Here is a 227,321-nt window from a genome sequence, read left to right on the forward strand (position 1 = left end):
GTGCTCTTTCATGTCGATGCTGCACAGTCTACCGGTAAGGTAGATATCGATCTTGAAAAGTTGAAAGTCGACCTGATGTCGTTTTCGGCACATAAAACCTACGGACCTAAGGGGGTCGGTGCTCTTTATGTGCGCCGCAAGCCGCGTGTACGTATTGAGGCACAAACTCATGGTGGTGGTCATGAACGCGGCATGCGTTCCGGTACGTTGGCTACTCACCAGATCGTAGGTATGGGCGAAGCGTTCCGTATTGCAAAGGAAGAGATGGCTCAAGAAAACGTGCGCATTAAAGCGCTAAATGATCGTTTCTACCGCCACTTAGAAGACATGGAAGAGCTCTATGTGAATGGCAGTCTCGTTTCCCGTGTGCCACACAACCTGAACCTCAGCTTCAACTATGTCGAAGGTGAGTCGTTGATCATGGCGCTTAAGGACTTGGCTGTCTCTTCCGGTTCAGCCTGTACATCGGCATCGCTGGAGCCTTCGTATGTGCTACGAGCTCTAGGACGGAACGACGAGCTGGCGCATAGTTCCATTCGGTTTACCTTCGGTCGTTTTACGACTGAGGAAGAAGTAGATTACGCGGCCGAGAAAGTGCGCGACGCGGTTACTAAACTGCGCGAGCTTTCTCCCCTGTGGGACATGTACAAAGAGGGCGTGGACCTGACCCAGGTCGAATGGCAGGCCCACTAAAACCGCCCCTGATGAGTGAGGATTGAGAAATGGCTTACAGCGAAAAGGTTATCGATCACTACGAAAATCCGCGCAACGTCGGCAAGCTTGACGCGGAAGATCCCGATGTGGGAACTGGCATGGTAGGTGCGCCTGCGTGTGGAGACGTAATGCGCCTGCAGATCAAGGTCAATGAACAGGGTGTTATTGAAGATGCACGCTTCAAGACATATGGCTGCGGCTCGGCCATTGCATCCAGCTCGCTGGCAACTGAGTGGATGAAGGGCAAAACAATCGATGAAGCTGAGTCGATTAAGAACTCGATGATTGCTGAAGAGTTAGCTCTGCCCCCGGTCAAGATCCACTGCTCCGTATTGGCTGAAGATGCGATTAAGGCGGCCGTGCGTGATTACAAGCAGAAGAAAGGCTTGGCTTAAGGAGGTTGTTGATGGCCATCAGCATGACTGAAGCTGCTGCACGTCATGTGCAGCGCTCCCTGGAAGGGCGTGGCAAGGGCGAAGGTATTCGTCTGGGCGTACGCACCACGGGGTGCTCGGGTTTAGCCTACGTGCTGGAGTTCGTTGATGCGCTAAATCAAGAAGATCAAGTTTTTGAGAGCTATGGTGTCAAGGTAATAATTGACCCCAAGAGCTTGGTCTATCTTGATGGTACGGAGCTTGACTTCGTCAAGGAAGGGCTCAACGAGGGCTTCAAGTTTAATAACCCTAACGTACGTGGCGAGTGTGGCTGCGGCGAAAGCTTCAATATTTGAGGTTGCCGTGGGAACGCCTTGCCATTTTGCACTGTTCGAGTTGAGTCCGTGTTTTCGGCTCGACCTTGATCAGCTGTCATCACGCTATCGGGATCTGGCATGGACAGTTCATCCGGATCGTTTTGCCGATGCGCCGGAGCGTGAGCGGCGTCAGGCCCTTGAGCGTGCCGCGCAATTAAACGAGGCCTATCACATTCTTCGAACGCCTTCGCGGCGTGCCCGCTATCTGCTATCACTCGATGGGTACGAAATGCCTCTTGAGGTAACAGTTCAGGACCCAGAGTTCCTGTTGCAGCAAATGCAACTCAGAGAAGAGCTTGAAGAATTGCAGGAAGAGGGTGACAGCGCAGGTATCATACCTTTCAAACGTCGACTTAAAGCTGCACAGGCTGCTTTGGAGGATGAGTTTGATGCTTGCTGGAGTGACTCTACTCAACGCGAACGGGCCGAAAGGTTAGTTCGCCGCATGCAATTCCTCGATAAATTGGGTAGCGAAGTGCGTCAGTTGGAAGAGCGCCTCGATGATTAATCTGGCACCCTGACGGTGCCCCTAGTACAAGCAGACTCGCAATGGCTTTATTGCAAATAGCCGAACCCGGGATGGCTCCTAAGCCGCATCAGCGCAAGCTGGCGGTAGGTATCGACTTAGGGACTACCAACTCGCTCGTAGCAGCGTTGCGCAGTGGTATTGCGGAGCCGTTGCCGGATGAGCACGGGCGCGTGATCCTGCCGTCGGCTGTGCATTATCGTGCAGATGGTATCGATGTTGGTGATGCGGCTAAACAGGGTGCGGCCCAGGATCCTTTTAACACTATCCTGTCGGTCAAACGTTTTATGGGACGCGGTTTAGCGGACATAAAGCAGCTAGGTGAGCAGCTGCCTTATCGCTTTTCCGGAGGTGAGTCTCATATGCCTTTCATCGAGACCGTACAGGGACCCAAGAGCCCTGTGGAAGTCTCTGCCGATATTCTGCGCGTATTACGTAAGCGAGCAGAGGCTACGTTGGGCGGAGATTTGGTGGGGGCGGTAATTACTGTTCCAGCCTATTTCGATGATGCGCAGCGCCAGGCTACGAAGGATGCTGCACGTTTGGCTGGGCTTAATGTATTACGGCTTCTTAATGAGCCAACTGCCGCCGCCGTTGCATATGGACTTGATCGTAATGCCGAAGGCATCGTTGCGATTTATGATCTGGGCGGTGGGACTTTTGATATTTCGATTCTCCGCCTGACTAAAGGCGTTTTCGAAGTATTGGCAACCGGTGGGGATAGCGCACTGGGTGGTGATGATTTCGATCATGCTATTGCCAATTGGATTATTGAACAGGCTGGGCTTCCTTCAAGCCTTGATGCTGGTATTCAACGACAGTTGCTACAGCTGGCATGCGAGGCTAAAGAGCGGCTTTCGTTGCAGGAATCTGTCACGTTGACCTACGGTGAGTGGCGGGGCGAATTGAGTCGCGACAAGTTCGAGTCGCTCATAGAGCCTTTGATTGCTCGTAGTTTGAAGGCGTGTCGCCGAGCGGTACGGGACTCAGACTGTGAGTTCGAAGAAGTTACAGCTGTTGTGATGGTAGGTGGCTCTACGCGTGTACCTCGTGTACGAGCGGCTGTGGCTAATCTGTTTGGGCGGCAACCTTTAACTGATATTGATCCGGACAAGGTAGTAGCCATTGGTGCGGCCATCCAGGCTGACAGTCTGGCTGGAAATCGCAGTGGTGAAGAATTGTTACTGCTTGATGTGATTCCGCTATCCCTAGGGTTGGAGACCATGGGCGGTTTGATGGAAAAAGTCATTCCGCGCAACACCACTATTCCTGTGGCTAGAGCTCAGGATTTTACTACCTACCGGGATGGCCAAACGGCCATGATGATTCATGTCTTGCAAGGGGAGCGTGAGCTCGTTAAGGACGCGCGGTCCCTGGCGCGTTTCGACTTGCGTGGTATCCCACCTCTGGTAGCAGGCGCGGCAAAAATTCGTGTTACGTTTCAAGTGGATGCTGACGGCCTGCTTAATGTTTCTGCACGTGAACTGTCCAGTGGCGTCGAGGCTAGTGTCCAGGTGAAGCCTTCCTATGGTCTTACCGATGGCGAGATCGCCCGTATGCTTCAGGATTCTTTTGAGTACGCTGGCGATGATCTCAATGCTCGTGCCTTGCGTGAACAGCAGGTTGAAGCGCAGCGTTTGCTCGAGGCTGTACAGGCAGCGTTGGCTGAAGATGGAGAGCGCTTACTGGATGCTGAAGAGCGTCTTGCCATTGATGCAGAAATCAGTGAATTGAAAAAAGTTGTTGATGCCACGGATGCAGCAGCTATCGAGTTACAGACCAAGCGGCTTTCACAAGTGACCGATGCCTTTGCGGCGCGCCGGATGGACGCATCGATCAAGGCGGCCCTGGCGGGTCGTCGTCTCAACGAAATTGAGGAGTAAGTATCATCATGCCGCAGATCGTTATTCTGCCTCATCCCGAGCATTGCCCTGAAGGGGTCGTAGTAGAGGCTCAAAAAGGGGAAACCATTATTGAGGCAGCACTGCGTAACGGAATCGAAATCGAGCATGCCTGTGAAATGTCATGCGCCTGTACGACATGCCACGTGGTTGTTCGCGAGGGATTTCCCTCGCTCGATCCGTCAGATGAGCTCGAAGATGACATGCTGGACAAGGCTTGGGGGCTAGAGCCAGAGTCACGGTTGTCGTGCCAGGCAAAGGTAGGCGAGGTGGATCTGGTCGTCGAGATCCCTCGTTATACTATTAATCAGGTATCCGAGCGGCATTGAGGAAAATAGCCATGACTATGAAGTGGGTGGATGTACTCGAGATTGCGATCGCGCTGTCCGAAGCCCATCCGGATGTCGATCCGCGTTATGTGAACTTCGTCAATTTGCGTAACTGGGTGACTGCCCTGCCTGAGTTCGACGATGATCCGCAGCGGGGCGGCGAAAAAGTCTTGGAAGCTATTCAGGCCGCATGGATAGAAGAAGCTGACTAGCCTATGCTGCGTTAGCCTACGCTTTTGACTGAAGCCCGCGTATAATCCGCGGGTTTCGTTTTTGCTAAATGTCCAACTTTGGAGTTGTCATGTCTGTTCAACGCACACTATCGATCATCAAGCCCGACGCAGTTGCCAAGAACGTAGTAGGTGAGATCATCACTCGCTTCGAAAAAGCCGGCCTGCGTGTCGTGGCGGCGAAGATGGTTCAGCTCTCCGAGCGTGAAGCTGGCGGCTTCTATGCCGAGCATAAAGAGCGTCCTTTCTTCAAGGATCTGGTGTCCTTCATGACTTCCGGCCCGGTCGTCGTTCAGGTTCTGGAAGGCGAAAACGCCATTGCCAAGAACCGTGAGCTGATGGGCGCTACCGATCCCAAGAAAGCAGACGCTGGTACCATCCGCGCTGACTTCGCTGTTTCCATCGATGAAAACGCTGTTCACGGCTCCGATTCCGAAGCATCGGCTGCCCGTGAAATCGCTTACTTCTTCGCTGCAACTGAAGTTTGCGAGCGCACTCGCTGATCCACAGGTGAATCCATGAGCAATACAGTCGGCAAGACTAACCTGCTGGGACTTACCCAGCTACAAATGGAGCAGTTCTTCGAGTCCATCGGAGAGAAGCGCTTTCGTGCCGGCCAAGTGATGAAATGGATTCACCACTTTGGCGTTGATGACTTTGACGCCATGAGTAATCTCGGCAAGGCCTTGCGCGAAAAGCTCAAGGCCTGCGCCGAGATTCGTGGCCCTGAAGTGGTAAGTGAAGATATCTCGGCGGATGGCACCCGCAAGTGGGTCATCCGTGTGGCTTCCGGCAGCTGCGTCGAAACGGTTTATATCCCTCAGGACAAGCGTGGCACGCTGTGTGTTTCGTCACAGGCAGGCTGTGCGCTTGACTGCAGCTTTTGTTCGACCGGAAAGCAAGGTTTCAATAGCAATCTCACCGCTGCCGAAGTGATTGGCCAGGTGTGGGTTGCCAACAAGTCATTTGGTACTGTGCCGGCCAAAATCGACCGTGCCATCACAAACGTCGTGATGATGGGCATGGGTGAGCCGCTGCTCAATTTCGATAATGTTGTCGCTGCCATGCAGATCATGATGGACGACTTGGGCTATGGAATATCCAAGCGCAAGGTGACGCTATCCACGTCAGGAGTAGTGCCCATGATCGAGGAGCTGGCCAAGCACGTCGATGTGTCTCTGGCGTTGTCGCTGCATGCGCCCAACGACGCCTTGCGCAACGAACTGGTACCAATCAACCGTAAGTATCCTTTGGCCGTTCTGCTGGAGGCTTGCCAGCGTTACATTTCGCGCCTGGGTGAGAAGCGTGTGCTGACTATCGAGTACACCCTGCTCAAAGACGTTAACGATCAGCCGGAGCATGCCCAGCAGATGATAGCGCTGCTCAAGGATATCCCCTGCAAGATCAACCTGATTCCGTTCAACCCGTTTCCGCATTCCGGATATGAACGCCCCAGCAACAATGGCATTCGTCGTTTCCAGGACCTGTTGCATCATGCTGGGTTCAATGTCACCGTGCGTACTACGCGAGGTGATGATATTGATGCAGCCTGTGGGCAATTGGTGGGCCAGGTGCTTGATCGTACTCGGCGTAGCGAACGTTATATTGCGGTCAGACAACTTGGTAGCGAAAGCGATACCGTGGCAGGTGCACGTCAGAATTGATAAGTCGAAAGGGGGATTAATGTTGCGTGCGGTACTGGTATTGGCTCTGGCTAGTGTATTGGCCGGCTGTGTCACTTCGGGTACGTCCGACCCCCTAAAGACGGCAAAAGGGCGTGAAAACGCCCGCGATGCCTATATCCGGCTAGGTTTGGGTTATCTTCAGGAAGGTAATCCCGAACGGGCTAAGATTCCTTTGAAAAAAGCATTGGAGCTGGATTCTTCCAGTGCTGATGCACATGCTGCTCTGGCATTAGTCTTCCAAACGGAGATGGAGCCCTCCCTGGCGGACAAGGAATATCGTGAAGCTTTGTCCTTGCGTCGAAACGATGCCCGAATTTTGAACAATTACGGGAGTTTTTTGTTTGAGCAAGGCCGTTATGCTGAGGCGTACGAGCGTTTTACCGAAGCCTCCCAGGACTCTCTTTATCCAGAACGGTCAAGGGTTTTCGAAAACCTAGGACTAACAGCCTTGCGGTTAAACAAGCCGGAATTAGCTCGAGAGCATCTGGAAAAATCTTTACGGCTCAATAGTAAACAGCCGCGAGCACTGCTTGAGATGGCGCAGCTTTCATTTGATCAGCGGGAATATGTTCCGGCTCGTCAGTATTATGAGTTGTTTAGTCAAATTAGTGCTCAAGATGCCAGAAGCCTTTTACTTGGTATTCGTTTGGCTGAAATCTTCAATGATCGCGACACGGCAGCCAGTTATACTTTGCAACTCAAGCGGTTATATCCCGCTTCAGCAGAATATAGGCAACTTCAGACGGAGCAACGATGAATCACGTGCAACCTGAAGCTGTGATGTCAGCTCGTAGCAATCCAGGTGATCTATTGCGTCAGGCGCGTACCCAGCGTGGCTGGAGTCTGCCGCAAGTAGCCGCTCAGTTGAATCTGAGCGAGCGGGTCGTGGAGCAGCTTGAGGCTGGCGATTACAAGCAGCTTCCTGGGCATACTTTTGCCCGTGGCTATACCCGTTCCTATGGAAAGTTGCTTGGCCTGGATCAGGCTGAACTAGTCAATATATTCGATCGATATACGGGAACTGATGCCAAAGGCAGTACAGTTCACACTATTAATCGCGTTCAGGAACCTGTGCGCTTGTCGCGAAGTGTTCTTCGCGTGGTCAGCTTTATTCTGGTCGTGCTCATTATAGGCCTTGCGTTGTTTTGGTGGCAGGAGCGGGGTGACTTGCATCTGTCCAACGGAGGTTTGAGTCTTGAGCACGTTGAGGTGGAAAGCGCTGATGGTACGACCGAGATCCATACGCTGGACGAGCCTGAGGACCAAGCCGTAGCTGATGCGCAACAGCCGGCAGAGCCTGTAATGGATAGTTCGGCCCCGGTGGCTTCCACATCTTCTGAGTCTACTGCCATAGCACCTGCTCAGCAGGCCTCTGACGTATCGCCTGCAAATCCAAATGCATCGCCAAGTAATCCAACCGGTGCTTTAGTTGCTCCGCCTGCTGAATCCGTAACAGCTCTAGCACCAGTCACACCGCCTGCATCAGCAGAATCAGCATCCGCTCCTGCTATCAAGGAAGGTGTTTTGGACATTCAGCTTGTGGCTGACTGTTGGATGCAAATTACTAACGGTGCAGGCAAAGTTCTTTTCAGCGGACTCAAGCGCAAAGGGGATAGCCTGCAATTTGAAAATGTTCAGGCACCTGTCGAGTTGCGCCTAGGATATGCACGCGGTGCGCAAATCACTTACAACGGTCAGCCAGTCGACGTGAAGCCTTATATTCGGGGCGAAACGGCGCGATTTAAGATCGGGCAAGTCACTCAGTGATAAAGCACAGACGGTGTTATAGCGAAGCGGCTATTCAAAGCCGCTTTAGCATTGTATGGATAGTCGTTTTTTCAGTTGTTTTCAATTTTGTAGCTGGGCCCATGCGAGATGGTCCTGGCAATCATCAGGAAGAAGAGTCCTGTCATGCATAGCGAATCGCCCATCAAACGTCGGCCCTCTCGCAAGATATGGGTAGGCAACGTACCGGTAGGGGGTGATGCCCCGATTGCGGTACAAAGCATGACCAACACCGAGACCTGCGATGTAGCGGCAACCGTGGCGCAAATTCGGAGGCTGGAAGAGGCTGGCGCGGATATTGTGCGTGTATCGGTCCCTGACATGGATGCCGCCGAAGCGTTCGGTCGTATTAAGCAACAGGTGAACGTTCCTTTAGTGGCCGATATTCACTTTGACTACAAAATTGCCCTGCGTGTAGCTGAGCTTGGCGTAGACTGCCTGCGTATCAATCCAGGCAACATTGGTCGCGAGGATCGAGTAAGAGCTGTAGTGGATGCTGCTCGTGACAAAAATATACCGATCCGTATCGGGGTTAATGCTGGCTCGCTGGAAAAGGACCTCCAGAAAAAATATGGTGAGCCGACGCCCGAGGCGTTACTTGAATCAGCCATGCGTCACGTCGACCATCTCGACAAGCTGGATTTTCATAATTTCAAGGTCAGTGTGAAGGCCAGCGATGTCTTCATGGCGGTTGCTGCTTATCGGCTGTTGGCCCGACAGATCGAGCAGCCGCTGCACTTGGGAATTACTGAGGCGGGAGGGTTGCGTTCGGGAACGGTCAAGTCAGCGGTAGGCTTAGGCATGCTATTGGCCGAAGGCATTGGCGATACCATTCGTATCTCATTGGCTGCGGATCCTGTCGAAGAAATCAAAGTAGGATTCGATATTCTCAAATCCTTACGCCTGCGCTCGCGTGGAATCAATTTCATTGCCTGTCCCAGTTGCTCTCGTCAGAACTTCGACGTCGTGAAAACGATGAACGAGCTGGAGGGACGCCTCGAAGACCTGCTAGTGCCTCTGGATGTAGCAGTTATCGGTTGTGTAGTAAACGGTCCAGGCGAAGCCAAGGAGGCTCATGTGGGCTTGACCGGCGGAACCCCGAATAACTTGGTTTATATCGATGGCAAGCCAGCCCAGAAACTGACCAATGACAATTTGGTAGACGAGCTCGAGCAGTTGATCCGTCGCAAAGCCGCTGAAAAAGTTGAGGCTGAGGCGGCAGTAATAGCTCGTAGCTGATCCCGTCGGTGGGCTAAGTGCCCGTTCTAGTTGAAACGAATCAAGGATTCTTCGTGAGCAAGTCTCTGCAAGCCATTCGTGGCATGAATGACATACTGCCGGAACAGACGCCCGCTTGGCGTTATCTGGAATCAACATTTGCCCGTTTGATGGACGGGTACGGTTACAAGGAAATCCGTTTGCCTATCCTTGAATTCACCGAGCTGTTCGCTCGTGGAATAGGAGAGGGCACGGATGTAGTCGACAAAGAGATGTATACCTTTGCCGACCGTAACGGTGAGTCGCTGACGCTTCGTCCGGAAGGTACGGCGGGTTGTGTGCGTGCTGTGCTTGAACATGGCCTGACCGGCGGCGGACAGGTACAAAAGCTCTGGTACACCGGGCCTATGTTCCGATATGAGAAGCCGCAAAAAGGGCGTTATCGTCAGTTCCATCAAATCGGGGTCGAGGTGTTCAATCTCCCTGGGCCGGATATTGATGCCGAGCTGATCGTGCTGACTTGGCGACTATGGCAAAAGCTTGGTATTGCCGATGCTGTAACTCTACAACTAAATAGCTTGGGGTCGAGCGAAGCGCGTGCGACCTATCGTGACGCACTGGTTGCCTACCTCCAGGAACGTTTCGAGCAGCTGGATGAAGACAGCCAGCGCCGTTTGACCACAAACCCGTTGCGTATTCTCGACAGCAAAAACGCCCAAACTCAGGCTGTATTAGCCGAAGCACCTACACTGGCGGATTATCTGGATGACGAGTCCCGTGCGCATTTTGAAGGTTTGAAGGCACGCCTCGACGCAGTCGGTATCGCGTATACCCTCAATCCAAAGCTTGTACGTGGCCTCGATTATTATGGCCGTACCGTATTCGAGTGGGTTACCGATAAGCTGGGAGCTCAGGGAACAGTATGTGCGGGTGGCCGCTATGATGGTTTGATCAGCCAGTTTGGTGGTAAACCAACGCCCGGCGTCGGTTTTGCCATGGGCGTCGAGCGCCTGGTATTGCTTCTGGAAACGTTAGATCGGATTCCTGCAGAGCTAGGCCGTCCAATGGACGTCTATCTGTGTATGTTCGGCGAGGAAGCTGATGTAGCAGGGTTAGCCCTGGCGGAAAAGCTTCGCGATGCGTTGCCTGCGCTTCGACTTGCTGTGAATGCCGGTGCCGGTAGCTTTAAAAGTCAATTCAAGAAGGCCGACAAAAGCGGTGCTCTGTTTGCGTTGATCTTGGGCGAAAATGAGCTCAGTCAGCAGCGGATCGGCTTGAAGTCCCTACGCAGCGATGATGAGCAGGAACTGGTTGCCTGGGATGAATTAACTACCCGTCTGCAAGAGCGCTTGTCTCAGCAGATTCCAGCCGACCGCGAACGTGAATAGGAGTAGCCGGTGAGCTCGCAGATTGAAGATGAAAACCTCGCTTCCGTGAAGGAGTGGTGGCAGCGTAACGGCAAGCCTCTGCTCATTGGTGGAGTATTGGCCCTGGCAGCGGTGTTGGGCTGGCAGGCCTGGGAACGTTATCAGGCGAACCAGTCTCAAGGCGCCTCGATGGTGTATCAGCAATTGGTAGAAGCAGCCCTTGATCCAAGTGGCAAGCCTGACACGGCTCGTGTCATGGATCTTTCTAACCAGTTGAAGCAGGAATATGCCGGTTCGGCTTATGCTCAATATGGCAGCCTTTTTGTGGCCAAGGTAGCCGTCGAAGGCGGTAAGCTCGATGATGCCGCCCGTGAGTTGAAATCTGTGTTGGACAAGCCCGCCGATGAAACCTTAGGTGAGCTGGCTCGTCAGCGATTGGCGCGTGTGCTCGCCGCTCAAGGCAAAGCCGATGAAGGCCTCAAATTGCTGGAAGGCCAAGTGGAAAAGCCTTATGCCGCCAACCGCGATGAGCTAAGAGGCGATTTGCTAGTGACTTTGGGCCGTATGGACGAAGCACGTGCCGCCTACGAAAAAGCAAAATCCGAATTGTCGGATGACGCAGCGGAAGGCACGTTACAGATGAAACTTGATGATCTGGCAAAAGGAGGCGCCTGATGTTGCGCTGGAAACAGATGGTGCTGGTAGCGCTAGCCTTGGCTGTCGTAGGGTGTAGCAGTAGCAAGACTAAGGAATTGCCTCCTGCCGAACTGCAGGAGTTTACAAGTGAAGTTCAACTCAAAGAGCAGTGGAGTCGTTCGATTGGTGAGGGCCAAGGGGAGACTTATAACCAGCTGACACCTGCTGTTGATGGTCAAAGCCTCTATGTGACCGATAGTGAAGGTCTGGTCATGGCTTTGAATCGCGAGAGCGGTGATGTGATTTGGAAGAAGGAACTGGACGTTCCTGTCTCGGGCGGTGTAGGGGCCGGCTACGGTCTCGTATTGCTTGGAACTCTTCGCGGCGAGGTTATTGCCTTAGACGCTGCGTCCGGTGATGAAAAGTGGCGCTCTCGTGCATCCAGTGAGGTGCTGGCACCGCCGGTTACCAATGGCGATATCGTGGTCGCGCATACTCAAGATGACAAGCTGTTTGCCTTTGATGCCTCGACGGGTGATCGTCGTTGGCTCTATGAGGAAAGCATGCCGGTTCTCACCTTGCGAGGTACCGGTGCGCCTGTGGTCACAAACCGCTATGTCGTGGCAGGTCTATCCAGTGGTAAAGTCATTGCCCTGGACACCCAGCGTGGTCTGCCCCTTTGGGAACAGGTTGTAGCCGTTCCTCAAGGACGTTCCGAGCTAGACCGCATGGTTGATATCAATGGCGGCATGCTGCTCTCAGGTTCCACCTTGTATGTAACAACCTACCATGGCCGAGTCGCCGGTCTTGATCTGGAAAGTGGCCGTATGCTGTGGCAGCGTGATGCTTCCAGTTATACGGGCGTAGCTGAAGGGTTTGGCAACGTCTATGTTAGTCTGGACAATGGTACGGTCGAAGCCGTAGATCAAAATAGCTCCTCTGCCCTGTGGAGCAACGAGTCACTGGCGCGTCGCCAGTTATCAGCGCCTGCAGTACTTTCGAGCTATGTCGTGGTCGGTGATTTTGAGGGCTATATTCATCTACTGAGTCAGGTAGATGGCCATATGGCTGGCCGCGAAAAACTGGGTAATGGTGGCATTCGGGTTCGTCCGCTAGTGGACGGCGACTGGATGTACGTGTATGGCAACGGCGGTAAGCTAGTCGCCTACACCATTCGCTAGACCGCTCGGTAATGATATGGCCGCTACCGCTCTGACGATAGCGGCCTTTGTGTTTTCAGTATTCCTGTGGAGAGCCGCATGGTTCCCGTTATTGCTCTGGTGGGTCGCCCAAATGTCGGCAAATCCACATTATTCAACCGTCTGACCAAAACCCGTGATGCTATCGTGGCGGATATTGCGGGTCTGACCCGTGATCGCAAATATGGCGAAGCGCACTGGCAGGGGCGGACGTATATCGTTGTCGACACCGGCGGTATTTCTGGTGACGAAGAAGGCATCGACATGAAGATGGCCGAGCAGTCGCTGCAAGCCATCGAAGAGGCAGATGCCGTTTTGTTCATTGTAGATTCTCGTGCCGGCATGACGGCAGGGGATCAGATGATTGCCGAACACCTGCGTACCCGAAACAAGCGCAGCTTTCTTATAGCGAACAAGGTCGATACCGTCGATCCGGATATTGCACGCGCCGAGTTCAGCCCTATGGGGATGGGCAATGCGTTGACCATCGCGGCGTCTCATGGCCGCGGTATTAGCGCAATGCTCGAAGAGGTACTGGGTGATTTCCCCAAGGACGCGGAAGAGGAGACATTCGGCGAAGAACCTGAAGGGGATGAGACCGCTGAAGGTGTGGTCGAGAAGCGCATTCCGGGGCCTGATGAAAAGACTGGTATCAAGATCGCCATCATTGGACGCCCTAACGTGGGTAAGTCGACGCTAGTCAATCGTATGCTGGGTGAAGAGCGAGTCATTGTTTATGACCAGGCCGGCACCACACGGGACAGCATCTACATTCCCTTCGAGCGCAATGAAGAAAAATATACCCTGATCGATACGGCAGGTGTACGCCGCCGCGGCAAGATCTTTGAGGCGGTCGAAAAGTTTTCGGTTGTGAAGACCCTTCAAGCGATTCAGGATGCCAACGTCGTTATTTTCGTGATGGATGCCCGTGAAGGGGTCGTCGAGCACGATTTGAACCTTTTAGGGTTCGTATTGGAGACCGGGCGAGCCTTAGTTATTGCCTTGAACAAGTGGGATGGCATGGAGGCAAGCGAGCGTGATTATGTGAAGACTGAGCTGGAGCGGCGACTCATGTTTGCTAACTTCGCCGATATTCACTTTATTTCTGCTTTGCACGGTACAGGTGTTGGGCATTTGTACAAATCGGTGCAGCAGGCTTTCACGGCAGCCGTAACACGTTGGCCAACCAGCCGCTTGACCAAGATTCTTGAAGATGCTGTCAGCGAGCATCAGCCGCCATTGGTAAATGGTCGTCGGATCAAGCTGCGCTACGCCCATATGGGAGGTGCTAATCCGCCGCTGCTGATCATTCATGGTAATCAGGTGGATGCCGTACCACGCGCCTACACCCGTTATTTGGAAAACACCTATCGTCGCGTGTTGAAACTGATAGGTACGCCGATCCGTATCGAATACAAGTCGGGTGAGAACCCGTATGCGGATAAGAAAAATGTGTTGACCGAACGGCAGGTAAACAAGAAGCGCCGCCTGATGAGCCATCACAAGAAGGCGGAAAAGAAGCGCAAGGACAAGCGTCGTTAATCGTTTGTTAGCGGCACGTCTCGCGTGTCGCTAACTGACAGGCACTACTGCTAGTTGTCATGAGCGACTATGGGCAGCAGGTAAAAGCATCTACTCAAAAAACGATAGCGGTATGCCTCGCTTCGTTAAGCATTGAGCGCCCCGAGGCCGAACCGCCATCTCTGTCGGAGCGTTTGATGATCCACAGCAAGCTGCCAAACCTGGGCGTCACGATTTTTACAAAGATGTCCCAGCTCGCCCTGGAAACCGGGGCCATTAATCTATCGCAAGGTTTTCCAGATTACGATGGGCCGCAAGCATTGCGCGAGGCCGTAGTGCGGCATGTTATGGCTGGACACAATCAGTACGCCCCTATGGCCGGTTTGCCTGCGTTACGTGAGCAAATCGCACATAAAGTAACGGCGTTGTATGGGCGGACGGTCGACGCGCAGAACGAAATTACCGTAACGCCTGGTGCGACCCAGGCGCTGTTCTGTGCCATCCAGGCGATCGTACGTGAAGGCGATGAGGTTATTGTATTTGACCCCTGTTATGACGCCTACGAGCCATCAGTTGAACTGGCCGGCGGCCGTTGCGTACACGTGCCGTTGACACTGCCGGGGTTCAGGATTGATTGGGAGCGCTTACAGGCCGCCTTGAGCGTACGCACCCGTGCGATCGTTTTGAATACTCCTCACAATCCCAGCGGCGCAATCATTAGCCATGAAGAGCTTGATCAATTAGCTTCGCTGATTCGCGACCGTGATATTTACCTTATCAGCGATGAGGTATATGAGCATCTGGTATTCGATGGCAGATCGCATGTGAGCGTACTCTCCCACGAAGAGCTATATGCCCGTGCTTTTGTAGTGAGTTCGTTTGGTAAGACCTATCATGTGACCGGCTGGAAGACAGGCTATGCTATCGCGCCGCCTGCGCTTTCAACGGAATTACGTAAAGTACACCAGTATGTGAGCTTTTGTAGCGTGACGCCGCTGCAATGGGCCTTGGCTGATTTCATGGCAGCGCACCCGGAACATGTCACCGAGCTTCCTGCTTTTTACCAGAGCAAGCGTGATTTGTTTTGTGATCTGATGAGTTCGTCCCGCTTCGATTTTACCCGTACAGCTGGAACCTATTTTCAGCTGGCCGATTATTCTGCAATTCGTGACGATCTAAGTGACGTTGAAATGGTCGAATGGCTGACACGTGAGCACGGTGTGGCTGCGATCCCAATCTCAGTGTTCTATCAGCAGCTACCCCAGGGCTTGCGCCTGGTACGTTTCTGTTTCGCCAAACGAGAGGAGACGCTGCGCCGGGCAGCGGAGAAACTGTGCGCGATTTAAGCTTACGACCTGATTTGAATATAGCGCTCATCCAAGCCAGCCTGGTCTGGCATGATGCCTCGGCCAACCGTGACCGTTTTACGGCCTTGTTGCAGCAGGCGAAAGGCGCTGACCTGATCGTTCTACCTGAAATGTTTACCACAGGCTTTTCCATGGATTCCGCCTTGTTGGCTGAAGAGGAGGGCGGGCGAACCTACGCCTGGATGCGTGAGCAAGCCTCGTTACTGGATGCCGTGGTGACAGGAAGCTTCATCGTACGTGATGCAGAAGGGCATTATCGCAATCGCTTGCTATGGGCGCGTCCGGATGGAACGCTTTCGCATTACGATAAGCGTCATCTGTTCCGTATGGCGGGGGAGCATGAGCATTATACGGCCGGAAAGGAGCAGGCTGTATTCGAGCTCAAGGGATGGCGGATTCGACCGCTGATCTGCTATGACCTGCGCTTTCCGGTCTGGAGTCGTGATCCGGTAAAGACCGATCTGTTGCTCTATACGGCTAACTGGCCAGCAGCCCGGCGTAACCACTGGAACCGCTTGCTGCCAGCACGGGCCATTGAAAATTTGTGTTATGTAGCCGCGGTAAATCGTATTGGCGAAGATGGTCGAGGTGTTGTCTACAGTGGCGATAGCCAGGTTCTGGATTTCCAGGGTGAGGCGTTGCTGGAGGCGAAGGAAAATACAGGCGTATTTACCGTAGCCTTGTCAGCAGAAACATTGTCGCGTTATCGCGATGCTTTCCCCGCCTATCGAGACGTGGACGATTTCGCGCTGTTATAAGCGCTCCGTCACTTAACTTGAGACGCTTGATCTTGGGGCCTTAGTATCCTGGGCTTGCTGGCCGACCTGATCGGGTTGCAGACTGTTTGCTTCGGCAGGCCAATAAGGATCACCCTCATGCATGTGCCTCGCATTGCCATTCTTGGCGCCGGTCTTATGGGCGTAGGGACCGCTACACATTTCGCTCGCTACGGCCACCAGGTATGGATAAGAGATGTCTCGGCCGAGCGTCTGGCGAATGTACCTACTATCGCACATAACATTCTGGCAGAGCTCCTGCACAGCAGATCAGTTTAATCCGGGCGATACAAGAGCTACTGTGGCTCGCATCAGGGCAACCGAGGCGCTGGCAGACCTTGCCGGGGCGGATCTGGTGGTTGAGGCCATACCCGAGCGGCTTGCGCTCAAGCAGGCACTTTATACGGAGCTGGAAGCGGTAATAGGAAGCGAAGCCCTTATTGCCAGCAATACGAGTGGTTTCCCGCCTGATCAGCTGGCACAGGGAATGAAACATCCCGAGCGTTTGTTAATTGCCCATTTCTGGAATCCACCCCACTTGATTCCTCTTGTTGAAATCGTGCCGGGCTCGCAGACGATGCCCCAGACAGTAAAGCGCCTGCAAGAGCGGTTGCAGGTTATGGGGCTGGAAGTCGTGCTTCTCAAGAAAGCCATTCCGGGATTCATCGGTAACCGGCTTCAGTTCGCTCTGTTGCGCGAGGCTCTGGCTATTGTTCAGAGCGGCGCAGCAACGGCAGAAGATGTCGACCGGGTGATGCGTGCTTCGCTGGGGCGCCGCTATGCCATGGTTGGCCCACTTGAGGTGGCCGACATGGGAGGGCTCGACACTTTTCTCGACATCGCCAGTCATTTGCTGCCCGTTTTGGCTAAAGACGAGACGTCGCTTGAGGTCTTGCGTGAGCAGGTTGTACAGGGAAAGACTGGGCTACGTAGCGGAGAGGGGCATTATGTCTGGGACGAGGAGCGTAAGGTGCGTATTGCAAAGCGGCGTGCCTATCAATTACGCCATGCCTTACGACCTTGAAGCCACCATGGATACCAACATGACGATGGCCAATGACCTGAGCGATTATCGGCAGATCAGCTTGCGGGCGATTCGATCCCTGTTTGAAAGTATTGAGCAGAGCAGCGAAGGAACGGTAATCGTAGACCGCGATTTGCGGATTGTCTGGATGAATGAACGTTATGCCCGCCGCCTGGGTTTGCCTGATGCCCAGTCGGCCATTGGGCGTATCTGTGAGGAAGTGATCCCGGCGAGTCTGCTACGTGAAGTCGTGACGACCGGGCAGCCGATCTTGCTGGATCTGCTCGATACGCCAAAAGGGCCTCTCGTAGTGATGCGTCTGCCTATCCATGACGATAGCGGTACCGTGATTGGTGCGATTGGGTTTGCACTGTTTGACGAGTTGCGCACGCTGGCTCCTGTAGTGACTCGCTTTTTACGGATGCAGGAGGAGTTGGCTTCAACGCGTCGATCCTTGCAGAACGCACGCCAAGCCAAATACAGCTTTGCTCACTTTGTGGGGAGCGGACCTGCCTGCCAAGAGGTCAAGCGCCGGGCACGTAGGGCCGCCACGGTCGACTCCTCCGTGTTGCTGCTTGGTGAAACCGGGACAGGTAAGGAGCTGCTGGCTCATGCCATCCACGCCGCATCGCCCCGAGCAAACAAGCCATTCGTAAGCATTAATGCGGCGGCTATTCCAGAGCCTCTGTTAGAAGCAGAGTTTTTTGGAACAGCGCCAGGGGCCTTTACAGGAGCTGACCGTAAGGCGCGTCCGGGCAAGTTGCAGATTGCTCAGGGCGGCACCCTGTTCTTGGACGAAGTTGGGGATATGCCTTTGAGCTTGCAGGCCAAGCTACTTCGGGTCTTACAAGAAAAGGAGTTCGAACCGCTCGGCTCGAATCAAGTGCTGCGTTGTGACGTTCGCCTGATTGCTGCTACTTCGCGCAATCTTGAGGCCATGATCAGTGACGGTACCTTTCGTGCCGACCTGTATTACCGGTTGAACGTATTACCGCTCCACGTGCCGCCTCTGCGTGAGCGGAGCGAAGATATGTCATCGTTGTGCGAGGCGATCCTGGACAGTCTGCTGACTGAAGGACACGCCCCGCGTGAATTAGATGACCAGGCTCTGGCCTTATTGGCGTGTTACGACTGGCCGGGCAATGTGCGTGAACTCCGGAATGTGCTGGAACGTGCCGCTCTGCTCAGCGACGAAACGGTGATAGGGGCTGCAACTATTGCGTCGGCGCTTGGGCGATCAGTGCCTTTGCCGAAGCCTGAGCCTCAACCGGTACGAGAAGCGACGGTAACAAGGACCACGACTTTTATGGCTGCCCGCCAGGAATTCGAGCGGAGCTTCATCATGGAAACCCTGGCAGCCTGCTCTGGAGAAGTAGATGAGGCGGCACGCCGTCTGGGACTAGGCCGTTCGACGTTCTACAAGAAAATGGCAGCACTCAATGTTTTGTCTTGAAAAAGAGACATGTCCCGATTTAGAGACATATTGGAAGGAATGCGTCTCTGAATAGAGAATTAATGGGGCCAAGTGCCTTGCTAGCCCTTGTTTTAAAGGAAATTAGCTGTGGCATGAGTTTCGCTACATAACCTGTACGGTCTCCGTTTTAGAAGAACAACAAGCCGCTTGCCGCTGAAATGGACAGGTGAGGAGAAAGTCATGAAGGTAACGAATGCCCGCTTGGTATCGGATTTGTGGGTGCCTGCCCCCTTAGGTAATGCATTGACGGCCCGGGCCTTTACTCACGTCTATAGCCGTTTCTGGCCAGCTGCCATGCAGAAACGGCAAGATCTTCTGACGTTTGGTTTTTCTATCTTTCTGCTCTTCCTGCGCTCCGCGCGTGCGCGTATTTCTTCTTTATGTTCCAGTCTTTTTATCCCTGTACGGCCGATACGGGGATACGGGACGGTTATGTCTTCAGGAAAGCGTCTAGGCTGGATAAGGAAAAATCATTGCAGCGGTGTGCCGTCCATCTCCTACACCACAGGTATCCCCGTAGAGGAAAGAAGCTATGGAACTGAAAGGTAAGACTGCCCTGGTGACCGGCTCCACCAGCGGTATCGGTCTGGGAATTGCTACCCGTCTGGCTCAGGCCGGGTGTGATCTGATTCTTAATGGTTTTGGCGACAGCGAGGCACCCAAGGCGCAGGTCGGTGAGGCGGGCGGGCGTGTGGGGTATCACGCGGCAGACTTGTCCCAGCCGGAGCAAATTGCTGACCTGTTTGCCTATGCTGAACGAGAGTTCGGAGGGGTAGATATTCTGGTCAATAACGCCGGTATCCAGCACGTTGCTCCAGTAGAAAGCTTTCCGATAGAGAAATGGGACGCAATCATCGCCATCAATCTGTCTTCCGTTTTTCATGCGACGCGCCTGGCGTTGCCAGGGATGCGCGAACGGGGATGGGGCCGTATCGTCAATATTGCCTCTGTGCATGGTTTGGTAGGGTCAGCACAGAAATCCGCTTATGTAGCCGCCAAGCATGGGGTGGTTGGCCTAACCAAGGTAGTGGCTTTGGAAACCGCAGACTGCAACATAACGTGTAATGCCTTGTGCCCTGGTTGGGTGTTGACTCCTCTCGTGCAGCAACAAATTGATGCGCGTGCAGTGGGAGACGGTGATCTGGAGCGCGCGCGTCGGGAGTTGCTGGAGGAAAAACAGCCTTCTCTGGAGTTCGTGACGCCAGCGCAGTTGGGTGAGCTGACCACCTTTTTGTGCACTGAGGCGGCCGCGCAGGTACGCGGTGCGGCTTGGAACATTGATGGGGGCTGGTTGGCCCGTTAATCCACAATAACGATAAGAGGTAAGCCATGAACAAGCTTTATCCCAGCGCCGCCCATGCCCTGGAAGGGGTAGTGCAGGACGGCATGACTCTGGCGGTCGGCGGTTTCGGCCTATGCGGTATTCCCGAAGCGCTTATCGTAGCCCTGCGTGATACAGGCAAACGCGAGCTGACTGTGATCAGTAACAATGCGGGCGTGGACGGTTTCGGTCTGGGGCTTCTGCTCGAAACTCGTCAGATCAAGAAAATGGTTTCTTCCTATGTGGGTGAAAATAAGGAATTTGAGCGGCAATACCTTTCCGGCGAGCTTGAGCTGGAGTTCACGCCCCAAGGGACACTTGCTGAAAAATTGCGGGCAGGAGGCTCGGGTATTCCTGCCTTCTTCACACGTACAGGTTACGGGACTCAAGTGGCCGAGGGCAAAGAGACACGCGAGTTCGATGGTGAGCATTACGTCATGGAGCGCTCACTCGTTGCAGATGTCGCCCTGGTCAAAGCACTCAAGGCCGATAAGGCAGGCAATCTCATCTTCAACAAGACGGCGCGCAATTTCAATCCGCTGGCCGCCATGGCTGGCAAGCTGTGTATTGCCGAAGTAGAGCAGTTGGTCGAGACCGGTGAGTTGGACCCAGATGAAGTCCATCTGCCGGGCATTTTCGTACAGCGCCTAGTCGTTAATGCTACGCCTGAGAAGCGTATAGAAAAACGCACCTTGTCGGAGGGCAATTAATCATGGCCTGGACTCGTGAGCAGATGGCGCAGCGCGCCGCCAAAGAATTGCAGGACGGCTTTTATGTCAACCTTGGGATTGGCCTACCCACATTGGTAGCCAACTACATTCCTGAGGGGATGGATGTCTGGCTGCAATCCGAGAATGGTCTATTGGGTATCGGCCCGTTCCCGACTGAAAAAACCATCGATCCAGATCTGATCAATGCGGGAAAGCAGACCGTAACGGCCTTGCCGGGCAGCAGTTATTTCGACAGTGCCTTGAGTTTTGCCATGATTCGCGGTGGGCATATCAATTTGGCCATTCTTGGCGCAATGCAGGTTTCGGAAAAAGGCGACCTGGCTAATTGGATGATCCCAGGCAAGATGGTTAAAGGCATGGGCGGGGCGATGGATCTCGTCGCAGGAGTCAAGCGAGTGGTTGTACTGATGGAACACACGGCCAAAGGCGCACACAAGATCCTGCCTGTTTGCGACCTGCCCCTGACCGGTGTAGGTGTGGTCAACCGGATTATTACAGACCTTGGCGTATTGGATGTGACCGAGCAGGGGCTGAAGTTGGTCGAGCTTGCTGACGGGGTTACGTTTGAGGCGCTTCAGGAGGCTACCGGCTGCTCGGTTATTACATAAGCTACCGGGTTAATGCGCTCCGCTTATTTACCCCTGGAAAGCAGTAGGCCGTTGTAAGCGAAGCGCAGCATGCCGTGTCACGTCTTCTAGGAGAATAACAATGCGAGATGTAGTGATCGTGGCTGCCACCCGGACGGCTATTGGAAGTTTTCAAGGCGGGCTGGCCACAGTGCCCGCAGTCGAGTTGGGCGCAGCCGTTATCAAGGCTGTGTTGGAGAAAACCAGTGTTGCTCCAGAGCAGGTCGGCGAAGTCATCATGGGACATGTGCTGACGGCTGGGCTCGGCCAGAACACGGCACGCCAGGCGTCCATCAAGGCGGGGCTACCCTCGTCGGTTCCAGCTATGACGATCAACAAGGTTTGTGGCTCAGGCTTAAAGGCGCTGCACTTGGCTGCTCAGGCGATCTACTGTGGTGATGCTGAGGTCGTCGTGGCGGGAGGGATGGAGAGTATGAGTCTGACTCCCTATGTATTACCCAAAGCCCGTACTGGACTACGCATGGGACATGCCGAGCTGGTCGATTCAATGATTCAGGATGGTCTTTGGGACATCTTTAACAACTATCACATGGGCATCACTGCAGAAAATCTGGTTGAAAAATATGGGATCAGCCGTGAGGCGCAAGACACCTTTGCTGCCGCCTCGCAGCAAAAAGCAACCGCTGCCCTTGAGGCTGGGTATTTCAAGGAACAGATCACGCCGATCCTTATCCCGCAGCGCAAGGGTGATCCCTTGGTGTTCGACATCGATGAGCAGCCGCGTGCCGGCACGACAGCTGAGGCGCTGGCCAAGCTCAAGCCAGCATTCAAGCCGGACGGTACGGTCACGGCAGGCAATGCGTCCAGTATCAATGATGGAGCCGCCGCCGTCTTGTTAATGAGTGCCGAAAAGGCCGCTGCGCTGGGCGTACCGGTACTGGCTCGTATCAGGGCCTACGCCAGTGCGGGAGTAGATCCTTCAATCATGGGGATCGGCCCTGTATCGGCAACGCGCCGCTGTTTGGAAAAGGCGAGCTGGAGCCTGGATGAGCTGGACCTGATTGAGGCTAATGAAGCGTTTGCCGCACAGGCGTTGTCAGTCGGCCAGGAGCTGGGCTGGGATTGGGACAAGGTCAATGTCAATGGTGGTGCTATTGCCTTGGGCCATCCGATCGGTGCCTCGGGCGCACGTGTAGCAGTCAGTTTATTATACGAGCTGATTCGCCGTGATGGACATAAAGGTTTGGCAACGCTGTGCATTGGTGGCGGGCAGGGCGTGGCGCTGGCGATTGAGCGGTGAGATCAGCGCTGTATTGCAAAAGGTGTAGCAGGTGATTTTTTTGCCTATCGGACAGGTCGCTATAGAGATGACGTCTATGGGCGTCCTGTCTGATCGCTAAAAGGAGGCGTGCATGCCTAAATCTTTAACTGCCTGTGCCCTGATAGTAATGGCGGGGTTTTCCAGCGTTGCACTGGCTGCCGAAGAGGACAATCCGCTACTGGCAGAGCGTTGGCAAACGCGGCCACTTATTATCCTGGCGAAGTCTGCGAACGATCCGGTACTCGTCCAGTTGAAGACGGCGCTGGAGGAGCCCCGTAATCGAGAGGCATTCGTAGAACGAGACATGGTGTTGTATACCGTGGTGGGTGATACGGGCGACCGCAATGATAAGCCGCTCACGCCGGCGCAGACCGAGGCCCTGGTAAGGGCGCTGAGGGAGCGCCCTGAAGATCAGGCCCTGGTTATCCTGGTTGGCAAAGACGGCGGCAAGAAGATTGTTCAGCGTGGGGGTATCAACCCTGCAGAGATTTTTACAACGATTGATCAAATGCCGATGCGTCAGCCGTAGTCGCTTGGACGCGGCGTATCTGAATGAGATTCGCGGTTGTACGTATTACAACGTATTTGTTTCCCGTTTTTCCGAGGCATAGGCATACGGACCGCCTTTTCCCAGCGCACGCTGGTAGGCCGGGCGGGCATGAATGCGCTCCAAAAAGGCCATAAGGTTGGAGCGGTTGGCATTCAATCCGGCTCGAGACGCGGCGGTCTCTAGCGGAAAGCTCATCTGGATATCGGCTGCGGTGAAGTGATCGCCAGCAAACCATTCGCGCGTACTTAATTCGCTTTCCAGATAGTCGAGATGGCGATCGAGCTGTGGCTGGATAAAAACACGTATTACTTGATCGCACAGACCTCGAGCAATGGGCTTGGCGAAAAACGGCATCGGGCCGGAGCGGACCCGTTCGAATACCAACTTGAGCAATAGCGGCGGCATGGCGGAACCCTCGGCGTAATGCAGCCAGTAGGTATAACGCATAGCGTCAGGCGAGTCGGCAGATGGCATCAGGTGTGAGCCATAGCGGCGGGTCAGGTAGTCGATAATGGCCCCAGATTCGGCCAACGTTTGTGGACCGTCTGTAATAACAGGGGACTTGCCCAGTGGATGAACTGCACGAAGTTCTTTTGGTGCTAGCAACGTTTTGGGGTCGCGCTCATAGCGTTTGATTTCATAATCGAGGCCCAGCTCTTCAAGCAGCCAGAGGATGCGTTGCGAGCGAGAGTTTTCAAGGTGATGAAGAACGATCATGACGGCTCCGACTGGCTGGGATTGCTTTCAGCCTAGCGCAAAGAAAAGGCGCCGGGTAAGCGGCGCCTTTTCAAGCAAAGCCTGCTGTATCAGCGACGCTTCAACCAAGCGGCATAGGGGGGAGGCAGAAGGTCCTGAGGATTTTCGCGGCCCAATGCGATAGCAGCATGGTAAGGCCAGAAGGGGTCGCCCAATACGGCCTTGCCAAGCATAATCAGGTCAGTTTGACCGCTGGTGATCAGCTCGTTGGCATCCTGTGGCTCGCGAATCGACCAGCTAATAGAAGTCAGCACACCCACTGCATCGGTAATCTGCTTGGCTTGCTCACCCATGAAGCCTGGCTTGCCCCACGGTACGTTGGAAACGTCCGGTGTGTTGAAGCCCATGCTGACGTCGATCAAGTCCATGCCGCCTTCCTTGAAGCGGCGAATCAGTTCGATGGATTCGTCTATACCCTGATCACCTTCAACGAAGTCCGTCACGCCCAGGCGTACGATCAGCGGTAGATTTTCCGGCCATACTTTACGTACGGCATGAAATGTTTCCAGCAGGAAGCGGGCGCGGCCTTCGAAATTGCCACCGTACTCATCGGTACGCTTGTTAGCCAGAGGAGAGAAAAAGCTCTGGGCCAAATAACCGTGGGCGAAGTGCAGCTCCAATAGTTGGAATCCGGCCGCCAGGGCGCGCTTGGCCGCAGCGACGAAGTCTGCCGTGACCCGGTGGATATCGTCCACCGTCATGGCCTTGGGGGAGCGGGGCAGGTGTGCACCAAAGGCATTATCGGATGGGCCGATGGTCTCCCACGCCAGGGGGTGATCTTCAGGCAGGTGGTCGTCGCCTTCCCAGGGACGATTGGCGCTTGCTTTACGGCCTGCGTGCGCGATTTGGATACCAGCAACCGCGCCAGTGGATTTAATGAAATTGACAATAGGCTTGTAGGCTTCAGCCTGTTCATCGTTCCAGATACCCAAGTCTGACGGAGTAATACGGCCTTCAGGGGACACGGCGCTTGCTTCGACGATAATCAGGCCTGCACCGCCTGTGGCACGCGAGGCATAATTTTGGAAATGCCATTCGTTGGGCATGCCGTCCTGAGCCATGTACTGGCACATGGGGGAAACGGCCATACGGTTACGCAGGGTGATATCTTTGAGTTTCAATTCGCTAAACAGATCAGCCATCGGGCATGTTCTCCAGGAAGGAAAGGCCTCTACACGAGTAGGCCTTAGAAATTTGCTGTTATATTGCGTTCAATATAATTGCGAGTGATGTATTTAAGCAAGAGGCGGGGCGTCGCAAGGTAGCGGCTACCGTTTCATCGAGGTCTTCATGTCTTATTCGATACACGAAAGCGAAAAAGGCTCCACAAGTGCGCTTTCTCTCGACGAACAACTGTGTTTTCCGCTTTATGCCGCGGCCAACGCGACGGTTCGTGCTTACCGGCCATTGCTGGAGCCGCTGGGGCTAACCTATCCGCAGTACTTGGTCATGCTAGTTCTGTGGGAAAGAGACGGCTTGAAGGTGACCGAAATCGGCAAGCGTCTTCGCCTGGACACTGGCACCCTGACGCCACTAGTCAAGCGTCTCGAAACGGCGGGCTTGGTCTCTCGGGCGCGGCTGGCAGAAGATGAGCGCTGCGTGGCCGTTACCTTGACCGAAGCGGGGAAAGCATTACGTGAGGTTGCTCGTGATGTGCCGGCGGCAATGAAACGTACATTGCCGCTTGAGTCCGATACAGTGGCTGCACTGAAGGCTGGCCTGACTCATCTGATCGAGCTTAGCGAAGCCTTGAGTGCCCGTGAATGAGAAGATTCATAACGTCCAGGTAGAGCGGTTTGCCTATTCTGCAGGCGAAATGGAATCTACCTGGCGTACGGTTTTCCTATTTTCTATCGCTACTTACGCGCCGGATATCTATGCACACGCTACGGACTGTTTTTCTTCTCGGCCTGACTATGTTGCTCGCCGCATGCGCTACCCCCTTTGGCCCGCCCACATCGCTTGAAGGCAAGCTCCGTCGCTTGGGATATACGCAAGGGGAGCCAGTCCGGACCATCATGGGGTTTGACCTTTCCGGCTGGAGTTACCTGGATCATCGTCATATTGCTTTGGGTACTGGCCTGGGTCGTGCCTATCTTCTCGAATTCATTCAGCCATGCACTAACCTGAACAGCGATAACCGGATCGGTTATACCTCTCGCGGGGCAGGCTTGAGCCGTGGCGATGTTATCGTGTCGAACAATCTGGCAGGCGCTCAAGAGCGCTGCCCTATCGGCGAGCTATACAAGTTAATACCGCTGGACCGCTAATGACGGCTCCACAGCCGCCTCTTCCCGAAGGGCATCGACCCTTCCAATCCCATCCGTCTACAGGAGCCACAGAGTGAAACGCTTGATCGCAACCGCTGCCTTGATACTTGTCCCCTGGCTAGCCAGTGCGCAAAACCAGACTCTAGAGTGCCGTGTAGTGGGAGTGCATGATGGCGATACCCTGACCTGCCTGACCGCACAGAAAAAGCAGCTCAAGGTTCGTCTGGGTGAAATCGATACGCCCGAGACCAAACAGCCGTATGGTACCCGTGCGCAACAGTCGTTATCGGCGCTGGTGTTTGGCAAGGATGTGCGCCTGACCGTACAGGACACGGACCGCTATGGGCGTAAAGTGGCCCGGGTATACCAGGGCAAGACTGATGTGAATGCCGAGCAGGTTAAATCCGGCTCCGCCTGGGTGTATCGGCAGTATCTGAAGGACAAGTCGCTGCTTAACCTTGAAGCCGAGGCTAAGGCTGCCAAGCGCGGGCTATGGGCCTTGCCAGAGGCTGAACGGATGCCGCCTTGGGAATGGCGCAAGGCTGACCGCGATAAACGCCAGGCGCAGCGCGAGGGTACAGCAACTTACACGCCACCGGTCAAAGACGAGACGGAAGCGGCCGATGTGTTCAATTGTTCAGCGCTCAAGGCATGCAAGGCTATGTCGAGTTGCGCTGAAGCGAAGTACCAGTTGCAACACTGCGGTAACACGAAAATCGACGGTAACCGTGATGGTATCCCATGCGAGGCACTATGCCGATGACGGCAGGATGACCCGTCGTCATGTGGGATAGTGCTTCTATCGCAATAAGGTTCAGGGCTTATAGGCCCCAATAAAGATCGCCGGGTCGACCCGGGCATCGTTCAGGCTGATATTCCAATGCAGATGCGGACCCGTCGCCCGGCCAGTCGATCCAACTCGCCCGACCGCGCCACCGCGAGGTACTTCCTGGCCGAGCTTTACATCGACCTTGGATAGATGGCAGAACATGCTGATGAAGCCCTGCCCATGATCCAGAAAAACCGTACGGCCATTAAAGAAGTAATCGCCGACCAGAATGACCTTGCCCGCGGCTGGTGCCTTGATTGGCGTACCGGCCGGCACGGCAAAGTCCAGACCGGAATGCGGATTGCGTTCCTGACCATTAAAGAAGCGACGCAGGCCGAAAGGGCTGGATAGACGACCATCGACCGGCTTATCGAGGAGCAGATTGCTGGGTGTACCGGGTGAGAAAATCCGATAGGCCTGGGTCTGTTCTGCCAGCTCCCGTTCGATGCGTTTCAGGTCGTCCGGGTTGGGATTGACCTGACGCTCGTTCTTGAGCGTGATGTGCTGTTCTTTGTAGCGACGATCTTCCACTGTAAACGTTGCGGTATGGTTTCCGCGCCCAGCGGTAACCTTCAACGTCTGGCTGCCAGGCTTGGCGCTCAAAGGGATGCCCACAATGGCGATCCAGCGAACACCTTCCTCTTTTACGACCAGAACAGGCTTGCCCTGATAAGTCACCTTGGGTGCGGAGGGATCGTTGCCGAGTGGCACAACCGCGACTCCTCCCGGTACGGGCTTGTTCAATAAACGTGTGATAAAGCCTTCGGCGTGAACGTTAACGGAAAGGCAGAGCATAACGAATAGAAGTATGAAGCGAGACATAGGATCCAATCGGCGTGAGATGTCTCTTCATCCTCGTCGATGTTTGGGAAAGAGGCAAATTGGTATCGCTGAACCGCGTAGCCCCTTCTAGAATTAATCGTGGGGTTCCAGGAGGACAGGCCCATGAAGCTCTATTACTACGAACATTGCCCCTTCAGTACCAAAGTCAGAATGGTGCTGGGCCTTAAGCGCCTCGACATTGAGCAACAGGTCCTGCTGTATGACGACGAGGTGACGCCACAACGGCTGGTAGGCAAGAAGGCTGTGCCGATTCTGGTCAAGGATGACGGTCTGGCAATGTCGGAGAGCTTGATGATTGTTCGTTATCTCGATCATTTATCGGGCGGGCTATTGATCGCCGAAACCCAATCGCAACCACTGATGGCTTGGATTGAGTCGATCATGGAGTCGTATCAGGTTCTGGGCTATCCTCGCTGGGCACGGATCGGCCTGAAAGAATTGGCCTCGCCAGAAGCGCATGCCCTGTTCGTGCATAAGAAAAGCCGGATCATAGGTGACTTCAACGCAGCTCTGATCCGCTCTGAGGTAGTAATGGGGGCGATGAAGCCGCAGTTCAGACTGCTGACCGAGATGTGCGATCCGCCCGCAATTGACCCTGGACGACGTCAATCTGTTTCCCATCCTGCGTGGCTTCAGTGCCGCGGCTGGTCTAAGCTGGCCGGACTCGGTACGTCGTTATGTTGAGGGGATCAGCGCCCGTGTGCAGGTCGAAACCTTTTTCGAGCGCGCCTGTTGATCATCTCAGCCCATATCGCTCAGTCCAGCAGCGAGAGTGTGACGGGCTCCTGATGGTTGTCTTCTACTCGCACATCTAACTCACCTTCGCCCAGGCGCGCCTTCAGCCGTTGGCCATTACGCGTCTGTCCAGCGGAGCGGATGGCCTGCCCTCGTTCATCGAGCAGGATGCTATAGCCACGGCCCAGCGTGGCCAGTGGACTGACGATATGCAGGGTTTGCACCTGCGTAGCCAAGTGCTGACGACGCTCCTTGAGCTGGCGCTCCATCGAGCGCGGCAGCTGTTGCGCCATATGTTCCAGACGCTGACGCAACAGGGCAATCTGGCGGCCCGGATGCTGGCTTGCCAATCGAGTCTCGGCGTGTGCTAGGCGATCACGCCGAGTATTCATTCCAATAACAAAGGCCCTGCGCAAACGCATATCCAAGTCGTCGACCCGCTGGATCTGCTGGCGCAGGCGCTCACCGGGATGCTTAAGCTGGCGCGAATAGGACTCCAGACGCAGACGGTCGCGGCTCAACCGCTCGCCCATGCGAATCACCAGGCGGCGGTACAGGACCTCCAGACGCTGTTGCAAATCGCCGGTGTGTGGCGCCAGCAATTCGGCTGCGGCTGACGGAGTCGGCGCACGCACATCGGCGACAAAATCTGCAATAGACACATCAGTTTCATGGCCAACGGCACTCACTACCGGTGTTTGGCAAGTGGCCAGGGCGCGTGCTACAGGTTCTTCGTTGAAGCACCACAGATCCTCCAGCGAGCCGCCACCACGGGCCAGAATTACCGCGTCGAAACCTTGGGTATCGGCTGTTTGCAAGGCACGAACAATTTGTGCCGTCGCCTCGCGTCCCTGAACAGCAGTTGGGATCAGAGTCAGTTCAATATGCGGCGCACGACGCTTGAACACGCTCACGATATCTCGGATTACGGCACCAGTTGGTGATGTAACGATGCCGACGCGGCACGGGTGGCTCGGCAGCTTCTTTTTGCGCTCTTGCGCGAAGAGGCCTTCGTCGAGAAGCTTTTGCTTTAGTGCGTCGAAAGCCTGACGCAGCACGCCGTCACCGGCGGGCTCCAGCGTTTCGAGAATCAGCTGATAGTCGCCACGCCCCTCAAACAACGAGACTTTGCCGCGCACTTTTACTGCCAGGCCATCTTTTAAGAGATGGCGTACACGCAAGGCATTCTGCCGGAAGAGGGCGCACCGTATCTGAGCGTCCTTGTCCTTAAGCGTGAAATAAACATGGCCGGACGCCGGTCGAGCCAGGTTGGAGATTTCACCCTCTACCCAGACCTGCGCAAAGATGTCTTCCAGCAACACCCGGGCGCGCCCGTTGAGCTGGCTGACGGTTAAGACCTCACGGTCGAGGCCGAGACGTTGAAAAGGATTGGTAAGCATGGCAGGCATCATAAGCCTGCCATGGCCTGCGCGCTAGCGACCCAGGACCTCTGGATTCGCCACATTGACCGGCTCGCCGGAAAAGAAGGCTACAAGGTTGGCAAAGGCCTCGCCAAAGTACAGCTCGTAGCTGTGCTTTTCTACATACCCTAGATGCGGCGTGCACAATATACGAGGGTGGGCCAGTAATGGATGGCCGGGGGAGAGAGGTTCTTCCTCATAAACATCTACCGCTGCATAACCAGGGTGCCCAGTCTCGACTGCCATCAGCAGCGCGCCCGGTTCAATCAGACCAGCCCGCGCCGTATTGACCAGTAATGCCGACGGTTTCATCCGGGCCAGGTCCTCGCGCCGTACGATATGGCGGGTCTTGTCTGAGTAGCGCAGATTCAGGCTCAACACATCCGTTTCGGCAAAAAAGGCTTCCTTGCTATCTGCTGCGCGATACCCATCAGCAGCTGCGGCCTTTCGGGAGGCCTCGCTGCCCCAGATCAGGACGGTCATGCCGAACGCGTGGCCATAGCGTGCGAGCAGCTTGCCAATCTTGCCATATCCCCAGATACCCAGTATTTGCCCGTTCAGGCGCTCTCCCAGATTGACCTGCCAACCACCGGCATAAAACGCATCGATGGCCGGTTTAAGTTTGCGTCGCGCCATGAGAATCAAGGCCCAGGTCAGCTCAGCGGCTGCAATGGGCGAGCCGGTGCCTTCCACGACGGCGACACCGTGCCGGGTACAGGCAGCAATATCCAAATGTTGGGTGGCTTTGCCGGTTTGGCTGACTAGTTTGAGTTGAGGCAGGTGCGACAGCAAATCGTCATCGATTCGGGTCCGTTCCCGGGTAAGTACCAGGGCATCCGCCTCGCGAAAGCGTTCGATCAGGACACTGGGTTCTTGCCCTGCGTCGTGATAGACCGTGACGGTATGCCCGGCACGTTGAAGTAAGGAAAAACAGTCCAGGGTTTCGACCACGTGTTGATAGTCATCAGGGATGACAATATGCATGGCGGCGCTCCGCAGTATTCTTGTACTGACAGTTGAGCACAAGATCTGCGTAGCGCCTAGCCTGTCAGAACGTCACGCTGGCGCTGATCCTGGCCGTACGAGGTTCACCAACATTGACTTGCAGTTCGCTACCGGTGCTGGATGGGTAGTAATGCTTGTCAAACAGATTATCCACATTTAATTGCACCTGGGTCTTGTAGCCGGCTACTGGATGCTCCCAGCGCACAAAGGCATCGGCGACGGTATAGCTGCTCATCCAGAAACTGTTGGCATTGTCGCCGGCGCGCTCGCCGACATAGCGTGCGCCCGCCCCGACATGCCAGTTGCCCAGCCCCGAAGGAATGGCGAGGTGATGCGAAAGGTAAAGGCTGGCCGTTTGCTTGGGTGCCTGACTCAGTCGATTCCCTTCATTGTCAGGATCATCAAGAATCTCCGTATGGGTATAGGCATAGGTTCCGATCAGGTTCCAGCGCTCGGCAAGGCGTCCGGTCACGTCCAGCTCCAATCCTCGAGAGCCAACCTTGCCGGCCGCATCGGATACACTTACCCCATCTATGGTAGAGGTCGTCACGACGTTTTTCTTTTCAATGTCGAACAATGCAAGGTTGGCGCTGAGGTTTGGTGAGATATCGTACTTGGCGCCGATCTCAAAGCTGCGACCTTCCTCGGGATCAAAGGTCTTCCCGTCGTCGTCTACCGTTTCGTTGGGTACGAACGAGCGGCTGTAGTTGCCATACAGCGACAGCGCATCATTGACCTTGAAGACCAAGCCGGCAAATGGCAGGAAGGTATCGCCGTTATCGTCGCGGTTTACCGTGCGGCTGCTGCCCAGCCCTTGTGCACTATACTGATCGTAGTGCTGCTGGCGTCCGCCCAGGACCAGAATCCAGCGGTCGTTCAGGTGCCAGTTGTCCTTGATATAAAGCGAAGTGGACGTTAACTGGTTAGATAAATTGCTAGTGGTTGTGCTGATTACGCTCGGCTCGGCCAGGCTGCCGTAAGTGGGCGAATAAATGTTGAAGCCGGCCTGGGCAGTATTGCGGTAGGTCTTGCCGCGGTACTTATCTGAGTCTTCCTGCTCCGCTCCGATGAGAAGATCATGGCGTTGTCCCAGAAAGTCCTGTTGGCCGATGAAATCCCAGCTGGCATAGCGGGTCTCGTAATCGTAATGACCACCATTGGCCTGGCGGCGCAAGACGCCTGTACTGGACAATGAGCTAGGCTGGGCAATGGCAAGGCTGTAGCGGTCATTGTTCCAGCCATAGGTCAGGCGGGTTTTCCACGTGTCGCTGAGTTGGTATTCGAACCGTGCAGTAGCGGTTTCGCTGATCCCAGTGGTCTTGGCCCACTCTTCATCAAGGCGTTTGTCGTAGCTGACATTGGCTGGATGACCATCTACAAATACGGTGCCACGATCGAACGGGCTGGTGTAATCATTATATTCATAGGCCAAGGTCAGGCTGGCGCGTTCGCCTGTCCAGGTCAGTGAGGGCGCGATAAGCGTGTGCTGATCGATACCATAATTACGCCAGTAATCCTCGCTCTGCCGCTCGGCAATCAGGCGGTAAGCCAGGCCAGTGTCACCCAGCGGGCCGGTCGTATCCACGGTAAGACTGCCGCCGCCTTCACTGTAAGCCGAGCCGCTAATCGTTGTGCTTTGTACGTACTGCGGTTGTTTGCTAACAACATTGATCAGCCCGCCTGGCTCTAAGGCACCATAAAGCAACGAGGCGGGACCTTTCAGGACTTCGACGCGCTCGGTAGCCGCACTGAAGTTATGCGACACAACCGAGCGAACGCCGTCGCGCAGAATTGAGCCATCATCGTTAGTGCCAAAACCACGCTTGACCAGCGCATCCTTGGTATTACCTAGTGTATTGCCCTGACTAACGCCGCTAACAAACTTCATGGCGTCATCAAGCGAACGCACCTGATAATCCTGAATCGCCTGTGGCGTTACCACATTGACTGATTGCGCCTCCTCTTTAAGGGGGACGCTTGATTTACTGGCTGTACTAGCATCCCTTGCGAGGTAACTTGATTCGTCGGCTTCCGCCGAGATTTCCATGTTAGGTAACGTAGTCCGGTCAGTCGTTTCTGCTATGGCCGGATGAACCAGCAAAACGGAAGAGAAAGCCAGTACATAGGGAGCCGGGGTCTTCGATGGCAAGGCGGAACATCCTTTCATGATACCACTAAATGATAATTGATATTATTATGATTTCATGAAGGCGAGTCACTTAACAATACATATGTCTGATAACAGTCGAGCGAGGCGGTCTGTAAAAAGTGAGGACCAATGAAAAATTATTCGCAGGAAATAGGTCTAACGTCAGCATTGCATTGAGTGCTAATCGTGGTATAGGTATAATGCCGCGCTTCTTATTTTTCCCCTCCCGGGAGCCCTGCCATGCTGCGCATCAGCCAAGAAGCCCTGACTTTCGACGACGTCCTCCTGATTCCCGGTTATTCCGATGTTCTTCCTAAAGACGTCAGCCTGAAAACCCGCCTGACGCGCGGAATTGAATTGAACATTCCTCTGGTATCCGCGGCGATGGATACCGTGACCGACTCCCGCCTCGCCATTGCCATGGCCCAAGAGGGCGGTATCGGCATCATTCACAAGAACATGACCATTGACCAGCAGGCGGCTGAAGTCCGCAAGGTCAAGCGGTTCGAGGCTGGCGTAGTGAAGGATCCAATCACTATCGAAGCCAACGCTACTGTTCGTGACCTGTTCGAGCTGACTCGTCAGCACAACATCTCGGGCGTACCGGTTCTGTCAGACGGTGATCTGGTTGGCATCGTGACCTCGCGTGATGTTCGCTTCGAAAACCGAATGGATATTCCGGTCCATGAAGTGATGACGCCGAAAGAGCGTCTGGTCACTGTGCGCGAAGGCGCAGACAAGCAGGAAGTGCGTGAGCTGTTGCACAAGCATCGGATTGAGAAGGTTCTTATCGTCGATGGCGCCTTCAACCTGAAAGGCATGATGACCGTTAAGGACATCGAAAAGGCGAAAGCCTATCCAAACGCCAGCAAGGACGATCAGGGCAGCCTGCGTGTCGGTGCCGCCGTCGGTACCGGTGCTGAAACGCCCGAGCGCGTTGCCGCTCTGGTGGCTGCGGGCGTCGATGTGATTGTTGTGGATACCGCTCATGGCCACTCCAAGGGAGTGATCGAGCGTGTACGCTGGGTTAAGCAAACCTACCCGCAAGTTCAGGTCATTGGCGGCAATATCGCCACTGGCGAAGCGGCCAAGGCCCTGGCCGAGGCCGGCGCGGATGCAGTCAAGGTCGGTATCGGCCCAGGCTCCATTTGTACCACCCGTATTGTGGCTGGCGTAGGCGTTCCGCAGATTTCTGCTATCGCCAACGTGGCTGCGGCGCTGGAAGGCACCGGTGTTCCGCTGATTGCTGATGGTGGCATCCGCTTCTCCGGCGATTTGTCCAAGGCCATCGTCGCAGGTGGTTATTGTGTAATGATGGGTTCGATGTTTGCTGGTACGGAAGAGGCTCCGGGTGAAGTCGAGCTGTTCCAGGGCCGCTCCTACAAGTCTTACCGGGGCATGGGTTCTCTGGGGGCGATGTCGCAGAGCCAGGGCTCGAGCGATCGTTATTTCCAGGATTCCGCCTCGGGCGCCGAGAAGCTGGTGCCGGAAGGCATCGAAGGCCGTGTGCCCTACAAGGGCCCGCTGGCAGCGATCATCCATCAGTTGATGGGCGGTCTGCGCGCTTCCATGGGCTATACCGGCTGCGCCACGATCGAAGAGATGCGTACCAAGCCTCAGTTCGTCCGCATCACGGGTGCTGGCATGGCTGAGTCCCATGTACACGATGTGCAAATTACCAAGGAAGCACCTAACTATCGCGTAGGCTGATCGCCGAGACGAGACTGTTGTAGGGTGCTTTATGTTGAGATTCGGGGCTGTCACGTACAGCCCCGAATCGTCTGTTCTTACCGCTCATGAGAAATGGCCATGTCCCAAGACATCCACGCTCACCGTATTCTGATTCTCGATTTCGGTTCCCAATACACTCAGCTGATCGCACGTCGCGTGCGTGAGCTGGGCGTTTATTGCGAACTCCATCCCTTCGATATGGACGATGCTGATATCCGGGCCTTCGCGCCACGAGGCATCATCCTGGCCGGCGGGCCGGAGTCGGTGCATGAGGCCAACAGCCCACGCGCGCCCAAGGCAGTCTTTGAGCTAGGCGTTCCGCTCCTGGGTATCTGCTACGGTATGCAAACCATGGCCGAGCAGCTGGGCGGCAGGGTTGAAGGTTCCAACGTTCGTGAGTTCGGCTATGCAAAAGTCGATGTGGTCGGCAAGAGCCGTCTGCTTCAAGGTATTGAAGACCATGTTGATGACGATGGCGTGCTGGGCCTGGACGTCTGGATGAGCCACGGCGACAAGGTGTCCAACCTGCCGGAAGGCTTTCATATCATTGCCAGTACACCAAGCTGCGCTATTGCGGCCATGGGCGATGAACGCCGCGGCTGGTATGGCGTGCAGTTCCACCCAGAAGTGACCCATACCAAGCAGGGCGGCCGGATCCTGTCGCGCTTCCTGCTCGAAATCTGTGGCTGCGAAGCCCTCTGGACTCCCTCCAATATCGTGGAGGATGCCATTGCCCAGGTACGTGCCCAGGTTGGTAATTCCAACGTGCTGCTGGGTTTGTCCGGCGGGGTTGACTCCTCTGTAGTTGCTGCGCTCTTGCACCGAGCCATTGGCGATCAGCTGACCTGTGTGTTTGTCGATAACGGCCTGCTGCGTCTGCATGAAGGGGATCAGGTCATGGCCATGTTCGCCGAGAACATGGGCGTTAAAGTCATTCGTGTCGACGCCGAGAAGCGTTTCCTGACCAATCTGGAAGGTGAGGCCGACCCGGAGAAGAAGCGCAAGATCATTGGTCGCACCTTTATCGACGTGTTTGATTCTGAAGCCAGCAAGCTGGACAACATTAGATTCTTGGCTCAGGGCACTATCTACCCGGATGTGATCGAGTCGGCCGGTGCCAAGACAGGCAAGGCGCATGTAATCAAATCCCACCACAATGTGGGCGGTCTGCCGGAAGAGATGAACCTCAAGCTGGTCGAGCCGTTGCGCGAACTGTTCAAGGATGAAGTCCGCAAGATTGGTCTGGAACTGGGCCTGCCCTACGACATGGTCTACCGTCACCCCTTCCCGGGGCCGGGTCTGGGTGTACGTATTCTGGGTGAGGTGAAGAAGGAGTACGCCGACCTGCTGCGTCGCGCTGACGACATCTTTATCACCGAGCTGCGTAAAGCCGACTGGTATCACAAGGTCAGCCAGGCGTTTGTAGTCTTCCAGCCAGTCAAGTCGGTTGGTGTTGTAGGTGATGGCCGTCGCTACGCTTGGGTTGTTGCCCTGCGTGCAGTAGAAACCATCGACTTTATGACGGCACGTTGGGCGCATCTGCCCTATGAGTTGCTGGAAAAGGTGTCCAATCGCATCATCAACGAGATTGATGGTATCTCCCGCGTAACCTACGACGTGTCGAGCAAGCCGCCGGCAACGATCGAGTGGGAATAAGTCCCGCACGCTAGATCAACGATTCGGCCGCCTTTCTGGCGGCCAATCGTTTTCAGACTGCTCCGCGCGGCTGAATGGCCTGCTGGCTCAATCCTCTACGCTGCAGGTTGTCGATGAGTGCACGAATGCCAAACGTCCAGGGCGCTGCTTGATCGCTGGTATTGACCCGATTGCTCAGGGTGCCGAGACGAGCAGTGCTGATGGTAACAACATCGCCCAGCTTGTGGGTAAAGCCGCCGCCAGGCTGGTCACGGTCCTGGCGAGGCGCAAAGAGCGTGCCGAGGAACAGGACGAAACCATCAGGATATTGATGGGTGGCGTTAAGCGTCTGGGCGACCAGGTCCAATGGGTCTCGACTGATCTGACACATGGAGCTATGCCCTTCGAGCCGGTAGCCGTCCTCGCCAACGATATGCAGATCGACTACTGCGCTGCGTACATCATCGATGCCATAGAGCTCATCGAACAGGCGAATAAGGGGGCCGATTGCTGTGGAGGCATTGTTGTCTTTCGCCTTGGACAAGAGCAATGCGCTGCGTCCTTCGAAATCGCGCAGGTTCACATCGTTGCCCAGTGTTGCGCCTTGTACCTTGCCGGTACTAGACACCACTAGCACAATTTCCGGCTCAGGGTTATTCCAGGTCGATTTGGGATGCAGGCCGATGGTGGAGCCATATCCTACTGCCGAGAGGGGCTGGGCCTTGGTAAAGACCTCGGCGTCGGGGCCAATGCCTACTTCGAGGTACTGCGACCATAACCCTTGCTCCATAAGCACCTGGCGCAGGGAGTTGGCCTGGGCAGAGCCGGGTACAATCTCTGACAGATCAACACCAATACGGTGCGTGAGCGAAGCACGGATATCCGCCGCCTTGCTCGGATCGCCCTTGGCCTGCTCTTCCACTACGCGTTCTAACAAGCTGGCTGCAAACGTCACGCCGGCCGCCTTGATGGCCTGAAAGTCGATCGGAGCCAGCAGCCAGGGCTGCGTTTCGTTGCGCTGAGTCTCGTCGCTATTGGCGAGTAAGGCTTCAAGCGTGACTACAGGATCCTGCAAGGGCAACCGACGCAGGTAGCTAACCGGATCATCTAACTCCAGCAGGGCGGAGACTGTCGCGACGTGTTCGCTGATGTCGTATACCCAATTATCTTTAACGAGAACCACTGAGGGACCGGTAACTGGCTCGGGACGCCAGATCCGACCGATCCAGGTTCCGTTGCTGGCATCCTGAGGCGGCTGATACATCTCCAGCAACGACTGGGAGGGAAAGTACTGAGACATGCTGATCTCCTTAGCTCAATGAGAATGCCGAGGTTCTCCTTTCTCGGCGATAACACGCATATACAGGGTGGCTGGCTCCAGGCAGCCGCCGGTAGAAACTTGTCCCACCAGCTTGCGATAGAGCTCTTGCCAAGGTGTTTGGGAGGGCGGAACAGCGGGGAGTGCTTCGCTACGACGCCGGCTCAGCTCGGCATCGTCAATGAGCAGGTCGACCCGGCGCTCGTTAAGATCGACCCGCAAGCGGTCGCCGGTGCGCAGCAAGGCGAGACCGCCGCCGATTGCCGCTTCGGGTGACATGTTGAGGATCGAGGGACTCGCTGATGTCCCGCTCTGACGGCCATCGCCCAGGCAGGGCAGGGAGTCGATGCCACGCCGGATCAGATCAGCCGGTGGCGACATGTTTACCACCTCGGCGCTGCCGGGATATCCGACTGTGCCACAGCCGCGAATAACGAGAATGCAATGCTCATCGATGTCCAGGGTGGGATCGTTGATACGGGCGTGATAGTCCTCTGGCCCTTCAAACACAATGGCACGGGCTTCAAAGGTATTTTCCTCGCCTGGCTTGGCTAGGTAGGTCTGACGGAAAGCCTCACCGACCACTGAGATCTTCATGATGGCGCTATCGAAGAAATTGCCGGTCAGTACGATAAAACCAGCTCTGTGCTTGAGCGGCGCTTCGCAAGTACGAATCACATCGTTGTCCACTGTTTGATGCCGCGCAATGATCTCGCCAACGGTCTGGCCGGATACGGTACGACAATGCCGGCGAATCAGACCCGCCTTGTCCAGCTCATGTAGGACGGCTGGTACACCCCCTGCGCGATGAAAGCTTTCGCCCAGATATTCGCCGGCGGGCATGCAGTTAACCAGCAGGGGGACCTCTTCGCCGAGGCGCTGCCAATCTTCCAGGGTTAGGTCGATGCCAGCATGCCGCGCAATGGCGATCAGGTGGGGTGGGCAATTACTGGAAGCTCCCAGAGCTGAAGCCAGCACGATGGCATTCTCGAAGGCTTCACATGTCATGATGTGAGAGGGCCGTATGTCTTCACGAACGATATCGACGATGCGTTTGCCTGTGGTATAGGCCATTTGGCCCCGCTCGCGATAGGCTGCTGGAATACTGGCGCAACCGGGTAGCGACATGCCCAGCGCCTCGGCCAGCGCGTTCATGGAGAGCGCCGTCCCCATGGTATTGCAGTGTCCGATGGAGGGTGACGCGGCGGTAGTCATCTCCATGAAGCCTTCGTAATCGATTGTGCCGGCCGAGAGGAGATTACGCGCATGCCAGAGCACGGTTCCTGATCCGATGCGCTTACCGTTGTGCCAGCCGTCCAGCATCGGACCACCGGAAAGAACAATCGCGGGCAAGTCTGTAGTCGCAGCGGCCATCAGGCAGGCCGGCGTAGTTTTGTCGCATCCTGTGGTTAGCACCACGCCATCCAATGGATACCCATGGAGGATTTCGACCAGCCCCAGGTAGGCCAGATTGCGATCAAGCGCTGCTGTTGGGCGCCGGGTTTGTTCAGCGAGCGGGTGTACAGGGAACTCCATAGGAATACCACCAGCATCACGAATACCTGCCTTGACCCGTTGGGCCAGTTCCAGGTGATGGCGATTGCAAGGTGCCAAGTCGCTGCCGGTCTGGGCAATACCAATGATAGGGCGGCCGGACTGTAATTCCTCTCGGGTCAGGCCATAGTTCATATAGCGCTCAACATACAGCGCCGTCATGTCGGCGTGAGCAGGGTCATCAAACCATTGTTGGCTGCGCAGACGGCGTGAAATTTGATCGCTCATAGGCTTTCACTGTAGGAAAGAGGAGAAAAAGGGCTAGGTTGGTAAAGCTGTTGATGACATGCCGCTTGAAAGGGCAGTGCCAGGCAGCAAAGGGTAGTTAGACGATAGGGCATGAAGGAAATAGCCTTCTTATTTTTATCGAGTATGGATTATGTAGGCGCTAACAAAGCTGATGTTAGCGCCTACATTTAATGTGTAAACTTTTTTATCTCGATAAAATCAGCTTTTCTTATAGCAGTAGCGACTATGCCTACGCGGATGCCGAGCCAGAGACGGGTGACCATGCAAAACATTGCGGATTCGGTGGGTGTTAGCTCAATCACCGTATCGCGCGCGTTGAAAACACCTGAAAAGGTGGCTGAGCCTGTACGAAATAAGATTCTCGAGGCGTGTGAGCATCTGGGTTATGTTCCAAATCAGGCTGCCATCGCTCTGGCCTCGGCCCGCTCAAAGAATATTGTGGTGCTGATTCCCTCGCTGACCAATAGTGTGTTTGTCGATATCCTGGTCGGCATCAAGGAGCGGCTGGACCACCACGGCTATCACTTATTGATCGGGATTACCGGCTACTCGCTCGATGAAGAGGAGAAGCTGCTGCGCAACTACTTGCAGCACTCCCCGGATGGCCTGATCCTGACGGGTATTGATCACACGCCGGGACTTTGGGCCATTCTGGAGAACCAGCACATCCCTACCGTACATACCATCGAGACGCTCGAGCGCGATGATTGCTGGAGTGTTGGCTTTTCCCAGTTCGCGGCAGGGCAGGCCGCAGCGCGGCATCTGATCGAGTGTGGTTACCAGCGGATCGGTGTTATCGGTGCGCAAGGCGACCCGCGAACGCTGCGTCGTCGCGACGGCTGCCGTCAGGCCTTGGAAGAGGCAGGGCTTTATGATCCAGCCTTAGAATGGATAGTGGCTGAAAACTCTTCCATTGCCCTTGGGGCCAGCTTGCTTGAGCAGATGCATAGAGAGCATCCTGATTGCGACGCGTTGTTCTTTTGTAACGATGATTTGGCTCAAGGAGCAATTTTCAAATGCAGTCGCCTGAGCATTGCGGTACCGGATACGATGGCCATCATCGGGTTCCATGATCTTGGCGGATCGGCCTGGACCACGCCGCCGCTGACAACCGTAGCGACCCCTCGCTACCGCATCGGCTATGAGGCTGCCGAGTTGCTTGTGGCTCATCTGGCAGGAGAGGACAGGCCCGAGCGGCACCTGGACTTAGGGTTTGAGGTTCTACCACGGGAAACCACACGCCTGCTGTCGTGAAATAACTAATCAGGGTGCGTTTCAGTCTGTGGTTGCTCTATCTGAAAAGTCACTCGAATTGAGAGTGCTTCTTATCTTCGGTGACAATCAGGTGTATCGTGCGCACCTTGATTTTCCGCAGGACCAAGTTTCATGTCTTTCACGCGACGCCAAGTGCTAGGCGGTCTGGCCAGCCTGGCCGTAGTTGGCGTAGGAGCAGGTGGGGCCCGCTGGTGGTTAGGGCGTCCTGTGATAGCCGCCGAGCACGATTATGAACTTATCGCAGCGCCACTTGATATTGAACTGATACCGGGTCATGTCACGCCTGCTCTAACCTACAACGGTCGCTTTCCTGGGCAGGAGATTCGTGTCCGGCAGGGCGAATGGCTACGGGTGCGTTTTACCAATCATCTGGGTCAACCTACCACCATTCACTGGCACGGCATTCGTTTACCAATCGCCATGGATGGCGTGCCTTTCATTTCTCAGGCACCTGTCTTGCCCGGAGAGAGTTTCGTTTACCAGTTCAAAACGCCAGATGCAGGCAGCTACTGGTATCACCCGCATGTTGCCAGCAGCGAGCAACTGGGGCGTGGGCTGGAAGGGCCGCTGATCGTTGAAGAGCGTGAGCCAACCGGTTTCGCTCATGAGATGACCCTTTGCCTGAAAAACTGGCATGTAGACAAAGACGGAGCGTTTACCGCATTCAGTATTCCACGCGAGGCAGCGCGTGTTGGTACGCTGGGGCGGCTGACAACCGTTAACGGCCAGCATGCGCCGGTCATTGAGCTAGCGGCCGGTGCTATCGTCAGGCTGCGGATTCTCAATGTCGACAATACGGCCACCTACCGCCTCAACCTGCCCGGTGTCGAAGCACGCATTTATGCACTTGATGGCCACCCTGTCGAGCCGAGGCCATTCGAGGAGGAATATCTTCTAGGTCCTGGTATGCGTATTGATTTGGCTTATAAGGTGCCTCCAGCAGGGACAACGGTGTCGCTGCGCAACGGCCCGTTGCGGCTTGCTACGCTGGGCTCGGTTGACCAAGGAACACACACTACCGAATGGCCGAGGCCATTGCCGGCGAACCCGGTAAGCGAGCCAGATCTTGCGACAGCCGAGACGCTTGCGTTCCGCTTCGAATGGGTAGCGACATTGGCTGGTGATCCGGGAAACTGCGGCAAGGCCATGTACTGGCAGATCAACGGGCAGGCTGGCGGAGAACACAAGGAAGGCGTCGAGCATCCGCCTCTGGCAAAGCTCACATTAGGTAAAAGCTATATCTTCGAGTTTCGTAACATGGCGCAGTACCTGCACCCGGTACACCTTCATGGGTTGACGTTCAAGGTCTTGAGCTCGGACCGTCATCGGATCATTCCTTATTTCACCGATACCTACTTGCTGGGCAAGAACGAAACTGCACGGGTAGCGCTAGTGGCCGACAATCCGGGAAAATGGATGCTCCACTGCCATGTGATTGATCATATGGAAACCGGCCTGATGGGCACCATCGAGGTCAGTTGAATTCTGTTGTGAGCATGAACCCATGATGCGCCGTTTCCCCCCAATTATCGACCGCAGCCAGGATGAGCGCTTTATGCGCGAGGCCATGGCCTTGGCCACCCGTGGTGCCGCCCTAGGAGAAGTACCGGTTGGCGCGGTGCTGGTCCGTGACGGCGAGGTAATTGGCGAAGGCTTTAATCAGCCTATTACGGGGCACGACCCGAGTGCTCATGCGGAAATGCAGGCCATCCGAGCGGCGGCTCAAAAACTGGAAAATTACCGGCTACCTGGGACAACCCTTTATGTGACCCTGGAGCCGTGCAGCATGTGTGCAGGGCTATTGGTGCATGCACGTATTCAGCGGCTTGTTTATGGCGCTCGGGAGCCTCGCGCCGGTGTAGTGGAAAGCCAGGGCCAGTTTTTCAAGCAGGATTTCTTCAATCACCGTGTTCTGGTTGAGGGTGGATTACTGGCTGAAGAGTGTGGTGCATTGTTGACCGACTTCTTCCGGGCGCGTCGTAAAGGGTAATGGATCAGCTCTTGGGTTTCCGGGCCGGCTTGGCTGCTTCTCCGATCAGGCTTAAGTCCCAACTACCTAGGGCTGGTCTCAGGCCTAACTGAACAGTAAGCCGGTCAGCGTCGAACGGCGCATGAACGTTGGCATCGTTATCGAAATAGCAATATACATCGCGATAGTCACGAGCCGGAGGTTCATGGTGAGGGTCGATCAGCTGAGCGTTGTCCGGTTGCCGACCTTGGGCCCAGGCCTGAATACGTGAAGCCCATTCCTGCAGGATCTCGTCATGGTAACGGCTCGTGTAGAGCTGCTCGTGCCCATGTAAACGGATGTATACGAAATCAGCGGTGATATCCTCCCGGTATAGCCATTTCCCTGCCGTATCCGCCACTACCAGCGCCACGTTATAGCGGCGCAGCAACTCGATGAACTCTGGCGTAATAAAGCTTTCATGGCGAATTTCCACGGCATGCCGCAGCGGACGATTAGCATCGATATGCAGGCAGCAGCGTCCTTCCATGCGCTCTTCACACTTCATCGCCTGGGCTTGGGCGGCTTGGGTGTCTTGAGGTAAGAGCCTAAGAAAGGCCTCGAAACGTTCAGGATCAAAGCGAAGGTTGGCCGGAAATTGCCACAGGATGGGACCGAGTTTTTCCTTGAGTTCAAAGATGCCAGAGGCCAGGAAATTAGCCATGGCCTTCTCGATATCCTTTAACCGCAGAATATGGGTGATATAGCGGGGGCCTTTTACGCTAAAGATGAAATCTTCTCCCGTCTCGGCATACCAATTGGCATAGCTCTGCGGCCGCTGAAGCGAATAGAACGATCCGTTGATCTCAATGGTGGAAAGTGCCCGCGAGGCAAAGCGTAATTCTTTGTTCTGGGTCAGACCCACAGGATAAAACACGCCTCGCCAGGGCGCGTAACGCCAGCCGGAAATACCGATACGGATCTGCGCAGCCATGAAGAGCTCCTAACGTCATCTCTTCTGTTCCGACTGCGCAGCGGCCGTATGGGTTCTGCAATCAGATAGCGGACAAGGCTTTCATTCGCTCGACCACAGCGCGTAAACCGTTGCCGCGCGAAGCGGAAAGTTGCCGCTCCAGTCCTAGTTGGTGAAGCCAGTCATGAACGTTCAGGTCTGCCAGTTCTTCATCCGTCAGGCCGTTTGCACGAGCCAGCAGAACGGCCAGCAGACCGCGGAGGATGCGCGAATCGCTACCGGCCCGGAATTGGTTTCGGTTGCCGTCACGTTGGTGCGTGACCCAGACTTGGCTCTCGCAGCCGTGAACGAGGTCTTCATCGCGGCGGGTTTCTACGTCAGGCAGGCGAGTTGCCCATTGCAGGAGCAGACGGGAGCGAGCTTCCCAACCATTTGCTGTGGTGAAGGCGTCTAGGGCCGCTTGGGCTTCTTCGGTTAAGGCGGTCATCGCAAGAGCTCCAGTGCGTTGTCCAAGGCCATGAAAAATCGCTCCAGGTCGGTCGAGTCGCTATAAATACCTAGAGAAATGCGCAGCGAGCCGGCTTCACCCAACTGCTTAAACAAGGGCATGGCGCAATGATTTCCAGCCCTCACGGCAATACCCTGTTCACCGAGCATATGTGACAGATCGGCAACGTGAACCCCATTGACGACAATACTGGCTAGAGCGATTTGTGGCTCGCCCAAGACGCGGACTCCCTCGCGGGCAGCAAGTCCGGCCCATAATTTGATACACAACGCCTGCTCATGGCCAAAGAGCGAAGCTTCATCTTGGGCGGACAGCCAATCCAGTGCTGCGCCGAGACCAATCGCTGCGGCTACAGGCGGTGTTCCAGCTTCAAAGCCCATGGGCGGGGCATGAAATTCCGACTGATGATAGTCCGCAGCTTTTACCATTTCCCCGCCGAACTGCCATGGCGACAGGGCTGTTAGCGCTTCTGGACGCCCCCAAAGAATGCCGATGGCTTCCGGGGCATACAGTTTATGGCCGGAAAAGGCATAAAAGTCAGCGCCGAGGTCCTGAGGACGATGACGACCATGTACAACACCCTGAGCGCCGTCCACCACGACCCAGGCGCCCTGGTCATGTGCCATCTGCGACAGCTCGGCCAGGGGTTGCCAGGTGCCCAGTACGTTAGAAAGTTGGCTGATTGCCAGCAGGCGTGTTCGCGGTCCGATCCGCTCCGCCGCGATAGCCAGGTCTACATGGCCGCTTGGCGTCAGGGGCAACACAACCAGCTTCAATCCGCGACGAAGGGCGAGCTGCTGCCAGGGCAAGAGGTTGGCGTGATGCTCCAAGGCACTGATAACAATCTCGTCACCCGGCTTGAAATGAGCCTCCAGGCCATAGGCGAGCAGATTCAGAGCCTCGGTCGTACCTCGGGTGAACACGATCTCCTGGGCACTGCCTGCGCCCAACCAGGTTGCTACTTTGCTGCGTGCTGTCTCGAAGGCTTGAGTAGCCCGCTCACCGGGACGGTGCTGGGCGCGATGTACATTGGCTGCGCCCTGCGCATAGTAGGCCTGCAAGGCATCCAGCACGGCTTGGGGCTTTTGAGCGGTCGCCGCTGTATCCAGATAGGTGATACCGTCATTTTCAAAGGCGGCAAAGGCGGGGAAATCGGCACGCCAGGGAGAGGGCAGAGTCATGGTTTCGTCTGGTCTGAGGGACAGATGAAAAAAAGCCGCCCGGGCAATGAGCCGGCGGGCGGCAGGCGTCTATAGCTCTGGACCCGACGCCGAGACGCCGAGTTCCTCTGAACTCAGTTATGCGCGTGTAGCGCCTCGTTGAGTTCGATAGCTGTTTTGTTGGTTTTGCATTCAACCGCGCCGGTTTGGGAGTTGCGGCGGAACAGCAGATCGCTCTGGCCAGCCAGTTCACGTGCCTTGACTACCTGAACGCGCTGATTCTGATCATCCAGCACGACTACTTTGGTTCCCGCCGTGACATACAGTCCGGACTCCACGGTGCAGCGATCGCCCAGCGGAATGCCGATACCGGCGTTGGCGCCGATCAGGCAGCCCTCGCCCACACTGATCACGATATTGCCACCGCCAGACAAGGTGCCCATGGTGGAGCAGCCGCCGCCCAGGTCCGAGCCCTTGCCGACGAAGACACCTGCGGAAACGCGGCCTTCGATCATACCTGGGCCGGCTGTACCGGCATTAAAGTTGACGAAGCCTTCATGCATCACGGTAGTACCTTCACCGATATAGGCGCCCAGGCGAACACGTGCAGAATCGGCGATCCGTACACCGGCCGGAACGACGTAATCGGTCATCTTTGGAAACTTGTCGACAGAAAAGACTTCCAGCAGCTTGCCGCGCAGGCGGGCTTCGAGTTGTTCAGCCGGTAGCTCGCTCAGGTCAATCGCGCCCTGATTGGTCCAGGCAACATTAGGCAGCAGGGCAAAAATGCCCGATAGGTTAAGGCTGTGCGGCTTGACCAGACGATGGGAAAGCAGGTGCAGCTTCAGGTAAGCCTCAGGTGTCGACGTTGGCGCAGCATCTGTAGCCAATAAGGTAGCTACCAGCGGCTTGGTGCTTTCTGCTAGACGTGTGAGTAGAGCCGCTTGCGTGGCGTCCACGCCCTTCAATGCATCGGCCAGGGTACGTGCTTGGCTAGGCGTGAAGGCGATGGCCTGATTGCCTTCGCTGTATTGAAGAACAGGCGCTACGGCGTTGAGCAGGTCAGCAGACGGATTCAGCAGTGGCTGGGCATAGAACACCTCCAGCCAGGCGCCGTCGCGATTTTGAGTGCCGACGCCGAAGGCCAGGCTGAACAGGGAGTTAGACATGAATATTTCCTTCTAGACGATAGGTCAGGCCGGGCGCCGGCTGAGAAGGAGTCCCAGTCCGGCGCTACCCAACAGGGCGGCGCAACCACGGTTGAACAGGCGCTTAGCGCGCGCACCGGCCAATAGGCGGCCAAGGCGCATGCCAGCGAAGGCGTAAAGAGCAATGGCGATGCATTCCATCAAAAGAAATGCCGCGCCGAGTTGCATGAACTGATGCCCCAGAGGTTCACCTGTCACGATGAACTGAGGGAGAAACGCTGTAAAAATAAGTATTGCCTTGGGATTGCCTGCCGCTACACAAAACTCCTGGCGTATCAGCGGCCATAGATCAGGTTTGGTGGCCAGCCTGGAGATGGTAGGTTCAGTGACCGGCGTGGCTATCCATAGGCGAATTGCAATCCAGATCAGGTAGATCGCACCTACCAATTTGATAGCCGTAAACAACCATGCTGAAGTAAGCAGCACGAGTGCAAGCCCGGAGCCCGCCAGCCCCAGCATGCCGGCAAAAGCCACCAGTCGGCCGATGGTTCCAAGGCAGGCTGCGGTAAAGCCGAAGCGGGCCGCATTGTTGACCGATAGCAAATTGTTTGGCCCAGGCGCCATATTCAATGCAAAGCAGGATGGAATGAATAACGCCCAGGCGATTGACATATCAGCGCTCCAGCTCGGTGGCGTATAGCTCGGGCTTGAAGCCTAGTACGCGGTGCGTACCGAGGTCCAGTACGGGACGCTTGATCATTGAAGGCTGCGCGAGCATCAGTTCGATGGCACGAGCTTCGTTGAGGTCGGCCTTCTGTTCGTCCGACAGTTTTCGAAACGTAGTACCGGCGCGGTTGAGCACCTTTTCCCAGCCTAACTCCTGGCACCAGGCCGTCAGCCGCTCCCGGTCGATGCTGCTTTGCTTGTAGTCGTGAAAGTGGTAAGCCACGCCATGATCATCCAGCCACGCGCGGGCCTTTTTCATCGTGTCGCAGGCCTTGATACCGTACAAACTGATCGTGCCATTCTCGTGAGGCATTTCAGGCCCTCCCAAACCCTGTCAAAGAATCGCCAAAAAGCGGTGTCAAATTATGCCATGTCCCTTTCGACTATGGGGCGCCAACAGGTTTATTGCCCATTGCACACGCGATTACCGCCAGTGCCCATGGGCATAGACCAGTATTAATCACCCTTCACGACAGGAACATTAAGCAATGGCAATCGATTTGAATTACCAACCTCGCCTGAGCGACATGCGCCGTCTCGCTGCACCAGTTCAGGCTTTTGCCCCGGAAGCCGAGCTTAAGCAGCAGACGCCTCGGGTAACGCCTGCTGCGTCCCTGGCGGAACGACTGGGTTATGCGGCGGACTTTCTTGGCGAATTCGAAGTACCCTGGCCGCAGCCGGTTGGTAAGCGGCAGGAAGATATTCAGCCTGTGCCGGACTCTGCTGAAAACCGGCTCGATTACCAGCATTTTTCCATCACAATGTCGGCGTCGCGTCGGATGGCCATGTATGTTGGCGTTAATGTGGACGGCGGTGCCGCTGTCTCGGTCGAGCGTGGCAAGGACCGCTGGTATTTCGATGGCCGCCTGCCACTGGAAGCTCAGATCGGGGAGGAACTTTACGCGGATAATCTCTTGGATCGCGGGCATCTGGTCCGTCGTGAGGATCCCAATTGGGGTCCCGAAGCGGAAACGGCTAATCGCGATACTTTTCACTTCACTAATTGCTCGCCTCAGATGGCAGGTTTCAACCAGAAGAACTGGTTGGACTTAGAAAACTATCTGTTGGACAACACTCGGCGCTGGAAAGAACGAATCACCATCTTCACTGGACCGGTCTTTCGTGACGATGACCGCCTCTATCGAGGCATTCAGATTCCGGCGGCCTATTGGAAAGTCGTCGCGTTTGTTACGGATGAGGGCAAGCCCTCGGCCACGGCATACATGATTGATCAGTCCAGCGAGCTCGCTCAGTTAGAAGCAATCTTCGGGCGCTTTCGCACCTATCAACGCAGCATTCGGCGTATCGAGTCGCTAACCGGTCTCAGTTTTGGCGAGCTATCGCGTTATGACGGCTTTTCCAACGAAGAGGCTTTGAGTGGAACACGAATAGAGGCTGAGTTGCGATCGCTGAGTGATATTCGGATATGAGTGCTGGGTCACGCTCAGGTTTTACAGGCTGACGTAAGGCAAGGAACTCGTCTGGCAGCTTAAGGCCCAACTTCTCATTACTTATACAATTCTTAACTGCCAGATGTGTTGACGTATGCAAATAACGACCCGAGCCACCCGTCCGCAACCTGCAGTAACGCCATCTTATGAGGCCCTTTCTTCTCGGCAGCTGTACGAAGCTCTGCTTCAATCTCATCCCTCTGCTGATAGTGTTCATGAGGCGCGTGAATATCTGGAGCAAAGACTGGACGAGGCAGCAAAGCGGGACGCCGATCTACCGGAAGATCCCCGTGCTTTAGAGGGCTGGATTGCCCAAGGTGTCGAGCAGGTTGGGAATGCCTACCGGGATTATCTGGCGTCACGCAAGGCTGGCGCACCGCGCCGTTACTTTAAGAGCAAGTCCCATGCGCTCTACTTTCTCAAAGGGGTTGCGCCAACCAAACTCGTAGATGGTGCCTGGCTCTATGGCCTGCTGCAGCGTTGGAACGATCCGCGGTTTTCCGCGCCGATCCAGATCTATCTTGAGGAGTTAGGAGAGGGCCAGCCGGATAAGAATCACGTCGTTCTCTACAAGAAGCTGTTGGCTACCAATGGATGTGACGACTGGGCCTCTCTAAGCGATGAGCATTATGTTCAAGGCGCGATCCAATTGGCTTTGGCACATCATGCTGATCATTTTCTGCCTGAGGTCATTGGGTTCAACTTGGGTTACGAGCAGTTGCCGCTGCACTTGCTGATCACGGCCTATGAACTTAATGAATTGGGCCTTGATCCGTACTATTTCACGCTCCACATTACCGTTGACAATGCTGGGACGGGGCATGCCAAAAAAGCCCTGCAGGCCTTATACGACGCGATGCCGGTAGAAAATCACGAAGCGTTTTATCAGCGTGTTATTAATGGCTACAAGCTTAACCTACTGGGCGAGGGCACTACATCGGTTATCGCAGGCTTTGATTTGGAGCAGGAAGTCATCGACCTGCTTGCAGAAAAGAGTACGGTGGGGAAGTACGTTCACTCCGATTATTGCCGTATCGGAGGGCGTAGTGTTACGGATTGGTTGAGTAATCCAGAGCAAATTCCTGGTTTTCTTGAAAGCTTACAGGCTCACGGTTGGATCAAGCGCCATCAAGACCCTATGGAGAGTCGATTCTGGAAGCTTATTCAGGGGGAGCGGGCAGAAATGTTTGGTGTCTTTAGTCCGTATGAGCAGCAGCTGTTGCATGACTGGATTGCTGGCGACCTTATCCATACCGGTGCGTCTCGTACCGCAGAGTCCCAGGCGCGCGTTGCCCGACTACCCAAGAGGGAGCTGAGTTTTCGCGCCAAGCAGCGGCAGCTGGAGACGTTATGTGAGGGGCAGGGGAGTGAGACTGGAAGGTCTGCTCTGACAGCGGCCAATTCAGACGCCAGCAGTGATTTCGATAGTGAGCGTAATCAACTTGCAGAGAAGCTGGCAGCACAACCCAGTCGGGAGGCGGGTATGGCCTATCTCATTGAAATGATGGCACCTGCTACTCACCACACGGCTTCAGGGTTATTAGCTACGCGTCTTTTTACCCAGTTATTCAGTTAACTCTCTGGCAGTAGATACTCTACGTCTGCTGCCAGAGTTATTCCAGGATATGGTTGTAATGGATATACCTATGCTTGAGCGAGATGCCCTGTCGGTTAGCAATATTCCCCAAGAAAATCCGTTCCGCCCCTTGATTACAATGCTGCGCGAGATGAACTATCGTTTCACGACGGTCACGCCAGCTTCTCATGCCCGCGTTAACCGCCGTCCAGGTAATGAGTGGGCTCAGGATCTTCAAGGTATTTTGGGTTGGAGCCGCCCCTTCCAGCAGCACGTTGTCTCGCCCCAGATGTTCGAGGCCATGCAAGTAGCTGATATTTTGGAAGCTCATGGCGACGGTTGGCGTAGCCGGATCCGGGTGTCCACACTAGGTGATCAGTTATTCATCCATTCGGCTTATCCCACGAACGAGGCGGATGCCGTCTTTTTCGGGCCGGATACCTACCGCTTTGCCAATGCTATCGAGGCCCAACTGCGTTTCGAAACAGGTCAGATTCGTCGGGCTGTGGATATTGGCAGCGGGGCAGGGCCAGGGGCCATTTTAGTAGCCTTGGCGCGGCCCGATGCAGAAGTGCTGGCTGTAGATATCAATGAAGCCGCCTTGCGGCTTACGCGCATCAATGCCGAATTGGCCGAGGCGGGAAATGTCAAGGCATGCTACAGCAACCTGCTTGATGCCGTTGAGGGACAGTTCGATCTGATCGTAGCAAACCCTCCTTACCTAGTTGACCCGTCCGAGCGGGCATACCGCCATGGCGGCGGCCCTTTGGGCGCAGGTCTCTCTCTTGCGATTCTTGATACTGCACTTGAGCGTCTGGCATCCGGTGGCACGCTTTTGTTGTATACCGGTGTTGCGATGATTCAAGGCAGTGATCCGTTCCTTGAGGCCGTACAGGCCCGTCTGGCCAATACAAACACGGTCTGGCGTTATCGGGAAATTGATCCAGACGTCTTTGGCGAAGAGCTCGATAGCGGTGTTTATGCTCAGGCGGATCGGATTGCGGCTGTTGTCCTCACTGTAACGCAATCTGAATCTCTATGAGTTCTGCAGCGTGACGTGCTGTAGTCTGCTGTCGTCCTGTTAGTGGCTGTTCTAGCAGCAAGGCGAAAAATCATACTGCCTGCTAAAACAGTCACCCTTTCGTGATCGGTAATTGCTTCGGCGGCAGCCGTCCTATGACGCACCGGGTGGCGGAGCGTTTGTTATAAAGACAGGGCGGGACGGCCAGCGGAGGTTGCGGTGACACTTGTTTATACGATTCTGACCATGCTTTTGGTGGTCGGCGCAACGCGATTGAGCGCTCAGTTCGTTCCAGTGCCGCTGCCGCTTATTCAGGTCGGAGTTGGTGCACTGCTCGCCTGGCCTACATTGGGCTTGCACGTTGCCTTAGATCCTGAATTGTTCATGCTGCTATTCATTCCGCCGCTACTCTTCTCGGATGGCTGGCGGATGCCCAAGCGTGAACTCTGGAAACTGCGGGGGCCGATCCTTACGTTGGCGTTTGGGCTGGTGTTTATCACCGTGCTGGCGGTCGGTGCCTTCATTCATTGGATAATTCCGGAAATACCCTGGGCAGTAGCTTTTGCCCTGGCTGCAGTTCTTTCGCCTACGGATGCAGTGGCCGTGTCCGGTATCGCCCGTGGCCGATTGCCTAGGCGTCTGATGCATATCCTCCAGGGCGAAGCGCTGTTCAACGATGCATCGGGCCTTGTTACGTTCCGCTTCGCCGTTGCCGCTGCCATGACCGGCGTTTTCTCATTGGCAGATGCCAGCCTTTCCTTCCTGCTGGTTTCGGTCGGTGGATTGGCCATTGGCGCTGCCCTTAGTTGGCTGACCGGGCGTGTTCGCGGTTGGCTAGTGAGCCATGGCTGGACTGACCCGGCGCCGTATGTCGTCTTTATGGTCCTGTTGCCCTTCGCCGCCTATGTAGTCGCTGAGCATCTTGGGGCTTCCGGTATCCTTTCGGCAGTTGCTGCGGGCATCGTCCAGAGCCGTATCGACATGCTGCCGCGTCAATCACGTACGCGACTGCTCAACCATAGTGTTTGGGCCATGCTGGAGTTCACTTTTAACGGTTTAGTCTTCTTGCTGCTAGGGCTACAGCTGCCCTCCATTATCCAGGCCGTTCTGTCGTCTGATGCCTTGGCTGTTCAATCCTTTGGCATTTTGATGGGGCAGGTTGTTCTGATCTTTTTGGCGCTTGTAGGGCTACGCTATTTGATTATGAACGTGTACTGGCGGCTGTCGCGGCATGAAATCATGGCTGATTTTCAGCGAACCGCCCTAATCGCCTCGCTGGGCGGTGTACGAGGCGCCGTTACTCTGGCGGGCGTGCTTTCACTGCCTATTGTTTTGGCCAATGGCGAGCCTTTCCCACAGCGGGACGTGCTGATTTTTATTGCTGCCGGTGTGATTCTACTGTCCCTGATCACCGCCAGCATAAGTCTGCCACTGCTGTTGCGGGGTATTCACGTCAGTACGGATGCAGCCTACGAGCGTGAGCGGCGCGAGGTGCGCCGCAATACAGCTGAAGCCGCTTTACGTGCACTGGAAACTGAGGAAGTCGACGAGATAGACCCATTGCAGGCAGCGCTCCAGGCAGAAATCAGAACCCAACTCATGGCAGAGTTTCGAGAGCAGTTGGATATCTATGAGGACACGGAAGAGGTGCAGGCGCGTGCCCTGGCCAGCCTCATGATCGAAGCGAACCTCAGGCTTGTGGCAATCCGCGCCCAGCGGCGAGAGTTATACCGCATGCGTTTGTCTGGAATCATCGACGATGAGATTGTCGCTGAAGTCTTGAGCGATCTGGACTTCAGCGAGGCGACATTGATGAGGAACACGCCAAATCCCTCATCCTGACAGGTCAGCGTGTGCAAAAAGCCCGGATACGTTCTGCAGCTTCTACACATTCACTCAAGGGCGCGACCAGTGCCATACGGACGCGGTGGGCTCCAGGGTTGACGCCTGCCACTGTACGAGACAGGTAAGAACCGGGCACTACGGTTACATGCTCATGTGCATACAGCTCGCGCGTAAACGTTTCATCGTCTACCGGTGTTTTTGCCCAAAGATAAAACCCGCCATCGGGTCGCTCCACATCAAGAACATCGCCAAGAGTGTTTAGGACGGCATCGAACTTCTCTCGATACAAAACCCGGTTGGCGCGAACATGGGCCTCATCGTTCCAAGCCGCGATACTGGCGTGCTGCACATGAATTGGCATGGCACAGCCATGGTAGGTGCGGTAGAGCAGAAAGCGCTTGAGGATCTGCGCATCGCCCGCTACAAAACCCGAGCGCAGCCCAGGTAGGTTCGAGCGCTTGGACAGGCTGTGGAATACCACGCAGCGAGCAAAGTCCTTACGCCCTAGTTCAGCGCAGGCCGTAAGCAGACCAGCCGGTGGGTTCGCCTCATCAAAATACAGTTCGCTATAGCATTCATCCGCAGCAATCACGAAGTCATGCTGGTCTGCTAGAGCAATCAAGGTCTTCAGCGTTTTGAGGGGCAGCAGGGCACCAGTTGGATTGCCTGGCGAGCACAGGAACAACAACTGACAGCGCTCCCAGATTTCAGTCGGCACGGCATCGAAATCAGGATTGAAACCATGCTCGGGAAGGCAAGGTAAGTAATAAGGCTCGGCACCGGCCAGCAGCGTAGCGCCCTCATAGATCTGATAGAACGGGTTGGGGCTGACAACCAGCGCCTCAGGCTGACGATTCAAAACCGCTTGTGTAAAGGAGAACAGTGCCTCTCGTGTACCTGTTACGGGAAGGGCATGCATAGTGGCATCCATCCAGCCGATAGGAACCCGGAAACGCCGCTCGCACCAGGCGGTGATCGCTTCGCGTAAGGCTGGCAGGCCTGCTGTGGTTGGATAAACTGCTAACTGGTCGAGATGGGCGGTCAGCGCTTCCGCGACGAAGGGCGGTGAAGGATGTTTCGGCTCTCCGATTGACAATGCAATAGGTGTTTTATCGGCAGGCGGCTGGACACTACCCAGCAAGACGCGAAGCTTCTCGAACGGATAGGGCTGTAACAAATTCAATGCGTCATTCATGAGGTGTCTCGTTCAAATACTGATGCGCAGGGGCGCTGTTTCAGCCCCGTTGGCTTCGCTAAGGTTTTTGATCAGAGCCTGCTGGACCTGCTCACACAGTTTAGGGTCAGACAACGGGTGGCCTTGCGCATCGGTCACATAGAAAACGTCTTCTACTCGCTCGCCCAAGGTTGCAATCTTGGCGTTTTGCACAGACAGGTCGAAGTCTAGGAAAATATGACCTACCCGCGCTAATAAACCTGGACGATCCGGCGCTGTCAGCTCAATCAGGCTGACGGCCCGTTGGGCATCCGTATAGATATTTACCTGCGGCGCAAAGGCAAAGTGCTTGAGCTGTCGTGTGACACGACGGTTGATAATGTTTGGATAGTCTTCCGGATTCTTCAGCGCCTGCACTAGGCCGGAGCGGATTTCCTGGATACGGGCTGGATGATTGCCGATAGAGCCGCCGTCGGCGTCGAGGACGATGTAGGTGTCGAGGGTGAACTGGCTGGTGGACGTAATGATGCGGGCATCCTGAATGCTCAGGTTCAGTTGGTCCATGGCTGCTACGGTCACAGCGAAGAAATCGTGCTGATCCTGTGCATAGATAAAGATTTGGGTGCCGCCTTCAAACTCGCGCTGCGTTGTTTCCTTGATCAGAATTAAAGGCTCGCCGTTGTTCGGGTGGCTTAGGATCGCCTCGGTATGCCAGGCCACATCGCTGGAAGTATGTCGCAGGAAATAGTCATCACCTAACTGGTTCCATAGCTGTTCGGCATCGTCTTGGTCGATACCATTACGAACCAGCGTATCGATGGCGGACGCCTGAGTCTGACGAATTTGCTCTTCGCGCTCGACCGGATTCTCCAGGCCACGGCGCAAAGCCCGCTTCGCTTCGGTGTACAGCTGACGAAGCAGGCTGGCCCGCCAGGAGTTCCACAAGTTAGGGTTAGTGGCGTTGATATCAGCCACGGTTAGCGCGTACAAATAATCTAGGTGTACTTGATCGCCCATGGTCTGGGCAAAATCATGGATCACTAACGGGTCGGACAAATCCTTGCGCTGCGCGGTAGTAGACATTGCCAAGTGATGGCGGACCAGCCAGCAAATCAGCTGAGTATCCCATTCCGGTAGCTGATGACGACGGCAGAACGCTTCGGCGTCTACTGCGCCAAGCTCCGAGTGGTCGCCGCCGCGGCCTTTGCCAATGTCATGGTAGAGACCGGCGATATAGATCAGCTCGGGCTTGGGCAGCTTGTTCATCACCCGTGTCGCAAGCGGATACTTTTCAGTCATTTCTGGCCGGTTCAGCTTGCGCAAGTGCTTGATCAGATTGAGTGTGTGTGCATCGACAGTATAAATATGAAACAGGTCATGCTGCATTTGGCCGATAATCTGACCGAACTCAGGCAGATACAGGCCCAGAATACCGTAGCGGTTCATGCGTCGAAGGTTGCGATGAATGCCCTCCCGACTTTTAAACAGCTCGATAAACAGACTCGTATTGCGAATGTCGTGACGGAATTCGTCATTGATCAAGTAGCGATGGTCGCGTAACAGACGAATCGTGCCGGCACATACCCCCTTGATTTCAGGATGCTGGGCCAGCAGAACGAATATTTCGATCAAGGCAAACGGGGTACGCTTGAAGACGTCTGAATGAGTCACCTCGATATAGCCGTCACGTAGTTGGAACCGGCTGTTAATCGGTTGGGCAGGCTCTTCGGTATCGCTGCGTAGAATCGCTTCCTTAAAGTGTTGCATTACCACGTCATTAAGTTGGGCGATATCCATCACTACGCGATAATACTTTTGCATAAAGCGTTCGACGGCCAGCTTTGCATCGCTGTCTTCGTAGCCCAAAAGACCCGCAATGCGCCGCTGGTGATCGAATAGCAAACGATCCTCCGGGCGGCCTGCCAGCATGTGCAGGGCATAGCGCACTTTCCAAAGGAACTCCTGGCTCGAAGCGAGTAAGGCGCATTCGCTTTCAGTCAGAAAGCCTTGCCCGACCAGGGCGTGTAGGTTAAGCGTGCCGAAATGTCGCCGGGCTACCCAAAGCAGCGTTTGAATATCGCGCAGGCCACCCGGGGATCCCTTTACATTAGGTTCGAGGTTATATTCCGTGTCGTTGTATTTGGCATGCCGTATGGTCTGCTCATCACGTTTGGCCAGAAAAAACTCCCGGCTCGGCCACATCTGCTGCACGCTGGTCACTTCAAGCATGCGCTGACGTAAACTCTCGGGGCCAGCAATCGTCCGGCATTCCATAAGATTAGTGATAACGGTCAGGTCGGCTCTGGCTTCCTCTGCACACTCCTGGACGGAGCGAACACTTTGCCCGACGGCAAGCCCTATATCCCATAGCAGAGTCAAGAACTCTTCAATAGGCTCCCGGTATGTTTCCTGATCTTCGTGGCCTAATAGAATCAGCAGGTCGATATCCGAATGGGGGTGCAACTCACCCCGGCCGTATCCACCCACCGCTAGGAGAGCAATTTCCGCTTCGCCCCAGGCAAGTCGCTGCCAAGCCTCGATCAGGATCTGATCGATAAACCAAGCCCGATCTTCAACCAGTCGCCGTGTGCTGCGGCCGGTAGAAAATCGTTCATCCAGTACTTGGTTTGCCTTGCGGATTGCCTTTTTGAACGCTGCAATCGGGCTGTTTTTCAAGGCGAGCTCGGCCTGAAACTGCCCACGGTCGAACAATTCTGGATCTACCTGGGGCATGCCAATGTTACCTCATGCAGGAGTGCGTGAAATGGTTTCGTCTTTACGCAGGGTAAGAATCTCGTAGCCATCCGCTGTCACCAGGACGGTATGCTCCCACTGTGCCGACAGCTTGCGGTCCTTGGTGATAGCGGTCCAGCCATCGCCCAGCAGACGCGTTTCGGGACGACCTTGGTTGATCATGGGCTCAATGGTAAAAATCATGCCCTCCTTGAGCTCCAGCCCTGTGCCAGCGCGCCCGTAATGGACCACTTGTGGCTCCTCGTGGAAACCCTTGCCGATTCCATGGCCACAGTATTCGCGTACTACCGAGTATCCCTGCTTTTCGGCGTGTTTCTGGATAATTTCTCCGATATCGCCCAAGTGGGCACCGGGTCGCACGACAGAGATGCCCTTATATAGGCACTCTTGTGTTACCCCGCATAGCCGCTTCGCCCATTCAGCCACTTCGCCTACGCAGTACATTTTGCTGGTATCGCCGTGGTAGCCATCCTTGATGACTGTAATGTCTACATTAAGAATGTCGCCGGATTTAAGAGGCTTGTCATTTGGAATGCCGTGGCAAACTACATGATTCAAGGAGGTACAAATAGATTTGGGGTAGCCCTTGTAGTTAAGTGGCGCAGGAGTAGCCTGCTGAACGTTGACAATATAATCGTGGCACAGCTGGTTCAGCTTTTCGGTTGTTACACCGGGCTTAACGTGCTCATCGAGCATTTCCAGCACCTCGGCAGCCAGTTGGCCGGCGATGCGCATTTTTTCAATATCTTCCGGGGTTTTGATGGTAACAGTCATTAGAATCTCTGAAGCTGTCTAGCAGCCTACACTGAAAGGCAAAAGGAAAACGGTTTGAGCAGATTCTAACAAACCTGATCAGGCTCTCCATCCTTATCACCTGCTCTATGATGGTTTAATCCTTTGCGCTTCTGTGGTATAAAGCGCGGCGCTTTTGCGGTATAGCCCAAAAGCACCTTAACCCCACACACGTATCGGCACGATGGCCTGGGTGCTCCGAGAGGAGTTGGTCATTGGGATGCGTGGAGGCCCAACCCGACTTAATGAGGAAACACAATGTCTCAAGTCACTATGCGCGACATGCTGAAGGCCGGTGTGCACTTCGGCCACCAGACCCGTTACTGGAACCCGAAGATGAACAAGTTCATTTTCGGCGCGCGTAACAAGATCCATATTATCAACCTCGAAAAGACCCTGCCCATGTTCAACGAAGCTCAGGCTTTCGTTGAGCGTCTGGCTTCCGGCAAGAACAAGATCCTGTTCGTAGGTACCAAGCGTTCCGCGGGCAAAATCGTTCGTGAAGAAGCTAGCCGTTGCGGCATGCCTTTCGTGGATCACCGCTGGCTGGGCGGTATGCTGACGAACTATAAGACGATTCGTCAGTCCATCAAGCGTCTGCGTGAGCTTGAAATTCAGGCCGAAGACGGTACTTTCGCCAAGCTGACCAAGAAAGAAGCGCTGATGCGTTCGCGCGATCTGGAAAAGCTGGAGCGTAGCCTGGGTGGTATCAAGGATATGGGCGGCCTGCCAGACGCTCTGTTCGTAGTTGACGTCGACCACGAGCGTATCGCCATTACCGAAGCTAACAAGCTGGGTATCCCGGTTATCGGTGTTGTCGATACCAATAGCAGCCCGGAAGGTGTGGACTACATCATTCCTGGTAACGACGATGCTTTCCGCGCTGTCCAACTGTACCTGAGTGCTATGGCGGACGCTGTTCTGCGTGGCAAGCAAAATGCAGGCGCTGGCGGTGAAGAGTTCGTTGAAGCAGCTGCAAGCGAAGCGGCTGAAGGCTGAGTGATCCCCGCCGAGGCGGGCCCGATCATTCGGTAAGCAGGAAGGGGGCTAGGCCCCCTTTTTGCCACTTAGAGAATGATTGCCTTCGGGCATTGGTTTAGACACTGATTCAAGAGGATTCGAGCATGGCAGAGATTACTGCGGCCCTGGTCAAAGAACTGCGCGAGCGTACCGGTCTGGGCATGATGGATTGCAAGAAAGCCCTGACGGCCGCCGGTGGTGATATTGAGAAGGCTATCGACGACATGCGCGCCGCTGGTGCGATCAAGGCTGCTAAGAAGTCTGGCAACATTGCCGCTGAAGGTGCCATCGCTGTCAAGGTGTCCGATGATAACAAGGCTGCCCTAATCATCGAGGTAAACTCCCAGACCGATTTCCTGGCTCTGCAGGACGACTTCAAGGCCTTTGTGGCTGATAGCCTGGACAAGGCTTTTGCCCAAAAGTTGACTGATGCCGCTCCGTTGATCGAGGCTCAGGAAGAAGCGCGTCTGGCGCTGGTTTCGAAGACAGGCGAGAACGTTAATATTCGTCGTCTTGCCCGTGTAGAGGGTGATGTAGTTGGCGCTTACCTGCACGGCCATCGCATCGGTGTTCTTGTTGTGCTGAATGGCGGTACTCCAGAGCTGGCCAAGGATATCGCTATGCACGTCGCTGCGAGCAATCCTCAGTTCCTGAATCCTTCTCAGGTTTCTGAAGAGGCTGTTGCTAAGGAGAAAGAAATCTTCCTGGCGCTGAATGCTGACAAGATCGCAGGTAAGCCGGAAAATATTGTTGAGAATATGGTCAAAGGCCGTATCAACAAGTTCTTGGCTGAGGCAAGCCTGGTTGAGCAGCCTTTTGTTAAGGATCCGGAAGTTAAGGTCGGCGAGCTGGCCAAGAAAGCCGGTGCCGAAGTGGTGTCCTTTGTTCGCTATGAAGTGGGCGAGGGTATCGAGAAAGTCGAAGTGGATTTTGCTGCTGAGGTCGCTGCACAGGTTGCAGCCAGCAAGCAGTAAATTCGTGTAGTGCTGAAAAGAGGCTGCCCGCGCACGCGTGCGGCCTCTTTTTTCGCATGCAGGATTCGTCCGCTTAATGAATGATGGGTTAAGGAATGTTTTTTATTGAGCATTTATTCCGGTATTTGCTCAGTTGCGCTGACGACATGCTCAAGTAATGGGAAAATAGTCGCGTTTTATTTTTTAAAAATCGTCGCAGGAGAGACTGAATGGCTCAGCAGATGAGTGGTCGCCAACCTCGTTATAAACGTATTCTGCTTAAACTCAGCGGCGAAGCCTTGATGGGGTCCGAAGATTTTGGCATTGATCCAAAGGTATTGGATCGCATGTCCTTGGAGATCGGGCAGCTCGTAGGTATCGGCGTACAGGTAGGGCTGGTTATTGGTGGAGGCAATCTTTTCCGCGGAGCCGCCTTATCGGCTGTGGGTATGGATCGTGTGACTGGTGATCATATGGGCATGCTCGCTACGGTCATGAATGCTTTGGCCATGCGTGACGCACTTGAGCGTTCCAATATTCCGGCTACGGTCATGTCAGCCATTTCTATGGTGGGTGTGACGGATCAGTATGATCGTCGTAAGGCCATGCGGCAGTTGCAAAATGGCGAAGTAGTGATTTTTTCAGCAGGTACTGGTAATCCCTTCTTTACAACAGACTCTGCCGCCTGTTTGCGTGCTATTGAAGTCGACGCAGATTTAGTGTTGAAGGCAACAAAAGTTGATGGGGTGTACACTGCTGACCCCTTCAGAGATCCGAATGCGGAGAAATTCGAGCGTTTAACTTATGATGAAGTACTGGATCGTAAGTTGGGCGTGATGGATCTGACAGCGATTTGTCTCTGCCGCGATCATAAAATGCCGCTTCGGGTATTCAATATGAACAAATCAGGCGCTTTGCTGAACATCGTCGTAGGTGGTGCTGAAGGAACTTTGATCGAAGAGGGCATAGCATGATCAATGAAATCAAGAAAGAAGCTCAGGCTAGAATGACCAAGACGCTTGAGGCGCTTGGGCATGCGTTTGCTAAAATCCGAACTGGTCGTGCCCATCCCAGTATTCTCGATGGCGTGATGGTCTCTTATTACGGTAGTGATACGCCTTTGCGCCAAGTCGCCAATGTCACGGTTGAAGACTCTCGTACGCTGGCACTGACTGTATTCGATAAGAGCATGATTCAGGCTGTTGAGAAAGCCATCATGACATCAGATCTGGGGCTGAATCCAGCTACTGCCGGTACTACTATCCGTGTGCCAATGCCTGCACTAACTGAGGAAACCCGTAAGGGGTTTACCAAACAGGCGCGTCAGGAGGCCGAGCAGGCTCGTGTTTCTGTGCGTAATATTCGCCGGGATGCGCTTGCTCAACTTAAAGATCTTCTTAAAGAAAAGGAGATCAGTGAGGATGAAGAGCGTCGTGCTCAGGATGAGATCCAGAAGCTGACTGATAAGTATGTCGCCGAGGTCGATAAGGCTTTGGAGGCTAAGGAAACCGATTTGATGGCCGTTTAACGGCAGGGATGCGAGATGGGCAATCACGAGCCTGGTTCTGTGGTACCACGTCATGTAGCCATTATCATGGATGGTAACAACCGCTGGGCACGCCGGCGGTTACTGCCTGGAGTGGCAGGGCATAGAGCAGGCGTAGAAGCGGTGCGTGCGGCCATTGAGGTATGTGCGGACGCTGGCGTTGAGGTGCTCACTCTGTTCGCTTTTTCCAGTGAAAACTGGCGGCGCCCCTCTGACGAGGTCGGAGCCTTGATGGAGCTTTTTCTGTCAGCCTTGCGTCGCGAAGCGCGCAAGCTTGACCAGAATGGAATCCGTCTTCGGATTATCGGAGATCGGACGCGTTTTCATCCTGAGCTTCAGCGGGAGATGGAAAGAGCGGAAGCACTAACCACGGGGCATACGCGGTTAGTGCTACAAATCGCAGCCAATTATGGCGGTCAATGGGATATTACCCAGGCCGCTCAGCGGCTGGCTCAATCTGTGCAGCAGGGTGAACTTGAGCCGGAGCGAATTACACCTGAGTTGCTGCAGAATTGCCTTTCCACGGCAGGTATGCCCTTGCCTGACTTGTGTATTCGTACAGGTGGTGAACGAAGGATCAGTAATTTCCTGTTGTGGCAACTGGCCTATGCGGAACTGTATTTTTCTGATCTTTTCTGGCCTGACTTCAAGCATGAGGCCATGCGAAAGGCCTTGGAGGATTTTGCAACGCGTCAGCGCCGATTTGGCAAGACCAGCGAGCAGATCGAGGCTGAAGTGAGAGCGTCATGCTGAAGCAGAGGGTATTAACCGCGCTGGCGCTACTACCTATTGCTATAGGCGGCTTCTTTTTTCTGGAAAATGCTTGGTTCGCTGCGTTTATTGGCCTCGTGGTAACACTAGGCGCGTGGGAGTGGGCACGGCTGTCAGGGCTGGTTTCTCAAGCCGCGCGAGCTGCTTACGCTCTGTTTCTTGCCATGCTTCTCTGGATCTGCTGGAGCTTGCCGCAATTGGCTCTGGCGCTGCTGCCTGTCGCTGCCGCTTGGTGGATCTTTGCAACAGTTTTAGTGATTACTTATCCAAGTACTGCTCACTATTGGAAGGCAAGCTGGCGCCGTTTGCTCATGGGAGGGGCTATCCTTATCCCGGCTTGGCAGGGCTTGGTGTTGTTAAAGCAATGGCCTTTAGGTAATTGGCTGATTCTCTCTGTCATGGTTTTGGTGTGGGTGGCTGATATAGGTGCTTACTTTTCCGGTCGTGCATTTGGTAAGCGCAAGCTGGCGCCGCACGTAAGTCCCGGTAAAAGTTGGGAGGGGCTAGTGGGCGGTTTGCTGGCTAGTCTCGTAATGACGTTGGGAGTAGGGCTCTACCGTGGCTGGGATGCAGACGCTATGGTCAAAGCCGTAATTGGCGCTACTGTGGTTGTCCTGATTTCTGTAGTTGGAGATCTGACGGAAAGCATGTTTAAACGCAAGGCAGGACTCAAAGATAGCAGTCAGCTTCTTCCTGGGCATGGTGGGGTGATGGACCGCATTGATAGCCTTACGGCAGCGGTTCCCGTGTTTGCAGTCCTGCTCTGGTGGTCTGGCTGGGGTGTTATGTGACTTCTCTTCAGCATATTACGGTACTGGGCGCTACCGGTTCGATAGGGCTCAGTACATTGGATGTCGTTGCGCGCCATCCAGATCGCTATACGGTTTTTGCCTTGACGGCCTATTCCCGCCTTGCTGAACTTGAGCAACTTTGCCATCGATTTCGACCGCATTTTGCCGTAGTTGCTACGGAGGCGGATGCTCGCTTCCTGTTCAAAAAACTGCAAGCGGAAAATATTCCTACCAAAGTATTATTTGGAGAGTCCGGTCTGATTGAGGTTGCTTCTCATGATGATGTGGATGCTGTCATGGCGGCCATTGTCGGGGCTGCCGGCTTGTCGCCTACTTTGGCCGCGGTGCGGGCAGGTAAGAAAGTATTGTTGGCTAATAAGGAGGCGCTAGTTATGAGCGGCTCCTTGTTCATGCAGGCGGTGCGAACGCATGGTGCTCAGCTCCTCCCTATCGACAGCGAGCATAACGCGATCTTTCAATGTCTGCCCCCGGGATATGCGGAAGGGCTTGCTGCGGTTGGTGTAAGGCGTATTTTATTGACTGCGTCTGGAGGGCCTTTTCGTGAAACGCCTGTTGCTCAACTTAGCTCCGTAACTCCAGAGCAAGCCTGCGCGCATCCTAACTGGTCGATGGGACGGAAGATTTCGGTTGATTCCGCCACTATGATGAATAAAGGGTTAGAGCTTATTGAGGCATGCTGGCTTTTTAATGCAAGTCCTGATCAAGTAGAGGTAGTTATCCATCCGCAAAGCGTTATCCATTCTCTTGTGGACTACGTAGACGGATCAGTATTGGCTCAATTGGGTAATCCGGATATGCGCACCCCTATCGCCCATGCTTTAGCTTGGCCTGAGCGAATGGAGTCTGGCGTCAGTCCTCTTGATCTTTTTACTGTTGCCCGGCTGGACTTTCAGGCGCCGGATGAAGTGCGATTCCCTTGTCTTCGTCTGGCTCGGCAGGCTGCTGAAGCTGGCGGTACGGCACCTGCGCTTCTTAACGCAGCAAACGAAGTGGCCGTAGAGGCTTTCTTGGGAGGGCGTGCCCGATTTGATGAAATACCGGCCATTATTGGGCATGTCCTTGCTTGTGAGGCGGTGGTTGAAGTAGAAAATCTAGACATGGTCATGCAGGCAGACTGCCGTAGTAGAGAGCTGGCGAAGGCCTGGCTTAATCGCTATGGCCGCTGATCGCGGAGGAGTGTCATGAGCGCGCTTTATATGATCCTAGGGACACTTATTGCCTTGGGGGTTTTGGTTACTATTCATGAGTTCGGGCATTTCTGGGTTGCACGGCGCTGCGGCGTAAAGGTACTGCGGTTTTCTGTTGGTTTCGGTAAACCGTTACTTCGCTGGCATGATAAACATGGCACTGAATTTGCCGTGGCAGCCATTCCGCTGGGCGGCTATGTCAAAATGCTTGATGAGCGAGAAGGTAATGTGCCGGAAGAATTGCTTGGTCAGGCGTTTAATCGTAAATCTGTCCAAAAGCGGATCGCCATCGTGGCTGCAGGGCCGCTCGCTAATTTTCTGCTCGCTGCTGTTTTCTTCTGGTTGCTAGCCATGCTGGGTTCTCAGCAGGTTCGCCCTGTAATAGGTAATGTGCAGACAGGGAGTTTGGCAGAGCAGGCGGGATTGAGCGCGGGAGAAGAAATCGTTTCTATAGATGGTGAGCCGGTTTTTAGTTGGGGGGACGTCAATTTGCACCTAGTAAGTCGACTAGGTGAAAGTGGCGCTCTGCAGGTGGAGGGACGAACCAGTGCTTCAGCTGCTTCGATTACACATACCATTACCTTAGATGGCTGGCTCAAAGATTCTGATAGCCCTGACCCTATAGGCTCCTTGGGTATTCGTCCCTGGCGCCCAGCCTTACCGCCTATATTAGCCGAGTTGGATCCTAACGGACCCGCTGCAAGGGCTGGTTTAGAGGCAGGTGACCATATTGTTGCCATTGATGGCATTGCCACCCCTGAATGGCAATATGTTGTCGACCATGTGCGTGCGAGGCCCGACAAGACAGTCAGTCTGCAAATTGAACGAGATGGCAGTGAGCGCTTTATTACGGTCACATTAGCACGTAGAGGTGACGGTGATGGTGCAGGCTATCTCGGAGCTGGCGTAAAAGGTGCGGAGTGGCCTGCTGATATGCTACGAGAGGTCAGCTACGGCCCTGTGGCGGCAGTAGGTGAAGGTTTGCAGCGTACTTGGGCCATGAGTGTGCTGACCCTTGAGTCACTCAAGAAAATGCTGCTTGGGGAACTATCTGTAAAAAACTTGAGTGGGCCGATAACCATTGCTAAAGTGGCGGGCGCTTCTGCTCAGTCTGGTATCGGGGAGTTTTTGAACTTCTTGGCCTACTTGAGCATAAGCCTTGGGGTTTTGAATCTGCTGCCGGTTCCGGTTCTCGACGGAGGGCATCTTGTGTTCTATCTCGTCGAGTGGGTTCGCGGACGTCCATTGTCCGAACGCATCCAGGCGTGGGGCATGCAGATTGGAATAAGCCTGATCGTAGGTGTCATGTTGCTAGCTCTAGTCAATGACTTAGGGCGCCTGTGACATGTTGCTGAACGCATAATCTGCCGCCTTTTGCGGCAGATTGTTTATTTGTCAGTTGGAATAAGAAAGGGACTCATGAAACGCTTGCTGCTACCTGCGGTACTAGCCGCGCTGATCACTGGCGAGGTTCACGCCGAGTCCTTCACCATCTCCGATATTCGTGTCAATGGCCTGCAGCGAGTTTCTGCTGGCAGTGTTTTCGGTGCGCTACCGTTGAATGTGGGAGAAACCATTGACGAGCGTCGTCTATCCGATGCTACTCGTTCTTTGTTTCGCACAGGATTCTTTCAAGATATTCAGCTAGGCCGCGAAGGCAATGTGTTAGTGGTGAATGTGGTTGAAAGACCTTCGATTTCAGGTATCAGTATCGAAGGTAACAAGGCCATTTCTGAAGATGATCTGAAGAAAGGCTTGCAGCAGTCAGGCCTTGCCGAAGGTGAGATATTCCAGCAGGCTACTCTTGAAGGCGTACGTAATGAGTTGTTACGCCAATACGTTGCTCAAGGCCGGTATTCAGCCAGTATAGAGACTGAGGTTATTCCTCAGCCACGTAATCGTGTTCAGTTGAAAATCAATATCAACGAAGGCAAAGTGGCAACCATTTCCCAAGTCAACGTGGTTGGTAATAACGTATTCCCTGAACAAGACCTTGTTGATCTGTTCGAGCTGAAGAAGAGCAACCTGTTTTCCTTCTTCAAAAACGACGATAAATATTCCCGCGAGAAGCTATCAGGTGATCTTGAACGCCTGCGCTCCTATTATTTAGATCGCGGTTATATCAACATGGATATTACATCCACCCAAGTTTCCATTACGCCAGATAAAAAGCACGTTTATATAACTGTTAATATAAACGAAGGTGAGCGCTATACCGTTCGTGAGGTCAAGCTTTCTGGCGAGCTCAAGGTTCCAGAAGAAGAAGTCCGCAAATTAATGCTTGTTCAGGAAGGACAAGTCTTTTCTCGCAAGGTTATGACTGAAACGTCTGACCTCATTACGCGTCGGCTAGGCAATGAAGGTTACACCTTTGCTAACGTAAACGGCGTACCTGAGCCCCATGACGATGATCATACCGTGTCGCTGACCTTCGTTATTGACCCGGGTAAGCGTGCCTATGTTAATCGAATCAATTTCCGTGGTAATACCAAGACGGAAGATGAGGTGCTGCGGCGTGAAATGCGTCAGATGGAAGGTGGCTGGGCTTCTACCTACCTTATCGATCAGTCTAAAACACGTTTAGAGCGTCTTGGGTATTTCAAGGATGTTAACGTCGAAACGCCCCAGGTGCCTGGCACTGATGATCAAGTAGATGTTAATTACACAGTCGAAGAGCAGCCGTCGGGCTCTATTACCGCTAGCGTTGGCTTCGCGCAAAGTGCCGGCCTGATTCTGGGCGGCTCAATTAGCCAGAACAATTTCTTGGGTAGCGGTAACCGTGTAAGTGTAGGTCTGACGCGTAGCCAATATCAGACACGCTACAACTTTAGTTTTACTGATCCTTATTGGACCGAGGATGGTATAAGTCTAGGGTACAATGCGTTCTATCGCTCCACGGACTATGATGAATATGAGACCGATGTTTCTTCTTATTCAATCAACAGTTTTGGTGCAGGCATCAATTTTGGTTATCCGATTAACGAGACCTCTCGACTAACCTTTGGTACGAGTATTCAGCGTGATGAGATCGATCCGAACGCTTATACAGTAGACGAGATCTATAAGTTTATTGAGCAGGAAGGCGATAATTTTACCAACTTCAAGGCTTCGATAGGGTGGTCTGAGTCAACCTTGAATAAGGGGGTTTTGGCTACTCGTGGCCATTCGCAAAGTCTCTCCCTTGAAGCCACGATTCCTGGCAGCGATCTGAATTACTACAAGGTCGACTATCGTGGTCAACTCTTTGCGAGTCTGACTCAAAATACCGCACTTCGTTTCCACACTGAGTTGGGGTATGGAGACGGCTATGGTTCCACCAGCAGTCTACCGTTCTACGAAAATTATTATGCAGGCGGTTTCAATTCTGTTCGTGGCTTCGAAGATAGCAGCTTAGGGCCGCGTAGTACGCCTGCAAGTGGCACTACATATGCGGCACAAGGGCAAAAATACGATTCGGATAGAGATGGTGAAGCTTTTGGCGGTAACGTCCTAATTACAGGAGGCGTGGAATACCTATTCCCTATGCCTTTCGTCAAAGATCAACGGCAGTTGCGAACTGTATTGTTCTGGGACGTCGGAAGCGTATTTGACACCAATTGCCAGCTAATCAATAGCGAAAGCTCCAGTTGTAATAAAGTCAGCTTCTCCAATATGGCTAGCTCAGTTGGTGTCGGGTTGACATGGGTTACAGCCTTAGGGCCGCTGAGCTTTAGTTTGGGCATGCCGATTAAGAAGCCAGATAATGCCGATACACAAATATTCCAGTTCTCGCTGGGACAAACGTTCTAATCGATCCAACACTACGTCGCGTTTTAACGCAGGAGTGCATTGTGCGTAAGTTCTTTCGTTTCGCTCTGATCACCGCAGCGGTTATAGCTACCCCAGCATTTGCCGAGATGAAAATTGCGGTGCTCAACTATCAAATGGCACTCTTGGAATCCGATGCGGCTAAAAAATATGCTGTTGATGCTGAAAAGAAATTTGGCCCTCAGCTGAACAAGCTCAAGACATTAGAAAGTGATGCAAAGAGCATTCAAAACCGTTTGGCCTCTTCGGGAGATAAACTCAAGCAGGCTGAGCGGGAGCGTCTTGAGTTAGATTTCAAGCAGAAGGCACGTGATTTCCAATTCCAGTCCAAAGAGCTAAATGAGTCGAAGGCAGCTGCTGATCGCGACATGCTCAAACAGCTCAAGCCTAAACTGGACAAGGCTGTTGAAGATGTTCTGAAAAAGGGTAACTACGATATTGTTATCGAGCGTGGTGCAGTGGTTGATGTTAAGCCTCAGTACGACATTACACGCGAAGTTATTGAGCGGATGAACCAGAACCGCTAATGATGAGCTTGCCTACGTTCACACTTCAGCAGTTGGCTGATCGCCTTGGAGCCGAACTCCGGGGTAGTCCAGAGATAAGTATTACTGGTCTTGCTACATTGCAGGAAGCGGGCCCTGGCCAATTAAGCTTTTTAGCTAATGCCCAGTATCGTCGTTTTCTGAGCGAGACCAGAGCTACTGCTGTTCTACTTACTTCTGCTGATGCGCAAGGCTATTCTGGCAATGCGCTGGTTATTAGCAATCCGTATCTGGCTTATGCTCAGCTATCGCATCTTTTTGACCGTAAGCCCAAGGGTATGCCTGGTATTCATCCGACTGCCTGCATTGCTGAAGATGCTTTTATCGATGCTTCGGCAAGCATTGGTCCGTACGCGGTTATTGAAAAAGAAGCTTACATTGCCTCAGGTGTTACTATCGGAGCCCATTGCGTGATTGGTGCGCGTAGCCGGATCGGTGAAAACGGTTGGCTAGCGCCTCGTGTCACGCTATACCACGATGTCCATATTGGACAGCGTGTGGTCATCCAATCGGGCGCGGTCATTGGGGGAGAAGGATTCGGCTTCGCCAATCATCAAGGCACTTGGCAGAAGATTGCCCAGTTGGGTGGTGTTACGATTGGTGATGATGTAGAGATCGGTGCAAATACAACGATTGATCGTGGTGCGCTAGCAAATACGCTCATCAGTAACGGTGTCAAGCTCGATAACCAAATCATGATCGCACATAACGTCCAGGTTGGTGAGCATACAGCCATGGCGGCGTGTGTAGGCATTTCCGGTAGTACAAAGATTGGTCGGCACTGTACGATTGCCGGCGGCGTCGGCATGGTTGGTCATATTGAAGTATGTGACAACGTATTTGTTACAGGCATGACCATGGTTACTCGCTCAATTACCGAGCCTGGTGCCTATTCTTCTGGTACCGCCATGCAGCCTGCGGCTGAATGGAAGAAAAGTGCGGCTAGAATCCGTCATCTGGATGATATGGCCCGACGTTTGCGGCTTCTCGAAAAAAAGATGGCTGCCGTGACCTTACAGGACGACGCTGCTTCTGATGCAGTGTAACGCATCGAGCGTTTCCTTTTTATTGAACAGGCCTCTCCAGACATGATGGACATTAACGAGATTCGCGAATACCTGCCTCACCGCTATCCTTTCCTGCTAGTGGATAGGGTGGTGGAGCTGGACATTGAAGGCAAGCGCATTCGTGCTTATAAAAATGTCAGCATCAACGAGCCTTTTTTTAACGGTCATTTTCCACAACATCCGATTATGCCCGGTGTTCTCATTATTGAAGCTATGGCTCAGGCAGCAGGGATCCTGGGTTTCAAGATGATGGACTCATCACCAGCCGAAGGGACGCTCTATTATTTCGTCGGGTCCGATAATTTACGTTTTCGGCAGCCTGTATTACCGGGGGACCAATTACAACTGGAAGCGCGCTTCGTCAGCTCTAAGCGTGGTATTTGGAAGTTCGATTGCCAAGCAACTGTAGACGATAAAGCAGTATGTTCGGCTGAAATCATTTGTGCGGAACGCAAACTATGAGTTTGATCGACCCCAGGGCGATCATTGAACCGGGAGCCAAGCTGGCTGACGATGTTCAGGTTGGTCCATGGTCCATAGTGGGCGCAAATGTTGAGGTGGGGGAAGGAACCGTTATCGGTCCTCACGTCGTACTACGCGGCCCTACTATCATTGGTAAGCAAAATCGTATTTATCAATTCTCAACGGTAGGTGAGGATACGCCTGATCTCAAGTACAAAGGCGAACTGACGCGCCTGGTCATTGGAGATCATAATGTCATTCGTGAGGGCGTCACGATTCATCGTGGTACCGTCCAAGATCGCAGTGAGACCACTATCGGTGATCATAATCTGCTGATGGCCTATGTGCATATTGGTCATGATAGTGTGATTGGTAATCATTGCATTCTCGTTAATAATACGGCTCTGGCGGGACATGTACACGTTGATGACTGGGCGATCCTGTCGGGATATACCCTCGTGCATCAGTTCTGCCGTATTGGGGCGCATAGCTTCTCAGGTATGGGAACTGCTATAGGCAAAGATGTGCCGGCCTATGTCACTGTGTTTGGTAATCCTGCAGAAGCCCGCAGCATGAACTTTGAGGGATTGCGCCGGCGTGGTTTTTCCAGCGATGCCATACATGCGCTGCGTCGTGCCTATAAAGTTGTATATCGGCAAGGCCTAACTGTTGATCAGGCATTGGCTGAGTTAGAAGATGCCGCTTTGGCATTTCCTGAAGTGGCCGTTTTTCGTGACTCGATCATCAGCTCGACACGTGGTATTACCCGTTAGTCACGAGCTCAATGAGAACACCCGCTTTGACTAAATGTGGGTGTCTTTTCTTTCGGAACCAGGCTTCGGATGGCTAATGTGAATCGTCCTCTTTGCATCGCTCTAGTGGCTGGCGAGGCCTCTGGCGACTTGCTGGGGGCCGGCCTCATGAGTGCTTTGAAAGCGCGCTATCCTGATATTTCTTTCCTAGGCGTCGGCGGACCAAAAATGGAGGCCGAAGGATTGGTTTCCGAGTTTCCTATGGAACGACTGTCAGTCATGGGGCTGGTTGAGGTCTTGGGCCGGTTGCGTGAGTTGTTAGAGCGCCGAAAAAAGCTCATTCAGACGATAATCGACAAAAAACCAGACGTCTTTATTGGTATCGATGCGCCTGATTTCGTACTCGAAATCGAACGACAGTTACGTCTGGCAGATATTCGAACCGTGCATTATGTCAGTCCTTCAGTATGGGCTTGGCGGCAGAAACGGGTACTAAAGATCCGTGAAGCCTGTGATCTGATGCTTACCCTGTTTCCCTTTGAGGCCCGCTTTTACGAAGAAAAACAGGTTCCAGTGCGTTTTGTCGGACATCCGTTAGCCGATACGATTCCGTTTGCTCCAGACCGGGGTCAGGCGCGGCAAGCGCTAGGGTTGCCGTTGGACAAGCCAATAGTGGCATTGATGCCAGGTAGCCGTGGCGGTGAAGTAGCAAAGCTGGGTGAACTGTTTTTTGATACAGCTGAGCGCATCCGAACCCAACGGCCAGATGTTCTATTTGTATTACCTTGCGCAAGCCCACAGCGGCGTGCTCAGATCGAAACCTTGCTGAAAGAAAGAACACTTTCGGTTCTGCTGACTGATGGTCGCTCCCATGATGTTCTGGCCAGTTGCGATGCTGTGCTTATTGCGTCAGGAACAGCAACATTGGAAGCAATGTTATATAAGCGACCTATGATTGTAGCGTACCGGGTGGCTTCGCTGACCTACTTGATTCTCAAAAGGATGGTGCGTAGTCCTTATATATCATTGCCTAATCTTTTGGCAGGAAAAAAGCTTGTTCCAGAGTTTATCCAAGATGCTGCAACGCCCGAGTCGCTAAGTATGGCGCTGCTATCGTTGCTTGATGATCCGGCTACCCAGACGGCAGATTTCGAATCGATCCATTGCCTGCTGCGTCAAGACGCGTCGCGTCAAGCAGCAGATGCGGTTCTTGATCTTATAGGGGCTACTTGATGCAGCTTGGTTTGGATTTTGCGCTGGTAAAAGAACTGGTTGCCGGTGTTGACGAGGTAGGACGAGGACCACTCTGTGGTCCGGTTGTGACTGCAGCGGTCATACTCGATCCTTTACGACCGATTCAGGGGCTGAACGACTCGAAGAAGCTTAGTACAGCTCGTCGTGAAGCCCTTTACGAGGAAATTCTTGAGAAGGCGCTCGCCTATTGCATTGCACGCGCTGATGTTCATGAAATAGATAGCTTGAATATTCTGCATGCGACGATGTTAGCCATGCAAAGGGCTGTGGAAGGGCTGAGCGTAGTGCCAAAGCTGGCGTTGATTGATGGTAACCGCTGCCCAGTCTTGTCCGTACCCAGTGCGCCAGTCATTAAAGGTGATAGTCAGGTGCCGGCAATCGCAGCTGCGTCCATCTTGGCAAAGGTCAGTCGAGACCGCGAAATGGGCGAGTTGGATCTGGTATATCCAGGTTACGGATTGGCTGGTCATAAAGGCTATCCTACAGCTGAGCATCTTGACGCGCTGCGACGCCTTGGTCCTACGCCTATTCATCGACGCTCCTTTGCGCCTGTGCGTGATGCTTTTGCTGCTTTAAATACGAAGTCACCAGATTCCAATACGAAAATTTTGTCCAACCTAGTGTCCTAAATCGGTTACGCCTTTATCTACCGACGAACGGCAAGAGCGGATTTTCTAGCTATCTAGCCCGTTTTATTTCTTTAAGGCATGTAATGCACATCTGTAGATTCACCACAAGCTTCTAGCTTCCTGTCTCGGTCAGTACAATTCTGGCTTTGTTGTTACTGCATCATTACTGGGGCCTTCATGACCGTATCCTTCGTCCACTTGCGCTTACATACCGAGTATTCCCTGGTCGATGGGCTGGTCAGGGTTAAGCCCTTGGTCAAAGCAGTAGCAGGAAGCGGAATGCCAGCCGTAGCCGTGACGGATCAGAGCAATTTATGCTCGCTTGTCAAATTTTATAAAGCGGCCATGGGGGCTGGAGTTAAACCCATTTGCGGTGCCGATCTTTGGCTCGCTTGCGATAACGATGACGGTGCGTTAAGCCGCATGACATTGTTGGTTATGGATGCGAAAGGGTACCGCAATCTGACCGAGCTGGTTTCTCGTGGTTATCAGGAAGGGCAGCGCGATGGTCGAATCATTATTGAGCGTGAGTGGGTTAAGGCTGCTTCGGAAGGTTTGATTGCTCTTTCAGGCGCAAAAGAAGGTGAGGTTGGTCAAGCGCTTCTCGCCGGCGATCTCGTTACGGCCGAGCGGCTGTTAGCCGAATGGGTCGACGTTTTTGGTGATCGCTTCTATCTTGAGGTACAGCGTACGGCGCGTGTTAATGATGAGGAGCATCTGCACGCTGCTGTGGCTCTCGCGGATCGCCAGCATGTTTCTTTAGTCGCTACTAATGACGTGCGTTTTCTCAAGCAGGACGACTTTGAAGCCCATGAAACTCGGGTGTGCATCGGAGAGGGGCGGACCTTGGATGATCCGCTTCGCCCCCGGACCTACAGTGATCAGCAATACCTTAAATCACCTGATGAAATGTGGGAGCTGTTCAGCGATCTGCCGGAGGCGCTAGAGAATACAGTCGAGATTGCTAAGCGTTGCAATATCGATGTGCAGCTGGGCAAGTATTTCCTGCCTAACTTTCCGATCCCCGAAGGAATGACCATTGATGAATACTTGCGCCAGGTTTCATTCGAAGGTTTAGAGGAACGCCTGGCCGTACTGTTGCCCCAAGACACGCCAGATTACGATGCCAAAAAACAGGTTTATGTCAATCGCCTTAACTTTGAGCTGAATATCATCATCCAGATGGGGTTCCCAGGTTACTTCCTCATCGTGATGGACTTTATTAAGTGGGCTAAAAATAATGGTGTTCCTGTAGGGCCGGGTCGAGGTTCAGGAGCCGGTTCCCTGGTCGCGTACGTTTTGAAGATTACTGATCTTGATCCGTTGGCCTATGATCTACTCTTCGAGCGCTTCCTCAATCCTGAGCGGATTTCCATGCCTGACTTTGATGTCGACTTCTGCATGGATGGCCGTGACCGTGTCATCGACTATGTAGCAGGTGCTTACGGGCGTAATGCCGTTAGCCAGATCATTACTTTTGGCACTATGGCCGCTAAAGCCGTAGTGCGTGATGTTGCACGGGTACAAGGCAAGTCTTATGGCCTGGCCGACCGGCTGTCGAAAATGATTCCGTTTGAAGTCGGTATGACACTGCAGAAAGCGTACGAGCAAGAGGAGTTGTTGCGTGATTTCTTGGCTGTCGATGAGGAAGCCCAGGAAATCTGGGATATGGCGCTCAAGCTCGAAGGTATTACGCGTGGCACAGGCAAGCATGCCGGTGGTGTAGTTATTGCGCCGACCAAGCTCACCGATTTTTCACCCATTGCTTGTGATGAGGAGGGAGGCGGTTTGGTCACCCAGTTCGACAAGGATGATGTCGAACAGGCTGGGCTGGTGAAATTCGACTTCTTGGGATTGCGTACACTAACAATCATCAAGTGGGCAATGGAAACTATTAACCGTGAGCAGGCTAAAAAAGGCCTGGAGCCGGTTAATATCGATTTCATTCCTCTGGATGACAAGCCCACCTATCAGCTCCTGCAGAAAGCCGAAACCACGGCAGTATTCCAGTTGGAATCTCGGGGCATGAAAGAGCTTATTAAGAAGCTCAAGCCGGACTGCTTGGAAGACCTTATTGCACTGGTGGCGTTGTTCCGGCCAGGCCCCTTGCAATCGGGCATGGTGGATGACTTTATTAACCGTAAGCATGGGCGCGCTGAGCTAGCGTATCCACATCCAGATTACCAATACGAAGGACTCAAGCCTGTACTGGCGCCTACCTATGGCATCATTCTTTACCAAGAACAGGTAATGCAGATTGCCCAGGTCATGGGTGGCTATACCTTAGGTCAGGCGGACATGCTGCGCCGAGCGATGGGTAAGAAAAAGCCTGAGGAAATGGCCAAGCAGCGCGGTGGGTTCATCGAAGGCTGTGCAAGAAACGGTATTGATGCTGATCTAGCAGGCAATATTTTTGACTTGGTAGAAAAATTTGCCGGTTACGGTTTTAACAAGTCTCACTCAGCAGCTTATGGCCTGGTCTCTTATCAGACGGCTTGGTTGAAAACACACTTCCCTGCACCGTTCATGGCTGCCGTGCTGTCAGCGGACATGCACAACACGGACAAGGTGGTAATCCTCATCGAGGAATGCCGCCATATGAAGCTGCGTATCGATGCGCCGGATGTAAACATTTCCGACTTCAAGTTCACCGTTAACGAAGGTGGACGCATTGTCTATGGCCTTGGAGCCATTAAAGGAGTTGGCGAAGGGCCTGTTGAAGCTATTGTCGAGGCACGTCAGGAAGGACCCTTTAAGGATTTGTTCGACTTTTGCGACCGGGTCGATCTCAAGCGTATCAACAAGCGTACGCTAGAGGCACTGATTCGGTCGGGCGCCCTTGATCGCTTGGGGCCACACTATCACGATGAATTAAAAGCCTACCAAGCGACTATCGACCAGAACCGGGCCGTATTGCTGGCCGCTATGGAAGAAGCTATTGCTGCGGCAGAGCAAACGGCCCGTAGTGCAAATAGTGGCCACATGGACCTGTTTGGTGGCGTATTCGCCGAACCGGAGGCTGATGTGTATGCCAACAATCGAAAAGCGCGTGAGCTAACTCTAAAGGAACGGTTACGGGGCGAAAAGGAAACGCTTGGCCTTTACCTGACGGGTCATCCTATCGACGAATATGAGGGAGAGGTTCGCCGCCTGGCTCGGCAGCGTATCGTTGACCTTAAGCCCTCTCGTGAAACCCAGACCGTAGCAGGCTTGATCGTCAATCTTCGTATAATGAAGAACAAGCGGGGCGACAAGATGGGCTTCGTAACGCTGGATGATCGGTCAGGGCGTATCGAGGCCTCACTATTCGCCGAAGCCTTTCATACGGCACAATCCCTTTTGCAGACTGACGCTTTGGTTATCATCGAAGGTGAAGTTAGCCAAGATGATTTTTCGGGCGGTCTGCGGTTGCGTGCCAAACGGGTGTTGGGTCTTGAGGAGGCCCGTACTGCATTGGCAGAGAGCTTGCGTATTTCGGTAGCAAGCGACGCTTTGAAGGGAGATCGCCTTCGTTGGTTAGCGGATCTGTGTACGAAGCACCGAGGGGCCTGCCCGGTGACGCTAGACTACCGTAGCTCGGAAGCGCGCGCATTGCTGCAGTTTGGCGAGCAATGGCGGATCGATCCAGGCGATGGCCTGATACAGGCTTTACGTGACCAGTTTGGAAGAGAAAACGTCTTCCTGAACTACCGTTGATGTGAGGGGCTCGTTTGCCGCTCGCTCGACCTTAACCCTGCCGATGCCTGTAAAGCCAGGCTGGCGCCATGGATAAATAGCCAACCGGCCTCGACCTGGTTCGCCTGATCTTTTAAGGTAGGCGACCCGGCCGCTGGCTCAAGATTGCAAGACGGATACCCATGAACCCGAACTATCTCGATTTCGAACAGCCGATCGCTGACCTTCAAGCCAAGATCGAAGAGCTTCGTCTGGTCGGCAATGACAATTCGCTGAATATCAGTGACGAGATTGCCCGCCTGCAGGAAAAGAGCCAGACCCTGACCAAGAGCATCTTCAGTAACCTGAGTAGCTGGCAGGTCGCACGTCTGGCGCGTCATCCCTTGCGGCCCTATACGTTGGATTACGTTGGCCATCTATTTACTGATTTTGAGGAGCTGCATGGCGATCGTCACTTCGCGGACGATCCGGCCATAGTAGGCGGTATCGCTCGCCTGGACGATCAACCGGTTATGGTGATCGGCCATCAGAAGGGGCGTGAAGTCCGTGAAAAAGTGCGCCGCAATTTTGGTATGCCTCGTCCGGAAGGTTATCGTAAAGCCTGTCGGCTGATGGAAATGGCTGAGCGGTTCCGTATGCCGATCCTGACGTTCATTGATACTCCAGGTGCTTATCCGGGAATCGATGCGGAAGAGCGTGGGCAGAGCGAGGCGATTGCTTGGAACTTGCGTGTTATGTCCCGGTTGAAGACTCCCATCATTGCAACGGTGATTGGTGAGGGTGGTTCCGGTGGCGCTCTGGCGATTGGTGTATGCGATCAGCTCAACATGCTTCAGCATTCCACCTACTCGGTCATTTCGCCGGAAGGATGTGCATCGATCCTTTGGAAAACGGCTGAAAAAGCTCCTGATGCGGCAGAAGCTATGGGTATTACGGCAGAGCGTCTAAAGGGACTGGGTATTGTCGATTATGTAATCGACGAACCGCTGGGTGGCGCGCATCGTGATCCGGCAGTCATGTCAGCGTCTATCCGTGAGGCCCTGATAAGTCAACTCGACATGCTTAAAGCGTTCAGCCAGGACGAGTTGTTGAGTCGCCGTTACAATCGGCTAATGAGCTACGGTATCTCCTGATTCTGAGGTAGTGGCCGGGATGCCGGATAGCGCGTCCCGAGCTTCTTACCGAGCCACGATACTATTGCCTTGTCTTGCTGGCGGCATCCTATGGTTTCCGCATTCTATGAACAGAATCGTCTGCGAGCACGGGTTGCCGACGCATTAGCGCCCTGGTTAAAGGCTCCCTGCTGGCACGTCGCTTTTTCAGGCGGTCTAGACTCGACCGTTCTGCTTCATATCGTGGCGTATCTGGCTCGACAGGGCGCATCACCTGCACTGCAGGCAATTCATGTTCATCATGGTCTGCTGGGCGTAGCGGATACATGGGTGGTTGCCTGTCAGCGTACCTGTGAGCAATTTCAGGTTCCCTTAGTCGTCGAGCACGTCCGAGTCGATCAAAAAGCCAGTCTGGAGCGTGCTGCACGAGATGCCCGTTATGCGGCATTGTCTGCTTACGTAGAGGCTGGTGATATTGTGCTGACCGCTCAGCATCGTGACGATCAGGCCGAAACGCTTTTGCTGCGCCTGCTTCGAGGGGCAGGCGTCAAAGGGCTAGCCTCTATGGCGACTTCACGCCGCTTGGGCAGCGGCTTTCTTGTGCGTCCTCTGCTCAACGTACCGCGTGCGGAGCTGTTGGCTTACGCACAGGCCGAAGGACTGAACTGGGTGGAAGACCCTTCCAACGCTCAGACGGTCCAGGACCGAAACTACCTGCGACATGAAATAATTCCTCGGCTTCAGGTGCGTTGGCCAGGCGTGACGACAAATCTGGCACGTAGTGCTGAGCATATGGCTGAAGCGCTAGAGATTTTAGACGAGCGAGCCTATGACGATGTCGCACAGGCGCAGCGCTCTAACGTATGGCCATGGTTAGACCTGCCAAGCCTTGATTTGGAAACATTAAAAACCTTGAGCGAGGCGCGTCAGCGTAATGCGATTCGCTATTGGCTCCAGGCTTATACGCGCATGCCTGATACAAACCATTGGGCGGGATGGCATGCGTTACGTGACGCGAGCGCCTCCGCTACGCCGGCATGGCGTTTGGAACAGGGGGAAGTGCAACGTGGGGCTGGGCGGATCTGGTGGCTGCCTGCTGCCTGGCTGAAGGTACAACCCAGCGGTACGCTTTCATTCGATCAGCAGAACCGTTTGTCGCTAGGAGCAAATGGTTGGGTGGAGCTGCAGGGTAAAAAACCGGCAGGTCATCTCCAGGTCCGTTACCGCCAAGGCGGCGAAATAATGTATGCGCCCCGTCGAGGCCATCGTGATCTTAAACGGCTGCTAAATGAACGGCAGGTGCCGGCCTTCCTGCGTGCTAGACTGCCTCTGCTGTTTTGTGACGATAATTTGGTCGCGGTGGCTAACCTGGAGGGACTGGACAGTGCGCCTGATAAATCCTGGCGTTTAGTCTGGTATCCATCGACGAACGGGCTTTGTTTGAGCTGAAAGGCACTTTGTTGTAGACTACGCTCCCGTCTTGTACCGCACTTGTCGTTCGCGTAACGATAGGTGTGCGTTGGTCCCGGTTTTATACTGTGTCCAACTGAGGCCCTAGGCCTCCCTCGCTTCCCCGGCGGCTTTCCGCCTAACTACAGATTTCTAGGAAAATTCATGACGCGCTACATCTTCGTCACGGGCGGTGTTGTTTCTTCATTGGGGAAGGGCATTGCTTCGGCTTCCTTGGGCGCCATTCTGGAAGCGAGGGGCTTGAAGGTCACCATGCTCAAGCTGGATCCATATATCAACGTGGATCCGGGAACCATGAGCCCATTCCAGCACGGCGAAGTCTTCGTTACCCATGATGGTGCGGAGACTGACCTTGACTTGGGTCACTACGAGCGCTTTATTCGCACTACAGTGACTCAGGACAACAATTTCACGACCGGCCGCATCTACATGGATGTGTTGCGCAAGGAGCGACGCGGTGATTACCTGGGCGCAACTGTTCAGGTCATTCCGCACATTACCGACGAAATCAAGCGGCGCATCATCAAGGGTGCCGGCGATGCCGACGTGGCGTTGGTCGAAATTGGCGGTACCGTGGGTGACATCGAGTCCCAACCTTTCCTTGAGGCTATCCGCCAGTTACGCGTCGAAATTGGTGCTCGTCGCGCCATGTTGATGCACCTGACGCTAGTTCCTTACATCGCTACCGCTGGCGAAACCAAGACCAAGCCAACCCAGCATTCGGTCAAAGAGCTACGCTCTATTGGTCTGCAGCCTGACGTGTTGATCTGCCGCTCCGATCATCCGGTCGACAGTTCCTCACGTCGCAAGATCGCCTTGTTTACCAATGTGGAAGAGCGCGCGGTCATTTCTCTAGAGGATGTCGATACGATTTATCGCATTCCTTCCGTGCTGCATGCCCAGGGGCTAGACGAGTTTGTGGTCGAACGTTTTGGTCTGGAATGCAAACCGGCTGACCTGTCCGAATGGGATCGTGTGGTCGATGCCAAGCTCAATCCTGAGCGTGAAGTCACCATTGCCATGGTTGGCAAGTACATGGAGCTACTGGATGCCTACAAATCGCTGATCGAGGCGATGACGCATGCCGGTATCCAGAGCCGTACCAAGGTTAACTTGCGTTATATCGACTCTGAAGATATTGAACAGCAGGGTACTCACCTCCTGAAAGGAGTCGATGCAATCCTGGTGCCTGGCGGCTTTGGTCTGCGAGGCGTCGAAGGCAAGATTCGCACGGTGCAGTACGCACGTGAGAATAAGATTCCTTATCTGGGGATCTGTCTGGGTATGCAGGTTGCCGTTATCGAGTTTGCTCGTAACGTACTGGGCTGGACAGATGCCAACTCCACCGAGTTCGATAAGTCTGGAGCGCACCCGGTCGTGGGATTGATCACCGAGTGGCAGGATTCCTCGGGCGCCACTGAAATTCGTACCGAAAGCTCTGACCTGGGCGGTACCATGCGCCTTGGTGCTCAGGAGTGCCAGCTCCAGCCGGGCACGTTGGTACATGACTGTTACCAGAAGGATGTTATTGTCGAGCGTCATCGTCATCGGTATGAAGTCAACAACAACCTCTTGCCGCAGATCATGGAAGCCGGTTTGAAGATTTCAGGCCGCTCCGGTGACGGTGCTCTTGTAGAAGTGGTTGAGGCGCCTGACCATCCATGGTTTGTGGCCTGCCAGTTCCATCCGGAATTCACCTCGACGCCTCGCGATGGACATCCACTTTTTAGCGGTTTCGTTAACGCTGCTCTGAAATACGCTAATAAGGCTTAATACTCATGGCTCAGAAAACCGTTCGTGTAGGCAATATCGAGATCGGCAATGACACGCCGTTCGTGCTGTTCGGTGGGATGAATGTGCTTGAATCCCGTGATATGGCGATGCAGATCTGCGAGGAGTACGTCAAGGTAACCGAGAAGCTCGGGATTCCTTATGTATTCAAGGCCAGCTTCGACAAAGCTAATCGGTCTTCAGTAACTTCGTTCCGTGGGCCTGGTCTTGAAGAAGGGATGAAAATCTTTGAAGAGATCAAGAAAACCTTCAACGTCCCGGTGATTACGGACGTGCATGAGCCTTATCAGGCTGCGCCCGTGGCGGAAGTCTGTGACATTATTCAATTGCCGGCTTTTTTGTCCCGGCAAACGGATCTGGTCGTGGCCATGGCTAAAACCAAGGCTGTGATCAATATCAAGAAGGCACAGTTTCTGGCTCCGCAGGAGATGAAGCACATCCTGCGCAAGTGCGAAGAAGCCGGTAACGATCAGCTTATTCTTTGCGAGCGAGGCTCATCGTTCGGTTACAACAATTTGGTTGTGGATATGCTGGGCTTCGGCATCATGAAGCAATTCAACTGTCCGATCATTTTTGATGTGACTCATGCCTTGCAAATGCCGGGCGGGCGTAGCGATTCTGCAGGCGGTCGGCGTGCCCAGGTGACGGATCTGGCTAAGGCCGGTATGAGCCAGGGGCTGGCCGGGCTCTTTTTGGAAGCTCATCCTGATCCAGATAGCGCTATGTGCGACGGACCTTGTGCATTGCGGCTGAACAAGCTTGAGCCGTTCCTGGCTCAGTTGAAGGCCCTGGATGAACTCGTGAAGTCGTTCACTCCGATCGAAACCGCCTGAAGCGCTGCTGAACTTAGTTCCAAATGTGAAGCCGAAGGTGCACAGCTTGTACCTTACCAGAACCATGGAGAGCGAATAACAATGGCAAAAATCGTCGACATCAAGGGTCGGGAAATTCTCGACTCGCGTGGTAACCCTACCGTAGAAGCTGAGGTCATTCTCGACAATGGCATCGTCGGCCGGGCTTGTGCGCCTTCCGGTGCATCCACGGGTTCGCGCGAGGCACTGGAGCTGCGTGACGGCGACAAGAGTCGCTACCTGGGTAAGGGTGTACTAAAAGCAGTGGCCAATATCAACGGGCCGATTCGCGACGCTCTGATGGGTAAGGATCCTGTTGATCAGCGGGCACTCGATAGAACCATGATCGATTTGGACGGCACCGAGAACAAGGCGAAGCTAGGAGCTAACGCAATCCTGGCAGTTTCGCTTGCAGCTGCCAAGGCAGCTGCGGAAGACAAAGATCTTCCGCTCTATGCACATATTGCCGAGCTGAACGGTACGCCCGGTCAATACTCGATGCCGGTTCCAATGATGAACATCATTAATGGCGGCGAGCATGCTGACAATAACGTCGATATTCAAGAGTTCATGGTTCAGCCGGTAGGCGCCAAGACCTTTTCCGATGCCTTGCGCATGGGTGCTGAAATCTTTCACCACCTCAAGGCTGTACTCAAGGCTCGTGGCTTGAATACTGCGGTAGGTGACGAAGGCGGCTTTGCTCCTAATCTGTCCTCTAATGAAGATGCATTGGGCGCCATTGCCGAAGCTGTTGAGAAGGCCGGCTATAAGTTGGGCACCGATATCACGCTAGCGTTGGACTGCGCCTCCAGTGAGTTTTACGAGAAGGGTCAATACAACCTGTCTGGAGAGGGTAAGAGCTTTGACGCAGCCGGCTTCGCTGATTACCTGGCTGGTCTGAGCGAGCGCTTCCCGATTATTTCCATTGAAGACGGTATGGATGAATCCGATTGGGCGGGCTGGAAAACCTTGACCGACAAAATCGGAAGTAAGGTCCAGCTAGTAGGCGACGATTTGTTCGTGACTAATACCAAGATCCTCAAGGAAGGCATTGAAAAGGGTATTGGTAATTCTATCCTGATCAAGTTCAACCAGATCGGCTCCTTAACCGAAACGCTAGAAGCCATTCAAATGGCCAAGGCAGCAGGTTATACAGCGGTAATCTCTCACCGTTCCGGCGAAACCGAAGACTCCACGATTGCCGATTTAGCCGTGGGTACTGCTGCTGGGCAGATCAAGACGGGTTCGCTGTGCCGTTCCGATCGTGTATCCAAGTACAACCAGTTGCTGCGTATTGAAGAGCAGTTGGGCGGAAAAGCGCCTTACCGTGGCCGTGCTGAGTTTCGTAGCTGAGCCGGTAGTGTTAAAAGGACGGCTTGAGCCGAGTCCTAGGCGTTGCGATTGAGCGCATCGTGAAAGCAGGATCGAAATATGGCTTGTTGTTTTCAAGCGGTATTTCCTTCCTGCTTTCATTTTAGGTCTGCTCGTATAAGTCATTACCTTTTAGCCGCTATTGATCATAGAGAACCATGCGTAGCCCCTACTGGTTGTTTCCTGTTCTCATTCTTGCCTTGGTCGGTCTGCAATACCGCTTATGGGTGGGTGATGGCAGCCTTGCTCAAGTCAAGGAACTGCGCGAGCAAATCGATACGCAGAACAAGGAGAACAAGCAATTGCTCGAACGTAACCGTATCCTTGAGGCCGAAGTGGTCGAGTTGAAAAAAGGAATGGAGACAGTCGAGGAGCGTGCCCGTCATGAGTTGGGTATGGTCAAAGAAGGCGAAACGCTTTTCCTGCAGTCCAAATGAATATGACATCTTTACCAGCCTTCTGGGCAGTGATCCCGGCAGCTGGAATTGGCTCACGTATGCGTGCCGACCGGCCCAAGCAGTACCTCGAATTGGCGGGTCGTACTGTCATCGAGCATACGTTGGACACCTTGCTACGGCATCCTGGCCTCTTAAAGCTAACTGTCAGCCTTGCGGAGAATGACACGTGGTGGCCGGATCTTCCTTTCGCTGACCATAGTCAGGTTATACGTGCCTCCGGTGGAAAGGAGCGGGCGGATTCTGTGCTTAACGGCCTTATAGCCTTGGCTGAGGCTGGTGCGCAGGCCGATGACTGGGTTCTAGTGCATGATGCGGCTCGCCCTAATCTCTCACGAGAAGATATTGATCGGCTATTAGGCGAGCTGGCGAGCGATGATGTAGGTGGTTTGCTCGCTGTTCCGGTCAAGGACACTCTTAAGCGGGTAGATCCTTATGGTCGGATTGAGGTTACGATCGATCGGAGTGTCGTCTGGCAAGCCTACACGCCACAGATGTTCAAGTTGGGGGCCCTACGCCTGGCATTAGGCGAGGCCTTGGCGGCTGGAGCCATGATTACTGACGAAGCTTCTGCAATGGAGTGGGCTGGGTATCGCCCGCGTGTTGTAGAGGGCCGTAGCGATAATATCAAAATCACCCGTCCCGAAGACTTGGTCTGGCTGACTCAGCTATGGCACAAGCGCCGGTAAGGGCCAGCGCTTGTGCCTGTATTTTAGAAGCGATACACGGCTGCTGCCCCGGTCTTGCAGGGCATGCGATCACGTGGGACTACTACCACATCGCCACCATGCTCCATAACGTAGGTAATCAACTCATCCAGCACATCGGCCGTTTCTGCGCCGGCTGGTTTGGAGGGGTGCAGCTCTCCACTTTCACGATCTAGCAGACCCGGGATCTGGCGATCGGCTTCAACCAGTAGCATGGCCACACGACTTTCTGCCGTAGCCTTGCCGATTTCCTCCAGTTGATCTGAAGCCAAGCCCTGGCCTCTGGACTCGCCATACTGGTCCAGAATGCTGTTAAGGCGTTCTATATAGGTCGGCTCCATTAGCTTCCAGCTTTCCTGACGCAACATTTCGGTATCCAATGCACCTTGACCAATGGAAATACCTTGCGGCAAGAGCTGCTGGTTATGGCTTACATGCCTGAAGACTGTCTGATTTTCAGGAAGTGCGGCCAGGATCAGTGGCAGTCCTGAAGGCTTGGAATGATGCTCGCTGATGGCACGGTCTACGGCTCGGAAAAAACGTTCGCAATCGATGTCAATCTGCTCCTGTTTACCACTGCCTCCAGAACCATGAATCATGGGGTCGCCGCGCTCACTTGCGCCACCATAGCCATTTGTATTGCCGATTTGATCCTTTGGAGTCAGTTCAGAGCCTAGTGCCTCATCTTGAGTACGCGGTACCTCAGGAGCCAGTTCGACTTCATCCAATACATCCCGGTTACCTTCAAACAGACGAACCTGATTACGTGACAGGCATAGGATCTGATAGCGATCAGCAGACTGCGCAATACGTAGCAGGGGTTTCAAGTAGGGATGCGAGTTAACAATCGCCAACTCGGGCACCTTTCGCTGTAGCGGATAGACTTTAAAGTAATCTTGTCCGCCTAGAACAGCTACGCCGTCGCGGGTATGGTTCCAGAAGTCACGATCGTCTACCAGCTCTTCGAAAGGCTTCAGCAAGGTGTCGCTTGGAGCATCTGGAAATTGCTTTTCCAAAGAAGCTCTCAGTTCACGTACCAGGTTTTTGAAGCGGATCGGATCTTGAGTACGTTCCGGAAAGCTGCGGTGCGTAGGCATATAAATCGAAAGACAAGGCGGATTTTGCTCTTTCAGCAACTCGGCCAATGTTTCTCGGGTAATGGGTCCGTACATTGCGGCTTCCTCGCTAAGGTGGGTAGAGCACTGCTTCAAGTATGCAAAGCGCAATAGAAAAGGCTCTGGGTAAATCAGGCGAAAGAGAAGGAAGGAATACCGACTTTGATCTCCATTCGCGACATCACGGAGGGATGAAACTGAGCTGGAAGCCAATCAAAGCAATGGCATGAACCCTGCCTTCTAGGTTCGCCGTTTTGGGGACATGAATCCATGTTCCATAATTGTTACGACGAGCTTAGAGCGGCCGGGTTCCGCACGCTGGACGTATGGCGTGCTGGCCTGATGCTGGCTAGGCCAGCTTTCAGGAAGCCGTTTCGGCGGCCAAGTGCGCTTTGAGATAATCAACAAGCTGGCGAACTTTCGGTGAGAGATACCGCTGTTGCGGATAAAGCGCCCATACCGCTGTGTTAGGGGGTTGTCTATTCTCAAGCAGGGAGATCAATTCACCGCGGGCGAGATAGGGCGCAACATAGTAATCAGGCAGCTGGCACAGGCCAAAGCCGCGTAAGGCGGCATCCAGAACAGCCTGTCCACTGTTGCATCGCCAGTTTCCACTCACTTTTACGGGCACCTCGCGATAGTTTTCCTGAAATAACCAGATATCGCTGCTGCCGATTAGGCAGTTATGTCGTGCTAGTTCAGAGAGTGCGTGGGGTGCGCCGAAGCGCTCCAGATAAGAAGGCGCTGCGCAGAGGTACATGATTCGTGGTGCCAGGCGTGTCGCAACAAGACGGGAATCGCTCAGTCGGCCTAGGCGAATCGCCAGGTCGAAACCCTCATGCACGATATCCAGCGGATGGTTGGATAACTCAATTTCAACACGTAACTGTGTGTGACGCGTCATGAAGTCATTTACCAGCGGAACGATAAAGCGCTCCCCGTATGTGATGGCACATGTCATGCGCAGTAGTCCTTTGGGCTCGCTCGATAGATCACTAACGGCTCGCAACGCCTCATCACGCGCATCCTGCAGATTACGACAGTGTTGAAAAAACGTATGTCCGGCCTCGGTTAGTACAACGCTACGTGTTGTGCGATAAAACAAGCGGGTCTGGAGGCGCTCTTCGAGTCGGGCAATCTGACGGCTGACGTGCGAGGAGGAGACGCCCAACCGTTCAGCGGCCAAGCTGAAGTGTCCCGATTCGGCAACGGCTACAAACTCATCAAGTCCTTCCCATCGGTTCATGATTATCCCTGATTGGCAATAATGTTTTTCAGTTTGCCTGATTATCTCTGGAAATAAAGCTTCTACACTGTTTACACCGTTTTATTAATGGATGACGTTCCATGATCAAGTCCCGTGCTGCTGTGGCATTTGCCGCAAACCAACCACTCCAGATTGTTGAAGTTGATGTTGCTCCGCCCAAAGAGGGTGAGGTTCTGGTTCGTATCGTTGCTACCGGTGTCTGTCACACCGATGCCTATACGCTATCGGGTGCTGACCCAGAGGGGATTTTCCCAACGATTCTTGGGCATGAAGGCGGTGGGATCGTAGAGGCAGTGGGACCAGGCGTTACGTCAGTAGCCGTTGGTGATCACGTGATTCCGTTGTATACCCCTGAATGTGGAAAGTGCAAGTTCTGCCTCTCTGGCAAGACCAATCTATGCCAAGCCATCCGTTCAACCCAGGGTAAAGGACTGATGCCTGACGGCACGTCACGCTTCTCCTATAACGGTGAGCCTATTTATCACTATATGGGCACTTCGACGTTCTCGGAATACACGGTTCTGCCGGAAATCTCATTAGCCAAGATTCCTAAAGAAGCACCTCTTGAAAAAGTGTGTCTGCTTGGCTGTGGCGTTACTACAGGTATCGGTGCAGTACTCAACACCGCTAAGGTGGAAGAGGGCGCTACTGTTGCCATTTTCGGATTAGGCGGTATCGGCTTGTCTGCCATCATTGGTGCAACCATGGCGAAAGCTGGCCGCATCATTGCCATTGATATCAATCCGTCCAAATTCGAGATTGCCAAGCAGCTGGGCGCGACGGACTTTGTTAATCCGAACGACTATGACAAGCCGATTCAGGACGTTATTGTTGAATTGACCGATGGCGGCGTGGATTACTCATTCGAGTGCGTTGGCAACGTGAAGTTAATGCGCGCGGCGCTTGAGTGCTGTCACAAAGGTTGGGGAGAGTCGGTCATTATTGGTGTGGCGGCATCCGGCCAGGAAATTAGCACGCGTCCTTTCCAGCTGGTTACCGGCCGCGTCTGGCGCGGCAGCGCCTTTGGCGGCGTGAAAGGGCGTTCCGAGTTGCCAGGCTATGTTGATAAGGCACAAAAAGGCGAAATTCCTCTGGACACATTTATCACCCATACCATGGGGCTGGATCAGATCAATGAAGCGTTCGATCTGATGCATGAAGGCAAGAGCATTCGCTCCGTCATTCACTATTGATCGCATGAGGGCCCGGTATTTAAAGCCGGGCCTCTTTCCGCGTTTCAAGGAGAGTCCATGAGCCATTCCCTGGAACTTGTGTCCTGCCAGAAATCTTTTGGTGGGTGGCACAAACGCTACAAACACCGCTCGAATGTGCTGGGATGCGAGATGACCTTTGCCGTCTACTTGCCTCCGCAGGCCGAGCAGAAGGCTCCGCTGCCAACGCTATACTGGTTGTCCGGTTTGACTTGTACCGATGAGAACTTTATGCAGAAAGCCGGTGCGCATCGCGTAGCAGCCGAGTTGGGCTTGGTTCTTGTTGCGCCTGATACTAGCCCGCGTGGGCCCGATGTACCTGATGATCCTGAGGGTGCATGGGATTTCGGGCTTGGTGCTGGTTTTTATGTCAATGCTACTCGCGAGCCGTGGTCCAGGCATTATCGGATGTACGACTATGTTGTTAACGAACTGCCTGCCTTGATCGAAGCCAATTTTCCTGTGTCAGATAAGCGCGGTGTGAGCGGGCATTCGATGGGAGGGCACGGTGCGCTTATCTGTGCTTTGCGTAACCCAGGACGTTACCGCTCGGTGTCTGCGTTTGCGCCTATTGTCAATCCAATGGATTGTCCTTGGGGGCATAAGGCTTTTTCTCTCTATTTGGGCGACGACCGTTCGGCTTGGGCCGAGTGGGATGCCTGCGCGTTGCTGGAAAAGGCCACGGAGCGTCTGCCCTTGTTGGTCGATCAGGGCGAGCAGGACAGCTTTTTAAGCGAGCAGCTCAAGCCGGACGCACTCGCACGCGTAGCTGAACGAGTTGGGCATCCTCTGACTCTGCGTATGCAGCCGGGTTATGACCACAGCTACTTTTTTGTGGCTAGCTTTATAGAAGATCATCTTCGCCACCATGCGACGGCGTTCGTCGATTGAAGCGGATAGGCGGATGCGAACGGCGACGTTTGCGTCCCAGCCCGGTAGAATTGACGCCCTGATCCTTCAGGGCGTTTTTATTTATGCGAATTGGCCATGGCTATGATGTACACCGTTTCGGCGAAGGGGATTTCATTACCCTGGGTGGCGTGCGGATCCCGCATACTGCTGGACTAGTTGCCCATTCCGATGGCGATGTCGTGTTGCACGCGTTGGCCGATGCGCTTCTAGGCGCTGCGGCGCTGGGCGATATCGGAAAGCACTTCCCTGATACGGACCCACAATTCAAAGGAGCCGACAGTCGCGTACTGTTGCGCCATGTAGTGGGCTTGCTGCAATCGAAAGGCTGGCAGGTAGGTAATGTGGATGCCACTATTATTGCTCAGGCGCCTAAGATGGCACCTCATATCGAGCGTATGCGTCAGTTGATTGCAGAAGATCTGCAGGTCAGCATTGATCAGGTCAACGTCAAGGCTACGACTACTGAGACGCTAGGCTTTGTTGGGCGCAAGGAAGGGATTGCCGTCCATGCTGTTACCTTGTTGCTGCCCATATGAATGAATTCGAATTGTTAGGGCCGACTGCTTACGGTGAACCTTGCGGAGCGGCTGTACTCAAGGCCACAGCTGAGGATTTCCAGGTCAACGAAGTACTCGATATTCCTTTATCGGGTGACGGGGAGCACCTCTGGCTGTGGGTTGAAAAGCGAGGGTTAAACACTGAGGAGGCTGCAAGACGTCTGGCGCGAGCCGCAGGCGTGCCACTGCGAGTCATTAGCTATGCCGGCCTCAAGGATCGCCATGCATTAACGCGGCAGTGGTTCAGTTTGCATCTGCCTGGCCAAGCCGATCCCGACCTGACGGCTGCTGAAAGCGAGAGTCTCCGCATCCTCGACCGACAGAGGCATCGTCGCAAGTTGCAGCGTGGAGCCCACGCCGCGAATGGCTTTACTCTGAGGCTTGCCCAGTTACAAGCTGACCGCAGCTTGCTGGAGGCGCGTCTGCAGGCGATCAAGGCAGGAGGCGTACCGAATTATTTTGGTCTTCAACGGTTTGGTTATGACGGCGGAAATCTTTCGGAGGCTTATCATTTTGCCGAACAAGAGACCTTGCCCGAGCAGCGTAACCGTCGGTCAAGAATCCTGTCGGCGGCACGTAGTCACCTCTTCAATCAAGTGCTAAGCAAGCGTGTTGGCAAGGGTACTTGGAATAAGGCGGTTCCAGGTGATCTACTGTCCTTTACGGATAGCCGCACCTTCTTTCCCGCAGGCGAGGCGGAGTGCGCTGACCCACGCCTGAGTGTTCTCGATCTTCACCCTACCGGGCCGCTATGGGGTGAAGGTGACTCGCCGGCCAGTGGAGCAGTCCAATCTCTTGAACAAGGCGTAGCCGCTGATGCTATTCAATTGGCCGCCTGGCTGGGTAGCGCAGGACTTCGGCATGAACGGCGCATTCTTCGCCTCCCCATTGCCGGCCTGACATGGCATTATCCCGAGCCTGACATTCTGCAACTTGATTTCGTCCTGCCAGCCGGCTGTTTTGCCACCGTCGTGGTGCGCGAACTTGTCACGCTAGGCTCGGTAGGGCAGACGGATACTCCATGCGACTTCTGATCGCCAACGACGACGGCGTCCTGGCTCCGGGTATTGCTGCTTTACATGCTGCACTGGCGGATTATGCCGACTGTACAGTAGTGGCGCCGCTTCAAGACATGAGCGGCATAAGCAGTGCGCTGACGCTTGACCGCCCCTTGCATCCTCAGCGGCTGCCCAATGGTTTCATTGGGGTGAACGGTACACCTACCGATTGCGTCCATCTGGGGCTCAATGGTTTGCTTGATCCTATTCCTAATATGGTGGTGTCCGGAATTAACCTGGGCGCCAACATGGGAGATGACGTGCTGTATTCCGGTACGGTGGCGGCAGCCTTGGAGGGACGTTTTCTCGACCGACCAGCGTTTGCCTTCTCCCTGGTTTCGCGTCTCCCCGATAACCTGCCGACAGCCGCACGGATTGCTCGTCAGCTGGTCGAAGCGCAGGTTCAGCTCGATCTTCCACCACGCACGGTGCTAAACGTCAACATACCCAACCTGCCGCTGGATCGTATCAAAGGTATTCAACTGACCCGGCTCGGCCATCGGGCTCGAGCCAAGCCGCCTATCAAGGACGTCAATCCCAGAGGCAAGGAAGGTTATTGGATCGCTGTGGCAGGTGATGCCGAAGACGGTGGTCCGGGTACGGACTTTCATGCGGTGATGCAAGGCTACGTGTCGATTACGCCGCTACAGCTGGATCGGACCTTCCATGAAGGATTCGCCGGGCTGGCTGCTTTAGAGGAGATGTTTCGATGAATCAGGGGCAAGAGCATATGCAACGTCATGGTATCGGCATGACCTCGCAGCGGACGCGTGAGCGGCTCATTCAGCGGCTCTATGAAGAGGGTTTATCCAATGCCCAGGTATTGGAAGTAATTCGCCGTACGCCCCGTCATCTGTTCGTCGACGAAGCGCTTGCCCATCGCGCTTATGAGGACACTGCTCTGCCCATTGGGCACAATCAGACCATTTCGCAGCCTTACATGGTGGCTCGTATGACCGAGCTGCTCCTGGCCGGTGGTCCGCTGGACAAGGTAATGGAAATTGGAACTGGCTCGGGCTATCAGACGGCTGTTCTGGCTCAGCTGGTAGAGCGCGTCTTTTCTGTTGAGCGGATCCAATCCCTGCAGGACCGCGCCAAGGAGCGTCTGGTCGAGCTGAACGTCCGCAATGTGGTTTTTCGGTGGGGAGATGGCTGGGAAGGCTGGCCTGCTCTGGCACCTTACAATGGCATCATCGTGACTGCCGCCGCCCGTGAGGTCCCCCAGGCCCTGCTTGATCAGCTGGCACCTGCTGGGCGTTTGGTTATTCCCGTTGGGGAAGGGGAGGAGCAACAACTACTGCTAATCGAACGAACGGAAAACGGATTTTCGCGACAGGTACTTGATTCTGTGCGGTTTGTCCCATTGCTTAACGGTCCGTTGGCCTGAAGCTCCTGGCAAGGAACATTGGCGTTGTTGACGGTCAATACAGCGGTTATTACAGCCCGCATGTGCATTCAGGCGTGTTAAGGGGGATGGAGTGAGGCTTCTCAAAGGCCGGCTGTGTGGAATTCGCACCGGTAGCAGAATCGGTGTGGCAGTAGTCTGCTTGACAGGTCTTCTCCTGACAGGATGTTCGAGTCCTTCTTCGAACGGCGTAAAGGTTTACGACCGTAGCGGTAGTACAGGTTCTTATACACATCGTGTTACAAGTGGATATTATACCGTTCGTCGAGGCGATACCTTGTTCACAATTGCCAATCGCAACGGTTGGAACTGGCGGGACCTGGCTGCCCATAACGGAATTCATGCTCCTTATGTCATTCATGTTGGCCAAAGAATCAAATTTGGCGGACGTACATCGACGGCTACGACAGCAAGATCGCAAGCTCCTGCGCGCGTACCGGTAGTAACCGCTCCGGGTGGTATCTCAACGCCTTCGACAACCTCGCCATCTACTCCTGTAGCGCCGCCAGCCGTGACGCAGACGTTACCGCCGGCCCCGCCTGTACCCACTGCGCCGCCTGCTACGACACCTACTGTTACGATGCCTCAGACGACAGCCGGCTGGGCCTGGCCTACCAAAGGTACCCTGATTGCCCGGTATGCTTCGAACGGTAGTTTGAATAAAGGAATTGATATAGCAGGCGATTTGGGACAGCCTGTTCTGGCAGCCTCGAATGGCACTGTTGTATATGCGGGCAGTGGCCTAAGAGGCTATGGCGAACTCATCATCATCAAGCACAACGAAACCTACGTCAGTGCGTACGGTCATAATCGCAGGCTGCTGGTTCGGGAGGGGCAACAGGTCAAGGTCGGGCAAACAATCGCCGAGATGGGTTCCACAGGGACCGACCGGGTGAAGCTCCATTTTGAGATTCGCCGTCAAGGGAAGCCTGTCGATCCGCTCCAATATTTGCCTAACCGCTGACAAGTTGCCTGTCTCGCTCCAGTGCTAGGGGGACGGGTTCAGGCGTAATCAGGGGGATTGATCACGCCCGGGCTTGTTGTCGAACTCAAGCAAGGGACATTGATCATGGCGCTTAATAACAAAGAACCCGAGTTTGACATGAATGATGAAGTGCTCCTCCTGGAGACTTCCATTGCATTCGAAGAAGGGTCACTCCATGCATCGCCATTACTGGGCGATACTCCTAAAGCACTTCAGACACGCACTTCCAGGCAACACAAGCACATTGACTACAACCGGGCACTCGACGCTACCCAGTTGTACCTGAACGAGATCGGCTTCTCCCCACTGCTTTCTCCTGAGGAGGAAGTGCATTTTGCGCGCTTGGCGCAAAAGGGCGATCCAGCTGGTCGTTGCCGTATGATCGAAAGCAACCTTCGCTTAGTAGTGAAGATTGCACGGCGCTATGTTAATCGGGGGCTGTCCCTGCTTGACTTGATCGAAGAAGGTAATCTCGGTCTGATACGTGCTGTGGAAAAATTCGATCCGGAGCGGGGTTTCCGCTTCTCAACCTACGCGACCTGGTGGATCCGGCAAACCATCGAGCGCGCTATCATGAATCAGACCCGAACGATCCGGCTACCGATTCATGTTGTCAAAGAGCTTAATCTTTATCTGCGCGCCGCACGGGAGCTAACGCAGAAGCTGGATCATGAGCCTTCACCCGAAGAGATTGCTCATCTGCTGGAAAAGCCTGTAGATGAAGTGAAGCGCATGATGGGGCTTAACGAACGGATTAGTTCTGTTGATGTCTCATTAGGCCCGGACTCAGACAAGACGCTATTGGACACCCTGACGGATGAGCGTCCGACAGATCCTTGCGAGCTCTTGCAAGATGATGACCTGAGCCAGAGCATCGACTTATGGTTGTCCGAGTTGACTGACAAGCAGAGGGAAGTGGTTATACGCCGCTTTGGGCTGCGAGGCCATGAAAGCTGTACCCTTGAGGAGGTTGGCCAAGAGATCAACCTGACCCGTGAGCGGGTTCGACAGATTCAGGTTGAGGCGCTCAAGCGCTTACGGGAAATTTTCGAGCGCAATGGGCTTTCAGGCGACTCGCTTTTCCAGTAACGACCATGTTTCGAAAAAGCCTGGCTTACATGCCGGGCTTTTTTATGGCTGGTGTGTAAGCTGTAACCTACATCACGTGTGCGCTGCTTTTCCTATACGGTGTACAACAAACAGTACCGTTGTTTTTAAGTCTTTGATTGAAAAAGATGCTGTTCGCTAATGAGCAGATTAAAAGCCAGGCCGTAAATAAAGTGGCGTATTGCTCTTGGATTCAATCCCGATAGGATTAGCAGCGTGCACAGGATGGCGCAGCCAACAGGATGTTGGTCAGGACGTCGCGGGATGCGATTCACCAGGATGGTGGTGGAGTAAAGGGACGGGGACAAAGGGCGGGATATCCCGCCCTTTTTTCATGCGTGCGATAAAGTCTGACAACCTCAGCGCTTGCCTGAAGAGCAGACGATTAGCGCTCCAGGTATTGCAGCTTGTTGGGCTTGCCATCCCATTCTTCGGCGTCCGGAAGGGCTTCCTTTTTCTCAGTGATATTCGGCCAGACTTCACAGAGATCACGGTTCAACTCTATGAATTCCTGCTGGTTTTCCGGCACCTCATCTTCAGAGAAGATGGCCTGTGCCGGGCACTCCGGTTCGCACAGTGCACAGTCAATGCACTCGTCCGGATGAATCACCAGAAAATTAGGACCCTCGTAGAAGCAATCTACTGGACATACTTCCACGCAATCGGTGTATTTGCATTTGATGCAGTTGTCTGTGACAACAAAAGTCATTATTAGAACTCCTCAGGCGGCTAGGCGCGGGATTTTAGCAGCATTGCTCGTGCTAACGTCATCGGGTTGTCAGATACGCTTTTTCCATTCATAGATAAGCTGGAGCGCTTGAAGTGGCGTCAGCTCGTCGGGATTTGTGCGTTCGATGTCTTCCAGCAACGGATGCGAGGCTACGGCAAACAGGTCCGCCTGCAACGGACGGGAGGCCTGCTTGGGAGCCGCAGGGACTTCGTGAGGCAGACTGGTTGTTTCCAGGCGGGCCAGATGTTCACGGGCACGCTGGATCACCGGGCCCGGAACGCCAGCCAGTTGAGCCACAGCAAGACCATAACTCTGGCTGGCCGGGCCTGGCAGTACATGGTGCAGGAATACGATGCGATCATTATGCTCGGTCGCATTGAGGTGCACGTTGGCCACAACCGGTTCGCTTTCCGGCAATACGGTCAGTTCAAAGTAATGTGTGGCAAAAAGCGTATAAGCCCGTAGCGCCGCCAGTTGTTCTGCAGCCGCCCACGCCAGCGAAAGCCCGTCGAAGGTGCTGGTTCCACGACCGACTTCGTCCATCAGGACGAGACTGCGTTCGGTGGCGTTGTGCAGAATATTGGCCGTCTCGCTCATTTCCACCATGAACGTCGACCGTCCGCCAGCCAGATCATCACTGGAGCCGATTCGGGTGAATATACGGTCCACCAGAGACAGTCTGCAGGCCTCAGCCGGTACGAAACTGCCAATATGCGCCAGTAGCACGATAAGTGCAGTCTGACGCATATAGGTGGATTTACCGCCCATGTTAGGGCCGGTAATGATAAGCATCCGGGTATTGTCATCCAGGCTCAGGTCATTGGCCACAAACGGGGTATCAAGAACCTGCTCAACGACCGGGTGGCGACCCTGGGTAATGTCCAGGCAGGGCTCTTCAACAAAGACTGGGCGGTTCAGGTTGAGATTCAGCGCGCGCTCTGCCAGGTTGGTAAGCACGTCCAGTTCAGCCAAGGCGGCTGCGGTGTCCTGCAAGGGGGCCAGGTGCTCAATCAGCGTATCGATCAATGCCTCGTACAATGCCTTTTCACGAGCCAGGGCACGGCTCTGAGCTGACAGGGCCTTATCCTCGAAAGCTTTAAGCTCCGGCGTAATGAAGCGTTCGGCACCTTTTAATGTCTGTCGGCGAATATAGTCGGCTGGCGCTTGCTCGGCCTGCATACGAGGCAGTTCGATAAAATAGCCATGGACGCGGTTATAGCCGACCTTGAGCCCTGAAAGGCCGGTACGGGCCTTTTCTCGGGTTTCCAGATCCATAAGGAACTGGCCCGCGTTCTCGCTCAGGGTCTGTAGCTCGTCCAGCTCGGCATCGTAGCCGCGCTTGATAACGCCGCCGTCACGAATGACCGCAGGCGGCGTATCGATGATGGCGCGGGCTAGGGTGTCGGCCAATTCCGGGTAGGTCCGGATGCTGGTAGCCAAGGTATGAAGATGCGGTGCCACCAGATCCTGCATGCCAGATTGTAGTATGGGCAGGGCAGCCAGGGCATCACGGAGGCGGGCTAGATCGCGAGGGCGCGCGGTGCGCAAGCCGATTCGGGCGAGGATCCGCTCAACGTCACCGATTTCTTTGAGCTGCGGCTGTAATTGTTCGAAGCGGTAATGTTCCAGCAGACAGGTAATTGCATCCTGGCGTGCTTCAATAATGCCTTGATTGCGCAGCGGCCGGTTGAGCCAGCGAGTCAGCAGGCGGCTACCCATGGCGGTTTGGCAGCGGTCCACGACGGACTGCAGGGTGTTGTCCCTGCCACCAGCGAGATTAGTATCCAATTCAAGATTGCGCCGGCTGGCACCGTCCAGGATGACCGTGTCGTCCAGCCGCTCATGGTGCAGGCTGCGCAAGTGATGCAAGGCTGTACGCTGGGTTTCCTTGGCATAGGCTAGCAGGCTACCGGCCGCGCCAATGCCCAGCTTTAGTTTGTCGCATCCAAAGCCTTTCAGATCCTGGGTGCCGAACTGCTGACACAAGGTTTTGACGGCCGAATCACAGTCGAAATCCCAGGGAGCGCGGCGACGCAAGCCGCGGCGTTTTTCGATTGGCAGACCTTGGGGCCAATCATCCGGAATCAGCAATTCGGCCGGGCTCAAACGCTCGATCTCGGCCATGAGCGTTTCCCACCCAGATAACTCCTGGACGGTAAAGCGGCCACTGGTGATATCCAATACAGCAAAGCCGAACAGTTTGTGATCGCCCAGAATGGCTGCGAGCAGATTGTCGCGGCGCTCGTCCAGCAGGGCTTCGTCACTGACGGTCCCGGGCGTAAGGATACGCACCACCTGACGTTCGACAGGTCCTTTACTGGTGGCTGGATCGCCTATCTGCTCACAGATGACAACCGACTCGCCTAACTTGACCAGTTTAGCCAGATAACCTTCAGCGGCATGGAAAGGTATGCCAGCCATGGGGATCGGTTTGCCTGCCGAAGCGCCTCGTGCTGTCAGGGTGATGTCGAGCAGCTTGGAAGCTTTCTTCGCATCGTCATAGAAGAGCTCGTAAAAATCACCCATGCGGTAGAAGAGCAGCTGATCCGGGTGTTGATGCTTGATCTTCAGGTATTGCTGCATCATCGGCGTATGGGGGGTAGGACTTTCCATACAGATAGTCAACTCGCAGGGTCGTTTTACAGGGGGCGGTAATACTACCGGATTTGTCGGCGAACGTCGGTTGAAAAGAGCGAGAAGAGGCATGCTTAGGAAAAACATCAAGCGAATCTGGCGCAGCCGTCGTGACTGTAATTGCAGACGTCTATGCAATGAATAAAAAGAGTCGCGCCCCTCTTCACAGCCGTTACGCTATCGCTAGAATAGGCCTTCCATCGCCGGCATTCGCCCGGTATTTTTTGGTGTTCTGCCAATCATGTCGACCGACAATCCTTGCCTTAACTGTGGCGCGTGCTGCGCGCATTTTCGTGTGTCGTTTTATTGGGGGGAATGCCGCTCTGCGGGCGGTAGCGTTCCTGACGAGATGACAGTAGCTATTAGCCCTCATCTGGTGGCCATGGCGGGTACGGACATAAAGCCGTCACGCTGTGCTGCGTTACTAGGTGAAGTAGGCTGTGGGGTGCGCTGCACGATGTATGAGCATCGATCAAGCACATGCCGTGAATTTGAAGCCGCCTGGGCTAATGGAGAGCCCAATCCGCATTGCGATACGGCACGTGCCGCCTATGGTCTACCGCCGCTTACGCCGCCTTTGCAGCCGCAGCAGTCGCCGTCACGCGTGGCGTGAGATATCAGCACAGGTGCAGAAAAGCTAGCAGTGGAGTACAAACGGACAGCGCCCGTGTAATGACCAGTATGATGATACTAAGCATGCCGAGTGTACCGGCCCAAAGCAGTATCAGCCCGACAGGATGCTGATTCTTGGCGAAACCAGCGATCAGCAAAACCGAGAATAAAATAAGCAGTGTAAGAGTGATGGAGTGACTCATGAAAAGCTTCCGTGTCCGCTGATCCGAGGGCATCGCTTGTAAGCGACATCGCTACTCTACCGGATTGGGTATGGGAAGCGCAGAACTTGAGCGGTTAAGCCAAATACCGGTATGGCGCGATGGGCGCTCATACCGGAACGTCACAAGGTGTATCAGGCCGCTTGCCAGTCACGCTCTGCTTCATCGCGTGTCTTGACGAGCTGAATCTTGCCGCCTTCGACGGATTTGACCCAGGATAGGGGAATATAGTGGTGCTTGCCCTGGGACTCTTGGTCCTGTTTGGTCAGCTTGATGCGATCACTGCCTTCCATATGGTCCACCGTTCCGATGTGCTGACCATCGGAACCAATAACTTCGGCATGTTCTTGAATACTATTGATGTCAACCATGATGTTCTCCTGTAGTGGGTTATAAGGTGTAGAAAGGAGCATCTCTATGACAAGTCCTGATCTAGACTTGCAAAAGGTCCGACAGGGGTAAATGAATGGAGGTTGCACAGGCTCGACGAGAGGTCATCTCAAGAACAAGAAATTCATTCGAAGAAGCGAAGAGCAGAATGCAAAAAAGCGCTCGTTTTCGAGCGCTCTATGGCTAAAGGATTTCAGATGCCTTCGTCTCCTTGAAACTCTTCAACAGCCCTGACGACTTGATCACGCTGATGATCGTCGGATGCGTCCAGCAATTTTTCAACCGCCAGGGCTAAGGCCTGAAACGCTTCTCGGTAGCGCAGCGGGTCGTTCTGGCTGACTGCACTGTCGGCATGCTCTCGTGCCTGTTGAAGTAGCTCTTTGATTTCACCGGTATGTGCGGTCATGGTGCTTTCTCCTGGATATCAATGAGTGTTAGACAGCCCCGGCCCTTACGGTTTCACTTTGGATGATCAGTCATGCGCCGGGTCCAAACATCGGGATTGACCAAGTCCGGTGGGCGTTTTCCTGTTAGGGCGGCCAACAGATTGTCTACGGCGCAGCGCGCCATACCTTCACGAGTACCATGGGTAGCTGAGCCGATATGTGGCGTTGCGACCACCTGAGGTAGGTTTAGCAGGGGGGAGTCGCTGGGCAAGGGTTCTTTCTCGAACACATCCAGTCCGGCACCTTGAAAGCGCTTTGCCTGAAGGGCTTCGATCAATGCAGCTTCATCTACCACCTTGCCCCGTGAAATGTTGATCAGAAACGCCTCTTGCTTGAGAAGGGCCAATTGGCGAGCGCCGATCAGCCCGCTTGTCTCTTCGCTTAACGGTACGGTGATGCAAACGAAATCCGCCTCGCTCAACAGGTCGTCGAGTGAGCAATAGCGCGCCGAGAACTCACGGTCGACTTCGGGTTTGGGGGAGTGGCTGTTGTACAGGATGGGCATGCCAAAACCAAAACGGCCCCGACGGGCAATGGCCGAGCCGATACGTCCCATGCCAATAATACCGAGCGTTTTGCCATGCACATCATTGCCAAACAAAGGTTCGCCTATGCTGCGCTGCCACTTGCCCGCTTTTACATAGTCGGCCAGCTCGACAACCCGACGCGCCGTAGCCAATATCAGCGCAAAGGCAGTGTCGGCAACGGTTTCGGTAAGTACATCAGGGGTATTACTGAGCAGGATCCCACGGTGTGCCAGGTAATCGAGGTCATAATTGTCGTAGCCGACTGAAATACTAGCGATTGCCTCAAGCTGTAGCGCCTTATCAAGCAGGGCTGGCGTAAGTTTAAGGCTGGACCCGATCAGGCCGTGTGCGGTAGGAAGAGCCTCCTCCAAACGGGCAAGCCCTGACTCGCCCGTTATGTCGATACAGCTAAGGTCAACTGCTTCCCTTAGGCGCTCAAGTAACGCGGGTGACAGCGCCTTGTAGGCAACGACATGCTTTTTCATGAGCAATCCTTAATGAGAAGTGGCTGAACGCAAGGGCTGAGACCTCGTGGTTTTAGTAGAACTACTTGGCGAGGTGCGTAAAAACAAAGTCAGAATGGCAGAGACGAGCAGGGCGCTACCCATGAATACGTACGAAGCCGACGGACTCCCGGTGACACCGTTCAGGTAGCCAACAAGATAGGAGCCGACGAACGAGCCTAATGCGCCCATGCTATTGATCAAGGCCATGGCACCGCCTGCCACATTGTTGGGCAGCAGTTCCGGAACGATGGCAAAGAAGGGGCCGTAGGGCGCATACATGCAGGCGCCAGCAATGACGAGCAGCGTATAGGACCACCAGAAATGTTGAGTACCCAGCATGAACGAGCCAGCGAAGGCGAGTGCTGCGATCAGCAGGGGCGGCCAGACGAAGTGCTTACGGTTCAGGGTCTTGTCGGAAAGCCACGATACCGTGAGCATGGCCAGTACCGCCATTAGATAGGGTACAGCGGATAGCCAGCCGGCCTCTACGATATCCAGTTGCGCAGCCTCCTTGAGGATGGATGGCAGCCAGATAACGAAGCCGTAGACGCCAATGCTCCAACAGAAATACTGGGCTGACAGTAGGATCACCTTGGGTGAGCGGAACGCTTCTCCGTAATTCTTGACTGGTTTTATTCCGACCTGTTCGTCTTCAAGTGCTTTTTGCAGGTCCTGCTTTTCCTGACTGCTAAGCCATTTGGCCTGATCTGGGCGGTCGTCTACCAGACGCCACCAGATGAACGCCCAGATTACGGCCGGCAGGCCTTCAATAATGAACATCCAACGCCAGTTGAGGGTATGGACCAGATAGCCGGACACCACGGACATCCACAGAATCGTGGCCGGGTTGCCTAGGATCAGGAAGGTATTAGCCCGTGAGCGCTCAGCTCGGGTGAACCAGTGACAGAGGTAGACCAGCATGGCGGGCATGACGGCCGCCTCGACGACTCCTAAAATGAAGCGAATGGCGATCAATGCCTGCACGTTGGGAATCACCCCTGTCAGCGTCGCACATCCACCCCAGAGGATCAGGCTCCAGAAGATGAGTTTCTTGACGCTACGTTTTTCCGCATAGATAGCGCCGGGAACCTGAAAGAAGAAGTAGCCTAGGAAGAAGAGGGCGCCAAGCAGAGAGGACATGGCCGGTGTGATGCCCAGATCATCTGCCATACCCGAGGCGGCGGCGAACCCGTAGTTCGCCCGGTCCAGATAGGCGAGACTGTAGGTAATAAACACGATGGGCATGATGTACCACCAGCGGCGGGCGGCTAGGTGTGTTGTAGAGTTCATACGGTTTTACCTGTGGGGTTATTGTTCTTGTCCATATGTCATGCTCCGTTGCCCTAGGGCAGTTCGTTTCGGTAGGGCAGGCCTTCCATGTCACCGATTACCTGGACGGCTCGTGCACCGATCCAATTGCCTCGCGCTATGGCAGCCGGAATATCAAGTCCCTCTAGGAGGGCGCTAATAAAGCCGGTAGCGAAGCCATCGCCTGCTCCTACCGTGTCTACCACCGTCTCGACGGGATACCCCGGCACATGACCACTGTTGTTGGGCGTGCGGAAATAAGTACCTTCCGGACCCAACTTGATCGCTACAGCGCTGGCACCTTTGTCCAGGTAGAAAGCCGCGATGTCTTCCGGCGTCTCGTAACCCGTCAGCAGCCGACCTTCGGCCAGACCGGGCAATACCCAGTCTGCAAGGCTGGCCAGGTGATTGATGGTTTTGCACATAGCGGCCTCGCTGGACCACAGAGAGGGTCGAAGATTAGGGTCGAAGGAGACGCTGCGGCCCGCCTGGCGAGCACTGTGCATCAGGTGCTGCGAGAGTTCGCGCAGAGAGTCCGACAAGGCTGGTGGAATGCCGGTCGCGTGTAGATGACGTACATTCAATAGTTGCTCGTCGAAATCTTCTTCAATCGACAGGTAACTGGCTGCCGAACCACGCCGAAAGTACTCAACGGTGGGGTCTCGCCCATCTACTTCGCGTGATTTGAATTGAAAGCCTGTGGGGTGGTGGGGATCGATGGTTACACGGCTGCAATCTACCCCCTCGCGTTCCAGGGTAAGGCGAATGAATCGTCCTAATGAGTCATTACCGACTCGAGATAACCAGGCGACCCTCAGCCCCAGGCGGGTAAGGCCGATCACAACATTGCTGTCTGCCCCTGCGATACGCTTGCCAAAATGCGTGACCTCAGCCAGATCGCCTGGCTCCTCAGCCACCAGCATGCCCATGGTCTCGCCAAAGGCCAGTACGTCGAACTCAGGCATGGTGCGTCTCCCGTAGACCGAGGCGGCTCAAATTGATTACATGGCGTTGTGTCTCGCGGAGGACGTCGCCCTGCAAGGGAAATTCGATAGCGCGTGGCAGGCCACTCTGAAAGTAGGTGAACAGGGCGGCCCAGGCATCCAGATCCTTCTCCTCCGGGGCGACCGCATGCAAACGGCCGCTGCGCTCACGTACTGCCTTGCAGTGAACATATTCGACGTAGCGACCTAGAGCCTGAGCAGCAAGGTCTGGCCTTTCGTTCTGCCAGTGCCAGTTACCAACGTCGAACGTCATGCCGATAGGAAGACCGGCCTGATGAGCGGCTTCGAAAAATGCTTTCAAGCTCTCGATACGTCCCCCATGCGGGGTCTGGTCATTTTCAATCAGCAGGCGAACCGAACTGGCTTCAAGCTGATGCCCCAAGGCTTTGAGATCGCAATAAGGTGTGAAGTGACCCAATGAAATCTTGAGCGCATAGGCACCCAGGCGAGCGGATCGCACCAGCGCAGGTTGTAGCTCCAGGGTTGGCTGGTGTTCTCCCTGCGACCAAAGTTCGATCGGAACGGAATACACGCACTCCAATCCTTGAACGGCTATGCTGTTGCCTAGTGATGTCAGCTCAGGGCGTATGTCCTCGAACAGCTCATCACGAATTTCAACTGTAGTAGCGCCTGCGTTTGCGATCAGAGAGAGAACGTTTTCCTGGCCGCGTGCGCGTACAGCATCAGCGCCAAAGGCAGAGGTAGTAACAACGACATTGGGTTTCATAAAAACCTCCTGAAACCGATTACATCTGTGGTCAAGTCTTAAGGCGACTCGCCATGTGTTTGTTGTTTTAGCGGCGCTGAGGTGTGGATCCGCGTACGATGAGTTCTGCTGGCAACGTCAATATTCGTGGGCTCGATACGTCCCCCTTGAGCCGCCCCAGCAGGAACTCCAATGCAGCCACACCCATCGCATGGGTTGGTTGAGCAATGGCTGTGATGCCATCGCCTACCAATGGATACCAGTCAAGATCGTCCAGCGCGATAAGTCCAACCGAATCGAAGGTTCTTTGGCCAAGATGGCGTAGCGCCTGGGCGACAGCCAATGCGGCAATGCCATTGGCCGCCATGATGGCTTTGGGGCCACAGGTGGTATCAGCCAGGAAATGCGCCACGGTCTGAAGAAGAGCATTGGCGTCGCTGGCTAACGCGCAGCTTTGCCCGCGCACATCGGAATGGCGATCGATATAGTGTTTGAAGGCTGTAACGCGCTCCTCTCGGGAGCTCGTGCCGTCTAGCGGCTCGCTGACTATGAGAAGGTCACGATAGCCCCGTTCGATCAGATGATCCAGGCCTAGAGTAATGGCCTGATCGTTATTCAGGCCGACCAGGTCAGCGTCCAGATCTGCCAGCTTGCGGTCAAGCAGAACCATGGGAAGTTCGCGATGCAGTTGTTGCAGCGTGCGGGGATGATGCCCCAGGGTATTTACGATCAGGCCTTCAACACTGTAGGACTGTAGCGCTGCAAGATGCCGGCCTTCCTGGACATCATCGCGATCCGTGTTGCAGACGATCAGGGAGTAGCCGTGCTGACGACAAGCTGTTTCGACGCCATGCATAACCGCGACGGAGTAAGGATTAAGAATGTCAGCTACCAGCATGCCGATCAGCCGGCTACGACCACGCTTGAGTCCGCGGGCCATTTGATTGGGCTGAAAGCCAAGCTTGCTGATGGCTTGCTCAATACGTAAGGCCAGAGTATCCGAGAGAAGCTGGCGGTCACCGCTGATATAGCGTGACACGCTCGCTTTGGATACACCCGCTTCCTGAGCGACCTGATTGATAGTGGCACGCGAAGAGCGCATACCCGATAAAGGCATATTCAAAGCCTGATCCCTGTGTTGTGAGGATTGTTGTCAATGAGATGACAGGCGGTCTGAAACCGGTTTCAGATAATCATCAAGCGCTAATAATGGCAAGAGGATAGTAATCTTGAACCGACCAATGGTCGTCTCCATATAAGTGCTAGCTGTTAATCGGTAAGCTGCTTTCTCGACCGGATAGATTAAGCATGGGAGGAAGGCATGACTATCGATCAGTTGGCGATGGATCTAGGGCAGCGATTGAGCTTGTTGTCAGCTCAAGTTGTCACGGCGGAATCCTGCACCGGAGGCGGTATCGCTGAAGCCATTACCCGGGTGGCGGGAAGCTCGGCCTGGTTTGAAGCAGGCTTCATCACCTACTCTAATGCACAAAAGACAGCCCAGTTGGATGTACCCAGTAGCCTGTTCGAGCAGGTTGGTGCGGTCAGTCGCGAAGTTGTAGAAGCAATGGTGCGCGGAGCGCAGGCACGGACCGGCGCCCGGTTTGGGGTTGCCGTGAGTGGCATCGCCGGGCCGGGAGGTGGATCGCCGGAAAAGCCGGTGGGGACCGTTTGGCTGGCCTGGGCTAACGGTTACGATATCCACAGTGAGAAATGCTTTTTTGCTGGCGATAGAGCTGCCGTCAGAACCCAGGCGATTGTTGCTGCGCTAGAAGGATTATTGCGGATTTCTACACAAGAAAATCGCATCGAATAGTAGCCATAAAGCCTGTCTTATGCTTTAATACTGGTTACTTATACAGTACTTTCCACGGCCGTCTGGCCCCCTTCTTACGAGAGGAATTTAATGGACGACAACAAGAAGCGCGCCCTGGCCGCGGCCCTGGGTCAGATCGAGCGTCAGTTCGGCAAAGGTGCGGTCATGCGCATGGGCGATCATGATCGCCTGGCAATTCCAGCCATCTCTACCGGCTCGCTGGGTCTGGACATCGCACTCGGTATTGGCGGCTTGCCAAAGGGGCGTATCGTCGAAATCTATGGCCCTGAATCGTCCGGTAAGACGACACTGACCTTGTCTGTTATTGCTGAAGCTCAAAAGCAGGGCGCAACCTGCGCTTTCGTTGATGCCGAGCACGCCTTGGATCCTGATTATGCCAGCAAACTAGGCGTAAACGTGGATGATCTGCTGGTATCGCAGCCGGATACCGGTGAGCAAGCGCTGGAAATCACCGATATGCTGGTGCGTTCCAATGCTGTTGACGTAATCATCGTTGACTCTGTTGCGGCCCTGGTTCCTAAAGCAGAAATCGAAGGTGAAATGGGTGATATGCATGTGGGTCTGCAGGCACGCTTGATGTCCCAGGCTCTGCGCAAGATCACAGGCAATATCAAGAACGCTAATTGCCTGGTTATTTTCATCAACCAGATCCGTATGAAGATTGGTGTGATGTTTGGTAACCCCGAAACCACGACTGGCGGTAATGCGCTGAAGTTCTACTCTTCTGTCCGCCTGGATATCCGTCGTACCGGTGCCGTGAAGGAAGGTGACGAAGTTGTCGGCAGCGAAACGCGTGTCAAGGTTGTCAAAAATAAGGTAGCGCCCCCGTTCCGGCAGGCTGAATTCCAGATTCTTTACGGTAAAGGTATCTACCGTAACGGTGAAATCATCGATCTGGGTGTGCAGCTGGGAATGGTTGAAAAATCTGGTGCCTGGTACAGCTACCAGGGTACTAAGATTGGTCAGGGCAAGGCTAATGCAGCCAAATTCCTGGAAGAAAACACTGACGTTCGTAGTGCATTGGACAAGAGCATTCGCGAAAAGCTGCTTAATCAAGCACCTGCCAAAGGTGCGGCAGAGCTGGCTGAAGCGGAAGAAAGCCTTAATACGGATCTTTAAGTCTCCGCTTTACAAAACCCCGCTTCGGCGGGGTTTTTTATTGAAACGGTTTTACATTGTTTAAATACCCATAGGAGCGTTTGAATGCCTGCTTTGCTCGATACGCCTGCTGCCGTTAGGGTGGCTGCTATGGATTTACTGGCCAGACGAGAGCATGGGCGTCAGGAGCTGGCCAGAAAACTGCGTAAGCGAGGCGCGCCTGCAGAGCTGATTGATGAAGCGTTGGATCGATTGGCGGAGCAGGGGCTTCTCAATGAGGGACGTTACCTGGAAAGCTACATCGCTAGCCGCGCCCGCGCTGGATACGGGCCGATGCGTATTCGCGAAGAGTTGTCCCAGCGAGGCTTGTCGCGAAGCGATATTGAACAGGCGCTCAATGCATGTGGTGAGGACTGGACTGCCCACTTGCATGAAGTATGGCGACGCAAATTCTCTGGAAGGCTTCCGAAAGATATGAAAGAACGTGCTCAGCAGGGACGCTTTCTCAGTTACCGAGGGTTTGCCCTGGACAGTATCGGAAAATTACTGCGTGGTGCGCCGGAAGACTAGTAGGCGAGGTGTGGAACCAGTTGTTCTGTGGATAGGTTTGCGGCTCTACAGCATCAGCATGATGTCTTAAGCAAACCTCTGGCTTAGAGCACTAAAGAGCCCGCCTGGGCGAGCTTTTTCTGGTATGTCAGGCGTTCTTGTGTAACCAGTGAGCCGGATCGTTGATCGTGTCGATTAATTCACGCAAGCGCCCATAGTTCCGGGCATGAAAATCGAAGGATAACTGATTCAGATGAGCGAACTCCGGCTCGTCCGGTACGACCTCGCTATAGGGCTGTTGGGTAAAGCTACCGCTTCGGCAGAGGTCTGCAAATTGCTGATTCACCAGTGTCAACGCTTCAGGCGTAAGTTCATGATTCAAGCGCATGATAAATCGCCCATGTAGCCAGCGTGTCGAATGAAAATTGCTGTAAAATCGGCTGATGACATCGGCTGCGGCTTCTGAAGTATGTGCCAGGGTTGCGAGCTTGAGATCGCTGGGAAGAATATACCGTGCCTCCGCCAGGTTTTTCCTGAAAAAGGCCATGGCATCCTCCCAGAATGTACCGTCGGGAGTGTCCAGCAGGACGACAGGAACCAGAGGACTTTTTCCTGTCTGGATCAGGGTTAGCACTTCAAAGGTTTCGTCTAATGTGCCGAAACCGCCTGGGCAGAGAACCAGCGCGTCCGCTTCTTTAAGAAAGAATAACTTACGTACATAAAAGAAGTGGAACGACAACACATGATCGGTCCCCTCTATCGTAGGATTGGCACGCTGCTCGAAGGGAAGGGTAATGTTGAACCCCAAACTGTTTTCCAGGCCGGCCCCTTCGTGAGCGGCGGCCATGATGCCGCCACCTCCACCGGTAATAACCATCATGTCACGCTGCGCCAGGGCTTTGCCCAGTTTATGTGCCAGCACATAGAGCGAATGATCGATCGCTGTACGGGCAGAACCGAAAACGGTGACCTTGCGGCGGCGTTTGTATTGTTCGAGCGCCCGAAATGCCTGCTCCATTTCCCGCAGCGTCTGCATCATGATCTTTGCATCCCAGCGGCTGCGATCTGCCTGCGCCATGCGAATGACCGTCAGTAACATGTCGCGGTATAAGGCCTGATTGGGACTGTTCGGCGGCACCGTATGTGCGATCAGCTCGTCGATTTTTTGGGAAAGGTCTTCCGCGCTGGCCTGGACATGACGAGACAGATAGTCTTCTGGTGAGTCTGTATGCATCGAGATAGCCCTCATGACTACGATAGTACCGGTCAGTCTGTTGTATCGGGCCGGGTCATATCGTTACAGGATAGGATGCGGGAAAAACAAGAGGCCATATGTATGGTGTATGGCGGCCATGCGGTTTGGACCGCCAAGACCGCATAGGGTTACTGGCTCAGGCCGCAGTCCGCCGCTTCGAAGCGCTCGGTGGCGACAGGGCGGTTGGTCTGGTACTCGGTAAAGCTGTAGACGAGCGTAGCGCCACGGGCCAGCAATTGGCGATAACCCGTGTTACGGCAGACGCTGGTAGCCAGCTGTGTACGTACGGTTGCCGGATTGGCTGCCATCTGGACAGCATGGCTGGGTCGTACACTCAGGTGATTAATAAGCTGCCGACCTTCGACAGTATAGCCTTGGTCGAGAATGTCTTCATTAATAGCGCGGGGCGTTCCCTGGCTACTTTCCTTGGCTACCTTTTGCAGCATTTGCGTCAGCTCCTGCTCTTTCAGCGAAGCAGCCTGGGCAGCGAAGGGAAGGGTAAGGCAGAGCGCAAGGGCAATATGACGCAGCATTGAATTCTCCAGAACAGATCAGGTTCGCTTCGACCACGGGATAGCCATGATGTTCGCGAGGTCGGGCCAATAGCCCTGACAGGCAAGAGTACTCTTCTCGCCGAACCTTTCAAAATGACAGGCGCGCAGCAAATGGGTTTTGCTAGACTCACTGGCTGAAATTACGCAGTTTTTCTCAATGTCCAATCCCTCTGATTCCACCCCGGCCGTATCATCCAATGCCGTAGCCAACTTACGCTTGGAGCGGTTGGCTCGTAGTACCAAACCTTTCATGGCGCGGGGTTCCCGTCTGCAACGCTGCGAGGGTTGTCGTCTCGCCGTTACTCATTGCTTTTGTGCCTGGCGACCTCGTATGACGTCCCGTTCGGGAGCCTGCCTGATCATGCATGACGTAGAGCCGCTCAAGCCAAGCAATACGGGGTGGCTGATCGCGGATGTGGTAACAGACAGCTTTGCCTTCACATGGTCACGAACCGCTGTCGAGGAAAAGCTGCTGGCATTGTTGGGCGATCCTCAATGGCAGCCTTATCTGGTATTTCCCGCCGAGTATGCAGCGCCTGGCCGGGGCGTCGAGGAAGTAATGCCAGAAGAAGGCCGGCGGCCTCTTTTTGTACTGCTGGATGCGACGTGGACCGAAGCGCGCAAGATGTTTCGCAAGAGTCCTTATCTGGACCATTTACCGGTACTCAGCCTGACTCCCGAGGCGCACTCACGTTATCGCCTGCGACGTTCGACCCGCAGCGAGCACCTTTGTACGGCGGAGGTCGCAGCCCTTTGCCTGGATCTGGCGGGAGACGATAGGGCCGCTTCCGCACTGGATGCCTATTTGGACGTATTTAGTGAGCGCTATCTGGATGCCAAGCATAATAGGCCAGCAGATACGGATAGCTCTGCCCATCGACAACTTGAGCCCTTTCTGCCCAACCGGCGCTGATCAGTTGGTGAGTTTGGGTTCGATCACAGTTTTCTTGGGCCACAACTGGGCGAGCAGCATGCCGGCGAACATTAATGCGCAGCCAACATAGCCGCGGGGTGCCAAGGCCTCATCTAGAAGCCAGGCACCGAACAGCGCAGCAAATACCGCTTCGAGAGAAAACAACACAGCGGCATGGGATGCGATCGCGCCCCGCTGAGCCACAACCTGCAAGGTATAGCCGATTCCGGCTGCGATAATGCCGCCATAGAGCAGGGTGGGCATGGCGCTGACGATACTGTCGGCTTTGATGGGCTCGAACAAGACAGCCAGTGTCAGGCTAATAACGGCACAGACCAGAAACTGAATGATGGATAGTAAAGTAGCGTCGTGGCGATTGGCGTAATGCCCTACGACCAGTACATGCGCACCCCAGGCAAACGCACCAGCCAGTTGTAGCCAGTCTCCCGATGCAATATGAAAGTTGTCGCCAATGCTGAGCAAGGCCATGCCTGCCACCGCCAGCAAGGCACCCATCCACGTGCCTATGTGGGTTCGCTCGCCGAAGAGAAGCCCTAGAATAGGAACAATGATTACATAAAGACCAGTAATGAAGCCTGAGTTGGTTACGCTCGTGAACAGCAGGCCAACCTGCTGCAGATTGATGCCAATGGAAAGCAGCAGGCCCATTAGCCCGCCACCTAGTAGAACCTGTCGATTAATCTGAATAGATGCCTGGGAAAATCGATGGAGAAGTAAGAGAACCGGTATCAAGGTCAGGGCCCCTAGGAGGAAGCGCAGGCCTGAAAATAAAAAAGGACCGATGAAGTCCATACCTGCCCGCTGAGCGATAAAGGCGCTGCCCCAGATGATAGCGGTGAGCAACATAAGGATATCGGCACGTAGGGCTTGGGTACGCATGGCAGGCTCGTTTAAATAGAGGCCACTACTCTGCCGGATCACCGTTGCGTTGGGAAGCCTGTGAGGCTGGTCTCAAAGTGCCTTGACCCTTGCCGAGGTGCTGGGCATTCTGCTCACTCTGTGAGAGATAGAAACATAATAAGGACCCCATAACCGATGGCCGCCTATCAAATCCTCATCGCGGATGACCATCCGCTGTTCCGCAGCGCCTTGCAACAGGCCTTGACGCTGGGGCTGGGACAGGAGGCTCAGCTGGTAGAAGCAGCGAGTATCGCTGAGCTTGAAGCTCAACTAACTCACAAGGGTGATTGGGATCTGGTTCTGCTCGATCTCAATATGCCAGGCGCTTATGGCTTTTCCGGGCTGGTTCTGTTGCGGGGGCAATACCCGCATCTCCCTGTGGTCATGGTGTCGGCCCAGGAAGAAGCAGCGGTAGTACAGCGTGCTCGAGAGTTTGGAGCCAGCGGCTTTATTCCTAAGTCCAGTGATCTCGAAACGATTCAGCATGCCGTACGTACCGTATTGGATGGCGATACCTGGTGGCCACAGGGCGAAGCGGGAGCTGTGCTTAGCGAGGAAGCCAAGGCTGCGAGTGCAGGGTTGGCCAGTCTTACGCCGCAACAGTTTAGGGTATTAACCATGGTGTGCGATGGCTTGCTCAATAAGCAGATCGCCTATGAGCTGAGTGTTTCCGAGGCGACCGTAAAGGCCCATGTAACAGCCATTTTTCGCAAGCTAGGCGTGCGGACACGGACCCAGGCGGCACTGCTGCTTCAGCAGCTAGAGTCCATGCCGTCCTGATGCAGATTTTCACGTTTTTTCGACTGTTCTTACGCTAGGCTTGTTGATCTTTCGCATGGAATTTTTGCGTGATTTCTCCTTATAAGGGCAAAACTGGCCTCAAGCGTGTCGTCAAAGCCACAGGCTACTCTCTGGCTGGTTTGCAAGTGGCATTCAAAAACGAGGCAGCGTTTCGCTCATTGCTATTGTTGAGCCTCATTCTCATACCTTTAGCTTTCTGGGTTGACGTTTCCCGTGGCGAGCGAGCCCTGATGGTTGGGGTATGTCTCCTGTCGCTTATCGTTGAGCTGTTCAATGCGGCGATCGAGGCGGTTGTAGACCGGGTCTCGCTGGATTGGCACGAACTATCCAAGAACGCCAAGGATCTGGGCAGTGCAGCACAATTCGTTGCCATGGGAATGATCGCTGCCGTCTGGCTGATCATTCTGCTGGGGTGACCCGTTCGGCGAAAGGCGGCAGCTCAATTTGGTCGCTGCGTGCAATGCCCTGCGTGAGTTGACGGCATAGCGCCAGAAACTCAGTCATGGCAGCCGTTTGATACTTCTGCCGATGCCAGATAAAGCAAAATTGCCGTCGTAAGTCTAAATCTGGAGTATGAATCGGTACTAAACTGCCTCGCTCGAAGGCGTCGCGCAGGGCCAGGCGGGAAATGCAGCCGATCCCCAAACCAGACTCTACCGCGCGAATAATGGCCTCGGTATGTTCGAGTTCGAGGCGAATATTCAACGGTGCTGCGTGATGGCGCATGGCTTGGTCAAACGTCAGGCGTGTACCCGAGCCTTGCTCCCGAAGAATCCAGGCTTGTTGCACCAAAGTAGGCATTCCCACATGGGACTTATTCGCCAGAGAGTGCTGGGGGGCGCAGAATACGACCAGTTCATCTTCTATCCAGGGGTGCACTTCAATGTCTCCATCCTGGCAGTCACCTTCGATCAGGCCTAAATCGATATCGTGATTGGCGACCCGTTGTACGATATGCGCTGTGTTATGCACGTGCAGGCGAACCCGACAGTCTGGATAGCGCTGCATGAATGTTCCGAGAAGCAGGGTAGCGAGATAGTTGCCGATGGTCAGTGTAGCGCCTACTTCAAGCGAGCCGAATCCGGTCTTACCTCGCAACAGGTTTTCGATCTCGGCGCTACGGTCGAGCAGGGCCACAGCCTTAGGTAATAATTGCCGACCCAGGGCATTGAGCGTCAACCGTTTCCCCGCCCGGTCGAACAGTTTGCAGTCAAACTGACGCTCCAGTTCGCCTAATGCCGTGCTGGTTGCGGATTGGGACAAGGCCAGTGTTTCCGCTGCGCGTGAAACGCTCTCTAGACGGGCCACGCCGACAAACACTTCAAGTTGACGCAAGGTAAATTTCATATCTGCTCACTGGATAAGGGATATCCGAATTATTCATTTTACGGATATTGTGGCCTTCTATAAAATTCCGCGCAAATGCGCTTGGTCGCGTCTTTTTGTTAAACCCGATCCAGAGCGGTCACACGTGCAGGTAGTCCCGCCTCCGCGAGACAGAGCCGGGCAGTAGCGTCTTTGGGCAGGTTATTAGGAGTTTTTCATGAGCAATCTGTACACCGAGCGCGTCCTGAGCGTTCATCACTGGAACGACACGCTGTTTAGTTTCAAGACTACCCGTAATCCGGGCCTGCGTTTCGAAAATGGTCAGTTCGTTATGATTGGTCTGGAAACTGAAGGCGGCCGTCCTTTGATGCGCGCCTATAGTATTGCCAGTCCCAATTATGAAGAGCATTTGGAGTTCTTCAGCATTAAGGTTCCGGATGGTCCGCTAACGTCTCGTTTGCAGCACCTGAAGGAAGGCGACAACCTGATGGTAAGTCGCAAGCCTACCGGCACGCTGATCCTGAGTGACCTGAAGCCAGGCAAACACCTGTACCTGCTGAGCACTGGTACGGGCATGGCACCGTTCCTGAGCACTATTCAGGATCCGGAAACCTACGAGCGTTTCGAAAAGGTGATTCTGGTTCACGGCGTGCGTTATGTGAATGAGCTGGCCTATGCCGACTTCATTACCAAGGCTCTACCTGAGCACGAATACTTTGGCGATATGGTTCGCGACAAGCTGATTTATTACCCGCTCGTAACCCGTGAAGAGTTCCGTAACATGGGCCGTCAGACTGATCTGATGCGCAGCGGCAAACTGTTCGAGGATATCGGCCTTCCGCCGATCAATCCGCAGGACGACCGCGCCATGATCTGTGGCAGCCCCAGCATGCTGGACGAAACCAGCGAAGTGCTGAACGAGTTCGGGCTGACTATTTCGCCGCGTATGGGCGACCCGGGCGACTACCTGATCGAACGCGCTTTCGTTGAGAAGTAAGCGCCATCAGGTTTATCGAAACCCGCCTTCATGGCGGGTTTTTTTGTGCCTGTACGCTTGTATCTGCAAGGCAGATACGCGTCTAGGGTAGCGCTGCAGAACTACTCTATAGGCCAGTTCTGTAGATAGACGCTCAGGATGTTGTGTCAGTCGGCTCGATATCCAGCACACGAATAATGCCCGATTCTGGATAGTGCCAATGTACGTCCACATCCCATAGCCGAACCCCGTAACGGCGCTCTGGCGATGGTATCTGATAGGCCGGGCGCGGATCTTGAGTCAGGCATTGCTCGATCAGATCAGCCAAAGGCTCGCCTAGTCTTTGGCCGTGTTGCTCTGCTTGCAATCGAGCAGCGTCTGTCCAGCGTACTGGTATCACAGGAGGAGAGGCGTCCGCTATGGTGTTACAGGCCGCCGGAATGGCATCGGCATAAGGAACATAGGGTTTGATATCCAGTATGGGAGTGCCATCCAGCAAGTCGATGCCTGAAAGTCTCAAGCGGCCTGGTTCAATAGCATCCAATGTCACGACAGACTGACCAATACCGTTAGGGCGATGAGTGGCACGTGTCGCAAATACACCCAGCGAGCGGTTGCCGCCCAAACGTGGCGGGCGAACCTTCAAGCGGGGCTTTTCCTCCAGCGTCTGATGAAACAGGAACAGCAGCCAGACGTGACTGACCTGTTCGAGTCCCTGTACCGCGTCCGGGTGATCAAAGGGAGGCAGCAGTTCCAATACGCCGCGAGCGGCAGGTGCCAGGTGCGGCTGACGAGGAATGGCGAATTTCTCCTTGAAGCAGGAGCGGATATAGCCGATAGGGGAGACGCTGTAGGTCATAGCGGGCTGCACAGGGAAACTGGCCCGCTATGTTACCTTGTTCAGGTATGACCCTCACTCATGCGCTTGGAGGATGCCAGCTGGTTGCGGCGGACGCCTCGAACGTTCATGAAGGCCAGGCCTAATTGTAAGAGTATGAGGGCATAAGCTTGGGTATGAAGACCCCAGGTAACCCATAAGGCATTGCTGACAAGAAAACACCAGAATCCCATGTTGCGGCGATTTTCACGTTGAGAGGCTACCAGCCAGGCCGCGATCAGAGTCACGGCCATGGCAGGCCACTGCAGTAAATCAATGTAGTCCATGAACCATTCCTGCTAACAGACTTTATGCAGAGCGTTCTGTCCGCCAGGGAGTTCCTGCAGTACGTCGGCCGGCTGGGCTAACGATGGCGGATCAGCCTCAGGCCGTTTGCAACTACCAGCAGGCTGGTCCCCATGTCGGCAAAGACGGCCATCCAGAGCGTAGCTTCACCCATAAGCGTAAGAATCAGGAATATTGCCTTGATGCCCAATGCTAGTGCGATGTTCTGCATCAGAATCCGATAGGTGCTCCGAGAAAGGCGGATGAAGTCTGGCAACTTGCGCAGGTCATCGTCCATCAGTGCTACATCTGCCGTCTCGATAGCCGTATCGGTACCAGCAGCGCCCATGGCGAAGCCGATATTGGCCTGTGCTAGAGCAGGGGCGTCATTGATTCCATCGCCTACCATGCCGATGACCGCACTATTCTTTTGCTTTCGCTGCAGAATTGAAAGTTTGTCCTCAGGCAATAACGACCCATGTGCCTCATCAATTCCTACTTGTTCGGCAATACGGCTAACGCTGTGCGGATTATCGCCACTGAGTACCATGGTTTTCACGCCTAGTGCATGAAGAGCTGCGATGGCTTCACGGCTGGTTTCCCTAACTTGGTCAGCGATGACAAACAACGCGAGTACCTGTTGTTCATCAGCAAGCGCCACTACGCTTTGACCTTTCTGCTCCAACTCTTCGATGCGCTGCCAGAGACTATGGGAAGCCAACCCCAGGCTCTCCAGCAGGCGACGATTGCCCAGAAAATAGACCTGATCACTGATGCGGCCCTGAACGCCTTGCCCTGGCCGAGCCGCAAACTCCTTTACCTCCTTCACGGCCATGCCTTCTTTTAATAAGGCATGGCTAAGGGCTTGGGAGATCGGGTGATCTGAGCGCGCAGACAGGCTGGCGGCCCATTCCAATGCGGCACGGTCGTGCTCCGTTAGCAAAATACGCTCGACCACATGCGGTTTACCTTGCGTAAGCGTGCCGGTCTTGTCGAGAGCAATCCACTGGAGCAAGCGGCCTTGCTCCAGAAACGTTCCACCTTTTACTAGAATTCCTCGACGTGCCGCAGCCGACAGTCCGCTGACAATCGTGACCGGTGTTGAGATAACAAGGGCGCATGGGCAGGCAATGACAAGTAATACCAGCCCTTTATAAAGCCAGTCCAGCCATCCACCCCAACCAAACAGGGGCGGAAAGATAGCTATTGCCATAGCGATCAGAACGACGGCAGGAGTGTAGATGCGAGAGAAGCGATCGACGAATCGTTGAGTAGGCGCGCGGACCCCTTGGGCTTGTTCTACGGCATGGATGATGCGGGCCAGGGTGCTGTCGTCTGCGCGGCGAGTAACACGGTACTCCAGACTGCCTTCGCCGTTAATGGTGCCGGCAAACAATCTATCACCGGGCACCTTGTCGACCGGTAGGCTCTCTCCCGTAATAGGTGCCTGATTGACGCTTGAATGGCCCGTTTCTACCTGTCCATCCAGCGCAATCCGCTCCCCGGGCTTTACCCGGACGAGAGCATCCAGCTTAACGTCTTTGGCCGGTAGCGTAGACCAGGTTCCATTCGCGTGACGCACCGTCGCGCTTTCCGGAGCGAGGGCCATCAGTCCCTGAATAGCAGTCCGGGCGCGATCCAGTGACTGCGCTTCAATCACTTCAGCTATAGCGAACAGCACACTGACCATGGCCGCTTCAGGCCAGTGACCAATCAACAACGCACCGGTCACTGCAATGCTCATCAGGGCATTGATATTAAGAGTGCAGTGCTTGATGGCAATCCAGCCTTTGCGGTATGCCGGCACTCCAGCCATGGCAATGGCCAGCAGAGCCAGTAGTGCTACGGCAATTTCAGGTACGCCGCCCAGCCACTCGCATACTTCCGCTGCCAGGGCTGCGATCAAACCTGCACCCAATGGCCACCACGATTTTTTCGCTGGGATTGGGGTGGCTTGTTTATCGCGTTGCCCTGTCTCAACGGCTTGCATGCCCAGTCGGCTGATTTGAGCTTTTAACGGCTCGGCATCGGCGTAGCGATGGCGAACCCGTAGAACGCGTTGCATGAGGTTGAACTCAAGCGCTTCGACGGCGTCCAGCTTGGCAAATGCATCACGGATAAGACGCTCTTCAGTAGGGCAGTCCATAGCTTCGATACGTAGGCTTACCCAATGCGAACGGTTTGTAGCCTTAGGTTCGGCGATACCTTGCAGGCTGTTGGAAGCAGGTGAAAGAGAAGGCCCTGAGTGGCTGCCGCAGCAGGTTTTCTCCTGAGGCTCACAGCAGGAAGACGGTTTGGGTCCACAGCAGGATGACTCATGCACCATGACAACCTCCATTGACAGTAAGGTTTTCATTGCACACCCTGTAGCTACTACAGAGTCAAGGAGTAAGTGATGAAAATTGGTGAATTAGCCAGTCGCACAGGATGCTCCGTCGAAACGATTCGGTATTACGAGCGCGAAGGGCTATTGCCTGCCGCCGTTCGCACGGCGGGCAATTATCGACACTATAGCGACGCGCATCTGGAGCGGCTGACCTTTATCCGGCACTGTCGCTCACTGGACATGACACAGGGCGAGATTCGCTCCTTATTACAGTTGCGGGACCAGCCTGAGCCGGATTGTTGTCGGGTTAATGAGCTGATCGATGATCATATTCACCATGTAGAGGTGAGGATTCGAGAGCTGACCGACCTGCGTAGGCAACTGACCGAGTTGCGTCAGCACTGCTCGGGGAGGATGCCTAGCGATGCCTGCGGGATCATTCGCGAGTTAGAACAGCCAGCCGGGCAGTCAATATTGGGCGAGGCGTGTAGTCAGGCGGGGCATGATCATGTCCCGGGAGTGCATAGACGCTAGCTCAGGATAAATAGTGCCTAGATGTGAGGATTGTTTGCAAGAAGCGATAGGCGCAGCGCACGGCACCGTTTGTTTCCATAAAAAAGCCCTGCAATCGCAGGGCTCTTCGTGGATCAAGACCGGCTTATAGCGTCTCGGCCCATAGATCGTACTCGTCCGCATCGGTCACACGAACCCAGACCTTATCGCCGGGCTTCAAATCGTGCTCTCTGTTGACGTACACGTTGCCGTCGATCTCCGGTGCATCGGCATAGGAGCGGCCAATAGCGCCTTGTTCATCGACCTCATCAATCAGTACTTCGATTTCCTGGCCAACCTTCAATTGCAGGCGAGCCGCGGAGATGGCCTGCTGATGCGCCATGAAGCGCTCCCAACGATCCTGCTTTACATCATCTGGAACAGCACCTTCCAGCTCGTTGGCTGGCGCGCCCTCTACAGGGGAGTATTGGAAGCAGCCAACGCGATCCAGCTGAGCTTCGGTCAGCCAGTTCAGCAAGTATTGGAAGTCTTCTTCCGTCTCGCCGGGGAAGCCAACGATAAAGGTAGAGCGGATGGTGAGTTCAGGGCAGATCTCACGCCACTTCTTGATACGCGCCAGGGTTCGGTCTTCGAAGGCCGGACGCTTCATGGCTTTGAGTACCTTGGGACTGGCATGCTGGAAAGGAATATCCAGATACGGGAGGATCTTCCCTTCAGCCATCAGCGGAATGATGTCGTCCACGTTCGGGTAGGGGTAGACGTAATGCATACGCACCCAGACACCCATGCTACTCAAGGCCTCGCATAACTCCAGCATCCGGGTCTTGACCGGTTGGCCGTTCCAGAAACCGGTACGGTATTTGAGGTCTACGCCATAGGCGCTGGTGTCCTGCGAGATGACCAGCAGTTCTTTCACGCCGGCCTTAACCAGGCGCTGTGCCTCGTCGAGCACGTCACCGATCGGGCGGCTGACCAGATCGCCACGCATGGACGGGATAATGCAGAAGCTGCAGCGATGATTACAGCCTTCGGAAATCTTGAGATAGGCATAGTGACGCGGGGTCAGCTTGATACCTTGCGGCGGAACCAAATCGATCAGCGGGTTGTGATCGCGTCTGGGCGGAACCACTTCATGGACAGCCGTCACGACCTGCTCGTACTGCTGCGGGCCGGTAACAGCCAATACACTTGGATGCACGTCACGAATCGCTGACTCTTCAACGCCCATGCAGCCGGTTACGATGACTCGGCCGTTTTCAGCCAAGGCCTCGCCAATTACTTCCAGGGACTCGGCCTTGGCGCTATCGATGAAGCCGCAGGTATTGACCACTACCACGTCAGCATCCTCGTACGTAGGGACAACCTCGTAACCTTCCATGCGAAGCTGGGTCAGGATGCGTTCGGAGTCGACCAGGGCTTTAGGGCAGCCGAGGCTGACGAAGCCGACTTTAGGCGTGGCGGGGGTGGACATGGCTAACCTCAGAAGGTGCGCAGAACGCGCAGCTGATCAAAAAACGCGCGATTTTATCTGCGGGGGCCCTACCTGAGAAGAGGCACGACTGGCTTTTATGCCTACTTCAGGGGTAGTTGGTCTGATTTCTGTCAGTAAAGCACTTCTCTATGACGTTTTTAGCGATTTACTTGGGTGCCTGCCAGAGGAGCGCTATTTTTCCAGGTTAGCGGATTTTGTTGTGACACAACATTAAGAGGCTTGGATAGTGTCTCGTTCTGCTTCTCACATTGCCTGTCCAGAAGCAAACTCTAGGTGGAAGCGCTATCACTAAAGGATAGGTTTGTTTCTACGTATGCGCGTCTGTTCCGTTTCAATGTAGATCAGATAGTAACCCTATACCGGCTTTGTAACCGCTCTGCTGTCTGCACGGAACTCACGCAGGGGAATGATGCTCCGTTTAGAAGCCGCTTGGCGTGGAATTGGAGATCATCATGACAACACGTCGTCGCTTCATTGCAGTACTCCCTTGGCGCATCTTCCGCTCTGATGCTGAGTACATGGCTGCCGCGCCTCAGCTTGGCCGATACGATGATGCTCAAGCGCCAGATTCCGACTACAGGCGAGCAGATTCCTATCATCGGTCTGGGCACGGCCGATGTGTTTAATGTTGACAGTACGCCTGAAGCGCTCAAGCCGCTGGCACAGGTACTGGATCGATTGTTTGGTGCGGGCGGTACGGTTATTGATACCGCGCCCAGCTACGTGAAGTCGCAAGGTGTAGTTGGCACCCTTCTGGCGCAACAGGGACGGGCGGATCAGGCATTTCTGGCGACCAAGGTCGAAGGACAGGAAACCAGCATCGCTGACATCGAGGCGGAAATGAAGGATCTGCAGGGTGCCAAAATCGACCTGCTCCAAGTGCACAGTATGATCAACTTCAACACGGTAATGCCGTTTTTGCGAGAAATGAAGCAGCAGGGCCAAGTGCGCTACATAGGCATTACTCATCACTCGGAACGGGCCCAGGACGAGATGATCAAGCTGGTAGAAAAGGAGCCTATGGATTTTGTGCAGATCAACCTGAACACCCGCGATACAGCAGCGGAGAAGCGTCTTCTGCCGTTATGTCAAGACAAGGGTGTGGCTGTTATGATCAATCGTCCTTTTCTGGATGGTCAACTGTTTCGGGTAGTAGAAGGCAAGCCGGTCCCCGAATTCGCGGCCGAAATCGGCTGCACGTCGTGGGCGGAATTGATGATCAAATATATTATTTCTCATCCCTCCGTTACGTGTGTTATTCCAGCGACTTCAAAGCCTGAGCATATGGCAGAAAACGCGGCGGCTGGCAGTGGCGTGCTGCCTGACGAGCCCATGCGCCGCCGCATCGCCGCTTATTTCGAATAAGTTTGATAAAGGAAAAACCGCTCTATTTAGGGCAGGTACAGGGCTGAAATGCCAAAAACCTGCCATAGTGCATGGGCTTTTATGGTCGCTCGCACTTGATCCTGCCGCCACATCGGAGCAGGATGCGCCCGTTTCGATGAGCCCGGAGTCTTGAATGAGTCAAGCTGCTGCCCAGCACCATGGTGAAAAAAGCGCTTCGCCCCTTGGGATGGCAATCGCTGCCGCCGGTATCGTATACGGTGATATCGGTACCAGTCCTCTCTATACCCTAAAGGAAGTCTTTGCGCCTACGTATGGTCTGGCTCCCAGCCATGACAGCGTACTCGGCATCCTGTCACTGATCTTCTGGTCATTGATTTGGGTAGTAACGATCAAATACGTCTTCTTTGTCCTGCGGGCCGATAACCAAGGTGAAGGCGGAATCATGGCTCTGACGGCGCTGGCGCGACGGGCGTCGGCACCGTTCCCACGATTGCAGTTCGTACTTGTACTGCTGGGTCTGTTCGGCGCCTCGCTGTTCTATGGTGAGAGTATGATCACACCGGCCATCTCTGTTCTGTCGGCCGTGGAAGGCTTGGAAGTGGCGTTCAGCGGGCTGGATCATGTCATAGTACCTGCGGCCATCATCATCCTGGTGGGCTTGTTTCTACTTCAACGTGGCGGGACCGCACGTATCGGCAAGCTATTTGGGCCGATCATGGTGGTATGGTTTACTACGCTAGGTGCATTGGGTATCTATGGCATCCTGCAGGCACCCGAGGTGCTCAAGGCGCTAAATCCCTGGTGGGCGTTTAATTTCTTCGCCGTGCATCCAGGGCTCGGTATTGCCATTCTAGGCGCCGTGGTACTGGCTCTTACCGGCGCAGAGGCTTTGTATGCCGATATGGGGCATTTTGGGCGCAAACCCGTCGCGCGGGCTTGGCTGTTCCTGGTACTGCCTGGCTTGGTACTTAATTATTACGGTCAGGGCGCTCTAGTCCTGATTGATCCCAGTTCGGTTCGCAACCCGTTTTATCTGCTGGCACCGGAGTGGGCCTTGATCCCGATGGTGATTCTGGCCACGTTCGCTACGGTTATCGCCTCGCAGGCTGTTATCTCTGGTGCGTTTTCGATTACGCGTCAGGCTATCCAGTTGGGGTACGTACCGCGTATGCAGATTCTTCATACTTCCAGCCATGAGCAGGGACAGATTTATATTCCTGCCATGAATTGGGCGTTACTGACAGGTGTCATTCTACTGATTCTGGGCTTCGAGTCGTCCGGCAACCTGGCCGAGGCTTATGGCATCGCCGTAACCGGTACCATGTTGATCACAACGTGTCTGGTCTCCTCGGTCATTTTGCTGCTATGGAAATGGCCTCGGTGGTTTGCGATTCCTATGCTCATCGGCTTCTTTATTGTCGACTCTCTGTACTTTGCAGCTAATGTTCCGAAGATCGTGGCAGGCGGCGCATTTCCGGTCATCGCCGGGATTGTACTGTTCATCCTGATGACCACCTGGAAGCGTGGGCGCCAGATCCTGGCGAACCGGCTGGACGAAGGTGCTTTGCCGTTACCCATCTTTATTGGCAGCATCCGTTCCAATCCACCATTTCGAGCCAAGGGTACGGCTGTATTTCTGACAGCCCGCCCTGAGGCCGTACCGCATGCGCTCTTGCATAACATGTTGCACAACCAGGTCTTGCATGAACAGGTAGTGCTGCTCACGGTGGTGTATGAAGATACGCCACGGGTGCCGGTGAGTCGGCGTCTAGAGGTCGATAACTACGGTGATGGCTTCTACCGGGTCATTCTGCACTATGGCTTTATGGATGAACCAGACGTGCCTGCGGCGCTGGCGCTCTGCCACTTGGAAGATCTTGACTTCACGCCGATGCGTACCACGTACTTCCTCAGTCGCGAAACAGTTATCGCCTCGAACAATCGGCTGGGTATGGCCCGTTGGCGTGAAAATCTGTTTGCCTTCTTGATGAAGAATGCCAGCGGTAGCCTGCGGTTCTTCAATCTCCCGGTGAACCGAGTGATCGAGCTGGGTACCCAGATCGAAATATGAGGAGAAGCGACCGCTGTATAAAAGCGGTCGCTCAGTTCACGGCTGGCGGCGGTAGCGCGTCGGGATCGGTGATAAAAGGCATTTCCCAGGCATTAAGGGTTTCGCCCTTCTGAATGACCTCCTGGCGCGCCTCTTCAATGAGACATTTGAGCGCCATTGGATTGCCATACTGGGCGCTGGTGACTTCCGCCAGAGCAAACACCTGTTCGCCCTGTGCATTCAACACGCTGAAGCCAAAGCTTTTCCCGTCGGGGTTAGCTGAGGTTACGCAGCCTAGTGGTACAAACGCCCTCACAACCAGCTTTTCAGCCGCATCCAATGAAAGGGGTGTGCTCATGGTATTCTTCCTGAGCAAAGTGGGAGTGCCTTATAGACCGTAAACGGCTTATGTGTTTCTTGCCGTTCGTCCTGCATGCCGCCGCGGCAGTGTAGCGGCATGCAATATTCAAGGCCTTATGCGTTCCTCGATTGCCTTCATCATATGACGGGCCAGTTGGTCATAATCCTTGTCGAAATGATGGCCGCCTGTAATTTGCAATGTTTCGAAACGGGCCCTCGACTGGGTGCAGCCGCTTTCGTCCACTTCTTCCGAGCCATAAATACAATAAATTTTCTCGGCCGGGATCATATTCACTTCCGGCCCGGTCTGCATTTCGTCTCCCGTCTTACCAAGCCAACCTTCTACTTGGATTTCGAAGTTACCGCTACGGGCGAACGCCAGCAGCAACAGGGTTGAAACCTGCTGCTGATCTGCCTCAGGCAGACGATTGTAGACAGCGGGCAAGATGTCTGCGCCAAATGAATAGCCAGCCAGCACAAAGTGCTTGGCCCCCCAACGCTCGCGATAGGTTTTCATCAGACGCGACAGATCCGTCGCGACCCGCTCGGGACTTTTGTGCTCCCAGAAATAGCGCAGCGTATCGACACCCACCACAGGCCAACCGTTTTCCGCCATGGTCTGTGCAGAGTCCCGATCAAGATCGCGCCAGCCACCATCCCCCGAGTAGAAAATGGTAACCGTGTCTTTGTGGGCGGCAGGTTTTTCAGCCGGTATTTCGATCGTAGGTACATCACCGCCCTGGCCCAGGAGCTGGCGTTGCAGTTGATCACGTAACAGCGTAACCAGAGGCGTTCCGTAATTACTGATTGTAGTATCGGCATTGGCCAGGCTGCGTACGAAGCGGGCCGTCTCATCGCCAGGATTGTCGTTCCAGGCGAGATGCCAATGGCCGTGGTCGGACTTTTGCGGAAGCGGTTGAGTACAGTCACGCTGTTCATCAATCTTGCTGCCAACGGACAAGGCATTGACATCGTCAACGTTCTGCTCGGCCAGCCAACGCCAGGCCACGAGCCCACCCTCGTTGATCCCTGCTACCCAAGTAGGGCGGCTATCCAGGTAACTAGACGCTTCCTCCAAATTAGCGCGCTGTAAATTGCAGTCATCACTGGCCGGTACTTCATACTGCACCAGGGCAGCCTTGGTGCTAGTAGCCAAGGCCAGTAGATCTGCATCGGATAGTTGCTGATCAGGCGGTGTAGCGATCACGACGCGAGCCTGTGGCTCGCCAGCGGGGCGGGCGAGGGTGATGAGGCGCTGGTCGGCTTGCATATAGCTTTGCACAATTGGCGAACTGGGCCAGCGATGAAGCCACCACCAGACTGTGCCTACCACTAGCGAAGCCATAATTAAAACTAGGAACAACCAGCGATTGCGTTTAGTCATCAACGTTTTACCAATCCAGTAAAGCCACCCGCGATCAAGGCAGCGGTATCGGCCAGGGCGACAAGGGGGTCAAGTCCAGCAGGTACGGCCAGATAGCGGGGCTCCCATTCTGGATCGAATTTATTCTTAAACCGTCTGAGACCTTGAAAGTTATAGAACTGCTCTCCGCGGCGGAACACCATGGCGCCAAGGCGCTGGGTGAGCGGAGCCCCGCGTCGGGGCTGTAGACCGGCAAGAGGCACCATGCCCAGTCTGAAACGCTCAAGGCCACGCTCCTTGAAATGTAGGATCAGGCCTAGCATTAAAAACTCCATGGTCAGTTTGGGCGCATCGGCTGATACGCGCATAAGATCAATGCTAGCCAGCTCGCCTGTATGAGTTTCCAGCAGATTGGCGAACGCCACGGCCTTACCCTGAACGCGTACTACGGCAATCCGGAAGTAAGACAGGTAATCAGGATCGAACCGTCCTAAAGAAAAGCCTTTTTCCCGAACATGCTTGCTTTCAAGCCAACTGTCCGAAATGAGCTTAAGCTCGCTGAATGGGGCTTGTCCGACTTCGTGAAACTCAAGGGCTAACCCGTCACGCTGACCACGGTTCCAGGTATAGCGCAGATCTTTTTTCCCCTTGCTATCAAGATCGAAGCTTCTCAGGTTTACCCGGGCTTCCTCGCCTAGCTTCAAAGCAGTCAGGCCAATGTCCATATAAAAGGGTAAGTTTTCTGCACGCACCTGATAGAACACCGGGCGGGCATGGTGCATGTCACACAGGTCACGAAATTTCCAAATGAGTTCGGCACGCGCCTGTGCCGAGCCGATGGGGTCAAACAGGGCAATCAGGCTGCGTCCACGACGCCCATACATGACAAAAGCGGATTCTGTTTCATGAAACAGGAGGGCTTTATCGCCTGTCATGACCAGACTGCCGTCCGGCTGGTTTGACGTTTGGACAGCGTGCAGAGCTCTCTGCAGATTTTCCTGGGTTGGTAGCTCCGTAGCAGGAGGAGCGGCTCTAAGTAGCCAACCGAGCGACAGGGCTAACAAAAGTACCACACTACCCATTGCCGCTCGTGCACCTCGGGGGGCGCCAGGTTCCAGGGTAAATTGCCACCACAGCTGATTATCGTAGGAGGCATCTTGGTATACAAACAGCAGTAACCAAATGGACGCTGCCACTACACACAGGCTCGCCATGACATATAAGGGAGAGAAGGGAACTTCCAAAAGCCGACTGCGGCGATAGAACGAACGACGAAAGGTTGCCAGCAGGGCAGCTGTAATTGCTAAAAGCGACGCTTCTTCCCAGTCGAATCCTTTGAATAAAGAAAGCAGCGATCCGACTAATAGCAGGACAAGGGTTAGTACCCAGGCAGCAGAGAGCCGGCGGCGCAAGCCTTGGGCCAAAAGCAGGCACACTACACCGATCAGGCTGGCACCCAAGTGTGAGGCTTCAATCAGGCGTTGTGGCAGTAAAAAGCCGATACCTTGAAGGCGTATGTCGATCTCGGGCGTGACGCCAGAGAACAAGAGAGCAACACCAGAGAAAAATACCAGAACGGCTAGGATAGGCGCAGCCAGCCCGGACGCAATGCGAACAGCCGAGCTACCCGGCAAAAAACGTTTTCCCTCGGTAAAGAGTAATATCAGGCAAGCGATGACAAAGGGCAGGAGTACGTAAATCAACCGGTACAGCAGCAGGGCGGCAGCTAAGGGAGCCGTGCCGATCTGATTTGAAAAAGCCGCCAGTAGTACGGCTTCGAACACGCCTACTCCACCCGGGACATGGCTAAGTACGCCAGCTGCCAGGGCTAACAGATAGACCAGCAGGAAAGCGCCCACAGGAAGTGTTTCCGGTAGGAGCAGGTAGAGCACTGCTGCGGCGGCCAATACGTCCAGTGCGGTGATTACCACTTGTAAAAGCGACAATTTAAGACTGGGCAGGCGCAAGGTACGTCGCCCCAGGCGGAAAAGGCGACTATCCGGCGAAGGCTGCTCGGGCAGGAGGCGCCGCCTTAAGACCATGAGCACAACGGCGTAAACGAGCAGAATCGCTAAGGCGATTTCGGCCACTAGAGCGACAGGCAAGCGTAAGGCAGTAGACGCTGAGGGTAAGTCACTCAGGGCTGCCAGGGCAGCTAAAGGCGGTAAGGCTGCTCCCAGGGCTAGGCTGGAAAAAAAGGTCATTCGAGCAACTTCCAGCGCGCTCAAACCCTGGCGGGCATAGAGTCGATACCGTACGGAGCCGCCGGAAAGCATAGAAAGACCTACTGCATTACCAATCGCAAAGGCTGTAAAACCCCCCTAGCATGAGAATTCGTGTAGGAATCTTTACGCCGGCGAAACGCTGGGCTGACCATTCATACCCCAACAGGATAATGAAGCCTAAAACAGTAGCGGCTAGAGCGCCTGCAATCGAGTAAGCCGGAATACCTAGAAGGGCACTGTGCAGTGAGGGCAGATCAATTTCGCTGACCAAGTGCCAGCATACCAACAAGGCTATACCAAACAGGACTAGAGTTAATCCTAGCTCTAGCGGCTCCTTATAGGCGGTTATACGCTCGAGAAAACGCCAGGGTAAAGCTGGTGGGGCGGTAGTGATAGCGTCAGAAGATAATGCAGGTGGCGAAGGTGACACTGAGTCATTGGTGCTCATGGACGCGCCTCAGGGAAACTGCGCGTCAGATTAATCAGATGTGGAGTTTTTCCAAGTCCCTCTCTGAAAAAAAATTGATACATTTTTCGTTGCTGTTGAGGTCTGGCCATAGAAAATGGCCAGTTGAAACAAAATTGAGGGCAAAAAAAAGCCACTCATGTGAGTGGCTTTTAAATTGGTTGCGGGAGCTGGATTTGAACCAACGACCTTCGGGTTATGAGCCCGACGAGCTACCAGACTGCTCCATCCCGCTTCAGAAGACGGCCAATTATAGAGACTTCTTTATGCTTGTCAAGAAGTTGTTTAGCTAATAAATATTGTGCAAAAAAAAGCCACTCATGTGAGTGGCTTTTTGAATTTGGTTGCGGGGGCTGGATTTGAACCAACGACCTTCGGGTTATGAGCCCGACGAGCTACCAGACTGCTCCACCCCGCGCTGCCCATTATAGGGATCTGTAAGAGGGCGTCAAGAGAAAATTCAAGCGTGACAGGCATTTAGTCATTTTTGCCAACGCTACGACTGGCGGCATGCAGCTTTTCGTGCGGCGTGCTGCCTTATTAAAGGAGTCTTTTAAGGAGCGAACCCATATGAATGTTTTGCTTAAGGCGGCAGCCGTACTGATAGTGGGTGGGTATCCGGTTGGAGCGTATGCGCAAGCGGACGAGACGGGGCGTACGCCTCAAGATACGGATCATGATCCCCGTCGGGTTGAGATAATCGCGCCCGATGCGCAGCAGAACGAGCAGCGCCAGCGCGGTATCGAATTGCCCGAAGGGCGTGTTACTCAAGGCGCGACCCGCAGTGATCCATTAGCCCGTGAGCGGCAGCAGATCGACAACGATATGGAGTTGGATCGCAAGCAGCCTCTCAATAATTGAGGGGTTCCTATTAAACGGAGTCACTGCCTGAAGCTGCTAGCTTTAGCAGAGGAGGGCATCGCTATGTTGGTTTAGGTAAAGCTGGTTTTTACAAAAAAGATAAGCGGTTAGATCTAAAGGACTTTTTTCTTATTTATATGGGTCATTAGTACAGGTGTTGAGCGCTCTGCACCTCCCTGGCGGTTTTACGTCGCTGTCGGCCGCCAGGGCCATTTTCTTCTACTGCTCCAGTTTTGCTGCTTTTTCGTGTCGTATTCAACTAATAGCTACGATTGCCGATAGGGTAAAGCTTGCTTGATACATTCAGTGTTCCTTGCGCTCCTATCCTCTCAAGGCTTTTCTTATGCTTAAAAACCTGACCTTCAGTCACAAGATCTTGGCTATGGCCAGCGTTGTGCTGATCTCTGCGTTTTCTTTATTTATGCTCTACAACGATTATTTGCAACGCAACGCTATCGAGCGCGATGTGGAGTCTCGCTTGAATGAGTTAGGCGAGAGTGCAGCGAGTAATATTTCTAACTGGTTGGGAAGCCGAATCACGTTGCTCGAAAGCGAAGCGCAGGGAGTTCAGCGCGATCTGTCACCTGAAGCCTTTACAGCAGTGCTTGAACAAAAAGCCTATACCTCCAGTTTTGACCTGACCTACCTGGGCGAGGCTGACGGCACCTTTACAGTAAGGCCCCAGGTCAAGATGCCCGATGACTTCGATCCCCGCACCCGGCCCTGGTACCAAAACGCCCAAGCCAAGGGAGGCTCGGTTCTGACCGAGCCTTATGTGGATGCTGCCAGTGGCGGCCTGATCATGAGTATGGCAACGCCCGTAATGAAAGAAGGAGAGGTGGTCGGGGTAGTTGGTAGCGACCTAAGCCTGGATAAGATGGTGTCCATCGTCAATTCACTAAATCTGGGCGGTATGGGACATGCCATACTGGTCAACAGCGAAGGCAAGGTACTGGTCAGCCCTAATAAGGAAGAAGTAGGAAAAACATTAGCGGAACTGTTTCCTCGCGGAGCGCCGACTCTGGATACTGAGCTTGATGAGGTCGAGTTAGGTGGTATGGCTCATCTAGTAAGCTTCAGGCCCGTCGCGGGATTGCCTTCGGTTGATTGGCGTTTGGGGCTGATGATCGACAAGAGCAAAGCGTATGCACCCTTGAAGGAGTTTCGTATTTCCGCACTGATCGCGATGGTAATCGGTGTTGTGTTGATCATCTTGCTATTGGGTGTCTTGATTCGAGTTCTGATGAAGCCGCTCCATACTATGACCCACGCCATGCAGGATATCGCCCAGGGTGAGGGAGACTTGACGCAGCGACTGACTATTACCAGCCGTGACGAGTTTGGTGCGCTGGCGGGCTACTTCAACCGTTTCGTCGAGCGTATTCATGCCTCCATTTGTGAGGTGTCGTCTAGTACACGTCAGCTCAACGATGTATCTAGACAGGTTATTGCGGCCTCCACGTCATCGCTGCATAACTCGGACAATCAGGCTGGACGGACCGGCAGTGTGGCAGCAGCCATCAACGAATTGGGAGCCGCCACCCAGGAAATTGCTCGCAATGCCGCTGATGCCTCTCAACAAGCGTCGAATGCTCGTCAGCAGGCCGAAGAAGGTCGCCGTGTACTAAGCCAGACGTTGAAAGCAATGGAGGGGTTGTCTTCCACTATCAGCGCATCGTGTGGTCGCATAGATGAGCTGAACCAAAAAACTACAAATATTGGTCATATCCTGGAGGTAATTAAGGGTATTTCTGAACAGACCAACCTGCTGGCGTTGAATGCTGCTATCGAAGCCGCACGGGCAGGTGAGGCCGGACGCGGGTTTGCAGTAGTTGCTGATGAGGTTCGTAACCTGGCCCACCGAACGCAGAGTTCGGCGCAGGAAATCCAAAGTATGATCCAAGAGTTGCAGGTGGGTGCCGGCGAGGCGGTAACTACCATGACTGAAAGTCAACGCTTCAGCGAAGAGAGCATTCGTATCGCCAATCAAGCCGATCAGCGTCTGGGTAGTGTTGCCGATCGTATTGTCGAGATCGATGGTATGACGCAATCAGTGGCTGCGGCTACTGAGGAACAGAGTGCGGTAGTCGAGTCGCTAAATGTGGATATTACTCAAATCAATACGCTGAACCAGCAGGGTGTAGAGAACTTGCATTCAACTATGAATGCCTGCCAGGCCCTTGAACAGGAGGCGTCACGTTTGGAGCAGTTGGTATCCAGCTTCCGAATTTGATGTTCCATTAGTAGCTGATCTTGAGCAGACTTTAAATAACGCCCCGAAAATGGGGCGTTATTTTTTTCAGCATCAAACAAATGATCTGGCGGTCTCATTCAGGACGGCTGTTGCTTAGCAATTATGGGAGGTCCAGATGCACCTGATCCAGTTATTCCTGCCGCTTTATGACAACAAGCACCAGGCTTTACCGGGTTCGCTGTTTAATGAAGTGCGTCAAGAGCTGGTTGAGCGTTTTGGCGGCCTGACAGCTTTTAGTCGCGCGCCTGTAAAGGGGCTATGGCAGGATAATGACGATACCGTTCAGGATGAATTGGTCATTTATGAGGTAATGGCCAAGACACTAGACCGCTCGTGGTGGGCCGATTATAGAGCCACGCTGGAGACTCGCTTCCGTCAGGAGCAAATAGTAGTACGAACGCATGAAATCAGCTTGCTCTGAATAGTAAGATGTACCCTGCTAGGTGCTTCTGACGGAGTCTTTGAGATGAAGTCTGCGTTAGCAATGTTTGATTCAGTTTACCTTTAGGTTCGAGATCATTTTTTGTTGCGCTGAGCTTCTACCTCATCCAGTTTCCGATTCAGCTCTTGAGTCTGGTTTTCAAGTTTTTTATTCGACACTGGGGTAATGACCTTATCGATCGTATGGGTCCCAGGCTCCGGACTTTCCAGGTCTTGTACAGCATTTTCAGGCAATTTGCGCTGCACGTGAGCGTCGTCTACTTGTTCGGTTCGGTCTGCCTGTTGAGCCTTCTCGTGCGCATGGGGATGATCAGTCATGGAACAACTCCTGAACAATTCATGGGTTACCTTTTTCCGAGTTCCATCGCCTCGATAAAGTTTCTGGTATCCGCTGGGTGGACGTAGTGTGATCGCGCATAATAAGGACGCAACGGCTGTCGTTCAGCGTAATTGCCAGATGTGAAATCATGACGCAGAGAAAGATCATCCATATCGATTGCGACTGCTTTTATGCCGCTGTCGAGATGCGTGACGACCCTCGGTTGGCTGGACGGCCCTTGGCCGTGGGCGGTACGCCTGACCGGCGAGGTGTGGTCGCTACATGCAATTACGAGGCGCGGGCTTATGGGGTGCGCTCGGCCATGGCCTCGCACCAGGCCCAGCGACTATGTCCGGATATTGTTTTTGTCCGTCCTCGCTTTGATGTATACAAGGCCGTATCGCGTCAAATTCACACGATTTTTCGCGATTTTACTGATTTGATCGAGCCGCTTTCGTTGGATGAGGCTTATCTTGACGTATCAGATAGCTCACATTTTGCTGGCAGCGCCACGCGGATTGCCCAAGAGATCCGTCGGCGGGTCTGGGAAGAGCTAGAAATTACAGTCTCGGCGGGCGTCGCGCCAAACAAGTTTCTAGCCAAGATTGCCAGCGATTGGCGCAAGCCCAATGGATTGTTCGTAATTACCCCGCCGGAAGTAGAAGGTTTTGTAGCCACGCTGCCGGTTGCGCGCCTGCATGGAGTGGGCAAGGTCACAGCGGACAAACTGGCACGTCTGGGTATCGAACGCTGCGTGCATTTGTTGGAGTGGGGACGGCTGGCTCTGATCAAGGAGTTTGGTAGTTTTGGGGAGCGCTTATGGAAGCTGGCCCAAGGCGTTGATGAGCGTCCAGTGGAGGTTGATAGCCGTAGGCAATCCTTAAGTGTCGAAAATACCTTTGATCATGACTTGCCGGATCTGGCGTCCTGCACCGCTCAACTGCCAGCGCTGCTCGAAGAGTTGACCGAGCGGCTAGGGCGGCTCGATGCTAGCTACCGGCCGGAAAAACCTTTTGTCAAAGTGAAGTTTCATGACTTTACCCAGACAACTCTCGAACAGGCCGGTGCTGGACGAGATATCGACAGTTATCGACGTTTGCTAACCCAGGCCTTTATGCGCGGTGCCAAACCGGTGCGTTTGCTGGGTGTGGGGGTACGTCTGATCGATTTACGTGAAGGCGACCGGCAGTTGACATTATTCGACTAGCTGTCACTTACGAGGTAGCGTTCGTCAGGGATTCAGCTGGCGCAGTTTGCCACGGCCTCGTGTCTGCCCTTCCTGCAGAGCATCGTCTATCAAGTTGCTTCTATAAGACACAATTAACAGGCTGGCCCTGTTGCCAGGCTAGGATGTTATCCAGAGTGGTCTGAGCAATGGCCGTCAAGGCTTCCTGAGTCAGGAACGCTTGATGAGCAGTCACAATGACGTTGGGGAAGCTCAAGAGTCTGGCGAGTATATCATCCTGTAGAGGCTCGTCGGAGCGATCGGCAAAGAACAAAGCCGCCTCTTCTTCATAAACATCCAGACCCAGGTAGCCCAAGCTACCGTTTTTCAGAGAGTCGATCAGGTCAGCCGTAGCAACAAGTCCGCCACGGCTCGTGTTGATCAACATGGCGCCACGCTTCATGTGACTAAGGCTGTTCCGGTCAATGATATAACGAGTTTCAGGCGTGAGCGGGCAGTGCAGGCTAACAATGTCCGCGCTAGCGAGTAACGTCTCGACGGCTACATATTGCACTCCAACAGCTTGCAGTTGCTCGTTGGGGTACGGATCACTTGCCAGAACGGTACAGCTAAATCCCCGCATAATTCGGGCAAAGACCTGGCCGATTTGACCCGTGCCGATGACGCCTACTGTTTTTCCATTCAGGTCGAAGCCCGTCAGCCCATGCAAAGAAAAGTCACCGTCTCGCGTCCGATTGCTGGCGCGAGGGAGGCGGCGATTGAGTGTGAGGATCAGGGCAACGGCATGTTCCGCGACTGCATGAGGCGAATAAGCTAGAACGCGAACCACAGTTAGTCCAAGGGCTTTAGCGGCCAGCAAATCGGCATGGTTATAACCGGCCGAGCGTAACGCGATAAGCCGGGTGCGCCCGAGGCAAGGCGTGTCAGGACTTTGGAGGACAGCACGTCATTGACAAACGCGCACACTACGTCGAAACCTTCAACCAGGGAAACCGTATCCAGGCTTAACTGGGCTGGTTGATAGGTCATCCTGAGGCCGCGCGATCTGTTAGTCGCTTCAAAGCTGTTTCGGTCGTAGATCTGACTGCTAAAAAGAAGGGTCCGCATGGAAAGCTCCTGTCATCTGACTCATAGAGTGTAAACAGGGCCTTCCTGGCGGATATTGAGCAGGGTCAATAGTGCTTAAGCGTATGTTTTTGCCATGCTGGACAGCTGCTCGATGGCAGCATCCAGCTCATCCAGGGCTGGCGAAGAAGTCGGAGCACCTTGCTTGAGGAGGGTTTCGCTATGATGGCAGGCAGCACGCAACTGCGGGACGCCACAATAACGGGTGGCGCCGTGTAGCCGGTGGATACGCTCGATCAGGCCTATCCTGTCGCCGTTTTCGCGTGCTTGCCGAATCGCCTGACGGTCTGCTGCCAGTGAGGCCAATAGCATGGACAGTAAGTCACTGGCCAGGTCTGCCTTGCCAGCGGCGAGCCGCAAGCCTTCTTCCTCATCCAGAATGGGGAGATTGACGATATCTGTACTGCCATTAAGCGGCACGAGATCGTGTACATCGCTCTGATGCAGGCGCAAGCCGGTCCATTTGAGGACGACTTGGGCCAACTGACGATCACTGATGGGTTTGGTCAGGTAGTCGTCCATTCCGGCCTGCAAGAGGGCGCGCTTTTCATTGGACATGGCATGAGCGGTCAAGGCGACAATGGGCACGGAGGGCGCCTCCTGCTCAACCTCCCAGGCTCGAATCGCTTCCGTAGCCTGGCGGCCGTTCATGCCGGGCATTTGAACGTCCATGAACACCAAGTCAAAACGCTCATGCTGTACGGCTTCAACGGCCGCATAGCCACTATCCACACTGGTGACCTCAGCGCCCAAGTCAGTCAGCAGGGTCTGAACCAGCAGTAGGTTGGCCGGGTTATCGTCCACACATAGCAGGCGTGGGGCTCGGTCGTTCATCTTGGTATGCGTATTGTCTACACGCGTAGGTCGCTGGTTCAAAAGCTCCGCTACGGCGCGCTCAAGCTTGCGGCTGCAGACCGGCTTGGCCTGTAACTGGCAATGCACATCTGGAAGTACAGCATGGAAGGTGGTCTGGTCGGTTGTTGGGCAGAACACCAGAGAATTACAGCCGAGACGTTCCAGCTCCCAGATCCGCTCCGTCAAGAGATCGGGAGGCAACATGTTGGAGGCAACTCCCATGACGGCAAGGCCGATCACAGGCTCGCTCGAGGGTTGGTTTGCAACCGCCAGGGTCAGTTTTTCGAGGGTATCGAACTCGACTACTTCCAGTCCGCAATCTTCCAATTGGTGACGTAGGGACTGCCGGGTCAACTCGTGCGGCTCGACGAGACCCACACGCCGACCCGCTACTGCCAGTCGGCGATGCGTTTCGATAGGGTTGCGTGATTTAGGCAGACTGATGGTGATCCAGAATTCGGAGCCCTCGCCAGGCTCGCTGTCCAGCCCGATTTCACCGCCCATTTGTTCGATGAGTCGCTTGGAAATAACCAATCCTAAACCTGTCCCGCCAGCCTGGCGGGACAGTGAATTATCAGCTTGGGTAAAGGCCTGGAACAGCGAGTCGCGGTCCTGTTCGGATAATCCAATGCCGGAGTCCTGTACGCTGATCCTTAGTTGTGCATGGTCCTCATCCTCGTCCTCGACCATGGCACGGACCGCAATGGTCCCCTCATGGGTAAACTTGATCGCATTGCTGATCAGGTTGGTCAAGACCTGGCGCAGCCGCTGCGGGTCGCCTACCAGATGCACCGGAGTGTCACGGTAGATGAGGCAGACCAGCTCCAGCTGCTTTTCATGGGCGGATGGCGCCAGAATGGTCATGGTGTCTTGAATCATGTCCCTTAGATTGAAGGGAATGTTCTCTAGGACCAACTTGCCCGCTTCGATCTTGGAGAAGTCAAGAATCTCGTTGATGATGCCGAGCAGGCTTTCTGCCGAATTCTGGATCGTACTGAGGTAATCCTGCTGGCGCGGCGTCAGTTCGCTTTTTTGCAAGAGGTTGGTGAAACCTAGGATGCCATTGAGCGGCGTACGAATTTCATGGCTCATGTTTGCCAGAAATTCAGACTTGATCCGGCTGGCTTCCAGTGCCTCTTTACGTGCCAGGTCCAGCTCAATGTTTTGAATCTCAATGGTTTCCAGATTCTGTCGCACATCGTCCGTTGCCTGGTCGATGTTGTTCTGCATTTCTTCCTGAGCCGTCTGCATGGCTTCTGCCATGCGGTTGATACCATTGGCCAGGGTGTCAAGCTCATAACTGCCCAGATCTTGTGGCAGTCGGGTGGCCAGTTGTCCATCCTTCAGGTGCGCAACGCCTTCGCCAATGATCCGTAACGGTCGGTTGATACTGCGACCGATCCGGACAGCTACCACAGCAGTCAGGCACAGGCCAAACATGATTAGCAGCAGGCCCAGCATTAGGTTGCGATAGCCACGCAGCAAGGTGGCATGGTGGGAGAGCTCCAGATCAATCCAGCCCAGCAAATGCGTGCCGGACATGTTGTTGACTTCGCCAGTGATCAGCTTGAGATGACGGGCCTGGACGGGGAGATGAAAGTGTGTGACATCCAGGCCGCTGCGTAGGCTGGCGGTTTCGCCATCTTCGCTGCTCATGGGGATCGACATGCTTGGGCCGGCATGGGTCAGGACTTTCTGGTCAACACTGAGAAAACTGATGGCACGGACATCCGGCTGATCCAGAACATCCTGCGCGATACGTCGGAGCACGACCCGGTTGTCCTGGCGCAAGGCCGGTGCAATGAGCGGACCAAGTTGCTCGGCGATCAGCTGACCACGCTCTTCGAGCGCCGTACGCATGTCCGACAGCTGAATCCATGTGAAATACCCACCCAGTACCATAGCCATGGCACATGTGGGCAGCAGACCGAGCAAGAGGATGCGGCCCTTGATTCCTAGCTCGTTCAACACGTCCTGTTTCTCCAGCGGTCAAAGGCTCGCAGTTTAAACGTATGTTTTAGACGAGGGGGAATTTTAAGGCAGGCGGCAGGCAAACGGGCATTGACGGCTTCCTCCGGCGGTAATCGTTCTCTTTTATGTTCACGAATAGTTGTCTTTTGCGGCATTATAGTCGGCCGGGAGCAGGGCGGAGCCGTCTAGGCACTGCCTTGTAGAGTTATCTGTCTAAAGGATTTTTTCATGGCACTCGCAACGTTCAACTTTCCGCGTACGTGGCTGCGTGCGTTTATGCTGTTCACTTCTGTTGTCGCTTCCGTACCGTCTGCTAGTTGGGCGCAGACTGCAGAAGCACGTGCTGTGGAAACCGCTTTTGGAACAGTAACGGTTACAGGAACGCCAAGCCGTGTGGTAGTGCTGAGCGAGAATGCTCTGGATACTGCACTCTCTGCAGGAGTGAAACCGCTCGGTACAGTATCGACGCGTGGCAGTACCGGTGTATCCCGTTACGTACAGGATAAAGTCGGTACGATCGCCATTGTGGGAACTGCCCGTGAAACCAACTTGGAGAGCGTATTCAAGCTACAGCCCGACCTGATTCTGGCGGCCCCCGATTTGCCCAAGGCGCAGTATGAAAAGCTCAGCCTGCTGGCCCCTACCATCGTCCCCTCTACAGCAGTAACGGATGACTGGCGTAAGAGCGTAAGCCTGTATGCTGAAGCGCTGGGGCGGCAAGAAGAGATAAAAGCGTCCTATCAGCAGCTGGATCAGCGCATCGCCGCGCTCAAGGCCCGTATCGCGCCTGGTCAGGTTGCGTCGGTATTACGCTGGAATCCTCAGGGACCTATCCTGATGTCCAGTCATCTGTTTGCAGGGCAATTGTTGCAACAGCTTGGTTTTAAAAGTCCAGCCTTGGCTGAAAGTCTTACCCAGCGGCCTCATAGCGATATTTTGAGCCTTGAGAACCTGCATCAGGCTGATGGTGACTGGCTGTTCCTGGCTACATTGAATCCAGAGGGCGAACAGGCCCTGGCGCAGGCGCGCAACCAACCTGCCTTTGCTCGATTGAATGCAGTCAAGAACAATAAGGTCATCACTGTTGATGGTCAGCTCTGGAGCAGTGGTGCCGGTCCGCTGGCTGCCCAGAAGATTCTTGATGATGTAGAGAAAGTAGTGGCGCACTGATGTCGTCTTCCGCATCCAGACCTCAGGTTGTGAAAAGGTCCTGGCTGATCTGCCTTACACTGGTGGTGTTGAGTGTACTGGCCAGCTTGCTGATAGGTGCTGGTGATGTTTCGCCTGGGCGTTCCGCTCAGGCGTTGTGGAGTGGTGCTGATAGTGAGGCGCGCTTTATTGTTATGGAGCTGCGCTGGCCAAGAACATTGCTAGGCGCCATGGTGGGAATGGCCTTGGGCGCTGCCGGTGTGATCTTGCAGTCCGCTACGCGCAACCCTCTGGCAGAGCCGGGACTTCTAGGCGTCAGTGCCGGCGCCTCGTTCGCTGTGGTGCTGGCCATTAGCCTTGGTAGTAGTGCTGCAACCCTGAACCTGGGCGTGGCTGTAGCGGGTGCGTTGGCCGGCTGCTTTCTAGTCCTGTTGGTAACACAGTTGCGCGGTATCGGGAGTGATCCGGTGCGCCTCATTCTGGTCGGGGCGGCCTTTACCAGCATGTTGATGGCAATCAGTACCCTGATCCTCTTGAGCGATCAGCGCAGCGCTGACGAGATGCGCTTCTGGGTAATTGGCGCCTTGGCCGGTCGGCCTACGGAGACAGCTTATAGCAGTGCCCCAGGCGTGCTGCTCGGCTTGCTGCTTATGCTGCCGTTGATTCGTCCTCTGGCAGCTCTGGCTCTGGGGGAGCGGGTCGCTACAGGGCTTGGGCATCATCCGCAGCTTACGCGAATGAGTGCGCTGGTTTGCGTGGCTATTCTCGTTGGAACGGCAACGGCGGCGGCCGGGCCGATTGCCTTTGTCGGTCTTATCGTGCCATTTGTGGCGCGGCGACTAGTCGGTCCTGATATCCGCCGTACGCTCTGGCTATCTTTATTGATTGGGCCGATTATCATCTTGTTCGCAGATACCATCTCCCGGCTGGTAGTCAAGCCCTATGAACTTCCCATCGGCGTGGTCACGGCATTCATCGGGGCCCCAATCCTGATTGCTGTAGTCCGCGGCCATCGTTTGCCGACGCTGTGATCATGACTGCACTACCTACTCTTCCAACCCGCCCAGTCGTTTCAGAGGCCCCTGCCGGTTACGCCTGGTGGCGGTTCGGGCGATACAGCATTCTCGTGCATCGGCGCGCCTGGTCCAGCGGTTTCCTGTTGATTGCTGCCATGATCATTGTTAGTGGCATTAGTCTGGCATCCGGCGCAGCAGGTTTATCGCCTTGGACTGCACTGGCAGCAGCCATAGGGCAGGGCGAACCTATGCATGTATTTCTGGTACAGGAGCTGCGCCTGCAGCGGCTTATCGCAGGCTTGCTCACAGGGGCGGCCCTGGGTGTGGCCGGGTGTCTTTTGCAGACCTTGGCTCGGAATCGGCTGGCGACGCCAGGCATCATCGGAATCGACGACGGAGCTACCGCCTTTGCCGTCGCGTCGATCGTGGCAATACCAACTACGCTGGCACCTTCCGCTCTTGCACTGACCGGCGCTGCCACCGCGGCAGGGTTGGCCTTTGGCTTGAGTGGCGGTGCTGGTGCCCGAGGGTATCGCTTCATTGTAGTTGGCATCGCAGTGGGTGCGCTGTTTGGAGCACTGACCAATCTGATGCTGGCCCGTACCGACATGGATAGCGCCAACCAGGCCTATCCCTGGACAGTCGGCAGTCTCAATGCCCGCCCCGCTCAGGCAGTCTGGCTGTTGGGCATCGGTCTGCTCGCCGGTCTGCCGGTGGCCAAATACCTGGGGCGTGCGCTTACGTTGATGCGCTTTTCCGATAGCGTGGCGACGGGACTAGGCGTCCCGTTGAAGCGTATGCGGGTCATGACGCTCTTACTAACCGTTTTTCTTACGGCCCTGGCCGTAGCTGTTGTAGGGCCGGTCGGCCTGATTGCCCTGGCTGCGCCAGAGGTTGCTCGGTATCTGGTCGGTCATCAGGGCGTGCCTGTTTTCAATGCGGCCCTGGCTGGAGCCACGCTGATGAGTCTGGCGGACTGGGTAGGGCGTACGTTAATGGCGCCCATCGAGATTCCAGTAGGCGTGATCATGGCTGTTATCGGCGGCCCTTATTTATTATGGATCCTACTGCGCCCGTCTGCGCGGAGAGCACCGTGAGTCTTTTGTCTTCCTTATTAACCAACCGGCCTGACCATGAGGTGTCTCTTGCGGCTCAGTCCCTGAGTCTAGGGTATCCGGCCGTTTCCATCATTGAGAACCTGTCGCTCCATATTCCGCCGGGAAAGGTTACGGCTATCGTAGGGCCTAACGGGTGCGGCAAATCGACTTTGCTGGCCGGTCTGTCGCGCCTGCACAAGCCTAGCCAGGGTACGGTTGTGCTCAATGGCAAGGATATCAATCGACTGCCTTCGCGGCAGGTGGCACGTGAGCTGGCCCTGTTGCCTCAGGAAGCCAGCGCACCTGAAGGGCTGACTGTGGCTGAATTGATTCAGTTTGGCCGCCAGCCGCACCAGGGCATTCTTCGCCAGTGGTCGGAGGGCGACCAGGCCATTGTTGAGGCTGCATTGGCGGTTGCTGACCTTACTGGACTGGCGGACCGGCCTCTGGAATCCATGTCCGGCGGTCAGCGTCAGCGGGCCTGGATTGCTATGGCCATTGCCCAGCAGACGCCCTTGCTCCTGCTCGACGAACCAACGTCAGCGCTCGACTTGGGGCATCAGATCGAAGTGTTTGAGCTGATTCGCCAATTGGCAGCGGTAGGGAAGACTGTGGTCATGGTGGTGCATGATTTATCCAGTGCCTGTCGATATGCCGATCATCTGGTTGCGATGCAGGCGGGACGAATCGTGGCGGAAGGAGCACCCTCTAGAATCGTGACCCCAGCGTTGGTCGAGCAGCTATACGGGGTCAAGTGCATTTTGCTGGAAGACCCGCACAGCGGCACTCCTATCATCGCTGGCGTAACGCGTCTAGGTTAAAGGCCAAGCGCTTTTTTATCTCATGAGTGCCGCTCGTTATCCCAATTAGGGAACATTGATTTTTATCGGTATCATAGATTCCTTTTCCAAGGCACCGGAACCGAGCGAATCTCATGAGCGTGCAGTATCCGACCATTGCCGACTGCGTCGGCCACACCCCGCTGGTGCGTTTACAGCGTCTGCCCGGCGAAACCTCCAACACCCTTTTGGTCAAGCTGGAAGGCAACAACCCTGCCGGCTCAGTGAAGGATCGCCCGGCATTGTCGATGATCGCCCGTGCCGAAGCACGAGGCGACATCCGGCCAGGTGACACCTTGATCGAGGCCACTTCTGGTAATACCGGCATTGCTCTAGCCATGGCGGCAGCGATCAAAGGCTATCGTATGCTTCTGATCATGCCAGACAACATGAGTATCGAGCGCAAGGCTGCCATGACGGCTTATGGCGCCGAGTTGATTCTGGTTAGTCGTGAAGAAGGCATGGAAGGCGCGCGAGATTTAGCGGCGCGCATGCAGGCCGAAGGCAAGGGAAAGGTGCTCGATCAATTTGGCAATGGCGATAACCCCATTGCCCATTACACCAGTACTGGTCCGGAAATCTGGCAACAGACTGCGGGGACTATCACGCATTTCGTAAGCTCGATGGGTACGACCGGCACGATTATGGGTATGTCTCGTTACCTGAAGGAGCAGAACCCCAACGTGCAGATCGTCGGGCTGCAGCCGCAGGAAGGCTCGGCTATTCCGGGTATCCGTCGTTGGCCGCAGGAATACCTGCCAAAGATTTTTGACGCTAGCCGTGTGGATCGTGTGATCGATATGGCACAGGCTGAGGCCGAAGATGTCATGCGGCGGCTGGCCCGTGAAGAAGGTATTTTTTGCGGCGTTTCATCTGGGGGCGCTGTGGCAGCGGCTTTGCGACTATCCCAGGAAGTCGAGAATGCCGTCATCGTTGCCATCATTTGCGACCGAGGCGACCGTTACCTGTCGACCGGCGTCTACGATCCGCGCTGAGCGGAGCATTGAGTAAAGAGATTGTTATGCGTGGTGCTAAAGGGCTGCGTTTCCAGCCGAGCGGTGGTAGCCGGGCCTCATCGGTTCCGGTGGGCAAGAAGCAGCGGCTGACCATAGAAAAGCTCGCTAACGACGGACGTGGTATTGCCCATCTGGACGGACGTACCTGGTTTGTTGCAGGGGCACTGCCTACCGAGATGGTCGAAGCACGTGTGCTGTCGGCTCGCAGTCAAGTTGTCGAGGCCAGAGCCGAACGTGTGTTGTCGGCGAGTGATGAACGTTGCTTGCCGCCGTGCGCCGTGGCAGGTCGCTGTGGGGGGTGTACGCTTCAGCATATGCCCCATGAAGCACAATTGACCCTCAAGCAGCAAGCCTTGGCGGAGCAATTGCAGCGCGTGGCGGGTATTACACCTTTAGAGTGGGCGCCTCCGTTGCGAAGCTCGGAGTTTGGCTACCGACGTCGCGCTCGAATCGCTGTGCGCTGGGATACCAAGGCGCGTCGGCTCGAGGTTGGCTTTCGGGCGGCTGCCAGTCAGGACATCGTTCCGCTGGATAGCTGCGGTGTGCTGGTTGAGCCGCTACAGCCGATCGCCCAGGCCCTGCCGGTGGCCTTGGGTGCTTTGCAGATGCCCCAGGCCATTGGTCATGTGGAGTTGTTTCAAGGCACGTCGAGTGCAGTGCTGGTTCGGCTGACCCGCTCTTTGCCCTTGGCAGACACCGATAAGTTGCGCGCATTTTGCCTTTCGCATGCTGCTCAGTTGTGGTGGCAAACAGATGGTGAGCCTCAACCCGATCAGCAGGGCGCGACGCTGGGCTACCGGCTCGAGCCTTGGGACCTGACCCTGGCCTATCGACCCGGCGATTTCGTACAGGTGAATGCAGCGGTCAACGAGGCCATGATCGCTCAGGCGCTTGAATGGTTAGCGCCGGCACCGGACGAGTCAGTGCTGGACTTGTTTTGTGGGCTGGGTAATTTTGCCTTACCGATTGCTCGGCAAGTACGCGATGTCATCGGTGTAGAAGGCGTTGCTGCGATGACGGCACGGGCTACAGAGAATGCGCGAGCCAACGGCCTCGAGAATGTGCACTTTTTCCAGGCCGACCTGTCGAAGCCGCTGACCGAGGCGCCATGGCGTGATCGGGTATTCCCTTCCGTAATGCTCGATCCGCCGCGTGACGGGGCACTAGCTGTGGTCCAGCAGATGACGAAACTGGGCGCAAAGCGTGTGCTTTATGTGTCCTGCAACCCCGCTACGTTAGCGCGGGATGCGGGAGAGCTGGCTCGTCAGGGATATCAACCTGTGCGGGCTGGAATCCTTGATATGTTCCCTCAAACGGCACATGTCGAGGCTATGGTTTTGTTTGTAGCGGGGCAGGAAGCAGGCCTGGCGAAGGCATAAGAGGCAGGGTGGTGCCACGTTGTAGCGCTGGTATCGCAGAGAATGGCTGTCATGGCCTTTTACACTCTGTAAGTGATCGGTTCCACCCGGAACAGCCGTTTTCGTTTAGCCTGAGACTCGCGTAATCGGCTGGTTGAAAGACTGGCCATATTCGACGCTAGAGGGCGTCGGGGGACGTAAGATGGTACAGGTCAGAGCGCATCAACCGGTCAATAACGATGGCAGCATCAATCTCGAGGCATGGCTTGATCACGTCCAGAGCATGGACCCGAATTTCGAGCGCCAGGCCTTGCGAGACGCCTGTGAGTTCGCGCAAGCGGCCGAGGCGGACGCTGCGACGACGGAACATCTCTGGGCACCGGGTACGTCCAGTTTTCAGACCGGTTTGGAAATGGCCGAAATCCTGGCCGATCTCAAGCTCGACCAGGATTCCCTTGTTGCTGCCTTAATCTACCGTGCAGTACGGGAAGGCAAGGCTAGTCTTGAGGAGGCCGTCAAGCGTTTCGGTCCGGTTGTAGCCAAGCTGATTGAGGGCGTGCTACGCATGGCCGCCATCAGCGCGAGCCTGAGTCCGCGTCAGTCTATGGTGTTGGGTACCCAGGCCCAGGTGGATAACCTGCGGCGTATGCTGGTCGCGATGGTGGACGATGTGCGGGTCGCTCTTATCAAGCTGGCCGAGCGGACCTGTGCTATTCGGGCAGTTAAAAATGCCACCGAAGAGCGGCGCAACCGGGTGGCTCGAGAAGTCTTTGATATCTATGCGCCTCTCGCCCATCGCCTCGGTATCGGGCATATCAAGTGGGAGCTCGAGGATTTATCCTTTCGTTACCTTGAGCCGATGCAGTACAAGCAGATCGCCACATTGCTGCATGAGCGCCGCTTGGATCGCGAGCAGTACATTGCCGATGTTATGCAGCAACTCAAACAGGAGCTGGCTGCGACAGGTATCAAGGCTGATCTCAGCGGCCGCGCCAAACATATTTATTCGATTTGGCGAAAGATGCAAAAGAAGGGGCTGGATTTCAGCCAGATCTATGATGTTCGCGCCGTACGTGTGTTGGTGCCTGAAATCCGAGACTGTTACACCGCCCTGGGTATCGTACATACCTTATGGAGGCATATTCCCCGAGAGTTCGACGACTATATTGCCAATCCCAAGGAGAACGGTTACCGCTCGCTGCATACGGCAGTGATCGGGCCGGAGGGTAAAGTGCTAGAAGTTCAGATCCGTACCCATGCCATGCATGAGGAGGCGGAACTGGGCGTTTGTGCGCACTGGCGCTATAAGGGGACCGACGTTAAATCGGCTTCCAGTCATTATGAGGAAAAGATTTCCTGGTTGCGCCAGGTCCTTGAGTGGCATGAGGAGCTGGGCGACATCGGTGGGTTGGCTGAGCAGCTGCGAGTGGATATTGAGCCGGACCGGGTGTATGTGTTCACGCCGGATGGCCATGCCATCGACCTGCCCAAAGGTGCAACGCCGCTGGACTTCGCCTATCGGGTGCATACTGAAATCGGACACAACTGCCGGGGTGCGAAGATCAATGGTCGGATCGTGCCGCTCAACTATAGCCTGCAGACAGGTGAGCAGGTCGAGATCATTACCGGCAAGAATGGCTCCCCTAGTCGTGATTGGCTGAATCCCAATTTAGGCTATGTGACTACATCCCGAGCGCGGGCCAAGATTGTCCATTGGTTCAAGTTCCAGGCGCGCGATCAGAACGTGGCCGCAGGCAAGGCCATGATCGAGCGGGAACTTTTGCGACTTGGTTTGCCTCCGGTGGATTACGAGAAGCTGGCTGAAAAGATCAGTCAGCGCTCCGCCGAGGACATGCAGGCGGCATTGGGGGCTGGTGATCTACGGCTCGCCCATGTCATGCACGCTGCCCAGGAATTGGTCGAACCCGAGCGTGAAACCGATCCGCTAGAGCTCTTGCAGCGCAGGCCCAGCAGCAAGCCGGGCAAGCGTGGTGATGTTCAGATTCAAGGCGTTGGCAATCTGCTGACCCAGATTGCGGGTTGTTGTCAACCGGTACCTGGAGATTCCATCGTCGGATACATTACGTTGGGACGTGGCGTCACGATTCATCGGCAGGATTGTCAGAACGCCTTGCAACTCGCCAGCCGTGAGCCGGAGCGTATCATTCAGGTCAGCTGGGGACCGGTGCCTGTCCAGACCTATCCTGTTGATATTCTCGTCAAGGCCTATGACCGCCCCGGACTCCTGCGTGACGTGTCGCAGGTACTGCTCAACGAGCGAATCAATGTGCTTGCGGTAAATACCCGCTCCAATAAGGAAGAAAACACGGCCAATATGCTCCTGACCATTGAAATTCCAGGGCTTGATGCATTAGGTCGTTTACTGGGACGGGTCTCACAGCTGCCAAATATTATCGAGGCCCGGCGTAACCGTGCGACCTGAGTCGTGAATGACCGATGTAATCCTGTAGGGTGGGCGTAGGCTCACCCTTTTTTATAGCTGACGTTTTCGATCTCATTTGTTGAAGGACAACCTTATGTACAGCCTCGACGACCTGCTTCACCTTATGGCACGCCTGAGAGACCCTCAACATGGTTGCCCATGGGACCTGAAGCAGGATTACGCCAGTATCGTGCCGCATACGCTGGAAGAAGCCTATGAGGTGGCTGATGCCATTGAGCGCCAGGACTACACGCAACTGCGCGATGAGCTAGGCGACCTCTTGTTTCAGGTGGTCTATTACAGCCAGCTGGCCCGAGAAGAACAGCGTTTCGCCTTTGCTGAGGTCGTGGATAGTATTACGCGCAAATTGGTGCGACGTCATCCACATGTATTCCCGGACGGCGATCTGTATGGCTCGCTGGATCAGCCGCGCCTGGACGAAAAGGCCATCAAGCGGCGCTGGGAAGAAATCAAGGCGGAGGAGCGCGCCGAAAAAGCTGCGGCCCCTGAACAGTTATCCTTGCTCGATGATGTTCCAGCCGTTCTTCCCGCGCTGTCGCGTGCAGCGAAACTGCAGAAGCGGGCCGCTCAGGTTGGATTTGACTGGCCTGAAGCCGAAGCGGTGATTGGCAAGCTGCATGAGGAACTGAATGAAGTGCTGGAGGCAATGCGCGAAGGGGATCACGCCCACATTACTGAAGAAGTTGGTGATCTGCTGTTTGTCGTAGTCAATTTGGCGCGTCATCTAAAGGTTGATGCGGAAAATGCCTTGAGGGGTGCCAACGGCAAGTTCGAGCGTCGTTTTCGCTTCATTGAGCAAGCCTTGAAGGCGCAGGGTAAGCACCCTGAACATTGCAAGCTGGAAGAGTTGGACGCGTTATGGGAGGCGGCCAAGGCGGGCGAGAGGGCTGCTGCCAAAGCGTCGGATTGAACACTTTGGTAGCAGAGTTATTAGCCAAAAATCCATTGCAGGAGCGCAGCCAGCAGTAATACGGCTAATACCGGTTTAAGCACTTTGTAAGCTCTGGGATGTCGGCGTTTAAAGAGGCGGACTATGCCCCCGATGGCGTCGCCGAAGCGTTTGCTGAAGGCATAGGCTTGGTTGATGCTTCCCACGCGCTCGCCGTCAACATTCTGCGGGGTCGTGGCACTGCCCAGGAAATAACTGACGCGACGGTTCAAGGCCATCAGCAGGCGAGATCGCAAGGGGCGCTCAATATCGCAAAACAGGATGACTCGGGTCTGGTCGGTCTCGTTTTTCACCCAGTGGACAAACGTCTCGTCAAACATCACATCCTCACCGTCGCGCCAGGAATAGGGCTGGCCATCGACATAAATGCGGCAATTATCAGAGTTAGGCGTAGACAGTCCCAAGTGATAGCGCAACGAGCCTGCAAACGGATCACGATGCGGGTTGAGATGGCTACCGCCTGGCAACAGGGCGAACATGGCTCCTTTTACATTAGGAATGCTGCTAACCAGCTCAACCGTTTTAGGACATAGCGCTTGGGCTGAAGGAAGGCGCTCGCCGTACCAGGTCAGGTAAAAGCGTTTCCAGCCTTTCTTGAAGAACGAGCCGAAACCTGCATCATTATTTTTCTCGGCAGCACGGATATAACCCTCATCGAACAGGCGCATGGCCTCTTCGCGAATAGCTTCCCAGTTATCTTTGAGCACATCCAGTTCTGGAAACCGCTCCCGATCCAGATAAGGCTTTGAGGGAACGCTGGAAAACAGGTACATCAGTGAGTTATACGGAGCGAACACTGCAGAGTGATTGACTAGCTGACGCAGGAAGGGCAAGCGTGAGCGACCGCGCAGGTGTACGAACAACACGCTGGTCACGAACAGAATAAGAAGAGTTAACGTGATCATGGGCTCGGTTATCAGTAGTAATCTATTTATCAAGATAATTATTTATATATAGAAATGTCTTGCAATAAAAGGTGTAGCAGCAAGGGTTGATTATTTCACTCTATTTTTACCTTTACACTTCGCATTGCACCCTGTCGAATCCCGCGCTAACGTGTCGGACGGTTTACTGGCCTCTCCAGCAGCGGACCAGTACTATGGCTTCTTTACGGAACATGCCCGTACACCGGGCTCAGAAACGAGTTGCATCCATGAGCATGTCTTTGCGCGACCAGCTTCTCAAGGCCGGTCTTGTCAATGAAAAACAGGCCAAACAGGCCGTCAAGCAGAAGCAGAAGCAGACCCGTATGGAACATCGCGGGCAAGCAGAAAAGGATGAGTCTCAAAGACTGGCTGCGTTACAGGCCCAGGCTGAAAAGCTCGCCCGGGATCAGGAGCTCAATCGTCAACAGGAAGAGAAAAAGCGCCGCAAGGCCGAACAGGCCCAAATAAAGCAGTTGATCGAAGGCAGCCGCCTGCCCAAGCTCGAAAGCGATGATTACTATAATTTCGTAGACGAAAAGAAGGTCAAGCGCTTACCAGTCAATGCCCTGATGCGTGAAAAATTGAGCCAGGGTAGTCTGGGCATCGTACGCTATGAAGGCCGCTATGAGGTGGTTCCACGTGCTACGGCTGAGCGTATTCAAGAGCGCGATCCTAGACGTGTAGTACTGCTCAATGTTCAAAAGGAAGAGCCGGATGCTGACGATCCTTACGCGTCCTATCAGATTCCCGATGACCTGATGTGGTAATCCGGATATTTATCTCCCATGCCCGACTGTCTGCTGCGGTTGGGCCGCTGTTTGCGGCAGACGCAGCAGGAAGATGTAGCGAGCGCCTTCGAGGGTTTCGAGGGCGCTTGTAGGCTGCTATCAGATTCATAGCGGCGCCGCGTATTTCTTTTATCTAAACGATGTCAATTATCGCTATCCGTCATCATGAACAGGCGGAACACGGCGATAGTCAAGAGCAACTGCAACATACCCGATAGGCTCTGCAAGGCGATCATTACTACAGGCTCGGCCATGAAGTGGCTTGTGATCCACGCGTCCAGCATCCAGGCAGGAAGCAGCGTGACCATGATGCAGGCCAGTAGCGTCAGGAAATGCCCTCGGGTGCGCTCGAAGCTGATCCGCAAAGCCTGTAATGGTGGGAGCCCGCGAAGCACGAGCAGTGGTTCGGCAAAGGCAAATTTCACCATAATCAGAAAGCCTGGAATGATCATTAGTGAAAAGCCCAAGACGACCATGCCGGCGGTTAGACCTGCCAGGATGGCGAAGCGCGGCCACAAGCGGATCGCATCTCCCCATAGCGCTGTGATGCTAGGTACTACGCCATGGCTACGGGCGCTGAGAAACATGATCAGCGAGCCGGTATAGATTGGATAGAACAGAAGCCCGGCCAGCATTTCCCAGAGACCCGCTTCCTGACCGGCCTGCAGCATGACCTGATAGCGCACTATGCTTTCCAGAGCCAGCCAGGGTAAGCATAGGGCCAGTAACGACGTTAGATGACGGGTAAAAAAATACAGCGCATCACGAAGAATATTAAAAGGTGTCATTACGAAACATCCGGTGGAACAGGCCAGCAGTCTAGCCGATCGGCGGTAGTGAAGGGGACAGGCCGAGCTGGGTTATCAAGCAGGCCGTAGTCATCACGTTGGCATATTCATTCTGTAGATTGGACATGGCCATGGCATGAACCTCCTCCGCCTGCCGAGGTATGCCGTAGAAGTCCCGCTTGGCAAAGGTATAGCAGGCGTCCTCCGCTACCAGTGTCACAAAGCCTAGGTTACTGGCCGTGCGTGCCGTGGCCTCGACCGAATTCTCGCTGGCCGCGCCGGTGATCACGACGTGGCGGATACCGCGTACATGCAACCAGCGTTCAAGCCCGCTGTGGATAAAGGCGTCTGTCACATTTTTCTCAAATACCGCTTCACCTGCGAGAGGGCGCAGGGCTGGCTGAAAGTCGGCACCCGCTTGCCCGGGGGCAAAGACCGAGCCGGATTCGCGTGAAATATGGCGGATATGGACAACGGGCCACGCATGTAGGCGCCACGCCAGTAATAATGTCTCGATACGCTGCTCCGCCTCTGGATGGTTTCGCGGGCCCAGCGTTGGCGACAGGAGGCCTTGTTGCTGGTCGATGATCAGGAGCGCTGGTGGAGTGCTGGACATGGGAGGCTCTGGCATGCGTTTCTTGGACTGTAAGTCCATTAGGCTTTTTGTCCAAGCCTTGTCACGGATTTTAGGAACTTGGGTATTGGTCAGGGCTTCTGAAAAAAAGCCTTCTTTCAGGAGTTTTCTTTATGATCGATGAGACCGAGGCTCTTGGCGACCGCCGCCGATTTCTCCTGTATGCCGGGCAGGGCGCCGTAGCCGCCGGTATGCTCGGCCTTGCTGCCAACAGCGCTTGGGCCCAGACGAGCTCTGTACCAGACCGTGCCGGAGTGGCCGGATCCATAGAGGGTACTGGCCAGCCGGCGACACAATTGCCCAAGCCCATTACATTGCCGCACATGCAGGAAGGTAAGACCGACAAGACCGATATGCCGGTACAGCTGGGCCGTGATCAGCGGGTTGGGATCGCTGTGGTCGGCATCGGACGGCTGTCACTCGAGGAAATCCTGCCGGCGTTTGCCTCTTCCAAGCGATGCAAGGTCACGGCGCTGGTGAGTGGCGACCGAAACAAGGCCCTGCGGGTTGCCCAGATGTACAGCGTGCCGGAAAGCGGAATTTACAACTACCAGAACTTCGATCAGATCCGCGAGAACCCAGATGTGCATGCCGTCTACATTGTGCTGCCCAACAGCATGCACCATGAGTTCACCGTGCGGGCGGCCAAGGCTGGCAAGCATGTGCTGTGCGAAAAGCCGATGGCCAATTCGGTGAAGGAATGTCAGGAAATGATTGATGCCTGCGCCCAGGCCAATCGGTTATTGATGGTCGCGTACCGTATCCAGTACGAGCCGATGAATCATCAGGTGATGCGTTGGACACGTGAAGCCAAGACGTTGGGTACCATCAAGCTGATCGACATGGCCAACTGCCAGAATCAATCGAAGGAAAATGTCGATCAGTGGCGGCACAAAAAGGCCATGGCAGGTGGCGGCGCCTTGCCGGATATCGGGCTGTATTGCTTGAACACGGCGCGCTTTCTATTGGGTGAGGAGCCGGTAGAGGTGTTTGCCAGCCTATACAGCACGCCAGGCGATCCGCGCTTCAAGGAAGTCGAGGAAGCCATGCTGTGGCAGATGCGTTTCCCCAGCGGGGTACGTGTGCAATGCACGACCAGCTATGCCACGTTCAATTCCAAGCGCTATCGGGTGATCGGCGAGCAAGGCTGGGCGGAGATGGACCCGGCCTTTTCCTATCGCAACCTGCAACTCAAGCGCAGCCGCCTGGGGGAAGACACGTCTGAATTCACCGCGCCGGTCATCGAACAGATCAATGCGCCCGAGAAAAATCAGTTCGCTCTGGAAATGGATCATTTCGCTGAGTGCGTGGTAACCGGAAAGAAACCGTATACGCCCGGCGAAGAGGGTTTGCAGGATCAGCGGATCATGGAGGCCCTGTACGAATCTGCCCGAACCGGGCGGCCTGTCAGGCTGGACGAAATCAAGGAGCAGGATGCCTTTCGGGGAACGCCGCCCAGCCAGGAGGGTTCGAGCTGAATCGATTCTGAATGGCCAGTATGAGGACTTGAAATCAGCCGGAACAGAGGGCATTTAATAGCCTGTTGCCCAACAAGGGCATCAGCAGCTAAACAAACAGATTTCGCGAACACCTGTGCAGGTTTACGGCGCCTGGGTTTTCGTTTATTGGCCGTCCTTAGGGGGTCACATGCAATCCGAAGAGAAACAACTGATCGAAGGCCTTTTCACACGTCTCAAAGAGGCTGAAGCTCAAACGGCTCCGCGTGATCAGCAGGCAGATGCGTATATTCAAGAGCGCCTACAGGCTCAGCCAGCAGCACCGTATTACATGGCACAAGTCATCCTGATCCAGGAGGCCACGCTCAAGCGACTCGACCAGCGGGTTCGTGAGCTGGAGTCACAGGTGGCGCAGTTGCAGCAGAGCCGTCCGAGCAGCGGTGGGTTCCTGTCCAATCTGTTCGGTGGCGGAAGTTCGCAGCCGCAGCCCGTCAGGCCTTCAGCGTCGACAGCTCCTGCCCGGGGAGGCTGGAACGAACCGGGGCCGCGCCAGGCGCCTTCATACGGCCAAGGGTATGGTCAAGGGTTCGGGCAAAACGCAGGCTATGGTGCTGCGCCGTCACGCTCGGGTGGTTTTCTTGCAGGTGCCATGCAGACAGCTGTTGGAGTTGCGGGCGGTATGCTCCTGGCGGAAACCATTTCCAATATGTTCCATGACTCGCCCGAGGAGGTGGCTAGCGCAATCCAGGAGGACGCGGCTGCTACGGCTGCAGCAGATACAGGTGCGCAGGATTCAGGTTTTGCTGAGGCTAGCGACACAGGCACTTATGATGCAGGCTACGATGACAGTGGGTTCCAGCAGGCCGATTACGGTAGCGATGATTCCGGCTTCTTTGATGGCGGGGACGATGACCAATTTGTCTAAAGAAGGCTCTAAGCGTCTCGCTTAAACTGAGCATTAAGCGATAAAGGCAGGCTTTTGGCTGCCTTTATCGTTTCCAATGGCCTATTCTGTTTAAGATTGTATGAAGGGCGAACGGAGTCGCGTTGTAAAAGCCGGTCTCATGGCATCGACCCGTAGGAGCGTTGTGAAGAAAATCGCCGTATTCGTTGACGTACAGAATATCTATTATACGGTTCGCCAAATTCATGGCTGCCACTTTCACTATGCCAATTTCCTTAAGGAAATCATGCAGCGCGGTTCCCTTGCCCAAGCCACGGCCTATGCCATTGAGCGGGGCGATGCCCGGCAGAAACAATTCCAGCAGATCCTGCGTAATCTGGGATTCAACGTAAAGCTGAAGCCCTATATCCAGCGCAGCGATGGATCAGCCAAAGGCGATTGGGACGTAGGAATCACTATTGATGTGCTGGACGCTGCGCCGCAGGTGGATGAAATCATCCTGGCCTCCGGGGACGGGGACTTTGATCTTCTCCTTGCCAAAGTTCGCAGTGTTTACGGCACCCATACCCGCGTTTATGGCGCGCCGGGCCTGACAGCCCACGCGTTGATTCGAGCCGCTGATGATTATGTGCCTATCGAAGAAACGCTGCTCTTGCGTTGAACGGACCGTTCAGGCGATTGCAAGGAGGCCGGTATGGTGCGTTCGAACGGTGTGGAAAGGATCATCGAGGTCTTGCTCATGCCGTACTGCATCAGCCGGTCGATCAAGGCTTCGAGTTCCAGCATGTCGGCCACCGCTGCTTTAAGCATGACACACGCTTCGCCAGTAACCCGGTAGCAGGCAGTCAATTGCGGAATGGTGGCCAGTTCCGCAAGTAGCCGTTCATTACTGGTGCGATGTAACGTCAGGGCGATCAGGCACTCGATAGGTTGCCCTAACGCTTTCAGGTTAACGGCGGCGTGATAACCCGTAATGATGCCACTGGCTTCGAGTTTAGCGACGCGCTCGGCAACAGCAGGGGGCGAAAGGTTGACGCGACGGGCCAGTTCGGCAAACGAGGCGCGACCGTTTTCCAGCAAGGCGCTGACGATTTGACGATCATAATAGTCCATTTAGAGCCTCCTAAAGAGAAGGGCGCTTTCGAAACGAAGGCATAGCGTGTTTATTTTGATGGATTCGAAAGCATAGCCTGCAAAGTAGATCTGGGTCGGCATTAACTATGTGTAATCGCCTTCATAAAATACAGCTTTAACCTGTCGAGTCCTGATCATGCTCTCCGAGTCACGTCGCTCCTTGTTCTTGCTCGTCTGCGCCTTTTTCGCCTTGTATGTTATCTGGGGATCGACTTATCTGGTCATTCGTATCGGGGTGGAGTCATGGCCGCCCATGTTGATGGCAGGGCTACGCTTCATAATCGCCGGTATCCTGATGTTTGTCTGGCAGATCGCCCGGGGAGCGCCGTTACCTACCGGGCGAGAGTGGCTGGCAGGCGGTGCGGTCGGCTTTTTGTTGCTCAGCTGTGGAAATGGCGGTGTGACGCTGGCGGAACATTGGGGCGTAGCATCCGGCGTGGCGGCGTTGGCCATCGCGACCGTACCCCTGTTTACCTTGTGCTTTGGTTTGTTCTGGGGACACCCTGCGTCTCGGCTGGAGTGGGCCGGAATCGGATTAGGACTGGTGGGGATTTTGTTGCTTAACCTGGGCGATAACATGCGGACCAGCCCTGCGGGTGCGTTGCTCATTCTTTTCGCCGCGGCTAGTTGGGCCTTCGGCTCGGTTTGGAGCCGACGTCTGCCGCTGCCGGCCGGGCCGATGGCTAGTGCCGTGGAAATGATCGTTGGAGGATGTATCTTGTTGCTGGGTAGCCGTCTGAGTGGTGAGCCGCTTAGTCTGCCCGCTTCATCGAGCGGCTGGCTGGTCTTGGCATATCTGGTCTTACTTGGATCCATCGTGGCATTTAGTGCCTATATGTACTTGCTCAAGCATGTCCGCCCTGCTGCGGCTACCAGCTATGCCTATGTCAATCCGGTTGTGGCCGTGCTGCTGGGTATCCTGTTTGCTGGCGAGACAATTGGTCAGGAGGAGTGGCTGGCTATGCTGGTTATCGTGGCCGCCGTGTTGCTGGTCAACCTGCCACAATGGGGCTTTGGCAAAAGTAAGGTTGCTGTCGCAGAGCAGGCCTGACGAGCCAGCCACGACGGGCGGCGGCGCTGGTTAGAGCGGAATACTCGACGCGTCTCACTGCGCCCCCTAGAATTCCGCACTTTTACTCTAGCGGTTGATTGTCATGACGTTTGCCGAGCTCGGCCTGATCGAACCTTTATTGCGTGCGCTCGAGGCGCTGGAGCATTCCATCCCGACGCCGATTCAGGCGCAGGCGATTCCTGCCGTGCTTAAGGGGCGCGACCTGCTGGCGGCCGCGCAAACCGGCACCGGTAAAACGGCCGGTTTCGCATTGCCACTGTTGCAGCGTCTGGCTCAGGAGGGGCCGGCGGTAGGGGCCAATCGTATCCGCGCGCTAATCCTTGTTCCGACGCGTGAACTGGCGGAGCAGGTGCATACGAGCGTACAAGATTATGCCCAGCACCTGCCGCTGCGTACGGCAGTGGTATATGGCGGCGTCAGCATCAATCCGCAAATGATGAAATTGCGTAAGGGCGTAGACGTGCTGGTGGCCACGCCTGGGCGGCTGCTGGATCTGTTCAATCAGAACGCGGTGCGTTTTGATCAGGTACAGGCTCTGGTGCTGGACGAGGCTGACCGGATGCTTGACCTGGGCTTTGCCCGTGAGCTGAGCGATCTGTTCATCATGCTGCCGCAGCGCCGGCAGACCCTGCTGTTTTCCGCCACCTTTTCCGAGGCCATTCGCCAGCTGGCCAAGCCGCTATTGCGCGAGCCGCTGACCATCGACATCAGTCCTCGCAACACGACCACCCGTAGCGTGAAGCAATGGCTTATTCCAGTTGATAAGAAACGCAAGACCGAGCTGCTCTGTTATCTGTTAGCGGAAAAGCGCTGGTCGCAGGTGCTGGTGTTTGCGAAGACCCGCAAGGGTGTCGATCAGCTGGTGGAAACCCTTGAGCAGCAAGGCATTCGTGCTGATTCGATTCATGGCGACAAGCCTCAGCCGGCCCGCTTGCGGGCATTGGAGCGATTCAAGGCGGGCGAGGTGGATATTTTGGTGGCGACCGATGTGGCAGCGCGAGGCCTGGATATCCAGGATCTGCCTATCGTGGTCAACCTGGATCTGCCGATTGTGGCGGAAGATTATGTACATCGAATCGGCCGTACCGGGCGGGCGGGTGCTACCGGCTCGGCTATTTCATTGGTCGCAGCCGATGAGGTTAATTATCTGGCGGCAATCGAAACCTTGATTGGCCAGACAATTTCCCGCCGTGACGAGCCGGATTTCATTCCAGAGCATCGTGTTCCTCAAACAGGGCCAGGCGGCATCGTGCTGAAAAAGCCAAAGAAGCCCAAAAAGCCCAAAGTGAACACGGTAGGCGATGCAAAGCGTGACAAGCCTCTAGGCCGCTGGGTCGAAAATGATAAGCCGGCCGTCAAAGCAATTCGCCGAGCACCGGGATTCGGCAAGAAAAAGTAAACAAGGTATGGCCCGCTTCCTGATGCAGGGGCGGGCCGTCGGATCAAGCCGCTTTGCGTGCTGCGGTCAATTCCTGCTTGAGCGACTTCTTGCGCTCCTGCATTTGTGTACCTAGGGTATCCAGCTGAGACCCGAGTAATGCTTGGGCATCTTTGAACATTTCTTCCTCTTCTTCCTCGATGTGATGTTCGAGAAGCTCTTTCACCACTTTTACCCGACCTGAAAATTCGAGGCTGTCCGGAGCTGTTGCCTTGATATGCGGCAATACCAAAGAGTCGACAGCGCGATGCTCCTCGATAGCTTCGTAGTACATCTTGGCTTCCTCTTTCTTGCCCGCTGATTTGAATGCGGGATAGAGGATTTCCTCTTCGATGTGCGTGTGCAGGGTCAGTTCGGTCTCTAGTTTCTGAACCAGTTCCTGGCGCTTTTTAACGGCGCGTTCGCTGGTATTGGTGAGCTGTTCGAGGATATCGAGGATGACTTTATGATCGTTCTTTAACAGTTCGATGGCGTTCATGGTCAGGCTCTCTTATCGGGTGGCTATCACGGTAAGCCTCGTAGCGGGCTCTATAAGAGCTGACCATGGCGGCACTCGGGCGGTTCGTCGCATCCGATCGGAGGAGTGTGACGAAATGCTCAACTGCCGCTCTTTTCAAGCCATGTTCTTTTTAACTTATTCAGCGACGTACCAGCCAGGCGGCGGCTCCCTGGCCTGCGATACGTCCTGTCGCAAAGCATGCCGTCAGCAAATAGCCTCCTGTTGGCGCTTCCCAGTCCAGCATTTCGCCAGCACAAAAAACGCCGGGTAGTGCATTCAGCATTAACTGCTTGTCGAGCGCCTCGAACGGGATGCCGCCTGCCGTACTGATGGCTTCGGCCAAGGGGCGAGGGCGAGCGACTGTCAGGGCGAGCGCCTTGATCGTTTGAGCAAGGCGGCTCATATCCTGAAAAGCATCTGCCGGTGCCAACTCGCGCAGCAGAGCCGAGCGCGCACCTTCCAGGCCAGCTTGGGTACGCAGGTGATTGGCCATGGATTTGCCGCCCCGCGGTTTGTTTAGGGCTTTAGTCAGTGCATGCAGGTCTTTGGTGGGAGCCAGGTCCAGGTGGATCGTAGCGGAACCGTCGCACAGCAACCTTGTGCGGATGTCTGCTGACAAGGCATAGATCAGACTGCCTTCGATACCGGTCTCGGTCAGGACAAATTCGCCTTGGCGGCTCGTGCCGTCAGGGAGAGTGATGGAGACAGGTTTTATAGGCGCACCGGAAAACCGGGTACGCAAGTGCTCACTCCAGGCCGCTACTTCAAAGCCGCAATTGGCAGGTTGAAGCGGGGCGAGGGTGATTCCGCGTGCGTTGAGCAGTGCAGTCCAGGAACCGTCCGAACCCAGGCGAGGCCAACTGGCACCGCCTAAAGCCAGGATGCAGGCTTCGGCCTGGACAGTGAACTCTCCGGTGGGCGTCTGGAAGCGCAGGGCGCCTTCAGCCGACCAGCCGAGCCACCGATGACGGGTATGCAGGCGTACACCGGATTCACGCAGCCGATGCAGCCAGGCCCGCAGGAGCGGGGCGGCCTTCATGTCGGTTGGAAAAACGCGGCCCGAGGTGCCGACAAACGTCTCGATGCCCAGGCCATGAATCCACTCGCGCAAGGCTTCGCTGTCAAATCGGTCCAGTATGGGCGTTAAGTCTGCTTCCCGCTCGCGATAGCGTGCACGAAAGTCCGGCTGTGGCTCTGAGTGCGTGATGTTCATGCCACCAACCCCCGCCAGCAGGAATTTGCGACCTACCGAGGGCATGGCGTCGTAGACATCTACCGCTATGCCGGCATTGGCCAGGACTTCAGCCGCCATAAGGCCAGCAGGGCCGCCACCAATGACTACAACGGAACGGGAGAGAGATGCGCTAGGGTGAGACATGACAGCCATCGCCAGAAGAAAAGCGGCCTAGTTTACCGCGAAGCGAGAGGAGAATTGCGCCATGATCCGCTTCAATAGCGGTATGGCTTTTGCGTCGTTCAACTCTTTCTGTAACGGAGCGGTAGGCATGGGACCTCAAGTAGACCCGGTAGAAACGGACACGAAACATCCTGAGCAGACCTCTGTGGTTATTATCGGAGGCGGAATCGCCGGTACCAGCGCCGCGCTCTGGCTGGCTCGACAGGGAATTCCAACGATATTGTGCGAAAAGGGCCATATTGCTGGCGAGCAAAGCAGCCGTAACTGGGGATGGGTTCGCAAGCTGTACCGCGACCCCCGTGAGATCCCGCTGGCAGTAGAAGCGCTGCGCCTGTGGGAAGGCTTGAATGAAATTGTCGAAGCCGAAACAGGATTTCGTCGCTCCGGCATTTTGTTTTCCGCCGAGTCGGAAGCGGAAGCCTTGGACTATGAACGCTGGATAGCTCTGGCGCGACCCCAGAATGTTGACGTGTATATGGTGGCCGGGCGTGAACTGGACGCGCTGCTGCCCAGCGGTCAAACGGCGTGGAAAAGTGGTATTTATTGCCCTACCGATGGGCGCGCCGAGCCCCAGAAAGCGGCACCGGCTATTGCACGGGCAGCCCAGCGAGCAGGTGCAATTATTCTGACTGGCTGCGCCGTACGCGGCCTGGAGCGATCGGCCGGACGGATCAGCGCCGTCGTGACGGAACGAGGCCGTATTGCTTGTGAGGCGGTTGTTCTGGCGGGCGGAGCCTGGTCGAGCCGCTTCTTGAAAGACCTGGGCGTGCGTCTGCCACAGTTGAAAGTACGTAACAGTGTGCTGCGAACCGCTCCGCTCGAAGGAGGGCCTGACTGCACGTTATGGACGCAGCAGGCCGCCTTTCGCAAGCGTTTGGACGGGGGCTATACCATCGCCAACGGCAGCGTGAACATCGCCTCGCTGGTCCCGGACAGCTTTCGTTTCTTTATGGATTTTCTGCCTACACTCAAGACGGAGTGGTCCAGCCTGCGGTTGCGTCTGGATGAGCGCTTCCGGCAGGAATGGGAAGAAGGCAAAACGGTGCCGCTTGATCAGGTATCGCCCTACGAGCGTATGCGGGTGCTTGATCCGGAGCCGGATCTAAAACAGAGCCAAGCGGCCTTGAATGAGCTGATTCGGCAGTTTCCCGTCTTTTCCCAGGCCCATATCGTTCAGCATTGGGCGGGGCTTATCGATGTGACCCCTGATGCGGTGCCAGTGATTTCGCCAATCGATAGCGTACCGGGATTGATTGTGGCGACAGGATTGTCGGGCCATGGGTTTGGGGTTGGGCCGGCGGTGGGGCAGTTGGCGGCTGATTTGGTTACCGGCGCACCGCCCATTGTTGACCCTTACGCGTTTCGCTTTTCGCGCTTTACGGATGGATCCAAGCCTAGACCTATGAAGCTGTAACAGATCAGGCCAGGCGCTCCTGCCATACTTCGGCGGCGCTGTGGTGCAGAATTCCATGGCGTCGGGCGAGAACGGTCCGGTCCTTGTCATAACCGCCACCGATTACGGCGGCAACAGGAATATCCCGCCCCAAACAATGGCGAAGGACGGTTTTATCCCGCTCGGCAATGCCGATATCGCTGAGTTCAAGGTAACCCAGTGCATCGTTGGCATGCACATCCACGCCTGCGTCATACAGCACTATATCTGGTTGATACAGCGGCAGCAGGTAATTCAGAGCATCGTCCACAACCTGTCGATAGGCCATATCGCCCATGCCCTTGGGCAGAGGAATATCCCAATCGCTCCGTGCCTTAAGGGCCGGGTAATTGGTCTCGCAATGAAGTGAGACGGTTATGGCGTCTGGAACGTTTTCCAGGATCCGGGCGGTGCCATCGCCCTGATGCACGTCGCAATCGAAGATTAAGACCCGACCGGCCTGTCCGCTCTCCAAGAGATACAGTGCCATGATGGCCAAGTCATTAAAGATGCAGAATCCGGCAGGAAAGTCGTAATGAGCATGATGCGTGCCGCCTGCCAAGTGACAGGCTAGGCCGTGTTCGCGTGCCAACTCTAGGGTTAGCAGCGAACCGCCTACAGCGCGTACAGTCCGTCGAGCCAGGGCTTCGCTCCATGGCAAGCCGAGCTGACGCTGTTCAGCCATGCCCAACTCGCCCGCCATATAGCGCTCTACATAAACAGGATCATGCGCCAGGGCAAGCAACTCAGGCGAGGGCAATTCAGGTGCATACCCGTTCAAGGAAGTAAACAGGCCCTGTTCGACTAGGTGATTGTGCAAGAGCCTGAACTTTTCCATGGGAAAGCGATGACCCGCTGGAAAGGGTGGGCTGTAATCGTCGTGGTATACGAGGGGAAGGGCAGTCATGGGCGGAGGAGGATTCACAAGAGCAAACGAACGATTATCCAGATGATCCCCACGCAAAAGCCACTGGCAAGAAGAAACAGGAACCCGTCTCGGGCAATCAGCGACAGGGCGAAGGCCGTCAGGGCGGCGCCAGCCGTGGTGTTGGCAAACGGGACGAGATCAAGCACGGGCATACTGAGGGCGATCAGAATGCAGAGAAGAGCCGTGAGGTATCGGAAGAGTCCTTTGGTCAGGAAGGTGAGTCGCGGCTGGAGAAAGCGATCTACAACCCGGGCGACCGGATGTAGCAGGCGTAATGATTTACGCAGCTTGTTACGAGGTACCTGGCGTTTGAGTACCCAGCGGGGCAGCCAGAAGTGTCGGCGACCGAGGAGAAGCTGGCCGCTGACAAGTACAACATAGACCGAGACCAGCGTAGCAATTCCGGGAATACCGGTCAGAGGCGACAGGGCGATAAGCCCGGCTAACAAAATCAAAGGGCCGAAAGAACGACTACCAATGGCATCGATCAGATGTCTAACAGATACTTTTTCCGGGCTGCGACCCACTTCTTCCAGGCAGGTCAGGAATGTTTCAAGATTGATCGGACTGTCATCTTCGGGCGCACAGGCATAGTCGTCATCTTCAAGAGCTACATTATCGTTTTCGCTCATCCAGCTTCATCCAGTATTCGTCGAACCCGGCGCGCCAGTTCCAGCCGGCCATAAGGTTTGCTTAATACCTCGAATTCCGAGGTGTCAGTCTCGTTGCGCTCGAAAGTGGTGTCTGCATATCCTGTGGTCAGCAGTACTTTTACATGAGGCCAGCGGCGACGTGCCTCCTGGGCCAGCATCACACCATTCATGCCGCCCGGCATGATCAGATCGCTAAACAGCATGTGAATCTGCGGCTGCGCTTCAAGAGCGGCCAGTGCTTCACGACCGTTGTAGGCGACTCGCACCGAGTAACCGAACTCTTCCAGAATAGCCTGGGCTAGCGCGGCGACCTCTTCGCGGTCATCCACAACCAGTATCGTTTCATGACCTGGCTCGTCGGAAGGTGCAGAAGCCGCTGTAGTGTTCTGGCCCGCGTCATCCTGGGCCGCTGCTGGAAAGTAAAGGCGTACCGTAGTGCCCATGCCGACTTCCGAATAAAGTCGGACCGCTCCGCCGGATTGCTTCATGAAACCGTAGACCATGGATAGCCCGAGACCAGTGCCTTTTCCTTCTTCCTTGGTGGTGAAAAAGGGGTCAAGCACACGGCCCAGGATTTCTGGCGGGATGCCCTCTCCTGTATCGGTAATGGAGACGCATACATAGCGTCCTGGTGCCAGGCTTCCGTAGGACATGTCCTGGGGCGTGATCTCAACATTGCGTGTTTCGAGAGTAACGTGTCCCTGCTGGCGAGATTCCATGGCATCTCTAGCATTGGCCAGGATATTGATCATGGCCATCTCGGCCTGGGTAGGATCAATCTTGCAATTCCACAGCTCGGAGGAGAGGCGTGTTGTTAGCGGATAGGCCTCACCCAAGGTATGGGCCAGCAGCTCGACGCGCCCGGCGATAAGTTCATTGAGGTTGAGCGTGCGGCCGGTCAGGCGCTGCTTGCGTGCAAAGGCGAGCAATTGTTGGGTAAGGGTTGCGGCCCGGTTCACGGCATCCCGAGTGCTGTCTACATGCCGCTTGGCTTTTTCCCGGTCCATATCCGTGCGGTCCAGATTGATCCGCAGAATGTCCAGATAGCCGACCATGACTTGAAGTAGGTTATTGAAGTCATGGGCGATACCACCGGTTAGCTGGCCAAGGGCTTCCATTTTTTGCGCTTGGCTCAAGGCTTCTTCAGCATCATGGCGGCGACTGACATCCAGTTGTGAAGAGAAAAAATAAACAAGTTCTCCAGCCCTGTTAAAAACCGGCGAGATGTACAGGGCATTCCAGAAGGTCGAGCCGTCCTTACGGTAGTTAAGGATTTCCACCGAGCATTCCTTGCGCGCATCGATACTGTCTCGGACGACTTTAACCATGTCGAGATCTGTATCAGGCCCTTGAAGAAAACGGCAGTTGCGCCCAAGCACTTCGCTCTCTTCGTAACCGGTCGCCCTTAAAAAGGCTTCGTTTGCAAAAATAATTGGATTATCAGGCTGGCGAGGATCGGTCACGAGCATAGGAATGCGCGTCATTTTCACCGCAGCGAAAAAGAGATCGCTGTGTTGGCTATGGACTTCATCGGGCATACCTTCCGTGACGTGATAGCGGCCGTCGCCAACCGGTTTTTTTGGGTTATCTGAAGTCATAGCGCCTAAAAAGCCTAAGAAACGCAATATTGATATTTAGGACCATCCGATACGGCTATCGACTCAGGGCAGAGCCAATTATTTGCTCGGGTAGGTGGTCGGGTAAGCAAGTACTTGGAGTCCGGGTACGACTCGGTCAACTGGTCATAGTGCCGGTTCCTTTTAATGACGCCAAGTTAAGTACATCTCAGTACACCTAATTTAGTGTGCAGGGAATGCTACCGCTAGTTGACAGTCCCAAGAGTAAGTGATTGTTGAGGACGTTCTTATGAATCCGGCCTATCCACATGTTTTACGCACCGAGCGGCTGTTGTTAAGACCTTGGCGCAAGGATGACTATGCTCCCTTCGCAGCGCAAAGTGCTGATCCTAAAGTCATGGAATTCTTTCCTAAATGCCTGGACGAAGAGGAAAGCGAGCGCTTGATCGAGCGAATCCAAGAGCACTTCCATGAGCATGGCTATGGCTGGTGGGCGGTTGAAGTCAAGAATGGCCCCGCATTCATTGGGTATGTGGGGCTTGAGCACTCAAATTTTGAGGCCCCCTTCACGCCTGCTGTCGAGATTGGTTGGCGTCTGGGCTCGGAGTATTGGGATGAAGGATATGCTCACGAGGCAGCAGAGGCCGTACTCGCGTTTGGCTTTGAACAGATCGGGTTGGAAGAAATCGTCGCCTTTACCGTTCCGGCCAACGAACGCTCGCGTGGCTTGATGGAACGCCTAGGCATGCGCTATGACCCAGCAGATGACTTCGAGCATCCCCGACTGCCTGATGGCCATCCGCTACGTCATCATGTGTTATATCGTCTGAGCCGCCATCAATGGATTCGCAAACAGGAAACGGGTGATTCTATCCAGGTTTGCTGACTGCTATTCAGAGGATTACATGAGCCCAGAAGATATCGTTCGCGCCTATCATGAGGTGAGCATGCATCGGCGTGAGGGCTATGCACCCGGCCCTGGTCTACTCGACTGGGCCAACCAGCCGGCACCGTTCCGGCGTTATCGGGGATGCGAAACGATCCCACTGCTGCGCCGAGCGCTTGAAGACTCTCCTGTCTACGAAGCTGTTTTCGCCGGCCCGGTGGGTGAACCAGCACCGCTGGACCCGGCCAGTATTTCCCGATTTTTCTATGACAGCCTGGCCATTTCCGCCTGGAAAGAGGCTGGCGAAAATCGGTGGGCCCTGCGTATCAATCCGTCTTCAGGCAACCTGCACCCAACGGAGGCGTATGTTCTATTGCCGCCCGGTGCGCTGGGTGAGCGCGCCTTGATGGCACACTATACTGCCGATATCCATGGACTTGAGATTCGGGCCGAACTGCCTGAAATCCTGGATCAGAGCATTATTGAAGCCTTGCCACCGGGCGGCTTTCTGTTGGGGCTGTCCAGTATTTATTGGCGGGAGGCCTGGAAATACGGTGAGCGCGCCTGGCGTTATTGTCAGCATGATGTAGGACATGCCTTGGCAGCCGTCTCGCTTTCGGCGGCCGCGTTGGGCTGGGAAACACGTGTATTGCAAGGCGTGGGTGACGCTACGCTGGACGCGGCCTTTGGACTCGACCGCGAGTCCTTTAGTGAGCGAGAGCGTATGGAGTTCCTGATATGGGTTGGTCCGCCTTTGTCGGCCGAACCTTCCTTGCCGGACAGTCTGTTTGATGTAATGCGTGCATTGCAGTTTCGTGGCACGCCGAATCGGCTGTCGCGGGAGTATGTCTGTTGGCCGGAGCTTGAACGTGTGGCAGAGGCATGCCGCGCTCCAGGACGTGTGCCAAATAGCGTGCCTGTCGAGCGGGGCGTATTGACCCAAGAAAATCCTGATCTGTTGCTGCGACCGTTATTACATCAGCGCCGCAGCGCACAGTCCATGGACGGGCGAACGGGTATTTCTGCGGAACTGTTGTTCGATTGGCTAAGAAGGACCTTGCCAGCACGTTCCCCCGTCCCGTTCGCAACCCTGGGTAAGCCCGCTCAAGTCGACCTGTTATTGTTCGTACACCGTGTCGTAGGGCTCACGCCTGGCCTTTACTGGTTGGCCCGCAGTGAGGGTGAACTAACAATAACGGCACGCTCCGATCTGCGTTGGGAGGCCATAACGGCCGCAGAAGATCTCAAGCTGTTCCGTCTGTTGGAAGGCGATACCACAGAGCTTTCCGCAAGATTGGCCTGCGGGCAGGATATCGCCTCGGACGGCTGCCTTAGTCTGGCCATGATGGGGCGTTTCGATGAGGCACTGGCTCAAGGGGCCTGGTGCTATCCACGCCTGTTCTGGGAAGCAGGACAGATTGGTCAGGTCCTTTATCTGGAGGCCGAGGCAGCTGGCTTGTCGGGTACAGGGATCGGCTGCTATTTCGACCCGCTTGTGCATGATCTGCTCGGGTTCACAGACACGGCTTGGCAAAGCCTTTATCACTTTACGATGGGCCGAGCCACGGTAGACATACGTTTGACCTCACTACCAGCCTATCCGGCGCCGCCCAACGATTTTATGCCGCAGTAGCGCAAACCGCCTTTTATTATTAGGTAATGGGTAAGGCGTGCCGATTGACTAGAGCCCTTTGTAAAGGGAAAGCAGTACCCGCTAGGCGGGTTGAGCAGGCGGGGTTGGGGTGCACTACTCGGTAGCGGTCTGGCTAAAAACACAACAACAGGATTGCAGTTTTATTGAGTATGATTTCGTCATTATTAAAACGATAACGTAACGGAAACCATAATGAGCACAGTTCTGGATCATCTGGTCACTTTGTTGAGCCTGGAGTCCATCGAAGAAAACCTGTACCGGGGCCGCAGTCAGGATTTGGGTTTTCCTCAGTTGTTTGGCGGGCATGTGCTTGGGCAGGCACTGTCGGCAGCGAGCCAAACGGTAGATACCTCACGACAAGTGCATTCGTTACATGGCTATTTCTTGCGCCCAGGCGATGTCATGCTACCAGTCGTATATGAAGTCGATCGCGTACGTGATGGTGGCAGTTTCACTACGCGTCGGGTGACTGCTATACAGAAAGGTAAGCCTATTTTCTTTTGCAGCGCTTCCTTTCAAGCCCTGGAGCCAGGGTTTGAACATCAAGGCGACATGCCGGACGTGCCAGAGCCCGATACGCTGGCTTCTGAGTTGGACTATATCCAACAGTTCGCCCAGCTTATTCCCGAGCCGCTGCGCGACAAGCTGCTGGCACCCAAGCCGATCGAGATTCGTCCGGTCAAGATGACACACCCGTTCAACCCAGAGGCGACGGCGCCGGTTCAGCATGTCTGGTTCCGAGCCAGCGGCGAGTTACCCGATAATCCGGCACTGCATCGCTATCTTTTGGCCTATGCCTCTGATTTTAACCTACTGCCTACGTCGCTGCTGCCTCATGGCATCAGCTTCTGGAACAGGGAGCTGCAAATTGCCAGCCTCGACCATGCCATCTGGTTCCACCAGCCGTTTCGAGTCGATGACTGGCTGCTCTATTCAATGGATAGCCCCTGGGCAGGCGGTGCGCGTGGATTGTGCCGGGGCAGTATCTATAACCGGGCTGGCCAGCTAGTGGCCTCTGTTGCTCAGGAAGGTCTTATTCGCAAGCGCAGCTAAGCGGTATTCGTGTCTGATCAGGGCTGCCTTCCAGGCGGCCTTTTTTATAAGCCTCTTAGGGTACGAATGCCATGGCCTGCCTCCTGATGACTGGAGCGGATAAAGAGCACGGCGGCTAACGTCAGCTTCTATGCTGATTTCGCCAGACGCGTTTTTAGTCTGGATTGCTGTCAGGGTAATAGTCGACGCGAGGATATCGAGGGTATCGCAAGGACTATCGCCCCTTCATAAGCCGAAATCAGGGATTCCGCCATGTTCAGCTTGAAACCTTTCGCAGCCGTTTTTCTCGTCGCCGCCACTCCATATGCCTCTGCCGAATCCAACAGCGCAGAACTCACCCAAACCGGTAATAGCAACACTGCCGAGCTGCTCCAGGAGGGCAGCGGAAACCAGAGCGTCCAAGAGCAGCTTGGCCTCAACAGTATTCAGTCCGTCGAGCAACGCGGCATGCTTAATACCGTTGCCGTATATCAGGGTGAGGATACTGACGGGGCAAGCGTCCAGATTGACCATTCAGGTGATAATCATCTGGCTACTGTCAACCAGGATATCAATGGACAGGCCTGGGTCACCCTGACACAAACAGGTAGCCTCAATGAGGTGAACGTTAGTCAGACCGACTCGTATACAGGGCAGGTCACCAGTGTGCAGGACGGCACTGGGAACCTTCATGTTCTACAGCAATATTATATGGTCCAGGGCGGTCTCATTGATGCGACATCCGTAGGCAATGCCAATACGGTTCATGTCAGTCAGGATACGGTAGGTACGTTCACTCACGCCTATCTGCGCCAGACGGGTGATAACAACCTGCTCGACGTCAGTCAGTCATGGATCTACCAGTGGACAGTGGCCGAACAATCAGGCAACGGCAATAGCGCCATAGTGAGACAAAAAGGATTGAGTGCAAAAGATGTAATGGGACGAAACTCAAGCGTTCAGGTCAGCCAGCAAGGTGATGATAACCGAGTAGACGCCGACCAGAGCGGCCTTGCCAATAACATAGGCTCCGAGCAGAACGGCAATCGCAACAGCCTGGAGATTATTCAGTCAGGCGGTATCGGCTACATGTTTACCGGCGGGCTTAACGACATCACGACTACCGTTAATGGGGATGACAACATGATGAGTATTACCCAGACAGGCGGGACCAATGAAAACAACGATATCGTGGCGACCCAAACAGGTAATGATAACGAGATGACCCTAAGCCAGCTGGGTACGATGGACAGTGTGATTGACGTAGCTCAGGTTGGCGACAGCCATCAGATGATGATTACACAGAACCAGACGGTAGGGGATGTGATTCAATTGACCCAGGAGGGGGCGGCTCAGGTTATTACGCTAGAACACTCAGGAGCAGGCAATGAAGTCACTATTGCCCAGAGTGGAATGGCTAATATGGCGTCGGTCATCCAGCAATAATTCCAGATCCTTTCATAGACGCCAGAGGTATCTGTTGCCAATGGCGTCCTTTGTCTTAGCTATTAAACACCTTGGGTTAGTCATAAAATCTTTATGGATCGAGAGGTTGCCCTTTTTTCCTTTGCTGACTACTGTATAAAAAAACAGTATTCGGCAAAGGAGGGTATAATGAAGGCTATGGCGGATCAGGCATTCTGGACAGAGGCCGACAAGGCTGGTGTACAGGCGGAAGAAGATCGTTGTCGAGCGCTTGAACTCGAGCGGCGTTACCATCTCTCAGTGATCAAGGATTTGCGTCATTATGTACTCGCTCTCGAAAAGGAAAACGAGCGCTTGCGTAAGGCGGTTAAAAACACATGACCGTGTTTAGGTGATGGAAAAGCCTTATTCTTTGTTCTGTAGCGGCTGCGGTTATAGCCATTTATCGGTCTGGCGGGGTAAAGTTCGAACCGGCCTCATCATGGGTATGTCATTGGTTACAGCGTAATGACTCCCTGGTGGAGCATTAACATGGGCACGTTAGAGGGCACGGGTTGACCAGTCCGGCCCTTCGCAAGGCTTATATAGGAACACTGTATAATCATGCCTAAGCCTAAGCGGCTGCCTATCTTGGCATTGACCATGTTTTTCATCGTGGCGGTGGCCCTGGCCTTAATCGCCCTTGATGTATTACAGGCATGGAACGCACGTCAGGTACATTGGCAAGCTGCTCATAGCGAGACAAACAATTTCGCTCGATCATTGGCTCAGCATGCGAGCGATACCTTCAAGGAGGCCGATACTTCCTTGATCGGTATTGTCGAACGACTCGAGTTCGAGGGGGCGACGCCAGCTAGTCTTCAAAGAATTCAGAAACTTCAAGAGCGCTATACGAATCACTTGCCTCAGTTGCACGAGTTACTGGTCACGGATGAAAAAGGCCGTGCCCTAGTAGCTACTCTGCCAGGCACGTTTAACGCTACCTATGACGACCGGGAATATTTCCGCTACCACCAGACTGATACTAGTCCAAAGCCCCATATAGGGCCTGCTATTCGCAGCCGCTCGACAGGGACGTGGGTCATTACTATTTCCCGCCGTTACAACCATCCTGATGGTCGCTTCGCCGGCGTAGTATTGGCCAGTCTCAAGATGGACTACTTTCAACAGTTTTACGATGGGTTCGATATTGATCGGGCAGGTGCCATCAGCCTGACTTTGTCGGATGGCCAGATTTTGGTACGTCGGCCTTATGATGAGGCGGCTATTGGGTTGTACCTTGGGAATACACAGATTTTCAAGGATCTCCTTCCGCAACATCCGAAAGGTCATTTCATCCGCGTCTCTCCTGTCGACAAGATCGAGCGGATGTACAGTTACAGCCGCGTCGACAATTACCCACTGGTCATTTTCGCGGCCAAGTCCAAGCAGGCTATTTTTGAAGATTGGTTGATTAATACCTATCGCTATTCGGCGATTACTGCCGTTGTCGTGATATTGCTCTGTTTGCTAGGCGGTTTGCTCTACCGGGAAATTCAGCAGGGAGTAAAAACCGAAGCCAAGCTCCTCAACACTCAGAAAGCACTAGAGGTCGCCAATCGGGAGCTCGAGCAAGTTGCCTTGTATGACGGCCTGACCGGACTGGCCAACCGGCGGCAATTCGATATTCAACTGGAGACTGAGTTCAAGCGAGCCCTTCGACACGGCACCTCTCTATCACTCATCCTGATCGATATCGATCATTTCAAGGGGTACAACGATAGTTACGGTCATCTGGCCGGTGATGAATGCTTGCGGGTAATCAGTCAGGTGATTGACCGATGCCTACAGCGTCCGGGTGATTTGGCTGCCCGCTACGGCGGGGAAGAGCTGGTCGTTCTGCTGCCGGAAACGGAAGACGTTGATGCCTATGCAATAGCAGAAATGCTACGCAGGCGTGTCGCCGATCTTAATCTTATCCATCGGGCCACTCCGTGTGGCAAGGTGAGTATAAGCGCTGGCGTGCATGGCTTCGTGCCTGTCGCAAAGGAGAGAACGCCGCAGGATTTGATTCGCTACGCTGATCAGGCCTTGTACCGGGCCAAGGCTTCGGGTCGTAATCGCGTATGCCTGTTTCGCGAGATGGTCACCGAAGAAATACGACCCGATTAAAGTAGGGGTTGGCAGGGTTTGCTAGCTATGGGTACGGCGGGCCGTCTGGCATGTGTCCAGGAGCGTTCAGGAATTTTGTTGTCGTCCGCTGCTTCAGCGCAACAATAACAGCGGCACGGCCGTTTGTTGAATCATGCGGGTTGTTGTGCTCCCCACCAGAAAACGCCGGATGGCTGAATGCCCATAAGCCCCCATGACCAGTAGATCGATAGCATGACTCTCAACGTAGCTTGGAATGACATCAACTGCTTCGCCGCTGCGCACGACAATGGTCGCATCGACACCAGCGATATCAAGTGTTTGCCGAGCCCAGTCCAGTTGGCTATGCATCACATCTGATTCCAGGCCAACAAACAAAAGCTGACAGCTAAGCTTTTGAAAGAGAGGGCTTCTGGCAATTGTTTCGATGCCCTTGCGAGCCGTTTCACTACCATCAAAGGCAATCAGGACCTGCTTGGGCTCTTTGAACGCACCAGTAACGACGAGCATAGGCCGATGCAATGTTCGCGCGATGCTTTCCAATTGACTGCCCACGCCGCTTTCGCTGCTGTGTTCGCCGCGCTTGCCAACAACCAGCATATGCATGTCCGTTTCCACTTCCTGCAGGGTGTCTACCAGACTACCGTGCCGGTGCATGATCTGCACATCGGTAACGTTCTGCTCAAGGACGCGTTGTCGGGCTGCGGAAAGCAGGTGTTCGCCCTGTTCTCGCGCAAGTCGTGCGCGTTTCTCGTCCAGCGCCGTCAGTTCGTCTAGCAGATGCTCTCGACTGCCTAAACCGATTGCTCCACTTAGATCGCCCGGCGCTGGGTATTGAATACGGTCCAGAACATGCAACAGGGTCAAAGGCGCTTCGACCCGGCGACTGGCCCAGGCAGCATAGTCACAAACTGCAGTAGCTGAAGGCGAGCCGTCGATACAGGCGATGATAGAGGGCATGGCAAATCTCCTCAGGGACAGGGGCACTATTGTGGGAAAGCAGCGCCGCGTTGAAGGCACCAAGCCGCTCCGTTAGGTAACGCAGAGTAGGGTGCCTTAATCAAGTCTGTTCAGCCTTTGGCCAGGTGGCCAAAATGCTCAATGGCCAGGCAATATCCGTTAGAGCCAAGGCCGCAAATAACGCCTACGGCTACCGGGGAAACATACGAATGGTGCCGGAAGGCCTCGCGCTTGTGCACATTGGAAAGATGAACTTCGATTACCGGGACTTCCGCTGCGGAAATAGCGTCCCGGATGGCTACCGAGGTGTGGGTCCAGGCGCCTGGGTTGAGCACAATGCCCGAAACGCGACCGCGAGCCTGGTGGATCCACTCGATCATCTCACCCTCGTGGTTGGTCTGGCGGAATTCGAGGGCCATGCCTTGAGCGGCTGCCGTACGCTCGCACAGCGCCTGTACGTCGGCCAGGGTTTCGTGCCCATAGACACTAGGCTCGCGTGTTCCCAGCATGTTCAGGTTAGGGCCATTGAGCACGAGTAGGGTAAGTGACATGACGGTGTTTATCCTTGAAAATCAAAAGCTGGTGTAAAGATAAGCCTAGGGTAGGTGGCTTGAGGCCAGGTCGCCAGGTAAAGCTAGAGGATAAATGATCTGCCGGCTGGATGAAAAAATGCGTTCTGCCTTTACAGACCGGCTCATGTCAGCGTCCCGTCACGTCTGGCTGGTCAAGGTCTTGACCCGGTAGGCCAGCATCTCCATGGCAAAGGGTTTAGTCATCACATGCATTCCAGGCTCAAGATTGCCGTTGCCCACAGCTGCGTTTTCGGCATAGCCGGTGATGAACAGGACTTTAAGGTCTGGTCGGGTTTGCCGTGCCGCATCAGCCATCTGACGGCCATTCATGCCACCCGGCATGCCTACGTCAGAAATCACCAGGTCGATGGGCCTGCCGGATTGAAGAATCTGTAAGCCCGAAGGGCCATCCTCGGCTTCGATCATCTGATAGCCCAACTCTGCCAACGTCTCGACAATCAAGGCGCGGACCATGGGTTCGTCATCCACCACCAGGATAGTCTCCCCAGTGCCCGAGCGGGGCGCGCTGAGTAGCTGGGGCTGCAAGTGCTCACCCTGCCGCTCGTTTTCGCAGCGAGGCAGATAGAGCCATATGGTTGTGCCCTGGCCAGCTTCCGATTCGATACGTGCTTGTCCACCAGACTGCTTGGCGAATCCATAGATCATGGAGAGGCCAAGGCCGGTTCCCATGCCGATCGGCTTTGTCGTGAAGAACGGATCGAACGCACGTGCCACGATGTCAGGCGTCATGCCGACGCCATTGTCGGTCACGCTGATTGCTACGTACTCGCCAACAGCCATGTCATAGTGTTTGGCTAAGCTTTGGTCGATCCGCATGTTGCTGGTACGAATGGTTAGCTGGCCACCGTTCGGCATGGCATCGCGGGCATTGATGAACAGATTCAGCAGTGCATTTTCCAGTTGGTTTGGATCGCAGAGCGTAGGCCAGAGATCCCTGGCTAGTACCGTCTCGACACAGATATGGGGGCCTGCGGTGCGCTCGATCAGCTCATGCATGCCCTCAATTAGGCCATTTGCCTGGGTGGGACTGGGGTCCAGCGTCTGACGCCGGGAAAACGCGAGCAGCCGGTGGGTCAGGGATGCTGCCCGGTGAGAGGCTGTCTGGGCGGCCTGAACATAGCGCTTGATGGCGTCCAGGCGACCTTGCGCCAAGCGCATTTGAATCATTTCCAAACTGCCGGTAATGCTGGTGAGCAGGTTGTTGAAGTCATGGGCGATGCCGCCAGTAAGCTGGCCCACCGCTTCCATCTTCTGGCTATGTCTGAGCAGCTCCTCGGCATTGCGCAAGGCCTCGGCCTGCTCTTTTTCAGCCGTTACGTCGCGTACGGTGGCATACAGCACGTTGTCACGCACTACAGCGTTCCAGGACAGCCAACCATACTGTCCATCCTGACGAGCGCAGCGATTTTCGAAGCGGAAGACGTTTTCACCTTCCTTGAGTGAGGCCAGTACATGGCTAGTGTTTTCAATATCATCTGGATGAATCCGTTCCCAGATCGATAGGCTTCGGAGCTCTTCTTCTGACCAACCCAGTACTTTGCTCCAGGCCTGATTGAATTCGATCAGGTGGCCGGAGCGATTCGCCGTGCAGACCATGTCAGGTGAGACTTGCCAGATCTGATCCCGCTCACGTGTTCGTGTCTCGACCCGGCGCTCGAGCGTATCGGCGAAGCCCTGCAGATGGATAAGGCTGTGGCGCAGCACCGCACACACAGCCACGATGCTGAAACTGACTACGATAAACAGAGCGTTGCCCGTCCAGTTTTCCGCTGTCAGCTCAAAACTGAAAGAGGGAGGCAAAAGCAGATACGCCGCGCTCAAAGCGGCCAGAACGGTTGCGTACAGGCCCGGTCCCAGCCCCAGGACAAAGCTAATCAGCATCAGAAACGGAATATAGAGCAGATACGGCAAGCCGAGGACCGGTATCTTGAAGCGAATTAAGGTACTGACAATAACAATCAGCGTGGCGGCTAGGTAGCGAACCGGCATCGACCAGTGCTGATGAAGAGCAAACCGCTGCAGGCGGTCGAAAAGGGTACGGCTTTCGTAAGGCACGGTTCCAGACCTTTCGGGCGTATCCACAAGATGACTCGTTTCATCAATGATCTAGGGACGCTATAGAAAAGGGATGCGACTGCTTCGAATATGAAACGCTTCCTTTCAGTAGGCGGTGACTCCGTGTCGCTGGCGCTGCGAACTATCTTCAACCATGTACGTATACAAGGCTAGCACTGGCCGAGGAAAAAGAAATGGTGCACAGGATTAGTAAAAGAGGACCTGTTTCAAGGGGCAATGGCTATCAATGATGTTTCCTGAACCTTGACGAGTAGTCGCCAAGGTTCAGGACTCCGGTCAGGGTTGGGACGTGCTTTCCTTTTGGGGATACAGATCCAGCAGCTTTAGCGTAACGCCGTTGGTCCAGCCGAAGCCGTCCTGCAATGCATACTCACCGCCACCACCGCCTTGGCTGGTGCCTTCGACATCGTACTTTTCAACAAGCTTGTGCTCTTTTTGAAAAAGCGCCTGGACCTGGTGCAGAAAGTTCTCGCCAATAGTGCGTGCTAACGAATCGTGTCCATAGCGGCGCAGGCCGTCCACGGCTATCCATTGAAGCGGCGCCCAGCCGTTGGGTTTGTCCCATTGCTGGCCATTCTGGACTTGAGTGGTGGCTAACCCGCCGGACTTCACTAGATGGGTTTCTACCGTAGCGGCGGTTTGCCGGGCCCGCTCCGGCGAGGCGACGCCGGCGAACAGGGGATAGAGCGTGGCGGCCGTGATCTGATCGCTGAGCTGGTTCTTTTGCCAATCATAGTCTGCGTAATAACCGGCGCTGTTCCAGAGATGGCGCTCGATAGCCTGCTGGCGCTGATTGGCGCGAGCCTGATAGCTCTGCGTGCAGCGTGGCATGGCGCTTTTCTGGCAAGCCAGAGCGATGGTGGCCTCCAAATGATACATAAGGCTGTTCAAGTCGATCGGAACGATGGCTGTTGTGCGAATCGTAGCCAGGTTCTTGCGGTCGCCCAACCAGCGCGAGGTGTAATCCCACCCACTTTCTGCGCCGGCGCGCAGGTCACGGTAGACCTCACTGGCCGGGCGGTCAGGCACCTTGGAGGCTGTTTCCCGGTCTTGCATGTACGATTCCTGACGCGGGGTGTCGCTGGCATCCCAGTAACGGTTGAACAGGCTGCCATCGGCCAGCCGTACGACATGTTTTGCCGCCTCGCCGGGCTTGAGTGTTTGCGCACCTTCCATCCAGTAGGCGTATTCCTTTTGCATCTGCGGAAGGTAACGGCGATAGATCTCGTTGTCGCCTTTGGCTTGTGCCTCGAGTTCAACCATAAAGGAAAAGAAGGGGGGCTGCGAGCGGCTCAGGTAGTAGGTGCGATTGCCATTGGGAATATGCCCATAGGTATCGATGAGGTAGGCAAAATCATCCAGCATGTGACGAGTCCGCTCTTCTTCGCCGCTTTCCATGAGGCCAAGCATTGTGAAATAGGAGTCCCAGTAGTACAGCTCCCTGAATCGACCGCCCGGTACGACGTAAGGGTAAGGCAGCGGTAGCATGCTGCTATAGGCAGGAACCTGTTCATAGTGACGGGTCAGGGCGGGCCAAAGGTTATTGATATGCTCGCGCAAGTCGGTGCCTGTTGTAGGTTTCCGGGTCTCGGCTGGAGCGGACGGCTGAAAGTTCTCGTCGACGAATCGTTTCAGATCAAAGCCGGAGCGATCACGCTGGGCCAGATAATCGGCTCGTATACGGGCTGGATCGCGAAGGGGCAGAGCGTCGACGAAGTGTTTCTGATCATCGAAAACCCATTGCTGCTGAACTGCCTGAAACAGCTCCGGATAGGCTTGATCAGGCGGTATGGCCTGTCGTGAGGAAGCGGTTTGATAGCTCCAGGTGGCCTGGGGTGGAGTGCTCGTACAAGCCGTGAGTGCCAATAGTGAGCACGACAGAAAGACCGAACAGGTCTGGCGCAAGGGGAGAGCGATAGTCATAAGCCTCCAGGAAGTAAAGTCGTGGAGTCAGCCGTGCATGGCAGGCGCTTGGCCATCTAAGGCCCGTTCGCCTAAGGCCAGACAAGGTCAACGTTTTGATCGACCTGAAAGAAAGGGCTTAAGTTCGCGATTCGGTTTTTTAGAGGGAGCCCATAGTTAAAGACTAACAATCATATTGCGTTGATCGCTTTATATTATTTGGCGTATGGCTGCAGTGATACTGTGTGGCAATATGATATCAAGCATGCTTATTTCCTTCTTTCTGTCGTATCTCTTCCATGCACTTTTCAACGATCAGCTATCGCTATTTGAAAGCAGGCGTGATTTACCAAGTCGAGATTGATGCCCCGGCCTCAGGGCATACGCAAGATATCTACGAAACGGTATTCAAGCATCTCGTCAACTTCGAAAGCGAATCCATTATGGTCGCCATGCTGGTAGAGGAGGGCGGAATCAGCTATCTGATCAACAAGCGGTTCGACCCGGATATCAAGACCACCCAAGTGATCTCTACTATCGAGACACTAGAAATCTGTATTGATTATCAAACCTGGGTTGAAGTGGTACTGATCCCTCTTACTTGACACTGGTCCATCAGGCGTGTGAAGGATGAAGTGCGCTTTTGTAAGTGGTTTATGAAGGCATGATAAATCGCCTACGGCCCCAACGTCTGATGAGAGGAAATCGTTATGACTCGATTGCCTACCGTATTTGTCTCCCATGGCTCGCCCATGGAGGCCCTGGATGCAGGATCGGCAGGTAGGGCCTGGCGCGCCCTGGCCGATACGCTACCTAGACCGCGTGCGATTGTAATAGTCTCGGCTCATTTCTCGGCACCGTATCCGGTAGTCGGGACGGCTGCACAATACGACACCATTCATGACTTTTATGGTTTTCCGCCAGAGTTATATCAGCTGCGCTATGACGCTCCTGGCGACCCTGCATTGGCCATGCACATAGTCGAAACCTTGCAGGCGCAGAATTGGCCGGTGCGTGTCCACCCGAGCCGCGGTTTGGATCATGGTGCCTGGGTGCCGTTGCGCTACATGTATCCGGAGGTGGATATTCCTGTGGTGAACGTATCCATCGACGAGCATCAGGACCCGAGCTATCACTACCGGTTAGGCCAGGCGTTGACGGCTGCGCTGGATGATGACGTCCTGCTGATCGGATCCGGCAGTCTGACCCACAATCTAAGCGATTTCCGGCGACAGACAGGCGCGGCGCCAGCCTATGTCACTGCGTTTCAACGCTGGATTCAGGAAAGGCTGCGAGCAGGCGATATTGCTGCATTACTGGATTATCGCCAGCAGGCGCCTGATAGCGTTCGTGCCCATCCCAGCGACGAGCATTTGTTACCGCTTTTCGTTGCGCTCGGAGCGGCCGAAGGCGCAGGCGATAATGTGAAGGTGCATTTTAGCGAGATCGCTTATCAGGTTCTGGCTATGGACCTCTACAGTTTTTCGCGACAAGCCGCCTGATCAGTGCAAAACGTTGCGCAGCAGATCAGCGAAGCGCGCCGCAGCCTGCTCTTCAAGTGCATGCCGGCCGTCCTGGATGACCCAGCGGCCGGCAACCATCACATCCTTGATCTGCCGATCATGACCGGCAAACAACCAGCGGTTGAGCAGAGCATCCCCTTCGGCTGTAGCGATATAGGGGTCGGTGCCTTCGAGTACCAGCCAGTCGGCGCGTTTACCTACAGCCAGCGCGCCGATAGGTTGACCAAGAGCCTGCGTACCGCCAGCCAGGGCGGCTTCATATAGGGTACGACCTATACTGGACTGGTCTGTCCGATAAAGGCGATTACGTCGTTCATCTCGCAAACGCTGACCGTATTCGAGCCAACGCAGCTCTTCCACCACGCTGACAGACACGTGGCTATCCGAGCCGATACCCAGGCGGCCATGCTGAGACAAATAGCTGACCGCTGGAAAAATACCGTCGCCCAGATTGGCTTCCGTAGTGGGGCATAGCCCTGCAACGGCACCGCTTTCTGCCATGCGTGCTACTTCATCCGTTTCGGCGTGGGTTGCATGAATCAGACACCAGCGGGTATCGACCGGGACGTGTTCATACAGCCATTGCAGCGGTCGGCGACCGGACCAGGCCAGGCAGTCGTCGACTTCCTTCTGCTGCTCGGCGATATGGATGTGGATCGGTGTATCGATCCCGGCCTGTGCCAGAACCGTATGGATCTGCTGCTCAGTCACTGCACGCAGGGAGTGGAAGCATAGGCCGACGCGTTGGCTTGGGCGTTGAGTGAGTTCGCTCTGTAGCTGCTCGACCAGACGCAGGTAGCTGTCGCTACTGTTGATGAAACGCCGTTGGCCGTCCGCCGGTGGCTGGCCACCAAAACCTGAATGCGAATACAGGACAGGCAGAAGCGTCTGGCCTATGCCGACGTCATGAGCGGCCTGGCTCAGGCGTAGCGCCAGTTCGGCCTTGTCTGCATAAGGGCGGCCGTTCCGGTCGTGATGCAAGTAATGAAATTCTGCAACGCTTGTGTAACCGCCCTTGAGCATCTCGATATAGAGCTGCTGGGCAATGGTTTCGATATGCTCCGGCTCAAGTCGACCAACCAGGGTGTACATCAGGTCACGCCACGTCCAGAAGCTGTCGCTGGGGTTACTTGCCAGTTCTGCCAGACCCGCCATGGCGCGCTGGAAGGCATGGGAATGCAGGTTAGGCATGCCGGGCAAGACAGGCCCTCTGAGCCGCTCCGCATGGTCTGCCGGAGCATCAGGCGTGAGCTGTCTGATAATGCCGTCTTCCGAAACGTCGATTCGTACGTTCTGCGCCCACCCTTGGGCCAGTAGGGCACGTTCGGCAAAATATCCAGGCATGCGCATATCCTGATAAGAATCCAAGTTGTATATACATATACAGACGTATGCACGCGACGTAAACTTGAAACCTTATGACTCCAGGAATTTGTTGATGTCTATCAAGCCAGCCTATCTGCCAGAGGGACTGGAGGCCGCGCCCGCGCCGCTCTATACCCGTGTGAAGCACACTATCGTTCAGCAGATCCAGAACGGTAACTGGCCGCCTCATCACAAGATTCCGTCAGAAAGCGAGCTGGTGGCCGAGCTAGGCGTGAGCCGCATGACGGTGCACCGTGCATTGCGCGAGCTAACGGCGGACGGTGTACTGGTGCGTATGCAGGGCGTTGGGACTTTTGTGGCGGAACCTAAAGGGCAGGCGGCCCTGTTCGAAGTGCATAGCATTGCTGAGGAGATTGCCTCCCGAGGTCATCGCCATCGTACCGAGGTAAAGGTATTGCGATCGGAAGCGGCGAGCCCTGAGCAGGCGGCGTTGCTGAACGTGCGTGAAGGCCAGTCGGTATTTCATTCCATTCTGGTGCATTACGAAAACGATGTGCCGGTGCAGATCGAGGATCGCTACGTGAATGCAACCCTTGCACCGGATTATCTGGCACAGGATTTCACTCAGCTCACTCCTCATGACTACCTGAGCCAGGCTGCACCGTTAAGCGAAGGAGAGCATGTGGTGGAGGCAATTCTAGCTACTGCACAGGAGTGTGAATGGTTGGACATCGAACGCAACGAGCCGTGTCTCCTGATGCGGCGACGCACCTGGTCGGGTCGGCAGACGGTAACCAGCGCGCGATTGATCTATCCCGGCTCACGTTATCGCCTAGAAGGGCGCTTCGGTTCATGAGCGCTCAGGTGTTGCGCTGCAAACAGTATCCTCGCATGCGATGGAAGAACGGAGCGGGAACAACGCTGGAGATCGCCTGCGATGGTGGCAAAGGACTCGAAGGCTTTGGCTGGCGATTTTCCATCGCGGATGTTGGCGCTTCGGGCGGCTTTTCCGCTTTTACTGGCTATCAGCGCATCATCACGGTTCTGGAAGGGGCGGGTATGGTCCTGGCGGTAGACGGAAAACATTCACGCCCGCTCCGGCCGCTCGATCCGTTCGCTTTTTCCGGTGGTGCTACTGTGGACTGCACATTGCTAGACGGCCCGATTCGTGACTTCAACCTGATTTACGATCCGGCCCGTTTTCTGGCGCGTCTCCAGTGGTTGTCAGTACGGGATACGGTAGGTTTTTATACCTCGGCAGCAGTGGTTCTGGTCTTAAGCCTGGGCGAGGCGGTAACCGTTCAGGCGGATGCTGAGTCCGCCGTACTCAATACCCAGGACTGCGTGCTGATCAAGAGTACAGGAGGGTTAAAGGCGTTGAGTCTGGCATCCAGCGATGCCGCTCCGTGTTGCTTGGTCGAGCTGACGCCGGTGTAAATCAGCGTGCATGATTACCGCCGTTGACCGGAAAGCGGCTCCCCAGTCGGTAGCGGGAGGACGGATGAAGAAAGCGCACGTAGGTCACGGCTTGCCGTGCGACCCAGGTGCGGCGCATCAGGACCAGACAGGGTTCAGTGGCATCAATGTCCAGCGCCTTGCACTCGTCGGGCGTAGGGAGCGTCGCATCGACAATATGCTCCATCTCGTCGACAGGCACGTGTTGCAGCAAGTACTGGGACGGCTGCAAGTGCTCGTCGAAACGTTGCTGGAGAAAGTCTGGCGCCATGGCGGGATTGATGTAGCGGTCTTCCAGTTGAACCGGCGTTCCTTCCTCACAATGCACGCACACGATATGAAAGACGGAGCTGCCTGTAGGCAGTTGCAGTGCGGCAGCTATGGGCATCGAGGCAGCTTCTCGGGAGGCCTCCAGGATTTCGCAGCTGTAGCGGTGACCGCGGGCGGCTATCTCGTCAGCGATATTTGCGATCATCAGCAGGTTCGATTGCGGTTTGCGGTCCGCTACAAACGTCCCAACGCCGGAAAGCCGGATAAGCTGGCCTTCAGCGGTCAGCTCACGCAGCGCCCGGTTAACTGTCATGCGTGACATGCCCAATTCCGTAACCAAGCGATTTTCCGAGGGAATGAGATCCCCCGGTTTCCATTCGCCCGAGAGCAACTTGCTTTCAACAAAGGACTTCGCTTTGCGGTACAGGGCTTGCGGCGCGTTCTTGTCGCTCATGGGAGATGAATTCCGGGCATCTGCTTTAACTGAGGTCGTTCAGTACATGGGACAACGCCTGCAGGAATAGGTCGTTGTCTTCCGGGCTGCCAATGGAGACTCGCACATACCGGGTATAGCCAACCTCCCGCCACGGCTTGACGATAACACCCTGGCAAAGCAGGCCTTCGCTGATGACATCTGCCTCGTATGGCGTCGAGAAGAACAGGAAGTTGGCCAGCGAAGGGGCTGGGTTTAAGCCCATATTACGGAGCGCCTGATCCACGCGTGTACGCTCGCGGGTAATCAGGGCCAGACCGGCTTTAAGGTGAGCCTCGTCTTCTAGTGCTGCCACGGCGGCAATCTGGGCGGCTCGGTTGACATTGAAGGGTGTACGCAGGCGGTCGATCAGGTTGGCCAGGAGCGGGTCGCTGACAATACCGTAACCGACCCGCAAACCGGCCAGGGCATAGGCCTTGGATAGGGTGCGCAGCAGCACATACGGTTTACCGCTGGCCTCGAGCAGGGTTAGGCAATCCGGGTAGCCCTCAGCGTGTCTGGCATATTCATGATACGCCTCGTCGAAGACCAGCAGGGTGTGCCTTGGCAGGGCGTCCAAGATGCGTTGCAGCTCTTTGGCACTAAGAGTGCAGCCCACCGGGTTTGAAGGGCTCGAGAACATCAGCAGGCGGGTGTGGGGCGTCAGCGCAGCGAGCAGGGCGTCGACGTCAAAGGTGTTGTCAGGCTTCATTGGCACGCCCCGGACCTCGGCACCGGCGGCCTTGGGGTAGAGGATATGCAGGCCGAAGGAGGGGAGTACGGTAACGACTTCGTCGCCATGATCGAGAAAAACGCGGCTGATGATGCCAAGCAGGTCTTCCGACCCGTTGCCAAAGACCAGGTGCTTGCCGTCGAGGCCAAGACGGGTCGCTAATGCTGCACGCAGTTCGGTGCATTCAGCATCCGGATAAAGCGCGTACGTTGTGGCAGTATCAGCCAGAGCCTGAACAACAGCTGGAGATGGGCCGAGTGGGTTCTCGTTACTGCCAAGCTTGGCGATGCGCGAGACGCCATAACGGCGTTGAACGGCTTCGATGGAAAGCCCGGCGTTGTAGCTCGCCAGGCTGCGAACTTCTACTCGGGCCAGCGTGCCCAGATCGAAGGGGCCGGTCATGCGGTAGCCTCTTCTTTCATGTCCTGCCAAAAGGCGTTGCGGTCCAGGTAGTTCTGTAGGAATTGCTGAAGCCGTGGGTGTTGGGTCATGTGGAACAGCTTCTGAGGTGAACCGCGGGCAACGATCTGGCCCTGGTCGAGGAATACCACCGTGTCGGCTACCTGGGCAGCGAACCCCATTTCATGGGTCACGACTACCATGGTCATGCCGTCGGCCGCGAGTTGCTTCATGACGTGCAGCACTTCACCGACCAGCTCTGGATCAAGGGCTGAAGTGGGCTCGTCAAACAGCATGATATGAGGCTCCATAGCCAGTGCCCGGGCGATAGCGACGCGCTGTTGCTGACCACCGGAGAGCTGGGCCGGGTAGGCATCGGCCTTGTGCGCCAGTCCGACTTTTTCCAGCATGGCGAGGCCACGCTGCCGGGCCTCGCCGGAGGCAATCCTGCGTACTCGGATCAGGGCCTCGGTTACGTTGCCCAGCACACTCATGTGTGGCCACAGATTGAACTGCTGGAACACCATGCCGATAGTGCTACGTACCTTGTTTAGGTGAGCACGGCTCGTGCGCTTACGAGGCAAGCCGGGTTCCCAGCCAAGCAGCTGGCCTTCGATAAAGACCTCGCCGTCGTCATATTCTTCGAGAAACGCCATGCTACGCAGCAGGGTGCTCTTGCCGGAGCCGGACGGGCCGATCAAGCAGACAACCTCAGAGCTTTGTACTTCCAGATCGATATTGTGCAGCACCTGATTGCTGCCGAAGCGTTTACCAACGCCCCGTAATGCAAGTGCAGGGCGGTGGGTTTTGGTTACGGTCATAAGCGTTTCCTCGTGTCAGGTGCTTTGGCGTTGTAGAAAACGACCAACCCGGCGTTCCAGGAACAGGCCCAGCCGTGAGCTAAGCTCGATCAGGACGAGATAGGCCACGCAGAGCACTAGCAGTGTTTCGACGAAGGCAAAGGTCTCCGAGCCGATGCCGGTCATGACCATGGTCAGCTCCGGTATCGTGATGATGGACAGTACTGCGGTTTCCTTGCAGAGGATGGTGACGAGGTTAACCAGGGCAGGAAGAATAAGTACTAGCATCTGCGGTAACTGAATCCGCCATATGCATTGCAGGCGGGTGATACCAAGGCAGTCTGCTGCTTCGAGCTGGCCCTTGGGAATCGATTCGAATCCGGTGCGGAAGATCTCGGCAAAGTACACGCTGCCATAGATGCCTAAACCAAGGATGCCTGCTGTTGTCGCCTCCAGTTCAAGACCAAAGGACGGCCCGCCGTAATAGAGCAGAAACAACTGAACCAGGAAAGGCGTGGCGCGGATCAGTTCGATATAGAGACGGAGTAGCGCACGTAGCCAGGCGCCGCCAAATACCTGCAGCACAGCGATGAGCAAGCCAATGGCTGCACCCATGGCCACACCGGCGAACCAGGTTTCCAGGGTAACCAGAAGGCCGTTACTGATATCACCCAAACGCTCTGTAATGAGGGTGGGGTCGAAGATCATGCCAGCCTCCTTTTCAAACGGCGCTCCAGCAGGCCACCGGCGCAGGCCAGCGGAATGTTGATCAGGCAGTAAAACAGCGCGAGGACCAGGTATGTCTGCAGGAATAGATAATTGCTGGCAGCAATGTTCTGAGCGGTGCGGGTCAGCTCTGCCAGGCCTACGACAGAAATCAACGACGAGGCTTTGATTAGCAGGATCATTTCATTGATAAGTGCAGGCAAGGTCAGGCGGACAGCCTGGGGTACTTGTATGCGCACCAACACATCAAGTGGCGATAGGCCCAGCATGTGAGCCGCTTCGAGCTGCCCTTCGGGAATGGCTAGAAAGCCTCCTCGCAGAATTTCGGCAATATAGGCGCCAGCAGCCAGGGACAGACCGGTAATAGCCGCCGCCAGTGGCGAGACGTTAGGCAGACCGATACGCGGCAAAAAGTAATAGATAAACAGCAACTGCACGAGCAGCGGAATGCCGCGAAAAACGAAAATATAAGCACCGCCCAACCGGCGCCACAGGGGATGCAGTGACAGGCGTAGGCTGCAGACAAGTACGCCTATGACAAAACCGATCCCCAATCCGGCCAGGGACGACTCCAGCGTGACGAGCAGGCTCTTCGCCAGAAGCGGCAGGCTTTCGACTAGGGTAGGCCAATCGAACATTGGAAGTCCTTGAGCGGAAAAGCACGGTCAACGAAGGGGACGAAGCCAGGGCCCGGAGGCGGGGCTGACTTCGTCCACGGTCAAGCCTGGGTTACCACGCCGGTTCGAAGTCAGTTGTCGGAACCTCCATCGCCATGCCCAGCCATTTCTTCTGTAAGGCGGCGAGGCGGCCGTCCTGGTGCATTTTCAGCAGGATCTTGTCGATGGCATCGATCAGGCTTTCCGAGTCGGCATCCTTGCGGCCGAGGTAAGCAAAGTAGGACTTCTTGCCGAAGGGCGGTTCCACGACCTTGAAGACGTTGCGCTGGGAGGCGACGTAGCTGATGTTGGGCAGCGAGTTGGCGACCGCGACGATACGGCCGGCCGCGAGGTCAGCATAGGCCTGGTTGTTGTCCACATATTCACGAATGGCCACTTTTTCCGGCAGGCCTGCCGCAAAGTTCTTTAGTTCTTGCAGTTGTGCCGAGCCTTTGCCAGCACCCACGGCCTTGCCAGCAATGTCTTCAGGTTTGGCGAGGCTTTCATCCTTGCTGCGCTTGAGCAGGGCTACGGTGGACTCGGCAATCGGTAGGGTAAAGTCGTAACGCTCCTTGCGTGCCTGGGTAACGATGATGGGGCCAGCCACCATATCGAACTTCTTGGCCTCCAAACCGGGCAACACGCTAGGCCAAGGCAGGTCGATGAAGCGAATCTTTACGCCCAGCTCGTCGCCGATAATCTTGAACAGTTCAGCGTTCAAGCCTTGCTGCTTGCCGTTTTCCAGGAAATCGAACGGTGCGAATTGTAGTTCGGTGCCTACAACCAGCTCACCGGATTTTTTAACGTCTTCCAATTGGTCGGCCTGGGCATTCAAGGCGCTTAGGGTGAACAGCGCGGCGGCACACAGTCCACCCAAAGTCTTGCCGAACAGCATGGTACGTTGCATTAGAAAGCTCCTTTATCTGTTTGTGCAGCAAGGTCTTGGGTAACGCGTACGATCAAGCAGTTACTGTGCCAGACCGGTATATACCGGCTCAGCCAAGTACCTTTCCTGGGTTGAGAATGCCGTTCGGGTCAAAGGTCTGCTTGAGTTGGCGCATGACTTCCAAGGCTTCTGGCGTAACCGAATGGTGCAGGTAGTCACGTTTGAGCGCACCGATACCGTGCTCAGCTGAGACCGAACCTTTGCGGGCGCCGACTGCGGTATAGACCAGTTCATCGAGTGCCTCGACCGGCGCGGGTTCAGGCACGGAGTTCAGGTCTACGGTGACATGCAGGTTGCTGTCGCCGATATGGCCGAAATACAGCGTGTGGTGGCCAGGGAAGCGGCTATCGAGGTGCTGCTGGCAATCTTGGATAAAGGCGTCGATCTCGCCAATCGGCAGGCTGATATCGAAGTTCAGAGGCTTGAGGCGCACCGGGAATTCACCCGTGGCTTCGCGGATTTTCCAGAGCTGGCGTGCCTGCGTATGGGAGCTGGCGATAACCGCATCGGTGATGTCACCGGTTTCGAAAGCATCGGCCAGCAGGGCTTCGAGGGCCTCGGCCGAGCCAGTGGATTCGAACAGGACATAAATGGGCTTGTCGTCCGGCAGGGGCGCCGTCTGGCCCGACCAATCCACGCCCAGACGGTAGAATGCCGGCCACATGACTTCGTAGGCCTGGGGTGTGCCGACCTTGCGTTGCAGAGTACGCAGCAGCCGTACGGCGCTGGAATAATCCGCGGGTGCGCACAGTACGGTAGTAACATCGCCCGGCAAGGGATGCAGCTTGAGCACGGCACGGGTAATGACCCCTAATGTGCCCTCGGAGCCGATGAAGCACTGTTTCAGGTCATAACCCGTATTGTTCTTCATCATCTTGTTCATGAGATTCAGCACTCGGCCATCGGCCAGCACCACCTCGAGGCCAAGCACCAGATCACGGGTCATGCCATAGCGGATCACCGAGTTACCGCCAGCGTTGGTAGCGATGTTGCCGCCGATCTGGCAGGAGCCCCGAGCGCCCAGGTTGAGGGGAAACAGGAATCCGGCCTCGGCGGCGGCCTGCTGAATCGTCTCCAGCCGGGTGCCGGCAAGTACCGTCATGGTGGCAGCGGCCGGGTCGATTTCCTCGATGCCTTCCATACGTTCCAGCGACAGCGCAATATCGCCGGCACGGGGTACGCCGCCGCCGGCCAGACCAGTCATGCCTCCTTGGGGAACCACTGGTTGTTTGTGCGTGTTACAGATACGCAGCATTTTGGAGACTTCTTCCGTGGTGCGCGGCAGTAACAGAATGCCCGGGCAGGCGGGCGCGTAGTGGCTCCAATCGGTATGGTGGCGCGGGTTGATCGCGCCGCCGGTAACAATGGAGCTGCTGTCGAGGATATAGCGCAGCGTAGCCAAGGTTTGCTCAAGTAGGTTCATGTGTACTAACTCGTAATCAAAAAGGGAGTGCTTTGACGAAAGAGGCAATCGGCATCCAGCTCCTCAAGGGCAGGGCAGCCTAGCAGTGTCAGGGCAAGACGCAGCTCACCGCTCAAAATATCCAGGGCATGGCCTGCGCCCGCTTCACCGCCGACCGCAACACCGTAAAGTGTGGCGCGCCCGAGCAGAACGCCGTCGGCACCCAAGGCGCAGGCTTTTAGAATATCGGTGCCGCGCCGGATACCGCTGTCGAGCAGGATACAGAGCTTGCCCTGAACGGCAGCTGCAATGTCGGCTACACAATCGATCGCTGCCAGTGAGCCGTCCAACTGACGACCGCCATGATTGGTGATTACAAGTCCGTCCAGGCCCAGTTCGACGCAGCGCACGGCATCGCGTGGGTCCTGCACGCCTTTGAGCAGCAGCCGATGTGGCCAGCGCTCGCGTAGCCGGGCGAGCGCCTGCCAGTCGAGGCGGGTATCCATGTGGTTGCCGATAAAGTGCGCAGCGCCCGAGGCGTTGCGCTGGTCTGCCGGTAGATAGGGGTTGAGGTTGCCCATCGTAGGCATGCCGTGCGGCCAGAGGGTCTGTCTGATCCAGCGGGGGTGACAGAGTACGTCGAGTTTGTTGCGCCAGGTGAGTTGGCGCGGCTTGATGAAGTTGCGCTTGTCCCATTCACGCTTGCCGAGCAGCACGGCGTCGCTGGTCAGTAGCAATGTGCGACAACCGACAGCATCGGCCCGTTTGAGCAAATCATCCTGAATGGCAGGATCGCGCAGGCAATACAGTTGAAACCAGAGATTCACGCCTGGTACCGCCGCTGTGACTTCTTCCAGCGAGCTGGTAGATACAGTACTTAAGGTAAAGGGTAGGCCTCGGGCAGTAGCTGCGCGAGCCAGATGAATATCGGCGTCCTTATAGAGCATGGCGTTGTAGCCGGTGGGGCCGATGGCTATAGGCAGTGGTTGGCGCTGGCCCAGGATCTGGCGCGTGGTATCCGGTGCATCGCTGGGAATCAGTGTCTGCGGACGCAGACCGATCTCTGCAAAGGCGTGACGATTGCGGCGTAGGGTGATCTCATCTTCGGCACCGCCGTCCAAATATTCCCATACGAAATGTGGCAGGCGCCGCCGGGCCAGCGATGCCAGCTCGGCAATGCTGTGGGCTCGGCGAACATTAGTGCCCGAGTAGTAGCGACGCATCCTTTCCACCCCTATTCCCTGTCTGGGCTCGCCTCCTGAATCAAAGCGGCCAAAGAGGTAGCTTCATGCAAGAAGTGAGCAGCTTTAGGTGTAAAGCTGTTCGAAAGGCACCCATTGCGCAAATACGCCGTTTTCAACCCAGGCTCGGGCTGCCGCAATATCGGGTGCGAAATAGCGGTCCTGGTCATAATGCGGGACCTCTTCGCGAATCATCGTCAGAACCTCGTTAAGTTTGGTAGAGGTTTTAAGCGGTGCGTGTAAATCAATGCCTTGAGCAGCGCCGAGCAGTTCGATAGCCACAACTGCTGAGCTGTTACCTGCCATGTCGAGTAGGCGTCGTGCAGCAAACGTTGCCATGGAAACATGGTCTTCCTGATTGGCCGAGGTAGGCAGGCTGTCGATGGAAGCGGGATGCGCCAGGGTTTTGTTTTCCGAGGCCAGGGCAGCGGCCGTCACCTGGGCAATCATGAAGCCGGAATTCAGGCCGCCTTCCTTCACCAGAAACGCTGGCAGGCCGGAGAGGGCCGGGTCTACTAACTGCGCGGTACGTCGCTCGGACAGGGCACCGATTTCCGAAATGGCGAGGGCCAGGACGTCGGCCGCCATGGCCACCGGTTCGGCGTGGAAATTGCCACCGGAAAGAACGTCGCCATCGGCAGAAAACACCAAGGGATTGTCCGATACGGCGTTGGCTTCCCGCAGAAACACACCCGCGGCGAAACGCAGGTGATCCAGGCAGGCACCCATAACCTGAGGCTGGCAGCGTAGGGAGTAGGGGTCCTGTACACGCTTGCAGTTGCGATGGGACTCACGAATTTCACTGTTAGCCAACAAATCACGGTAGAAGGCAGCTACGTCGATCTGGCCGGGCTGGCCGCGTACGGCCTGGATGCGCGGATCGAACGGCACGTCCGAGCCTTTCAAGGCATCGACGCTCAACGAGCCGGCGACAACAGCGGCGGAAAACAGCTTTTCAGCAGCAAACAGGCCACGCAGGGCCAGCGCGGTGGAAACCTGGGTGCCGTTGATAAGAGCCAGGCCTTCCTTTGGGCCCAGCGTGATCGGGGTGAGACCGGCAATTGCCAAGCCTTCCTGGGCATTCAGGATGCGGCCCTCATGGCGGACCTGTCCGACACCGATCAGCACGGAAGACATGTGCGCGAGCGGCGCAAGATCACCCGAGGCACCTACCGACCCCTGCGACGGAATACAGGGATATACCTTGGCGTTATACAAAGCGATCAGCGCTTCGATGACCCGTCGCGTTACCCCGGAAAAGCCACGCGCCAGGGAGCCGATCTTGAGCACCATGATCAGACCAACACTGGCGTCGTCCAGCAGGGGGCCGGTTCCTGTGCAATGGGACAGGATCAGGTTGCGCTGCAAGGTAGCCAGGGATTCGGTCGGAATCGACGTGCGCGCCAGCAGGCCGAACCCGGTATTGATACCGTAGACGGTGCGTTCGCTGGCGATGATATTCCGAACCGTTTGAGTGCTCTGGTCGATAGTTGCATGGCACGCTGGGTCAAGAGTAATCGCAACGTGTTGTTGATAGACCGCACGAAGGTGGTCGAGCGTGAACTGGCCGGGCTGGATAGCAAGGGTCGGGTGCATGATAGGTCCTGTATTCATGGGCAGGCGCTGAGTATTAATTGCTCATATACATGCCTGTATATACAGGTTCAGGCAATATCCAGGCCAGCCGCCTGACAAGTGGTCTCTGCTGCGCTTTTCAACGCGCCGAGACGGATCGTACGCTCAGGTAATGTCACGTAACGTTGCACCACGTTGTAGCATTTCTGCCCAGTTTCGAGGCAGTGGTAACCCCAGTGAAGCGCAAAAGTCAAAGCGCTTTCCGCCTCTTTCCGTGTAGCTAAAAGGTTAAGTTCACAAGTGTTATGACCGGCATACATTGTGCTTGCCTGTATATACAGTAATGGTCATGCGAGCGTTCCTATAGCCAGCCATGATCTGTCCTTTGCCTCTCTAAGGAAGCCCTTGCCATGTCTGTGTTATCTACGCTGCCCATCATCGATATGTCAGGCGTTCGTGAAGGTAACGCCTCCAGTCTCGAACGCGCCGGCAGGGCCATTCGGCAGGCCTGCACAGAAACCGGCTTCTTTTACATCGTCAATCACGGCGTCCCGTTGGTTGTGATCGAGAGCGCGATGGCCGCCGCCCGTGAGTTCTTTGCATACCCCACCGAAATCAAAAGGCAGGTCGCAGTTAATACACGACATCGGGGTTTTCATAGCTTGGGCGGGGCTTTGATGTACGAGGCCACCAAGCCGGACTACAAAGAGTTCTTCAGTATCGGTCTGGAATTACCGGAGGATGATCCATGTGTACTGGCGGGCGAAGCCTTGCGGGGGCCGAACCAGTGGCCAGCCTTCATGCCCGGGCTCAGGGAGGCGTTGGGCGCCTATTATCACGAGATTGGCCTGGCCGGTGCGGACCTTTTACGCGCCGTGGCCGTCGGGCTGGGGATCGAACAGGATTTCTTCGTCGACAAATACACCAAGCCTCTGCAACGCACCCAGATGGTCTACTACCCCCCGCATCCTCCCATGGCCGAAGCGGACCAGTTCGGCGTGGCCCCGCATACCGACTATGGCTGCATCACGTTGCTCTATCAGGACAACAGCGGCGGTCTGCAAGTGCGTGAACTGGGAACACAGCGTTGGATTGACGCCACGCCTATCGAAGGCAGCCTGGTCGTGAATGTAGGCGACCTGCTGGCACGCTGGTCAAACGACCGCTTCCGCTCGACGCTACATCGCGTCATCAATAAGTCCGGCCACGAACGCTACTCCATCGCGACCTTTTTTGATCCAACCTACAGCGCCATTGTGGACCCCTGTGATCTTGGGATCGATCCGGCTACCAGCCTGTACCCGCCCGTGGCGGCAGGTGACTACATCCTCAAGCGTATCGACGATTCCATGTCCTACCGGAAAAAAACAAAGGCCGAGGCCTGACACAATTAGCCTCCTGTCTCGCCTACGGGTGAGACAAGGCAAAGGGGGGGAGGCCGAGTCGGTGTAATGAATTGAGCTTTTGCGCGCCGCTGCGTTCTATCCAGAAGAATCCCGTCACTCTGAGTATTCTGATGGCACGGTTCACCACCAGACCATAAGGAGCACTGCATGCGCATCCCTCTGCCTGTCCTGGTTGTTACGCTGGCGTCTACCTTGGGCACGGTACACAGTGCCCGGGCCGCTGAGGCGACCTGTCCCTATGACAAGCCGGTAGTGTTTGCCGGACTTAACTGGGAGAGCGGTATGTTTACTACAGAACTCCTGCGCTTTTTGGTCGAAAAGGGCTATGGCTGCAAGACGGATGCGATCCCAGGCAATACCGTGATGCTGGAAAACGCCCTGGCGCAAAACGATATTCAAGTGACCGGCGAGCAATGGGCTGGGCGTAGTCCGTCCTGGCGGGCTGCGGAAAAGGCCGGCAAGGTGTTTGCTGTGGGGGAAACGGTAAAGGGCGCTACCGAGGGGTGGTGGGTGCCGGAATATGTGGTCAAAGGCGATCCACAAAACGGCGTTGAGGCTAAGGCACCTGGGCTCAAGTCAGTTTATGACCTGCCCAGGTACAAGGCCTTGTTCAAGGACCCGGAAGTTCCAGGCAAGGGACGTTTTTATAATTGTCCTACCGGCTGGACCTGCGAGATCGTCAACACGCAAAAGCTCAAGGCCTACCAGCTGACCGACAGCTACACGAATTTCCGCACCGGCACGGGGCCAGCGCTGGATACCGCCATCAGTACCGCCATCCGCCGTCAGGAGCCGATCCTGTTTTATTATTGGTCGCCCACACCGCTGATGGGACGCTTCAAGCTTGTCCAGCTGGAAGAGCCACCGTTTAGTGAGGAGGCCTGGGAGACACTGTCCGACCCCAGGAATCCGGCACCCAAACCGTCGCGCTCATTGCCAGCAAAAATCACGATTGGCGTTTCGCGTGACTTCCACGACAAGGCTCCGGCACTGGTGCAGTTGTTTGAAAAGGTGCAGGTGCCGCTGCCGCTCTTCAATCAAATCCTGGGCGATATGGCAGGAAAGCATCAGGACGCTGATAAGGTGAGCCTCGCTTTTCTCAAGCAGCATCGTGAACTCTGGTCTGCCTGGATGCCTGAAGAGGCTGTGGCCCGTGTGGATGCGGCGTTAAAAGATCAATAACCGGAGGGTTCAATGCCTGTATTTTCCAGCCTGCCGATGTATACCGAGCCGGCTTGTATCCGTGAGGCCAGCGAGGCCTTTATTGACGCCGTGTTCGAGCGGTTGGGTATTGCGGGGCAGCAGCTGCCGCCGGATGACCTGTATGCCCAGTGGACCGATCCTGATCTCCTGTTTTCACAAAGCTGCGGTTATCCTGTGATGACGCGATTACAGGAGCGTGTGCAGGTAGTCGCTACCCCTTGTTACGCCCTGCCGGGCTGCCAGGGTAATCAGCACTCCAGTTTCATCGTGGTTCGGGCCGATGATGTACGCGCCACGCTGGCCGATTTTCGCGGCAGCAAGATCGTTCTCAATGCGCTGGATTCCAACAGCGGCATGAATCTGCTGCGGCAGGAGGTAGCGCCTCTGGCTGAACGAGGGCGCTTCTTCGGCGAGGTCAAGGTCAGCGAGGCCCATGTGAACAGCCTGGTGCTTATCAGTCAGGGAGACGCAGAGTTGTCGGCCATTGATGCCGTTACCTGGGGGTATCTGGAGCGGTATGCGCCGGAGCGCCTGAAGGATGTTCGTTGCCTCCAACAAACGGCCCTTACGCCTGCGCTGCCTATCATTACAGCCCTGCATCGTAGCGCCGAAGAATGCGAACAGGTGCTAGCGGCCTTGAACGCCGTATTACAAGAGCGGCCACAGCTGGCTGAAACATTGGCTATTACCGGATTTGTACCTGCCTCGCTTGAGGATTACCACAGCATTCTTCAGGCGAAACACAATGCTGTCGCGGCGGGGTATCCCATCGTGGCATAAGCCGGGTCGGTGCTATTTCTCCACTCTTTTGTGCCCCCTTAAAGCGCGCAGTGGCTCTTTTTACGAGCGTTTTCAGGTTAGGTGGTACTGGTAGGCAAGCGTTTACTTTGAATAACAGGGCTTAGCTCTTAGCTGGCCCTGTATTTGCTTTGCTTGTATATACAAGTTAATACATGCATTGTTCTGTTACGTTTGAACCCCAGGAGCCGTTATGTCCGAGCCTACCCGTTACCGTGACACCACTGTTCGCGCCCCGCGTGGTACCGAACTCAACGCTAAAAGCTGGTTGACCGAAGCGCCGCTGCGGATGCTGATGAATAACCTCGATCCAGAGGTGGCGGAGAATCCCAACGAGCTGGTTGTTTACGGTGGTATCGGCCGGGCAGCTCGTAACTGGGAATGCTTTGACGCTATCGTCTCTGCGCTGAAAGCACTGGAGGCCGACGAAACCCTGCTGGTGCAATCGGGCAAGCCGGTCGGCGTGTTCAAAACCCACTCGAACGCTCCACGCGTACTGATTGCTAACTCCAACCTTGTACCGCATTGGGCAGATTGGGAGCACTTCAATGAACTCGATGCCAGGGGCCTGATGATGTACGGCCAGATGACGGCTGGCAGCTGGATCTACATTGGTAGCCAGGGCATTGTTCAGGGAACCTATGAAACCTTTGTTGAGGCTGGACGCCAGCATTACGAAGGCAACCTCAACGGCCGCTGGGTGCTGACTGCTGGTCTAGGAGGGATGGGAGGAGCGCAGCCGCTGGCCGCGACGCTGGCAGGCGCCTGCTCGCTGAATATTGAATGTCAGCAGAGCCGCATCGACTTCCGCCTGAAGACCCGTTATGTGGATGAGCAGGCCAAGGATCTGGACGACGCGCTGGCACGCCTTGAGCGGTATACGGCTGAAGGCAAGGCGGTTTCCATCGCCTTGCATGGCAATGCGGCAGAGGTTTTGCCGGAACTGGTGCGTCGCGGTGTACGACCGGACATGGTGACCGACCAAACCAGCGCCCATGACCCGCTCAATGGTTATCTCCCCAAGGGCTGGACCTGGGACGACTACCGCGCCCGTGGCAAAACCGAGCCGGCAGCTGTAGTCAAGGCGGCTAAACAGTCTATGGCCGAGCATGTAGAGGCTATGCTGGCCTTTCAGAAGATGGGAGTACCGGTCTTTGATTACGGCAACAACATCCGGCAAATGGCCAAGGATGAGGGCGTTGAGCAGGCATTCGACTTTCCTGGCTTCGTCCCGGCCTATATCCGGCCCTTGTTTTGCCGGGGGGTAGGGCCGTTCCGCTGGGCAGCGCTGTCAGGCGACCCTGACGACATTTACAAGACCGATGCCAAAGTCAAAGAGCTTATTCCGGACGATGCTCACTTGCACCGCTGGCTGGACATGGCCAGGGAGCGCATCAGCTTTCAGGGCCTGCCGGCGCGTATCTGTTGGGTCGGCCTCGGCCAGCGGGCCAAGCTGGGTCTGGCCTTCAACGAGATGGTGCGCAGCGGCGAATTGAAGGCGCCGGCCGTAATCGGCCGTGACCATCTGGACTCCGGCTCGGTCGCCAGTCCCAATCGTGAGACCGAAGCCATGCGCGATGGCTCCGATGCCGTCTCCGACTGGCCGCTGCTTAATGCGCTGCTCAATACGGCTAGCGGGGCGACCTGGGTTTCCTTGCACCACGGCGGTGGGGTAGGTATGGGCTTCTCGCAGCATGCAGGAATGGTCATCGTCTGTGACGGCACCGACGAAGCTGCCGAGCGTATAGCCCGAGTCCTGCATAACGATCCGGCCACCGGTGTGATGCGTCATGCTGATGCCGGGTATGAAATCGCCATTGAGTGTGCGAAAGAACAAGGGCTCAACCTGCCAATGATCACTTGAGAAGCCGTAATACGGCGAAGCGGCCCGAGCCGCTCCCGTTGAGTCATTTGCCCGTCTCGCTGTCGTATCGCTGATAGTCATGATATCCGCCCGAGCGGATTCGATGGATCAGACCGGAGGAATCTCAGCGATGCGTATACGGATAGCAGGAATGGCAGTAGCACTACTCGTAGCAGCCGGTTCCGCTCAGGCAGCAGGGTGGTGTGAGTCAGGCAAACCGGTCAAATTTGCTGGCGTGAACTGGGAAAGCGGCATCTTGATCACCGAACTGATGTCGATCGTCTTGAAAGAGGGTTATGGCTGCCGGGTCGATAGCGTGCCGGGTAATTCGATTACGCTGGAGTCGGCACTGTCGACCAATGATATCCAGATCTTTGCCGAGGAGTGGGTCGGGCGTAGCGAGGTCTGGAACAAGGCAGCTGAGGCTGGCAAGGTTGTAGGTGTCGGTGCGCCGATCAAGGGTGCAACGGAGGGCTGGTACGTACCGCGCTACCTGATCGAAGGCCCTGATGCCAAGGCACCGGACCTTAACGCCATCAGTGATCTACCTCAATACGCCGAGCTGTTTCGTGATCCTGAGGAGCCTGGCAAGGGTCGTTTTTATAACTGCCCAGCCGGCTGGACGTGTGAGTTGGAAAATACCCGCATGCTTAAAGATTATGGTCTGGAAGGCACTTACACCAATTTTCGCCCTGGAACCGGGCCGGCGCTAGATGCAGCTATCGTCTCGGCCTTCAAGCGCAAGCAGCCGATCCTGACGTATTACTGGTCGCCCACCCCTTTATTGGGCCGGGTCGACATGGTCAAGTTAAAGGAAAGGCCGGGCGTGGACAAAAGTATTCAGGTTCAGGTCGGGTTATCCAAGGCATTTTATAGTGACGCTCCAGAGCTGGTAGCTGTACTGGAAAAGGTCAACGTGCCCATTGACCTGCTGAACACGGCACTGGCGGAGCAGGCTGAGAAAAAGCAGGAGGCTCCTACAGCAGCCCGCGAGTTTATAAAAAGGCATCCAGATATATGGAAAGCCTGGGTAAACAGAGCTGCAGCTCAAAAGATCGAGGCGGCGCTTTAAATGGTGTGCTGTGCTTGCCGAAATCCGACAAGGCCGGTCTTGCAGCCGGTAGTAGTCTGGCTCGCCGCCCGGAAGGAGGCCTCCCATGTTTCCTGACTCCCTTACCTTTTCCATCGCCGATTGGGTCAATGGCTGGGTGGATGCCTTGGTCACACACTATGGCGATCTGTTTCGTCACCTTTCCGATACCTTGCTTCAGGTTATTGTCCAGATCGAGGGGCTGCTCAGGGCTACCCCTTGGTGGCTGCTCCTGATCATCGTGGCAGGTATCGCCTACCACGCGACTCGCCGTCTCGTCCCAACCATCGTTTTAACTGGCCTGCTGTTTCTGGTGGGCGCGGTTGGCCTGTGGGACAAGCTGATGCAGACCTTGGCACTCATGCTGGTCGCCACACTCATCGCCGTCGTGATCGGTATTCCCCTGGGCATCCTGTGTGCCCGCAGCAATCGGCTGCGTACTGTGCTACTGCCTCTGCTCGACATCATGCAGACGATGCCCAGTTTCGTGTACCTGATCCCTGTGCTTATGTTGTTCGGCCTGGGCAAGGTTCCCGCCATCTTTGCCACGGTGATCTACGCTGCGCCGCCTCTGATCCGTCTGACTGATTTGGGGATCCGCCAGGTCGACAGGGAAGTTATGGAAGCCGTCAATGCGTTCGGCGCTCATCCCTGGCAGCAGCTGTTCGGCGTGCAACTACCGCTAGCCCTGCCCAGCATCATGGCCGGTATCAATCAGACCACCATGATGGCGCTGTCCATGGTGGTTATCGCCTCAATGATCGGTGCCCGCGGTTTGGGTGAAGAAGTGCTGGTCGGTATTCAGACGCTAAACGTAGGTAAAGGGCTCGAAGCGGGTCTCGCTATCGTCATTCTGGCCGTGGTTATTGATCGCATCACCCAGGCCTACGGGCGTTCGCGCTATGAGGCTGAGCGATGAAGATTGTTGTTGATAACGTCTACAAGATTTTTGGTCGCAAGGAAGACATTGCATTGGCTCTTCTGAAACAAGGGCTGAGCAAGGACGATGTATTAGCGCAGACGGGCTGCGTAGTAGGGGTTAACGGCTTGTCCCTGGCTATCGAGGCGGGCGAGATTTTCGTCATCATGGGGTTGTCTGGCTCAGGTAAGTCGACCCTGGTGCGTCATCTCAATCGGCTGATCGATCCTACCAGCGGTGAGATCCGTGTCGATGGCGAGAACATTCTCACTTACGACATGCCGCGGCTACGGGATTTTCGTCGGCACCGAGTCAGCATGGTTTTTCAGGGCTTTGGCCTGTTGCCGCACAAGAGCGTGTTTGGCAACGTAGCTTATGGCCTCAAGATCCGGGGCGAGAGCAAAGCTACCTGCCATGAGCGGGCCATGCATTGGATCGACGCCGTGGGACTGAAGGGGTACGAGCGTAAGTGGCCGCATCAGCTTTCCGGCGGTATGCGCCAACGCGTCGGACTGGCCCGCGCGTTGGCAGCAGATACCGAGATTCTTCTGATGGACGAGGCTTTTTCCGCCCTCGACCCGCTTATCCGCGCCGAGATGCAGGATCAGCTCCTGGCCTTGCAGCGTACCTTGCATAAAACCATCGTTTTTATTACCCACGATCTCGACGAGGCTCTGCGCCTCGGCAATCGCATTGCTATCCTGCGCGATGGTCAATTGATCCAGGTTGGTACACCGCGAGAAATCCTCGACCAGCCGGCAGACGACTATGTGAACCGCTTTGTACAGCGGCGGGTTGGGTAGAGCGTATGCGCAGCCAGGGTCGCCTTCATTTTTTCAGCAAGGAGCACCACTATGAAACGCCTCTGGCAACACTGCCATCTCGCCACGATGAAAGACGGTGCCTATTCCACTATCGAAGACGGGGCGTTGGTTACCCAGGATGACCGTATCGAATGGATCGGCCCGCGCCGTGCCGTTCCGGCCCAACCCTATGACGAAACCCATGATCTCAAGGGCTCCTGGGTCACGCCAGGGTTAATTGACAGTCATACCCATACCGTATTTGGTGGCAACCGCAGCGGCGAATTCGAGCAACGCCTGCAAGGCGTCAGCTATGCCGAAATTGCCAAGGCGGGCGGAGGCATCGCCAGCACAGTACGTGCTACCCGTGAAGCCAGTGAAGAGGAGCTATTTGCTGGCGCTCGGAAGCGACTGGCGAGTCTGCTACGCGAGGGTGTGACTACCGTAGAAATAAAATCCGGTTATGGGCTGAATCTGGATGCCGAGCGCAAGATGCTGCGTGTGGCGCGGCAGTTGGGCCAAGCGCTGCCCTTGACGGTACGTGCTACTTGTCTGGCGGCCCATGCCTTACCGCCTGAATATGTTGGGCGATCCGATGAGTTCGTGACGTATATCTGCGAGACGATCCTGCCCACTCTGGCCAATGAAGGACTGGTCGATGCAGTAGACGCTTTCTGTGAGCACCTGGCGTTTTCGCCCGCGCAGGTCGAGCGTGTCTTTCAAGCAGCGCAGGCGTTGGGCCTGCCGCTCAAGCTGCATGCCGAACAGCTATCGAGCCTGGGCGGTTCCAGCTTGGCGGCGCGCTATCAGGCGCTGTCGGCCGATCACCTCGAATACATGACGGAAGCCGACGTGAAGGCTATGGCTGCCTCCGGTACGGTTGCTGTTCTCTTGCCCGGCGCGTTCTACCTGCTGCGTGAAACGAAGCTTCCGCCTATCGATGCGCTGCGCCGGGAAGGTGTGCCTATTGCCTTGTCCACAGACATGAACCCTGGCACCTCACCTGTTTTGTCCTTGCGGCTGATGCTCAACATGGCCTGCACATTATTCCACCTGACCCCGGAAGAAGCCCTGGCGGGCGTCACCACCCATGCTGCCAAGGCGCTGGGCCTGGCAAAGTCTCATGGCATGCTGGAAGCCGGTAAGGTGGCCGACTTCATTGCCTGGGAGGTCGAGCGACCAGCCGACCTAGCCTACTGGTTAGGCGGGGATTTACCCAAGCGCATCGTTTATCACGGCAAGGAGATAACTCATGGATAACGTTCTAACGTTTATGCAGGGTCGAGTACCGCTACTGATCAGCATGCCCCATGCCGGAACGCAGTTAACGCCCGCCGTTGAAGCGGGTCTGGTTGATGCAGCCCGCAGCCTGCCGGATACCGACTGGCATATTCCACGGCTGTATGACTTCGCCGCCGAGCTGGGTGCCAGTGTACTTAGCGCCCATTATTCTCGCTTCGTGATCGACCTGAACCGCTCAGAGGACGACACGCCGCTTTATGCAGGTGCCACGACCGGTTTGTATCCCGATACGCTATTTGAAGGCGAGCCGCTGTTTCTGGAGGGTAAGGCCCCATCGGCCAAAGAGCGCGCCCGATACCTGGACGAAATATGGCGTCCCTATCACCGGGCCCTGGCCGCTGAGTTAGAGCGTATGCGGCAGGTGTTTGGTTATGCGCTCCTGTTCGATGCACACTCGATCCGCTCGCATATTCCGCGTCTGTTTGAAGGCAAGCTACCAGACTTCAACCTGGGTACCTTCAATGGCGCGAGTTGTGCGCCGGATATGGCCGAGCGCCTTGAGGCAATTTGTGCTGGGGCAGAAGGCTACACCTATGTCCTCAATGGACGCTTCAAAGGTGGCCATATCACCCGTTGCTACGGCCATCCGGCTGCGAGTATTCATGCTGTGCAACTGGAACTGGCGCAGAGCACTTATATGGATGAGGTCGAGCCGTTTGCATACCGAGAAGACCTAGCCAACAGTACGCAAGCAGTACTCAGGGCACTGCTTGGCGAAATGTTGGCATGGGGGCAAACACACTACGGTAATAAGGGGCTTGGCAAATAGAGATCTGCTAGTTTTCGACCGGGGTTACACGCTCCTGTCGAGAGTTGCTCTGATAGATCAATATCAGCGCTCCGAACAGCAGGGCGACGGCGGCCAGGCGGGATAAGTCGAGCGGGCGTTCGGTATTCCCCAGCCAGGCAAAGTGGTCGATTAGCAGGCTCATCAGCAGTTGCCCTGTAATAACGGCTACCGTAGCGGCGGCTGTGCCGACACGGGGAATGGCGAATACCATGGCCAGCATATACACCACGCCAAACAGAGCACCAATGAGTTGCCATTTGGGAGCGGTGAATAAAGTCTCTGCATGAGGCGTCTCGAAAAAGAACATCAATAGGAAGGTCAACAGCGCGCCGCTAGCAAAGGTGAGCCAGGCGCTTTCAAGAACACCTACTTTCGCCCCGAGACGCCCGTTGATAGATGACTGGGCACTAAGCACGGCGCCACTACCGAGCACGGCCAGCAAAACGATAAATAGCAGCATAAAACGTTACCTCAGTGAATCAGCCAGAGGGCTGCAAGAATCAGTACGAAGGCCAGAGCGCGATACTGATCGACGGGGCGACGTGCACTGCCGAGCAGTCCGTAATGATCGATGACTAGGCTGGCGCCGACCTGGCCGCAGAGAATGCCTACCATGGTCATGCCCACACCTATGAGCGGCGTTGCGATAGTCAAAACTACAACATAGATCGGTCCCAAAATGCCGCCGACCAGAAGCCAGCGCGGCTGGCGGAACATTTCACTCATCCTGGGACGAGCGAATATCAGCGCAAAAGTCAGCAGCGAAGCGCCAACGAGAAAAATAGAAAGCGTGGCTGAGAAATGGCCGACTTCTTCACCAAGCGGACCTAGCAGCCCGGCCTCTATAGAAAGTCCCATTCCGGCGACCAGTACCAAAAGTAAAATCAATGCGTGTTGCATGTTCATTCCTGCTAAAAACAATGCGCTACGCTACAAAGTTGTCATAATTCGAACAATCGATTCTTCAGCAAAACTTTATTGTCTTATGAACAATTCCATTTCGTTGGTGGCATTACGGCTATTTGTTCGCGTCGCCTCGGCAGGCAGCTTTACTCAGGCAGCTGCAGACTTTCACCTGCCTGCTTCTTCGGTCTCCCGGCATATCTCCGCGCTAGAAACAGCCTTGGGGCAGCGACTCTTGTACCGACACACTCGTGCGGTACGGCTGACCGAGGCGGGGCAGCGCTATTACCTGCAGGTAAGAGAGGCACTGGCACAGTTGGACATGGCCGCCGAGCAAATTGACGGCGATACGGCCGAGCCGAGCGGCACGCTCCGGCTCAATGCCGCTATCGCCTTGGGTCGCCTGCATCTGGTGCCTTTATTAGTCGAGTTTCAGAAGCGTTACCCGCGGATCGACGTTGAGATGACGCTGACGGATGCATTTATCGATCCGGTACAAGAAGGGGCCGATGTTACCTTTCGTGTTGGGCGGCTGGACGATTCGAGCTTGGTAGCGCGTCCGCTAGGCATGCAGCGTTTCATGGTTTGCGCTGCGCCGGTTTATCTGGAGCGGCACGGCAATCCTCAACGGCCAGAGGATCTCGTACATCACAATTGCCTGGTCTACAAGGGAGTACGAGGCACGCGGCAGTGGTACTTCCGTGCCGAGGCGTCTGCTGCGTTCCGTGCTTATCCGGCTCAAGGCAGTTTCCGCAGCAACAATGCGGAAAGCCTGCTGGAGGCGGCAATCATGGGCGAGGGGATCGTGCTGTTTCCGACTTGGCTGGTCTATAAATCCCTGCGTAGCGGGGCGTTGGTTCCGCTTCTGACAGAGTGGGAAGGCTCCGAAGAGTTGGAGACTAATGCCATCCATCTCATCTACCCAGAGAATCGTTTGCGTTCCACCAAAGTAAAGGTTTTTCTGGACTTCCTGTTCGAATATCTCGGTGATCCTCCTTACTGGGATGCCTGGCAGCAACTCTAAGCAACTACTGGGTGTTGCTGGTAAACATGCCCCTATGATCCTTGAAAAGGAATTAGCCAATAAGGCTGGTGCTTATCAATACGAACGCCTTGGAGCTGGCCGGTTAGTCCTGTTGAAAGGTGTCCGGCTCATAGTAAAACTGAGCCAGACACGGTACGGGTCGTTAGCGAGAGGGGCAGGGTGTCTCCGCCCGTAGTACCCACGCCCTGGCGGTCTGGGCAATGGTCTCCGCCAGCTGATTTACTGCCTGCTGGTGGGCTAGCACCAGATTTTCGAAACCCTCGCCGGAAGGCTGCCGAACCACGCTGCTACACGTGAGATGGCGTCGGGTAGTGCCTTCGCCGCGTAGGCCCAGACTCCAGACTACATCAATCAACGCATAGCTATTCGGCGCTGAATCGAAACGTCGTACATCAGTACGCAAGCTGACGATAGGCAGTCCGGCATTCTTGGGCAGTCCTGCCAGATCACGGACTCCCAAGCTTTGCTCCAGCTGGCTGGCCAGGGCATCGTGGAATTCGTCTGCCAGCGGCGCCGTCCAGCGTTCGGTCTCTAATATGGCCAGGCTGCCATTGCTCTGGCGGACAACCAGCTGCGGCTGATCCACCTGGACCGGCATGCGCACTGGCAGAACTTCCAGTTGGAAAGGCGCCTTCTCGTTCGAGACAGCTGTTGAAACCGGCGTCATCGGTGAAATAAGAGTGTAGTAGCGAGTTGGTGCTGAACTGCAGGCTGCTACGCCTAGCAGAGTCGTACCCACGGCCAGTGAGCGAAGAAAGGTCATGGTTTACGGCTCCTGTTCAATATCGCGGGAGGTGGATGTGCCCTCATAGGACTTGGGGGCCGCCTCTTTGGCACGTCCGCGTAGCAAGGCCTCTGGATGACGTCCCAGATAGTCGGAGAGTACCCGGACAGAGCGTGCGGTACGCTGAACCTCGTCCAAGGCCTGCGTTAGCTGCTGGCGCTCCGGTGAGTCTTCCGCAAGAGTCGTATTGGCGGTTTCCAATGTCTTCTGGGCCTGCGCCAGCGTTTGATGCATCTGCGGCAACATTTCGCCGTTCACCTGTTTCATTGTCTTTTGCAACTCTGCCAGGCTGCCGTTTAGGTTGGTAGCAATCTGATCGATGGGCAGCTTGCTGATCTTATCGATCATAGCCTGCAACTGTTCCTGTAACTTATCAAAGCTGCCGGGTACGGTCGGCACCTGCAAGGGCTTGGTACTAGGGTTGAACTTGACTTTGGGCGCTTTGGGGTCAAAGGCAAAGGCGATATAAAGCTGCCCCGTCAGGACGTTTCCTGTACGGGCCTGGGCGCGCAGCCCACGATCTACCAGCGTTTTGAGCAGGTGGGCTGTCTGTTCTTCGCTCTCGCCTCCAACGCTCTGCACCAGTTTGTCATGAGCTTTTCCCAATCGATTCGGATAGATAACCGCTCCGACCACGGCGGGAAAGTCTTTGGAGACGGGGTCGTAGTCCAGATCGACGGAAACGACTCGGCCAATGTTTACGCCCAGGAATTCGACCGGTGCGTTCACGCTCAAGCCGCGTAACGATTGATCGAAGCGCATCTGCACGTAGCGTGGTTCGCCATCAGGAGGCGACAAGGCCATCTGCTGGTCCTTGAACAGCGTGAATTCATGATGCTCCTTGGCCGGTTTGGCGTCGGGGCTGTAATTCGGTTCGCGGAAGGCGATGCCTCCTGCCACGATGGAAGAAAGTGATTGAGCGTCGACCCGCACTCCGTTGGCACCCACCGTAACGTCAACGCCCGAGGCATTCCAAAACCGCGAGTCGTCCGTCACGAAGTTGTCGTTAGGCGCATTGATGAAAACCTGAATGTCGACGCCTTTGCCATCTGGAGACAGGCTATAGGCAATAACCTGGCCTACCTGGATACGCCGGTAATACACTGGTGATCCGATATCCAGCGAACCCAGGTCATCGGTGTGCAACGTAAAGCGCTTGCCTTTCTCGCCATAAGTAACCGCAGGCGGGTTTTCCAGGCCGATAAAGTCTTTTTTAGTGACTTCCGAACGGCCCGCGTCTGCGCCAATAAAAGTACCTGACAGTAGCGTGTCGAAGCCGGATATTCCACTGGTCCCGATGCGGGGGCGCACCACCCAGAATTGGGTGTCTTCACGGGTAAACGGCTGAGCAGACTTGTTTAGCTCGATGGTGGCCGTGACATGGGTCCGGTCCTCGCTCAAAACAATATCCGTAACAATGCCAATGACAACATTCTTATACTTGACCTGGGTCTTGTTGGCCTCCAGGCCTTCGGCCGTTTCGAAGCTGACCTGGATTTGCGGACCGGCTAATAAAATACTGTGGATCACCATGGACAGGCCGATAAGCCCTGCCACGATGGGTACCAGCCAGACCAGCGAAATGCTGAAGCGGCGTTTCTTCACCTCTGGGCTAGGGGGGGCAGGTATAGAGGAGGAAGGTTGGTTAGCGGACATCATTTACCTCAGCGTCCCAGATCAGGCGGGGGTCAAAACTCATGGCGGCCAGCATTGTCAGCACAACAACCAGACCAAAAAACAAAATGCCGATTCGCGGCTCGATACTGCTCAACGTCCGGAATTGCACCAGAGCCGCTACCAAGGCGACAACTAATACGTCGAGCATCGACCAGTAGCCAATCAGCTCCACGAAACGATACAGCTTTGCCCGCTCACGCATGGCCCAGCGGCTGCGGCGCTGACAGGTAATCAACAGCGTTCCGAGTACGGCAAACTTCACGCAGGGCACTGCAATACTGGCAATGAAAATCAGCAGCGCGATATCCCACGATCCGCCTTTCCAAAACTCGATCACGCCACTCATGATGGTGTTTTCGCTGCCGCTACCGAGCATATTTGTGAACATCACGGGGAGCAGATTGGCCGGGATGTAAAAGATGAGCCCAGCAAGAAGGAGCGCCCAGGTACGGGCGAGGCTGTTGGTTTTGCGTGCATGCACCACCGACTCGCAGCGTGGGCATTTATGGGCATCAAGCGAGCAGGCATAACCACAGGTATGACAAAGACACAGCCCAAGCTCCCGTGCATAAGGCGGTGTATTCATCGGGAAGTTACCTCCAGGTCATCCCAGAGTCGGCGGATGTCCTTGCCTGCAATAAGCAAAATCAGCACAGTCAGCATTGCCATCGCCCATAACCCCATACCGGGCGAGACGTGCAGCATGCCCGCCAGCTTTACGATAGAAACCAGAATACCCAGCAGACAGACCTCGAGCATACTCCAGGGGCGTAGATGTTCGAGCGAACGCATGCACAGCTTGAAGCCGGGGGCGATCTGCCCCGCATAGGCATGGCCTAGCACCCAGCCCAGCAACAGGATTTGCAGCAGGGGAGCCAAAATGATGGCGATTCCTGCTACCAGGGCGATCATTGTAATACGGCCTTGCGCCAGGGCCTCGACGGACTGCCACAGCGTAGCCTCGTTGCTCAGGCCTTGCAGACTGATATGAATGACCGGAAAGACATTTGCGAATACAAACAGAATGGCGGCTGCGACGGTTAGAGCAAGCAATTGCTCGATATTGAACCGGCGCCCGCGCTCAAGCAGGGCACTGCACCGTATGCAGTGGGCAGATTCGCCTTTGGCGAGCAGTGTTCGGAGATAGACCGAGTCGCAATGTTCGCAAATGATCCAGTCAGCAGGTCGGGTCATGGTCGCGTTGTTCACTGTGCAAGCCTGAAGGGCTGAAACCGGGGCAGTGATGCTTCACTAAGCGCCCACCACACTCATTAGGACAGACGGCATGACCCTTTCGCTCAATCCTTGGAAGGGCAAGGCTGTCAGGTGTATTGCACAGTGAGTGAAATCCATAGGGTCCGTATAGCCTCCCGCCTGCTCAAAGGGTGCCAGAAGCAGGACGAAGCTGGCAGTCAACGCCAGAAGCAGATCAAGGAGGCGAATATCATGACGCTGGTCGCTCATGACGGGGTAGCCGCACCGGTTAGATAAAGCCGGATTGTGTAATAGGGCATGGTGATCCTCTGGAAAAGGCATAAATGAAAAGACGTAATAAACAGAAGCATGGCGGTTAGACGTTTCTATTTGCCTCTGGCCAGCACAGTCTCGCTGGGCGATGGGCTTGAGCAAGACCAGCGGGCCGGCATCAATGTTGACCTATTGAAGAAAAGCCAACACCGTACTGAGTAAAGGGTATGGCATCAAGGTGGGACCAGGCAGGACTATTAGCGAAATGGTAACCCACAGGTGATAGCTCTCTACCGACCTCCTGAACCATATTCCAGGTTGCAAAGCACCTGAAGCCGGAGCGTCTGAAGAGCTTGATGGCCACCTGAACGATGTTGTGTTGGGCTTTTGCACTACAAGTGTACTGACGCTCAGACTTCAAGAAGAACTTCCCTCTGGCGCATACGATTTAGGTAAACATGGATTTTTGGCGTTTGGATGGTATTTGGCAAGCGTTTAAAAAACCGTATTGCATGTTGTCATGGTTTCGAAAGGAACGAACGCAGGACGGCCCTAGGCTGGCAGGATTCTACGGAGGGCAGCAGGGTCGAGAGCGCAGCGGGCGCTAGAAAACGCAAGGATACGCCGGACACTCAACTCATGGCTGAGGTCAGATAGCGCTTTAATGATGCTTTATGCGTTAGGGCGAGCACAAACCAGGAGCAGCGTGGCTTCATGCTCGCCAATTGTTCAACAGGAGACAGCGCTGCGCTAGAGGATATCCTTGAAGCTATCCCACACACCAAACGAGAAGTCTGGCAGGTAGTTAATGTTCAAGGCAGATTTCATTAGATACAACACTAGAACAACAAGTACGGTGGCAGCGACAAGCGAGCAGAGCATCAACAGGCCTGTAATGAACGCTTTAAGGAACAGACTGACTTCGGACGAATTCCGAGTGGGGGCTGAGCTGCTATGGCCCGCCAGTAGAATTAAATAATAGCGTTTTCGCCAGAAGGTAAGGTTGGTACGGTAATCCAGCGTATGGCGGCCCCATGCGCGGGCTCCAAAGATCAGCTGAAGGGCTGCTAGTTGATCAGGAGTAAAAGAGTCTTTCAAATGAACCGGCAAGCGCTCCTTAAGACCTTGAACAAATTTATCTGTTCTCTGTTGTGGGGCTTGCTCTAGAGAGGTCTGTGCAAAATTACTATGAGGGTGGGTATTATTTTCCTGCATCCGTATTGCTCCCGTACTACATACGCGTATCTGCGATCTGGGTGCTGATGTCCTGGCACTAAATAACCAGGCTGGCTCTATCCTTGTCGTATAGGCAGTTGTTTCAAAACCGGCATGCTCGGCCGAATCCGTAGAAAGCCGTGCTCCTATTCACTTCTGAAAGAGGACAGGCGAATAGATCAATCAAGGACTGTCAAAAGGCAAAACATCATGTTTGCTTTTTGAGTTTTCGGCTCAATTAGACCGGTCGAGTTAATTTAGTTCTTTTTTATTGAATTTGTTACTTGGATTGCAGAGATAGCAAACACAAGGCATAGCAGTATAAAAATCTTCCACTTGTGGAAATGTGTGCCATTTCACATTTCCACTTAAACCAAAACTGGGTTATGCCAAAATGCCTATAAACAAAGGAGCCTCGGGTCTCCATGATTTGATACAAATCCAGGCGGCTAACTCACGAAATTTTCACACGACTCTTCGCCAGATGCCTCAGGGTAGATGCTGCCTTTAGCGACTATGCTTAAGTAGTTGTTTAAAGGTCTTCATTTACTAAGAGAGGCTACATGGATTACCTAATGCAGCTTGCTGCCGACCCAACCGCCTGGGTGGCATTGGCTACGCTGATTACGATGGAAGTCGTGCTCGGCATTGATAACCTGATTTTTATTTCGATCCTTACCAACAAGCTGCCCGAGCATATGCGCACCCGGGCACGACGGATCGGAATCGGCTTGGCCTTGGTATTACGGCTGGGATTGTTGGGCACCATCGCCTGGATCGTACAGCTCACCGAGCCGGTTATCGAGTTGTTTGGCCAGGGCTTCTCTTGGAAGGACATGATCCTGATTGCCGGTGGTCTGTTCTTGCTTTGGAAGGCAACCAAAGAGATCCATCACAACGTTGACCCTGCTCCGGAAGGCGATCTATTCGAAGGCAAGTCGACAGAGAATGCCGTAACCATGGGTTTCGCCTCGGCCATCGTTCAGATTCTCATGCTGGACATGGTTTTCTCTATCGACAGCATCATTACGGCCGTCGGGATGACGGAGCATGTGCCCATTATGGTCATTGCGGTCGTTGTGGCCGTTACCGTGATGCTGGTGGCTTCGGATCCTTTAGCTCGCTTCATCAACAACAACCCAACCGTTGTCATGCTGGCCCTGGGCTTTCTAATCATGATCGGCATGACATTGATCGCTGAAGGCTTTGGCGCCCATGTGCCTAAAGGCTATATCTATGCAGCGATGGCGTTCTCAGCTGTCATTGAAGGCTTGAACATGTTGTCGCGTCGGGCTAAGCGAAAGCAGCAGCGGAACGGGTAAGCAGCTCGCTTCTTTTTCCCTCGTCTTCCCGTAGTGTGTCGCTTCGTGGCCGCTACGGGTTTTTTGGGAAAAAGCAAAAGATTTTACTGCAGAAGGGCTGCGTCAGTCAGACTGGATGGAGCAAGCTAAAGGGCAAACTCTGCTGACCGTATCACGCTGCCGGGCGGCGCGTGTCGGACAGGCATAAAGAAAGATGTTACGCGTTGATGGCCTTGCGGGCACGCTCGATGACCGACTGCAACCGTGTAGGGCAGCTGTACTCTTCCTGATAAAGTCGCTGGGTATGACGCGCTACGCCATGCTCATTGACAATGATGAATGAAAATCCTTTCTTGCTCGGTGCGGCAATAACGCAGTCGAACGGTGCAAATGCACTAGAAAGAGCCTGAATGGCGGTTTGGGTTTGCTGATATATATTCATAGTCTTTTTTTAATATAAGTCGATGACGCGGATATGACAGCAGCACGCGTCAAATTGCTGCATGGATAAAAGCTCTCATGCAAGCTTTTTGCCAATTTGTGAGTAAGGCCTGACTAAGGAGTCAGAAAAGGCATGACGCCAGAGGAGGGAAGGGAAAACAATATCCCTTAAATAGAGCCCGCAATGAACCATTTCAAGGCGAAAGGCTTGAAGAGTGGTCAGCTTTTGTGCGTAGCCATCGCATATCGTAACCTGAATGTCTTTCTGAAAGCCAGAAATTGTGCTGGTTGCCCAACGAAACCTGTGCCAGAAAGAAGACGGAGTGAAGTGCTTTGATCTGGCACGCGCTTCGCACTCTCCGCTGATCAATCATCGGCCCGGAGATCTACCATGAGTCAGACAGACACTCACGAAGACGACTTTCCGCTTAGCGAAGTGCCGTTGTCGTCGCGCAAAGGATTATGGTCAACCTCCCTGGTTTTGTTGGGATTTACCTTCTTTACCGCCACCATGTTTGCCGGCGGCAAGATCGGCGTTGCCTTCGATTTTGTTTCTCTGTTATGGATCGTGACCGTGGGCAATCTGCTCTTAGGCATTTATGCAGCTGTACTCGGATACATTGCATATCGAAGCGGGTTGAATTCTGTCCTGATGGGTCGTTTCTGTTTTGGAGAGGTAGGAAGTAAGTTATCGGACCTCCTCTTGGGTTTTACCCAGGTAGGCTGGTATGCCTGGGGAACAGCTACGGTGGCTGTGGTGTTGGGAAAGTTTTTTGGGCTTTCCGAAACTACCGTATTAATCCTTATGGTGATATTCGGGTTTGGTTTCTGCGCCACGGCTTACATTGGCTACCGAGGTTTAGAAATCCTGTCTTATATCGCTGTGCCGGCCATGTGTTTGCTTTTATTACTGTCCATGTGGGTTGCTACGAACAAGATTGGCGGTCTTGCAGGCTTGATGGCGGTAGTACCCACCGGGCAGATGGATATTGGTATGGCAATCACGCTGGTTTTCGGAACGTTTGTCAGCGGTGCTACCCAGGCTACTAATTGGACCCGCTTTGCGCGTTCCGGCAAGGTTGCTGTATGGGCAAGTCTAGGAGGCTTCTTTGTTGGAAATGGCTTGATGGTGCTGATTGGTGCTTATGGCGCTATTGTCTATCAACAGCCCGATGTGGTCGAAGTTCTACTGCTCCAAGGTTTTTCACTGGCTGCGGTCGCTATGCTCATGCTCAATTTATGGAGCACTCAAGACAATACGATTTACAATTTTGCCGTAGCGGGTTGCAACTTGGTGCGTACCCGTCGTCGACGTACGGTGACTTTGGTAGGAGCAACCATAGGTACAGCGTTGGCCTTGCTCGGCATGTACGACATGCTCGTACCATACCTTGTTGTACTCGGCACCGTGATTCCGCCTTTGGGGGGCGTAATCGCTGCGGATTTCTTCTTTCGACATAAAGGGCAGTATCCGCTCCTGGCCACGGCCGAGTTGCCTGCTTTTAACTGGATAGGCCTGCTGGCTTATGGTGTAGGCGTCTTAGGAGCCTTCCTGGCACCTTGGGTAGCGCCTGTTGTTGGCATTCTAGTAGCCGCTCTGGCTTATATAGTCATGTGCACCGTGCTCAAGACACGAGTAGTCATAGAGGCGCGTGCGAGCGCATGAATTTTAGCACCAAGGATGTACTGGCCCTGCCCAGACTGGAACTGCTCTGGCTCGAAGTAGGGGAGGCCGGCGCGACCAGTCCGGTTCGTTGGCCTTCAGCATATAGAAGCGCTAAATACCCTGTCATCGGATAACACTTATAACCGTTTGGATGTTGCCGTCGCGCTGATGATCTAGCGGCTGCCTGCCTGAGGAGAGCTTTATGAATATTATCAATGCCCGTCTACGCAACCATGAAGGCTTGTTCACGGTGCGCCTGGAGAAAGAACGTATTGCGGCTGTCGATGTTCAAGCGTCTTCGCTTGCTGCTCCTCTACTTACTTCTCATGAAGCTGAGACGCTAGATGCCCAGGGTAATTTGGTCGTCCCTCCGTTTGTCGAGCCTCATATCCATCTGGATGCCACTCTCACAGCCGGTGAGCCTCGCTGGAATATGAGTGGCACCTTATTTGAAGGCATTGAGTGCTGGGGGGAACGCAAGGCCACCATTACCGGGGAAGACACCAAGCAACGTGCGAAAAAGACAATCGAAGCGCTGGTGGCCCATGGTATCCAACATGTTCGTACCCACGTGGACGTGACCGATGCCAGCCTGGCAGCGCTTAAAGCCATGCTGGAGGTTCGAGAAGAAACGAGTCATTTGATTGACCTACAGATCGTAGCCTTTCCCCAGGAAGGCATCGAGTCTTATCCCCACGGCCGCGAGTTGATGGAGGAGGCCATTCGACTTGGCGCGGATGTGGTCGGCGGTATCCCTCATTTTGAGTACACGCGGGAGCAGGGCGTCAGCTCCGTGAAGTTTCTTATGGATCTGGCCGAGCGGACCGGCTGTCTGGTCGATGTGCATTGCGACGAAACGGATGATCCACATTCGCGCTTTCTTGAGGTACTGGCTGAAGAGGCCCGTAGCCGTGGAATGGGCGCTCAAGTGACGGCCAGCCATACGACGGCAATGGGATCTTATGACAATGCCTACTGCTCCAAACTGTTTCGTCTGCTAGGACGTTCCGGGATCAGTTTCGTTTCCTGCCCGACCGAAAGCATCCATCTGCAAGGCCGTTTCGATACATTTCCCAAACGGCGTGGCGTAACGCGCGTCAAGGAGCTGCTGGACGCAGGCATGAACGTCTGTTTCGGGCAGGATTCCATTGTCGACCCCTGGTATCCACTCGGAAATGGCAACATTCTCCGGGTTTTGGAAGCGGGTCTGCATATTTGTCACATGCTGGGGTATTCCGATCTGCAGCGTGCATTGGATTTGGTGACGGTAAATAGTGCTAGGGCGATGAGTCTGGGAGATCAGTACGGGGTGGAAGTCGGGCGTCCCGCCAACCTGCTCATTCTTTCTGCACCAGATGATTATGAGATGATTCGCAGCCAGGGCTTGCCCTTGTATTCCGTTCGCGCCGGAAAGGTTTTGATGAGCCGTACCCCTGCTCAAGTCCGCGTGGCTCTCTAATCGTTCCGCTGGTCGGAAGTGGAATAATTTCTCACAGTTGGCTGGTGGCTAACCTTAAAAACGGCCAGCAGTCAACCCTTATAAAAATGACTTGTGCACAAGCACTAATTCACTTGTCAAGCGCTTCGCTTACCTAGGGATAAAAAAAATTATAAGAATACTTGTTGTGCAACTATATGATTTTAAAGGATTTTTTTTGTTGGTTAAAAAATGGACAGTTTAACCGAAGCCCCGATTCTTCCTAGCCTGCGCGACCTTTCCACCATGTTTTCTACAGAGTTATCCACAGCTTCTGTGGATTACCCTTGTAGACCGCATCACGCTTGGCTTCATCAAAATGCAAGAAATTTTTGCGATTATTTTGCAGAATTCTTTATTCCTAAAAATTTGAATCCTCATTTTCTCAGCGCAGGGTCAGGTAGCGGCTGACCAGGGCTCTTAACGCAGCTGGTTTTACCGGTTTGGGTAGAAAGTCCACGCGTGCTGCTTGTACGGTACTGATGCGATCCGGATGTGCATCTGCACTGATCACAACGCCCGGTAGCGTATGTCCGAGTCGAGTGCGCAACCAGACCATAAGGTCGAGCCCGGTATTGCCATCGTCCAGATGGAAGTCCACCAGTACAATATGTGGGCGTATACCTGAAGCCAGGAGCTGTTCGCATTCTTCCTGATTGCGTGCAGTATGGACTTCACATCCCCAGCGACTAAGCAAACTTCTCATACCGGTAAGAATGCTGTCCTCGTTGTCGATGCATAGGACAAGTGCCCCTGGTAAGGGCTCCGTAATAGGTTCAGCCAGTGCTACAGAAGGTACTGCCTTGGGTACTTCAGCGACACGAGGCACGCGTACGCTGAAAACGCTGCCACGGCCGGGCCAGGAGCGTACCTCCAGCGTATGGCCCAGAACCCGGCAAAGGCGGTCAGCGATGGCGAGACCAAGCCCTAGTCCTTTTTCAGCGCGCGTCTGATGACTGTCGAGGCGTTTGAACTCTTCAAAGATCACCTGACGTTTATCCTCAGGAATACCAGGGCCTCGGTCCCAGACCTCCAGCAATACATGACCGCCTTGGCGGCGCACGCCAAGAAGCACGTGGCCTCGAGCATAGCGAAAAGCATTGGTCAGGAAGTTCTGCAAGACACGGCGCAACAGCTTGATATCGCTTTCAACTACCAGTCGGCTGCCGCAAAGGTGGAAATCGATTCCTTGCTGCTGGGCTAGAGCACGGAACTCCACTCCTAACGTGTCGAAAAGAGTATTGATTGGAAAGGTAGTGAGTTCGGTTTTGACGCGGCCGCTTTCCAGGCGAGAAATGTCCAGAAGATCAGCAATCAAATCCTCGACTGAGCGAAGCGACGAGTCCATGTTGTTGACCAGCTCCCGTGCGTCGGAGGGAAGGCCCTCGTGATGGGTCAGCGCAGCGTTGAACAAGCGAGCAGCATTAAGTGGTTGCATCAGATCGTGGCTCACCGCTGCCAGGAAGCGGGTCTTCGACTGGTTTGCCGCTTCAGCATTGCCCTTGGCCTCGGTCAGGGCCTGGTTGAGTTGAGACAATTCGCGGGTCCGCTCTTCCACACGTTGTTCCAGACGCTCGTTAGCTTCCCGCAGGGCGCGTTCGGCTTCTCGGAAGGCAGTAATATCCGTAAAGCTCATAACGAAGCCCCTGCCTGGCATGGGCTTGCCGCTGAGTTCGATCACGCGCCCGTTAGGAAATTGCCGTTCGGAAGTATGAGCGATGCCTTGGCGCATCCGATCCACTCTCCGCGCCACATGCTCGTCAGGATCCCCGGGGCCACATAAGCCACGTTCGGCGTTGTAGCGGATTATTTCAGCAATCGGTCGCCCGACCTGGATCATGCCGTCCGGATAATCGAACAGCTCAAGATAGCGTTGGTTCCAGGCTACGAGGCGTAAAGATTGATCCACGACACTGATGCCTTGAGAGATATTTTCGATAGCGCCTTGTAGCAGTGCGCGGTTGAATTCCAACACTTCCGAGGCTTCGTCGGCAATGCGCACAACATCCTCGACGTGCATGTCGCGTCCCTCGATTGCGGCCTTGACTACGGCACGCGCCGAAGAGGCGCCGATAACGCCAGCCAGGAGGCGCTCGGTATGGGCGATCCACTCGCCATTGGCATTCTGGTGTGGGCTGAACGTCAAGCCAGTCTGGTCGGCGAAACGGATAAAGCTCTGCCGGGCGCGATCGTCACCCACGAAACGGGCTGCCAGCATGCGCAAGTCTTCCAGCTTCACGGCCAACAATGAACGGGTGCTTAGGCGCGCTGACGTCATTTGGCCGATGAAGCGGCCAGCTTGCCAGTGTTCGGATACCCCAGGACGAACCTGATTCGATACTAGGAAAAACAGGAGAAAGTTACCGGTCAATGACAGCAGTACGCCTTGGGTCAGGGGGTTGAAGGGCAGTCCAAACGGATTCTGGGTAAGCCAGGTCATGCCGGGAAAACTCTCCAGCGGCCAGCCTAATCCTTGGGCCATGACGGGTAACACCAGCGTGTAGGCCCACAAAAAGGCCCCGGCGGCGAGCCCAGCGAATACGCCACGGCGGTTGGCCTGTTTCCAATACAGCGCTCCGACCATGGCCGGGCCGAGCTGCGCAATTGCGGCAAAGGCGATCTGGCCAATAGTGGCTAGGCTGGCCGTAGAACCCAGCAAGCGATAGCACAAGTAAGCAAGCAGCAGGATGACTACGATAGTGACCCGACGAATTGTCACTAACCAGTGGCTGAAGACTTCGTAAGGACGTTCTACCTTTTGCTTGCGGAACAGCCAGGGCAAGAGAATATCGTTGGACAGCATGGTAGTCAGGGCAACCGTGGCGACAATTACCATACTGGTAGCCGCCGAAGCACCGCCAATGAAGGCTAATAGGGCCAGCATCGGGTTAGCTTCGGCCAATGGCAGACTGATCACGAACGAGTCGGGTAAGACGCCGCTCGGTAAATGCAATTGCCCGGCCAGGGCGATTGGTACTACGAACAAGGCAGCCAAGGCCAGATAGCCTGGAAAGACCCAGCGTGCCAGATTGAGATCCTGGGCATCAGTATTTTCCACGACCGTGACATGAAACTGTCGTGGCAGGCACATGACTGCCGTGAGTGCTACGCCGGTTTGTACCAGAAGCGCCGGCCAATCCATGGTTTCCTGCCAGTACACGGCTAGATCCGGAGATGAGCGCGCCTGGCTGAATAGATCGCCGAAGCCGTCATACAGGCCATAGGTCACAAACACACCTACAGCCAGGAAGGCTAGCAGCTTAACGATTGATTCGAAGGCAATAGCCAGCATCATGCCGCGGTGGTGTTCGGTCACATCCAGGTTGCGTGTGCCGAACAGAACCGTGAACACAGCAAGTACCAGCGACACGATTAGCGCCGTGTCTTGCGCCCGCATGCCTGACGACTCGGCACCAGCCCCAGTTAACAGATTAACTCCAATGACGATGCCTTTTAACTGCAGGGCAATATAGGGCAGGATCCCTACCAGGCAGATCAAGGTAACCACGACGGCTAGCCCCTGCGATTTGCCATAGCGCGCTGCAATGAAATCTGCAATCGAGGTAATGTTTTCCTGTTTGCTGATCATGATCATTTTCTTGACCAGACGCGGCATGATAAGCAGCAACAGAATCGGGCCCAGGTAGATTGGCAGGAACGACCATAGTTGATCGGCCGCTTGGCCTACAGCCCCAAAAAACGTCCAGCTGGTGCAGTACACGGCCAGCGACAGGCTGTATACCCAAGCCCGCAGGCGAGGAGGGAGCGGCTTCTGGCGGCGATCGCCATAAAAAGCGATGGCAAAGAGAATTGCCATATAAAGAAGAGCAACGGCAGCAATCAGCCCGCTGGAGAGTGACATGCGAACTCCTATGACTTCTTCGGGCCTATAGTGATAGGCAATCGGTCAATTCTAAGCATCTATTCGTAGGCAGCCTTGTCTGGCGCGCCGCTTTGGCCTTTCCCCTTCGTTCCCTTGGGGTAGGCGTTTTATTGTCGTTCCGCCGATGATCAGTAAACCTTGGAGAACCCGTAGTGATTTTCTCATCAAAGGGATGCGCCGTCAGGCAATTGTCACCTGGCGGACTGTGCGGTTGAGCCAACAACCGAGGGCTGTTAGCGTGATACGGTTTTATTAAGGAGAGTGGCGCCATGTTCGAAGCGCATCCCATTACCCTGCAGCGCGGTGCGCTTCGTCTCGAGCCTATGATGGAAAGCGACGTGCTGGAACTGGTTAGCCTCGCCGATCTTAATCGGCAGGAGCTGCACTATATCAGCGGTCCCTTCCGGCCGGACTGGTATCGACAGGCAATTACCGAGCAGCGTGAGGGCCGGTCGTTGCCCTTTACGATCCGGCTGGGTGACAGGCTGATCGGCACGACACGCTTTGCAGAGTTTCTACCGGCGCTTCCTGCGGCTGAAATTGGCTGGACTTGGCTCGATCGTGAGCAGCATGGCAGTGGGCTCAATGCCAACATAAAGTACCTCATGCTGCGTCATGCCTTTGAACAGTGGCGCCTGGTACGTGTGCAGATCAAGACGGCGGCGAGTAATCTGCGCTCACAGCGTGCCATTGAAAAACTAGGGGCGACTCGAGAAGGGTTACTGCGTAACCATCGCCGATTGGCCGATGGTCGGCTAGACGACACCGTGATGTACAGCATCACTGACCGGGAATGGCCCTCCGTCAAGGCTGCGCTTGAAGCTTCCTTCAATTGATCTTTATGGCTATTCATAAGCTGGCCTGGCCACCATAAGCGTGGTCAGGCCGGGCGAGATACGCAAGGTCGTACAAGACACTTTCTGAAGTAAAGCCTAATCTGTCAGATCTTCAGGAGGTCGTATGTTTCAACATCCATTCGTACAGGGCGCACGGGATAGTGTGCCCATGATGGTCGGGATCATTCCGTTCGGTATTATCTACGGCACACTGGCCAGTGCCGCTGGCCTTTCGCCCTGGCTGGCAGTTGGCATGTCGCTACTGGTTTATGCGGGCTCCGCCCAATTTATCGCGCTTAGCCTAATCGGAGCGAGTGCCGGCTCGATCGTTCTGCTGGTTACAACCTTCATCGTTAACCTACGGCATGTACTTTACAGTGCTACTTTGCAGCCCTTTATCGCTCATTTGCCTCAGCGCTGGCGTTTGCTACTGGCCTTTCTGTTGACCGATGAAACGTTTGCCGTTGTGGAGCAACGCTATCGCCTGCATGGAAATACCGGAAAGGCACACCTCTACTTTCTTGGTGTAGGACTCATCTTGTATGGCAGTTGGGTCGGTAGTTCCTGGATAGGTATCCTGTTCGGGCAAGCGATCCCCAACATGGCGGGCTGGGGATTGGAGTTTGCCATGTTGGCTACATTCATCGGTATCGTCGTGCCCTTGCTACGTAATTGGCCAACGCTAGCGGCAGCTGTCGTGGCGGGTAGTGTCGGTGTAATTACAATCGGTTGGCCTTACAAGTTGGGCCTGTTAGCTGCTGTAGGGGCCGGTATTGTTGTCGGGGTCTGGCTTGAGCGAAGCCGTTCCATTTCCTGCGCTGAGGTGCCGTCATGAGCGAGTGGCTGACTATCGTCGGGATGGCAACAGTGACATATCTGTTGCGCTATAGCCTGTTCGCCTGGCCGGGCCTGCGTTTTCCACCGTTGGTCAGGCAAGCGCTGCACTATGTGCCTATCGCTGTGTTGAGCGCGATTATAGTTCCGGGTCTGTTATTGCCCGATGGGGAGCGCCTGTCGCTGTCGCTTGATAATGCGTACTTGCTGGCCGGGCTGGCATGCATAGTGATTGCCGCTTGGAGTCGACATCTTCTCGCAACAATTGGTGGTGGTCTGCTGGTCTTCTTCCTGCTGCGCTGGGCTTTTGGCCAGTTGACCCTGTAATCTTTTCGTCAACGCATGCGGTCAGGATAACGGCTGTCCGTTTGCGTATCCGCCTGTCTTAAACCACCGCATAGGATTTCGAGCGATGTCCTCACCGTTCTCCTTGTTGAAGACACGGCGCTTCCTGCCTTTCTTCATAACTCAGTCGCTCAGTGCCTTTAATGACAATCTATTCAAGCAGTCATTGATTCTGGCAGTACTCTTTCATCTTTCCATTCAAGGCGACCGGCTGCTGCTGGTCAATCTGTGCGCCTTGCTCTTCATTTTGCCGTTTCTGCTGTTTTCCGCCTTAGGCGGGCAGTTGGGCGAGCAATATGACAAAGCCCGGCTCATGCGCTGGCTGAAGGGCGCGGAGGTACTCATTCTACTGGTTGGCGCGGCTGGCTTCTTAACCGAAAACGTTCCGGTAATGCTGGCGGCACTGTTTGCTATGGGGACGCGCTCGGCCCTGTTCGGGCCTGCCAAATACTCCATTCTGCCGCAGCATCTCGATGCACACGAATTGATGGGAGGCAATGCCTTTGTCGAGATGGGAACGTTCCTGGCCATTCTAGGCGGTACTATTGGTGCCGGCGTGCTGTTGTCCCAAGCGGATTATGCCTATGCCGTTACGGGTGGAGTGCTGGTAACAGCCGCCATTGGATTTCTCGCTAGTCAGGGCATTCCCTCGGCTCCGCCAGTCATGCAAGGCCTGTCTCTGGATTGGAATGTCTTTCGACAGACCTGGCGCATCCTGCGTATGGGGCTGGGGCAGACACCGGCTGTATCCCGGTCCTTGTTGGGCAACTCGTGGTTCTGGTTTGTCGGCGCCGTTTATCTCACCCAGATTCCAGCGTATGCCAAGGATTTTTTGCACGGAGACGAAAGTGTTGTCTCGCTGATCCTGACACTTTTTTCAGTTGGGATTGCGTTGGGTTCTCTCTTATGTGACCGCCTCTCACGCGGACGTGTCGAGATGGGGCTTGTTCCCCTTGGCGCGCTGGGTCTGACTCTGTTCAGTCTACTGCTGTATAGCGCTAGCCCAGATAACGAAGGCACCAGCGTAGCACTGAACTGGCTGGCAATTATTGGAGAGGCGAGTACATGGCCGATACTGCTTTGTATCCTCGGCCTGGGTACTTTTGGTGGTCTTTACATTGTTCCGCTCTATGCCGTAATTCAGTCCCGTACACCCATTGGCGAGCGTGCCAGGGTCATTGCCGCGACCAATATTCTTAATGCCTTACTGATGGTCTGCTCCGCTCTGCTGACCATGTTACTGCTGGGGGGGGAGGACTGTCGATTCCGGAACTGTTTCTGACAGTTGCCCTGCTGAATAGTGTAGTGAACCTCTATTTGTTCCGGTGCGTGCCCGAGTTTCTGCAACGTTTCCGAACTCTATTGCCAGGGCGGCGTACTGCTGCATCGGACTAGTGGCTCAGTTTCAAGCCTACTAAGCCGAGGATGATCAAGAGGATACTAAGCAGTCGAGTCGGATTCAGACTTTCATCAAAAAGTAGAACGCCCGCAATGACCGTTCCTACCGCTCCTATACCTGTCCAGATGGCATAAGCCGTACCTAAAGGGAGTTGGCGAATGGCCAAGCCCAGCAGGGCAAGACTCGCTACCATGGCAGTCACGGTAAACAGTGTGGGAGTCAGGCGGGAAAAGCCATCAGTGTATTTGAGCCCAACGGCCCAGGCGACTTCGAACAGGCCTGCCAGAAACAAAATCAACCAAGACATAGAGATCTCCAGAGAAGAAAGCGGGGCCGTCCCCAGTGATCGAAAAGGGTGAGGCCGTCCTCACCCTGGCCACGTTGTCTCAACTTGAATTGCCTGGACAAAGTGGGGCTTACAGATGCTTTTTTCAGTGAGTGTGTTTCTCGGCTGTGGGGGCATCTTTATCATGCAGGCGACGAAGCACGGTAGCCAGCAATGCTCCCGAAATATTATGCCAGACACTGAACAAGGCGCTTGGTACGGCAGCCAGCGGAGAGAAATGAGCTGTAGCCAGGGCAGCTCCTAGTCCGGAGTTCTGCATGCCGACCTCAATTGCCAATGTCTTGCGCTGCGCCAAGGGCAATCCGAACAGGCGACCTGCCGTATAGCCCAGCAGTAGCCCAAGGCTGTTATGAAGCACCACGACTGCCATGATCAACAATCCGGACTCAGCGATTTTTGCCTGACTGACTGCTACGACAGCCGCCACGATCAGCACAATACTGACGACCGAGACCAGCGGCAGGATGTCCACGGCGGCGCGCACCCGTGCTCCTAATAGACGCTGGGCCACTAGTCCCAGCACGATGGGCAGAATGACCACCTGAACGATGGAAAGAAACAGGGCCGAGAATTTGACTGGCAGCCAGGCCGACGCTAGTAGCCAGATCAGGGCTGGCGTTACCAGCGGGGCGAGGAGGGTCGTAACTGCCGTAATTGCGACAGACAAGGCTACATCGCCTCGTGAAAACCAGGTAATGACATTGGAGGCCGTGCCGCCTGGGCAACATCCGACCAGGATAACGCCGACAGCAATTTCCGGTGGTAGCTGCAGCAGGCGGCAGAGCAGCCAGGCCATGCCCGGCATAATCACAAACTGCGCCGCAACTCCGAGAAATACACGAAGCGGCTTGCGAAAAACTTCACGAAAGTCTTCTGGTTTGAGCGTCAGGCCCATCCCGAACATGATAATGCCCAGTAACGGCACGATGGCGGGAGGAAGAGAGCGAAACCACTCCGGCTGGAAAAAAGCCAGCGCAGCGGCCAACAAAGCCCAAAGAGCGAACGTATTGCCGGCGAAGCGGCTCAGAGCAGCGAGGGCGCGCATGATTATCCTTATTAGAAGAGAACGGGTGCGTCACTCTACGTTGGGAGCGCGGCATCTTGAAGATGCCGCTGGCGATTACAACCCCTGAGGAATCTCTTCGCCGCCTAAAGCCTCGACCAGAGCCGGGATGAACTCGGCAAATGTCATCATCATTAGAATGAACGTCGCATCGAGTTGTGCCATGGCATCATCGCCGCCGTCCTGCTCGGCTTGTTCCTGAAGCAGTTCCTCGAAACGCAGCCGCTTGAGGGTGACCTTGTCGTCGATCAAGAAGGACAATTTATCCTGCCAAGCCAGCGACAGTTTAGTCACTAACTTACCGGCACCCAAATGATTCTGGATTTCTTCGCTGGTCAGGTCTTGCCCCTTACAGCGCACCACGCCTCCATCTTCATGGCTGTCACGAAGCTCACACTCATCCAACAGGTGGAAGTCATTGGTAGCGGCTTGCGCCTTTACCCAATCGGTAAACGTGGCCGTGGGGACCTGTTTGACCGACATGGGGCGAACGGGAAGAGAGCCGAGCGCTTCACGCAGTGTGGACAGAAGGTCCTCCGCCCGCTTGGCGCTAGAGGCATCCACCAGAATCCAGCCTTGCTTGGGAGCAATGGCAGCAAATGTGGTCTGCCGGCGGATAAAGGCGCGTGGTAGAAGAGACATGACAATCTCGTCCTTAATCTGGTCGCGCTCCTTCTTATAGACCTTACGCATTTGTTGCGCTTCGATCTCATCTACCTTTTCTTGCACGGCATCCTTGACGACGCTGCTGGGCAGAATGCGCTCTTCCTTACGGGCTGCGATCAGAAAGAAGTCTTGGCTAGCGTGCACCAAGGGGGCGTCGGCGCCTTTTCCAAAAGGCGCGACGAAGCCATACGTTGTTAATTCCTGACTGGCGCAGGAGCGTGCCGGTTTGCTGGCCAGCGCTGCTTCCAGGGACTCAGCCTCGAGTGAAAGGTCTTGGGTGAGACGGTAAATAAGCAGATTACGAAACCACATGGCGAGACGACTCCCGGAAAACGAAGCGCGCATTATTCCGCTGCACAGGCCTGAGGCCAACCCTCAATTAAGCTTTAGCTGGGATTATCTGCATGATGCCTTTCTGACAATAAGCGGAGCATGCACGGCAACACCTTGAATCGCCAGAGAAAGTACAAGGGATGGCGAGGAATGCTTTCGGTAAAACCTAACTCCTTAAATCATTTGAAATTTTTTTACATGAGGGCTTGCCAGCTTCGAAAACCGTCCGTAGAATGCGCCCCACTTCGAGAGCAAACGCTAACGATAGCGAATAAACCAGAAGTTCAGTCGGTTAGAATACCGGCCTGTCACGCCGGGGGTCGCGGGTTCGAGTCCCGTCCGCTGCGCCATTTATTTGCTTCATCTCGTTCATGTTTCTTCATTCGGACTTGTCCGTTGAATGCATCCCGCTCGAGAGGAACACTAGCGAAAGCTAAGTGGGTGATTAGCTCAGCTGGGAGAGCATCTGCCTTACAAGCAGAGGGTCGGCGGTTCGATCCCGTCATCACCCACCATTTTGCGATACGCAGCGGTAGTTCAGTCGGTTAGAATACCGGCCTGTCACGCCGGGGGTCGCGGGTTCGAGTCCCGTCCGCTGCGCCATTTCCTTCCAAGTTTTACCTCTTTAGTCGTTGTTTTTCATACTCTTTCTGCGTTCAGGCACGATTCAGCGCCGAAGCAGTATCCTATGCGCTATTCTTATAATGCCGTAGCCAGTGGCCGTAGGCCCCTGATAAGCTCGCGGTTTTATCGAACGCGCTTAGCGCACGGACAAGGAAACAGCATGAAACAGCACCGGTTGGCAGCAGCAGTGGCCCTTGTGGGTCTGGTTCTCAGCGGCTGCGACTCGCAGACCAAGGTTGATCTGGAAACGCCTTCACAGAAGGCGTCCTATGGCATTGGTCTGAATATGGGCAAGAGTCTGGCTCAAGAAGGTATTGATGATCTGGATCCCAAGGCTGTTGCCCTGGGTATCGAAGATGCCGTTGGCAAAAAGGATCAGAAGATTTCTGATGAACAACTGACCGAGGCTTTTGCCTACCTGCAAAAGCATGCCGAAGAGCGTATGGCAAAGCTCAGCGAAGATAATGCCAAAGCGGGTAAGGAGTTCCTGGAGAAGAATGGTAAGCGTGAAGGTGTCGTGACGACAGCTTCAGGCTTGCAATATGAAGTCGTCAAGAAAGCCGACGGTGCCCAGCCCAAGCCGAATGATGTCGTGACTGTACATTATGAGGGGCGTCTGGTCGATGGTACCGTTTTCGACAGTTCCATCAAGCGCGGCAGCCCAATTGACCTTCCTGTTGGCGGTGTAATTCCTGGTTGGGTTGAAGCGTTACAACTCATGCATGTTGGCGAGAAGTACAAGCTGTATATCCCCAGTGAGCTGGCTTATGGTGCACAGAGCCCAAGCCCGGCTATTCCGGCCAATTCTGTATTGGTGTTTGACTTGGAACTGCTAGGTATCAAGGATCCGAACGCTCAGCAGAATCCGGAAGCTGAAGCGCCCGAGGCTCAGGAATCGAGTGTCGAGCAAGAGCAATAAATTAATTGTATTGCTAGAACGCCCCGCTTGGTCGGGGCGTTTTGCTTTTCGGACGGCCGACAGAAACCTGATTGGGCGTTGCGTGTTCTAAATCTACACATTGACTGAGACTGGCCGTCGAGTATGAGGCTGGTTATCTGCTGATAAGGGAGACTCCATGAGGCCACCCATTGGATTTGATCGCTATATACGGCTTGCTCAGCGTTTTTTGATTCGTGGGCGTCTGCCTGCCCTGTTACTGGCGGTAGGCCGAAAAGTCGGGAAAAAAGGGTTTCGGCTAGGCGCAGCCAAGGAGACGTTAGGGCTTTTTCATTCGTTGTTGCTGGCTTGGTGGCGAGGACAGTATCGAGGCGTCGATCGAAAAGCCATTTTAACGATCATGGGTGCTTTACTCTATTTTCTTTCTCCCATTGATGTGATCCCAGACTGGATGCTGACCTTCGGCTTTATAGACGATTTAGCCGTATTGGCGTGGGTCGCGAAAACATGGAAAAAAGAGTTGGATGCTTTCAAGGCTTGGCGTGATACCCAGCCGGTTTCTCTGCGTCAATCCCTTAATGCCCCGCCAGCGCCTGCGGAAAAGCCGGCCCATGGTGTCGTTATCATAGAGAAAACCTGAGAGGCTGGTACTCTCTTGGGATGCCTGACCGAAACAATCCGGTGGGCTTCTTTATTGATAATTAAGGTAGGACTGTGTCAATACGAATCAGCCGTACCCATTGGCACGCTCTACTGGCGGAGCTTGATGAAGCGCGCCGGCAGCGCCATTTGGTGACCTATCGCTCGTTGATTGAACGATTACAGTTGCCAACGCCAGCCATGGCTACCTTGACCGCAGCGCTGGAGCATTTGGCCATGCTTGACGCTCGAGACGGGCGCCCGCTGCGTAGTGCTCTTGTAGTTAGTCAAGGTGCAAGCCGTCTTCCGCGTCCTGGCTTTTTCGAGTGCGCTCAGCGTGTCGGACGCTTCAATGGCCCTTCTGATGGGCCCGCTGCGGCAGCATGGCATGCCTCAGAGGTTACTCGAGTGTTCGAGTCTGACTAAGGAAAATGTCTGGATACGCTCTGTCCTTAGCTGTCTGCGGGATATAGAGCGCTAGGCGGTTTCGGTCATTAGGTGCAGGCTATAGCCGGGAATCTTCTTAGCTTGGGTCCTGGCGTCAGAAGCCATGCGGATCACATGATGAGCATCGAGCCGCCGGGTGCCTCCAGGCAAGACCCTGACAGCCCCTACTGACAGGGAGAGCAAGGGATATTCTCGACGGCGACCATCGGCTTCCTCAACAATCATGCAGCCATCGTTTAGATGTTTGGGTGTGTAAAAGCGGTGACAGCGACTTTGAAAGGTTTCCATCAGCTGCGTTAGGCGTGTACGCCAATCCAGAGAACGGAATATGATGATGAAATCGTCTTCGCCTTGATGGCCGATGAAGTCTTGGGTTGTTTCGAGGCATTCACTTAGAATTTGTGCCAGACACAATAGCACTTCATCACCTTGAGCATACCCATAAAGCGCATTGAAAGGGCTTAGGCTGTCGATGTCGAGATGACAAACAACGGCGCTGCAATCACGTTCCAGTAGCGTGGTCAGGTGATGATAGATCGGTACGCTACCTGGTAGGGCCGTTAGAGGATGGGCATGCCGGGATTCTTGAAGTTTGTGTTCGGTGATGACATGTAGAATGTCTATGACTCGCCCCATTCCCCGATATTGCTCTTGTTCAACGATAATGAAATCTTCCTCGACGCGTTGACGTGCGCGTCGAGTCAATAGACGGCTGACTTGTAACGGTGACTGGGTTTTATCGACCGCAAGAAAGTCCTGACTCATGAGTCGTGTGATGGGTTTGCGAGAAAAAAGATCAGGAGCGAAGGGCTTGCGAAGCGTTTCAGCTAGGGCATAGTGGTGCACGATTCCAACAGGAGACCCTTTGTCATTGATGACAGCTAATGAGTTTAGTGAGGGTTTTGCCTGGAACAAGGCCATAACCTCAGGAATCAGTGTGTCCATAGGTACGGCTGGCTGCTCAAGCAGCAACGGGGTAAGACCACCATCCTTGCTCATGAATGGGCTCGGTCGGCTTTCGATACGTGGCAATACCTCTCGTGCTTCGCGAGGCGGGTTGGCTTCAGGGCGACTTAAGAGATAGCCTTGGACCAGATCTACTCCCATCTCGGCGAGGACAGCTAGCTCTTCTGGCAGCTCGATGCCTTCGGCCACGACCATGGCTTGAGAGGCACGGGCCATTTGTAGAATCGAGCCAACAAATTCTCTTTTCAAGGCGTCCCGGTGAATGCCATCAATAAAGTGGCGGTCGATTTTGACGTAATCGGGACGTAATTCCGACCATAGGCGCAAACTGGAGTAACCCGCCCCAAGATCATCCAGAGCAATGGTAAAGCCCATGGCTCGATAATAATGCAGTGCTGTATCCAGAAGCCCCATATCATCGGTTGGGGCTTGCTCGGTCAGTTCGATGACGATCCGGCTGGCCGGGATGCCGAGTCGCTGTAAAAGCTTGAGAGTTCGGCCTTGTTCATGGCTGCTTTCGAGCAGCGACTCGGGCGAAATGTTCAGGAAGAGCTTGCCCTCTAGGCCAAGATCACGAAAGCCAGTGCAGGCGCATGTACGGCAGGCCATTTCCAATTCTGCTAAGCGTTGTGCTGTACGAGCGGTGGCAAACAGCGGAAGCGGGGAGTGCAACGGACTGTTGGACGGACCTCGGCTAAGCGCTTCGTACCCTATGATGCGGCGTTCGCTCAGGGATACGATAGGCTGATAGAGACTATGGAGATCGCTATGAGCCAGGATGTGATCAAGGGCGCTCAGTTGTTCATTGACAGTCATCTATTTCCAAATCCTGAAATGCACAAGACCAGCGATCAAGCTGGCCCTGCGCATTTGACGACAGTTCGATGACTGTTTGATGACGGCCTAGTGTGACGCTGCCGCCACGCTTTTGTTGAGATCAAGATAATCCAGCAAGATCTGCCCTGTCTCCATCAAATAAGCATCTTCCTGTGGTTTAGTTTTTTCCTCTTGGGAAGCAACCAGGGCATTTTCATCGATCTTCTTCAGTTCTTTGAGCGGTTCTTCGCCCTTAGCCTTTCGGCGTTCGTTTTCGATGGCCAGCTGACGTCTGTCGAGTTCAGCCTGTTGTGCCCGGCGTTTTTGCTCATTCAAGCTGACCACGGTGTCCTTTGCGACTTCCTGCGAGAATTGCAGGCGTTCACGGGCAAAGACGAAGTCGGGGTTATGCTGAGTCCGGGCATCATGCCGGGAGGTCAGCTCACTCAAATAGGGCTTGAACGGATTCTTATCGATCTCCAAAACAGGCCGGATCGTATCCCAGGGCATTGAGTTGGGCAGGGCGCTTTCACCAATTTCCTTGTTGTCGACGATATCCGGATAGGTGATATCTGGAATTACACCTTGATGCTGGGTGCTCTGGCCAGAAACACGATAGAACTTGGCCAAGGTCAGCTTCAATTCGCCATGATTGAGCGGTTGAATGGTCTGGACGGTACCCTTACCAAAGGTCTGGCCTCCAATAATCAAGGCGCGGTGGTAATCCTGCATCGCGCCGGCAAAAATTTCCGAGGCGGAGGCTGACAGGCGATTCACCAATACAGTCATGGGGCCGGTATAGAACGCATCGCCTTCATCGTCGGCCAGCACATCAACACGGCCGTCACTATTACGGACCAGCACAGTCGGGCCCTGGTCAATGAACAAGCCGGTCAGTTCGGTAGCCTCTTGTAGTGAGCCGCCGCCATTATTACGGAGGTCGATGACGATACCGTCTACCTTCTCGTTCTTGAGCTCGCCAATCAGCTTACGCACGTCACGCGTCGTGCTCTTGTAGTTGGGGTCGCCTGCACGGTAGGCCTTGAAGTCCAGATAGAATGCAGGCACATCGATAACGCCCAGCTTGTAGGTCTTGCCGTTGTGCGGCACGTTTATCACATGCTTTTGGGCGGCCTGTTCTTCGAGCTTTACAGCTTCGCGCGTGATGGAGACAACTTTGGTCGTCTGATCGTTTGGCGGATTGCTTGCTGGAATCACTTCCAGGCGAACCGTGGAGCCTTTTGCACCGCGGATCATTTTGACCACTTCATCGAGACGCCAGCCGACTACATCGACCATTTCGCCATTCTTGCCTTGGGCTACACCAACGATTTTGTCCGCAGGCGCCAACTGCTTGCTCTTATCCGCCGGGCCGGCAGGGACGAGGCGTACTATCTGCACGTAGTCATTATCACTCTGCAGAACTGCACCAATGCCTTCCAGCGACAAGCTCATGTTGATGTCGAAATTTTCTGCGTTTTCAGGCGACAGATACTGGGTGTGCGGATCGTACGTTTGCGCGAAGGCATTGATATAAGCCTGGAAGATATCTTCGCTGCGCGTTTGCTTCAGGCGCGCTAACTGATTTTTATAGCGTTTCTGCAGTTGCTCCTGAATCACCGCATTGTCCTTGCCACCCAGTTTCAGGCGTAAAACTTCGTCCATGAGCTTCTTGCGCCATAAATCATCCAGCGCTGCCGTATCCTTTGGCCAGGAGGCTTTCTCTCGGTCGACGTCAAACGTTTCGTTAGTTGTGAAGTCAAGCGTATTTACACCTTTATCGAGCAGACTAAGTGTGTAATCGAGGCGCTCCTTGACGCGATCTAAGTAGCGCTTGTAGATCGCAAAGCCGGGATCAAGGTTGCCCTGCTTGAGGAAATCATCGAAACGGGTACGCCAAGCGTCGAACTCGGCAATGTCGCCTGTATTGAAATACAAACGGCTGGGATCAAGCATCTTGATGTAGCTGTCGTAGATCTTGATCGAGCGATCATCGTTGAGTGGTGGTTTGTTGTAGTGATGGCGCTTGAGCAGCTCAACCACGTTGATGCTCGCAACGACCTGATCACGGTCTGGTTTGAGACCATCCCAGGCATTCGGACTCGCCGGCTTGGCAGCCAACGGCAAAGCGCTTAGGCCAAGAACGAACAGGAGGGCGGTACGGGGAAGGAGCTGCTTCATGCTGATTTCGACTAGAGTACGGATAATAACGCTATAGGCTGTACTTAGCCGTTCCGGTTCCCGGGCCTGCTCAAGTACGCTGTTAGCTCATGGCTCACTATGGAGGCACTGTGAACGCATTGCAAGGTATTGAAGGACAACTGGAATGGCAACAGTTACCAAGTCCGACACTTTCTGCAGGTGAAATTCGTATTCAAGTAGCGGCCGCTGGGCTCAATCGCGCCGATCTGCTGCAATTGGCCGGGAATTATCCGCCGCCGCCCGGAGCGCCGCAAACTCTTGGGCTTGAGTGCGCCGGAGTCGTTTCGGAGGTCGGCGAAGGCGCCAACTGGAAGGTAGGAGATAAGGTATGTGCTTTGCTGCCCGGTGGCGGTATGGCAACCGAAGTGGTCGTTCATGGTCAGCACGCTATTCCTGTACCTGAGCGAATTACCATGGCCGAAGCAGCAGCACTGCCAGAGGTTTGGGCTACCGCTTGGTGTAACCTGTTCGAATTGGCAGGGCTCAAGCCGGGCGAAAAGGTCTTATTGCATGCCGGAGCGAGTGGTGTTGGGTCAGCTGCCATTCAGTTGTGCAAGGCGTTCGGTAATCCCTGCTGGGTCAGTGTCGGTTCGGTCGAGCGGCTAGACTATTGTGTTGCCCTAGGTGCCGAAGGTGGCGTTGACCGGCATACTGGATTGGAGGGGCTGCGTGATTTTGGCCCTTATGATGTGATTCTCGATCCGGTAGGGGCAGGGTATGCTGCGCTCAATCTGGACCTCTTGAACCGTGACGGGCGGTGGGTTCTCATTGGACTCATGAGTGGGCGTGAAGCCCAGTTTGATCTGGCAAAAGTGCTGAGCAAGCGTATCACCTTGATCGGTTCGACCTTGCGTAACCGTGATCAAGCCTTCAAGTCACGTTTGATGGCTGAGCTGGGTGCTCGCGTTTGGCCGTTGTTTACCGAAGGGAAACTCAAGCCGAACCTAGAGCAGCAGTTTGCGGCCAAGGATGCTGAAGCGGCCTTTGCCGCCTTGTCTAGCAACAAGGTCAACGGCAAGGTCGTTCTGATTCTGGATAAGAACCTCGTATAAACCTGCGGCGGCCGTCTCTTGTATACGGCCGCTAGTTCTAGCGCCAGGCCAGAATAGGCCAGTCGCGCTGTTCAGCCAGGTTGCGTAGATAAGGGTCAGGGTTCACGGCATAGGGATGGCCGACGCGCTCTAGCAGGGTCAGATCGTTGCGAGAGTCCGAGTAGAAGCTGGCCGTAGCCAAGCTGCTTTCGTCGCCCTCCAAGTATTCCAGCAGGCGCGTCAGCTTGCCTTCTCTATAGGTCAGAATGCCCTGGGTGCGTCCTGTATAGACGCCATGTTGCACATCAAGGTCTATAGCCAGTGTTTCTTGTACGCCTAGGCGTTCAGCAATAGGTGCAACCAAGTGCGCTCCGGAAGCCGAAATAATCAGGATACGGTCGCCGGCAGCACGGTGTTTGGCCATATAACGGCAGGCATCACTAAAGATCAGCGGTTCGATTATCTCCTCTACATAGGCGGCGATTTCAGGTTCGAGCTCTTCCGGCATGCGTCCAATCAGTGGTTCAAGTGCAAAGGCCATATACTCTTCCATGGCCAATTGACCTTCTGCATAGGCGGTCATTAGGTCGGCGTCGCGTTGTACGAATGCGTCATCTACCCAGCCGAGCTGTGCCATACGCTGGCACCAGAGGCTGGAGCAGTCGCCATCGATAAGGGTTTCGTCAAGATCGAAAATAGCCAGGCTCATGCAACTTCTCGTATACAGGATAAATCGAAGCCCAATGTGACCTGACTGCCTGCAGGACGCAAGGCGGCAGAGC

Annotated in this window: 213 protein-coding genes, 4 tRNA genes and 5 pseudogenes (2 of these 222 cut by a window edge); 135 read left to right on the forward strand and 87 right to left on the reverse strand. The window is 54.9% G+C overall.

What is annotated here, in order from left to right:
- From IQ22_RS06615 to IQ22_RS06740, 27 genes are all read left to right on the forward strand, one after another.
- Positions 1–693: the 3' portion of an IscS subfamily cysteine desulfurase gene (locus tag IQ22_RS06615; RefSeq protein ID WP_145139921.1), read on the forward strand. It extends 522 nt beyond the left edge of the window; the window shows 693 of its 1,215 coding nt (coding positions 523–1,215); its start codon lies off the left edge, out of view; it ends in the stop codon at positions 691–693.
- A 29-nt stretch (positions 694–722) separates the two neighbouring features.
- Positions 723–1,109, forward strand: coding sequence for a Fe-S cluster assembly scaffold IscU (gene iscU, locus IQ22_RS06620; RefSeq protein ID WP_145139924.1), 387 nt, complete (start codon positions 723–725; stop codon positions 1,107–1,109).
- Positions 1,110–1,120: 11 nt separating this feature from the next.
- The gene (iscA, locus tag IQ22_RS06625) at positions 1,121–1,444 is read left to right on the forward strand and encodes an iron-sulfur cluster assembly protein IscA (RefSeq protein ID WP_145139927.1); all 324 of its coding nucleotides are present in this window, start codon (positions 1,121–1,123) and stop codon (positions 1,442–1,444) included.
- Between the two features lie 7 nt (positions 1,445–1,451).
- Complete coding sequence (gene hscB, locus IQ22_RS06630; protein WP_145139929.1) at positions 1,452–1,973, forward strand: co-chaperone HscB; 522 nt, start codon at positions 1,452–1,454, stop codon at positions 1,971–1,973.
- Positions 1,974–2,014: 41 nt separating this feature from the next.
- Positions 2,015–3,874, forward strand: a complete 1,860-nt coding sequence (hscA, locus tag IQ22_RS06635; RefSeq protein ID WP_145139932.1) for a Fe-S protein assembly chaperone HscA — start codon at positions 2,015–2,017, stop codon at positions 3,872–3,874.
- An 8-nt stretch (positions 3,875–3,882) separates the two neighbouring features.
- On the forward strand, positions 3,883–4,221 hold the full coding sequence (gene fdx / locus IQ22_RS06640; RefSeq protein WP_145139935.1) for an ISC system 2Fe-2S type ferredoxin: 339 nt from the start codon (positions 3,883–3,885) through the stop codon (positions 4,219–4,221).
- Positions 4,222–4,232: 11 nt separating this feature from the next.
- Positions 4,233–4,433, forward strand: coding sequence for a Fe-S cluster assembly protein IscX (gene iscX, locus IQ22_RS06645; protein WP_145139938.1), 201 nt, complete (start codon positions 4,233–4,235; stop codon positions 4,431–4,433).
- Positions 4,434–4,522: 89 nt separating this feature from the next.
- The gene (ndk, locus tag IQ22_RS06650; protein WP_010797326.1) at positions 4,523–4,954 is read left to right on the forward strand and encodes a nucleoside-diphosphate kinase; all 432 of its coding nucleotides are present in this window, start codon (positions 4,523–4,525) and stop codon (positions 4,952–4,954) included.
- Positions 4,955–4,969: 15 nt separating this feature from the next.
- Positions 4,970–6,115, forward strand: coding sequence for a dual-specificity RNA methyltransferase RlmN (rlmN, locus tag IQ22_RS06655; protein WP_145139941.1), 1,146 nt, complete (start codon positions 4,970–4,972; stop codon positions 6,113–6,115).
- A gap of 19 nt (positions 6,116–6,134) precedes the next feature.
- Entirely contained in the window at positions 6,135–6,893 is a 759-nt protein-coding gene (pilW, locus tag IQ22_RS06660) for a type IV pilus biogenesis/stability protein PilW (RefSeq protein ID WP_145139944.1), read from the forward strand.
- A complete protein-coding gene (locus IQ22_RS06665) occupies positions 6,890–7,903 on the forward strand; it encodes a RodZ domain-containing protein (protein ID WP_145139947.1) in 1,014 nt (337 codons plus the stop codon). Before pilW ends, IQ22_RS06665 begins: the two co-directional genes overlap by 4 nt.
- 144 nt (positions 7,904–8,047) lie before the next feature.
- Positions 8,048–9,160, forward strand: coding sequence for a flavodoxin-dependent (E)-4-hydroxy-3-methylbut-2-enyl-diphosphate synthase (gene ispG, locus IQ22_RS06670; protein WP_145139950.1), 1,113 nt, complete (start codon positions 8,048–8,050; stop codon positions 9,158–9,160).
- A 53-nt stretch (positions 9,161–9,213) separates the two neighbouring features.
- Positions 9,214–10,527, forward strand: coding sequence for a histidine--tRNA ligase (gene hisS, locus IQ22_RS06675; protein ID WP_145139953.1), 1,314 nt, complete (start codon positions 9,214–9,216; stop codon positions 10,525–10,527).
- Between the two features lie 9 nt (positions 10,528–10,536).
- Positions 10,537–11,181: a tetratricopeptide repeat protein gene (locus tag IQ22_RS06680; RefSeq protein WP_145139956.1), complete on the forward strand. Its 645-nt coding sequence runs from the start codon at positions 10,537–10,539 to the stop codon at positions 11,179–11,181.
- Positions 11,181–12,323, forward strand: a complete 1,143-nt coding sequence (bamB, locus tag IQ22_RS06685; RefSeq protein ID WP_145139959.1) for an outer membrane protein assembly factor BamB — start codon at positions 11,181–11,183, stop codon at positions 12,321–12,323. Before IQ22_RS06680 ends, bamB begins: the two co-directional genes overlap by 1 nt.
- Before the next feature lie 78 nt (positions 12,324–12,401).
- The gene (gene der / locus IQ22_RS06690) at positions 12,402–13,883 is read left to right on the forward strand and encodes a ribosome biogenesis GTPase Der (RefSeq protein WP_145139962.1); all 1,482 of its coding nucleotides are present in this window, start codon (positions 12,402–12,404) and stop codon (positions 13,881–13,883) included.
- Between the two features lie 176 nt (positions 13,884–14,059).
- Positions 14,060–15,208, forward strand: coding sequence for a pyridoxal phosphate-dependent aminotransferase (locus tag IQ22_RS06695; RefSeq protein ID WP_145139965.1), 1,149 nt, complete (start codon positions 14,060–14,062; stop codon positions 15,206–15,208).
- Complete coding sequence (locus IQ22_RS06700) at positions 15,196–15,987, forward strand: amidohydrolase (protein WP_145139969.1); 792 nt, start codon at positions 15,196–15,198, stop codon at positions 15,985–15,987. Before IQ22_RS06695 ends, IQ22_RS06700 begins: the two co-directional genes overlap by 13 nt.
- 117 nt (positions 15,988–16,104) lie before the next feature.
- Positions 16,105–16,284: a 3-hydroxyacyl-CoA dehydrogenase NAD-binding domain-containing protein gene (locus tag IQ22_RS23825; RefSeq protein ID WP_280177084.1), complete on the forward strand. Its 180-nt coding sequence runs from the start codon at positions 16,105–16,107 to the stop codon at positions 16,282–16,284.
- A 22-nt stretch (positions 16,285–16,306) separates the two neighbouring features.
- Complete coding sequence (locus IQ22_RS23830) at positions 16,307–17,029, forward strand: 3-hydroxyacyl-CoA dehydrogenase family protein (RefSeq protein ID WP_280177085.1); 723 nt, start codon at positions 16,307–16,309, stop codon at positions 17,027–17,029.
- 19 nt (positions 17,030–17,048) lie between these two features.
- Complete coding sequence (locus IQ22_RS06710) at positions 17,049–18,482, forward strand: sigma-54 interaction domain-containing protein (protein WP_145140658.1); 1,434 nt, start codon at positions 17,049–17,051, stop codon at positions 18,480–18,482.
- 201 nt (positions 18,483–18,683) lie between these two features.
- Positions 18,684–19,052, forward strand: a complete 369-nt coding sequence (locus IQ22_RS06715; RefSeq protein ID WP_145139972.1) for a hypothetical protein — start codon at positions 18,684–18,686, stop codon at positions 19,050–19,052.
- Positions 19,036–19,806 carry a 3-hydroxybutyrate dehydrogenase gene (locus IQ22_RS06720; RefSeq protein ID WP_145139975.1) on the forward strand — a complete coding sequence of 257 codons (771 nt, stop codon included), beginning with the start codon at positions 19,036–19,038 and terminating at the stop codon, positions 19,804–19,806. Before IQ22_RS06715 ends, IQ22_RS06720 begins: the two co-directional genes overlap by 17 nt.
- A gap of 26 nt (positions 19,807–19,832) precedes the next feature.
- A complete protein-coding gene (locus tag IQ22_RS06725; protein WP_145139977.1) occupies positions 19,833–20,534 on the forward strand; it encodes a CoA transferase subunit A in 702 nt (233 codons plus the stop codon).
- A 2-nt stretch (positions 20,535–20,536) separates the two neighbouring features.
- Positions 20,537–21,163, forward strand: coding sequence for a CoA transferase subunit B (locus tag IQ22_RS06730; protein ID WP_145139979.1), 627 nt, complete (start codon positions 20,537–20,539; stop codon positions 21,161–21,163).
- 100 nt (positions 21,164–21,263) lie between these two features.
- The gene (locus IQ22_RS06735) at positions 21,264–22,442 is read left to right on the forward strand and encodes an acetyl-CoA C-acetyltransferase (RefSeq protein ID WP_145139982.1); all 1,179 of its coding nucleotides are present in this window, start codon (positions 21,264–21,266) and stop codon (positions 22,440–22,442) included.
- A gap of 112 nt (positions 22,443–22,554) precedes the next feature.
- Positions 22,555–22,992, forward strand: coding sequence for a DUF4174 domain-containing protein (locus IQ22_RS06740; protein WP_244308995.1), 438 nt, complete (start codon positions 22,555–22,557; stop codon positions 22,990–22,992).
- A 45-nt stretch (positions 22,993–23,037) separates the two neighbouring features.
- Here IQ22_RS06740 and IQ22_RS06745 read toward each other — a convergent pair whose 3' ends face one another.
- Entirely contained in the window at positions 23,038–23,730 is a 693-nt protein-coding gene (locus tag IQ22_RS06745) for a glutathione S-transferase (RefSeq protein ID WP_145139985.1), read from the reverse strand.
- Between the two features lie 89 nt (positions 23,731–23,819).
- Positions 23,820–24,911: an NADH:flavin oxidoreductase/NADH oxidase gene (locus IQ22_RS06750; protein WP_145139988.1), complete on the reverse strand. Its 1,092-nt coding sequence runs from the start codon at positions 24,909–24,911 to the stop codon at positions 23,820–23,822.
- A 148-nt stretch (positions 24,912–25,059) separates the two neighbouring features.
- Here IQ22_RS06750 and IQ22_RS06755 point away from each other — a divergent pair, with 148 nt between their 5' ends.
- From IQ22_RS06755 to IQ22_RS06765, 3 genes are all read left to right on the forward strand, one after another.
- Positions 25,060–25,536, forward strand: coding sequence for a MarR family winged helix-turn-helix transcriptional regulator (locus IQ22_RS06755; RefSeq protein WP_145139991.1), 477 nt, complete (start codon positions 25,060–25,062; stop codon positions 25,534–25,536).
- 110 nt (positions 25,537–25,646) lie between these two features.
- On the forward strand, positions 25,647–26,039 hold the full coding sequence (locus IQ22_RS06760) for a DUF6491 family protein (protein ID WP_145139994.1): 393 nt from the start codon (positions 25,647–25,649) through the stop codon (positions 26,037–26,039).
- A gap of 73 nt (positions 26,040–26,112) precedes the next feature.
- The gene (locus tag IQ22_RS06765) at positions 26,113–26,802 is read left to right on the forward strand and encodes a thermonuclease family protein (RefSeq protein ID WP_145139997.1); all 690 of its coding nucleotides are present in this window, start codon (positions 26,113–26,115) and stop codon (positions 26,800–26,802) included.
- A gap of 51 nt (positions 26,803–26,853) precedes the next feature.
- Here IQ22_RS06765 and IQ22_RS06770 read toward each other — a convergent pair whose 3' ends face one another.
- Positions 26,854–27,690, reverse strand: coding sequence for a M23 family metallopeptidase (locus IQ22_RS06770; protein WP_145140000.1), 837 nt, complete (start codon positions 27,688–27,690; stop codon positions 26,854–26,856).
- 123 nt (positions 27,691–27,813) lie between these two features.
- Between IQ22_RS06770 and grxB the strand changes: the two are divergent.
- Positions 27,814–28,281 (forward strand): annotated as a pseudogene (grxB, locus tag IQ22_RS06775) (glutaredoxin 2); the annotation flags it as partial.
- Positions 28,282–28,300: 19 nt separating this feature from the next.
- A complete protein-coding gene (locus IQ22_RS24060; RefSeq protein ID WP_158635413.1) occupies positions 28,301–28,447 on the forward strand; it encodes a hypothetical protein in 147 nt (48 codons plus the stop codon).
- A gap of 19 nt (positions 28,448–28,466) precedes the next feature.
- Here the strand turns inward: IQ22_RS24060 and xseA are convergent, their stop codons facing one another.
- From xseA to IQ22_RS06795, 3 genes are all read right to left on the reverse strand, one after another.
- Positions 28,467–29,846: an exodeoxyribonuclease VII large subunit gene (gene xseA / locus IQ22_RS06785; protein ID WP_145140006.1), complete on the reverse strand. Its 1,380-nt coding sequence runs from the start codon at positions 29,844–29,846 to the stop codon at positions 28,467–28,469.
- 33 nt (positions 29,847–29,879) lie between these two features.
- Positions 29,880–30,851, reverse strand: a complete 972-nt coding sequence (locus IQ22_RS06790; protein WP_145140009.1) for a D-2-hydroxyacid dehydrogenase family protein — start codon at positions 30,849–30,851, stop codon at positions 29,880–29,882.
- A 64-nt stretch (positions 30,852–30,915) separates the two neighbouring features.
- Complete coding sequence (locus tag IQ22_RS06795) at positions 30,916–32,919, reverse strand: TonB-dependent siderophore receptor (protein ID WP_167654160.1); 2,004 nt, start codon at positions 32,917–32,919, stop codon at positions 30,916–30,918.
- A 342-nt stretch (positions 32,920–33,261) separates the two neighbouring features.
- Between IQ22_RS06795 and guaB the strand changes: the two genes are divergently transcribed.
- Together guaB and guaA are read left to right on the forward strand one after the other, a co-directional pair.
- The gene (guaB, locus tag IQ22_RS06800; protein ID WP_145140016.1) at positions 33,262–34,731 is read left to right on the forward strand and encodes an IMP dehydrogenase; all 1,470 of its coding nucleotides are present in this window, start codon (positions 33,262–33,264) and stop codon (positions 34,729–34,731) included.
- 99 nt (positions 34,732–34,830) lie between these two features.
- The gene (gene guaA / locus IQ22_RS06805) at positions 34,831–36,408 is read left to right on the forward strand and encodes a glutamine-hydrolyzing GMP synthase (RefSeq protein ID WP_145140018.1); all 1,578 of its coding nucleotides are present in this window, start codon (positions 34,831–34,833) and stop codon (positions 36,406–36,408) included.
- A 52-nt stretch (positions 36,409–36,460) separates the two neighbouring features.
- Here the strand turns inward: guaA and IQ22_RS06810 are convergent, their stop codons facing one another.
- The gene (locus tag IQ22_RS06810; RefSeq protein WP_244309018.1) at positions 36,461–37,651 is read right to left on the reverse strand and encodes a fumarylacetoacetate hydrolase family protein; all 1,191 of its coding nucleotides are present in this window, start codon (positions 37,649–37,651) and stop codon (positions 36,461–36,463) included.
- A 51-nt stretch (positions 37,652–37,702) separates the two neighbouring features.
- A complete protein-coding gene (locus tag IQ22_RS06815) occupies positions 37,703–39,487 on the reverse strand; it encodes an IlvD/Edd family dehydratase (protein ID WP_145140025.1) in 1,785 nt (594 codons plus the stop codon).
- Between the two features lie 258 nt (positions 39,488–39,745).
- On the opposite strand from IQ22_RS06815, the gene gntR reads away from it, so the two are divergent.
- The 3 genes from gntR to tadA all read left to right on the forward strand — a co-directional run bounded on the left by gntR (position 39,746) and on the right by tadA (position 42,773).
- Positions 39,746–40,762 (forward strand): HTH-type transcriptional regulator GntR, encoded by a 1,017-nt coding sequence (gene gntR, locus IQ22_RS06820; RefSeq protein ID WP_483247335.1) that lies wholly within the window; start codon positions 39,746–39,748, stop codon positions 40,760–40,762.
- A gap of 132 nt (positions 40,763–40,894) precedes the next feature.
- Positions 40,895–42,265 carry a multicopper oxidase family protein gene (locus tag IQ22_RS06825; protein WP_145140032.1) on the forward strand — a complete coding sequence of 457 codons (1,371 nt, stop codon included), beginning with the start codon at positions 40,895–40,897 and terminating at the stop codon, positions 42,263–42,265.
- Between the two features lie 25 nt (positions 42,266–42,290).
- Positions 42,291–42,773: a tRNA adenosine(34) deaminase TadA gene (gene tadA / locus IQ22_RS06830; RefSeq protein WP_145140035.1), complete on the forward strand. Its 483-nt coding sequence runs from the start codon at positions 42,291–42,293 to the stop codon at positions 42,771–42,773.
- 4 nt (positions 42,774–42,777) lie between these two features.
- Here tadA and IQ22_RS06835 read toward each other — a convergent pair whose 3' ends face one another.
- The 6 genes from IQ22_RS06835 to IQ22_RS06860 form a co-directional block, all read right to left on the reverse strand.
- The gene (locus IQ22_RS06835; RefSeq protein WP_145140037.1) at positions 42,778–43,725 is read right to left on the reverse strand and encodes a DUF72 domain-containing protein; all 948 of its coding nucleotides are present in this window, start codon (positions 43,723–43,725) and stop codon (positions 42,778–42,780) included.
- Positions 43,726–43,786: 61 nt separating this feature from the next.
- On the reverse strand, positions 43,787–44,191 hold the full coding sequence (locus tag IQ22_RS06840; protein ID WP_145140039.1) for a SufE family protein: 405 nt from the start codon (positions 44,189–44,191) through the stop codon (positions 43,787–43,789).
- Entirely contained in the window at positions 44,188–45,393 is a 1,206-nt protein-coding gene (locus tag IQ22_RS06845; protein WP_145140042.1) for an aminotransferase class V-fold PLP-dependent enzyme, read from the reverse strand. The genes IQ22_RS06840 and IQ22_RS06845 overlap by 4 nt, the downstream gene beginning before the upstream one ends.
- A gap of 113 nt (positions 45,394–45,506) precedes the next feature.
- Positions 45,507–46,541 (reverse strand): 2,3,4,5-tetrahydropyridine-2,6-dicarboxylate N-succinyltransferase, encoded by a 1,035-nt coding sequence (dapD, locus tag IQ22_RS06850; protein WP_145140045.1) that lies wholly within the window; start codon positions 46,539–46,541, stop codon positions 45,507–45,509.
- A gap of 24 nt (positions 46,542–46,565) precedes the next feature.
- Complete coding sequence (locus IQ22_RS06855) at positions 46,566–47,192, reverse strand: LysE family translocator (protein WP_145140048.1); 627 nt, start codon at positions 47,190–47,192, stop codon at positions 46,566–46,568.
- Between the two features lies 1 nt (position 47,193).
- A complete protein-coding gene (locus IQ22_RS06860; protein ID WP_145140050.1) occupies positions 47,194–47,559 on the reverse strand; it encodes an ArsC family reductase in 366 nt (121 codons plus the stop codon).
- 175 nt (positions 47,560–47,734) lie between these two features.
- Here IQ22_RS06860 and IQ22_RS06865 point away from each other — a divergent pair, with 175 nt between their 5' ends.
- The 4 genes from IQ22_RS06865 (at position 47,735) to IQ22_RS06880 (ending at position 53,136) form a co-directional block, all read left to right on the forward strand.
- Positions 47,735–48,676 (forward strand): DNA/RNA non-specific endonuclease, encoded by a 942-nt coding sequence (locus tag IQ22_RS06865; RefSeq protein ID WP_145140053.1) that lies wholly within the window; start codon positions 47,735–47,737, stop codon positions 48,674–48,676.
- A 115-nt stretch (positions 48,677–48,791) separates the two neighbouring features.
- The gene (locus IQ22_RS06870; protein ID WP_145140056.1) at positions 48,792–50,273 is read left to right on the forward strand and encodes an iron-containing redox enzyme family protein; all 1,482 of its coding nucleotides are present in this window, start codon (positions 48,792–48,794) and stop codon (positions 50,271–50,273) included.
- Positions 50,274–50,412: 139 nt separating this feature from the next.
- Positions 50,413–51,315 carry a methyltransferase gene (locus IQ22_RS06875; RefSeq protein ID WP_244309020.1) on the forward strand — a complete coding sequence of 301 codons (903 nt, stop codon included), beginning with the start codon at positions 50,413–50,415 and terminating at the stop codon, positions 51,313–51,315.
- Between the two features lie 198 nt (positions 51,316–51,513).
- On the forward strand, positions 51,514–53,136 hold the full coding sequence (locus IQ22_RS06880) for a Na+/H+ antiporter (RefSeq protein WP_145140059.1): 1,623 nt from the start codon (positions 51,514–51,516) through the stop codon (positions 53,134–53,136).
- A 4-nt stretch (positions 53,137–53,140) separates the two neighbouring features.
- Here IQ22_RS06880 and dapC read toward each other — a convergent pair whose 3' ends face one another.
- The 3 genes from dapC to map are packed head-to-tail and all read right to left on the reverse strand — an operon-like array spanning position 53,141 to position 57,841.
- Entirely contained in the window at positions 53,141–54,334 is a 1,194-nt protein-coding gene (gene dapC / locus IQ22_RS06885; protein ID WP_145140062.1) for a succinyldiaminopimelate transaminase, read from the reverse strand.
- 12 nt (positions 54,335–54,346) lie between these two features.
- A complete protein-coding gene (locus IQ22_RS06890) occupies positions 54,347–57,046 on the reverse strand; it encodes a [protein-PII] uridylyltransferase (RefSeq protein WP_145140064.1) in 2,700 nt (899 codons plus the stop codon).
- Between the two features lie 12 nt (positions 57,047–57,058).
- On the reverse strand, positions 57,059–57,841 hold the full coding sequence (gene map, locus IQ22_RS06895) for a type I methionyl aminopeptidase (protein ID WP_145140067.1): 783 nt from the start codon (positions 57,839–57,841) through the stop codon (positions 57,059–57,061).
- A gap of 276 nt (positions 57,842–58,117) precedes the next feature.
- Here map and rpsB point away from each other — a divergent pair, with 276 nt between their 5' ends.
- The 23 genes from rpsB to ispD all read left to right on the forward strand — a co-directional run bounded on the left by rpsB (position 58,118) and on the right by ispD (position 84,078).
- Positions 58,118–58,858 carry a 30S ribosomal protein S2 gene (rpsB, locus tag IQ22_RS06900; protein WP_145140069.1) on the forward strand — a complete coding sequence of 247 codons (741 nt, stop codon included), beginning with the start codon at positions 58,118–58,120 and terminating at the stop codon, positions 58,856–58,858.
- A gap of 125 nt (positions 58,859–58,983) precedes the next feature.
- A complete protein-coding gene (gene tsf, locus IQ22_RS06905) occupies positions 58,984–59,853 on the forward strand; it encodes a translation elongation factor Ts (RefSeq protein ID WP_145140072.1) in 870 nt (289 codons plus the stop codon).
- Between the two features lie 209 nt (positions 59,854–60,062).
- Positions 60,063–60,806 (forward strand): UMP kinase, encoded by a 744-nt coding sequence (pyrH, locus tag IQ22_RS06910; RefSeq protein WP_145140074.1) that lies wholly within the window; start codon positions 60,063–60,065, stop codon positions 60,804–60,806.
- Complete coding sequence (gene frr / locus IQ22_RS06915) at positions 60,803–61,360, forward strand: ribosome recycling factor (protein WP_145140077.1); 558 nt, start codon at positions 60,803–60,805, stop codon at positions 61,358–61,360. The genes pyrH and frr overlap by 4 nt, the downstream gene beginning before the upstream one ends.
- A 15-nt stretch (positions 61,361–61,375) precedes the next feature.
- Positions 61,376–62,131, forward strand: coding sequence for a polyprenyl diphosphate synthase (gene uppS, locus IQ22_RS06920; protein WP_145140080.1), 756 nt, complete (start codon positions 61,376–61,378; stop codon positions 62,129–62,131).
- Positions 62,125–62,940 carry a phosphatidate cytidylyltransferase gene (locus IQ22_RS06925; protein ID WP_145140083.1) on the forward strand — a complete coding sequence of 272 codons (816 nt, stop codon included), beginning with the start codon at positions 62,125–62,127 and terminating at the stop codon, positions 62,938–62,940. Before uppS ends, IQ22_RS06925 begins: the two co-directional genes overlap by 7 nt.
- Positions 62,937–64,127, forward strand: a complete 1,191-nt coding sequence (gene ispC, locus IQ22_RS06930; protein WP_208733612.1) for a 1-deoxy-D-xylulose-5-phosphate reductoisomerase — start codon at positions 62,937–62,939, stop codon at positions 64,125–64,127. The genes IQ22_RS06925 and ispC overlap by 4 nt, the downstream gene beginning before the upstream one ends.
- Before the next feature lie 15 nt (positions 64,128–64,142).
- On the forward strand, positions 64,143–65,492 hold the full coding sequence (gene rseP / locus IQ22_RS06935; RefSeq protein WP_145140086.1) for an RIP metalloprotease RseP: 1,350 nt from the start codon (positions 64,143–64,145) through the stop codon (positions 65,490–65,492).
- 75 nt (positions 65,493–65,567) lie between these two features.
- Positions 65,568–67,937, forward strand: a complete 2,370-nt coding sequence (gene bamA / locus IQ22_RS06940; RefSeq protein ID WP_145140089.1) for an outer membrane protein assembly factor BamA — start codon at positions 65,568–65,570, stop codon at positions 67,935–67,937.
- 41 nt (positions 67,938–67,978) lie between these two features.
- Complete coding sequence (locus tag IQ22_RS06945; RefSeq protein ID WP_145140092.1) at positions 67,979–68,482, forward strand: OmpH/Skp family outer membrane protein; 504 nt, start codon at positions 67,979–67,981, stop codon at positions 68,480–68,482.
- Positions 68,482–69,546, forward strand: a complete 1,065-nt coding sequence (gene lpxD / locus IQ22_RS06950) for a UDP-3-O-(3-hydroxymyristoyl)glucosamine N-acyltransferase (protein ID WP_145140095.1) — start codon at positions 68,482–68,484, stop codon at positions 69,544–69,546. Before IQ22_RS06945 ends, lpxD begins: the two co-directional genes overlap by 1 nt.
- Positions 69,547–69,588: 42 nt before the next feature.
- Complete coding sequence (gene fabZ / locus IQ22_RS06955; protein WP_145140098.1) at positions 69,589–70,029, forward strand: 3-hydroxyacyl-ACP dehydratase FabZ; 441 nt, start codon at positions 69,589–69,591, stop codon at positions 70,027–70,029.
- Positions 70,026–70,802: an acyl-ACP--UDP-N-acetylglucosamine O-acyltransferase gene (gene lpxA, locus IQ22_RS06960; RefSeq protein ID WP_145140100.1), complete on the forward strand. Its 777-nt coding sequence runs from the start codon at positions 70,026–70,028 to the stop codon at positions 70,800–70,802. The genes fabZ and lpxA overlap by 4 nt, the downstream gene beginning before the upstream one ends.
- Positions 70,803–70,880: 78 nt before the next feature.
- Positions 70,881–72,014 (forward strand): lipid-A-disaccharide synthase, encoded by a 1,134-nt coding sequence (gene lpxB / locus IQ22_RS06965; RefSeq protein ID WP_145140102.1) that lies wholly within the window; start codon positions 70,881–70,883, stop codon positions 72,012–72,014.
- A complete protein-coding gene (rnhB, locus tag IQ22_RS06970) occupies positions 72,014–72,664 on the forward strand; it encodes a ribonuclease HII (protein ID WP_145140105.1) in 651 nt (216 codons plus the stop codon). Before lpxB ends, rnhB begins: the two co-directional genes overlap by 1 nt.
- A 177-nt stretch (positions 72,665–72,841) precedes the next feature.
- Complete coding sequence (gene dnaE / locus IQ22_RS06975) at positions 72,842–76,360, forward strand: DNA polymerase III subunit alpha (RefSeq protein WP_145140107.1); 3,519 nt, start codon at positions 72,842–72,844, stop codon at positions 76,358–76,360.
- 161 nt (positions 76,361–76,521) lie between these two features.
- On the forward strand, positions 76,522–77,472 hold the full coding sequence (locus IQ22_RS06980; protein WP_145140110.1) for an acetyl-CoA carboxylase carboxyltransferase subunit alpha: 951 nt from the start codon (positions 76,522–76,524) through the stop codon (positions 77,470–77,472).
- A gap of 90 nt (positions 77,473–77,562) precedes the next feature.
- Complete coding sequence (tilS, locus tag IQ22_RS06985; protein WP_145140113.1) at positions 77,563–78,900, forward strand: tRNA lysidine(34) synthetase TilS; 1,338 nt, start codon at positions 77,563–77,565, stop codon at positions 78,898–78,900.
- A gap of 165 nt (positions 78,901–79,065) precedes the next feature.
- Positions 79,066–80,694 (forward strand): CTP synthase, encoded by a 1,629-nt coding sequence (locus IQ22_RS06990; RefSeq protein WP_145140116.1) that lies wholly within the window; start codon positions 79,066–79,068, stop codon positions 80,692–80,694.
- A gap of 5 nt (positions 80,695–80,699) precedes the next feature.
- Entirely contained in the window at positions 80,700–81,545 is an 846-nt protein-coding gene (gene kdsA / locus IQ22_RS06995) for a 3-deoxy-8-phosphooctulonate synthase (protein ID WP_145140119.1), read from the forward strand.
- Positions 81,546–81,626: 81 nt separating this feature from the next.
- Complete coding sequence (gene eno / locus IQ22_RS07000) at positions 81,627–82,916, forward strand: phosphopyruvate hydratase (protein WP_145140122.1); 1,290 nt, start codon at positions 81,627–81,629, stop codon at positions 82,914–82,916.
- 176 nt (positions 82,917–83,092) lie between these two features.
- A complete protein-coding gene (locus IQ22_RS07005; protein WP_145140125.1) occupies positions 83,093–83,371 on the forward strand; it encodes a septum formation initiator family protein in 279 nt (92 codons plus the stop codon).
- Positions 83,368–84,078, forward strand: a complete 711-nt coding sequence (ispD, locus tag IQ22_RS07010) for a 2-C-methyl-D-erythritol 4-phosphate cytidylyltransferase (RefSeq protein WP_145140127.1) — start codon at positions 83,368–83,370, stop codon at positions 84,076–84,078. Before IQ22_RS07005 ends, ispD begins: the two co-directional genes overlap by 4 nt.
- Positions 84,079–84,101: 23 nt before the next feature.
- Here ispD and IQ22_RS07015 read toward each other — a convergent pair whose 3' ends face one another.
- On the reverse strand, positions 84,102–85,268 hold the full coding sequence (locus IQ22_RS07015; RefSeq protein WP_145140132.1) for a baeRF3 domain-containing protein: 1,167 nt from the start codon (positions 85,266–85,268) through the stop codon (positions 84,102–84,104).
- A 304-nt stretch (positions 85,269–85,572) separates the two neighbouring features.
- Positions 85,573–86,457, reverse strand: coding sequence for a LysR substrate-binding domain-containing protein (locus IQ22_RS07020; RefSeq protein ID WP_145140135.1), 885 nt, complete (start codon positions 86,455–86,457; stop codon positions 85,573–85,575).
- 101 nt (positions 86,458–86,558) lie between these two features.
- Here IQ22_RS07020 and IQ22_RS07025 point away from each other — a divergent pair, with 101 nt between their 5' ends.
- The 8 genes from IQ22_RS07025 to rpoS all read left to right on the forward strand — a co-directional run bounded on the left by IQ22_RS07025 (position 86,559) and on the right by rpoS (position 93,695).
- Positions 86,559–87,671, forward strand: coding sequence for an S-(hydroxymethyl)glutathione dehydrogenase/class III alcohol dehydrogenase (locus IQ22_RS07025; protein WP_145140138.1), 1,113 nt, complete (start codon positions 86,559–86,561; stop codon positions 87,669–87,671).
- Positions 87,672–87,728: 57 nt separating this feature from the next.
- Positions 87,729–88,580 (forward strand): S-formylglutathione hydrolase, encoded by an 852-nt coding sequence (gene fghA / locus IQ22_RS07030; protein WP_145140140.1) that lies wholly within the window; start codon positions 87,729–87,731, stop codon positions 88,578–88,580.
- Positions 88,581–88,663: 83 nt separating this feature from the next.
- Positions 88,664–89,137, forward strand: a complete 474-nt coding sequence (gene ispF / locus IQ22_RS07035) for a 2-C-methyl-D-erythritol 2,4-cyclodiphosphate synthase (protein ID WP_145140143.1) — start codon at positions 88,664–88,666, stop codon at positions 89,135–89,137.
- A complete protein-coding gene (gene truD, locus IQ22_RS07040) occupies positions 89,134–90,192 on the forward strand; it encodes a tRNA pseudouridine(13) synthase TruD (protein WP_145140146.1) in 1,059 nt (352 codons plus the stop codon). The genes ispF and truD overlap by 4 nt, the downstream gene beginning before the upstream one ends.
- Positions 90,180–90,929, forward strand: coding sequence for a 5'/3'-nucleotidase SurE (gene surE / locus IQ22_RS07045; RefSeq protein WP_145140149.1), 750 nt, complete (start codon positions 90,180–90,182; stop codon positions 90,927–90,929). Before truD ends, surE begins: the two co-directional genes overlap by 13 nt.
- 38 nt (positions 90,930–90,967) lie before the next feature.
- Positions 90,968–91,603: a protein-L-isoaspartate(D-aspartate) O-methyltransferase gene (locus IQ22_RS07050; RefSeq protein ID WP_167654161.1), complete on the forward strand. Its 636-nt coding sequence runs from the start codon at positions 90,968–90,970 to the stop codon at positions 91,601–91,603.
- A gap of 91 nt (positions 91,604–91,694) precedes the next feature.
- Positions 91,695–92,585 (forward strand): peptidoglycan DD-metalloendopeptidase family protein, encoded by an 891-nt coding sequence (locus IQ22_RS07055; RefSeq protein ID WP_425298847.1) that lies wholly within the window; start codon positions 91,695–91,697, stop codon positions 92,583–92,585.
- Between the two features lie 105 nt (positions 92,586–92,690).
- A complete protein-coding gene (rpoS, locus tag IQ22_RS07060) occupies positions 92,691–93,695 on the forward strand; it encodes an RNA polymerase sigma factor RpoS (protein ID WP_145140155.1) in 1,005 nt (334 codons plus the stop codon).
- 403 nt (positions 93,696–94,098) lie between these two features.
- Here the strand turns inward: rpoS and fdxA are convergent, their stop codons facing one another.
- Both fdxA and mutS read right to left on the reverse strand, forming a co-directional pair.
- Positions 94,099–94,422 carry a ferredoxin FdxA gene (gene fdxA / locus IQ22_RS07065; protein ID WP_145140158.1) on the reverse strand — a complete coding sequence of 108 codons (324 nt, stop codon included), beginning with the start codon at positions 94,420–94,422 and terminating at the stop codon, positions 94,099–94,101.
- 69 nt (positions 94,423–94,491) lie between these two features.
- Positions 94,492–97,056, reverse strand: coding sequence for a DNA mismatch repair protein MutS (gene mutS, locus IQ22_RS07070; protein WP_145140161.1), 2,565 nt, complete (start codon positions 97,054–97,056; stop codon positions 94,492–94,494).
- Between the two features lie 262 nt (positions 97,057–97,318).
- Here mutS and IQ22_RS07075 point away from each other — a divergent pair, with 262 nt between their 5' ends.
- Positions 97,319–97,690, forward strand: coding sequence for a YkgJ family cysteine cluster protein (locus IQ22_RS07075; protein WP_145140163.1), 372 nt, complete (start codon positions 97,319–97,321; stop codon positions 97,688–97,690).
- A gap of 4 nt (positions 97,691–97,694) precedes the next feature.
- Here the strand turns inward: IQ22_RS07075 and IQ22_RS07080 are convergent, their stop codons facing one another.
- The 8 genes from IQ22_RS07080 to IQ22_RS07115 all read right to left on the reverse strand — a co-directional run bounded on the left by IQ22_RS07080 (position 97,695) and on the right by IQ22_RS07115 (position 103,914).
- Positions 97,695–97,892: a hypothetical protein gene (locus tag IQ22_RS07080; RefSeq protein ID WP_145140166.1), complete on the reverse strand. Its 198-nt coding sequence runs from the start codon at positions 97,890–97,892 to the stop codon at positions 97,695–97,697.
- Between the two features lie 152 nt (positions 97,893–98,044).
- Positions 98,045–98,281 carry a DUF2171 domain-containing protein gene (locus IQ22_RS07085; RefSeq protein WP_145140170.1) on the reverse strand — a complete coding sequence of 79 codons (237 nt, stop codon included), beginning with the start codon at positions 98,279–98,281 and terminating at the stop codon, positions 98,045–98,047.
- Between the two features lie 212 nt (positions 98,282–98,493).
- Positions 98,494–98,706: a hypothetical protein gene (locus IQ22_RS07090; protein WP_145140173.1), complete on the reverse strand. Its 213-nt coding sequence runs from the start codon at positions 98,704–98,706 to the stop codon at positions 98,494–98,496.
- 53 nt (positions 98,707–98,759) lie between these two features.
- Positions 98,760–99,758, reverse strand: a complete 999-nt coding sequence (locus IQ22_RS07095; RefSeq protein WP_145140176.1) for an NAD(P)-dependent oxidoreductase — start codon at positions 99,756–99,758, stop codon at positions 98,760–98,762.
- 9 nt (positions 99,759–99,767) lie between these two features.
- The gene (locus IQ22_RS07100) at positions 99,768–101,069 is read right to left on the reverse strand and encodes an MFS transporter (RefSeq protein ID WP_145140179.1); all 1,302 of its coding nucleotides are present in this window, start codon (positions 101,067–101,069) and stop codon (positions 99,768–99,770) included.
- 53 nt (positions 101,070–101,122) lie between these two features.
- Positions 101,123–102,052 (reverse strand): sugar kinase, encoded by a 930-nt coding sequence (locus IQ22_RS07105; RefSeq protein ID WP_145140181.1) that lies wholly within the window; start codon positions 102,050–102,052, stop codon positions 101,123–101,125.
- A complete protein-coding gene (locus IQ22_RS07110) occupies positions 102,045–102,818 on the reverse strand; it encodes a sugar phosphate isomerase/epimerase family protein (RefSeq protein ID WP_145140184.1) in 774 nt (257 codons plus the stop codon). The genes IQ22_RS07105 and IQ22_RS07110 overlap by 8 nt, the downstream gene beginning before the upstream one ends.
- A 67-nt stretch (positions 102,819–102,885) precedes the next feature.
- Positions 102,886–103,914, reverse strand: a complete 1,029-nt coding sequence (locus IQ22_RS07115; protein ID WP_145140664.1) for a LacI family DNA-binding transcriptional regulator — start codon at positions 103,912–103,914, stop codon at positions 102,886–102,888.
- Between the two features lie 204 nt (positions 103,915–104,118).
- Between IQ22_RS07115 and IQ22_RS07120 the strand changes: the two genes are divergently transcribed.
- From IQ22_RS07120 to recX, 3 genes are all read left to right on the forward strand, one after another.
- Positions 104,119–104,613, forward strand: coding sequence for a CinA family protein (locus IQ22_RS07120; RefSeq protein WP_145140187.1), 495 nt, complete (start codon positions 104,119–104,121; stop codon positions 104,611–104,613).
- A 90-nt stretch (positions 104,614–104,703) separates the two neighbouring features.
- The gene (recA, locus tag IQ22_RS07125; protein ID WP_145140190.1) at positions 104,704–105,753 is read left to right on the forward strand and encodes a recombinase RecA; all 1,050 of its coding nucleotides are present in this window, start codon (positions 104,704–104,706) and stop codon (positions 105,751–105,753) included.
- An 84-nt stretch (positions 105,754–105,837) separates the two neighbouring features.
- A complete protein-coding gene (gene recX, locus IQ22_RS07130; protein WP_145140193.1) occupies positions 105,838–106,302 on the forward strand; it encodes a recombination regulator RecX in 465 nt (154 codons plus the stop codon).
- Positions 106,303–106,429: 127 nt separating this feature from the next.
- Here recX and IQ22_RS07135 read toward each other — a convergent pair whose 3' ends face one another.
- From IQ22_RS07135 to IQ22_RS23325, 3 genes are all read right to left on the reverse strand, one after another.
- Complete coding sequence (locus IQ22_RS07135) at positions 106,430–107,515, reverse strand: LOG family protein (protein ID WP_145140196.1); 1,086 nt, start codon at positions 107,513–107,515, stop codon at positions 106,430–106,432.
- A 149-nt stretch (positions 107,516–107,664) separates the two neighbouring features.
- On the reverse strand, positions 107,665–108,069 hold the full coding sequence (locus IQ22_RS07140; protein ID WP_145140199.1) for a quorum-sensing-regulated virulence factor family protein: 405 nt from the start codon (positions 108,067–108,069) through the stop codon (positions 107,665–107,667).
- A gap of 18 nt (positions 108,070–108,087) precedes the next feature.
- Positions 108,088–108,342: a hypothetical protein gene (locus IQ22_RS23325; protein ID WP_167654158.1), complete on the reverse strand. Its 255-nt coding sequence runs from the start codon at positions 108,340–108,342 to the stop codon at positions 108,088–108,090.
- Here IQ22_RS23325 and IQ22_RS07145 point away from each other — a divergent pair.
- Entirely contained in the window at positions 108,248–109,003 is a 756-nt protein-coding gene (locus IQ22_RS07145) for a tRNA-uridine aminocarboxypropyltransferase (protein ID WP_145140202.1), read from the forward strand. The genes IQ22_RS23325 and IQ22_RS07145 overlap by 95 nt on opposite strands.
- Here the strand turns inward: IQ22_RS07145 and IQ22_RS07150 are convergent, their stop codons facing one another.
- On the reverse strand, positions 109,004–109,903 hold the full coding sequence (locus tag IQ22_RS07150; protein ID WP_145140207.1) for a DMT family transporter: 900 nt from the start codon (positions 109,901–109,903) through the stop codon (positions 109,004–109,006).
- 156 nt (positions 109,904–110,059) lie between these two features.
- Here IQ22_RS07150 and erdR point away from each other — a divergent pair, with 156 nt between their 5' ends.
- Positions 110,060–110,704 (forward strand): response regulator transcription factor ErdR, encoded by a 645-nt coding sequence (gene erdR, locus IQ22_RS07155; RefSeq protein WP_145140210.1) that lies wholly within the window; start codon positions 110,060–110,062, stop codon positions 110,702–110,704.
- Between the two features lie 71 nt (positions 110,705–110,775).
- Positions 110,776–111,141, forward strand: a complete 366-nt coding sequence (locus tag IQ22_RS07160) for a diacylglycerol kinase (RefSeq protein ID WP_208733620.1) — start codon at positions 110,776–110,778, stop codon at positions 111,139–111,141.
- Here IQ22_RS07160 and IQ22_RS07165 read toward each other — a convergent pair.
- A complete protein-coding gene (locus IQ22_RS07165; RefSeq protein WP_145140216.1) occupies positions 111,125–112,072 on the reverse strand; it encodes a LysR family transcriptional regulator in 948 nt (315 codons plus the stop codon). The two genes, IQ22_RS07160 and IQ22_RS07165, sit on opposite strands and share 17 nt — an antisense overlap.
- A gap of 196 nt (positions 112,073–112,268) precedes the next feature.
- On the opposite strand from IQ22_RS07165, the gene fpr reads away from it, so the two are divergent.
- On the forward strand, positions 112,269–113,048 hold the full coding sequence (gene fpr, locus IQ22_RS07170) for a ferredoxin-NADP reductase (protein WP_145140219.1): 780 nt from the start codon (positions 112,269–112,271) through the stop codon (positions 113,046–113,048).
- A gap of 133 nt (positions 113,049–113,181) precedes the next feature.
- Here fpr and tsaA read toward each other — a convergent pair whose 3' ends face one another.
- The 3 genes from tsaA to IQ22_RS07185 form a co-directional block, all read right to left on the reverse strand.
- Positions 113,182–113,886, reverse strand: coding sequence for a tRNA (N6-threonylcarbamoyladenosine(37)-N6)-methyltransferase TrmO (gene tsaA, locus IQ22_RS07175; protein ID WP_145140222.1), 705 nt, complete (start codon positions 113,884–113,886; stop codon positions 113,182–113,184).
- Positions 113,887–113,927: 41 nt separating this feature from the next.
- Positions 113,928–114,191: a hypothetical protein gene (locus IQ22_RS07180; RefSeq protein ID WP_145140225.1), complete on the reverse strand. Its 264-nt coding sequence runs from the start codon at positions 114,189–114,191 to the stop codon at positions 113,928–113,930.
- 77 nt (positions 114,192–114,268) lie between these two features.
- Complete coding sequence (locus IQ22_RS07185; protein WP_244308998.1) at positions 114,269–116,545, reverse strand: heavy metal translocating P-type ATPase; 2,277 nt, start codon at positions 116,543–116,545, stop codon at positions 114,269–114,271.
- A gap of 39 nt (positions 116,546–116,584) precedes the next feature.
- Between IQ22_RS07185 and cadR the strand changes: the two genes are divergently transcribed.
- Positions 116,585–117,049 (forward strand): Cd(II)/Pb(II)-responsive transcriptional regulator, encoded by a 465-nt coding sequence (cadR, locus tag IQ22_RS07190; RefSeq protein WP_145140227.1) that lies wholly within the window; start codon positions 116,585–116,587, stop codon positions 117,047–117,049.
- Between the two features lie 124 nt (positions 117,050–117,173).
- Here cadR and rimO read toward each other — a convergent pair whose 3' ends face one another.
- A complete protein-coding gene (gene rimO, locus IQ22_RS07195; RefSeq protein WP_145140230.1) occupies positions 117,174–118,499 on the reverse strand; it encodes a 30S ribosomal protein S12 methylthiotransferase RimO in 1,326 nt (441 codons plus the stop codon).
- Between the two features lie 528 nt (positions 118,500–119,027).
- Here rimO and IQ22_RS07200 point away from each other — a divergent pair.
- Together IQ22_RS07200 and IQ22_RS07205 are read left to right on the forward strand one after the other, a co-directional pair.
- Entirely contained in the window at positions 119,028–119,885 is an 858-nt protein-coding gene (locus IQ22_RS07200) for an aldo/keto reductase (RefSeq protein ID WP_208733613.1), read from the forward strand.
- Between the two features lie 154 nt (positions 119,886–120,039).
- Positions 120,040–121,938, forward strand: a complete 1,899-nt coding sequence (locus IQ22_RS07205; protein ID WP_208733614.1) for a potassium transporter Kup — start codon at positions 120,040–120,042, stop codon at positions 121,936–121,938.
- 31 nt (positions 121,939–121,969) lie between these two features.
- Here IQ22_RS07205 and IQ22_RS07210 read toward each other — a convergent pair whose 3' ends face one another.
- The 5 genes and pseudogenes from IQ22_RS07210 to IQ22_RS07230 form a co-directional block, all read right to left on the reverse strand.
- On the reverse strand, positions 121,970–122,275 hold the full coding sequence (locus tag IQ22_RS07210; protein WP_145140233.1) for a hypothetical protein: 306 nt from the start codon (positions 122,273–122,275) through the stop codon (positions 121,970–121,972).
- A gap of 108 nt (positions 122,276–122,383) precedes the next feature.
- On the reverse strand, positions 122,384–123,661 hold the full coding sequence (locus IQ22_RS07215; protein WP_145140237.1) for a virulence factor family protein: 1,278 nt from the start codon (positions 123,659–123,661) through the stop codon (positions 122,384–122,386).
- A pseudogene (gene mprF / locus IQ22_RS07220) lies at positions 123,661–126,313 on the reverse strand (bifunctional lysylphosphatidylglycerol flippase/synthetase MprF). Before mprF ends, IQ22_RS07215 begins: the two are co-directional and overlap by 1 nt.
- Positions 126,314–126,489: 176 nt before the next feature.
- Positions 126,490–126,566: transfer RNA gene (locus IQ22_RS07225), tRNA-Met, on the reverse strand.
- Between the two features lie 106 nt (positions 126,567–126,672).
- Positions 126,673–126,749, reverse strand: a tRNA-Met gene (locus IQ22_RS07230).
- Positions 126,750–126,901: 152 nt separating this feature from the next.
- On the opposite strand from IQ22_RS07230, the gene IQ22_RS07235 reads away from it, so the two are divergent.
- The 3 genes from IQ22_RS07235 to IQ22_RS07245 all read left to right on the forward strand — a co-directional run bounded on the left by IQ22_RS07235 (position 126,902) and on the right by IQ22_RS07245 (position 129,867).
- Positions 126,902–127,192: a hypothetical protein gene (locus IQ22_RS07235; RefSeq protein WP_145140241.1), complete on the forward strand. Its 291-nt coding sequence runs from the start codon at positions 126,902–126,904 to the stop codon at positions 127,190–127,192.
- A gap of 343 nt (positions 127,193–127,535) precedes the next feature.
- Positions 127,536–129,425: a methyl-accepting chemotaxis protein gene (locus IQ22_RS24295; protein ID WP_145140243.1), complete on the forward strand. Its 1,890-nt coding sequence runs from the start codon at positions 127,536–127,538 to the stop codon at positions 129,423–129,425.
- A gap of 136 nt (positions 129,426–129,561) precedes the next feature.
- On the forward strand, positions 129,562–129,867 hold the full coding sequence (locus IQ22_RS07245; protein WP_145140245.1) for a hypothetical protein: 306 nt from the start codon (positions 129,562–129,564) through the stop codon (positions 129,865–129,867).
- 95 nt (positions 129,868–129,962) lie between these two features.
- On the opposite strand, the gene IQ22_RS07250 is transcribed toward IQ22_RS07245, so the two are convergent.
- Positions 129,963–130,205, reverse strand: coding sequence for a hypothetical protein (locus IQ22_RS07250; RefSeq protein WP_145140248.1), 243 nt, complete (start codon positions 130,203–130,205; stop codon positions 129,963–129,965).
- 149 nt (positions 130,206–130,354) lie between these two features.
- On the opposite strand from IQ22_RS07250, the gene dinB reads away from it, so the two are divergent.
- A complete protein-coding gene (gene dinB, locus IQ22_RS07255; RefSeq protein ID WP_145140251.1) occupies positions 130,355–131,413 on the forward strand; it encodes a DNA polymerase IV in 1,059 nt (352 codons plus the stop codon).
- Positions 131,414–131,513: 100 nt separating this feature from the next.
- Here the strand turns inward: dinB and IQ22_RS07260 are convergent.
- Together IQ22_RS07260 and IQ22_RS07265 are read right to left on the reverse strand one after the other, a co-directional pair.
- Positions 131,514–132,499 (reverse strand): annotated as a pseudogene (locus IQ22_RS07260) (2-hydroxyacid dehydrogenase).
- A 75-nt stretch (positions 132,500–132,574) separates the two neighbouring features.
- Positions 132,575–135,343 (reverse strand): response regulator, encoded by a 2,769-nt coding sequence (locus tag IQ22_RS07265; RefSeq protein ID WP_145140254.1) that lies wholly within the window; start codon positions 135,341–135,343, stop codon positions 132,575–132,577.
- Between the two features lie 228 nt (positions 135,344–135,571).
- On the opposite strand from IQ22_RS07265, the gene IQ22_RS07270 reads away from it, so the two are divergent.
- The 8 genes from IQ22_RS07270 (at position 135,572) to mazG (ending at position 145,192) form a co-directional block, all read left to right on the forward strand.
- Positions 135,572–136,513: an ABC transporter substrate-binding protein gene (locus tag IQ22_RS07270; protein ID WP_244309000.1), complete on the forward strand. Its 942-nt coding sequence runs from the start codon at positions 135,572–135,574 to the stop codon at positions 136,511–136,513.
- The gene (locus IQ22_RS07275) at positions 136,513–137,523 is read left to right on the forward strand and encodes a FecCD family ABC transporter permease (RefSeq protein ID WP_145140257.1); all 1,011 of its coding nucleotides are present in this window, start codon (positions 136,513–136,515) and stop codon (positions 137,521–137,523) included. The genes IQ22_RS07270 and IQ22_RS07275 overlap by 1 nt, the downstream gene beginning before the upstream one ends.
- Positions 137,524–137,525: 2 nt before the next feature.
- A complete protein-coding gene (locus IQ22_RS07280) occupies positions 137,526–138,605 on the forward strand; it encodes a FecCD family ABC transporter permease (RefSeq protein ID WP_145140260.1) in 1,080 nt (359 codons plus the stop codon).
- Positions 138,602–139,426, forward strand: coding sequence for an ABC transporter ATP-binding protein (locus tag IQ22_RS07285; RefSeq protein ID WP_244309002.1), 825 nt, complete (start codon positions 138,602–138,604; stop codon positions 139,424–139,426). The genes IQ22_RS07280 and IQ22_RS07285 overlap by 4 nt, the downstream gene beginning before the upstream one ends.
- Before the next feature lie 113 nt (positions 139,427–139,539).
- A complete protein-coding gene (cysM, locus tag IQ22_RS07290) occupies positions 139,540–140,439 on the forward strand; it encodes a cysteine synthase CysM (protein WP_145140266.1) in 900 nt (299 codons plus the stop codon).
- Between the two features lie 26 nt (positions 140,440–140,465).
- Complete coding sequence (gene rlmD, locus IQ22_RS07295) at positions 140,466–141,839, forward strand: 23S rRNA (uracil(1939)-C(5))-methyltransferase RlmD (protein ID WP_145140269.1); 1,374 nt, start codon at positions 140,466–140,468, stop codon at positions 141,837–141,839.
- Positions 141,840–142,020: 181 nt separating this feature from the next.
- The gene (gene relA, locus IQ22_RS07300; RefSeq protein WP_145140272.1) at positions 142,021–144,261 is read left to right on the forward strand and encodes a GTP diphosphokinase; all 2,241 of its coding nucleotides are present in this window, start codon (positions 142,021–142,023) and stop codon (positions 144,259–144,261) included.
- Positions 144,262–144,355: 94 nt separating this feature from the next.
- Positions 144,356–145,192: a nucleoside triphosphate pyrophosphohydrolase gene (mazG, locus tag IQ22_RS07305; protein WP_145140274.1), complete on the forward strand. Its 837-nt coding sequence runs from the start codon at positions 144,356–144,358 to the stop codon at positions 145,190–145,192.
- Positions 145,193–145,212: 20 nt separating this feature from the next.
- Here the strand turns inward: mazG and IQ22_RS07310 are convergent, their stop codons facing one another.
- Positions 145,213–146,136, reverse strand: a complete 924-nt coding sequence (locus IQ22_RS07310) for an aspartyl/asparaginyl beta-hydroxylase domain-containing protein (RefSeq protein ID WP_145140277.1) — start codon at positions 146,134–146,136, stop codon at positions 145,213–145,215.
- A 248-nt stretch (positions 146,137–146,384) separates the two neighbouring features.
- Between IQ22_RS07310 and IQ22_RS07315 the strand changes: the two genes are divergently transcribed.
- Positions 146,385–146,924: a DUF2058 domain-containing protein gene (locus tag IQ22_RS07315; protein WP_145140280.1), complete on the forward strand. Its 540-nt coding sequence runs from the start codon at positions 146,385–146,387 to the stop codon at positions 146,922–146,924.
- A 164-nt stretch (positions 146,925–147,088) separates the two neighbouring features.
- On the opposite strand, the gene IQ22_RS07320 is transcribed toward IQ22_RS07315, so the two are convergent.
- Positions 147,089–147,733 (reverse strand): YciC family protein, encoded by a 645-nt coding sequence (locus IQ22_RS07320; RefSeq protein WP_145140283.1) that lies wholly within the window; start codon positions 147,731–147,733, stop codon positions 147,089–147,091.
- 31 nt (positions 147,734–147,764) lie between these two features.
- Positions 147,765–148,349 carry a cysteine hydrolase family protein gene (locus IQ22_RS07325; protein WP_145140286.1) on the reverse strand — a complete coding sequence of 195 codons (585 nt, stop codon included), beginning with the start codon at positions 148,347–148,349 and terminating at the stop codon, positions 147,765–147,767.
- A 131-nt stretch (positions 148,350–148,480) separates the two neighbouring features.
- On the opposite strand from IQ22_RS07325, the gene IQ22_RS07330 reads away from it, so the two are divergent.
- The 3 genes from IQ22_RS07330 to IQ22_RS07340 all read left to right on the forward strand — a co-directional run bounded on the left by IQ22_RS07330 (position 148,481) and on the right by IQ22_RS07340 (position 151,389).
- Positions 148,481–149,845 (forward strand): Gfo/Idh/MocA family protein, encoded by a 1,365-nt coding sequence (locus IQ22_RS07330; protein WP_145140289.1) that lies wholly within the window; start codon positions 148,481–148,483, stop codon positions 149,843–149,845.
- Between the two features lie 169 nt (positions 149,846–150,014).
- Positions 150,015–150,749, forward strand: a complete 735-nt coding sequence (locus tag IQ22_RS07335; RefSeq protein WP_145140292.1) for a DUF2076 domain-containing protein — start codon at positions 150,015–150,017, stop codon at positions 150,747–150,749.
- Between the two features lie 139 nt (positions 150,750–150,888).
- Entirely contained in the window at positions 150,889–151,389 is a 501-nt protein-coding gene (locus IQ22_RS07340; protein WP_208733615.1) for a LabA-like NYN domain-containing protein, read from the forward strand.
- Here the strand turns inward: IQ22_RS07340 and IQ22_RS07345 are convergent.
- Positions 151,353–151,841 carry an Lrp/AsnC family transcriptional regulator gene (locus tag IQ22_RS07345; protein WP_145140298.1) on the reverse strand — a complete coding sequence of 163 codons (489 nt, stop codon included), beginning with the start codon at positions 151,839–151,841 and terminating at the stop codon, positions 151,353–151,355. The genes IQ22_RS07340 and IQ22_RS07345 overlap by 37 nt on opposite strands.
- 157 nt (positions 151,842–151,998) lie before the next feature.
- Here IQ22_RS07345 and yedA point away from each other — a divergent pair, with 157 nt between their 5' ends.
- Positions 151,999–152,913, forward strand: a complete 915-nt coding sequence (yedA, locus tag IQ22_RS07350; protein ID WP_145140301.1) for a drug/metabolite exporter YedA — start codon at positions 151,999–152,001, stop codon at positions 152,911–152,913.
- A 103-nt stretch (positions 152,914–153,016) separates the two neighbouring features.
- Positions 153,017–154,333, forward strand: coding sequence for an RNA helicase RhlE1 (gene rhlE1 / locus IQ22_RS07355; protein WP_145140304.1), 1,317 nt, complete (start codon positions 153,017–153,019; stop codon positions 154,331–154,333).
- Positions 154,334–154,376: 43 nt separating this feature from the next.
- Here rhlE1 and IQ22_RS07360 read toward each other — a convergent pair whose 3' ends face one another.
- A complete protein-coding gene (locus tag IQ22_RS07360) occupies positions 154,377–154,850 on the reverse strand; it encodes a PA2171 family ribosome-binding persister protein (protein WP_145140307.1) in 474 nt (157 codons plus the stop codon).
- Positions 154,851–155,010: 160 nt separating this feature from the next.
- Positions 155,011–156,249 (reverse strand): BaiN/RdsA family NAD(P)/FAD-dependent oxidoreductase, encoded by a 1,239-nt coding sequence (locus IQ22_RS07365; RefSeq protein WP_145140310.1) that lies wholly within the window; start codon positions 156,247–156,249, stop codon positions 155,011–155,013.
- A 61-nt stretch (positions 156,250–156,310) separates the two neighbouring features.
- On the opposite strand from IQ22_RS07365, the gene IQ22_RS07370 reads away from it, so the two are divergent.
- Positions 156,311–157,702, forward strand: a complete 1,392-nt coding sequence (locus IQ22_RS07370; protein WP_208733616.1) for an NAD(P)/FAD-dependent oxidoreductase — start codon at positions 156,311–156,313, stop codon at positions 157,700–157,702.
- A gap of 4 nt (positions 157,703–157,706) precedes the next feature.
- Here the strand turns inward: IQ22_RS07370 and IQ22_RS07375 are convergent, their stop codons facing one another.
- Genes IQ22_RS07375 through IQ22_RS07385 form a run of 3 tightly spaced genes read right to left on the reverse strand, consistent with a single transcriptional unit; the run spans position 157,707 to position 160,899 of the window.
- Complete coding sequence (locus tag IQ22_RS07375) at positions 157,707–158,627, reverse strand: histone deacetylase family protein (RefSeq protein WP_145140313.1); 921 nt, start codon at positions 158,625–158,627, stop codon at positions 157,707–157,709.
- A gap of 14 nt (positions 158,628–158,641) precedes the next feature.
- Positions 158,642–159,280, reverse strand: a complete 639-nt coding sequence (locus tag IQ22_RS07380) for an exopolysaccharide biosynthesis protein (RefSeq protein ID WP_145140316.1) — start codon at positions 159,278–159,280, stop codon at positions 158,642–158,644.
- Entirely contained in the window at positions 159,277–160,899 is a 1,623-nt protein-coding gene (locus IQ22_RS07385) for a histidine kinase famiy protein (protein ID WP_145140319.1), read from the reverse strand. The genes IQ22_RS07380 and IQ22_RS07385 overlap by 4 nt, the downstream gene beginning before the upstream one ends.
- A 268-nt stretch (positions 160,900–161,167) precedes the next feature.
- Here IQ22_RS07385 and IQ22_RS07390 point away from each other — a divergent pair, with 268 nt between their 5' ends.
- From IQ22_RS07390 to IQ22_RS07415, 6 genes are all read left to right on the forward strand, one after another.
- Complete coding sequence (locus tag IQ22_RS07390; RefSeq protein ID WP_145140323.1) at positions 161,168–161,764, forward strand: GNAT family N-acetyltransferase; 597 nt, start codon at positions 161,168–161,170, stop codon at positions 161,762–161,764.
- Positions 161,765–161,783: 19 nt separating this feature from the next.
- Positions 161,784–163,397, forward strand: coding sequence for a SagB/ThcOx family dehydrogenase (locus IQ22_RS07395; protein ID WP_145140326.1), 1,614 nt, complete (start codon positions 161,784–161,786; stop codon positions 163,395–163,397).
- 213 nt (positions 163,398–163,610) lie between these two features.
- Positions 163,611–164,471 (forward strand): acyl-CoA thioesterase II, encoded by an 861-nt coding sequence (gene tesB / locus IQ22_RS07400; protein WP_145140329.1) that lies wholly within the window; start codon positions 163,611–163,613, stop codon positions 164,469–164,471.
- Positions 164,472–164,723: 252 nt separating this feature from the next.
- The gene (locus IQ22_RS07405; RefSeq protein ID WP_145140332.1) at positions 164,724–165,896 is read left to right on the forward strand and encodes a hypothetical protein; all 1,173 of its coding nucleotides are present in this window, start codon (positions 164,724–164,726) and stop codon (positions 165,894–165,896) included.
- A 168-nt stretch (positions 165,897–166,064) separates the two neighbouring features.
- The gene (locus tag IQ22_RS07410) at positions 166,065–166,256 is read left to right on the forward strand and encodes a hypothetical protein (RefSeq protein WP_145140335.1); all 192 of its coding nucleotides are present in this window, start codon (positions 166,065–166,067) and stop codon (positions 166,254–166,256) included.
- Positions 166,257–166,478: 222 nt separating this feature from the next.
- Entirely contained in the window at positions 166,479–168,026 is a 1,548-nt protein-coding gene (locus IQ22_RS07415) for a sensor domain-containing diguanylate cyclase (protein ID WP_145140338.1), read from the forward strand.
- 93 nt (positions 168,027–168,119) lie between these two features.
- On the opposite strand, the gene IQ22_RS07420 is transcribed toward IQ22_RS07415, so the two are convergent.
- From IQ22_RS07420 to treA, 4 genes are all read right to left on the reverse strand, one after another.
- A complete protein-coding gene (locus IQ22_RS07420; protein WP_145140341.1) occupies positions 168,120–168,965 on the reverse strand; it encodes a universal stress protein in 846 nt (281 codons plus the stop codon).
- 110 nt (positions 168,966–169,075) lie between these two features.
- Entirely contained in the window at positions 169,076–169,516 is a 441-nt protein-coding gene (gene aroQ / locus IQ22_RS07425; protein WP_145140344.1) for a type II 3-dehydroquinate dehydratase, read from the reverse strand.
- A gap of 159 nt (positions 169,517–169,675) precedes the next feature.
- Entirely contained in the window at positions 169,676–171,640 is a 1,965-nt protein-coding gene (locus IQ22_RS07430; protein WP_244309004.1) for an ATP-binding protein, read from the reverse strand.
- A 270-nt stretch (positions 171,641–171,910) separates the two neighbouring features.
- Positions 171,911–173,557 carry an alpha,alpha-trehalase TreA gene (gene treA, locus IQ22_RS07435; protein ID WP_145140347.1) on the reverse strand — a complete coding sequence of 549 codons (1,647 nt, stop codon included), beginning with the start codon at positions 173,555–173,557 and terminating at the stop codon, positions 171,911–171,913.
- Positions 173,558–173,835: 278 nt separating this feature from the next.
- Between treA and IQ22_RS07440 the strand changes: the two genes are divergently transcribed.
- Positions 173,836–174,141, forward strand: a complete 306-nt coding sequence (locus tag IQ22_RS07440) for a hypothetical protein (protein ID WP_145140350.1) — start codon at positions 173,836–173,838, stop codon at positions 174,139–174,141.
- A gap of 105 nt (positions 174,142–174,246) precedes the next feature.
- The gene (locus IQ22_RS07445; RefSeq protein WP_145140353.1) at positions 174,247–175,038 is read left to right on the forward strand and encodes a dioxygenase family protein; all 792 of its coding nucleotides are present in this window, start codon (positions 174,247–174,249) and stop codon (positions 175,036–175,038) included.
- Here IQ22_RS07445 and IQ22_RS07450 read toward each other — a convergent pair whose 3' ends face one another.
- A complete protein-coding gene (locus IQ22_RS07450) occupies positions 175,039–176,403 on the reverse strand; it encodes a formimidoylglutamate deiminase (protein WP_145140356.1) in 1,365 nt (454 codons plus the stop codon). It lies immediately after the preceding gene.
- A 94-nt stretch (positions 176,404–176,497) separates the two neighbouring features.
- On the opposite strand from IQ22_RS07450, the gene hutC (IQ22_RS07455) reads away from it, so the two are divergent.
- Positions 176,498–177,241, forward strand: coding sequence for a histidine utilization transcriptional repressor HutC (gene hutC / locus IQ22_RS07455; RefSeq protein ID WP_145140359.1), 744 nt, complete (start codon positions 176,498–176,500; stop codon positions 177,239–177,241).
- Positions 177,238–177,822, forward strand: coding sequence for a HutD/Ves family protein (locus IQ22_RS07460; protein ID WP_145140362.1), 585 nt, complete (start codon positions 177,238–177,240; stop codon positions 177,820–177,822). Before hutC (IQ22_RS07455) ends, IQ22_RS07460 begins: the two co-directional genes overlap by 4 nt.
- Position 177,823: 1 nt before the next feature.
- On the opposite strand, the gene hutC (IQ22_RS07465) is transcribed toward IQ22_RS07460, so the two are convergent.
- From hutC (IQ22_RS07465) to IQ22_RS23150, 10 genes are all read right to left on the reverse strand, one after another.
- Positions 177,824–178,564, reverse strand: coding sequence for a histidine utilization transcriptional repressor HutC (hutC, locus tag IQ22_RS07465; protein ID WP_145140365.1), 741 nt, complete (start codon positions 178,562–178,564; stop codon positions 177,824–177,826).
- Positions 178,565–178,589: 25 nt separating this feature from the next.
- Positions 178,590–179,717, reverse strand: a complete 1,128-nt coding sequence (gene hisC / locus IQ22_RS07470) for a histidinol-phosphate transaminase (RefSeq protein WP_145140368.1) — start codon at positions 179,715–179,717, stop codon at positions 178,590–178,592.
- On the reverse strand, positions 179,714–180,535 hold the full coding sequence (locus IQ22_RS07475) for an amino acid ABC transporter ATP-binding protein (protein WP_145140372.1): 822 nt from the start codon (positions 180,533–180,535) through the stop codon (positions 179,714–179,716). The genes hisC and IQ22_RS07475 overlap by 4 nt, the downstream gene beginning before the upstream one ends.
- Before the next feature lie 15 nt (positions 180,536–180,550).
- On the reverse strand, positions 180,551–181,222 hold the full coding sequence (locus IQ22_RS07480; protein WP_145140375.1) for an amino acid ABC transporter permease: 672 nt from the start codon (positions 181,220–181,222) through the stop codon (positions 180,551–180,553).
- Positions 181,219–181,878: an amino acid ABC transporter permease gene (locus tag IQ22_RS07485; RefSeq protein ID WP_145140377.1), complete on the reverse strand. Its 660-nt coding sequence runs from the start codon at positions 181,876–181,878 to the stop codon at positions 181,219–181,221. The genes IQ22_RS07480 and IQ22_RS07485 overlap by 4 nt, the downstream gene beginning before the upstream one ends.
- Positions 181,879–181,969: 91 nt before the next feature.
- Positions 181,970–182,803, reverse strand: coding sequence for a transporter substrate-binding domain-containing protein (locus tag IQ22_RS07490; protein WP_145140381.1), 834 nt, complete (start codon positions 182,801–182,803; stop codon positions 181,970–181,972).
- Positions 182,804–182,891: 88 nt separating this feature from the next.
- On the reverse strand, positions 182,892–184,265 hold the full coding sequence (locus IQ22_RS07495; RefSeq protein ID WP_145140385.1) for an FAD-binding oxidoreductase: 1,374 nt from the start codon (positions 184,263–184,265) through the stop codon (positions 182,892–182,894).
- Between the two features lie 5 nt (positions 184,266–184,270).
- On the reverse strand, positions 184,271–185,467 hold the full coding sequence (locus IQ22_RS07500) for an alpha-hydroxy acid oxidase (protein WP_145140388.1): 1,197 nt from the start codon (positions 185,465–185,467) through the stop codon (positions 184,271–184,273).
- 84 nt (positions 185,468–185,551) lie between these two features.
- Entirely contained in the window at positions 185,552–187,081 is a 1,530-nt protein-coding gene (gene hutH / locus IQ22_RS07505; RefSeq protein WP_145140391.1) for a histidine ammonia-lyase, read from the reverse strand.
- 68 nt (positions 187,082–187,149) lie between these two features.
- A complete protein-coding gene (locus tag IQ22_RS23150) occupies positions 187,150–187,314 on the reverse strand; it encodes a hypothetical protein (RefSeq protein WP_158635414.1) in 165 nt (54 codons plus the stop codon).
- 156 nt (positions 187,315–187,470) lie between these two features.
- Here IQ22_RS23150 and IQ22_RS07510 point away from each other — a divergent pair, with 156 nt between their 5' ends.
- The 9 genes from IQ22_RS07510 (at position 187,471) to hutG (ending at position 197,214) form a co-directional block, all read left to right on the forward strand.
- A complete protein-coding gene (locus IQ22_RS07510; protein WP_145140394.1) occupies positions 187,471–188,445 on the forward strand; it encodes an isopenicillin N synthase family dioxygenase in 975 nt (324 codons plus the stop codon).
- 168 nt (positions 188,446–188,613) lie between these two features.
- Positions 188,614–189,648: an ABC transporter substrate-binding protein gene (locus IQ22_RS07515; RefSeq protein ID WP_145140397.1), complete on the forward strand. Its 1,035-nt coding sequence runs from the start codon at positions 188,614–188,616 to the stop codon at positions 189,646–189,648.
- A gap of 12 nt (positions 189,649–189,660) precedes the next feature.
- Entirely contained in the window at positions 189,661–190,449 is a 789-nt protein-coding gene (locus IQ22_RS07520) for a phosphate/phosphite/phosphonate ABC transporter substrate-binding protein (RefSeq protein WP_145140401.1), read from the forward strand.
- 211 nt (positions 190,450–190,660) lie between these two features.
- Positions 190,661–192,331, forward strand: coding sequence for a urocanate hydratase (gene hutU / locus IQ22_RS07525; RefSeq protein WP_145140405.1), 1,671 nt, complete (start codon positions 190,661–190,663; stop codon positions 192,329–192,331).
- 130 nt (positions 192,332–192,461) lie between these two features.
- Entirely contained in the window at positions 192,462–193,403 is a 942-nt protein-coding gene (locus tag IQ22_RS07530) for an ABC transporter substrate-binding protein (protein ID WP_145140408.1), read from the forward strand.
- A gap of 85 nt (positions 193,404–193,488) precedes the next feature.
- Positions 193,489–194,340, forward strand: a complete 852-nt coding sequence (locus IQ22_RS07535; RefSeq protein WP_145140410.1) for an ABC transporter permease — start codon at positions 193,489–193,491, stop codon at positions 194,338–194,340.
- The gene (locus IQ22_RS07540) at positions 194,337–195,143 is read left to right on the forward strand and encodes a quaternary amine ABC transporter ATP-binding protein (RefSeq protein ID WP_145140413.1); all 807 of its coding nucleotides are present in this window, start codon (positions 194,337–194,339) and stop codon (positions 195,141–195,143) included. The genes IQ22_RS07535 and IQ22_RS07540 overlap by 4 nt, the downstream gene beginning before the upstream one ends.
- A 51-nt stretch (positions 195,144–195,194) precedes the next feature.
- Entirely contained in the window at positions 195,195–196,403 is a 1,209-nt protein-coding gene (gene hutI, locus IQ22_RS07545) for an imidazolonepropionase (RefSeq protein WP_145140416.1), read from the forward strand.
- Entirely contained in the window at positions 196,396–197,214 is an 819-nt protein-coding gene (gene hutG / locus IQ22_RS07550) for an N-formylglutamate deformylase (RefSeq protein WP_145140419.1), read from the forward strand. Before hutI ends, hutG begins: the two co-directional genes overlap by 8 nt.
- Positions 197,215–197,221: 7 nt before the next feature.
- Here the strand turns inward: hutG and IQ22_RS07555 are convergent, their stop codons facing one another.
- On the reverse strand, positions 197,222–197,695 hold the full coding sequence (locus IQ22_RS07555; protein WP_208733617.1) for a DMT family transporter: 474 nt from the start codon (positions 197,693–197,695) through the stop codon (positions 197,222–197,224).
- Positions 197,696–197,706: 11 nt separating this feature from the next.
- Positions 197,707–198,135: a DMT family transporter gene (locus tag IQ22_RS07560; RefSeq protein WP_145140422.1), complete on the reverse strand. Its 429-nt coding sequence runs from the start codon at positions 198,133–198,135 to the stop codon at positions 197,707–197,709.
- 85 nt (positions 198,136–198,220) lie between these two features.
- Between IQ22_RS07560 and IQ22_RS07565 the strand changes: the two genes are divergently transcribed.
- Complete coding sequence (locus tag IQ22_RS07565; RefSeq protein ID WP_145140424.1) at positions 198,221–199,162, forward strand: LysR family transcriptional regulator; 942 nt, start codon at positions 198,221–198,223, stop codon at positions 199,160–199,162.
- Positions 199,163–199,325: 163 nt separating this feature from the next.
- On the opposite strand, the gene IQ22_RS07570 is transcribed toward IQ22_RS07565, so the two are convergent.
- The 6 genes from IQ22_RS07570 to IQ22_RS07595 all read right to left on the reverse strand — a co-directional run bounded on the left by IQ22_RS07570 (position 199,326) and on the right by IQ22_RS07595 (position 204,326).
- Positions 199,326–199,946, reverse strand: coding sequence for a PqiC family protein (locus IQ22_RS07570; RefSeq protein ID WP_145140427.1), 621 nt, complete (start codon positions 199,944–199,946; stop codon positions 199,326–199,328).
- A 3-nt stretch (positions 199,947–199,949) separates the two neighbouring features.
- Positions 199,950–201,623 carry a PqiB family protein gene (locus tag IQ22_RS07575; protein WP_145140430.1) on the reverse strand — a complete coding sequence of 558 codons (1,674 nt, stop codon included), beginning with the start codon at positions 201,621–201,623 and terminating at the stop codon, positions 199,950–199,952.
- Complete coding sequence (locus IQ22_RS07580; protein WP_145140433.1) at positions 201,613–202,230, reverse strand: paraquat-inducible protein A; 618 nt, start codon at positions 202,228–202,230, stop codon at positions 201,613–201,615. The genes IQ22_RS07575 and IQ22_RS07580 overlap by 11 nt, the downstream gene beginning before the upstream one ends.
- Positions 202,227–202,838 (reverse strand): paraquat-inducible protein A, encoded by a 612-nt coding sequence (locus IQ22_RS07585; RefSeq protein WP_145140671.1) that lies wholly within the window; start codon positions 202,836–202,838, stop codon positions 202,227–202,229. The genes IQ22_RS07580 and IQ22_RS07585 overlap by 4 nt, the downstream gene beginning before the upstream one ends.
- Positions 202,839–202,895: 57 nt before the next feature.
- Positions 202,896–203,108, reverse strand: a complete 213-nt coding sequence (locus tag IQ22_RS07590) for a hypothetical protein (RefSeq protein ID WP_145140435.1) — start codon at positions 203,106–203,108, stop codon at positions 202,896–202,898.
- 753 nt (positions 203,109–203,861) lie between these two features.
- Entirely contained in the window at positions 203,862–204,326 is a 465-nt protein-coding gene (locus IQ22_RS07595) for a 3-phosphoshikimate 1-carboxyvinyltransferase (protein WP_244309008.1), read from the reverse strand.
- Positions 204,327–204,889: 563 nt separating this feature from the next.
- Here IQ22_RS07595 and IQ22_RS07600 point away from each other — a divergent pair.
- The gene (locus IQ22_RS07600) at positions 204,890–205,648 is read left to right on the forward strand and encodes a TerC family protein (RefSeq protein WP_145140438.1); all 759 of its coding nucleotides are present in this window, start codon (positions 204,890–204,892) and stop codon (positions 205,646–205,648) included.
- 196 nt (positions 205,649–205,844) lie between these two features.
- Here the strand turns inward: IQ22_RS07600 and IQ22_RS07605 are convergent, their stop codons facing one another.
- The gene (locus IQ22_RS07605) at positions 205,845–206,069 is read right to left on the reverse strand and encodes a hypothetical protein (protein ID WP_145140441.1); all 225 of its coding nucleotides are present in this window, start codon (positions 206,067–206,069) and stop codon (positions 205,845–205,847) included.
- A gap of 390 nt (positions 206,070–206,459) precedes the next feature.
- On the opposite strand from IQ22_RS07605, the gene codB reads away from it, so the two are divergent.
- Both codB and codA read left to right on the forward strand, forming a co-directional pair.
- Positions 206,460–207,734: a cytosine permease gene (gene codB / locus IQ22_RS07610; RefSeq protein WP_145140444.1), complete on the forward strand. Its 1,275-nt coding sequence runs from the start codon at positions 206,460–206,462 to the stop codon at positions 207,732–207,734.
- A gap of 202 nt (positions 207,735–207,936) precedes the next feature.
- A complete protein-coding gene (gene codA / locus IQ22_RS07615) occupies positions 207,937–209,193 on the forward strand; it encodes a cytosine deaminase (RefSeq protein WP_145140446.1) in 1,257 nt (418 codons plus the stop codon).
- A 403-nt stretch (positions 209,194–209,596) separates the two neighbouring features.
- Here the strand turns inward: codA and IQ22_RS07620 are convergent, their stop codons facing one another.
- Positions 209,597–213,073, reverse strand: coding sequence for a PAS domain-containing hybrid sensor histidine kinase/response regulator (locus tag IQ22_RS07620; protein WP_145140449.1), 3,477 nt, complete (start codon positions 213,071–213,073; stop codon positions 209,597–209,599).
- A 290-nt stretch (positions 213,074–213,363) separates the two neighbouring features.
- Between IQ22_RS07620 and IQ22_RS07625 the strand changes: the two genes are divergently transcribed.
- From IQ22_RS07625 to IQ22_RS07640, 4 genes and pseudogenes are all read left to right on the forward strand, one after another.
- Positions 213,364–213,930, forward strand: a complete 567-nt coding sequence (locus IQ22_RS07625; RefSeq protein ID WP_145140452.1) for a GNAT family N-acetyltransferase — start codon at positions 213,364–213,366, stop codon at positions 213,928–213,930.
- 124 nt (positions 213,931–214,054) lie between these two features.
- Positions 214,055–214,765, forward strand: a complete 711-nt coding sequence (locus tag IQ22_RS07630; RefSeq protein WP_145140455.1) for an AzlC family ABC transporter permease — start codon at positions 214,055–214,057, stop codon at positions 214,763–214,765.
- Positions 214,762–215,091: an AzlD domain-containing protein gene (locus IQ22_RS07635; RefSeq protein WP_145140457.1), complete on the forward strand. Its 330-nt coding sequence runs from the start codon at positions 214,762–214,764 to the stop codon at positions 215,089–215,091. Before IQ22_RS07630 ends, IQ22_RS07635 begins: the two co-directional genes overlap by 4 nt.
- A gap of 85 nt (positions 215,092–215,176) precedes the next feature.
- Positions 215,177–216,462 (forward strand): annotated as a pseudogene (locus IQ22_RS07640) (MFS transporter); the annotation flags it as partial.
- Positions 216,463–216,500: 38 nt separating this feature from the next.
- Here the strand turns inward: IQ22_RS07640 and sugE are convergent.
- From sugE to rdgC, 3 genes are all read right to left on the reverse strand, one after another.
- Entirely contained in the window at positions 216,501–216,815 is a 315-nt protein-coding gene (sugE, locus tag IQ22_RS07645) for a quaternary ammonium compound efflux SMR transporter SugE (protein ID WP_145140459.1), read from the reverse strand.
- A 124-nt stretch (positions 216,816–216,939) separates the two neighbouring features.
- Positions 216,940–217,899: a bile acid:sodium symporter family protein gene (locus IQ22_RS07650; protein WP_145140464.1), complete on the reverse strand. Its 960-nt coding sequence runs from the start codon at positions 217,897–217,899 to the stop codon at positions 216,940–216,942.
- A gap of 75 nt (positions 217,900–217,974) precedes the next feature.
- Entirely contained in the window at positions 217,975–218,895 is a 921-nt protein-coding gene (gene rdgC / locus IQ22_RS07655) for a recombination-associated protein RdgC (RefSeq protein ID WP_145140673.1), read from the reverse strand.
- Between the two features lie 460 nt (positions 218,896–219,355).
- On the opposite strand from rdgC, the gene IQ22_RS07665 reads away from it, so the two are divergent.
- The 5 genes and pseudogenes from IQ22_RS07665 (at position 219,356) to IQ22_RS07685 (ending at position 221,503) form a co-directional block, all read left to right on the forward strand.
- Positions 219,356–219,431 (forward strand) — tRNA-Val (locus IQ22_RS07665).
- Positions 219,432–219,442: 11 nt separating this feature from the next.
- Positions 219,443–219,519: transfer RNA gene (locus tag IQ22_RS07670), tRNA-Asp, on the forward strand.
- Between the two features lie 181 nt (positions 219,520–219,700).
- Positions 219,701–220,393, forward strand: a pseudogene (gene bamJ / locus IQ22_RS07675) (BamJ family beta-barrel-assembly machinery protein); the annotation flags it as partial.
- A 223-nt stretch (positions 220,394–220,616) separates the two neighbouring features.
- Positions 220,617–221,078: a YkvA family protein gene (locus IQ22_RS07680; RefSeq protein WP_145140470.1), complete on the forward strand. Its 462-nt coding sequence runs from the start codon at positions 220,617–220,619 to the stop codon at positions 221,076–221,078.
- Between the two features lie 74 nt (positions 221,079–221,152).
- Positions 221,153–221,503: a hypothetical protein gene (locus tag IQ22_RS07685; RefSeq protein WP_145140473.1), complete on the forward strand. Its 351-nt coding sequence runs from the start codon at positions 221,153–221,155 to the stop codon at positions 221,501–221,503.
- Between the two features lie 51 nt (positions 221,504–221,554).
- Here IQ22_RS07685 and IQ22_RS07690 read toward each other — a convergent pair whose 3' ends face one another.
- Together IQ22_RS07690 and IQ22_RS07695 are read right to left on the reverse strand one after the other, a co-directional pair.
- Positions 221,555–223,306 (reverse strand): GGDEF domain-containing protein, encoded by a 1,752-nt coding sequence (locus IQ22_RS07690; RefSeq protein ID WP_145140474.1) that lies wholly within the window; start codon positions 223,304–223,306, stop codon positions 221,555–221,557.
- 87 nt (positions 223,307–223,393) lie between these two features.
- The gene (locus IQ22_RS07695; protein ID WP_145140477.1) at positions 223,394–225,487 is read right to left on the reverse strand and encodes a carboxy terminal-processing peptidase; all 2,094 of its coding nucleotides are present in this window, start codon (positions 225,485–225,487) and stop codon (positions 223,394–223,396) included.
- Between the two features lie 110 nt (positions 225,488–225,597).
- Here IQ22_RS07695 and IQ22_RS07700 point away from each other — a divergent pair, with 110 nt between their 5' ends.
- Positions 225,598–226,560, forward strand: coding sequence for an NAD(P)H-quinone oxidoreductase (locus IQ22_RS07700; protein ID WP_167654159.1), 963 nt, complete (start codon positions 225,598–225,600; stop codon positions 226,558–226,560).
- A gap of 37 nt (positions 226,561–226,597) precedes the next feature.
- Here the strand turns inward: IQ22_RS07700 and IQ22_RS07705 are convergent, their stop codons facing one another.
- Positions 226,598–227,248: an HAD family hydrolase gene (locus IQ22_RS07705; protein WP_145140479.1), complete on the reverse strand. Its 651-nt coding sequence runs from the start codon at positions 227,246–227,248 to the stop codon at positions 226,598–226,600.
- A protein-coding gene (locus IQ22_RS07710; protein ID WP_145140482.1) for an ABC transporter ATP-binding protein crosses the window boundary here: on the reverse strand, positions 227,245–227,321 show its final stretch. 913 nt of this gene lie beyond the right edge of the window; 77 of the gene's 990 nt are visible here — the last part of the coding sequence; the start codon falls outside the window, past its right edge; it ends in the stop codon at positions 227,245–227,247. The genes IQ22_RS07705 and IQ22_RS07710 overlap by 4 nt, the downstream gene beginning before the upstream one ends.

Origin of the sequence: Pseudomonas duriflava (genome assembly GCF_007830155.1) — a bacterium.
In the GTDB taxonomy this organism is placed as follows: Bacteria; Pseudomonadota; Gammaproteobacteria; order Pseudomonadales; family Pseudomonadaceae; genus Chryseomonas; species Chryseomonas duriflava.

Excerpts from the sequence above, each read along its gene's own strand:
- iscU (WP_145139924.1), top strand. The coding sequence starts at position 723 with ATGGCTTACAGCGAAAAGGTTATCGATCACTACGAAAATCCGCGCAAC.
- iscA (WP_145139927.1), top strand. The coding sequence starts at position 1,121 with ATGGCCATCAGCATGACTGAAGCTGCTGCACGTCATGTGCAGCGCTCC.
- hscA (WP_145139932.1), top strand. The coding sequence starts at position 2,015 with ATGGCTTTATTGCAAATAGCCGAACCCGGGATGGCTCCTAAGCCGCAT.
- fdx (WP_145139935.1), top strand. The coding sequence starts at position 3,883 with ATGCCGCAGATCGTTATTCTGCCTCATCCCGAGCATTGCCCTGAAGGG.
- iscX (WP_145139938.1), top strand. The coding sequence starts at position 4,233 with ATGACTATGAAGTGGGTGGATGTACTCGAGATTGCGATCGCGCTGTCC.
- ndk (WP_010797326.1), top strand. The coding sequence starts at position 4,523 with ATGTCTGTTCAACGCACACTATCGATCATCAAGCCCGACGCAGTTGCC.
- rlmN (WP_145139941.1), top strand. The coding sequence starts at position 4,970 with ATGAGCAATACAGTCGGCAAGACTAACCTGCTGGGACTTACCCAGCTA.
- pilW (WP_145139944.1), top strand. The coding sequence starts at position 6,135 with ATGTTGCGTGCGGTACTGGTATTGGCTCTGGCTAGTGTATTGGCCGGC.
- IQ22_RS06665 (WP_145139947.1), top strand. The coding sequence starts at position 6,890 with ATGAATCACGTGCAACCTGAAGCTGTGATGTCAGCTCGTAGCAATCCA.
- ispG (WP_145139950.1), top strand. The coding sequence starts at position 8,048 with ATGCATAGCGAATCGCCCATCAAACGTCGGCCCTCTCGCAAGATATGG.
- bamB (WP_145139959.1), top strand. The coding sequence starts at position 11,181 with ATGTTGCGCTGGAAACAGATGGTGCTGGTAGCGCTAGCCTTGGCTGTC.
- der (WP_145139962.1), top strand. The coding sequence starts at position 12,402 with ATGGTTCCCGTTATTGCTCTGGTGGGTCGCCCAAATGTCGGCAAATCC.
- IQ22_RS06695 (WP_145139965.1), top strand. The coding sequence starts at position 14,060 with ATGATCCACAGCAAGCTGCCAAACCTGGGCGTCACGATTTTTACAAAG.
- IQ22_RS23825 (WP_280177084.1), top strand. The coding sequence starts at position 16,105 with ATGCATGTGCCTCGCATTGCCATTCTTGGCGCCGGTCTTATGGGCGTA.
- IQ22_RS06710 (WP_145140658.1), top strand. The coding sequence starts at position 17,049 with ATGACGATGGCCAATGACCTGAGCGATTATCGGCAGATCAGCTTGCGG.
- IQ22_RS06715 (WP_145139972.1), top strand. The coding sequence starts at position 18,684 with ATGAAGGTAACGAATGCCCGCTTGGTATCGGATTTGTGGGTGCCTGCC.
- IQ22_RS06720 (WP_145139975.1), top strand. The coding sequence starts at position 19,036 with ATGGAACTGAAAGGTAAGACTGCCCTGGTGACCGGCTCCACCAGCGGT.
- IQ22_RS06725 (WP_145139977.1), top strand. The coding sequence starts at position 19,833 with ATGAACAAGCTTTATCCCAGCGCCGCCCATGCCCTGGAAGGGGTAGTG.
- IQ22_RS06730 (WP_145139979.1), top strand. The coding sequence starts at position 20,537 with ATGGCCTGGACTCGTGAGCAGATGGCGCAGCGCGCCGCCAAAGAATTG.
- IQ22_RS06735 (WP_145139982.1), top strand. The coding sequence starts at position 21,264 with ATGCGAGATGTAGTGATCGTGGCTGCCACCCGGACGGCTATTGGAAGT.
- IQ22_RS06740 (WP_244308995.1), top strand. The coding sequence starts at position 22,555 with ATGCCTAAATCTTTAACTGCCTGTGCCCTGATAGTAATGGCGGGGTTT.
- IQ22_RS06745 (WP_145139985.1), bottom strand. The coding sequence starts at position 23,730 with ATGATCGTTCTTCATCACCTTGAAAACTCTCGCTCGCAACGCATCCTC.
- IQ22_RS06750 (WP_145139988.1), bottom strand. The coding sequence starts at position 24,911 with ATGGCTGATCTGTTTAGCGAATTGAAACTCAAAGATATCACCCTGCGT.
- IQ22_RS06755 (WP_145139991.1), top strand. The coding sequence starts at position 25,060 with ATGTCTTATTCGATACACGAAAGCGAAAAAGGCTCCACAAGTGCGCTT.
- IQ22_RS06760 (WP_145139994.1), top strand. The coding sequence starts at position 25,647 with ATGCACACGCTACGGACTGTTTTTCTTCTCGGCCTGACTATGTTGCTC.
- IQ22_RS06770 (WP_145140000.1), bottom strand. The coding sequence starts at position 27,690 with ATGTCTCGCTTCATACTTCTATTCGTTATGCTCTGCCTTTCCGTTAAC.
- xseA (WP_145140006.1), bottom strand. The coding sequence starts at position 29,846 with ATGCTTACCAATCCTTTTCAACGTCTCGGCCTCGACCGTGAGGTCTTA.
- IQ22_RS06790 (WP_145140009.1), bottom strand. The coding sequence starts at position 30,851 with ATGCATATTGTCATCCCTGATGACTATCAACACGTGGTCGAAACCCTG.
- IQ22_RS06795 (WP_167654160.1), bottom strand. The coding sequence starts at position 32,919 with ATGGAAATCTCGGCGGAAGCCGACGAATCAAGTTACCTCGCAAGGGAT.
- guaB (WP_145140016.1), top strand. The coding sequence starts at position 33,262 with ATGCTGCGCATCAGCCAAGAAGCCCTGACTTTCGACGACGTCCTCCTG.
- guaA (WP_145140018.1), top strand. The coding sequence starts at position 34,831 with ATGTCCCAAGACATCCACGCTCACCGTATTCTGATTCTCGATTTCGGT.
- IQ22_RS06810 (WP_244309018.1), bottom strand. The coding sequence starts at position 37,651 with ATGTATCAGCCGCCTCAGGATGCCAGCAACGGAACCTGGATCGGTCGG.
- IQ22_RS06815 (WP_145140025.1), bottom strand. The coding sequence starts at position 39,487 with ATGAGCGATCAAATTTCACGCCGTCTGCGCAGCCAACAATGGTTTGAT.
- gntR (WP_483247335.1), top strand. The coding sequence starts at position 39,746 with ATGCCGAGCCAGAGACGGGTGACCATGCAAAACATTGCGGATTCGGTG.
- IQ22_RS06825 (WP_145140032.1), top strand. The coding sequence starts at position 40,895 with ATGTCTTTCACGCGACGCCAAGTGCTAGGCGGTCTGGCCAGCCTGGCC.
- tadA (WP_145140035.1), top strand. The coding sequence starts at position 42,291 with ATGCGCCGTTTCCCCCCAATTATCGACCGCAGCCAGGATGAGCGCTTT.
- IQ22_RS06835 (WP_145140037.1), bottom strand. The coding sequence starts at position 43,725 with ATGGCTGCGCAGATCCGTATCGGTATTTCCGGCTGGCGTTACGCGCCC.
- IQ22_RS06840 (WP_145140039.1), bottom strand. The coding sequence starts at position 44,191 with ATGACCGCCTTAACCGAAGAAGCCCAAGCGGCCCTAGACGCCTTCACC.
- IQ22_RS06845 (WP_145140042.1), bottom strand. The coding sequence starts at position 45,393 with ATGACTCTGCCCTCTCCCTGGCGTGCCGATTTCCCCGCCTTTGCCGCC.
- dapD (WP_145140045.1), bottom strand. The coding sequence starts at position 46,541 with ATGTCTAACTCCCTGTTCAGCCTGGCCTTCGGCGTCGGCACTCAAAAT.
- IQ22_RS06855 (WP_145140048.1), bottom strand. The coding sequence starts at position 47,192 with ATGTCAATCGCCTGGGCGTTATTCATTCCATCCTGCTTTGCATTGAAT.
- IQ22_RS06860 (WP_145140050.1), bottom strand. The coding sequence starts at position 47,559 with ATGCCTCACGAGAATGGCACGATCAGTTTGTACGGTATCAAGGCCTGC.
- IQ22_RS06865 (WP_145140053.1), top strand. The coding sequence starts at position 47,735 with ATGGCAATCGATTTGAATTACCAACCTCGCCTGAGCGACATGCGCCGT.
- IQ22_RS06870 (WP_145140056.1), top strand. The coding sequence starts at position 48,792 with ATGCAAATAACGACCCGAGCCACCCGTCCGCAACCTGCAGTAACGCCA.
- IQ22_RS06875 (WP_244309020.1), top strand. The coding sequence starts at position 50,413 with ATGCTGCGCGAGATGAACTATCGTTTCACGACGGTCACGCCAGCTTCT.
- dapC (WP_145140062.1), bottom strand. The coding sequence starts at position 54,334 with ATGAATGACGCATTGAATTTGTTACAGCCCTATCCGTTCGAGAAGCTT.
- IQ22_RS06890 (WP_145140064.1), bottom strand. The coding sequence starts at position 57,046 with ATGCCCCAGGTAGATCCAGAATTGTTCGACCGTGGGCAGTTTCAGGCC.
- map (WP_145140067.1), bottom strand. The coding sequence starts at position 57,841 with ATGACTGTTACCATCAAAACCCCGGAAGATATTGAAAAAATGCGCATC.
- rpsB (WP_145140069.1), top strand. The coding sequence starts at position 58,118 with ATGTCTCAAGTCACTATGCGCGACATGCTGAAGGCCGGTGTGCACTTC.
- tsf (WP_145140072.1), top strand. The coding sequence starts at position 58,984 with ATGGCAGAGATTACTGCGGCCCTGGTCAAAGAACTGCGCGAGCGTACC.
- pyrH (WP_145140074.1), top strand. The coding sequence starts at position 60,063 with ATGGCTCAGCAGATGAGTGGTCGCCAACCTCGTTATAAACGTATTCTG.
- frr (WP_145140077.1), top strand. The coding sequence starts at position 60,803 with ATGATCAATGAAATCAAGAAAGAAGCTCAGGCTAGAATGACCAAGACG.
- uppS (WP_145140080.1), top strand. The coding sequence starts at position 61,376 with ATGGGCAATCACGAGCCTGGTTCTGTGGTACCACGTCATGTAGCCATT.
- IQ22_RS06925 (WP_145140083.1), top strand. The coding sequence starts at position 62,125 with ATGCTGAAGCAGAGGGTATTAACCGCGCTGGCGCTACTACCTATTGCT.
- rseP (WP_145140086.1), top strand. The coding sequence starts at position 64,143 with ATGAGCGCGCTTTATATGATCCTAGGGACACTTATTGCCTTGGGGGTT.
- bamA (WP_145140089.1), top strand. The coding sequence starts at position 65,568 with ATGAAACGCTTGCTGCTACCTGCGGTACTAGCCGCGCTGATCACTGGC.
- lpxD (WP_145140095.1), top strand. The coding sequence starts at position 68,482 with ATGATGAGCTTGCCTACGTTCACACTTCAGCAGTTGGCTGATCGCCTT.
- fabZ (WP_145140098.1), top strand. The coding sequence starts at position 69,589 with ATGATGGACATTAACGAGATTCGCGAATACCTGCCTCACCGCTATCCT.
- lpxA (WP_145140100.1), top strand. The coding sequence starts at position 70,026 with ATGAGTTTGATCGACCCCAGGGCGATCATTGAACCGGGAGCCAAGCTG.
- rnhB (WP_145140105.1), top strand. The coding sequence starts at position 72,014 with ATGCAGCTTGGTTTGGATTTTGCGCTGGTAAAAGAACTGGTTGCCGGT.
- dnaE (WP_145140107.1), top strand. The coding sequence starts at position 72,842 with ATGACCGTATCCTTCGTCCACTTGCGCTTACATACCGAGTATTCCCTG.
- IQ22_RS06980 (WP_145140110.1), top strand. The coding sequence starts at position 76,522 with ATGAACCCGAACTATCTCGATTTCGAACAGCCGATCGCTGACCTTCAA.
- tilS (WP_145140113.1), top strand. The coding sequence starts at position 77,563 with ATGGTTTCCGCATTCTATGAACAGAATCGTCTGCGAGCACGGGTTGCC.
- IQ22_RS06990 (WP_145140116.1), top strand. The coding sequence starts at position 79,066 with ATGACGCGCTACATCTTCGTCACGGGCGGTGTTGTTTCTTCATTGGGG.
- kdsA (WP_145140119.1), top strand. The coding sequence starts at position 80,700 with ATGGCTCAGAAAACCGTTCGTGTAGGCAATATCGAGATCGGCAATGAC.
- eno (WP_145140122.1), top strand. The coding sequence starts at position 81,627 with ATGGCAAAAATCGTCGACATCAAGGGTCGGGAAATTCTCGACTCGCGT.
- IQ22_RS07005 (WP_145140125.1), top strand. The coding sequence starts at position 83,093 with ATGCGTAGCCCCTACTGGTTGTTTCCTGTTCTCATTCTTGCCTTGGTC.
- ispD (WP_145140127.1), top strand. The coding sequence starts at position 83,368 with ATGAATATGACATCTTTACCAGCCTTCTGGGCAGTGATCCCGGCAGCT.
- IQ22_RS07015 (WP_145140132.1), bottom strand. The coding sequence starts at position 85,268 with ATGTACGGACCCATTACCCGAGAAACATTGGCCGAGTTGCTGAAAGAG.
- IQ22_RS07020 (WP_145140135.1), bottom strand. The coding sequence starts at position 86,457 with ATGAACCGATGGGAAGGACTTGATGAGTTTGTAGCCGTTGCCGAATCG.
- IQ22_RS07025 (WP_145140138.1), top strand. The coding sequence starts at position 86,559 with ATGATCAAGTCCCGTGCTGCTGTGGCATTTGCCGCAAACCAACCACTC.
- fghA (WP_145140140.1), top strand. The coding sequence starts at position 87,729 with ATGAGCCATTCCCTGGAACTTGTGTCCTGCCAGAAATCTTTTGGTGGG.
- ispF (WP_145140143.1), top strand. The coding sequence starts at position 88,664 with ATGCGAATTGGCCATGGCTATGATGTACACCGTTTCGGCGAAGGGGAT.
- truD (WP_145140146.1), top strand. The coding sequence starts at position 89,134 with ATGAATGAATTCGAATTGTTAGGGCCGACTGCTTACGGTGAACCTTGC.
- surE (WP_145140149.1), top strand. The coding sequence starts at position 90,180 with ATGCGACTTCTGATCGCCAACGACGACGGCGTCCTGGCTCCGGGTATT.
- IQ22_RS07050 (WP_167654161.1), top strand. The coding sequence starts at position 90,968 with ATGACCTCGCAGCGGACGCGTGAGCGGCTCATTCAGCGGCTCTATGAA.
- rpoS (WP_145140155.1), top strand. The coding sequence starts at position 92,691 with ATGGCGCTTAATAACAAAGAACCCGAGTTTGACATGAATGATGAAGTG.
- fdxA (WP_145140158.1), bottom strand. The coding sequence starts at position 94,422 with ATGACTTTTGTTGTCACAGACAACTGCATCAAATGCAAATACACCGAT.
- mutS (WP_145140161.1), bottom strand. The coding sequence starts at position 97,056 with ATGGAAAGTCCTACCCCCCATACGCCGATGATGCAGCAATACCTGAAG.
- IQ22_RS07075 (WP_145140163.1), top strand. The coding sequence starts at position 97,319 with ATGTCGACCGACAATCCTTGCCTTAACTGTGGCGCGTGCTGCGCGCAT.
- IQ22_RS07080 (WP_145140166.1), bottom strand. The coding sequence starts at position 97,892 with ATGAGTCACTCCATCACTCTTACACTGCTTATTTTATTCTCGGTTTTG.
- IQ22_RS07085 (WP_145140170.1), bottom strand. The coding sequence starts at position 98,281 with ATGGTTGACATCAATAGTATTCAAGAACATGCCGAAGTTATTGGTTCC.
- IQ22_RS07090 (WP_145140173.1), bottom strand. The coding sequence starts at position 98,706 with ATGACCGCACATACCGGTGAAATCAAAGAGCTACTTCAACAGGCACGA.
- IQ22_RS07095 (WP_145140176.1), bottom strand. The coding sequence starts at position 99,758 with ATGAAAAAGCATGTCGTTGCCTACAAGGCGCTGTCACCCGCGTTACTT.
- IQ22_RS07100 (WP_145140179.1), bottom strand. The coding sequence starts at position 101,069 with ATGAACTCTACAACACACCTAGCCGCCCGCCGCTGGTGGTACATCATG.
- IQ22_RS07105 (WP_145140181.1), bottom strand. The coding sequence starts at position 102,052 with ATGCCTGAGTTCGACGTACTGGCCTTTGGCGAGACCATGGGCATGCTG.
- IQ22_RS07110 (WP_145140184.1), bottom strand. The coding sequence starts at position 102,818 with ATGAAACCCAATGTCGTTGTTACTACCTCTGCCTTTGGCGCTGATGCT.
- IQ22_RS07115 (WP_145140664.1), bottom strand. The coding sequence starts at position 103,914 with ATGCCTTTATCGGGTATGCGCTCTTCGCGTGCCACTATCAATCAGGTC.
- IQ22_RS07120 (WP_145140187.1), top strand. The coding sequence starts at position 104,119 with ATGACTATCGATCAGTTGGCGATGGATCTAGGGCAGCGATTGAGCTTG.
- recA (WP_145140190.1), top strand. The coding sequence starts at position 104,704 with ATGGACGACAACAAGAAGCGCGCCCTGGCCGCGGCCCTGGGTCAGATC.
- recX (WP_145140193.1), top strand. The coding sequence starts at position 105,838 with ATGCCTGCTTTGCTCGATACGCCTGCTGCCGTTAGGGTGGCTGCTATG.
- IQ22_RS07135 (WP_145140196.1), bottom strand. The coding sequence starts at position 107,515 with ATGCATACAGACTCACCAGAAGACTATCTGTCTCGTCATGTCCAGGCC.
- IQ22_RS07140 (WP_145140199.1), bottom strand. The coding sequence starts at position 108,069 with ATGCTGCGTCATATTGCCCTTGCGCTCTGCCTTACCCTTCCCTTCGCT.
- IQ22_RS07145 (WP_145140202.1), top strand. The coding sequence starts at position 108,248 with ATGTCCAATCCCTCTGATTCCACCCCGGCCGTATCATCCAATGCCGTA.
- IQ22_RS23325 (WP_167654158.1), bottom strand. The coding sequence starts at position 108,342 with ATGAAAGGTTTGGTACTACGAGCCAACCGCTCCAAGCGTAAGTTGGCT.
- IQ22_RS07150 (WP_145140207.1), bottom strand. The coding sequence starts at position 109,903 with ATGCGTACCCAAGCCCTACGTGCCGATATCCTTATGTTGCTCACCGCT.
- erdR (WP_145140210.1), top strand. The coding sequence starts at position 110,060 with ATGGCCGCCTATCAAATCCTCATCGCGGATGACCATCCGCTGTTCCGC.
- IQ22_RS07165 (WP_145140216.1), bottom strand. The coding sequence starts at position 112,072 with ATGAAATTTACCTTGCGTCAACTTGAAGTGTTTGTCGGCGTGGCCCGT.
- fpr (WP_145140219.1), top strand. The coding sequence starts at position 112,269 with ATGAGCAATCTGTACACCGAGCGCGTCCTGAGCGTTCATCACTGGAAC.
- tsaA (WP_145140222.1), bottom strand. The coding sequence starts at position 113,886 with ATGACCTACAGCGTCTCCCCTATCGGCTATATCCGCTCCTGCTTCAAG.
- IQ22_RS07180 (WP_145140225.1), bottom strand. The coding sequence starts at position 114,191 with ATGGACTACATTGATTTACTGCAGTGGCCTGCCATGGCCGTGACTCTG.
- IQ22_RS07185 (WP_244308998.1), bottom strand. The coding sequence starts at position 116,545 with ATGAAAACCTTACTGTCAATGGAGGTTGTCATGGTGCATGAGTCATCC.
- cadR (WP_145140227.1), top strand. The coding sequence starts at position 116,585 with ATGAAAATTGGTGAATTAGCCAGTCGCACAGGATGCTCCGTCGAAACG.
- rimO (WP_145140230.1), bottom strand. The coding sequence starts at position 118,499 with ATGTCCACCCCCGCCACGCCTAAAGTCGGCTTCGTCAGCCTCGGCTGC.
- IQ22_RS07200 (WP_208733613.1), top strand. The coding sequence starts at position 119,028 with ATGCTGAGTACATGGCTGCCGCGCCTCAGCTTGGCCGATACGATGATG.
- IQ22_RS07205 (WP_208733614.1), top strand. The coding sequence starts at position 120,040 with ATGAGTCAAGCTGCTGCCCAGCACCATGGTGAAAAAAGCGCTTCGCCC.
- IQ22_RS07210 (WP_145140233.1), bottom strand. The coding sequence starts at position 122,275 with ATGAGCACACCCCTTTCATTGGATGCGGCTGAAAAGCTGGTTGTGAGG.
- IQ22_RS07215 (WP_145140237.1), bottom strand. The coding sequence starts at position 123,661 with ATGACTAAACGCAATCGCTGGTTGTTCCTAGTTTTAATTATGGCTTCG.
- IQ22_RS07235 (WP_145140241.1), top strand. The coding sequence starts at position 126,902 with ATGAATGTTTTGCTTAAGGCGGCAGCCGTACTGATAGTGGGTGGGTAT.
- IQ22_RS24295 (WP_145140243.1), top strand. The coding sequence starts at position 127,536 with ATGCTTAAAAACCTGACCTTCAGTCACAAGATCTTGGCTATGGCCAGC.
- IQ22_RS07245 (WP_145140245.1), top strand. The coding sequence starts at position 129,562 with ATGCACCTGATCCAGTTATTCCTGCCGCTTTATGACAACAAGCACCAG.
- IQ22_RS07250 (WP_145140248.1), bottom strand. The coding sequence starts at position 130,205 with ATGACTGATCATCCCCATGCGCACGAGAAGGCTCAACAGGCAGACCGA.
- dinB (WP_145140251.1), top strand. The coding sequence starts at position 130,355 with ATGACGCAGAGAAAGATCATCCATATCGATTGCGACTGCTTTTATGCC.
- IQ22_RS07270 (WP_244309000.1), top strand. The coding sequence starts at position 135,572 with ATGGCACTCGCAACGTTCAACTTTCCGCGTACGTGGCTGCGTGCGTTT.
- IQ22_RS07275 (WP_145140257.1), top strand. The coding sequence starts at position 136,513 with ATGTCGTCTTCCGCATCCAGACCTCAGGTTGTGAAAAGGTCCTGGCTG.
- IQ22_RS07280 (WP_145140260.1), top strand. The coding sequence starts at position 137,526 with ATGACTGCACTACCTACTCTTCCAACCCGCCCAGTCGTTTCAGAGGCC.
- cysM (WP_145140266.1), top strand. The coding sequence starts at position 139,540 with ATGAGCGTGCAGTATCCGACCATTGCCGACTGCGTCGGCCACACCCCG.
- rlmD (WP_145140269.1), top strand. The coding sequence starts at position 140,466 with ATGCGTGGTGCTAAAGGGCTGCGTTTCCAGCCGAGCGGTGGTAGCCGG.
- relA (WP_145140272.1), top strand. The coding sequence starts at position 142,021 with ATGGTACAGGTCAGAGCGCATCAACCGGTCAATAACGATGGCAGCATC.
- mazG (WP_145140274.1), top strand. The coding sequence starts at position 144,356 with ATGTACAGCCTCGACGACCTGCTTCACCTTATGGCACGCCTGAGAGAC.
- IQ22_RS07310 (WP_145140277.1), bottom strand. The coding sequence starts at position 146,136 with ATGATCACGTTAACTCTTCTTATTCTGTTCGTGACCAGCGTGTTGTTC.
- IQ22_RS07315 (WP_145140280.1), top strand. The coding sequence starts at position 146,385 with ATGAGCATGTCTTTGCGCGACCAGCTTCTCAAGGCCGGTCTTGTCAAT.
- IQ22_RS07320 (WP_145140283.1), bottom strand. The coding sequence starts at position 147,733 with ATGACACCTTTTAATATTCTTCGTGATGCGCTGTATTTTTTTACCCGT.
- IQ22_RS07325 (WP_145140286.1), bottom strand. The coding sequence starts at position 148,349 with ATGTCCAGCACTCCACCAGCGCTCCTGATCATCGACCAGCAACAAGGC.
- IQ22_RS07330 (WP_145140289.1), top strand. The coding sequence starts at position 148,481 with ATGATCGATGAGACCGAGGCTCTTGGCGACCGCCGCCGATTTCTCCTG.
- IQ22_RS07335 (WP_145140292.1), top strand. The coding sequence starts at position 150,015 with ATGCAATCCGAAGAGAAACAACTGATCGAAGGCCTTTTCACACGTCTC.
- IQ22_RS07340 (WP_208733615.1), top strand. The coding sequence starts at position 150,889 with ATGGCATCGACCCGTAGGAGCGTTGTGAAGAAAATCGCCGTATTCGTT.
- IQ22_RS07345 (WP_145140298.1), bottom strand. The coding sequence starts at position 151,841 with ATGGACTATTATGATCGTCAAATCGTCAGCGCCTTGCTGGAAAACGGT.
- yedA (WP_145140301.1), top strand. The coding sequence starts at position 151,999 with ATGCTCTCCGAGTCACGTCGCTCCTTGTTCTTGCTCGTCTGCGCCTTT.
- rhlE1 (WP_145140304.1), top strand. The coding sequence starts at position 153,017 with ATGACGTTTGCCGAGCTCGGCCTGATCGAACCTTTATTGCGTGCGCTC.
- IQ22_RS07360 (WP_145140307.1), bottom strand. The coding sequence starts at position 154,850 with ATGAACGCCATCGAACTGTTAAAGAACGATCATAAAGTCATCCTCGAT.
- IQ22_RS07365 (WP_145140310.1), bottom strand. The coding sequence starts at position 156,249 with ATGTCTCACCCTAGCGCATCTCTCTCCCGTTCCGTTGTAGTCATTGGT.
- IQ22_RS07370 (WP_208733616.1), top strand. The coding sequence starts at position 156,311 with ATGATCCGCTTCAATAGCGGTATGGCTTTTGCGTCGTTCAACTCTTTC.
- IQ22_RS07375 (WP_145140313.1), bottom strand. The coding sequence starts at position 158,627 with ATGACTGCCCTTCCCCTCGTATACCACGACGATTACAGCCCACCCTTT.
- IQ22_RS07380 (WP_145140316.1), bottom strand. The coding sequence starts at position 159,280 with ATGAGCGAAAACGATAATGTAGCTCTTGAAGATGACGACTATGCCTGT.
- IQ22_RS07385 (WP_145140319.1), bottom strand. The coding sequence starts at position 160,899 with ATGACTTCAGATAACCCAAAAAAACCGGTTGGCGACGGCCGCTATCAC.
- IQ22_RS07390 (WP_145140323.1), top strand. The coding sequence starts at position 161,168 with ATGAATCCGGCCTATCCACATGTTTTACGCACCGAGCGGCTGTTGTTA.
- IQ22_RS07395 (WP_145140326.1), top strand. The coding sequence starts at position 161,784 with ATGAGCCCAGAAGATATCGTTCGCGCCTATCATGAGGTGAGCATGCAT.
- tesB (WP_145140329.1), top strand. The coding sequence starts at position 163,611 with ATGAGCACAGTTCTGGATCATCTGGTCACTTTGTTGAGCCTGGAGTCC.
- IQ22_RS07405 (WP_145140332.1), top strand. The coding sequence starts at position 164,724 with ATGTTCAGCTTGAAACCTTTCGCAGCCGTTTTTCTCGTCGCCGCCACT.
- IQ22_RS07410 (WP_145140335.1), top strand. The coding sequence starts at position 166,065 with ATGAAGGCTATGGCGGATCAGGCATTCTGGACAGAGGCCGACAAGGCT.
- IQ22_RS07415 (WP_145140338.1), top strand. The coding sequence starts at position 166,479 with ATGCCTAAGCCTAAGCGGCTGCCTATCTTGGCATTGACCATGTTTTTC.
- IQ22_RS07420 (WP_145140341.1), bottom strand. The coding sequence starts at position 168,965 with ATGCCCTCTATCATCGCCTGTATCGACGGCTCGCCTTCAGCTACTGCA.
- aroQ (WP_145140344.1), bottom strand. The coding sequence starts at position 169,516 with ATGTCACTTACCCTACTCGTGCTCAATGGCCCTAACCTGAACATGCTG.
- treA (WP_145140347.1), bottom strand. The coding sequence starts at position 173,557 with ATGACTATCGCTCTCCCCTTGCGCCAGACCTGTTCGGTCTTTCTGTCG.
- IQ22_RS07440 (WP_145140350.1), top strand. The coding sequence starts at position 173,836 with ATGCACTTTTCAACGATCAGCTATCGCTATTTGAAAGCAGGCGTGATT.
- IQ22_RS07445 (WP_145140353.1), top strand. The coding sequence starts at position 174,247 with ATGACTCGATTGCCTACCGTATTTGTCTCCCATGGCTCGCCCATGGAG.
- IQ22_RS07450 (WP_145140356.1), bottom strand. The coding sequence starts at position 176,403 with ATGCCTGGATATTTTGCCGAACGTGCCCTACTGGCCCAAGGGTGGGCG.
- hutC (WP_145140359.1), top strand. The coding sequence starts at position 176,498 with ATGTCTATCAAGCCAGCCTATCTGCCAGAGGGACTGGAGGCCGCGCCC.
- IQ22_RS07460 (WP_145140362.1), top strand. The coding sequence starts at position 177,238 with ATGAGCGCTCAGGTGTTGCGCTGCAAACAGTATCCTCGCATGCGATGG.
- hutC (WP_145140365.1), bottom strand. The coding sequence starts at position 178,564 with ATGAGCGACAAGAACGCGCCGCAAGCCCTGTACCGCAAAGCGAAGTCC.
- hisC (WP_145140368.1), bottom strand. The coding sequence starts at position 179,717 with ATGACCGGCCCCTTCGATCTGGGCACGCTGGCCCGAGTAGAAGTTCGC.
- IQ22_RS07475 (WP_145140372.1), bottom strand. The coding sequence starts at position 180,535 with ATGACCGTAACCAAAACCCACCGCCCTGCACTTGCATTACGGGGCGTT.
- IQ22_RS07480 (WP_145140375.1), bottom strand. The coding sequence starts at position 181,222 with ATGATCTTCGACCCCACCCTCATTACAGAGCGTTTGGGTGATATCAGT.
- IQ22_RS07485 (WP_145140377.1), bottom strand. The coding sequence starts at position 181,878 with ATGTTCGATTGGCCTACCCTAGTCGAAAGCCTGCCGCTTCTGGCGAAG.
- IQ22_RS07490 (WP_145140381.1), bottom strand. The coding sequence starts at position 182,803 with ATGCAACGTACCATGCTGTTCGGCAAGACTTTGGGTGGACTGTGTGCC.
- IQ22_RS07495 (WP_145140385.1), bottom strand. The coding sequence starts at position 184,265 with ATGAACCTACTTGAGCAAACCTTGGCTACGCTGCGCTATATCCTCGAC.
- IQ22_RS07500 (WP_145140388.1), bottom strand. The coding sequence starts at position 185,467 with ATGCGTCGCTACTACTCGGGCACTAATGTTCGCCGAGCCCACAGCATT.
- hutH (WP_145140391.1), bottom strand. The coding sequence starts at position 187,081 with ATGCACCCGACCCTTGCTATCCAGCCCGGCCAGTTCACGCTCGACCAC.
- IQ22_RS07510 (WP_145140394.1), top strand. The coding sequence starts at position 187,471 with ATGTCTGTGTTATCTACGCTGCCCATCATCGATATGTCAGGCGTTCGT.
- IQ22_RS07515 (WP_145140397.1), top strand. The coding sequence starts at position 188,614 with ATGCGCATCCCTCTGCCTGTCCTGGTTGTTACGCTGGCGTCTACCTTG.
- IQ22_RS07520 (WP_145140401.1), top strand. The coding sequence starts at position 189,661 with ATGCCTGTATTTTCCAGCCTGCCGATGTATACCGAGCCGGCTTGTATC.
- hutU (WP_145140405.1), top strand. The coding sequence starts at position 190,661 with ATGTCCGAGCCTACCCGTTACCGTGACACCACTGTTCGCGCCCCGCGT.
- IQ22_RS07530 (WP_145140408.1), top strand. The coding sequence starts at position 192,462 with ATGCGTATACGGATAGCAGGAATGGCAGTAGCACTACTCGTAGCAGCC.
- IQ22_RS07535 (WP_145140410.1), top strand. The coding sequence starts at position 193,489 with ATGTTTCCTGACTCCCTTACCTTTTCCATCGCCGATTGGGTCAATGGC.
- IQ22_RS07540 (WP_145140413.1), top strand. The coding sequence starts at position 194,337 with ATGAAGATTGTTGTTGATAACGTCTACAAGATTTTTGGTCGCAAGGAA.
- hutI (WP_145140416.1), top strand. The coding sequence starts at position 195,195 with ATGAAACGCCTCTGGCAACACTGCCATCTCGCCACGATGAAAGACGGT.
- hutG (WP_145140419.1), top strand. The coding sequence starts at position 196,396 with ATGGATAACGTTCTAACGTTTATGCAGGGTCGAGTACCGCTACTGATC.
- IQ22_RS07555 (WP_208733617.1), bottom strand. The coding sequence starts at position 197,695 with ATGCTGCTATTTATCGTTTTGCTGGCCGTGCTCGGTAGTGGCGCCGTG.
- IQ22_RS07560 (WP_145140422.1), bottom strand. The coding sequence starts at position 198,135 with ATGCAACACGCATTGATTTTACTTTTGGTACTGGTCGCCGGAATGGGA.
- IQ22_RS07565 (WP_145140424.1), top strand. The coding sequence starts at position 198,221 with ATGAACAATTCCATTTCGTTGGTGGCATTACGGCTATTTGTTCGCGTC.
- IQ22_RS07570 (WP_145140427.1), bottom strand. The coding sequence starts at position 199,946 with ATGACCTTTCTTCGCTCACTGGCCGTGGGTACGACTCTGCTAGGCGTA.
- IQ22_RS07575 (WP_145140430.1), bottom strand. The coding sequence starts at position 201,623 with ATGTCCGCTAACCAACCTTCCTCCTCTATACCTGCCCCCCCTAGCCCA.
- IQ22_RS07580 (WP_145140433.1), bottom strand. The coding sequence starts at position 202,230 with ATGAATACACCGCCTTATGCACGGGAGCTTGGGCTGTGTCTTTGTCAT.
- IQ22_RS07585 (WP_145140671.1), bottom strand. The coding sequence starts at position 202,838 with ATGACCCGACCTGCTGACTGGATCATTTGCGAACATTGCGACTCGGTC.
- IQ22_RS07590 (WP_145140435.1), bottom strand. The coding sequence starts at position 203,108 with ATGAGCGACCAGCGTCATGATATTCGCCTCCTTGATCTGCTTCTGGCG.
- IQ22_RS07595 (WP_244309008.1), bottom strand. The coding sequence starts at position 204,326 with ATGCAGGAAAATAATACCCACCCTCATAGTAATTTTGCACAGACCTCT.
- IQ22_RS07600 (WP_145140438.1), top strand. The coding sequence starts at position 204,890 with ATGGATTACCTAATGCAGCTTGCTGCCGACCCAACCGCCTGGGTGGCA.
- IQ22_RS07605 (WP_145140441.1), bottom strand. The coding sequence starts at position 206,069 with ATGAATATATATCAGCAAACCCAAACCGCCATTCAGGCTCTTTCTAGT.
- codB (WP_145140444.1), top strand. The coding sequence starts at position 206,460 with ATGAGTCAGACAGACACTCACGAAGACGACTTTCCGCTTAGCGAAGTG.
- codA (WP_145140446.1), top strand. The coding sequence starts at position 207,937 with ATGAATATTATCAATGCCCGTCTACGCAACCATGAAGGCTTGTTCACG.
- IQ22_RS07620 (WP_145140449.1), bottom strand. The coding sequence starts at position 213,073 with ATGTCACTCTCCAGCGGGCTGATTGCTGCCGTTGCTCTTCTTTATATG.
- IQ22_RS07625 (WP_145140452.1), top strand. The coding sequence starts at position 213,364 with ATGTTCGAAGCGCATCCCATTACCCTGCAGCGCGGTGCGCTTCGTCTC.
- IQ22_RS07630 (WP_145140455.1), top strand. The coding sequence starts at position 214,055 with ATGTTTCAACATCCATTCGTACAGGGCGCACGGGATAGTGTGCCCATG.
- IQ22_RS07635 (WP_145140457.1), top strand. The coding sequence starts at position 214,762 with ATGAGCGAGTGGCTGACTATCGTCGGGATGGCAACAGTGACATATCTG.
- sugE (WP_145140459.1), bottom strand. The coding sequence starts at position 216,815 with ATGTCTTGGTTGATTTTGTTTCTGGCAGGCCTGTTCGAAGTCGCCTGG.
- IQ22_RS07650 (WP_145140464.1), bottom strand. The coding sequence starts at position 217,899 with ATGCGCGCCCTCGCTGCTCTGAGCCGCTTCGCCGGCAATACGTTCGCT.
- rdgC (WP_145140673.1), bottom strand. The coding sequence starts at position 218,895 with ATGTGGTTTCGTAATCTGCTTATTTACCGTCTCACCCAAGACCTTTCA.
- IQ22_RS07680 (WP_145140470.1), top strand. The coding sequence starts at position 220,617 with ATGAGGCCACCCATTGGATTTGATCGCTATATACGGCTTGCTCAGCGT.
- IQ22_RS07690 (WP_145140474.1), bottom strand. The coding sequence starts at position 223,306 with ATGACTGTCAATGAACAACTGAGCGCCCTTGATCACATCCTGGCTCAT.
- IQ22_RS07695 (WP_145140477.1), bottom strand. The coding sequence starts at position 225,487 with ATGAAGCAGCTCCTTCCCCGTACCGCCCTCCTGTTCGTTCTTGGCCTA.
- IQ22_RS07705 (WP_145140479.1), bottom strand. The coding sequence starts at position 227,248 with ATGAGCCTGGCTATTTTCGATCTTGACGAAACCCTTATCGATGGCGAC.